At 37.4% G+C, this 168,161-nt stretch carries 142 protein-coding genes, 2 tRNA genes and 3 pseudogenes (1 of these 147 only partly in view); 76 read left to right on the top strand and 71 right to left on the bottom strand.

The genetic code is table 11. The annotated features are described in order from the left end of the window. Nucleotides 1-189: 189 nt before the first annotated feature. Nucleotides 190-480, bottom strand: coding sequence for an HNH endonuclease (locus tag H5968_RS00995; RefSeq protein ID WP_187038437.1), 291 nt, complete (start codon nt 478-480; stop codon nt 190-192). Between the two features lie 283 nt (nt 481-763). Here H5968_RS00995 and H5968_RS00990 point away from each other — a divergent pair, with 283 nt between their 5' ends. Together H5968_RS00990 and H5968_RS00985 are read left to right on the top strand one after the other, a co-directional pair. After that, nucleotides 764-1,321: a Uma2 family endonuclease gene (locus tag H5968_RS00990; protein WP_187038436.1), complete on the top strand. Its 558-nt coding sequence runs from the start codon at nt 764-766 to the stop codon at nt 1,319-1,321. A 189-nt stretch (nt 1,322-1,510) separates the two neighbouring features. Beyond that, nucleotides 1,511-2,110: a hypothetical protein gene (locus H5968_RS00985; protein ID WP_187038435.1), complete on the top strand. Its 600-nt coding sequence runs from the start codon at nt 1,511-1,513 to the stop codon at nt 2,108-2,110. Nucleotides 2,111-2,470: 360 nt separating this feature from the next. Here H5968_RS00985 and gndA read toward each other — a convergent pair whose 3' ends face one another. Further along, nucleotides 2,471-3,901: an NADP-dependent phosphogluconate dehydrogenase gene (gndA, locus tag H5968_RS00980; RefSeq protein ID WP_187038434.1), complete on the bottom strand. Its 1,431-nt coding sequence runs from the start codon at nt 3,899-3,901 to the stop codon at nt 2,471-2,473. 239 nt (nt 3,902-4,140) lie between these two features. Here gndA and H5968_RS00975 point away from each other — a divergent pair, with 239 nt between their 5' ends. Next, a complete protein-coding gene (locus tag H5968_RS00975; RefSeq protein WP_187038433.1) occupies nt 4,141-4,926 on the top strand; it encodes a Ycf66 family protein in 786 nt (261 codons plus the stop codon). Nucleotides 4,927-5,201: 275 nt separating this feature from the next. After that, nucleotides 5,202-6,566 carry an NAD(P)/FAD-dependent oxidoreductase gene (locus tag H5968_RS00970; protein ID WP_187038432.1) on the top strand — a complete coding sequence of 455 codons (1,365 nt, stop codon included), beginning with the start codon at nt 5,202-5,204 and terminating at the stop codon, nt 6,564-6,566. 554 nt (nt 6,567-7,120) lie between these two features. Here the strand turns inward: H5968_RS00970 and H5968_RS00965 are convergent. From H5968_RS00965 to H5968_RS00935, 7 genes are all read right to left on the bottom strand, one after another. Next, nucleotides 7,121-7,996: an alpha/beta fold hydrolase gene (locus H5968_RS00965; protein ID WP_187038431.1), complete on the bottom strand. Its 876-nt coding sequence runs from the start codon at nt 7,994-7,996 to the stop codon at nt 7,121-7,123. Between the two features lie 27 nt (nt 7,997-8,023). Further along, nucleotides 8,024-8,242 (bottom strand): MerR family DNA-binding transcriptional regulator, encoded by a 219-nt coding sequence (locus H5968_RS00960; protein WP_370569735.1) that lies wholly within the window; start codon nt 8,240-8,242, stop codon nt 8,024-8,026. 115 nt (nt 8,243-8,357) lie between these two features. Then, complete coding sequence (gene mtnB / locus H5968_RS00955) at nt 8,358-9,002, bottom strand: methylthioribulose 1-phosphate dehydratase (protein ID WP_187038430.1); 645 nt, start codon at nt 9,000-9,002, stop codon at nt 8,358-8,360. A gap of 167 nt (nt 9,003-9,169) precedes the next feature. Continuing rightward, nucleotides 9,170-9,724 carry an acireductone dioxygenase gene (locus H5968_RS00950; protein WP_187038429.1) on the bottom strand — a complete coding sequence of 185 codons (555 nt, stop codon included), beginning with the start codon at nt 9,722-9,724 and terminating at the stop codon, nt 9,170-9,172. 72 nt (nt 9,725-9,796) lie between these two features. After that, nucleotides 9,797-10,663 (bottom strand): alpha/beta fold hydrolase, encoded by an 867-nt coding sequence (locus H5968_RS00945; RefSeq protein WP_187038428.1) that lies wholly within the window; start codon nt 10,661-10,663, stop codon nt 9,797-9,799. A 312-nt stretch (nt 10,664-10,975) separates the two neighbouring features. Then, nucleotides 10,976-11,500, bottom strand: coding sequence for a DUF3237 domain-containing protein (locus H5968_RS00940; protein WP_187038427.1), 525 nt, complete (start codon nt 11,498-11,500; stop codon nt 10,976-10,978). Between the two features lie 366 nt (nt 11,501-11,866). Beyond that, the gene (locus tag H5968_RS00935; protein WP_255427001.1) at nt 11,867-12,667 is read right to left on the bottom strand and encodes a Coq4 family protein; all 801 of its coding nucleotides are present in this window, start codon (nt 12,665-12,667) and stop codon (nt 11,867-11,869) included. 248 nt (nt 12,668-12,915) lie between these two features. Between H5968_RS00935 and H5968_RS00930 the strand changes: the two genes are divergently transcribed. After that, nucleotides 12,916-13,329: a hypothetical protein gene (locus H5968_RS00930; RefSeq protein ID WP_187038426.1), complete on the top strand. Its 414-nt coding sequence runs from the start codon at nt 12,916-12,918 to the stop codon at nt 13,327-13,329. A gap of 17 nt (nt 13,330-13,346) precedes the next feature. Here H5968_RS00930 and H5968_RS00925 read toward each other — a convergent pair whose 3' ends face one another. The 10 genes from H5968_RS00925 to H5968_RS00880 form a co-directional block, all read right to left on the bottom strand. Next, nucleotides 13,347-14,216, bottom strand: coding sequence for a class I SAM-dependent methyltransferase (locus tag H5968_RS00925; protein WP_187038425.1), 870 nt, complete (start codon nt 14,214-14,216; stop codon nt 13,347-13,349). A gap of 103 nt (nt 14,217-14,319) precedes the next feature. Beyond that, complete coding sequence (locus H5968_RS00920) at nt 14,320-15,699, bottom strand: cytochrome P450 (RefSeq protein ID WP_255427000.1); 1,380 nt, start codon at nt 15,697-15,699, stop codon at nt 14,320-14,322. Nucleotides 15,700-15,797: 98 nt separating this feature from the next. Next, the gene (locus tag H5968_RS00915) at nt 15,798-16,493 is read right to left on the bottom strand and encodes an isoprenylcysteine carboxylmethyltransferase family protein (protein ID WP_187038424.1); all 696 of its coding nucleotides are present in this window, start codon (nt 16,491-16,493) and stop codon (nt 15,798-15,800) included. 40 nt (nt 16,494-16,533) lie between these two features. Continuing rightward, nucleotides 16,534-17,994: an NAD(P)-binding domain-containing protein gene (locus tag H5968_RS00910; RefSeq protein WP_187038423.1), complete on the bottom strand. Its 1,461-nt coding sequence runs from the start codon at nt 17,992-17,994 to the stop codon at nt 16,534-16,536. Nucleotides 17,995-18,299: 305 nt separating this feature from the next. Continuing rightward, complete coding sequence (locus tag H5968_RS00905) at nt 18,300-20,918, bottom strand: aminotransferase class III-fold pyridoxal phosphate-dependent enzyme (RefSeq protein ID WP_187038422.1); 2,619 nt, start codon at nt 20,916-20,918, stop codon at nt 18,300-18,302. A 45-nt stretch (nt 20,919-20,963) separates the two neighbouring features. Beyond that, on the bottom strand, nt 20,964-22,007 hold the full coding sequence (locus H5968_RS00900) for a 3-oxoacyl-[acyl-carrier-protein] synthase III C-terminal domain-containing protein (RefSeq protein ID WP_187038421.1): 1,044 nt from the start codon (nt 22,005-22,007) through the stop codon (nt 20,964-20,966). A 131-nt stretch (nt 22,008-22,138) separates the two neighbouring features. Then, the gene (locus tag H5968_RS00895; protein ID WP_370569737.1) at nt 22,139-24,160 is read right to left on the bottom strand and encodes an AMP-binding protein; all 2,022 of its coding nucleotides are present in this window, start codon (nt 24,158-24,160) and stop codon (nt 22,139-22,141) included. A 238-nt stretch (nt 24,161-24,398) separates the two neighbouring features. Next, nucleotides 24,399-25,517, bottom strand: a complete 1,119-nt coding sequence (locus H5968_RS00890; protein WP_187038419.1) for an acyl-CoA dehydrogenase family protein — start codon at nt 25,515-25,517, stop codon at nt 24,399-24,401. A gap of 13 nt (nt 25,518-25,530) precedes the next feature. Then, the gene (locus H5968_RS00885) at nt 25,531-26,547 is read right to left on the bottom strand and encodes a Rieske 2Fe-2S domain-containing protein (RefSeq protein ID WP_187038418.1); all 1,017 of its coding nucleotides are present in this window, start codon (nt 26,545-26,547) and stop codon (nt 25,531-25,533) included. A gap of 84 nt (nt 26,548-26,631) precedes the next feature. Then, on the bottom strand, nt 26,632-27,825 hold the full coding sequence (locus tag H5968_RS00880) for a DUF3419 family protein (protein ID WP_187038417.1): 1,194 nt from the start codon (nt 27,823-27,825) through the stop codon (nt 26,632-26,634). A 488-nt stretch (nt 27,826-28,313) separates the two neighbouring features. On the opposite strand from H5968_RS00880, the gene H5968_RS00875 reads away from it, so the two are divergent. The 10 genes and pseudogenes from H5968_RS00875 to H5968_RS00815 form a co-directional block, all read left to right on the top strand. Next, nucleotides 28,314-30,194 carry a fatty acyl-AMP ligase gene (locus tag H5968_RS00875; RefSeq protein WP_187038416.1) on the top strand — a complete coding sequence of 627 codons (1,881 nt, stop codon included), beginning with the start codon at nt 28,314-28,316 and terminating at the stop codon, nt 30,192-30,194. Between the two features lie 152 nt (nt 30,195-30,346). Beyond that, nucleotides 30,347-30,625 carry an acyl carrier protein gene (locus H5968_RS00870; protein ID WP_187038415.1) on the top strand — a complete coding sequence of 93 codons (279 nt, stop codon included), beginning with the start codon at nt 30,347-30,349 and terminating at the stop codon, nt 30,623-30,625. A 93-nt stretch (nt 30,626-30,718) separates the two neighbouring features. Further along, entirely contained in the window at nt 30,719-32,134 is a 1,416-nt protein-coding gene (locus H5968_RS00865; RefSeq protein WP_187038414.1) for a hypothetical protein, read from the top strand. Between the two features lie 299 nt (nt 32,135-32,433). Beyond that, a complete protein-coding gene (locus H5968_RS00860) occupies nt 32,434-33,792 on the top strand; it encodes a hypothetical protein (RefSeq protein ID WP_187038413.1) in 1,359 nt (452 codons plus the stop codon). Nucleotides 33,793-33,998: 206 nt separating this feature from the next. Then, nucleotides 33,999-37,859, top strand: a complete 3,861-nt coding sequence (locus H5968_RS25340; protein WP_255426998.1) for a beta-ketoacyl synthase N-terminal-like domain-containing protein — start codon at nt 33,999-34,001, stop codon at nt 37,857-37,859. After that, nucleotides 37,856-44,833, top strand: a complete 6,978-nt coding sequence (locus H5968_RS00845) for an SDR family NAD(P)-dependent oxidoreductase (protein ID WP_187038412.1) — start codon at nt 37,856-37,858, stop codon at nt 44,831-44,833. Before H5968_RS25340 ends, H5968_RS00845 begins: the two co-directional genes overlap by 4 nt. A 55-nt stretch (nt 44,834-44,888) precedes the next feature. Beyond that, nucleotides 44,889-46,169 (top strand): hypothetical protein, encoded by a 1,281-nt coding sequence (locus H5968_RS00840; protein WP_187038411.1) that lies wholly within the window; start codon nt 44,889-44,891, stop codon nt 46,167-46,169. 267 nt (nt 46,170-46,436) lie between these two features. Next, a complete protein-coding gene (locus H5968_RS25010) occupies nt 46,437-52,742 on the top strand; it encodes a LamG-like jellyroll fold domain-containing protein (RefSeq protein WP_222620510.1) in 6,306 nt (2,101 codons plus the stop codon). A gap of 200 nt (nt 52,743-52,942) precedes the next feature. Further along, the gene (locus tag H5968_RS00820; RefSeq protein WP_187038410.1) at nt 52,943-54,736 is read left to right on the top strand and encodes an AarF/ABC1/UbiB kinase family protein; all 1,794 of its coding nucleotides are present in this window, start codon (nt 52,943-52,945) and stop codon (nt 54,734-54,736) included. A gap of 250 nt (nt 54,737-54,986) precedes the next feature. Beyond that, nucleotides 54,987-55,307 (top strand): annotated as a pseudogene (locus tag H5968_RS00815) (NAD(P)/FAD-dependent oxidoreductase); the annotation flags it as partial. A 238-nt stretch (nt 55,308-55,545) separates the two neighbouring features. Here H5968_RS00815 and H5968_RS00810 read toward each other — a convergent pair. Continuing rightward, on the bottom strand, nt 55,546-55,899 hold the full coding sequence (locus H5968_RS00810) for a hypothetical protein (RefSeq protein ID WP_187038409.1): 354 nt from the start codon (nt 55,897-55,899) through the stop codon (nt 55,546-55,548). Nucleotides 55,900-56,029: 130 nt separating this feature from the next. Between H5968_RS00810 and H5968_RS00805 the strand changes: the two genes are divergently transcribed. Then, on the top strand, nt 56,030-56,584 hold the full coding sequence (locus H5968_RS00805) for a PIN domain-containing protein (protein ID WP_187038408.1): 555 nt from the start codon (nt 56,030-56,032) through the stop codon (nt 56,582-56,584). Between the two features lie 250 nt (nt 56,585-56,834). On the opposite strand, the gene H5968_RS00800 is transcribed toward H5968_RS00805, so the two are convergent. The 3 genes and pseudogenes from H5968_RS00800 to H5968_RS00790 form a co-directional block, all read right to left on the bottom strand. Next, the gene (locus H5968_RS00800) at nt 56,835-57,446 is read right to left on the bottom strand and encodes a hypothetical protein (RefSeq protein ID WP_096568101.1); all 612 of its coding nucleotides are present in this window, start codon (nt 57,444-57,446) and stop codon (nt 56,835-56,837) included. A gap of 64 nt (nt 57,447-57,510) precedes the next feature. After that, a pseudogene (locus tag H5968_RS00795) lies at nt 57,511-57,759 on the bottom strand (DUF4926 domain-containing protein). 107 nt (nt 57,760-57,866) lie between these two features. Next, entirely contained in the window at nt 57,867-58,283 is a 417-nt protein-coding gene (locus tag H5968_RS00790) for a hypothetical protein (RefSeq protein ID WP_187038407.1), read from the bottom strand. A 177-nt stretch (nt 58,284-58,460) separates the two neighbouring features. Here H5968_RS00790 and H5968_RS00785 point away from each other — a divergent pair, with 177 nt between their 5' ends. The 5 genes from H5968_RS00785 to H5968_RS00765 all read left to right on the top strand — a co-directional run bounded on the left by H5968_RS00785 (nt 58,461) and on the right by H5968_RS00765 (nt 64,449). Then, nucleotides 58,461-59,207 (top strand): hypothetical protein, encoded by a 747-nt coding sequence (locus H5968_RS00785; RefSeq protein ID WP_187038406.1) that lies wholly within the window; start codon nt 58,461-58,463, stop codon nt 59,205-59,207. Between the two features lie 280 nt (nt 59,208-59,487). Then, the gene (ileS, locus tag H5968_RS00780; protein WP_187038405.1) at nt 59,488-62,370 is read left to right on the top strand and encodes an isoleucine--tRNA ligase; all 2,883 of its coding nucleotides are present in this window, start codon (nt 59,488-59,490) and stop codon (nt 62,368-62,370) included. Nucleotides 62,371-62,523: 153 nt separating this feature from the next. Next, a complete protein-coding gene (locus H5968_RS00775; RefSeq protein ID WP_096568095.1) occupies nt 62,524-63,111 on the top strand; it encodes a Uma2 family endonuclease in 588 nt (195 codons plus the stop codon). A 63-nt stretch (nt 63,112-63,174) separates the two neighbouring features. Continuing rightward, nucleotides 63,175-63,780, top strand: a complete 606-nt coding sequence (locus H5968_RS00770; protein WP_187038404.1) for a Uma2 family endonuclease — start codon at nt 63,175-63,177, stop codon at nt 63,778-63,780. A 63-nt stretch (nt 63,781-63,843) separates the two neighbouring features. Continuing rightward, entirely contained in the window at nt 63,844-64,449 is a 606-nt protein-coding gene (locus H5968_RS00765) for a Uma2 family endonuclease (protein ID WP_096568093.1), read from the top strand. A 25-nt stretch (nt 64,450-64,474) separates the two neighbouring features. On the opposite strand, the gene H5968_RS00760 is transcribed toward H5968_RS00765, so the two are convergent. The 6 genes from H5968_RS00760 to H5968_RS00735 all read right to left on the bottom strand — a co-directional run bounded on the left by H5968_RS00760 (nt 64,475) and on the right by H5968_RS00735 (nt 72,038). Further along, the gene (locus tag H5968_RS00760; RefSeq protein ID WP_187038403.1) at nt 64,475-64,885 is read right to left on the bottom strand and encodes a type II toxin-antitoxin system HigA family antitoxin; all 411 of its coding nucleotides are present in this window, start codon (nt 64,883-64,885) and stop codon (nt 64,475-64,477) included. Next, nucleotides 64,873-65,160: a type II toxin-antitoxin system HigB family toxin gene (locus H5968_RS00755; protein WP_187038402.1), complete on the bottom strand. Its 288-nt coding sequence runs from the start codon at nt 65,158-65,160 to the stop codon at nt 64,873-64,875. The genes H5968_RS00760 and H5968_RS00755 overlap by 13 nt, the downstream gene beginning before the upstream one ends. Before the next feature lie 95 nt (nt 65,161-65,255). Beyond that, the gene (locus tag H5968_RS00750; RefSeq protein ID WP_187038401.1) at nt 65,256-66,140 is read right to left on the bottom strand and encodes a ParA family protein; all 885 of its coding nucleotides are present in this window, start codon (nt 66,138-66,140) and stop codon (nt 65,256-65,258) included. Nucleotides 66,141-66,300: 160 nt separating this feature from the next. After that, complete coding sequence (locus H5968_RS00745) at nt 66,301-68,958, bottom strand: DNA translocase FtsK (protein WP_187038400.1); 2,658 nt, start codon at nt 68,956-68,958, stop codon at nt 66,301-66,303. Nucleotides 68,959-68,973: 15 nt separating this feature from the next. Further along, nucleotides 68,974-71,079 carry an AAA family ATPase gene (locus H5968_RS00740; protein WP_187038399.1) on the bottom strand — a complete coding sequence of 702 codons (2,106 nt, stop codon included), beginning with the start codon at nt 71,077-71,079 and terminating at the stop codon, nt 68,974-68,976. A 101-nt stretch (nt 71,080-71,180) separates the two neighbouring features. Next, nucleotides 71,181-72,038: a transcription factor RcaD gene (locus tag H5968_RS00735; protein ID WP_187038398.1), complete on the bottom strand. Its 858-nt coding sequence runs from the start codon at nt 72,036-72,038 to the stop codon at nt 71,181-71,183. A 165-nt stretch (nt 72,039-72,203) separates the two neighbouring features. On the opposite strand from H5968_RS00735, the gene H5968_RS00730 reads away from it, so the two are divergent. Beyond that, nucleotides 72,204-72,443, top strand: a complete 240-nt coding sequence (locus H5968_RS00730) for a hypothetical protein (RefSeq protein WP_187038397.1) — start codon at nt 72,204-72,206, stop codon at nt 72,441-72,443. A gap of 346 nt (nt 72,444-72,789) precedes the next feature. After that, nucleotides 72,790-73,959 carry a helix-turn-helix domain-containing protein gene (locus H5968_RS00725; protein ID WP_187038396.1) on the top strand — a complete coding sequence of 390 codons (1,170 nt, stop codon included), beginning with the start codon at nt 72,790-72,792 and terminating at the stop codon, nt 73,957-73,959. An 824-nt stretch (nt 73,960-74,783) separates the two neighbouring features. Here the strand turns inward: H5968_RS00725 and H5968_RS00720 are convergent. After that, nucleotides 74,784-75,164 carry a hypothetical protein gene (locus H5968_RS00720; protein WP_187038395.1) on the bottom strand — a complete coding sequence of 127 codons (381 nt, stop codon included), beginning with the start codon at nt 75,162-75,164 and terminating at the stop codon, nt 74,784-74,786. Between the two features lie 700 nt (nt 75,165-75,864). Here H5968_RS00720 and cysE point away from each other — a divergent pair. Together cysE and H5968_RS00710 are read left to right on the top strand one after the other, a co-directional pair. Beyond that, nucleotides 75,865-76,617: a serine O-acetyltransferase gene (gene cysE / locus H5968_RS00715; RefSeq protein WP_187038394.1), complete on the top strand. Its 753-nt coding sequence runs from the start codon at nt 75,865-75,867 to the stop codon at nt 76,615-76,617. Between the two features lie 84 nt (nt 76,618-76,701). After that, the gene (locus H5968_RS00710) at nt 76,702-77,400 is read left to right on the top strand and encodes a murein L,D-transpeptidase family protein (protein WP_187038393.1); all 699 of its coding nucleotides are present in this window, start codon (nt 76,702-76,704) and stop codon (nt 77,398-77,400) included. A gap of 90 nt (nt 77,401-77,490) precedes the next feature. Here the strand turns inward: H5968_RS00710 and H5968_RS00705 are convergent, their stop codons facing one another. Both H5968_RS00705 and H5968_RS00700 read right to left on the bottom strand, forming a co-directional pair. After that, nucleotides 77,491-78,072 (bottom strand): Npun_F5749 family FMN-dependent PPOX-type flavoprotein, encoded by a 582-nt coding sequence (locus H5968_RS00705; protein WP_187038392.1) that lies wholly within the window; start codon nt 78,070-78,072, stop codon nt 77,491-77,493. Between the two features lie 141 nt (nt 78,073-78,213). Continuing rightward, nucleotides 78,214-79,074 (bottom strand): annotated as a pseudogene (locus tag H5968_RS00700) (Rpn family recombination-promoting nuclease/putative transposase). A gap of 184 nt (nt 79,075-79,258) precedes the next feature. Here H5968_RS00700 and nrdJ point away from each other — a divergent pair. Further along, nucleotides 79,259-83,701 (top strand): ribonucleoside-triphosphate reductase, adenosylcobalamin-dependent, encoded by a 4,443-nt coding sequence (nrdJ, locus tag H5968_RS00695; RefSeq protein WP_255426997.1) that lies wholly within the window; start codon nt 79,259-79,261, stop codon nt 83,699-83,701. Nucleotides 83,702-83,860: 159 nt separating this feature from the next. On the opposite strand, the gene H5968_RS00685 is transcribed toward nrdJ, so the two are convergent. After that, entirely contained in the window at nt 83,861-84,697 is an 837-nt protein-coding gene (locus tag H5968_RS00685; RefSeq protein ID WP_187038391.1) for a DUF3598 family protein, read from the bottom strand. 163 nt (nt 84,698-84,860) lie between these two features. Here H5968_RS00685 and H5968_RS00680 point away from each other — a divergent pair, with 163 nt between their 5' ends. The 4 genes from H5968_RS00680 to H5968_RS00665 all read left to right on the top strand — a co-directional run bounded on the left by H5968_RS00680 (nt 84,861) and on the right by H5968_RS00665 (nt 88,585). Beyond that, nucleotides 84,861-85,079 (top strand): hypothetical protein, encoded by a 219-nt coding sequence (locus H5968_RS00680; RefSeq protein WP_187038390.1) that lies wholly within the window; start codon nt 84,861-84,863, stop codon nt 85,077-85,079. A gap of 364 nt (nt 85,080-85,443) precedes the next feature. Continuing rightward, nucleotides 85,444-85,725, top strand: a complete 282-nt coding sequence (locus tag H5968_RS00675; RefSeq protein ID WP_096568063.1) for an RNA-binding protein — start codon at nt 85,444-85,446, stop codon at nt 85,723-85,725. Between the two features lie 618 nt (nt 85,726-86,343). Next, a complete protein-coding gene (locus tag H5968_RS00670; RefSeq protein ID WP_096568061.1) occupies nt 86,344-86,913 on the top strand; it encodes a pentapeptide repeat-containing protein in 570 nt (189 codons plus the stop codon). 151 nt (nt 86,914-87,064) lie between these two features. Further along, entirely contained in the window at nt 87,065-88,585 is a 1,521-nt protein-coding gene (locus tag H5968_RS00665) for an FAD-dependent oxidoreductase (protein ID WP_370569734.1), read from the top strand. A gap of 112 nt (nt 88,586-88,697) precedes the next feature. Here the strand turns inward: H5968_RS00665 and H5968_RS00660 are convergent, their stop codons facing one another. Genes H5968_RS00660 through H5968_RS00650 form a run of 3 tightly spaced genes read right to left on the bottom strand, consistent with a single transcriptional unit; the run spans nt 88,698 to nt 89,991 of the window. Beyond that, on the bottom strand, nt 88,698-88,943 hold the full coding sequence (locus H5968_RS00660; RefSeq protein WP_370569733.1) for a hypothetical protein: 246 nt from the start codon (nt 88,941-88,943) through the stop codon (nt 88,698-88,700). A 35-nt stretch (nt 88,944-88,978) separates the two neighbouring features. Continuing rightward, entirely contained in the window at nt 88,979-89,119 is a 141-nt protein-coding gene (locus tag H5968_RS00655; protein WP_187038389.1) for a hypothetical protein, read from the bottom strand. 20 nt (nt 89,120-89,139) lie between these two features. Next, nucleotides 89,140-89,991, bottom strand: a complete 852-nt coding sequence (locus H5968_RS00650) for a DUF72 domain-containing protein (protein WP_187038388.1) — start codon at nt 89,989-89,991, stop codon at nt 89,140-89,142. A 155-nt stretch (nt 89,992-90,146) separates the two neighbouring features. On the opposite strand from H5968_RS00650, the gene H5968_RS00645 reads away from it, so the two are divergent. Beyond that, nucleotides 90,147-90,590, top strand: a complete 444-nt coding sequence (locus tag H5968_RS00645; protein ID WP_187038387.1) for a molybdopterin-binding protein — start codon at nt 90,147-90,149, stop codon at nt 90,588-90,590. Nucleotides 90,591-90,789: 199 nt separating this feature from the next. Here H5968_RS00645 and H5968_RS00640 read toward each other — a convergent pair whose 3' ends face one another. From H5968_RS00640 to H5968_RS00630, 3 genes are all read right to left on the bottom strand, one after another. Next, a complete protein-coding gene (locus tag H5968_RS00640) occupies nt 90,790-91,071 on the bottom strand; it encodes a DUF427 domain-containing protein (protein ID WP_187038386.1) in 282 nt (93 codons plus the stop codon). A gap of 184 nt (nt 91,072-91,255) precedes the next feature. Continuing rightward, entirely contained in the window at nt 91,256-91,879 is a 624-nt protein-coding gene (locus tag H5968_RS00635; RefSeq protein ID WP_187038385.1) for an HNH endonuclease, read from the bottom strand. Further along, complete coding sequence (locus tag H5968_RS00630) at nt 91,876-93,801, bottom strand: AAA family ATPase (protein WP_187038384.1); 1,926 nt, start codon at nt 93,799-93,801, stop codon at nt 91,876-91,878. Before H5968_RS00630 ends, H5968_RS00635 begins: the two co-directional genes overlap by 4 nt. Nucleotides 93,802-94,260: 459 nt before the next feature. On the opposite strand from H5968_RS00630, the gene recQ reads away from it, so the two are divergent. Continuing rightward, nucleotides 94,261-96,408 carry a DNA helicase RecQ gene (gene recQ, locus H5968_RS00625; protein ID WP_187038383.1) on the top strand — a complete coding sequence of 716 codons (2,148 nt, stop codon included), beginning with the start codon at nt 94,261-94,263 and terminating at the stop codon, nt 96,406-96,408. A gap of 209 nt (nt 96,409-96,617) precedes the next feature. Here recQ and H5968_RS00620 read toward each other — a convergent pair whose 3' ends face one another. The 3 genes from H5968_RS00620 to H5968_RS00610 all read right to left on the bottom strand — a co-directional run bounded on the left by H5968_RS00620 (nt 96,618) and on the right by H5968_RS00610 (nt 99,312). Next, on the bottom strand, nt 96,618-97,463 hold the full coding sequence (locus H5968_RS00620) for a uridylate kinase (protein ID WP_187038382.1): 846 nt from the start codon (nt 97,461-97,463) through the stop codon (nt 96,618-96,620). A gap of 56 nt (nt 97,464-97,519) precedes the next feature. After that, a complete protein-coding gene (locus H5968_RS00615; protein WP_187038381.1) occupies nt 97,520-98,362 on the bottom strand; it encodes a uridine kinase in 843 nt (280 codons plus the stop codon). 134 nt (nt 98,363-98,496) lie between these two features. Next, nucleotides 98,497-99,312 carry a class I SAM-dependent methyltransferase gene (locus tag H5968_RS00610; protein WP_187038380.1) on the bottom strand — a complete coding sequence of 272 codons (816 nt, stop codon included), beginning with the start codon at nt 99,310-99,312 and terminating at the stop codon, nt 98,497-98,499. Between the two features lie 484 nt (nt 99,313-99,796). Here H5968_RS00610 and H5968_RS00605 point away from each other — a divergent pair, with 484 nt between their 5' ends. After that, the gene (locus tag H5968_RS00605; RefSeq protein WP_187038379.1) at nt 99,797-100,150 is read left to right on the top strand and encodes a hypothetical protein; all 354 of its coding nucleotides are present in this window, start codon (nt 99,797-99,799) and stop codon (nt 100,148-100,150) included. A 426-nt stretch (nt 100,151-100,576) separates the two neighbouring features. Further along, nucleotides 100,577-102,481 (top strand): multicopper oxidase family protein, encoded by a 1,905-nt coding sequence (locus H5968_RS00600; protein ID WP_187038378.1) that lies wholly within the window; start codon nt 100,577-100,579, stop codon nt 102,479-102,481. 93 nt (nt 102,482-102,574) lie between these two features. Here H5968_RS00600 and H5968_RS00595 read toward each other — a convergent pair whose 3' ends face one another. Then, on the bottom strand, nt 102,575-102,763 hold the full coding sequence (locus H5968_RS00595) for a hypothetical protein (protein WP_187038377.1): 189 nt from the start codon (nt 102,761-102,763) through the stop codon (nt 102,575-102,577). A gap of 1,048 nt (nt 102,764-103,811) precedes the next feature. On the opposite strand from H5968_RS00595, the gene H5968_RS00590 reads away from it, so the two are divergent. Further along, nucleotides 103,812-105,812, top strand: a complete 2,001-nt coding sequence (locus H5968_RS00590) for a long-chain fatty acid--CoA ligase (protein ID WP_187038376.1) — start codon at nt 103,812-103,814, stop codon at nt 105,810-105,812. A gap of 38 nt (nt 105,813-105,850) precedes the next feature. Beyond that, nucleotides 105,851-106,300: a YlqD family protein gene (locus H5968_RS00585; protein WP_187038375.1), complete on the top strand. Its 450-nt coding sequence runs from the start codon at nt 105,851-105,853 to the stop codon at nt 106,298-106,300. Here H5968_RS00585 and H5968_RS00580 read toward each other — a convergent pair. Both H5968_RS00580 and H5968_RS00575 read right to left on the bottom strand, forming a co-directional pair. Next, nucleotides 106,297-106,524, bottom strand: coding sequence for a hypothetical protein (locus H5968_RS00580; protein ID WP_187038374.1), 228 nt, complete (start codon nt 106,522-106,524; stop codon nt 106,297-106,299). The genes H5968_RS00585 and H5968_RS00580 overlap by 4 nt on opposite strands. Nucleotides 106,525-106,763: 239 nt before the next feature. After that, nucleotides 106,764-107,297, bottom strand: a complete 534-nt coding sequence (locus H5968_RS00575; RefSeq protein WP_096568036.1) for a hypothetical protein — start codon at nt 107,295-107,297, stop codon at nt 106,764-106,766. A gap of 515 nt (nt 107,298-107,812) precedes the next feature. Between H5968_RS00575 and H5968_RS00570 the strand changes: the two genes are divergently transcribed. From H5968_RS00570 to H5968_RS00510, 13 genes are all read left to right on the top strand, one after another. After that, complete coding sequence (locus H5968_RS00570) at nt 107,813-109,117, top strand: dihydrolipoamide acetyltransferase family protein (protein ID WP_187038373.1); 1,305 nt, start codon at nt 107,813-107,815, stop codon at nt 109,115-109,117. 389 nt (nt 109,118-109,506) lie between these two features. Further along, nucleotides 109,507-111,231, top strand: coding sequence for a cation:proton antiporter (locus tag H5968_RS00565; protein ID WP_187038372.1), 1,725 nt, complete (start codon nt 109,507-109,509; stop codon nt 111,229-111,231). 185 nt (nt 111,232-111,416) lie between these two features. Then, nucleotides 111,417-112,145, top strand: a complete 729-nt coding sequence (locus H5968_RS00560; protein ID WP_187038371.1) for an HAD family phosphatase — start codon at nt 111,417-111,419, stop codon at nt 112,143-112,145. A gap of 16 nt (nt 112,146-112,161) precedes the next feature. Continuing rightward, a tRNA-Ala gene (locus H5968_RS00555) sits at nt 112,162-112,234 on the top strand. Between the two features lie 88 nt (nt 112,235-112,322). Beyond that, a complete protein-coding gene (locus tag H5968_RS00550) occupies nt 112,323-112,961 on the top strand; it encodes a Uma2 family endonuclease (protein ID WP_187038448.1) in 639 nt (212 codons plus the stop codon). Between the two features lie 175 nt (nt 112,962-113,136). Further along, on the top strand, nt 113,137-115,548 hold the full coding sequence (locus H5968_RS00545; protein ID WP_187038370.1) for a type I restriction-modification system subunit M: 2,412 nt from the start codon (nt 113,137-113,139) through the stop codon (nt 115,546-115,548). A gap of 185 nt (nt 115,549-115,733) precedes the next feature. Beyond that, nucleotides 115,734-117,041 (top strand): restriction endonuclease subunit S, encoded by a 1,308-nt coding sequence (locus H5968_RS00540; RefSeq protein WP_187038369.1) that lies wholly within the window; start codon nt 115,734-115,736, stop codon nt 117,039-117,041. A gap of 2 nt (nt 117,042-117,043) precedes the next feature. Then, nucleotides 117,044-117,529, top strand: a complete 486-nt coding sequence (locus H5968_RS00535) for a PIN domain-containing protein (protein WP_187038368.1) — start codon at nt 117,044-117,046, stop codon at nt 117,527-117,529. Next, a complete protein-coding gene (locus tag H5968_RS00530; protein ID WP_187038447.1) occupies nt 117,513-117,731 on the top strand; it encodes a hypothetical protein in 219 nt (72 codons plus the stop codon). The genes H5968_RS00535 and H5968_RS00530 overlap by 17 nt, the downstream gene beginning before the upstream one ends. Beyond that, nucleotides 117,724-117,897: a hypothetical protein gene (locus H5968_RS00525; RefSeq protein ID WP_187038367.1), complete on the top strand. Its 174-nt coding sequence runs from the start codon at nt 117,724-117,726 to the stop codon at nt 117,895-117,897. The genes H5968_RS00530 and H5968_RS00525 overlap by 8 nt, the downstream gene beginning before the upstream one ends. 219 nt (nt 117,898-118,116) lie before the next feature. Then, on the top strand, nt 118,117-118,371 hold the full coding sequence (locus H5968_RS00520) for a ribbon-helix-helix protein, CopG family (RefSeq protein WP_187038366.1): 255 nt from the start codon (nt 118,117-118,119) through the stop codon (nt 118,369-118,371). Beyond that, complete coding sequence (locus tag H5968_RS00515) at nt 118,365-118,718, top strand: type II toxin-antitoxin system PemK/MazF family toxin (protein ID WP_187038365.1); 354 nt, start codon at nt 118,365-118,367, stop codon at nt 118,716-118,718. Before H5968_RS00520 ends, H5968_RS00515 begins: the two co-directional genes overlap by 7 nt. Nucleotides 118,719-118,786: 68 nt before the next feature. Continuing rightward, on the top strand, nt 118,787-121,849 hold the full coding sequence (locus H5968_RS00510) for a type I restriction endonuclease subunit R (protein WP_187038364.1): 3,063 nt from the start codon (nt 118,787-118,789) through the stop codon (nt 121,847-121,849). 19 nt (nt 121,850-121,868) lie between these two features. Here H5968_RS00510 and H5968_RS00505 read toward each other — a convergent pair whose 3' ends face one another. Together H5968_RS00505 and H5968_RS25335 are read right to left on the bottom strand one after the other, a co-directional pair. Then, nucleotides 121,869-122,141, bottom strand: a complete 273-nt coding sequence (locus tag H5968_RS00505; protein ID WP_187038363.1) for a hypothetical protein — start codon at nt 122,139-122,141, stop codon at nt 121,869-121,871. Between the two features lie 127 nt (nt 122,142-122,268). Continuing rightward, nucleotides 122,269-122,397: a hypothetical protein gene (locus H5968_RS25335; protein WP_255426995.1), complete on the bottom strand. Its 129-nt coding sequence runs from the start codon at nt 122,395-122,397 to the stop codon at nt 122,269-122,271. Between the two features lie 82 nt (nt 122,398-122,479). Between H5968_RS25335 and H5968_RS00500 the strand changes: the two genes are divergently transcribed. Both H5968_RS00500 and H5968_RS00495 read left to right on the top strand, forming a co-directional pair. Next, nucleotides 122,480-123,235, top strand: a complete 756-nt coding sequence (locus tag H5968_RS00500; protein ID WP_187038362.1) for a M48 family metallopeptidase — start codon at nt 122,480-122,482, stop codon at nt 123,233-123,235. A gap of 163 nt (nt 123,236-123,398) precedes the next feature. Next, complete coding sequence (locus H5968_RS00495; protein ID WP_187038361.1) at nt 123,399-124,145, top strand: SIMPL domain-containing protein; 747 nt, start codon at nt 123,399-123,401, stop codon at nt 124,143-124,145. Nucleotides 124,146-124,273: 128 nt separating this feature from the next. Here H5968_RS00495 and H5968_RS00490 read toward each other — a convergent pair whose 3' ends face one another. Further along, nucleotides 124,274-124,636: a single-stranded DNA-binding protein gene (locus tag H5968_RS00490; RefSeq protein WP_187038360.1), complete on the bottom strand. Its 363-nt coding sequence runs from the start codon at nt 124,634-124,636 to the stop codon at nt 124,274-124,276. A 408-nt stretch (nt 124,637-125,044) separates the two neighbouring features. Here H5968_RS00490 and H5968_RS00485 point away from each other — a divergent pair, with 408 nt between their 5' ends. The 5 genes from H5968_RS00485 (at nt 125,045) to ribD (ending at nt 129,321) form a co-directional block, all read left to right on the top strand. Beyond that, nucleotides 125,045-126,049, top strand: a complete 1,005-nt coding sequence (locus H5968_RS00485; protein WP_187038359.1) for a rod shape-determining protein — start codon at nt 125,045-125,047, stop codon at nt 126,047-126,049. 247 nt (nt 126,050-126,296) lie between these two features. Further along, nucleotides 126,297-126,464 carry a hypothetical protein gene (locus H5968_RS00480; RefSeq protein WP_187038358.1) on the top strand — a complete coding sequence of 56 codons (168 nt, stop codon included), beginning with the start codon at nt 126,297-126,299 and terminating at the stop codon, nt 126,462-126,464. Nucleotides 126,465-126,507: 43 nt separating this feature from the next. Continuing rightward, complete coding sequence (mreC, locus tag H5968_RS00475; RefSeq protein ID WP_187038357.1) at nt 126,508-127,287, top strand: rod shape-determining protein MreC; 780 nt, start codon at nt 126,508-126,510, stop codon at nt 127,285-127,287. Between the two features lie 78 nt (nt 127,288-127,365). Further along, the gene (gene mreD / locus H5968_RS00470; RefSeq protein ID WP_187038356.1) at nt 127,366-128,004 is read left to right on the top strand and encodes a rod shape-determining protein MreD; all 639 of its coding nucleotides are present in this window, start codon (nt 127,366-127,368) and stop codon (nt 128,002-128,004) included. Nucleotides 128,005-128,211: 207 nt separating this feature from the next. Continuing rightward, nucleotides 128,212-129,321, top strand: coding sequence for a bifunctional diaminohydroxyphosphoribosylaminopyrimidine deaminase/5-amino-6-(5-phosphoribosylamino)uracil reductase RibD (gene ribD / locus H5968_RS00465; protein WP_187038355.1), 1,110 nt, complete (start codon nt 128,212-128,214; stop codon nt 129,319-129,321). Nucleotides 129,322-129,394: 73 nt separating this feature from the next. Here the strand turns inward: ribD and H5968_RS00460 are convergent, their stop codons facing one another. Continuing rightward, complete coding sequence (locus H5968_RS00460; protein ID WP_096568007.1) at nt 129,395-129,613, bottom strand: hypothetical protein; 219 nt, start codon at nt 129,611-129,613, stop codon at nt 129,395-129,397. 916 nt (nt 129,614-130,529) lie between these two features. Here H5968_RS00460 and H5968_RS00455 point away from each other — a divergent pair. The 4 genes from H5968_RS00455 to H5968_RS00440 all read left to right on the top strand — a co-directional run bounded on the left by H5968_RS00455 (nt 130,530) and on the right by H5968_RS00440 (nt 132,494). Beyond that, nucleotides 130,530-131,012 (top strand): hypothetical protein, encoded by a 483-nt coding sequence (locus tag H5968_RS00455; protein WP_187038354.1) that lies wholly within the window; start codon nt 130,530-130,532, stop codon nt 131,010-131,012. Between the two features lie 38 nt (nt 131,013-131,050). Further along, nucleotides 131,051-131,224, top strand: coding sequence for a hypothetical protein (locus H5968_RS00450; protein WP_187038353.1), 174 nt, complete (start codon nt 131,051-131,053; stop codon nt 131,222-131,224). Nucleotides 131,225-131,242: 18 nt separating this feature from the next. After that, nucleotides 131,243-131,854 (top strand): cupin, encoded by a 612-nt coding sequence (locus H5968_RS00445; protein ID WP_187038352.1) that lies wholly within the window; start codon nt 131,243-131,245, stop codon nt 131,852-131,854. 163 nt (nt 131,855-132,017) lie between these two features. Further along, nucleotides 132,018-132,494: an ArsC/Spx/MgsR family protein gene (locus tag H5968_RS00440; RefSeq protein WP_187038351.1), complete on the top strand. Its 477-nt coding sequence runs from the start codon at nt 132,018-132,020 to the stop codon at nt 132,492-132,494. Between the two features lie 162 nt (nt 132,495-132,656). Here the strand turns inward: H5968_RS00440 and H5968_RS00435 are convergent, their stop codons facing one another. The 5 genes from H5968_RS00435 to bchB form a co-directional block, all read right to left on the bottom strand. Beyond that, on the bottom strand, nt 132,657-132,908 hold the full coding sequence (locus H5968_RS00435) for a DUF4926 domain-containing protein (RefSeq protein WP_187038350.1): 252 nt from the start codon (nt 132,906-132,908) through the stop codon (nt 132,657-132,659). 4 nt (nt 132,909-132,912) lie between these two features. Beyond that, entirely contained in the window at nt 132,913-133,056 is a 144-nt protein-coding gene (locus H5968_RS00430; protein ID WP_187038349.1) for a hypothetical protein, read from the bottom strand. A gap of 87 nt (nt 133,057-133,143) precedes the next feature. Continuing rightward, nucleotides 133,144-133,500, bottom strand: a complete 357-nt coding sequence (locus tag H5968_RS00425; RefSeq protein WP_187038348.1) for a hypothetical protein — start codon at nt 133,498-133,500, stop codon at nt 133,144-133,146. Nucleotides 133,501-133,515: 15 nt separating this feature from the next. Continuing rightward, nucleotides 133,516-133,917, bottom strand: coding sequence for a hypothetical protein (locus H5968_RS00420; RefSeq protein WP_187038347.1), 402 nt, complete (start codon nt 133,915-133,917; stop codon nt 133,516-133,518). 144 nt (nt 133,918-134,061) lie between these two features. Continuing rightward, on the bottom strand, nt 134,062-135,612 hold the full coding sequence (gene bchB / locus H5968_RS00415; protein ID WP_187038346.1) for a ferredoxin:protochlorophyllide reductase (ATP-dependent) subunit B: 1,551 nt from the start codon (nt 135,610-135,612) through the stop codon (nt 134,062-134,064). Nucleotides 135,613-136,063: 451 nt separating this feature from the next. On the opposite strand from bchB, the gene H5968_RS00410 reads away from it, so the two are divergent. Continuing rightward, on the top strand, nt 136,064-136,753 hold the full coding sequence (locus tag H5968_RS00410; protein ID WP_187038345.1) for a Uma2 family endonuclease: 690 nt from the start codon (nt 136,064-136,066) through the stop codon (nt 136,751-136,753). A 70-nt stretch (nt 136,754-136,823) separates the two neighbouring features. On the opposite strand, the gene H5968_RS00405 is transcribed toward H5968_RS00410, so the two are convergent. The 7 genes from H5968_RS00405 to rpmI all read right to left on the bottom strand — a co-directional run bounded on the left by H5968_RS00405 (nt 136,824) and on the right by rpmI (nt 144,859). Next, on the bottom strand, nt 136,824-139,289 hold the full coding sequence (locus H5968_RS00405; RefSeq protein ID WP_187038344.1) for a BsuBI/PstI family type II restriction endonuclease: 2,466 nt from the start codon (nt 139,287-139,289) through the stop codon (nt 136,824-136,826). A 116-nt stretch (nt 139,290-139,405) separates the two neighbouring features. Next, on the bottom strand, nt 139,406-139,975 hold the full coding sequence (locus tag H5968_RS00400) for a peptidylprolyl isomerase (RefSeq protein WP_096567990.1): 570 nt from the start codon (nt 139,973-139,975) through the stop codon (nt 139,406-139,408). Between the two features lie 277 nt (nt 139,976-140,252). Next, entirely contained in the window at nt 140,253-142,286 is a 2,034-nt protein-coding gene (locus tag H5968_RS00395) for a primary-amine oxidase (RefSeq protein WP_187038343.1), read from the bottom strand. 402 nt (nt 142,287-142,688) lie between these two features. Beyond that, a complete protein-coding gene (locus H5968_RS00390) occupies nt 142,689-143,213 on the bottom strand; it encodes a tetratricopeptide repeat protein (RefSeq protein ID WP_187038342.1) in 525 nt (174 codons plus the stop codon). Between the two features lie 132 nt (nt 143,214-143,345). Continuing rightward, on the bottom strand, nt 143,346-144,131 hold the full coding sequence (locus H5968_RS00385) for a transporter substrate-binding domain-containing protein (protein ID WP_187038341.1): 786 nt from the start codon (nt 144,129-144,131) through the stop codon (nt 143,346-143,348). Nucleotides 144,132-144,283: 152 nt separating this feature from the next. Next, nucleotides 144,284-144,640 (bottom strand): 50S ribosomal protein L20, encoded by a 357-nt coding sequence (gene rplT / locus H5968_RS00380; protein WP_096567984.1) that lies wholly within the window; start codon nt 144,638-144,640, stop codon nt 144,284-144,286. Nucleotides 144,641-144,661: 21 nt separating this feature from the next. Beyond that, entirely contained in the window at nt 144,662-144,859 is a 198-nt protein-coding gene (gene rpmI, locus H5968_RS00375) for a 50S ribosomal protein L35 (RefSeq protein WP_096567982.1), read from the bottom strand. A gap of 109 nt (nt 144,860-144,968) precedes the next feature. Here rpmI and H5968_RS00370 point away from each other — a divergent pair, with 109 nt between their 5' ends. Beyond that, nucleotides 144,969-145,109, top strand: a complete 141-nt coding sequence (locus H5968_RS00370) for a hypothetical protein (RefSeq protein WP_187038340.1) — start codon at nt 144,969-144,971, stop codon at nt 145,107-145,109. Here H5968_RS00370 and H5968_RS00365 read toward each other — a convergent pair. From H5968_RS00365 to H5968_RS00355, 3 genes are all read right to left on the bottom strand, one after another. Then, nucleotides 145,059-146,048 (bottom strand): hypothetical protein, encoded by a 990-nt coding sequence (locus H5968_RS00365; RefSeq protein ID WP_187038339.1) that lies wholly within the window; start codon nt 146,046-146,048, stop codon nt 145,059-145,061. The two genes, H5968_RS00370 and H5968_RS00365, sit on opposite strands and share 51 nt — an antisense overlap. A 148-nt stretch (nt 146,049-146,196) precedes the next feature. Continuing rightward, the gene (locus H5968_RS00360; RefSeq protein WP_187038338.1) at nt 146,197-148,560 is read right to left on the bottom strand and encodes an ATP-dependent helicase; all 2,364 of its coding nucleotides are present in this window, start codon (nt 148,558-148,560) and stop codon (nt 146,197-146,199) included. Nucleotides 148,561-148,690: 130 nt separating this feature from the next. Further along, entirely contained in the window at nt 148,691-149,776 is a 1,086-nt protein-coding gene (locus tag H5968_RS00355) for a RuBisCO accumulation factor 1 (RefSeq protein ID WP_187038337.1), read from the bottom strand. 213 nt (nt 149,777-149,989) lie between these two features. On the opposite strand from H5968_RS00355, the gene H5968_RS00350 reads away from it, so the two are divergent. The 3 genes from H5968_RS00350 (at nt 149,990) to H5968_RS00340 (ending at nt 153,128) form a co-directional block, all read left to right on the top strand. Further along, entirely contained in the window at nt 149,990-150,934 is a 945-nt protein-coding gene (locus H5968_RS00350; protein WP_187038336.1) for a response regulator, read from the top strand. Between the two features lie 111 nt (nt 150,935-151,045). After that, nucleotides 151,046-151,735, top strand: a complete 690-nt coding sequence (gene ubiE / locus H5968_RS00345) for a bifunctional demethylmenaquinone methyltransferase/2-methoxy-6-polyprenyl-1,4-benzoquinol methylase UbiE (protein WP_187038446.1) — start codon at nt 151,046-151,048, stop codon at nt 151,733-151,735. A 157-nt stretch (nt 151,736-151,892) separates the two neighbouring features. Continuing rightward, entirely contained in the window at nt 151,893-153,128 is a 1,236-nt protein-coding gene (locus H5968_RS00340; protein ID WP_187038335.1) for a DUF445 domain-containing protein, read from the top strand. 716 nt (nt 153,129-153,844) lie between these two features. Here H5968_RS00340 and H5968_RS00335 read toward each other — a convergent pair. Then, on the bottom strand, nt 153,845-154,057 hold the full coding sequence (locus H5968_RS00335) for a hypothetical protein (protein ID WP_096567966.1): 213 nt from the start codon (nt 154,055-154,057) through the stop codon (nt 153,845-153,847). A 233-nt stretch (nt 154,058-154,290) separates the two neighbouring features. Here H5968_RS00335 and H5968_RS00330 point away from each other — a divergent pair, with 233 nt between their 5' ends. Continuing rightward, nucleotides 154,291-155,430 carry an SGNH/GDSL hydrolase family protein gene (locus tag H5968_RS00330; protein ID WP_187038334.1) on the top strand — a complete coding sequence of 380 codons (1,140 nt, stop codon included), beginning with the start codon at nt 154,291-154,293 and terminating at the stop codon, nt 155,428-155,430. Nucleotides 155,431-155,792: 362 nt separating this feature from the next. On the opposite strand, the gene larE is transcribed toward H5968_RS00330, so the two are convergent. Further along, on the bottom strand, nt 155,793-156,614 hold the full coding sequence (gene larE, locus H5968_RS00325) for an ATP-dependent sacrificial sulfur transferase LarE (RefSeq protein ID WP_187038333.1): 822 nt from the start codon (nt 156,612-156,614) through the stop codon (nt 155,793-155,795). Between the two features lie 212 nt (nt 156,615-156,826). Here larE and H5968_RS00320 point away from each other — a divergent pair, with 212 nt between their 5' ends. The 3 genes from H5968_RS00320 (at nt 156,827) to H5968_RS00310 (ending at nt 160,862) form a co-directional block, all read left to right on the top strand. Further along, entirely contained in the window at nt 156,827-157,945 is a 1,119-nt protein-coding gene (locus H5968_RS00320; RefSeq protein WP_187038332.1) for a serine/threonine-protein kinase, read from the top strand. A 28-nt stretch (nt 157,946-157,973) separates the two neighbouring features. Then, nucleotides 157,974-158,399, top strand: a complete 426-nt coding sequence (locus tag H5968_RS00315; RefSeq protein WP_187038331.1) for a hypothetical protein — start codon at nt 157,974-157,976, stop codon at nt 158,397-158,399. A gap of 390 nt (nt 158,400-158,789) precedes the next feature. Next, nucleotides 158,790-160,862: a DHH family phosphoesterase gene (locus H5968_RS00310; protein WP_187038330.1), complete on the top strand. Its 2,073-nt coding sequence runs from the start codon at nt 158,790-158,792 to the stop codon at nt 160,860-160,862. A 113-nt stretch (nt 160,863-160,975) separates the two neighbouring features. On the opposite strand, the gene psb30 is transcribed toward H5968_RS00310, so the two are convergent. After that, nucleotides 160,976-161,095: a photosystem II reaction center protein Ycf12/Psb30 gene (gene psb30, locus H5968_RS00305; protein ID WP_009342523.1), complete on the bottom strand. Its 120-nt coding sequence runs from the start codon at nt 161,093-161,095 to the stop codon at nt 160,976-160,978. A 255-nt stretch (nt 161,096-161,350) separates the two neighbouring features. Here psb30 and H5968_RS00300 point away from each other — a divergent pair, with 255 nt between their 5' ends. From H5968_RS00300 to H5968_RS00290, 3 genes are all read left to right on the top strand, one after another. Beyond that, nucleotides 161,351-161,701, top strand: a complete 351-nt coding sequence (locus H5968_RS00300; protein ID WP_137668846.1) for a YkgJ family cysteine cluster protein — start codon at nt 161,351-161,353, stop codon at nt 161,699-161,701. Nucleotides 161,702-161,822: 121 nt separating this feature from the next. Further along, nucleotides 161,823-162,170 (top strand): TMEM165/GDT1 family protein, encoded by a 348-nt coding sequence (locus H5968_RS00295; protein WP_236104026.1) that lies wholly within the window; start codon nt 161,823-161,825, stop codon nt 162,168-162,170. A gap of 31 nt (nt 162,171-162,201) precedes the next feature. Next, on the top strand, nt 162,202-162,489 hold the full coding sequence (locus H5968_RS00290) for a TMEM165/GDT1 family protein (protein ID WP_096572675.1): 288 nt from the start codon (nt 162,202-162,204) through the stop codon (nt 162,487-162,489). 46 nt (nt 162,490-162,535) lie between these two features. On the opposite strand, the gene H5968_RS00285 is transcribed toward H5968_RS00290, so the two are convergent. Further along, nucleotides 162,536-163,795: a DUF4336 domain-containing protein gene (locus H5968_RS00285; protein WP_187038329.1), complete on the bottom strand. Its 1,260-nt coding sequence runs from the start codon at nt 163,793-163,795 to the stop codon at nt 162,536-162,538. Between the two features lie 109 nt (nt 163,796-163,904). On the opposite strand from H5968_RS00285, the gene H5968_RS00280 reads away from it, so the two are divergent. Next, nucleotides 163,905-164,459, top strand: coding sequence for a Uma2 family endonuclease (locus tag H5968_RS00280; RefSeq protein WP_187038328.1), 555 nt, complete (start codon nt 163,905-163,907; stop codon nt 164,457-164,459). 31 nt (nt 164,460-164,490) lie between these two features. Here the strand turns inward: H5968_RS00280 and H5968_RS00275 are convergent, their stop codons facing one another. Continuing rightward, nucleotides 164,491-165,375: a hypothetical protein gene (locus H5968_RS00275; protein WP_187038327.1), complete on the bottom strand. Its 885-nt coding sequence runs from the start codon at nt 165,373-165,375 to the stop codon at nt 164,491-164,493. 81 nt (nt 165,376-165,456) lie between these two features. On the opposite strand from H5968_RS00275, the gene H5968_RS00270 reads away from it, so the two are divergent. Together H5968_RS00270 and H5968_RS00265 are read left to right on the top strand one after the other, a co-directional pair. Next, nucleotides 165,457-165,699, top strand: a complete 243-nt coding sequence (locus H5968_RS00270) for a glycosyl hydrolase family 31 (RefSeq protein ID WP_096567950.1) — start codon at nt 165,457-165,459, stop codon at nt 165,697-165,699. Further along, nucleotides 165,686-166,045: a type II toxin-antitoxin system PemK/MazF family toxin gene (locus H5968_RS00265; protein WP_096567948.1), complete on the top strand. Its 360-nt coding sequence runs from the start codon at nt 165,686-165,688 to the stop codon at nt 166,043-166,045. The genes H5968_RS00270 and H5968_RS00265 overlap by 14 nt, the downstream gene beginning before the upstream one ends. Before the next feature lies 1 nt (nt 166,046). Here H5968_RS00265 and H5968_RS00260 read toward each other — a convergent pair whose 3' ends face one another. Together H5968_RS00260 and H5968_RS00255 are read right to left on the bottom strand one after the other, a co-directional pair. Then, on the bottom strand, nt 166,047-167,027 hold the full coding sequence (locus H5968_RS00260; RefSeq protein WP_187038326.1) for an aldo/keto reductase: 981 nt from the start codon (nt 167,025-167,027) through the stop codon (nt 166,047-166,049). 124 nt (nt 167,028-167,151) lie between these two features. Then, nucleotides 167,152-167,223: transfer RNA gene (locus tag H5968_RS00255), tRNA-Thr, on the bottom strand. 281 nt (nt 167,224-167,504) lie between these two features. On the opposite strand from H5968_RS00255, the gene argF reads away from it, so the two are divergent. Beyond that, nucleotides 167,505-168,161: the 5' portion of an ornithine carbamoyltransferase gene (argF, locus tag H5968_RS00250; RefSeq protein ID WP_096567943.1), read on the top strand. The gene runs 264 nt beyond the window's last position; 657 of the gene's 921 nt are visible here — the first part of the coding sequence; it begins with the start codon at nt 167,505-167,507; the stop codon falls past the right edge of the window.

Below are 168,161 nucleotides of genomic sequence, written 5' to 3'. Positions count from 1 at the left end.
ATCAGTAGAACAGTTAGAAGAATTATTAAATAAATTGCTAAACGAAGGAGGTCTTATTATTAAATGGGAGCGCAAAGTTAAAAATAAAGGTAATGCTGTTTATTCGATTTAGCTGCACAACAGCTTAATTGTGTATTTTCTTTTTCCATTTCTCCTCAAGAAAATATCTACATTTCCAATGAATAAAATCTAAAATTTTGACAGATCAAATAGAGATAATTGACCAACAGAAACATTACCCTTTCCACCGCGATGATAATTAATGTGGCATCCACTGCAAAGACAAATTAGGTTCTCTAATCTGTTATCAGATGGGTCTCTATTCCAGTGATGAACCTGGAGATTATAGGCACGGAGGTTAATAATATCATTAGGTTTTTCACCAGGACGTAAGCAAACGCGACCGCATTTTTGACAACGCCAATTAGCTTTTTCTTTAATGTTTTTAGCCAATTCTTTCCAGTGCTTTGGGTACTCCATGATAACTGTTAACACCAAACTTTAGGATTGTGATAATATTATAAAATAAACGTGATACTATTATATAACAAACAACAATATTTTTGGTGATTATAATAATGTAACTGTAAACATTCAGCAATCAAGGTTCAGTCAAAAGGTGAAAAACTGAAAATTAGACGTAAATTCCTCATCAAAGAAAGAGAATTCAAGATTCAGGAGTCAGAATATCTCATCTTTGTATTGAGTATTGAATTTTGAGCTTAAAATGAAAATCACAGCCTAGATGCAAGGAAAACTCACCATGACAGTTACTACTGCTAAATGGAGTTTAGACGACTATCATCGCATGATTGAAATTGGCCTTTTAGCTGGTCGTCAGGTTGAACTACTAAATGGAGAAATTATCAACATGGCACCGGAAGGACCAGAACACGCACAAATTAATACTGACTCTGCTGAATATCTGCGGGAATTACTTGGTTCAAAAGCATTGGTAAGAGATGCAAAACCTATTACTATTCCTGAAAGTAATTCAGAACCAGAACCAGATTTAGCAATAGTTGAACCACAGCGTGCTATTTATCGCAGTCACCATCCTTATCCTGAAAATATATTTTGGTTAATCGAATATTCTAAAACGACCCTGAATAAAGATTTAGATGTAAAACGCAAAACATACTCTGCTGCATCAATTCCTGAATATTGGGTAGTAGATTTAAATAATCAACAAGTAAAAGTGTTTAGAGAACCAATAAATGGTGATTATTCCCAAGAATTAACTTTGACTTTAGGTGAAATATCTCCGTTAGCATTTCCAGAAATTAAAATTTCTATTCAACGTTTGCTACAAGGGTTTTAAGGAGGCAGGAGGCAGTCTCAATGAAACAAGTTTCACAACCAAGTATGAAAATGTCTTTCTCCCCCTGCTTCCCCTGCTCTTTCAAGGCAGGAGGCAGAAGGGAAGAGGTAAGGAATACAGGCATTTTTGTTTTCAATCAATATGTTAAATTAATTTTGCTTTGGTACTTATTTAGTTAAGGTAATAAAAATGTCTTACAGTGAGTTTAAATTAAGTGAAGTTATCCAAAACTTTGGATTGACAATAAATGAATCTTCAGGGTTATTTGCAGAGACACCAGAGGAAGAATGTAGTGATTTACTAGCAACAATTCTCAAGGAAAATGTTGACTTAGCTGTTTCAATTAACACTGAAAAAGCTCGGTCTGAAATGATAATTAGTCCAATTTTACTGGAAGTTAGACGGAAATTGAATTACGAAATTAGTTTATTTTCTGGAGTAGATTTTAATGTTGATAACCAACAAGGATTAAATGGTTTTTGTGATTTTCTGATTAGTCTTTCTAAAGAACAGCTTTTTGTCCGCGCACCTGTAATTACATTGGTAGAAACTAAAAATGAAAACTTGAAATCAGGTTTGGCGCAATGTATAGCGGAAATGGTTGCTGCTCAGTTATTTAACGAACAAAAACAAAATCAGATTAAAATTGTTTATGGTGCTGTGACTATTGGTACTATTTGGCAGTTTTTGAAGTTAGAAGATAAAATAGTTTCCATTGATTTAAGTGAATATTATATCAAGGATGTGAAAAAGATTCTGGGAATTTTAATCAGTGCCATCAGGCAATAATAAGTAGGTCGGCGTTAAAAGTTGTCGTTATGGCAAGGCAGGGAGCAGGGGGTAGTCGTTTTGATTCCAAAAAAATATTGAATAATTTATTTTTTGGAGTTCCCTTAGCGTTTTATGAGCCAGGGAGATGGATTATTGATTATAGTTACCAAAATGCCTAATACTTGGTTGTAGGTTCTATAAAGTTCTCTACCTGTATCAACTTCTAAATATTAGATTAGAAAATAGTTATTTAAAGGCGATCGCTTGCAGTAGCAATAACCCAGTAATTAACTTATTATACATCATACTCAATACAAATCTAACAACTAAGGGCGGTTTTACCGCCCCTAACATCAATCGTAACTAACTAAAAACAACTTACTTCTTAGCTTCAGCAATGGGAACCCACTCAGTATGGAAAGTTCCTTCCTTATCAATACGTTTGTAAGTATGAGCGCCGAAGTAGTCCCGTTGTGCTTGAGTCAAGTTTTGAGGTAAACGAGCGCGACGGTAGCTATCGAAATAATCGAGAGAAGCACTAAAAGCAGGAACAGGAATTCCCATTTTAGCAGCAGTAACAATTATTTCCCGCCAAGCAGCTTGTCTATCCAGAATTGTTTGCTTAAATTCAGGTGCTAACAATAAGTTAGGTAATGCTGGATTTTCGTCAAATGCTTTCTTAATCTTATTCAAGAAACCAGCGCGAATAATACAACCACCTTTCCAAATTCGAGCCATTTCACCCAAATTCAGACCCCAATTATAGGCTTGAGAAGCGGTAGAAATTAACGCCATACCTTGAGCATAAGAGCAGATTTTGGAACAATAAAGTGCATCCCGCACCATGTTCACAAAAGTTCTTGTATCTTTAAAGATTGTGGGAGCAGGACCAGTTAATTGTTGAGATGCGGCAATCCGTTCTTCTCTAATAGAAGAGAGAATCCGGGAATTAACAGCAGCAGTAATTGTAGGAATAGCAACGCCTAATTCCAAAGCAGTTTGTACAGTCCAACGACCGGTTCCTTTTTGCCCCGCAGCGTCAACAATTAAATCAACTAAGGGTATGTGAGTTTCTGGATCAACGTAGGGGAAAATATTCGCGGTAATCTCAATCAAAAATGAATTGAGTTCGTCGGTTTTATTCCACTCTGCAAATACTTGATGTAGCTGTGCAGCATTCAAACCACCGACATTTTTCAGCAAATCGTAGGCTTCTGCAATTAACTGCATATCGCCGTACTCAATGCCGTTGTGAACCATTTTTACATAGTGACCAGATCCACCAGGTCCAATATAGGTTACACAGGGACCATCATCAACTTGTGCAGCGATTCTGTTGAAAATGGGGGATAGATACTCATAGGAACTTTTTGTACCACCGGGCATGAGAGAAGGACCATTTAACGCGCCTTCTTCACCACCACTCACACCCATACCGATATAGCGTAAACCAGTGGGTTCTAATTCTTGAGTGCGTCTTTCGGTATCTTCAAACCAAGAGTTACCACCATCAATAATGATGTCACCTTCTTGCAGTAAGGGTTTAAGCTGTTGAATTACCGCATCAACAGGTTTACCAGCTTGCACCATGACTAAGATTTTGCGGGGACGTTCTAATGAAGCGACAAATTCTTCCAGGGTATAAGCTGCTTTAACATTCCGTCCTCCAGCGCGGTTGGCCATGAAGGCATCGGTTTTTTCACGGGAACGGTTGTAAACTGCAATTGGGAAGCCATTACGCTCAACGTTTAGAGCGATATTTTCGCCCATAACGGCTAATCCAATCACACCAAAGCTTTGTAGTGTCATAGTTCAAATGTTTTTTGGGTTTGGCTAACTCTTGCAGATGCTTTCATCTTTAAGGGTAATCCGAGATTTTGGCTTCACTCCTAAAGAAGACATTAAGAGTTGAGGTAAATGGCAAAAATCACATCTAACACCAAGAATTGGTTTTGATTTGTATCTGAGTCAACAATTCAATGACAAATCAATAACAAAATTCGCAAAATGGAAATATGGCACATGATAACCTTGAAGGAGTTAAAAAAATGCTCGCCTATATCCTAGCGTTAGTAGTGGGAATTGGCAGTGTAGCTATTTACATAGCTGCTTTCTTTTTCCCGGAAATTCACCGCAAGAATGATTTTATCTGGAGTGGTGTGGGTTTATTTTACGCTTTGGTGTTATGGATTTTTGCATCACGCATTACTGGGGGTTTATTACTGGGTCATATAGCTAGTGTGGCGCTTTTGGTGTGGTTTGGTTGGCAAACTCTTTCTCTGCGTCGTCAACTTACACCAGAGGTACAACAAACGCCTATTCCCAGTCCTGAGTTAGTTAAAGTGAGTATTCAAGAACAGGTATCTAAGTTTTCTTTACAGGAAAAGCTGGGACAGTTATCATCGTTAATTGCTAATGTTTTTAGTGGTGTTAAAGGTAAGGTACAACAAGTAGGGAATAAACAACCAGTAGCACCTCCAGAAAAACCTGTTGTGACAATTGTTGATCAGACTACTCTTGTTGCAGAACAACCAAGCCAAACAACATCTCCAATGGAAGTGGTAACTGTTCCTGCATCTGAAACGGCTACACCAACGGCAGAAGTCAGTGAGGAAGTTAGTCAAACTGAAACCAAAACTGAAGCCAAAATTGAAACTGTTTCAGAAGTGACACATCCAACTCCTCCGACTCCTGAGTTAGTCGCACAAGCGCAAGAGGAAACCGAGGAAAAACCACCTATTTCTGTTGAGGAAGTCGCCCCAGATGCTGTACTTGCTCCCCCAGCAGAAGCACCACCGGAAAAATTACCACCCAGTGAAGGAATTGGTAGTTAGGTATTGGCAGGGAGTGGGGACTGGGGAAGAAAATTTTAGATTTTAGATTTTAGATTTTAGATTGGACTGAACAAAAACAATCCAAAATCCAAAATCCAAAATCCAAAATAAAAAACTCCTGAATACTGAATACTGAATTATTACAAATTTAGTTACTTTAACTACTTTTATTATTTTGTCAAGTGTTTTCTAAGAAACGGCAAACTATCTTATAACTTTGTTACATATTTGTTAAGAAAAGTTACACGCTTCTTAACAAAAGGGAATATTTTCTTATGGTTGTTTCACTTGAAAAGAATAAACAACATGAGGTTGTCATCATTGGTGGTGGTTTTGGTGGACTGTATGCGGCAAAATCTCTTGCTAATAGAAATGTAAAGGTTACTCTCATTGATAAACGGAACTTTCACTTATTTCAGCCTCTTTTATATCAAGTTGCCACTGGTACGTTATCACCAGCTGATATTTCTTCTCCTTTGCGTGCTGTTCTCAGAAAAAGTAAAAATACAAAAGTTTTGCTGGGAGAAGTAAATAATATTGATCCGAAGACACAAAAGGTATTTGTGGGTGATAAAATCGTACCTTATGATACTTTAATTGTGGCTACAGGTGCTAACCATTCTTATTTTGGGAAAGATAATTGGAAAGACTTAGCTCCTGGTTTGAAAACTGTAGAAGATGCGATAGAAATGCGTCGGCGGATTTTTTCTGCATTTGAAGCAGCAGAAAATGAAACTGATCCTGAAAAACGCCGTGCTTTGTTGACTTTTGTGATTGTGGGTGGTGGTCCTACTGGGGTAGAATTAGCGGGTGCGATCGCTGAGTTGGCATATAAAACCCTGCAAGAAGATTTCCGCAATATCGACACTTCAGAAGCGAAAATTTTATTATTGCAAGGTGGCGATCGCATTCTTCCTCATATTTCACCAGAATTATCGCAATCAGCAACAGAATCTTTACAAAAATTGGGTGTGATGGTTCAAACCCAAACCAGGGTAACAAATATTGAAAATGACGTTGTTACTTTCAAACAAGATGATAAAGTACAACAAGTTACTGCCAAAACTGTATTATGGGCAGCAGGTGTTGAAGCTTCTGGAATGGCAAAAGTTTTAGCAGATCGTACTGGTGTAGAATGCGATCGCTCCGGTAGAGTAGTTGTAGAACCAGACTTAACTGTTAAAGGTTACAAAAACATTTTTGTGATTGGAGATTTAGCTAATTTCTCCCATCAAACTGGTAAACCTTTACCCGGTGTTGCACCTGTAGCTAAACAACAAGGAGAATATGTTGCTGGGTTGATTTTACTACGGCTTCATGGTCATACTTTGCCACCATTCCATTACACCGATGTTGGTAGTTTAGCAATGATTGGGCAAAATTTAGCGGTAGTAGATTTAGGTTTTCTGAAACTTACAGGTTTTATTGCTTGGGTATTTTGGCTAGTAATTCACATCTATTTCTTAATTGAGTTTGATACTAAGATGGTAGTGGTAATTCAGTGGGCATGGAATTATATTACTCGTAATCGTCGTTCTCGATTGATTACAGGTAAGGAAGCTTTCTTAGGACCACAACCTATTAACAATTCTCATCCTTATCAGGCTGTAGAAACTACCAAACAGCCAGTTAAGGTTTAGGATTTTTGTTGTGTAGCTAGTACCACTGCCTTGAATTCTCTGGAAAAACCCGCCATCCCTCTTAACACTGAATCCAAGTGTGAGGTGGTGGGTTTAGCTCGTAGTGCTTCAAGATAGATCCTAGTACTTAGGGGTTGCTGAGAAAGTCTTTCCGTGAGAGCATAGGATTCAGGAGTCAGGAGTCAGGAGAAGATTTGAAAATTTCTTTGCCATCTCTTGAAATCCCAAAAAATGCACACTTTTTCCGGTATACCCTTCAAAACCCTTGCACTAATTTCTGTGTTTATCAGCCTCTAACCTTTGATATATCAAGGTTTTAGGTTTATTCAGCAAACCCTACTTACGCACTGTACAAATTTACCATGATGTGCATGAACGAAAATCCGTCGTTTCAGGCTTTTGGCGATTAACTTCCGATCAATAGCGAACTGCTTGCAGCAGCGCTTCGCTATCGCCCAAAAATAATTAAAAAATCACGTTAAAATGCCCGAAACCCATACCTCATATTTGGTTGATCCTGGCGTAAGTCCTAGATCCGGAAAATTTTAGGATTTTCAGATTCTGACTGCTGGGGATTCTGCTTTCATGGCTGTAATCAACTGCGCTAGAACTTCAGGTTGATCTTCAGGTACGAAAGCACGGGATTTTGCCACACGCTCTAGTCGAGCATTAGGAAAGGATTTGGTGAGGCGTTCAGCAAAGTGATAAGGAAAGAATGGATCGTTTTCGCCCCAAACAATTAAAACCGGTTTGTGAAAATTAGGAAAGGAACGTGCTGCTTCCAGAGTGTAACGATTGGAAATACCACGTACAACTTTAGTGACATCGTGACGTACACCAGCAAAACGAATTAGCGGTGTAAAGTAGGCTGCTTCTGCTTCTGGTTCTAATGGTCTGTGTGCCAGTAGGGCAAATAAGATATGTCGAGCTAAACGCCAGCGCATTACCTGGGCAAATGCAGAGATAAAGCCTGGTATATGGGCTGCGTACTGAAGGGGACGGAGCAACAGAGGTAAAAAGTTTTCAAAAGCATCACAGTTAGTAAGTATAAGTCCAGATATTTTTTCGGGGTACTGGTCAATCACTAACTGGCATATAGCACCACCTGTATCATTCCCAACCAAGGTGACATGATCTAATTCTAAGGCTGTGATAAAATCAGCTACTAAGCGAGCCAGACCAGGTGGAGTTAAGTCGGTATCCGGGTTCATGGGTTGGATATGAGAGCCAAGAGGCAAGTCTAGTACAATACAGCGAAACTTACCTTTGAGTAGAGATACAACATCACGCCAGAGTTGTCCGTTAACCAGAAGCCCATGTACAAAAACTAATATTGGTCCTTGTCCGTGATCGCTATAGTGAATTGTTCCTTGCGGTAGATCAACAGTTTTACGTTCTGGGGTGTTATTTCCTGAAGCCTCAAAACTCATTTTCTTCTCCTGTAAATTAAAAAATATCTAGCTTGTTTGATCTAGCTTGTTTGTTGGTATGCAGGACGGAACTGCCTGTTTTCCTTTCTCTTTTGAGAGTCCTGTGTACGATGCGATATCATATCTTCGCTGTCCTGATGGTGTCCTAATTGCTTGTATCTGTCCACTCTTTTCCCATCGTCTTAAAGTATGGAGACTGACACCAAAATGTTCTGCCGTTTCTTTTGGTGATGTGTATTTAGGCATCAGTTTTACTGAATTGATCCCCAAGTATTATATTACTCATTATTCAGATATGCTCAATGTTGCTCAGGTATTTTTCTTTCAGGACGTAACTCTCTCAATGTCCCTAAAGCTTCAGCTATTGTTCGCTGTGTCTGTTGATATCTAACTTACTAGCAGCCACTATATAGCGAAAGATATACTCTAATAACTCAATAGAATTACGACAGGATTCTGCTGAAGCACCCCAAACTGTGACACCATGATCACGAATTAGTAGTGCTGGTATTTGTGGTGGATGCATAGCGAAGCGTTTCTCAATATCAGCAGCAATCTGGGGAACTGCCAAATGATTTGTAAAAATTGGCATCACACAACGGGGGTTTTCCTGCCAAACTCCCAAACCTTTGAGCATTTCTAATGGTGGTAAAGGTAAAGTATCTCCTGTAACTAGGCGAGAAACCAAATTGCCCTCAATTGAGTGTATGTGATAACAAGCTTGTGATTCCGGGAACAGGCGATAAATTAACTGATGAATAGACGTTTCAGCCGAAGGTTGTGAGTTAGAAGTTGATGCTTCTATTGTGCCATCTGGCGCTATGCGGACAAAATCGCTAAGTAATAACTCACCCTTTGATTTACCACTGGCTGTAATCCAGAAGCTACCATCAGGTAAACGGGCTGAAAGATTGCCGGCAGTTCCCACCATCCAACCTTGTTGGTAAAAATAACGGGCATTTGCAATTAGTTGCAAACGAGAATCTGCTATTGTGATACTAGTCAAGTTATTGCCCTCCCAATTCAAAATTCAGAAATTTTGGGGCATGGGGCATTGGACAATTCAATTTTGGATTTTGGATTTTCAAGTTTGGATTGGATTTCAATCTAAAATCCAAAATCTAAAATCTAAAATTCTTTCCCCTGCTCCCTGCTCCCCGCCCCGTTACCTTGTCAAACCAGTACAGGTTGGCCAATACGAATTTTTCTCCCTGTATATTCGGGTGTCCAACCTTCTGTAGTTGTGAAATAGCGTACAGCTTTCACCCGTTTTATTGGGGTGAGATAGAACCAATGTTCAGTTCCAGCAGGAACTTTAATGTATTCTTCTGGTTCGACTGTCAGTTCTACTTGACTATCATCAGGAAGCACAAAGCCAAAAATCCCTTCTCCATCAATGATATAGCGGACTTCATCATCTGCATGGGTATGAATTTGCTGAAACTTGGCGATTAATTCATCAAGGTGAGGAATCCCTGGATGAAGCACCACCAAATCACGAGATTGATAACCTGCTGTCTGTTTTAGTTGCTCAAAGTAACTATCTAAACCTTGGAGGACTTGTTCTTTTTGCTCTTCGTTGAGGCTATCCTGTGCTAATAATCCTTTGAGTTGAGGATTATCTGTAACAGTCCAGCGATTAATTTCAATATTCAGAGGAGCTAGTTCCTGAGCAATTGTGATTAAATCTGTGTGGATAGTGCCATTTTCTAGTTTAAGAACTGCCATTGTTATCTCCTATTATGATGTGTGGTCTTATTGTGTAAATTTTTAGTTTATAAATGGTTTCTAACTTCTTACTCATGCAGTCACATTAAAAGCAAAACTTTTAATCAACCGCGCTAATACTTCAGGTTGATCTTCAGGTACGAAAGTACGCGATTTTGCAACACGCTCTAGTCGAGCATCAGGGAAAGAATTTTTGAGGCGTTCAGCAAAATTAAAAGTAAAGTATGGATCGTCTTCACCCCAAACAATTAACACTGGCTTGTTAAAATTGGCAAAAGAACGGGCTGCTTCAAGAGTGTAACGATTGGAAATACCACACATAGCTTTTGTGAGGTCATCACGCACACCAGGATAACGAATTAGGGGTGCAAAGTATCCTTCCTCTTGTTCTGCTTCCAAGGGTTGGTTTGCGAGTAGTGCAAACAGGAACTTCTGAACTAAACTTGAGTTGGTTAACTTTGCATACGTAAGAGCAAAGCCTGGTATGAAAAAAGCGTATTGGAGGGGAAGAAAAACTGGCGGTGGAAAGTTTTCAAAAGCATCACAGTTAGTCAGCACCAGTCGTGAGATTTTTTCAGGATACTGGCTAATGACTGACTGGCATATAGCACCACCTGTATCATTGCCAACTAAGGTGACATGATCTAAATCAAGGGCTGTAATAAGATCTGCCACTAAGCGAGCAAGACCAGGTAGAGTCAAGTCAGTATCAGGCTTCATTGGTTGGATATGAGAGCCAAGGGGTAGGTCTGGGACAATGCAGCGAAACTCGCCTTCCAACAGAGGTACAACATTACGCCAGAGTCTTCCGTTAACTAAAAGCCCGTGAACAAAAATTAATATTGGTCCTTGTCCACGATCACTATAGTGAAGTGTTCCTTGTGGTAGCTCGACAGTTTTATATTCTGGGATGTTACTTTCTTGAGCGTCAATACTCATTTGGCTATCCTAAATAAGTGAAAAAATATCCAGCTTACTTTTTGATCTTAAAATTAGATTTTGTAACTAATTCTTTAGAAAATCTAAAGATAACTAAATCTGAAATAGGCGATCTTTGATTCTCAGGCAGTGAACACAACCAAAAAAAGAAACCAGAGCGTTGGTGAGACAGTGCAGTGGTAAGGTAGTGCACTCAAGTGGGACAACCCCATAGGCTGATTGCCCGACTTGAGTAGAATGGTTTGCCTACGTCTACGATTTAGTTTGTTGCGTTACTCCCTGAGTAGGGGCTGAAAAATCCCCTGGTCATAACTAATGCACTGCAAATACTTCGTGAATTACACCACCGTCGCCAGTACGTCCCTTGCCGATTGCAACGATATGATTCAGCCATGCGTACCGCTGATCCCCTGTCTCAAATAAAGGATTAGTTCGGAGATAGTATCGCTCCTCTGCTCCCTTGGGATCGTCTGGCTTTAAATAATCCATCACATAAGCAAAGTTTTCTGGGGTTGTGATCATCCTTCCACCATAAGTCATGAGAATGATTGCCCCGTCATGGGTTTTGAGGCATACACGAACGTCAATTGCACCAGACCCGTCAGCCCTTACTCTTGCCCAATCACCACCAGACATCGAAATAATTTCACCTCTGAGTTTCGGTCCCTCGAAATAACCGGACTGGTGCATAAAGATCATGCGATGGCCATCAGGACCTGGTCCGACATCCATTGCTGCTTGCACCTGTATTCTGGCCGTGAATAAGAATTCAGTTTTAACTTCAGGCAGATATATTTCCTTGGTTTCCATTGTTGTCAATATTTCTGTGGTTTGCATTGCTATATTTCCTTGATATGGATTGTTCTTGCTTACGGACTAAACCCAGATGTTTACATTGGGGATTAAGCCACCGTTAACCGCGCCATTATATTATTAGGTTTTGGTTATAAAACTCGTACTAGAAACCAGTGTTAACCCAAGTTGCTAATTATAATTATCAGCCTTTTGAATAGCCCTATATCCCTCTGAAAAAAGGGGAATTTGATGATTTACTCGCCTTGTATAAGGTGGTTCAGGGAAATCAAATCCAGAATTAAACTTGAATATTGATAAGTAGCAACTTAGGTCATTATTATGCTTTGCTGGAAACAGCAAAGATACTAGTTTCTCGGAAGAGTAATCTGTTTGACACTACAAAAGTGTTTAAGAGTCTTTGATATTTAACTCTGCTCTCCACTGTGATAGCGGCTTTTCCCAACCCTCTTCCCACTTCTGCGCCAGGAAGGGTTTTGCCTGAATACCTACTTCGTAGCCCTCCTGAAGAAAACCTACAATTGCGGTTATATCTTGGTTCGTCTTGATCGCATTTAACATCCCTGCGGTAATCACGACGGTTAAAAGGGAAGAGCGAGTTTGTGCAACCTGAAATGCTGCCAGTTTAATTCCCCCAATACCATCCAACCATCCGTTCACAGTATGCCAAATATCATGAGTTTGTTGTATACGCATATAATAGTAGCTTGCGTCATCTACAACCTCGATAGGTGGATAAAAATCTTGCACATAGTTATTTGAGCGTAGGTAAGAGGCATAGGCAAAGCCTAACGAATCTTGAGGCAGTTTGGCTAATTCGTCTATGTCAGGATTCGGTGCAAAATATCGTTCTTCAAAAAGTTGAGCAATGTCAGGATTAGATTTGAGATATTTAACTTCAGCAGCATACAGTCCCTGCTGGGCTAACGCCGGACTCATTGCATAGCCGTCTTTAAGATTTATTCCGTTGTTCACAATGGAGAGGAAACCTTGCAGACCTCTGATTTCTGGGGTAAATAATTGATTCATATCAGTACCAAGAATAGAGTCAGGTTGTGAAATAGAGTGAAGTTTTGACATGAGAAAACCTAAATAATCGAAATTTACAGGACGAATGATAGCAGAGTTCGTAATCAGGGCTAAAGCCCTCAAGCTAAGGACTAACATCCTTACTACTAACTGATTTACCAAGCAAAGTTGCTTTAGCAGTTTCCTAGTCTTGAGAGGCTCAAGAAAAATCTAGGCCACATCTATCAACTTTTTTGTTTATGATTGTGGGTTTCATCCCTATACCTCCGAATACATATTTGCTTTGAAGTGCGATCAACATTCTTGAATGTATACTTAATCTTCCTAAATCCAAAAAATTGTCCATATCTTTGTAGCTGTATGTTTTTCGTGTGCTAAAATATCTGCAACGATGAGAACCATAAATACCCATGTCAATCACATCTCTGTTACCAAAAATTGCATTGTTTCTTTTCGTGCTATTTATGTTGTACGTCGCCGTTAGAGACAATAATGAAAATAATGCCCATATAAAAAATCTATGGCTTTTTCCTGCGTTATTGTCGGTGTTGTTCTTAACATTCTCGGCTTACACAGTAGCTGTTGGTGGTCTGTATGGATTTTGGACTGAGCATATCAGAAATTTTTGGGGTAATCAGATTTGGTTCGATTTGCTTCTAGGTGTGGGTATTGGATGGAGCTTTGTTGTACCTCAGGCCAAGGCTCTAGGAATGCGTCCACTGCCTTGGCTATTTCTAGTTTTCGCTACGGGTTGTGTCGGTTTGCTGGCAATGATTGCGAGGTTGCTTTACCTACAAGAAAAAATTGAAAAGGCAGAAAACTGACAACAGACGAATCTCTATCAAGACACGGCTTGAAATGAGAAAATTATGTAACGATATAAACCTTGACGGCTGAACCATTCCATAGTTTGGGTCAGAAAAATGTCAACTTCAGTATCCCATCCTGGGGGTGAGGCTTTACGGAGTATTTCACAAGAAATAGGGTAAGTAGGCAAGGTATTTACCGTAATGTCGTGTTCATAAAAAACTCGAAATCCCGTCCGTTTAGCTAGTGCCTCATAATCGTGTAAAGTGACGCTATTATTTAGGTTCAGGTTATTTTGTGCATAAACATCAGGAAATAAGCCTTTAAACACAAAATCTAACATCCCCATCCAAGGCATTACTATATCTGCTGGAGTGAAGTCACAAATCGCTAGATAACCACCTGGTTTCAGTACCCGTTTTGCTTCTTGAAAGAAAATCTCTCGACTGGGAAAGTGAAAGATACACTCAACAGCTAAAACCACATCGAAGGAATTATTCTCAAAGGGCAGCTTACAGGCATCTGCTTCTACAAATTCAATTTTGTTAGTTTCAGCAGGCAGAACAATTTTTCTGGCTCTGGCTAGCTGGCGCTCATCAATATTCACGCCGACTAAATCCATGTTTTTATATCTCTGATTGATAGTGGCTATAGTGCCTCCAAATCCACATCCTACGTCTAAAACTTTTTGATTATCTGTAATTCTGCCTGCTTCACACATTTTCACAGATAAATTTTCTGCTGCCTGTCGAAAGTCTTGAACAGAACCATCTGCTAAATTGTTGGAGTCCCAATAACCCCAATGGACATGATGCCCAACAGCTTCTGTCACTTCCTGATCTTGTCGCTCAATTGAATCCAGAAAAACATTGAAATAGCGGAGTCTATTTGTTTGGTCTGACATTGTTTTAATCCTTGAGATAGAATGTTGAGCTTGTGGTTGATGTGTAATATTGAATGTGTTGTGAAGAGATATGGCTATGGTGACAGAATTAACCAGCATCCTATTAGCGAAAACCAGTCAGAACTAAAGGTACACCATTGGAGGGTGCGATGCTACTGAAATGACGTTCTGGTTTAACAGGTTGATCATCAGCTATTTTTAAATTGTATTTAGATACAATTGAAGCGATTACTAGTTTCATTTCTAACATAGCTAAAGCATAACCCACACAAATCCTCGGACCACCACCAAAAGGGATAAACTCGTAAGGGGTATATTGACGTTCTAAAAATCTTTCTGGTCTAAATTGCTTTGAATTTGGATACAAATCTTCTTGATGATGGACTGAATAAATAGAGGGATAAAATGTTGTCCCAGCTTTAAACAAACGACCCATTATTTCCATATCTTGTTTAGCAGTACGTCCAAAAGCAAATGGTAATGTGGGATAAATTCGCAATGTCTCTTGACAAACAGCCGTTAAATATGGCAGTTGAGATATCTCAATTGGGTCGGGATTTTTCCCTAAACTATCGATTTCTTGTAATAGTTTCCTTTTTACTCGCGGATATTGTTCGAGCCAGTAAAAAGCCCAGGCTAAAGCAGTCGCGGTAGTTTCGTATCCAGCATATAACAAACTCATCAATTCATGTTTTACCTGGTCATCGCTCATTGTCTGACCATCTTCATAAGTTGCTTCTAGCAGTAAACTGAAGATATCATCTCCAAGTTTTTCTTTGTTAGTTCGCCTATATTCTATTTCAGCTTGAAGAAGCTGGTCAACTGATTGTTTGCTTCTGACGAAATTACCCCAGGGACTCCAGGCTCCTAAGTCTACTTGCAGAAATCTCAAAAACAACAAACTCGATTGCACTGGAGAATCAATTTGATCTATCCAATCAGTTATGACTGATATAAATTGTTTACTTTTTTCCCCTGTACTGAACCCAAACACTATGTGCATAAGTATCTTGAGGGTAATCTCCTCAATGACATCTCTAGCAATAAAAGGTTTATTTATTTTACATTTAGAAGTGACATTATCAGTAATTTCACATATTTTATTAGCATATAGCTTTAATCTATCTCCATGAAAAGGAGGCATAAGTAATTTACGCTCTCTTTTATGCTCAAAGCCGTCCAGGACTGCTACGGAGCGATCACCAGATATAGCATGGAGCATAGCGTTCATATCTGTAGTTCCGGTATCAAAAGATTTAGCATAGGTACTAAAAATGTCTTTAATTCCTTGAGGATGGCCTATAAATACCAATGGAGGGAAACCGAGTGGCCTCATAGTAAACATATCACCATATTTCTCTACACATTCTTCTAGATACTCCAAAGGTCGAACGAGCCAATTGATTAACTGAAATAATTCAGGATCTTCTGGTCCGTCTGGTAATTTATTGTCACTCATGAAAGGCTGCATGAGTTTGTTCATAAATGCGTTCACCAAGGTGTCCATACTTTATCATTTCCTTGTCTTAATTTTGGTAAATAAAATAGGCTTAATAATAAGCCTTTTTTTGATAATTACAACTAATAAATCAGAGGAATTATCCGCTTTGTTTGCTGACAATAATTTTTCCATTGTTGACCAAACTCCTTCTGGAGTAAGTTTTCTTCATCATATATTCGCCATGCCAACAACAACATATATACTCCACTCATTACCAGTCCCATAACTGAAAGATAGATGAGTGAAACTCCCAAAACCCAAACAAACAAACCAAAATAACGAGGGTGGCGTACATAGCTAAATGGGCCATCTGTGACTAACTTATTTCCTGATTGAATTGTCACATTGAAAACAAATTGTTTACCAAGGTGCAGTGGACCCCAAGTAGAGAAAATCAGACCAATAGTAAACATTACTACCCCAACATATCTTAAATAATTTTCAGCTTTAATTTGCCAGAGGTTGTGGTGATCGCAGTATGGCAAAAGGCTAAAAATGATCACGTAAATAGCCATACTCAACCATAAAGTGATGTTTTGGCGAGTTATGAGTTTATCTTTAACAGCGTCACTCACAAGATTTTGAGGTATAAACCAGGCATAGATAATAGCCATCAAAGTTGAACCAACTAAGAAAATAACTCTGGCTGGATTTGCTAAAAATTCTGGCAAGTCATCCATACCCCACCCTAAAAGTGGTATACCAATTGACAAAAAACCATAGATTATCAAGCTCAAGATAGCTTTAAATATGCTTAAAGATCCGTTCTTAATCATCTCCAACTCCTGATTTTTTCATGCTTTAGATGGCGTTTATTTACTTCCTTACTAACTTGGGTACTTGTTTAATCCAAGAAATTGCACCTTGCCATTTATTTGGTCCATCAATTCTATATTGTGTAGAGAGCATTGGGCCTGTAAAAATTTCCTTCAAAATTTTCCAGTTTTCCCACAGTTTAGGGAGAGCGTTAATTTCCTTAGCGATATCATCCATATAGTCAAAAGCGGAAACGCGCAAGCTACGGTATGCACTTTCAATCCAGCCTTCTTCTTGATGTTTTCTATGTTCTGCAATTTGCTCTTCCATTGCTACTTTTGATGGTAATTCTAGTTCACCGGAAATGACCTTAGAAAACCACCTTGCTTGTAGTTCAGAAGTGGGAAATATGACGTTGCCGTAAACAAAGCCAATAAAGCCACAGTTTGGTAGTTCTGGGTGAAATACCATCTTATAAAGATTTAAGTTTTTTTGATGGTCTTCACCTAAGTATTCATCCATAAAAGGAATTTTTACTTGATAACCTGTGGCATAAACAACAATATCTATTGCTTCGCTACTGCCATCTTCAAAGACAACTTTGTCTTCTTGAAAATGTGAAATATTGGGTTTGTTTTTGATCGCTCCCAAACGAATGCGGTTTAAGGCATCTTCGTTAAAAACAGGGCCTGATTTCTCTGGACCAACATCTGGTTTTACACCACAAGCAATGTGATCCAACATAATCGGGTAAAACTTTTGAAAGTGAACCAAAGATAATATTTGGTGACGGAAAGGAATATGTTTATTCAGGCGAGTAACGATAAAATCGAAAGGTAGTCTTTCACAGTATCTTGGCAGTAACCAGCGATTTTTACGGTAACTCCAAATGGTTTTATTAGAGTTATATGATGCAGTTACAGCAATATCAACTCCGCTAGGTCCGTTGCCAAGAATAAGAACATTTTTGTCTGTAAAAATTGACGGATCTTTATAATCTTTGGAGTGGATTATCTTGCCTTTAAATTTCTCTTCGCCTGGAAATCCTGGCCATCTAGCATCATTATAAATACCGCTACAAACAGCGATCGCATCAAAATTAAAAGTAGCTTGACCACCAGGATAGCTAATAGTAACGTCCCAACCATCATCTGTTTTTACAACTTTATCTACTGGTGTATTGAATTTGATATTTTTTCTAATATCAAAGTGATCAACATAATCATTTAGATATTGTAAAACTTCTGTATAGTGTGGAAACTCATTTGTTTCCATTGACATTGGATAATCTGAGAAAACACTAACATACTTTGAATGTTGAAAGTGAACCGTACTAAAAGCTCGTCCGTTAGTTTTGTTAAAAACCCAAACACCACCAACTTGATCACCTCTTTCAAAAACCGTTGGTTCGTGACCATCTTCCATCAGACATTTTGCTGTAGCAATACCACTAGCACCAGCACCAATTACAGCAACTTTACATTTACGAGTAGAGTTTTGGGCAGATTTTACTGTTTTCATAAAATAATCTCAGTATTGTTTTATTGTTTTCAAAAATTCAGCAAGGAGTATTTTTTAACAAACAGCCAATAAATTAGGACTTACGCCAGGATCAACTAAATATAAGGTATGGGTTTCGGGCATTTTAACGTGATTTTTTAATTATTTTTGGGCTATCGCTATTGATCGGAAGTTAATCGCCAAAAGCCTGAAACGACGGATTTTCGTTCATACACATCATGGTGAATTTGTACAGTGCGTAAGTCCTATAAAGAAGAGCTAGTAACTACTAATGCCTTCATTATACCAGATTACTGGCTAGCTAACTAAAGTGTAAAGAAACCATCACCGATCATTTCTTGCAAACTTAAGTCAAATGCAGTAGAAATTAATTCTAAGTCTTCTTGGGTATGGGCTGCGCTCAACATTAAAGTATGTAATTCTGGCATATAAATCCCATGTTTCCGCATATAATATGCTAGAGCTAGATTGACTTTAAAATTACTACCAGCTTGCTTTTCTCGGAAGTATTTAGCAGGTTTATGACTAAAGGTCAAAGAAAAAATGGAACGATTGGCCTTGACTTGAATAGGTACACCGTGAGAGTGACCAATTTCTAGCAGTTTTTCCGCTAACCAATTCGTATTATTTTCCAGTTGGACATATATTTCTGGGTGTTCTTGGAGATAAGTTAATGCAGCTGTTCCAGCGACACAAGTTAATGAGTTACCACTCATAGTCCCGCCGACAAAAGCTTTCTTTTCATAATCAGAAAAGGGATCTTGAGAACTCTTACCAATGTCAATGAGTTTCTGTTTACCTACAACTGCACCACAAGGTAGACCTCCACCAATTACTTTTCCTAAGCAAGTCAAATCAGGGAAAATTCCTGCCAAGTTTTGTACACCACCATAGGCTACCCGAAATCCTGAAACAACTTCATCGAATATGAGAGGAATGTCTAATTCAGTACAGATTTCTCTTAGTTTTGTGAGAAATTCAATGTCATAATTAGCCAGTAATGAAGGCATGGGTTCGCAAATCAAACAAGCTAAATCTGATGCTTCTGCACGCAATCTTTCTAAACCTTCAATGTGACCATATTGCAAAACCAAAGTATTTTTGACCGTCGCACTGTCAGAACCTTGAGTTCCTGCAATGGGTTGAGGATCAAACTTTTCACCTGTAAAGCGAAACCAGGAACTGACCATTCCTTGATCAGAAAATCCGTGATAGTGACCTTCACATTTTGCTATCCGATCTTTCTTTCTATAAGCTCGACACAAACGAATTGCTTGTAAAATTGCTTCTGTGCCTGAGTTAGAGAGGATAGCTTTTTCAGCACCTGGTAAAGCATCAACCACCATTTCAGCTAATTTTAATTCTGCCTCACTACCAATTGCGTTGACAAATCCATTAGCCAGGGCTTCAGAAATTGCTTGGTTAATGGCAGGATGGGCATAGCCTAAGAGGTGAGGACCATAACCGCATGATATATCTACGAAAACATTACCATCAAAGTCTTCAATTTTGCTGTTATGAGCCTTTTTAACAAACACTGGATAAGTGCTGGGGAAAAAGTATCGGTTGATGTGAGTAGGTGCAACTAAGAAACCATTGGCGCGATCGCGCATTGCCAAGGAAGAAGGAGAAGTTTGTTGAAAATAAACATCAAAAGTTGCTTTGACTTGTGGACTCATGTAGGGAGAATAACGGTCTGTAAACTTACTCGCATTCTCCCAAATATCAATATTGGGGTCGATTTGGGTTGCAAAGCCTTCACAAGATAAAAATACTAACTCAACTTTGGTAAAATTAGTAGTGTACCGTGCGCGATATTTCCGCAATACCTTACTCACATCTTGGAAATAACTAACTGTTGACCATTGTGTTTTATTAGCATCAAAATGATATTGTAAAACAGTTTTTATTTCCTCTGTGTAACCATTCCAGTTTTGATTTATGTAGGCTTTGTCTGTAACAAAGTGATTGGTAAAACGCTCGACAGCTATATCCCATTCCTTGCGAGTACAAGCGTAGTAAAAAGATGATAAACCCCATTTTTCATCTTCAGTCAGTTGCACTGTAATCCCATAGTCTAGGAGAATAATTGATCCATCTTTTGTAAAAAAGATATTTCCTGGATGGGGGTCTCCATGACATAATCCATGCATATACAGCATAGTATAGATAGTATCTTGGAAACGTTGAGCCACAAGATTGCGTTTTAATTCAACTTTGTGAACCTCTTTGCCTGGTATTCCTTCTACAAATTCCATGAACAATAGGTTAGATGTAGAAAGGTCTTTAATCACAGCCGGAACTCTGACGTAGGGATGATTCTTAAAGTTAAGATAAACTGCTTCCTGTTTTTCAGCTTCCTGCTTCATGTCTGCTTGAATAATCAGCAAAGACCTTAATTCTTTTAGCCGCTTTGGTAAACCTAGTTCTCTAACAGATGGAACTATGAGATCCAAGATATTAACTAAAAACTGGAAAATATCCAGATTCTGTTTGAGTTGATTACGAACATTTTTCTTAACAACTTTAACAGCTACTTTTTGTCCAGTAAACAAGGTAGCACTATGGACTTGAGCTATAGAACCACTCGCTAATGGCTGAAAGGAAAATTCACTGAAAATTTCTTCAAATGGCAGATGTAAATCCTGGTTGAGAATTTTCCGCGTATCCTCCTCAGACATATAAGGCACGTTATCTTGCAATTCTTTTAAGATTGTCACCCAATTTTGGGGAATCAAATCAGAACGGGTTGCTAAAATTTGTCCAATTTTGATATATATTGGACCCATTTGCAGGAAATACCTGTAAATCCACCGTGCTTGTTTTAAAGTTAGTTCTTCTTTTTTTGTCCCTAAAGTAGTGATAAAATAGCTACACAGGTAAGTAGAACTTACTACAGTCAATTTTAAAAGTTGAAAAAACATGAAATAAAAACTCCTTATTAAATAAAAGAAGAATAGGCAAATTGATTAATAGATGAAAGAACAAGAGCTAAAAGACATACCTGCACTACCAACCCAAATTGCTATTCGATCTCCTCGCTGAATCTGCTTTGCGGAAATAGCAGAAGCAATACCTGTAGGTACAGAAGCAGAAACTACATTTCCGCAAGTTGGATAAATATGCCACATTAAGTGTTTGATGTTTAATGCTTCAGCAACTTTATCCCACTCTCTCTTGGAAGAAGCATGGGGGAAAACTGCACGAATTTCCTTTACAGGAGCTTTTAAGCGGTTAAAGATATTAATGAACTCTGGATAGGCGTTGGCGTGCAACTCTACCCCAAAAGATGTAAATTTGTTAATGCCATTTAAACCAATACGTTCAGACGGTGTGCAATAACCTTCGTATCCAATTAAGGGTACATTGCACAGTTCAGCCAGGTCGGGACGAGATTTAAAGTGAAATTCCCATTCTTGATCAGGATCGTAGGAAACAATGGTTGCAGTTGCCGCTTCTCCTAAAGTATAAGCCGGAAAAGACCATTCAATCGCTTCCACATTGGGCAATTGGAAAACAGTAGGAAAAACAGGTCCACCATAGTGCATATTGCACTCGGCGTTAACTATTAATGCTCGTTTATATCGACCGGCTTTAAACAAAGAGTAGACGATATTTAACACCCTAGTCCAACTCATGCAAGCATCAAGGATATCAAAACACTCTGCGTGTTGTAAACCAAGGTACGCTGCAACATGATATGCGGCCGCTGGTTCGATAAATCCTCGACCAATACCTGTATAAACTAGTAAATCTATATCATCCTTGTCACAATTTGCTTCCGCAAGTGCTTCTTGAAAAGCACGATTCACTAGATCAATTGGCTTTTCATTTTTGTCTAACCAGTAACGAACATCTGAACCTGAATAACGCAGGAAAAAATTGATCTTGCTTAAAGCCGTTTTTAAATCTCCAGAAAAGACTGGTTTGCTATATTCCTCAATTAACGCCAGAACATCATCATTTGTCAGTTTCTTTGTTGGCAAAGCTGCCTTGATTGCTTCAATTTTCATGGTATTTTATAGAAATAAGACCAAATTTTTTGCTGTTTTTAGTATCAAGGAAGTTATTATCCTGGTACATAACTTCCTTAAATTACAGAAGCGTTAATAATTGTTCAAAACTCCCCTGAAAAAGTTGGTTATTAGGCAACTTTATTATGAAAATGAGGATTTTGAGAGTGAGAAATTTGAGTGGCTAAAGCATCAATTGATGGAGCATCCCACAACCAATCAGGAACAATTGAATAGCCCAGCCAAGTTTCTAAATCTCCATGTAAATTCATACTATCTAAAGAACTAAGACTGTAGTAAGTGAGAGATTGATTGGGGTCGATTTCCCTGATATGTAATTTTTTCTCTTTGGCAATCCACGCCATAAGCCAATCTTGAATACCTAATTTGATGATGCTGGATAAATTATATTGCATAGGAGAAGTCTCTTTATTTATTACTTGTTCGTCTGACTTATCTTTCCATTCTCCGACTACATCTAATTCGTTATTTAAAAATTGAATTAGACAAGCCCGACGTTGAATTTTGCCACTAGAGGTTTTAGGAATACTACCTGTTCTGAGCAGCACGACAGCATATACCTCTAACTCATGTTCTTTAGATACTGCTTGGCGTATGGTTCTAATAACTTCATCAGTATCAAACTTACGCAGGTAAGTACGCTCGATTTCACAAACAATCACTAATCTTTCTTGCTCGTTCTCATCAATAGCAAAGGCGGCGCTATATCCTGAACGGAGGCTAGGATGACTTTGTTCTACTGTTAGCTCGATGTCTTGAGGATAATGATTACTACCTCGGATGACGATCAAATCCTTAATTCGACCTGTGATAAATAATTCGTCATCTTTGAGAAAACCCAAATCACCTGTGCGTAAGAATGGTCCCTCTCCATTATCAGCTAGATAAGCTCCAAATGTCCGCTGAGTTTCTTCCTGTCTTCCCCAATATCCCTGAGCAACACTAGGACCTGATACCCAAATTTCTCCCACTTGACCGGTTGGAGATGGAGTTAAAGATTCAGGATCAACAATGACAACTTTTGCGTTTAAGACAGTCTTACCACATCCAACTACTGTTCTGGCAAATGGCTCATCTTGTGATGTTTCTACAATTAAATTTTTGGACAGTGAATCTGTTTGAACAGTTAAAAGTGTGGGTGAGTTTTTCTGTCTTGCGGATGAAACTTTTAGTGTTGCTTCTGCTAGTCCGTAACCTGGGTAGAAAGTACCCCAACGGAAACCATAAGGTGCAAAAGTTGTATAGAATTTTTCTAAAGTTTGCTGTCTTACTGGTTCTGCACCATTTACAGTCACTTGCCAATTACTCAGGTCTAAACCTGCCCTTTGTTCTGGTTTGATTTTGTCAACGCATAAATCATAAGCAAAATTGGGTGCGCCACTGTGAGTAGCTTTGTAGTCGGAGATTGCTTTTAGCCAGCGAATTGGTTTTTGAGTAAATGAGGCAGGTGACATAAAGATACATGGGAATCCACTGTAAATAGGTTGAATTACCCCGTATATCTGTCCAAAATCGTGAAAGTGAGGCAACCATGATACGAGAATGCTATCAGATCCTGTCCTCCAGGAAATGGCTATTTCTGCTGAGTTACATAAAGCATTCTCATGACTAATCATCACACCTTTAGGTGTGGAAGTAGAACCAGATGTGTATTGAAGATAGGCAATAGCATCACTGCTAATTGATCTTAGCTCCCATTGATCAGCTAAACTTTGATCAATTGTGTCAGTTGCTAACCACTGTAGTTGTTTTAGATCAGGAGCATTATTCAATAATGTTTGTACATTGACAAGAGTTTGATGATTTGTTAACGCAATTTGTGCTTGGGAATCCTCCATAATTGACTGAATCCGAGACATATTTCGGTTATTTTTTGGCTGATACAGAGGAATCGCAATTAAATCTGCGTAAAGACATCCAAAAAAAGCTGCTATGTAATCAATTCCTGGAGGGTAGAGTAATAAAACTCTGTCTTCCGGAGTTGATATATTTTGCAAATAGACAGCTATCGCTCTAGACATAGCATCTAGTTGTTCATAAGTTACAGTTGATTCTAGTCCTTCTTTATCATGTAAAAATGTAAACGCTGTGTGATTTGGTTGATTTAAAGCTCTAGATCGCAATAGCTCCACTAAATTAGAGAAAATATCGCTCCTTATAAAATTACTATTTGTAGTTGTTCTAATTGTTCTAATAACCTGATTCATGGCAGTTGTTTAAAGTGATGGTTGTTATGTTCCACTGGATATAGAGTTTTCGCGTTGCATAAATGCGGGATGAATTGGCGTTTGAAACCGTTGAAAATTCGTTCTAAATTGGGCGAAATCATCTCATAATTCAGCAACGCCAGAGTTTTTTGGTTGTGTGCAATTAAGGCATCACTAAAGATCCACCTGCTAAATATTCATCTAAAAAAGGTGCCATACTCAGCCGTGAAGGTGGATGGAATGCAAGCGCTCTAGAGGCTGCTAGTAAGTAGGCAATTTCTTCAGAACGAATAAATGCTATGCCACCTAGTAACTCTGTGGATGTTTCAGTTACTCGTTCTATTGCCCGTTGTACGGAATAACGAACAAACAATGATTGTGCAACTTGATGGTCACTATTACCAAAATACATAATTGAATGAGCTACAGCCTCGAGGGCGGCCATTGCTCCTTCAACTTCGATGGCTAAAGATGCACGTTCCCCAGGGCTACCTTTGCGTTCTGCTATTACCCGCTCAACCAGGGCGCTGGCTGTACCTAAGTAGGAAGCTGATAAGAACAATTCAACCCAAATAAAAGCCTTAGCAAGAATGTTTTCTAAGTCCTCTGGTTGTCCTAAGTAGTAAACAAATTCCTCTGGGACAAATACATCGTTTAAAATTATTTCTTCGCTCTCTGCTGCTTTAAGCACCCAAGTTTTCCAAAAGGATTTACGCTCGATTCCTGGTGAATCAGCAGGGATGATCACTAATGCTAACAGATCTCCATCTTCTTTGCTGGGAACAATTGCACTTGCTGTCAGAAAGTGCATTGATAGGGATAAACTACAAGGTTTTTTGCTACCACTAACCAGTAAACCACCATCCACTCGCTGGCACTTCATAGTTGGTAACAATATACTAGTTCCTGTTTTTCCTTCAGCAAAGCCAGAAGCTAAATAGAGATTGTTATCTGCAATAGCCCGGATAAACTCGGCTACGGATTCATCAGCAATGCTTTCTAGTAAAGCTGCTACCGTGCAATGGTGCATATTTGCAGCAACTGCCAAGGAAGGTGAACGAGTAGCGATCGCTCGTTGAATCTGGGTTAGTTCTAAAGCTGTGACACCAGATCCACCGTATTCCTTGGGAATCAATAAGCCAGGACCACCAAGCTCACGAAAAATCTGCAATGCAGGACTTTCTTGACGTTCCAAGTCTAGCAGAGATTTTGCTTGCAGTTGGCTATCAAGGGTAGGGATAAATCTTTCAAGCGTCGCCCGTTCTTTCTGTAAAAAGTGCATTATTAGTTAGTTTTTAGTTTTTGTTGGCAGTAGCAGAGGCTCTGGAGATTGTTGCCTGTTGTTCTGGTTCTTCTGATTCTGTGTAAAAATGTCTTACCCATTCGCGGAATTGGTTGATACTATGTTCTTCTTTATAAAGAGGGGGATTCTCTAGAAAAATTTTGTGATCCCAAACCATTGCATCTTTATCAACTTCTTCGCAAGCTTTTTTCGTCAGTAGTTCTACGATCAAACGAGTAATGGGAACATTTATGAATTTTTTCAGTTTGGTTACACATAGCGCCTCAGCATTTTCTTTATCAATTGGCGTATGCATACAAACCAATCGCCATTCTAGGACTGTTTTACCATTGGCTTTGAGAGCAACAAGATTACGATTGCAACCTAATCCATACTGTTGATATGTGGTATGAAATTCATTGATCCCCAATAATTTAGAGATCATAGGTACCTGAACTTCATAAGCAGCAATATGAGTACGTAGCAAACCATCTAGTTCTAAGGATTCGCTGAGGACTTTACCAAATCTTGCCCCGTGTAAATGGCTAAAATGTGCCGTATCTGAGTTATTTTCAGCAATTTCTTGTATAGAACATTTAACGTTGCGTTTATACATTTGCACTGCAGATACCCACTCTCCACCATAAAATTCAGGGAATTGAGGCATTTCCCAAGTAGGAGCTTTTCCTTCACTGTGGTAGTAGGTGAAAATTGTCCCATTCAACTCTGCTACCGGCCATTTGCCAATTTTTACATTGGGATTACAACCAGTGTGAGGGTAAGGAACATAATTGCAAGATCCATTTTTTTCCCAAATCCAGCCGTGATAGGGACATTGGATACCTTCACCCTTGACTTCTCCTCCGTGACCTAAATGAGCTCCCAAATGGCGACAGTGAGCATCAAAAATACAGGCTTCACCGCTTTCTGTACGGAAGAGAACTAAATCTTTATCAAAGTAACGCAGAGCTTTAACTTCCCCTGGACGCAGGTCTTTACTAAAGCCAACGCGATACCAACTATTAGGCATTGGGTGAATTCTGGTGTTTCGATTCAAGCACATAATCCTGACTCTCTAAATATTACCTCAGTTATTTCTACTAACCAATTTCTACTAACCAATCTGAGCTACAGCACTCAATTCTGGAACTACTTGTTCTGTTTTGTTAATCTGCGCTATTTCAAAACTATAGGCAAATGCTAAATCATCGTGATAGAGCGCATCGCTCAACTCTTGATCCCGTTGGAAAATATTTTCTAAATCAGATGGAATTAATTGCTTATTCAAGAAGTTACGATAGCATAACTTTCCTTGATTTTCGCTAGTCCTGATTACTTCGTTTATTAAATTTTTAAAAGTCGGTGTGTCAATACAACTTGTAACATCAGATAATGAATACTTGTCTATTGACTGCTCTGGCATTGTCTTCATATATTCTATCAAATTGCCTGTGACAATTTGAATTTTTGTCGTTGCTTTACGTATGGCATCATAGTTTTCCTCCAGTAAGAAGTGAGGAAGACAACGTCTTCCCAGATACTTACCATAGAACATGAAACTAGTCCAGTGGTTATCCCGTACTAAATGATGGTTGAATGTGTGATGCAATCTTTCTATTAAGTAATCGCCAACATTCACATTCATTTCCACAACATATTTGGGATCATTAAGAATCAAACTGATTGACAAGGGGGAAAACCCAGCACGAATCATCAATTTCCACAGAAGCCCAAGTATGTGTTGATTGTAAATTTTACGTTGATCTTCTATGGTAGAAGCGCGAGCAATCTGCTCCATTTGTCTACCATAAACTAGTCGCATTAATGGTGCAACAAATCTAACATAAAATAATTCATGTCGCCCTGCAAATAGTACTCCGCTATCAATTGCCCACCGATTAGCTTGAAAATAAGCAAATGCTTGGGGGGATATTTGATTTTCTAAAGAACAGAATATTTCCCAGCGATTCTGGCAGTCTTCTACACCAAAAAATTGCAACAATTTTTCATAAGATAAAGCCCGAATGGCTGCTAGTTTCAATTCTAGCAAATAATTTTGACCAGGTGAATAATCTACAGATGTTAACGATTTAGGATTGCACGCCAGCAGACTCAGAGTCCGACATCCGCTACCTGTCACAGCAAGCACCCTGTCATTTGAGGTAAGATCTAAAGCTCTTAACTCCGAGTACGAATCTTCATCACAGGTACTGTAGAGTATCCACTTTTCTTGATTGGGTTTTTGTAGAGAACCTTCTTCCTTGGAAAACTTAATTACGTCCACATTCCCAGCATTTGTATATTTCATGCTTTTGATTTCCTCAACTTAGTTAAAGCAGAACGTATATTTTGTAACTTTTGCTGGACAGCATATCACAACTTTCTATTAGTTATCAAATTTTAGATAGGAACTTGGCTTTGTTAATCTTTTTTTTATATTTCGTATATAAAAGTTAATGCAATAGAGTTATTTAGGACTTACGAATTGACAGGATCAACCAAATATGAGGTATGGGTTTCGGGTATTTTAACGTGATTTTTTAACTATTTTTGGGTGATAGCGAAGCGCTGCTGCAAGCAGTTCGTTATTGAACGGAAGTTAATGCGTAAGTCTTATATAGATACTGATACTGATTAAAAAAATATAAAAAACTTAACTTGATTTCCGATAGATGCTTATGATAGTATTGCGTAACTAGCATGTGATAATTCTGGAAAGCATCTACAGCTTTTTATTTGCGATTGATTTTAATCGCATTATTTTCTTACCAGTAACTTAAGATTACAAATTAGCTTATGAATATTTGCGTCAAGGATTTACAAAACTGTTTGGGATTTTCGGCAATAACAGATTTGTTAAGCTATCGAGGGCAAAATCAGCCGCAGCAAAAGGCTTATACTTTTTTGCGAGATGGAGAAACTGATGAGTTTAGCTTGACGTATCAAGAATTAGAGGAAAAAGCAAAAGCGATCGCATCTCGTCTTCAATCTTTAGGAGGAACTGGCGAACGTGCGCTGCTGCTATATCCACCAGGTCTAGAGTTCATTACAGCTTTTCTAGGATGTTTATATGCAGGTGTAATTGCAGTTCCAGCATATCCACCCCGAAAGAACATGAACTTCTTAAGGTTGCAATCGATCATCAAAGATGCCCAAGCAACCTTAATCTTGACTACTTCATCCCTTTTAACAGACTTGGTCAGCCAATGGGCAGAAAATCCAGAATTGCCAAATATGCGTTGGTTAAGCACTGATGACATCGACAACCATCTCAGTTCCCATTGGCAACAACCAAAACTAGATGAGAATAGTCTGGCATTTCTCCAATACACTTCCGGTTCTACCGGCACACCCAAGGGAGTGATGGTAACACATGGGAATTTGCTATCCAACCAAAGATCCATCCAGATCGGCTTTGGACATACAGAAAAAACCATCTTCGTCGGTTGGTTGCCCTTATTTCACGACATGGGACTAATTGGCAACGTCTTGCAGCCCTTGTATTTAGGGATACCTTCTATTCTCATGTCACCAGTGGCTTTTCTACAAAAGCCTTTGCGTTGGTTACAAGCAATTTCTCGTTACAAAGCAACTACTAGTGGCGGTCCAAATTTTGCCTATGACCTTTGCGCTCGCAAAATCACCCCCGAAGAACTTGCTCATCTTGACTTGAGCAGTTGGGAAATAGCTTTCAACGGAGCCGAACCAGTAAGAGCAGATACCATAGAAAAATTTACCAACCATTTCGCTCCCTGTGGTTTCCGTAAAGAAGCATTTTATCCTTGTTACGGCATGGCAGAAACAACCTTATTCGTTTCTGGAGGTTTGAAAACATCTGATCCTGTTCTGTACCCAGTCGAAGCAACCGCCTTAGAAGAAAATCGGGTGATAGCAGCCAAATCTGATCAGACAACAAAAACAATAGTTGGCTGTGGTCGCACTTGGTTAGAAGAGAAAATCGCCATTGTCGATCCCGACTCCTTAACCTTGTGTCCAGATGATCGAATAGGAGAAATTTGGGTATCCGGTCCTTCTGTAGCTGCTGGCTATTGGAGAAAACCAGAGCAAACCGCAGAAACCTTTCAAGCTTACCTGTCAGACACAGGAGAAGGTCCATTTCTTCGCACAGGAGACTTAGGATTCTTACAAAATGGTGAATTATTTGTCACAGGAAGACTCAAGGATGTTATTATCATTCGAGGACAAAATCATTACCCCCAAGATATTGAACTAACAGTTCAAAATAGTCATCCAGCACTACGATTAAATAGTGGAGCAGCCTTTACAATAGAGCAAAAAGGGCAACAGCGGTTAGTTGTTGTGCAAGAGGTTGAACGAACCTATTTGAGAAAGTTGGATATTAAAGAAGTCGTGGGAAATATCACCGAAGCAGTCATAGATAACCACGGCATACAACTATATGCCACAGTTTTGATCAAACCCGGAAGTATTCCCAAGACATCCAGTGGTAAGATTCAGCGCCATGCTTGTCACCGTGGGTTTCTAGAAGGAACTTTGAGTGTAGTAGAAGACTGTGACAGAAGCCTTGAGCATCAAGTGAAACTACAAAAATTGGTAACTGATGTTAACTCCCTGTTAATAAAAGTGCAAGAAGTTAATCCTGATGTGAAAAGAGAAAAAATCAATGAGAGTGTAAAAGCTAATGCACTGCAATAGTCACTTAAAATCAGACTTGAGAAAATAATGCAGTTTTAACATCTAAGGCAGTCCCCAAAAATAGCCATCAAAATCAGCCCATAATGGCTACAATAAAAAGCTGAAAATCTGTGCGAATTTATTTCACTTATAGCTAAAATCAAGGTTTACAAATGACTCAACTTTTTGAACATAACACAACTACTCAACAGACCCAGGAATTGACAGCAGTAAAAATTAGAGAATGGCTAGTTTCCTATGTTGCGGATCTGCTAGAAATTGAAGCTGAAGAAGTAGATGTAGAGACTAATTTTTCCCGTTATGGTTTAGATTCATCAGCCGCAGTGATTTTAACGGGAGATTTAGGAGATTGGTTAGGAAAAGAGCTAGAGCCAACAGCTCTCTATGATTACCCCACAATTGCAGACCTAGCAGCGCATTTAGCTCAATAAAACCAAGCAAAAGCGTTAGAAAATGCCTAAGATGTTACCTATCTTTGGTGTCAATAGAAATTAAAATCATTAGTATTTTGCCTGGGGAAACTCATGTTAGCTAGTAACGAAACTCTAGATCCCACAATCCAAACTTCGAGCCTGCCACAAGCACAACAGAAAAAACATCTGCAACTCATATCCAAAACTTATCAAAACAACAGTGAATCAGACTACACTGAGAAAATTAGAGATTTGGGAAATGAGTTTGATTACGAAATCAACAGCAATTATTACTGGGGTGATCCGGAACTTTCTGTGATGTATGGAACTCCCCTTTATAATGCTGCTTCTGCCTCACAAAAACTATCGCTCAACCATCTTTTTTGGGTAGGACACTACAACCATATTGCTGCCAGTGAAGCAAATACAAGTATTTATAACACAGTAACGAATGGAGTTTTTCGTAGCACTGGTAGTTATGAAACACTTTGTCAGGAATTGGATTTTGAAACCGAACAGGAAAGCTACCATATTCGCACCTTTCAAAAGATTGGTTTCAAAACAAAAATGGCTATAGTTGGAAAAACAACGTTGGGGAATTCTGCCTATGGAAACTCAGAGAAAGATAATAATAGTTGGTTGAGACTTATAATACCTAACTCTGTACGGGAGTTCTTTGTCTCTGGTCAGGGAAATTCCCCATTTTCCGTACATCGAGATCGTACCTTAAGCGCGATCGCCAAAACAATGCTGAGAGATAAAAAACAGTATTATTCTCAGTATTTACGAGACTTAGAAGCAAAAGGCCAGCCGATTCCTGCACCAGCAGATGGTCTAGGAGGAAGAATCGCACCACGTTACTGGTTAAAGTTTTTTACTATTCACTGGGGTATGTCCCCATTTATGGCCTGTCAGTACTATTCCTTACGCTACATGGCTAATGCGGTTCTGAAAAATCATGAGTATAGCTATGTGAAGTATTTCCGAGAATTAGAGCGAAAAGGCGAATATATCCCAGCCCCAACAGCCGTTTCCTATTACCACTTAATGGATGAGGCTTTCCACACCACAATTTCTCAAACCATCGCCAAAGATATGTATAAGGATTTCCCGAAGCCAACTGCTTACGAGAAATTTGTATCTGGGATGATAATTTACATGATGCAGCGGAACCTCTTAAATGGTTTTTCTGGAGTCTTCCCCAATCGTTGTGGTGCCGACGATCCCCTGCTAATGGTTTTTATCTACAAGCTCTTAAAGTCCCCTCTATTTGAGATGGAAACAAAAGAAGCACTCGATTGGATGGAAAAGTGTTTCTGTCAAGAACACGAAGGTTTTCATGTAGGACTAAAATATCATCAAAGCCTCTTGGAATCGTTGCAGAAATTCTTTGGTTGTCTTGATTATCAATGGAAGATAAACCGTGAAATGGGGATTATGGCTTCGGAAGCTTCAATTAGTAAAGCTCTCCATAATAACCTCAAAACCTTTAAGCAGTTTTCCGAATCCGTAATTGCTTCCGCCTGAGAATTATAGTTCCGGCTGTTTTTAAACTCCTAGTTTTGACAGTTTTGATGTTCAACAATATATAGGAATTCGGTTTGGTTGATGATAGCTTACTTGGCGTAGCTATATTGATTTGTCTTTGTCTAGTCAGGCAAACAACAAAAAGGTTGTAGAGGATTTAGGTGTACGGAGTTTTGTAATCACAAAGTGAGTGCAAGCGATCGCCAACAAAAATCAAATAGAAAAATCAAATAGGATTCCTATACTTGACGAACATCCAATCAGCATGATCAATTACAACATAAGGTAGCAACATCCTCATGATTACTAGCACTGAAACTTTACCAACATCTCAAATTAATAAAGTTATCCCTCTCTTGGAAAAGAACTATGGAAATAACCTAGACTCCGACTACACGGAAAAAATCCAAGAACTCGATAGAAACTTTAAATATACTAGTAACAGTAATGCTTATTGGAGTGAACCCGAACATTCACTGCTTTATGGTACTCCACTATATGAACAAGCATCTCTTTCTCAAAAATTAGCTCTTAATCACCTACATTGGGTCTTATTTTATAAGAGAGTTGCTGATAGTGAAACTGAGCTAATTCATTACAATACCATCACAGCAGATTGCCTCATGGCTGCCAATAGTGAATATAAAATGCTTGTGGAACTGTTAGCTCATGAAACTTCCCAAGAACGCCACCACATTCATGCTTTTTCCCTGGTGAATTACAAAACTACTAAAGCTTTACTAGGCAAGAAAGCCCTGATTAATCCCGTTTCCGACGAGGTTTCTGTACGCGAGCAGAAAAGGGTGCAATCTTCAAATTATTTATCCTCTGCTGCCAACTTGATCGCTATGTTCATGCTCAAAAGCAAGAAGCCATCTGAAACTGAAAATAGCAGAGATGGAAAAGAAGCTAAGAGCCAAGTGTCATTTCCTACCAATGGATTTTTCAATGGTTTTTCGGGAAAATCAACTCAACCGAGAAGACAGTTTTTCTCTGATAACTGGGGAAGTTATCCCTTCTTAGCTGCGAATTTTTATGCTGTGCGCTACATGGCTAATCTAGGACTGAAAAATCATGAATTTGGTTTACATACTTACTACAAAAAATTGCAAAAAAATAATGAATTTATCGCCAGCCCAACAGCTATATCTCACTATCATTTTTTAGATGAGGCTTTTCATACAACCACATCCCTATTTCTAGGTCGAGACTTTCATAAATATTTACCAAAGCCATCAAGATATGAAAAATGGATTGCCAACTTAGCTATATTACAGGCACAGCATGAAAACCTGAATGCTATTTCTGGAATATCCACCAACCGCTTTTTGAGTGATGGTGATGCAATCATTTTCCTCATGAAACTTTTGCAAAGTCCGGTATTTGATATGTCTGCTCAGGAAGCAATGCAGTGGATTGAAAAATGCCTGTGTCAAGAGCATCAAGGATTCCATGTTAATCTCAAAGTACACAATCACTTATTATCAGACTTGCGTAAATTTGCAAAGCAGCTAGATTACTTGTGGCCTGTAAACCGCAATATGAGTGTGATGGCTTCAGGAGGTTCTATTAAAAAATCAATCCAAAATAATATCAAAGCCTTTAATGAGTTTGCTCACAATTACGCATTAAAGGAAAATACCGACAGCGGGAATTAAAACACATCTATTCTCAGGGTTGTAACTTGCTTACAAATCCAAGGAACAGCCCTGAAATTACACCTGAAATTACACTTGAAATTACAGCTTGATTGAAAATCAAATCAATCATTGCCAAAAACCACAAACAAAGTATTATTAGTAAACTCAGATTCATGAGTAATTTGTAAAGTTCATAAATTCTGTTTTCTATAACAATTTAAAAAATGGAAAAAATAGCAATTATAGGAGTTGGTTGCCGATTTCCAGGTGCTGACAATCCCACCTCATTTTGGGAACTTCTATCTAATAAAGTTGATGCGATTAGCGAACTATCATCATCACGACCTGATAATAGGTACTTATTGTCCCAACATTCCGTAGTTCCTACCACTGGCAAATCTGACAACATCAGAGGTGGCTTTTTAGAACAAGTAGACCAATTTGATCCCCATTTTTTTCAAATTTCTCCCAGAGAGACAGAACGTATAGATCCCCAGCAAAGATTGGTTTTAGAAGTCGCTTGGGAAAGTTTGGAAAATGCAGGGATAGTACCATCAACAGAAATTAGTGGCACTCCTACAGGAGTTTTCTTAGGTGCTGCAAATTATGATTATGGTATAATTTTAACCAGAGAAAATGCTCAAATTAACCCTTACAATGGAGTAGGGACAAGTTTAGGCATTATTGCTAATCGCTTGTCTTATTTATTAAATCTCAAAGGTCCTAGTTTAGTTATAGATACGGCTTGTGCTTCATCACTAGTAGCCATCCACTATGCTTGTCAAAGTTTGTTGAGTGGAGAGACTAATCTCTGTTTAGCTGGGGGAGTTAACTTAGTTTTGTCATCCGAAGCAACAATCTCCCTATCTCATGGGAAAATGATAGCAGCAGATGGTCGTTGTAAAACCTTTGACGCTGCTGCCGATGGTTATGTCCGGGGAGAAGGATGTGGAATAGTAGTCCTCAAACGTCTCTCTGATGCACTAAAAGATGGAGACAATATTCAGGGAATTATCAGAGGTTCTGCTGTGAACCAAGATGGTTTCAGCAATGGACTGACAGCCCCCAATGGACCTGCTCAACAAGCAGTGATCCGCCAAGCCTTAACCAATGCAGGGGTGAAACCATCACAAATCAGCTATGTTGAGACTCAAGGAACAGGAACTCCTTTGGGAGATTCCATAGAGGTGAACTCTCTCAAAGCAGTGTTAATGGAAGGTAGGGAAGCAAATCAACCTTGTTGGATTGGTTCAGTCAAAACGAATATTGGTCATTTAGAAGCAGCGGCGGGGATCGCAGGGTTGATCAAAGTAGTTTTGTCTCTGCAAAATAGCCAGATTCCGGCACATCTGCATTTAAAAGAACTACATCCTTACATTAAAATTCAAAACACTCCTATTCAAATTCCCACAGAACTCCAGGAATGGCCAGCCCAAGAACAACCTAGACTGGCAGGAGTGAGTGCCTTTGGTTTTGGTGGTACTAATGCTCATCTGATTTTAGAAGCAGCGTCCCCAGAAGCTAAAAATCAAGCTAAAAATCAAGCTAAAAATCAGAATTTGCGGGAGCGTTCTTGTCATTTGTTAACTTTATCGGCAAAAACAGAACCAGCTTTGCAAGCATTGGTGAGTAAATATCAAAATCACCTAGCAGCTCATCCCAACCAAGAATTAGCAGATATTTGTTATACAGCGAATACAGGAAGAGAGCATTTCAAAGACCATCGCCTAGCTGTTGTGGTTGAGGATAAACAGCAATTAATTGCACAACTAGCTGCTTTTACCAAAGCTCAGGAAACCGCTACATTAGTCAGCAGTCAAGTTCCTAAAAAGTTGCCCAAAATAGCCTTCCTATTTACTGGACAAGGTTCTGAATACATCAACATGGGCAGACAACTCTACGATACTGAGCCAGTCTTCCGCCAAACTATTGACCAGTGTCAGGAGATTTTACGCCCCTATCTGCAACATTCACTGTTAGAGATACTATATCCTGAACCAGCAGCAGAACAAATTGCATCTTCATTATTAAAGCAAACTGCCTATACCCAACCAGCTTTATTTGCCTTTGAATATGCCCTGTATCAACTGTGGAAATCTTGGGGTATTCAACCAAAAGCAGTTATGGGACATAATGTAGGCGAGTATGTGGCCGCAACTGTAGCAGGGATTTTCAGCTTAGAACATGGACTCAAACTCATTGTCCATCAGGGAAGATTGATGCAGCAGTTAGCATCTGGTGGTGAAGCGGAATTTTTAGCCATTGCCAATCAAATCACCTATAATCAACCGCAAATTCCATTAATATCTAATGTCACTGGCAAAGTTGCTGATCAAGACATGACAACAGCCCAATATTGGGTAAATCATGTATCTAGAACAGTGCAGTTTGCTAACGGTATGCAGACATTACATCAACTTGGGTCGCAAGTATTCCTAGAGATTGGACCCCAACCGATATTATTGGAAATGGGTCGTCAATGTTTACCAGATAGTCAAGGTTGGTGGTTGCCTTCCTTGCGTCCTGGTGAAAATGACTCGCAGGCGATACTTTCTAGTTTAGGACAGTTGTATGTAGCTGGATTCAAAGTAGATTGGGTAGGATTTGACCGTGCTGATCACCGGACAAAAGTTGCATTACCTACCTACCCATTTCAAAGACAGCGATACTGGATTGAAAGAACTACAGTCCCAAACCAAAAACAATATTTGCCAAATTTGCCAACCATTGAAAATCTTCACCCCTTGCTTGGTTATAAAATGCGCCTAGCGGGGACAAAAGAACAGCGTTTTCAATGCGAAATCGGTATAAATCAACTTGCTTATCTCAGCGACCATCGAGTTTTTGATCAGCCAGTATTACCAGCTACAGCCTATTTAGAAATGGCTTTAGCCGCAGGAGCAAATCTTTTAAAATCAGATCATTTAATTCTCGAAGATGTCAATCTTTACCAAGCCTTAATTTTATCAGAAGCGGAATATACAACAGTCCAAATCGTTGTCAATAATTTAGAAAATAATACTTATCAATTTGAAATTTTCAGTTTCAATAAAGAACAAAACTTAGAAAATCAATCTTGCACACTCCACGTTGCGGGTAAAATCTCCCAGGACAAAGAAACATCAGAAATTGGTGTGATTAACTTGCCTCTATTGCAAAAGGAATACACGGAAAAAGTTCCCACGGAAATTTTATACCGGGAACTAGAAGAGCAAGGCATAATTTATGGTTCGAGTTTTCAAGCAGTAAAAAGTCTGTGGAAGACTGAGGATAAAACCTTGGGCTTTATACAATTATCACCAGAGCTTTCCCCAGCGGCAGAACAATACAAAATACATCCAGCCCTACTGGATGCCTGCTTGCATTCAGTATATGGACTGAAACTGAATATTGATCAAGTTGGTGTGATTGATATATATCTACCAATCAGGATCGAGCGTTTAAAACTATATCGTAGTTCCAGTTCTCAATTATGGAGTCAAGTGGGAATATCCCACAAAGAAACCAGTAATCCAGAGACTTTAATGATTGATGTATTACTGGTTGACGAACATGGAAATGTAGTTGCGGAAATTGAAGGAGTAACTGGAAAACGCATCAGTCGCCAGAGCATTTTGAATATTGTACAAAGGGAAATTGTAGGAGGAATTCAAAATAGGTTTGAGCAAGTAAGACAACAAGAACAACAACAGTCAACTTCCCTGCAAAATGTAACTGTTATCCAAGAAATAGAGGCAGTTAAAGACAGCGATCGCCAAATTTTATTAACAGCTTATCTACAAAGGCTAGTCGGAAAAATTTTAGGCTTTAAAGGCTCTCAACTGCCCAGTACAGAGCAGAACTTCTTGGAAATGGGCATGGATTCCCTCATGGTTGTGGAGTTGCGAAATCAAATTCAAACCGACTTAAAATTAGATATTCCTATCGCCATCTTCATGGAAGGAGCAAGTATTGTTCACTTATCAACTAAGCTCAACCACCAACTAGATTTGCTCAATGTTATTCAAACTGTTGAGCCAGAAGGTAATGACCAATTTCTAGCAACAAATGTCAAAGATAATAATTGGATTGAGATAGAACTATGAAATTAGTAGAATTTTTACAAGACCTGTCCTTTCAAGGAGTGAAATTGTGGACAGAAGGGGAAAAATTACGCGTTGGGGGTATTAAAAGTACATTAACTCCTGATGTCATAGCCCAACTACAACAGCACAAAATTGAAATTTTACAGTTACTTCATGATACCCCAGAAATTTTGAATATCTATCCCCTCTCCTACAGTCAACAAGCCATGTGGTTTCTGTGGCAATTAGCACCAGAGAGTGGAATTTATAACGTGCCATTTACCTGTCGAATCTGTTCCCATGTAAATGTGACAACTTTGCAAAAAACCTTTCAGACCCTATTAGAACGCCATCCACAGTTGCGGAGCAAGTTTCCCAAACAAGGTAATAAAACATTTCAACAGATTGATCAAAATCAAATAATAGACTTTCAACAGATCAATGCTTCTACTGAGAATAAGCAGGAACTTTATCAAAAAGTCTATCAAGAATCCCAGCACCCCTTTGACATCGAAAATGGATCCATCTTGCGGGTGCGTTTATTTACTTGTTCTGAGCAAGAACATATTTTGTTGCTGACAGTACACCATATTGCAGTTGATGGTTGGTCCGTTTTCTTACTGATGAAAGAACTAGTCGAGATTTATCCCGCACTGGAATCAGGAGTGCAACCATCCTTACCTGCGCTAAATTATTCCTATGTAGATTATGTACGTTGGCAAAGAGAATTATTAAGTAGTGTTCAAGGAGAAAAACTCTGGAACTACTGGCGGCAAAAATTGTCAGGAGAGTTACCTATACTTAATTTACCCACCGACAGACCCCGCCCACTCATCCAAACCTATAACAGTGCTTCCTATCATTTACAACTATCACCTCAACTGACAGAAAAACTCAAACATCTGGCGCAAAAAGAAAGCGTAACCCAATTTATGCTTCTGCTGGCAGCATTTCACGTTCTCCTATATCGTTACACAGGACAGGCAGATATTATTGTGGGTGTTCCCACCGCAGGTAGAACTCAAGCAGAATTTGCTTTCACTGTTGGGAACTTTGTAGAATCAGTAGTCATGCGGGCAAATGTTTCAGAAAATCCCTGTTTTCAGGAATTTCTCACTCAAATTCGCCTCACAGTCTCAGAAGCATTAGCCCATCAAGATTTTCCCTTTGCTTTATTAGTAGAACGACTGCAACCACGGCGTGATCCTAGCCGCTCTCCTATTTTTCAGGCCTCATTCAACTTTCAGTTGCAAGGTTTACAAAGTTTGTCACAATTTCAGGAGGTACAAAAACTAATTTCAGGAGGTGAAATAGAGAAAGAAGGATTTAAACTCAAACCTTTTGAAATGTCCTTAATGGACGGTCAGTTTGATTTAGATTTGGTGATAGCAGAAAGCGGTTCATCTCTAGTGGGTATTTTTAAATACAACACTGATTTATTTGATGAACAGACAATTGCCCAGATGGCAGGACATTTCCAAACTTTATTAACAGCAATTGTCTCCAATCCCCAACAAAAAATTAGTCAATTGCCACTGCTCAATGAAACTGAGAAACAGCAGATATTAAAGGTATGCCAAGACCCTGCTATCAAAGCTCAAAATAATAGATTTATTTATCCTGAATGGGTAGAAAATTCACCCATTTATGTATTAGATCATCATCAAGAATTAGTTCCTTTTGGTGTGGAAGGAGAAATTTATCTTGGTGATCTTGGTGATGCCGATTTACATAATCAAGAAAAAACTGTCACAGGGGTGATAGAACACCCCTTATTGGGAACTTTATTCAGAACTAAAACCTGGGGTCGTCTGCGCCGAGATGGATCTTTAGAAGTATTAGGATTAATACAGCGGCAAGCCTGGATTGGTGGACACCGGATCAATTTCCAGACCGTAGAACAGGAGTTACTATCAATCTCTGGTGTAGAAGACTGCTATGTTCTGGCGCGGGAGGGTAAACTCATTGCTTACGTGGTTAGCTCCACATCCCTATCAACTGAGTCTCTCAATGCTCACTTACAGGCTAAATTGCCCGTTTATATGTTGCCAGTGGCATATCTGCAAGTATCTAATTTACCTTTAACTGCAACAGGGCAAATTGATGAGCAGATTTTGACTTCTTTAGAAGTGATTGATAGCAAACTTTTAGACAAATGGCAGCAACAATTAAACAGCCATCCCGAAATTGATCAAGCAGTGGTAATTACAAGTCCACGTCACACACCTGCATCCTCACCACTGCACTTAGGAAAACTACTACCACCAGGAACAAAGAAAACAGCAATTTCCCTACCCGTTGCCGAAACTGCTTCCGTAGTTGGTCTTGTTCCTACAGAAAAACCACAATTTACCACACCTGCAATTAGTGATGGTGGTACGCTCAACATTCCAGAGGATGCCCCCCAAACTTTAACAGAAGCATTAATTCAAACAGCCACTAGATGTAAAAACCAAGGTATTACTTATATCTCTGCAAAAGGTGAAAGGGAATTTCAAACATACTCTAGTCTATTAGATGAGGCTAAATGCATTCTCAACGGCTTGCGAAATCAAGGTTTGCAAGCAGGACAGCGAGTTATTTTGCAAATTGCTTCTCTGCGAGATTATTTTCCCACCTTGTGGGCGTGCGTTCTGGGAGGAATTCAACCTGTAACCGTAGCCGTAGCTCCCACTTACACAGAGAAAAATGCAGTTGTGAATAAGTTGTACAATACATGGGAATTATTAGGACATCCATGTATTTTAACCAGTGATTCCCTGGTTGAATCTTTGGGCAATTTGCGTTCATTATTATCCCTACCAGAGTTAAAAATTTGTTCTGTAGGCGAGTTAAGAAACTATTCACCAACCGCAGAATTTTATCCTAGTCGCCCTGATGAAGTTGCTTTCTTACAGCTAACATCTGGTAGCACAGGGGTTCCTAAATGTATTCAGGAAACTCATCAAGGTATCATTGCTCATATCCATGCAGCTAAACAATTTAATGGATATGAAACTCAAGATATTTGTCTGAATTGGTTGCCAGTTGATCACGTTGTACCTATATTAACCTGCCACTTTAAAGACACATATTTGGGTTGTCAACAAATCGAAGTAGCAACGGCAGTGATCTTAGCTAACCCCTTAAAATGGTTAGATTTGATGGAGGAATATCGCGTTTCTCACAGTTGGACACCAAACTTTGGATTTAAGTTAATTAGTGAGGCACTGGCAAAAAATCCTGGTCATACTTGGGATCTTTCCTCAGTTAAATTCTTAATGAATGCAGGAGAACAGGTAACGGCTAAAGTTGTCAGAGAATTTTTAGCTAATGTGGCATCTTTTGGGATTTCTGATCAAGTTATGCAACCAGCTTTTGGTATGGCTGAAGTTTGTACTTGCATGACTTATCAAAATCAGTTTAACAAGCAAACTGATATTTATCGGATTAAGAAATCTTCTGTTGGTGGTCAATTAGAATTAACCACGGATGCCAACATTGATGTGATTGAGTTTACTGATCTTGGGCTGCCAGTTCCAGGGGTGCAAATTCGCATTACCGATGCTCAAAATTCCCTATTACCAGAAGGTGTAATTGGGCGTTTACAGATTAAAGGAAAAGTAGTCACACCTGGTTATTTAAATAATCCCAAAGCCAATGCAGAAGCTTTTGTGGGGGATGGTTGGTTTAATACCGGAGACTTAGGATTTATTCTCAATGGTCGTCTAGTTTTAACAGGAAGAGAGAAGGAAATTATCATCATTAACGGAGCTAATTATTACTGCTATGAAATTGAAGATATTGTCAATAGCATTGATGGTGTAGCTCCCACCTATGCAGGTGCTTGTGCATTCTCCAACCCAGAAACAGGAACAGAAGGATTAGCAATTTTCTTTTCACCAGATAAAACCAATTCTCAATTCGACGGCGAACTTATTCAAGCTATCAGAAGAGAAGTTACCACTCAGTTAGGAATTACTCCTTATTATGTCCTGCCTGTAGAACGTCAGGAATTTCCTAAAACTACTAGTGGTAAAATTCAGCGTTCTCAACTGAAACAGAAACTAGAAGCTGGTGATTTTAGAACGCTGATTCAAGAAATTGATATTCAACTAGGAAAAAATACAATTCCTGATTGGTTTTATCAGAAAGTCTGGTGTCAGAAACAGGCGCGAATTAATCCTAGTTCTACTGTCAAACAAGCTGTAGTTATCTTTGTAGATGATTTAGGATTAGGGCAATCAGTTGCCCAAAGACTGGAAGCGCAAAATTATCCTTGTATTACAGTTGCGGCAGGAAATAATTTTGCTGCAATTAGCAAAGAAGATTATGTAATTAATCCTGCTCAGGCAGCAGATTATCTGCGTTTAATTACATCATTAAAAGCTGATAATTATACCATTGGTCATATTTTCCACCTCTGGAATTATGAAACCAATAATGTTGGTATCTCCGACTTGGAAACTTTGGAGATTAGTCAACAAAAAGGACTGTATAGCTTACTGTTTTTAGTCCAAGCACTAGAGCAGGTGCTAGAAACAAAAGAGCGGATACAGTTGTTGTTTGTAGCTAGTTGCAGTCAATTTATTTTACCAACTGATGGGATTGCATATCAAAAAGCAACTGTTTTAGGCTTCCTGAAAACCATACCGCAGGAAATCCCTTGGTTGGAATGTCGCCACATTGATTTACCTATTACTGAGGTGGAAATTAATAGGAGTAATTTGTTGTCAGAATTTTCTGTCTCGACTCCTGAAGCAGAAGTGGCCTATAGAAACGGACAACGCTTAGTTCCTCGTTTACAAAAGGCAGATTGGGAAAACGAACCCCAACAAGAACTTCCTTTCAAAGAAGGTGGAGTTTACTTAATTACTGGTGGATTAGGAGGAATTGGTGTTAAGATTGCCAAGTATCTGTTAGAGAATTACCAAGCTCGGTTGTTGTTAATTGGTCGGACTCCTTTACCAGATGAAAGCAGTGGGAAAAATATCAACGCAGGTGAAGATCAATTAACCGCTAAAATTCGAGCTTATCAAGAGTTAAGGCAACTTCCAGGTTCAGTTATTTATCAAGATGTTGATATTTGTAACCTGGATGACATGAAAAAGACTCTTGATTTGCTATCATCTGAGTGGCAAACTCAATTTGATGGGGTAATTCATTTAGCAGGAGTTCTGCAAGAACAATTAATAACATCTGCCAGCCCAGAAAGCTTAATCGCAGGGTTGCAACAAAAGGTCATGGGAACTTGGGTACTCCATCACCTATTGCAAGATCAGAATCATGGTTTCTTCATCCACTTCTCCTCAGTCAATAGTTTCTTTGGGGGTACAGGTGTGAGTGCTTATGCCGCAGCTAACAGTTTCCAAGAAGCTTTTAGTGCTTATCAAAGACAACACAGTTATGGGAACAGCTATTGCTTGAGTTGGAGTATGTGGGACGAAACGGGTATGAGTCGTGGATATCCCATGAAAGAGCTTAGTCAAGCTAGGGGCTATTGTGCTATTTCACCATCTCAAGGCATGGATTCCTTGTTAGTAGCTTTAGCACATGGTTCTAGCAATGTTTTCATAGGATTGGATGGTGAGAAGTACCATATTCAGAGATTTACGCTAGATTGCCAGAATTTACAGCAATTAACAGCTTTATTTACCAGCAACACTGATCAATTGTCCATTGAACAATTGCATCAGCTTGGCGTAGCTGATCGATTTGGGACTTTGACTCACTGCCATTTTGTTCAGCTGGATGAAATGCCTTTAACAGATGCAGGGGAAGTTGACATCAAACAGTTAACTCAGACTTACACAGGATTGAAAGTTACTGAACAAACAGAACCTCGCAATCAGGTGGAAAGTCAGCTAACTGAAATCTTTCAAAGAGTTCTGAGTCTAGAGAAAATAGGTATCCATGATAACTTCTTTGAACTGGGTGGTCATTCGGTACTAGCAGCGCAAATTGTATCTCAGATACAAGAGACTTTTGGGTCTGATTTGCCGTTATGGGTGCTGTTCCAGTCTTCCACCATTGCAGAATTAGCTCAAATTATTGAACAGCCCGATTCATCATCAGAAAAAGCGGGAAATCGTAACGGAGATATTGAAGAAGCTCTCAAATCTTATCCCTGTATAGTTCCCATCAAACCAAATGGCAACAAGAGACCTTTCTTCTGGATTCACCCGTTGGCTAGTGTTATTTTTCCTTATTACCCTGTAGCCTATCAACTTGGACCAGAGCAACCTGTCTATGGGATACAATCACCAGGACTAACCGAAGACAAATGGTCTTTGAAACGAGTTGAAGAAATGGCTGACTATTACATTGAAGCTATTCGTTCAATTCAGCCTGAGGGTCCTTACTTACTGGCAGGTTGGTCACTAGGAGCTTACATTGTTTATGAAATGGCTATTCGTCTCAAACAAGCAAATCAAGAAGTTGAAATGTTAACTCTCTTGGATGCTCCTGCTGACTTGAGGAAGGGTTTTAAAACTAGGGATATGGTAAGAGTAGCTGGTTTATTTGTCAGCATACCAGATATGTGGCCTTGGGTCTATGATTACCTTGCCCTCATCAGAGTTACGGAACCAAAATTGTTGTCACAATCGAATGGCTATGAGCAGAATGACGGTCTAATCAAGAAGATTCTGTCATTTCTGGGTCATGATTCTGCTATCCAAAATCCCCAAAAAATAACCAAATGTGAGCAAGTTCGTCTCACACTTCGTCTAGCAAAGATGTGGATAGATAATATTCGGGCTTTATCTCGGTATAAGGCATCATCTTATGACGGCAAAGTTATTCTTTTGATCACAAAACATGTCCAACTTGATGAAGATAAAACTTGGGGGTGGGGTGAGTTGGCAAAAGGAGGTGTCGATGTACATACTGTACCCGGTAATCATATGAACTTACTACGACATCCCCATGCCAGTGCGATCGCAGAAATTCTCAGAGGATATCTGGATCGTCTTCCCAATACAAAGTCTCAGTTAGATATGACCAGAATAGACTAATACAGTTCTGGTTGATAGCTGATTTTCATGTTCACAAAATTATGGAGATTTGACCATGACTACATCCATGAAGTTGCGTAGAGGCTTTAGTTTTGATGAAGCCATTTTAATGACAAATTTTTCTAAGTATGCCTACGATGTTTTCCAGTATGATGATGGTAGTGTTGATGATGTAGAAATCAAGACGGTGTACAAGGCTCTTTATAGAAATCAAGGATGGGAGCTAGTTCACTGTGTGCGTAATGATGACACTAATATTCGCGCACTAGTGCTCAAAAATACTCAATCCTCAAATAATCAGCAGTATGCCATTGCCTGGCGGGGTTCTGCAGGTATGAGTGACGGTTCCATTAACTTGGATAACGTAGTTTCTGATATAGATTGGAAACTCGTTGATTATGGTAATTTGGCTACCCGACAAGCGAAAGTAGTACGGGGATTTCATTTGGCGTTTGAGTCGGTTGCTGATGAGGTTCAATTCTTCTTCAAGACTTTAAGAGGCGAGTTAAAACCCTCCGATTTCCGCCGTCTCTATAATTTACCTCCCCTGCGAAAATTTGCTTGTCTCACTGCTTTGGCAGATGCTGGGTCAATTCGACTGGGTACGGAGTTTGAGGAACAAGCTCAAGATTTGGTTCAGCAAATTTTTGCCGATGGTGAAATTGATGATGACGAAGAACTGCAAAAAGTTTTGTCTTTTCTAGAAGAAGAGCTTTTGTCTAAACTAACACCATTGAATGAACCTATAGAAATTTGGTCAACAGGCCATAGTTTAGGTGGATCTGTGTGCCAACTCGCTGGTCTTGCTTTAAGACGCTGGTTTGGTTCTGTTTCTTCTGGAGGACTACAAATCAAAGTTTATGCCATTGCTGCTTGTAAAATTGGTAATCAAGATTTTGTCGATTTCTACAACAAACAAATCGGATCAGAACTAAGCTATCGCATCGAAAATACCTTGGATGCTATTCCGACTATCCCTCTAGATCCACCTTTCCCAATTTCTGCGATCGCTCCTGAAGGATTCCAGGTCGGTAATGTGTTCCTGGGTAAGTTTGCTAACGGTGGTGAAGCAATTACAGTCACTGGATTTGGTGGTCAAAGCGGATCCATATCCTTTGGTGGACTTTTTAGTATCCCCTTTAGTGTTCCTTTTCCCCATAGCCCAGAAACTTATATTCAATTATTGACAGATCAGAAGCAATTTTGGAATCAGTTAGTTCGTCCCGTTAAGGATATTGCACGTCCTTTTATGATTGAATTGCTGGATGATGACAAGAAACAAGATGGAAATTCCAACAAAGTTGATCATCAGGAAGATATAACTATCGTCAAGTAAAAGAGATTAGAAATGAGGAATTGGATAAAAAATTTGCTCTAATTCCTCTTCCTCTCTCAATTATCAATTGCCAAAAGATATAGTCATTATACCAGAAGTGTTGAATGTTAAGATTTTGAGGATTTTGTCCAAGTTGTGCATTGGTATTGGTGATACCAAATTTGAGCAATTAATGACTCTATTCTCAATAGACAATGGATTTTACCTGGGTAAAACGAAAAGATTCTAAAGGTTTATTGCAGGATTCAACACTTGTGATTAAGCGTCATGGCAGACGGTACAATAGTCGGTATAGGCATGAGCAACCAACTATATACCAAAAAGACCTTAACCAGTAATTGGGAACATATTGCTAATAGTGGTTCTGTATTGGGTATTACCGTCATGGCAGACGGTACAATAGTTGGTATAGGCATGAACAATCAACTATATACCAAAAAGACCTTAACCAGTAATTGGGAACATATTGCTAATAGTGGTTCTGTATTGGGGATTGTATGTTATTCAGGTGTAGCATTAGCACAAGTAATACAACCGATAAGGGGGATTACCGTCATGGCATCATTTGATGGGATAGACGATTATGTATCCTTACCCGCAGCAAACAATGATTATTCTCAGGGATTCACAGTGGAAGCTTGGGTGCAGTACAGCAGCTTTCAACAATCCTGGTCAAGAATTATTGATTTTGGCAATGGACAAGGACAAAACAACATTGTTTTGGGTCATGTAGGAACATCTAACAATCTAGGATTTCATCTGTATTCCAGCGCGGGAATAGATTTTATTGAAATTCCCAATGCTTTAGAAATTGGTAAGTGGATACACATAGCTGTTACTATTAGCAAATCTGGGGAAGCTAAACTTTATCAGAATGGTCAATTAGTGCAAACTAAACCATTTCATCTTCCAGATAACATTGACCGCAAGCTGAACTATATAGCAAAGAGTAACTGGTCAAATGATGGTTACTTTGAAGGTCAAATAACAGAAGTCAGGCTGTGGAATATTGCCCGCACTCCAGAAGAAATTCAGCAAAATATGAACTCTCGTTTGAGGGGAAATGAGTCAGGATTAGTAGGTTATTATCCCTTGAATGGAGATGCTAACGACAAAACCAGCAACGCTAATCATGGCACAATAAATGGTGCTATTTGGGAGCAAGAAGAAATACCTGTCGCTGATTTAACTGGTGGAAATGAACTGAAAAGCCGTGGAGTTTGTGATACAAGAACGAACTTTTATTTAGTAGATACTAACAATCCCATTAATATTAATGGCGATATTAATGGCTGGGAAATTTGGGCAGATACAACAGCTCCTCTACAACTGATTATTTACCGAAAAGACGGTAGTTCTTGGTCAGTAGTAGGTAAGAGTGATATGAAAACTCCCGTGGTGGGACTTAACCAGTTTTCCCTATCTACACCCATGACAGTTAAACAAGGTGACTTTGTTGGGATTTATTATCCTGGAGGAGGTTCAGTAAGTTTCAACTTCACAACAGATAAAGAAGCTTCGGACTTGGGAAATTTAACTAGTAAAGTTCTTTTCACTAACACTGGTGCTGATGCTACAGCCTTTTCTGGCTCAAGTAATCGCGTTTATTCCATCAGGGTAAAAGGTGTTGCACAAGTAATACAACCTACAAGTGAGAAAACCATACCTGGTGTGATAGGTATAGGCATGAACAACCAACTATATACCAGAAAGACCTTAACCAGTAATTGGGAACATATTGCTAACAGTGGTTCTGTAATAGGTATTACCGTAATCTCAGACGGTACAATAGTTGGTATTGGCACGAATAATCAACTATATACCAGAAAGACCTTAACCAGTAATTGGGAATATATTCCTAACAGTGGTTCTGTAATAGGTATTACCGTAATGTCAGACGGTACAATAGTTGGTATTGGCATGAACAACCAACTATATACCAGAAAGACCTTAACCAGTAATTGGGAATATATTCCTAACAGTGGTTCTGTCTTAGGTATTACCGTAATGCCAGACGGTACAATAGTCGGTATAGGCATGAACAACCAACTATATACCAGAAAGACCTTAACCAGTAATTGGGAACATATTCCTAACAGTGGTTCTGTCTTAGGTATTACCGTAATGCCAGACGGTACAATAGTCGGTATAGGCATGAACAACCAACTATATACCAGAAAGACCTTAACCAGTAATTGGGAACATATTCCTAACAGTGGTTCTGTATTGGGGATTGTATGTTATTCAGGTGTAGCATTAGCACCCAAGAGTCAACCAGAAGTTAAACCAGAAGTTAAACCAGAAACTACAGCAGTTTTGAAATCTTTAGGTCGAATTGTCGTTAATGCAGACGAATGGACTATAAGTGATGCAGGAATCAAAACTACACCTGATGCAGCTACATTTGCTCTGAATATTGCCAAATATTTTGTAGGCGATAATAAAGGCAAATTTCATGTACTTTCTAATAATTTTGGGTTAACAGGAGCATCTCTGGAACAAACAATGACCAAAGCGGGTCATACTTGGACTAAGGGAATGAATATTCCTATTAACCTAGAAACCCTGGAAAAATATGACGGGATTTTTATTGGTGGCGATATTGTAAATAACCAAGTTTTAATTGAATATGTGAAAAATGGAGGTAAGGTTTACCTTTGTGCTGGGACAGGTCAAGGAGGAGCGCAAGTAGAAGCAAATAATTGGAATACTTTTTTAGCTGCTTTTGGTTTGAAATTCCAGGGAGTGTACAACGGAATTGGCGGTAATATAGCAGTTAATAATCCCAATCATCCTCTCTTTGCAGGAGTCAAAACTCTTTATCAAAACAATGGTAATTTCATTACTGATTTACAAACTGATTCACAACTAAATCAAATCATTCTTGCTCATAGTAGTGGACAAGGATTAATAGGTACTGCTGAATTTATTAAACCTCCTGCACATCCGAATATCGCTACAGGAACAAAAATTCAACTCAAATCTTGGAAAGGAGATTACTTACATCGTCCTGACTCAGCACAAGGCGTTACATCTTGGAATACTGATATCGGTAATGAATGGGTAGTTGAGTTCATAGGTGAGAACAAAATTCAACTCAAATCTTGGAAAGGAGATTACTTACATCGTCCTGACTCAGCACAAGGCGTTACATCTTGGAATACTGGTATCGGTAATGAATGGGTAATTGAGTTCATAGGTGAGAACAAAATTCAACTCAAATCTTGGAAAGGAGATTACTTACATCGTCCTGACTCAGCACAAGGCGTTACATCTTGGAATACTGGTATCGGTAATGAATGGGTAGTAGAAATTATTTCTACAAGTGATAAAACCATACCTGGTGTGATAGGTATTGGCATGAACAATCAACTATATACCAGAAAAACTTTAACCAGTAATTGGGAACATATTCCTAATAGTGGTTCTGTCTTAGGTATTACCGTAATGTCAGACGGTACGATAGTTGGTATAGGCATGAACAATCAACTATATACCAGAAAGACCTTAACCAGTAATTGGGAACATATTGCTAACAGTGGTTCTGTCTTAGGTATTACCGTAATGTCAGACGGTACGATAGTTGGTATAGGCATGAACAATCAACTATATACCAGAAAGACCTTAACCAGTAATTGGGAACATATTGCTAACAGTGGTTCTGTAATAGGTATTACCGTAATGTCAGACGGTACAATAGTTGGTATTGGCACGAATAATCAACTATATACCAGAAAGACCTTAACCAGTAATTGGGAACATATTGCTAACAGTGGTTCTGTAATAGGTATTACCGTAATGCCAGACGGTACAATAGTCGGTATAGGCATGAACAACCAACTATATACCAGAAAGACCTTAACCAGTAATTGGGAACATATTCCTAACAGTGGTTCTGTATTGGGGATTGTATGTTATTCAGGTGTAGCATTAGCACAAGTAATACAACCGATAAGGGGGATTACCGTCATGGCATTATTTGATGGGATAGACGATTATGTATCCTTACCCGCAGCAAACAATGATTATTCTCAGGGATTCACAGTGGAAGCTTGGGTGCAGTACAGCAGCTTTCAACAATCCTGGTCAAGAATTATTGATTTTGGCAATGGACAAGGACAAAACAACATTGTTTTGGGTCATGTAGGAACATCTAACAATCTAGGATTTCATCTGTATTCCAGCGCGGGAATAGATTTTATTGAAATTCCCAATGCTTTAGAAATTGGTAAGTGGATACACATAGCTGTTACTATTAGCAAATCTGGGGAAGCTAAACTTTATCAGAATGGTCAATTAGTGCAAACTAAACCATTTCATCTTCCAGATAACATTGACCGCAAGCTGAACTATATAGCCAAAAGTAACTGGTCACTTGATGGTTACTTTAAAGGCAAAATCGCAGAAGTTAGGTTGTGGAATATTGCCCGCACTCCAGAAGAAATTCAGCAAAATATGAACTCTCGTTTGAGGGGAAATGAGTCAGGATTAGTAGGTTATTATCCCTTGAATGGAGATAGTAATGATAAAACTAGCAACGCTAATCATGGTACTATTAATGGTGCTGTTTGGGAGCAAGAAGAAGTTCCTATCACTGATAATAGTTTGGTCAAAGTCGGTGCAGTAGGTGGTTCAATATCAGGAATAGATTTTGAATTTTTACCTCAAAATACAGCCCCAAAATCACGCTTAAAAAGCGTTATTATAAATGAGGCTTGGGCAATTGGTACACTTCAAGTAGAATATGAAAATATGGCTTCTACTCCTGTAGAAACTTATCGTTCAGCAAGAATTGGACTTGGTGGTGGTAAAAGACAAGAAGTCTCTATAGAAGCAGGAGATCATTTAACCAAATTAACTGGAACTTGGGGACGGTCAGCACCAGGATATCACAAACACGACATTATCACCATCCAATTTGAAACCAAAAAAGGCATTAAATCTCCAATTTTTGGTGGAGGTAGTGGAAAAGCAGAGGTCGAACCTTTTGTTTTAGAAGCTCCTGAAGGACAAGAAATTATTGGTTTCTTTGGTTCTCATGGTGGTCCCCAGGGTTTGTTACTGCGCTTGGGAATTTATTGCCAACCGATCTCTAGTCCTGAAAATAAACAAGAATCATCATCAGCACCATCTACTGAATCATCTGTGATTTCAGAAAATCAACAAGAATCATCAGCACCATCTACTGAATCATCTGTGATTTCAGAAAATCAACAAGAATCATCAGCACCATCTACTGAATCATCTGTGATTTCAGAAAATCAACAAGAATCATCAGCACCATCTACTGAATCATCTGTGATTTCAGAAAATCAACAAGAATCCAAACCAGTATTGAAGCTTCGTAAGGGATTTAGTTTTGATGAAGCTATCCTGATGACCAATCTTTCTCAATATGCATATGATTTTTTCGAGTATGATGATCATAGTGTTAATGATGAAGAGCTAAAAAAATTTTACACGGCTATCTATAAAAATCAGGGATGGGAGTTAGTTCACACTATCCGTAATGACAAAACAAATATTCGGGGACTAATTCTCAAAAATACTCAAATTGGTAATCAGTATGCCATTTCCTTGCGAGGCACATCTCTTGGTACTAAAGGTAGCGTTGTCAGCTTGGATAATATAATTTCTGATTTCGATTGGAAACTGATTAATTATGGGGCTGTGGCTGTCCAAAGGGCAAAAATTGTCCAAGGGGTTCATCTAGCTTGTGAATCGGTGGCTGATGAAATTCAATACTTTTTCAAGACTATAAGGAGTGAGCTAAAACCCTCAGATTTCCGGCATATCCGTCAGTTGCCTCCTTTAAGAAAATTTGCTTGCATTACTGCTGTAGCTGATGCGGGAGGAATTATACTGGGAGCAGATTTTAACCAAAAAGCTCAAGATTTGATTGAGAAAGTCCTTGAAGACGATGAAATTGATGACGATGAAGAACTAGAAAAGATTTTTCAATTTTTGGAAGAGAAGATTTTATCTAGGGTATCATCCCCAACTAAACCCATAGAGGTATGGGTAACTGGTTTCAGCTTGGGTGCCGCCTTGAGCCAATGTGTGGCTTTATCGCTACGCCGTTGGTTTGGCTCTGTGGCATCTGGGGGACTTGCGATCAAAGTTTATGCAATCGCATCACCGAAAATTGGTAATCAAGAATTTATAGATTTCTACAACCAACAAATAGGAAAAGAATTAGCTTATCGCATTGAAAATGTTTTCGATATAGTTCCCACATATCCTTACGATCCTCCATTTCCTGTCTCTGCGATCGCTCCTGAAGGACTACAAGTAGGGAATCTTTTCCTTGGCAAGTATGGTAACGGTGGCGAAGCTATTACAATTATGGGTATGGGTGAAGGTCAAAGTGCCTCTGTCTCTATGTCTGGACTTTTCTCTTTGCCTTTTAGCCTTCCTTTTCCCCATAGCCCCGAAGTCTATCTCAAATTGTTACAGGATCAGAAACAATTTTGGGAGCAGATGGTTCGTCCCATTAAGGATCTTGCACGTCCTTTTATGCAGGAGATACTGGAAGAGAGAAAAGATGACAAAAAGTCCAATTATAGTGGGTGATAGGTGATGGGTGACAACACTAAAACCTGCATTCGCTACCCTCATCTGTCACACAACAAAAATTGGTGATTTGGAGATTTAGAAAAATAAATGTAGGGACAATTCATGAATTGTCCCTCAACATAGATAATCACCAACATGGATAGCATTATTTGTTGCCTTGCATGATTTCAAAAATATGAATTCTATACTTAAAAAAAATGAAAGATAATACAGTAGAATTAGTAAAATTACCAGATAATATTGCTGATCTGTCCCAACAGAAGCAATCGCCAAAGAAACTTTGGGCGCGTCGGTTAGCTATTTTCAATTTTGCTTTCTCATTCCTATTACTCCTGCTATGGGACTGGTTAACTATACGCTTGGTCAAGAACCAGCAGCTACGAGCCAAGATTTTAGTGGAAAAGCTGATTAATATGGGTCCCACATTCATCAAGTTGGGACAGTTGCTTTCCTGTCGTCCTGATCTGATTCCACCTATTTATGTAGATGAACTTGCTAATCTACAAGACCAATTGCCTCCCTTTGCAAATGAGGAAGCGTATAATATTATAGAAGAAGAATTTGGAATTCCATATAACCAAGTCTATGCTGAACTGAATCCCGATCCAGTAGCTTCCGCTTCTTTAGGACAGGTTTACAAGGGAAAACTTCATACAGGTGAAATCGTCGCTGTCAAGGTGCAACGTCCTGGAATCATCGAAATTCTGGTTTTAGATATCTACTTGTTGCAGCAATTAGCAAGTTGGGTACAAAAAAATGTTCCATTCATCCACACAAATATTAGAGCCTTGACTGATGAACTGGCTAATTCTATTTTTAAGGAAATGGACTATGTAAAAGAAGGAGCAAACGGAAAGAAATTTGCTGAAATTTACAATAACATACCACATATTTATATACCGTATATCTACTCAAAGTATACCACCAGTCGAGTTCTGACAATGGAGTGGGTCAATGGTGTAAAAATCACTTCAATTGAAGAGCTTTGCAATCAAGGATTAAACCCTGCTGATTTGATGTCTTTGGAATTTAAGTTTTTTTTACAACAACTCCTTGAAGGTAGATTTTTTCATGCTGATCCTCATCCGGGAAATGTGCTAGTAACCGCAGATGGAAAACTAGCTTTTCTGGACTTTGGCATGATGAGCGCAGTTGAACCAGAAACAAGTGACTTGCTGATTATATTCTTCTTACATTTTATATCTGGTGATTTTCAATCCATGGCTGAAGACCTGGTTGCATTGGAATTTTTACCTCCAGAAACTGATTTACCTCCTTTAATTCCTAGACTGAGTCAGCTATTTGGCAATAATGTTCGGGAAAGTACTATTGTGGAATTTGGCTTCAGGCAAATTTTTGACAAACTATTGAGCTTAGTTTACGAGTATTCCTGGCAAATTCCTAAATTCTACGTTTTGGTTTTTCGAGCCTTTGCCACCATAGAAGGAGTAGCTATCAAATTGAATCCCGATTTTCAAGCTTACAAAGTCGGCTTTCCTTATATTGTTAAATGGACTTTAACCAAGCGATCGCCTGTGTTATGGGATGCTCTCAAAAATTTATGTGTGAAAAATGAAACTATCCAATGGGAGCTAGTGTCAGATTTATTAACCACTTTTTCTCAAATTGAGGATTTTAACCTCTACATCGCATCAGAACGAATGATAGAGTTTTTATATTCTGATCAAGGAAATTCATTCCGTTATGTTCTGGTTAAAGAAATGGTTACTAAATTAGAAGGAATGTTTGATAACATGATGAGTCTGACAATGGCAATGATAACTCCTTTTGAACCATATAAAATATTGAGTAGAAACTGGGATAATATACAGCCATTCATAAGACAATTTTTAGCTTCTAATCTTGTGAATTTTAGTTCCGCCCATGAATTATCTGAAATGTTCTTGCGGAAAACAGAAGCCATGCGTTTGGAACAAGAAATATTAACTGAATTAGGAAAGCGGATATTAATGCGTTTTATTTCCGTATGAATTTAATTAAAAGTTTAACATAGGTTTATACTTAAGATGCTGCGATCGCGCTTTGCGCCTTTGCGTGAAACTTAAAACTCTAGTATACCTACCGCATCCCATAATCATAACATCTCTTATAATTTAGGACTTACGCCAGGATCAACCAAATATGAGGTATGGGTTTCGGGCATTTTAACGTGATTTTTTAATTATTTTTGGGCGATAGCGAAGCGCTGCTGCAAGCAGTTCGCTATTGATCGGAAGTTAAGGTCATACTTTGCCACCATTTCATTACACCGATGTTGGTAGTTTAGCAATGATTGGGCAAAATTGAGCGGTAGTAGATTTAGGTTTTTTGAAACTTACAGGTTTTATTGCTTGGGTATTTTGGCTAGTAATTCACATCTATTTCTTAATTGAGTTTGATACTAAGATGGTAGTGGTAATTCAGTGGGCATGGAATTATATTACTCGTAATCGTCGTTCTCGATTGATTACAGGTAAGGAAGCTTTCTTAGGACCACAACCTATTAACAATTCTCATCCTTATCAGGCGACAGAAACCGTCAAACAGCCAGTTAAGGTTTAGGTTTTTTTGTAGTTATTACCAGTACCTTGAAGCCGATAGAGAAACCCGTCATTAATCTCAACACTTGATCTATTAGTGTGAGACTTATGGCGGGTTTAAGTATTTTGATCGCAATAAATTACCATGAAAATCTAAATACCTGTAAACCTGGAAAATCAAAAAATGTAGGTTGGGTTGAATGAAGTGAAACCCAACATTGATAATAATATTCAAGATGTGGTGTTGAGTTACGCTGCGCTTAACCCAATCTACAACTCGTAATTTTCACAGCAGCAGCTAAAATATCATCATCAGATTCCATGTCATCCAAATTATCCACTTTTATATGTTCTATAATTTGACGATGAGTAATTTCATATTGTGCATCTACTAAAGTACGTGCTATTAGATAACTGAGTTTTTGCCAATCTTCAGATGAAGCTATTTCTTCTATATTTTGCAATGCTGTATAAGCTTCTGTTGGGAGATAGGCTAAAAATTTTAAGGCTAGATGAATATTCTGTATTTGTGTTTTTTCTGCGATTTTAGACAAATCAATGATCATACTTTTGCTTTCTTGCTCACTGTGAGTCAATCTCGGTTGTTCTGACATATAAATTACTTGTTTATTTTATGGTATAATAAAGATTGTATTTCCTCTAAAATTAAAGAGGATAGACATTAGATAAACTTAACTATTATTCATTAATAACTCACTTTATCAAGTTAAATCTTATTTGAAAATGCAGCAACAAGAAAATTTAATACGGTTATGTCTTGATCTTAACATCTGGTGTGCCTCTTTACTGTCAGATAGGAAAGGAAAGAAAAATTCATCGAGTCAAAGTTTAGTTACAATAATAACTCAAGGACGTTGTGAAATAGGGTTAGTACAGTTAATTATATCTTGGGGTATGATTAACCGATTGCGTTCGGTCCTGGAGTCACAGTTAAATATTACCACAACATTAGTTAATTCTTATCTATCGGCAATTGTTAGTTATACCCAACTCGGACCAGTTTATTTTTCTCCACAATTAACTTTAGGGGGTACGGGTGTAATTGCTATCAGTGATCAAGAAGATGCCCATGTTTTAGAAACTGCTATAGCTGGTAAGGCTAATATTTTAGTAACAGTTAATTTTAAAGATTTCATTTCTAATGATACGCGCATTATTCAACCAGATAGACACCTGATTTATACGACACCTAATCATGCTTTTCATATTATACATCCTGATTTGATGATGGAATGGTTACGTCAGGGTATAATTCCAGATGTTGAAGGTTTTATATAAAAAATATTGTATATATTAGACTTCTCCGAAAAAGATGTAGGGACAATTCATGAATTGTCCCTACCAAGGGTTTCAGGTTATGCATATTTAATTTTCGGAGATGTCTATTGTAAACCTGAGAAATCAAAAAATGTAGGTTGGGTTGAATGAAATGAAACCCAACATTATATAAATGTGAGGTGTTGGGTTTCGTTCCTCAACCAAACCTACGACTACTGGCGTAACCAGTAATGGAGGCTGTCGGAATTATTTATGCTGCTTTATCTTTTAGTTCTTCACCTATAACAACAATCTTCTTTTCTAGTTCCTCGTATGTGTTGACCCCAATAACATACAAAACTTTTGCGGCAAGAATTATATTCATTGGTGGAGTAATGCCAGCATCTAATAGAACAACAATTGATCGTTGTGCCTGATTAGTTGGAGAAGACCACTCATTATAATGACGAAAATTATTTGCTGTTGCCCATATAAGTTTTGATAGTTTTGCATTTCTAATATTTTCGCCAACATTTAGGCGTTCGTCTTGGTTATTAATTCCTAGTTGAACTCCGAGAGATTGTATCCAGTTATTAAGTACAAGAAATAATGATGCTGCATAAATATCCCTTGAATAAATTTTTACTTGATTTAATCGCGTCCATTTTTGCCAGTGGTACATAATTTTCATATCATCCCAATCTGTATCCCATAATGGTGGACCTGGATAACTATCATTAAAAGGGTCAGTTCCGCTTGCCATTTCCGAGAAAAAATACGCAGAATTTTCGGAAGCTGTTGAATTAGTAAATAGTGTACTTAAAGCCTCTCTTTGCAGAAACAATTCATCTAAAAAAGTTTTTAGTATGTTGTCTTTACTCATATCACTTAATCAAAATATAAATGTGAAGTGTTGGGTTTAGTACCTCAACCCAACCTACAATTACTTATGCTGTAACCATTTCCGGTACTAAATTAGGTGGTGCTGGATCAAGATGTAAAACCATGATTTGCTCTGGACGCAACCCAACAGATTGATATGTTTGTCCATTACTATCACTAAATTATACTTCAAAAGCAGCACTATCGGCTAATAGTTCAACTATTGTACCAACTTGACCACGCAACAATTTATATTCAGGTAAATCAACTGTAAGTGCTACTATGTCTAGTAATTGGGGTGTATTTTTAGTCATTTTCTATAACTTCCAATATTTGTAGGTTGGGTTGAATGAAATGAAACCCAACATTATAATACCAATTGGTGGTGTTGGGTTATCTCATCAATTAATTTCTCTATCAATTAATTATCCCTACAAGCTCCAAAAACTAATCTGCGCCCAATTTCTGTTTGCTGTTGATAACGAATATTTAGGACATCAATCATTTCCCATTTATTGCCTAATTCCATGATTAAAACTGGTGCATCTTTTTGTCTAATAATCTGATTACAAACACTATAACGTCCAACGCTAGAGCCGTAATGACTAACATCATTAAAGATGCTGAAACGACCAACCTCAGAACCATAAATTCCAACAGGATTAAAAATACAATCCCTTTCATTTTCATTACATAAGCTACCATTATACCCTACATCGCCAAGAAATTGATTATCACCAGGAGAATATATAAATAACCTTTCAGCTTTAGCAGAAGTTGTAGTCAACAAAACAAATGTAGTAATTACGGAAGTAGATAATAAAAGTTTATTCATCATAAATCTGCTGAACCATGAATAGTAAGTATTATTTCGATAATATCATTTTGTAACTATTTCAGGCACTAATTAGAAAAATTATGTTAGTAATAAATTAAAAATTCAAATAAGTGATTTTACTGTTGACGCAAGGGTTTAAATTAATTGATACTTAAATTAATGAGTGTATTAAAAAATATGGGATTCTTAAAAACTTTTGGTAATATTGCTGGTAAAATTATTGGTAGCACTGTTGGTGGTGGAATAGAAGTGGTGGGAAATTACTTGGACAGCAACTTTATCAAAGAAGTCGGACAAGGTGTATATCAATCAACTGTTGCATCCACAGAAACATTAGCTACTTTAGCTGATGGTGTAGTTACAGCAGTTCACGGAGTTGCTACTGACGATGAACGAAAAATTGCAAGTGGATTTTCTGATGTTGAAAATGCAGTTAAGTCTACAGCTATTGGCGTGGGAAGAACTTTGGGATACACTGCTACCAGCGTAGGTGAAGTTTTCAATGGACTTGCTAATAATGACTTAGAAATGGCAGGAAGAGGTGCTAAAAAAGTCGCCAAGGTTATTGCTGTTGGCACTTTAGCTGTTGGTATAGGTGATATATTGATTTTAGGTGATACAATCATTCCTGATGTTGAAATTATTAATGAATCTCTGGTTATGGAAGCAGAAATATTTGATAATCCATCTGATATGAGTGAGATGGATGTTGTTCTTTATGAAGATGTTTCAGAAGTAAATGCTTTAGAAGAAGTTTCCAATTTTACTAATGATGTTGATTATGTACAGCCGCATTGGGTAAGTGGATATGAACGAAATGGGACTTATATTGAAGGTTACTGGCGGGATGGAGATGGTAATACTTCTGAAAACCTAACTTCTGAACAAGGAGGTGGTTATTTTCGTAGCAATTCATCAACATAAATTAAGCCAAATATAATAGTCTTGTATGCTGTTGGGCTTTCTCAACCCAATAGATTTATAAGTTTGTCCATATATCTTTTAACTGTTCTAAATCTTTATTCAAGATTAGTTCCGTAGGTTGGGTTGAACGAAGTGAAACCCAACATGATTCCAAAATACCCATAACTGCTGTTGGGTTTCGTACCTCAACCCAACCTACGACTAAAGGGGAAATCTTGGTTTTCATGCCTATCTCTTATAATTGATCAAATAACTGCAAACATATCTTAGGCATGAAACTGTGACTGAACCCGGACAATACAAAGATACCGTTAACCTCCCCAAGACTAACTTTGATATGCGGGCAAACGCAATCAAGCGCGAACCCGAAATCCAAAAATTCTGGGAAGAAAACAACATTTATTCTCGCCTCTCCCAAGAAAACCCAGGCGAAGTATTTATACTGCACGACGGACCGCCCTATGCTAACGGTCAGTTGCATATTGGTCATGCTTTAAATAAGATTCTCAAAGATATTATTAACCGTTACCACCTCCTGCAAGGTCGTAAAATTCGTTACGTCGCTGGCTGGGATTGTCACGGATTGCCGATTGAGTTAAAAGTTCTGCAAAACATGAAATCAGCAGAACGACAAAATCTTACACCTTTACAATTGCGCCAAAAAGCGAAAGGGTTCGCCCTTAAAACCGTAGATGAACAAAGAGAAAGCTTTAAACGCTATGGGGTGTGGGGTGATTGGGATAATCCTTATCTGACCTTAAAACCAGAATACGAAGCCGCGCAAATTGGCGTTTTTGGGGCAATGTACTTAAAAGGATATATCTATCGTGGTTTAAAGCCTGTACACTGGAGTCCTAGCTCTAAAACCGCTTTAGCAGAAGCTGAGTTAGAATATCCTGAAGGTCACGTTTCTCGGAGTATTTACGCCGCTTTCCCGGTGGTGAAGGTGTCCGAAAAGCTAAAATCTGTTTTAGAGCCGTTCTTGCCTGATTTGGGCGTAGCTGTGTGGACAACTACTCCCTGGACGATACCGGGTAATTTGGCGGTGGCTGTGAATGGGGCGTTGAATTATGCGGTTGTTGAGGTGGCACGCAGAGACGCAGAGGCGCAGAGAGGATGCAAGTATCTGATCGTGGCGGCGGAGTTGGTAGAAAGGTTGACTGCAACTTTGGATGTTGAGTTGACTGTGAAGGCGACTTTTGCGGGTCAGGATTTGGAACACTGCACTTATCGTCATCCGCTTTTTGACCGTGAAAGTCCGGTGGTGGTTGGTGGTGATTATATCACTACTGATTCTGGTACTGGTTTGGTGCATACTGCCCCTGGTCATGGTCAAGAAGATTACATTGTGGGTCAGCGTTATGGTCTGCCGATTCTTGCACCGGTGGATGATAATGGTAATTTCACGGATGAGGCTGGTAAGTTTGCTGGCTTGAATGTGTTGGGTGATGGTAATCAAGCAATTATTGACGCGCTGACAGAAGCGGGTTCTTTGTTGAAAGAGGAAGCATACTCTCATAAATATCCTTATGATTGGAGAACCAAGAAACCGACGATTTTCCGCGCTACTGAACAATGGTTTGCTTCTGTGGCAGGATTTAGGGAAGATGCTTTAAAGGCGATCGCATCTGTGCGTTGGATTCCCGCACAAGGTGAGAATAGAATTACACCGATGGTTGCAGAACGTTCTGACTGGTGTATCTCTCGTCAGCGTTCCTGGGGTGTTCCCATTCCTGTGTTCTATGATGAGGAAACTGGGGAAGCGTTGCTGAATGCAGATACCATTAACCACATCCAAGCTATCATTGCAGAGAAGGGTTCTGATGCTTGGTGGGAGTTGTCTGTTGAGGAGTTGTTACCCGAACCTTACCGCAGTAATGGGCGCAAGTACCGCCGGGGTACAGATACGATGGATGTGTGGTTTGATTCTGGTTCGTCTTGGGCGGCTGTGGCGAAGCAAAGACCAGAATTAGGTTATCCGGTGGATATGTATTTGGAAGGTTCTGATCAACATCGGGGATGGTTTCAATCTTCGCTGTTAACCAGTGTTGCGGTAAATGGAATTGCACCTTATAAAACAGTTTTAACTCATGGTTTTGTGTTAGATGAACAAGGCCGGAAAATGAGTAAATCTGTGGGTAATGTGGTTGATCCACAAATCATTATTAATGGGGGAAAGGATCAGAAAAAAGAACCCGCTTATGGTGCAGATGTTTTGCGGTTGTGGGTGTCTTCAGTTGATTATTCTGGTGATGTGCGTTTGGGTGGTAACATCATTAAACAATTAGCTGATGTGAGAAATAAAATCCGCAATACTGCACGGTTTTTGTTGGGTAGTTTGCATGATTTTGATCCTCAAAAAGATGCGGTTGATTTTGAAGAATTACCTGATTTGGATCGGTATATGTTGCACCGTATCCGTGAGGTATTTAATGAGGTGACAACTGCTTTTGATAACTTCCAATTTTTCCGCTTTTTCCAAACTGTACAGAATTTCTGTGTTGTGGATTTGTCTAATTTTTATTTAGACATTGCGAAGGATAGATTATATATCAGTGCTGCTGATAGTTTCCGTCGTCGCAGTTGTCAAACAGTTTTGCAAATTGCATTGGAAAATTTAGCCAGAGCGATCGCACCTGTTTTGTGTCATACTGCGGAAGATATCTGGCAATTTATCCCCTATCAAACTCCTTATAAATCAGTGTTTGAAGCTGGTTGGATTCAGGTTAAGGATGAATGGGACAATGGAGAATTAGCAGAATTTTGGGATACGCTGCGTACACTCCGCACCGATGTTAATAAGGTGATGGAACAAGCACGGATAGAAAAAATGATTGGTTCATCTTTGGAAGCAAAGGTGTTATTACATATCCCTCACAAACAGTTATGTGAAGCTATCGAAGGGTTCAATACTGAAAAGGGTAATGGTGTGGATGAGTTGCGATATTTATTATTAGCATCTCAGGTGGAAATAGTAGATGATCCTGCCAAAATTGCTGATGTTAAATATACAGCAACCACAGAAGATTGGACTATTGGGGTAGTAAATGCAGATGGTGAGAAATGCGATCGCTGTTGGAATTATTCTACTCATGTAGGAGAATCCGAAGCACATCCTTTACTTTGTGAACGCTGTGTTCCTGCATTAGCTGGTGAATTTTAGTATCATATAATGTAGGTGGTTAAGATCCCCGACTTCTTTTTTAATCTTGTAAACAAATGATAAATTCACATCAGAAGTCGGGGATCTGCATCCTCATTTTTCACAAGATTATCAACTGGATCAATCAAAACCTAACATATTGAGGTAAACATCATGAACACTACTATAACAACTTTACCTCCTAGACTAACATTAAACCTCAATTTAACAGATGATCAATTTTTAGAACTTTGTCGCAATAACCGAGATTTAAGATTTGAGCGCACAGCATCAGGGGAATTAATAATTATGCCACCAACAGGTAGCGATACAGGAAATTGTAATTTTGATATTGTTGTAGAATTAGGAATTTGGAATAAAAAAACCAAATTAGGTAAAGGTTTTGATTCTTCCACGGGTTTTAAATTACCTAATGGAAAAGATGTTTCTCCTGATGTTGCTTGGGTAAAAAAAGAACGATGGGAAAGTTTAACACCTGAACAACAAGAAAAATTTGCTCCCATTGCACCTGACTTTGTAATTGAACTACGTTCACCAAATGATAGTTTAAAAAAATTACAAGAAAAGATGGTAGAATATCTAGAAAATGGTGTAAGATTAGCTTGGTTAATTGATAGAAAACAACAGAAAGTATATATTTATCGTCCTAGTCAACCTGTGGAAGAATTAGATCATCCCCAAACATTAAATGGAGAGGATATTTTACCAGGATTTATTTTAGATTTAACAGAGATTTGGTAATCAATTAATGATTAATCAATCAACGGATCTACATCTTCATTTTCCACATCCAAAAACAAAACTATGAACACACAAACACCCACAGGTACAGACATCTTACCAATGGTGATAAAAATGCAGCCAGATATCATCATGACTGATGATCAATTTTTCGATTTCTGTCAATTAAACCGTGATTTTAGAATTGAACGTAACCAATTTGGAGATTTATTAATTATGTCACCTACCGGTTCAGAAACAGATGAACGCAATTTTAATTTAACTGGTCAATTATGGACATGGACAAAACAAGATGGTACAGGTGTAGGTTTTGGTTCTAGTGGTGGTTTTACCTTACCTAATGGTGCTGTGCGTTCTCCTGATGCAGCATGGATAAAAAAGGAAAGATGGGAAGCAATACCCACAGAACAAAGAAAGAAATTTGCGCCAATTTGTCCTGATTTTGTAGTAGAGTTGCGTTCTGAAACAGATAGCTTGAAAACACTACAAGAAAAAATGGAAGAATATATAGAAAATGGTGTGAAATTAGCTTGGTTGATTGATAGAAAACAACAGAAAGTATATATTTATCGTCCTAGTCAACCTGTGGAAGAATTAGATCATCCTCAAACATTAAATGGTGAAGATATTTTACCAGGATTTGTTTTAGATTTAAGAGAAATTTGGTAATCAATTAATGATTAATCAATCAACGGATCTACATCTTCATTTTCTACATCCAAAAACAAAACTATGAATACACAAACACCCACAGTTACAGAAATCTTACCAATGGTGATAAAAATGCAGCCAGATATCATCATGACTGATGATCAATTTTTCGATTTCTGTCAATTAAACCGTGATTTTAGAATTGAACGTAACCAATTTGGAGATTTATTGATTATGTCACCTACCGGATCAGAAACAGATGAACGTAATTTTAATTTAATTGTGCAATTAGGTATTTGGACAAAAAAAGATGGTACAGGAGTAGGTTTTGGTTCTAGTGGTGGTTTTACCTTACCTAATGGTGCTGTGCGTTCTCCTGATGCAGCATGGATAAAAAAGGAAAGATGGGAAGCAATACCCACAGAACAAAGAAAGAAATTTGCGCCAATTTGTCCTGATTTTGTAGTAGAGTTGCGTTCTGAAACAGATAGCTTGAAAACACTACAAGAAAAAATGGAAGAATATATAGAAAATGGTGTGAAATTAGCTTGGTTAATTGACAGGAAACAACAGAAAGTATATATTTATCGTCCTAGTCAACCTGTGGAAGAATTAGATCATCCTCAAACATTAAATGGTGAAGATATTTTACCAGGATTTGTTTTAGATTTAAGAGAAATTTGGTAAAAAATAAGTACCAATAAATTAGAGTTTAACTGATAAATACTTGAATGGGAACATGAAAACGTTGTGCTAACTGTTGAATTTGATTAAAAGTTAATGCTTGTTCTTTATTCAAAATAGCCTTTATTGTTTCTGCTGTACCAATTTCAGGTAAATCTGATAAACTCAATTTGTGTTCTTCAATTAAATAAGCTAATATATCATTTCCATGACAATTAGGAATAGCATAATGTTCTTTTTCATAAGCCTCAATTACTGTTCCTAACGTATCCAGTAAATTATAAAGAGGATGCTGTTCGTTAGTACCGATTTCATCAAGTAAATTATTTAATCTTTCGATAGCTTGATCATATTCTTCTTCATTACGAATTGTAAGCAAAGGAGCAATAGCAGTCCAATGGATATTAATATCAGGGGGCAATGTAGTTAATTTTTCCATAGATTTTTGTCGTATTCTGAATGAGTTAATATCTTGCGAATATACACTTTTTGGCGATTAAAATGAATTGAAGTAATTAAACGATATTTATTACCACCAATATTAAATACAATTAAATCACCTACCATATCAGCACTAGGAAAAACAGAGCGCAATTCATCAAAAGTTTCAAAATTAGCCCCATTCATAAGTTTAAACCAGCGAGTCAATGCACTTTCACTATCAGGATACTGTTCACAAAATTGACGAAAAGCTTTACGAGAAATAATGTGCATGAAATTTCAGAATATATTATAGCAAATTTAATCATAATGTGAGCATACCAAGATCCCCGACTTTTTTAATCAATCGAGGATCTATTATATAGCCTTTACAACTTCCGCAATAATTCCTCAGTCAACTGCATAAATGACTTCGCACCAGCAGAACCCGGACTCATTAACGTTACCGGCATAAAACTATCAACAGCTTTCGCTACATTGACATCAACGGGAATTTGTGCCTGACAAATAGTTTCTACACCAAAATCTTCCACAACTCGGTGCATTACTTGTTTATAATATCTGCCAGTCAATAAATTAGTATTGCACATACTAAAGACAATTCCCAACATTTTGATATTGATTTTTGCTTCATGTTCATGACTGTCTTTCAACTTAGCAATGCGTCTTTCTAATAATTGAATACCCACCACAGATAAAGGTTCTGGTTTAGCAGGTAAAAGATAAAAATCACTAGTTGCTAAAGCACTACGAGTCATGAGATTATAACCAGGAGCGCAGTCTAAAAGAATAAAATCATATTCATCCCGAACTGGTTTTAAAATGTCTCTAATTAAGACTCTTTCAAAACGATTCCAAATAGTTTCAAAATCTTGTTCACCCAAGGCTAATGCTTGATTATGCAGCATTTCTGAAACGACAAATTCATCATATAAGTCGATATCTCCTGGCAATAAATCCAATCCCGGCAGCTTACATAATTCACCTTGAATGATATCCTGAATCTTGTATTCAGCATTGGGATATGGGTTAATAACTTCATCTATCAAATATCTAAAAGTCTTTCTTTGTTTGCGACGTTTAGCAAACTCCATCGGTGACATTAAACTGAGGGTAGCACTAATTTGACTATCTAAATCGAGAACCAATACCTTTTTTCCGTGATTTTTTGCTAAACAAGTGGCTAAATTAACAGTAACCGTAGTTTTACCCACTCCACCTTTCATGTTTGCAGTTGCAATTACATATCCCATTTTTATTTCCTCTGCTGACGCATTCCCATTAATGTAGCGTACATATTATCTAATAGATTTTAACTTTGGTTAATTTAGTCTTTTGGTAGATGCGAAAATTTGCTTTGGGCTATCTTTTCTCCTTTATGCGGTTATACCCCGAAAAAAGTTAAGGACTTTTTTAAGGTAGTTTCATATTTTTTACTAATAAACTTTGTAAACGATGTAACTGAGAACCAACTTGATAAAGTAAATCACCTTTACCTAACAGATATGCTGCTGCTGTTTGTGTTCCACCAAGAACAATTTTAGAATCCGCTTCGCTAGAGGTTCTTAAAGCAATTCTTCCCGGTAAATTTGAGCGAATAATAGGGGTGACTATCCCCGCTTCTGGACGTTGGGTAGCAATAATTAAATGTATTCCTGCTGCTCTTGCCATTGCACCTAAACGTTTGATACTTTGTTCTAATGCAGTACGAATTTCTTTTTCTGCCATAAAATCGGCATATTCATCAAAAATACATACTATCCGGGGTAAAGGTGGGGAAGATTTGTGATTATAATCTGTTAAATCTTTACACTTAGCTTTTTCAAATTTTTGATAGCGAGATTCCATTTCTATCAATAATTCTTCCATTAATTCTATAGCGCGATCGCTATCTTTAACAACTGGTGAATATAACCAGGGAATTTGTTCAAATTCGGGAAATGTCACTCTTTTCGGATCAACTAAGGCAATTTTCAGATGTTGGGGAGAATGACGATACAATAAACTGAGAAGTAGGGATCTTAAAAATTCACTTTTACCGCTTCCTGTTGTTCCTCCTACTAAAAAATGGCAAGTATTCGGATCAGATAAATCAGCTTCTAATAAGCTACCATCAATACCTATTCCCACAGCAATTTTTACAGGTGTATTTGCTGGTAAAAACTGTTTTTGAATATAATCTTCAAATTTAGCAATTTGTCTATCTTTGCGTGGTAAATCAACACTGACATAACCAGCTTGGGGCGCAATTAAAGGAGGATATTCTAACCCTAATTGTACTTGTAAATCAGCAGATAATTTTAAAATTGACGGCACTTTTACCCCTAAATGGGGTTTAATTTTCACCCGAATAAATGCCGGACTCACATCAGCACCATAATAATCTACATTAACTTTAAAAGATGCCAAAGTTGTAACTAAACATTCCCCAATTTCATCAGCATTAATAGTTGTTGAATTCTCCTCCTTTTCTAAGGGGAGTTGGGGGGGATCTGATTCTACATTTGTAACTAAACATTCCCCAATTTCATCAGCATTAATAGTTGACCTAGTTGTTAACCGATCACATAACTCTATCATCATCTCTATACATTGTATTAAATTAGACATTGGATTTTTAGTATTAAAAAATGTCTGACACTTTTGTTGTTGAGGACAAATTTCACACAAATGAGGTTGAGTTGTCGCAGGTGGTGGGTTGGGGTTGGGAGATTCCCATTTTAACCATTCCTGCATTTGTAATAGTTTGTAGGGAATTAATTGATGAATTGTATTTTCTAATTGTTCCCAGGAATATTGGTAATCTTTAAATTCAGGTAAAACACAATAAACCGCAGAATCTACCGCCGCTTTTTTCTTGTGAAATAACATATAACTATACAGAGAAACCTGTGCTAACTGTGCTGCTGGATCTACAGGGTGATAGGTTTTAAACTCTATCATACACAGGCGTTTAACTTCAAAATTAAAAACTAAACAATCAAATTCACCTCTAACTAATTGTTGTGTACCATCAGGTAAATTAAAATAATATTCTAAAGTTCTTTCTTCCTGAATAAAAGTATTTTTAATTACTGTCTCAGCACTACAATAACGCCGATTGATAATTAATAACTCTGTGAGTTTTTTAATCAGTCCTTGTATTCCTTGCCAAATTTGTAATAAAGCGGGTGCTTTACTGTCATCTTGACTGATAATATTTTGTAAATAAGGGAAGAATTGATTTGTATAAAATATTTGTTGAATTTCCGATGATATTTGTTCTAAATTTAATCTACTTACATCGGCAATTAATAAAGATTTAATTTGGGGATTAATCAAAAGTAATTGTATCAAATCATCGGCTAATTTATGAAAAACATTACCAATACCGGAAATGGAATTTTTAGGAAAAAATATTGCTTTATGATCAAAATGATGATTGAGATAAAATAAACGCGGACATTCAAACGCTACTCTAACTTTAGTCGGTGTTAAAGATGAATTTTCAGATTTATTATTGACCATATTAAAAATCTCATTAATAGCTTCAGGTTGATATATTTGTAGTAAGCGACGATGGACAGCAGCTAAATAGACTGTATCCATTGCTGCATAGTTTAGCTGTTTTTGAGTGAGAGGACGTTTTCCCCAGTCACTTGTTCCTTCTTCTACATCTACATCAGAAAAGTGACAAAGTTCTACAGCTAAGGTTTTGAGTTTTAAATTACTTACTTGTAGTTTTTCGCGGGTAATTTTTCTAGATAATTGGTATGTACAAATAATATTTTGGGCTAGTTTTCCCCCTAAATATTTAACATCAAATCCAGAGTTATGAAAAACCTTAGCAATTTCTGATTTTACCATGATTTGATTGATAAAATAATGGATTAAATCAGGTTTATCTAAAACATCTAAAATTAAAGCAGACTCACCAGTTAAGTCTGTGGTATCAGCCAATACTTGAATTAATGATAATCTGGGGTAGGGAGTATTCCAATCAGCAATTTCTGTATCTATCCATAGAGTTTTATGTCGGGATATTTGGGAAATTTGCTGATATATTTCCGCATCTTTGGTTAGGTAGTGCATTGGCTGATATATAGATTATAGTTGAGGATTCCAAGAAATTAATTGGTCTTGTAATTTAGATTTTGGGTTCATAATTTTAGCTTTCTTTTCCTGACATGATAGGTCAATTAACATTTTAATTTCACTTTCTTGAACATCAGAAAATTGACTAGCTGTTTGGGAAATTAACGTATTTACTCCCATAAATCCTTGAGTTTTGATGAGATTTAAGATAAAATCTTTTACAGGTCTGTAATCTCTTCTAACTTTACCATTTGTATCTTTTTCTGTTCCAGCAACAAGACCTAAATCATGTAACAAAGTACATTTGTTATGCAAGATTTGAGATTCACGCATTAAAGATTCTAGTCCTTGTAAATTAATCGTTTTCCCACCAATGACTAATTCTTGAGATTTGGCAGAATTGACAAAACTTTGGTATGTTGCTAAATAATGAACTGCTGTTAGACTTGGTTTGATGTGTTGGTGATGAGTGTGAGTAAAAAGTTCTCTATAAAGTTGATTTCCTGCAAGATTTGGTTTTCCTACATTTCCAGCACGGACTAAATAAAGAGTTTTACAGCTATTGTTATGAATTACATTTTTGCAAGCATTCATAACATGAAAAAAAGTAGTCATGTTTGAATCTTCTGTCCAGACTATTCCTACTCTTTCTTGTTTTTGAGACTGCTGATAACTCAATGAATAAGTAGCATATTTTCCAGTTAAAAGTTTGGGTTTAATTCCCTGTAGTTGTAAAGCTGATAAAGCTTGTTGTAACATCTGAACCAAATCAGATGATGATAACAGAGATAATTTTGTAATTTTACCCTGAATTTTATTATATTCTTTTTGCCATAGTAATTCAAATTCTGCTTGAGTTGTTTCTGGATCACTTACAGATAAAGAAATAGTAATTATAGGATCAGAAGTGATTTTTTGTTGGGGTATGGTAACTTTTGTTTGTGCTACAGGTTCAGGTTTGATATGACCACTGATGATATCAATTTTATATTTTTGATATTCGTCACGTCCCAGAGTTAATGTATTTCTTGGCTTGGTTCTACCACCGGGGTAATTTGTTTCTAAAATTTGCCGAGTGAGAGGAAAAAGAGAGGATTCTGGTTGAGGATATGCTAATTGATGTAATGGTTTGAGATGATAAGCCCAAAGTGCTTCCGCTTGTTCTATAGTAATGTCTTTTAGCTGAATTGTTTTATATATTCCGGCTTTGTCCGCTGGGAGTACACGATCCCAATGGCGTTTTAAAGTATTTGTAATCACACTAATAATGACTAAGAAATTTTTTAAATTTTCTCCATGAATAGTTGTGTTAACATTAAAAAAAGGTTGGATATCCAGAAAACCTTCTGGCGATTGAGGCATAGTATCTAAATTATCAAAACATAAGACTATTGGTTGGGTTTGTGTGGAAATTCTGCCAAAATTAGCTAAAATATTTTTGGCTGCATCTTCTGTATCAATACAGTGTTTAACCTTTATTTCTTTCATGGATTCTTCACTTAAATCATCTCCTCGCAACCATTCACAAGCTATATCATATAATTCGGGATTTGCTAAATCGTGCAGCACACCAAAAAAGATATCTGGGTTATAGATACCTGCTGTTTGATAGGTCTTCTTGAGATGTTTAATAAATTTTTGGCGATCACTTTGTAATGCTTCCCAAAAATTATCATTAAATATTCTTTTTTTGATATCACTTTTTGTAAAGGCTGATAAACTTTTCAGCCATAACATTAATTGTGATTCTTTCTCACCTTCAGGAACTTGAATTAAACTATCTACTGTATGGCGTAAAATATGCCGCCAAATATTACTACTATCAGCCCAGTTACAAAGAATATAAGCGAAAAAAGCTTTAGGGTTAAGAGTGCGTTTGAGACGACCTAATAAATAACTTTTACCTGCACCAGACTCACCAACTAATAAAACTGTACGACTACGATGATCTTTACCTACTATATTTAGTAAATATTCTATCTCTGTGATTGCTTCTTTATGAATTGAATCAACCATTAATGTTACATCCTGTTGATCCGCCCAAAAATTAGTAGGCTTTAAATTGATAACATCAAAAGGGTTGACTTCACGTTTGATAATATCGTTAATGTTTGTCATTGCTAAATCTAAAAATCGGTGTGAGGAGGAATTAAGGAAAAAAGCAAATAATCAGAAAATAATCAGAAAATAATCAAACTATGTGGATGAATTGATAACTGTTAGTTGACGATGATAAAAAACAATTGACCACCAATATTTTGAGGGATACCCGCATCAATTTGTTCTGGGGTATAAGCACTAACTTCTTGTAAAGAACTCAAATCAATTAGATCATTTCTTTGCAACCTATACAAAGCTTGATCTAATTCATCCCTTGATAAAGGTGGTTGTAACTTTTCTCGCAGATGAAAAATAGGTAAATAATTCTCTGTTCCCAGTTCATAATCTAATTTTTTAATAGTCTCTAAAACCTGTTCATCACTAGGTTTACTGATAGTTTCTATTTCTGATTTTTCACTGCTAGATACTACAGAAGCAACTGGTTCTGACTGGCGTAAATTTTTCCGCAAAAACCGGATATAATTACCCAATAAGTCTAAACTAATAACAGGATTATTACCTTCATTGGGGATAAATTCATCCTGCAAAAATTCCATACCCCTTGGAGTTAGCCACACTTCAGCTTTGAGTCTTTTCATCTTGATTTCTATTTCAATCAAACCCCTTCCAGTTAATACGTTTAATATCGTCTCTCGTTCATCTGATTTCAAACCAGAAACTTTAATTTCACTGGGGGCGATTTTTTTAGAACTTTTACCGATCTTTTCCAATACTTTCAGTTCTTTATCACTGATGGGTAATTGACTGGAATCTAATTTTAACAAAGCCTGTCCAGCATCCTTGATTTTTACTGTGGCAATCTCTTGGGAATAGTCTACTAGTTCTAGTGCTTTCAAATCTCTGCAAATTTTGTTTTTATCTTTTTTAAAAGCATCAAAAACACTGGAACTTAACCCAGCGCGGTAGTTGGGACATCCTAAAAGTTTTAATACAAATTTTAACTGGTTAGTATCCATGTGCTTAATATTGCTGGCTGCGAAATATGACTAATCTAGGTTAAACAGAGAAAAATTGACACACTTTTATTATGTTAATCCTAATGTGTACCATTTTTCACTAAACTGAGTAATACAAATAACTTAATAAAGCTGTTGTTTTCATTCAAAAAAGAGTTAACACCAATGAGTAATTATATTCACTGTCCTCATAATAGCGTCAAACCTGTATCCAACGGAGAACAAATAGCAGATTCCAACTTATGTGATTTTTGTTGGTATGAATACTGCTTTTGTTGGTCAGAATATTGCATGAGTGAATGGTATGAGATACAAACCCAGCATGATCAGCAAAATGGTAACAAAGCTCACAAAAAATCAGGCGATCGCCAATCTCAGTATCCCACAAATTCGCCCAATCTATAGACAAATATAGTTATCAGTGGACGACTTACGCAACTGGCACATTGGTAGGGTACGTCAGATATCAACAATCTGGTTATTCGCATCAATTAAGCATTATAATGCAAACTACAAGTAAACATAGAAAAGCTAAAAAATAAACAGTTTTAATATATTTAACTCATTATTATATATATATATATATATATGAATAATAAAACGTTAAAAACAATTACCAAATGATTAATTAAAACTTAAAATATAATAAGTTTTCATTTTTTAACATATTAAAAAGGCTATAAAAAAACTTTCCCAAATTTACAGTAATGGGACTTTTCACTCAATATCCATATAAAGGCGGGAATTAAAAGTGAACATACAACTATTTATGCAACGAGCAGAAGCATTACACCAGCATTTAGCAGATTTATACCAAACTGCTACCGTATTACCCTGGATTCCCTCTGATCTACTACCCCAAGCATTTAAAGAACTACATAGCACCTCAAAAATGTTGCAATTAGCAGTTGAGGAACTTTACCAGCAAAATGAAGAACTCACGCAAAATTCCACCTTGCTGGAAATACAACGCCAACATTACCAAGAATTATTTGAATTTGCACCAGCAGCTTATTTAGTAACTGATGAGCAAGGTATCATCAAAGAAGCCAACCGAGTAGCAGCACAATTACTAAACATTGACGAAAATTTTCTAGTTGGAAAACCAATAATAAATTTCATTTCACAAGAACAACACTCCTACTTTTTCAGTACAATTAATCAGATATCTCAATCTGAGCAAATCCGAGAAATCTTATTACGATTAAAGCCACGTCATGATGATTCATTTGATGCCTCTTGGAAAGTCAAATCTGTTGCCAATCAGCATGAGCAACATACGAAATTACACTGGTTAATAAATAAAAGTGTTGCCTCTGATCCAGTAGAATCAACAGATGTTAAAAATTTCACCGACCTAATTGAAAATCGTCCTATACATAAACATTCCAAAGGAGAAATTATTACCCTCATTCCTTTATTAATTTGGTTTGTTCGTCATGGTTTAGTTAAACTCAGTGCATTTAGTGAAACAGGTGCAGAAATAATCACAGGGTTAGCAAAACCAGGCATGATTTTTGGCTCTAGTATGACATCTTTACCCATTTACGAAGCCACAGCCATTGCAGATGTCGAAGTAGTACCAATTTACCTTTCAGAAATTGCAGCTACACCCAACCTCAATAAAATCCTATTACCTAAAATTCAACAGCGATTACAACAAACACAATCTTTTTTATTTATTGCTGGTCAGCGAAAAGTACCAGAAAGATTACAGCATTTATTACAACTTTTAAAACAGCAAATTGGAGAACCAGTACCTGAAGGAACACGCCTCTGTTTTCGCCTCACTCATGAAGATATTGCCAATATCTGTGGTACTACCAGAGTCACAATTACGCGCTTACTGAGTCAGTTCCAACAACAAGGTAAAATTCAATTTGATCATAAAAAACATATCATCATAATTCATAATTCATAATTCATAATTCGCAATTACAATTTATGTAGGCTTGAACCTATTAAATACTGATTACGAATTACGAATTAGTAAAAATTTCCTCAATTTGAACTTGCTGCACAGCTAGTAAAGAATTGTGCCAACATTATGATCATGAGCGAGGCAAGAGGCAGGAGGTAAATAGGGTTTGCTGAATAAACCTAAAACCTTGATATATCAAAGGTTAGAGGCTGATAAACACAGAAATTAGTGCAAGGGTTTTGAAGGGTATACCGGAAAAAGTGTGCATTTTTTGGGATTTCAAGAGATGGCAAAGAAATTTTCAAATCTCCTCCTGACTCCTGACTCCTGACTCCTGACTCCTATGCCCTCACGGAAAGACTTTCTCAGCAACCCCTAAATATTTCTCCCCAACTCCCCCTACCATGAGGAAAATAGGAAAAGGGGCGTTCCTCAACGCCCCATCTATGCAATCAAAATCCTCATTTCCACCGTCAGCCAAACAATTCAAGGTTTTGGCAATTTGGCAGACAAAATTTTTTAGTTACCGTTTTAATAGAAATATCAACAAAAAGAACAGGATAGTTAAAAATAGTTCCAAGGGAAGGATGGCAGCCAACCCTTAGAACTTACAGCCACTCGCCAGTTGTTGATGAAGCACTGCACAACACCGCTATATGTTGTAGCAGTCCCTGAACCTTGTAGTCGCTTCACTACAACTGGCTAAATATCTCACAGGAAACATATAACTCTTTTATCAGTTTTATCAGTTCATCCATTGTTTGGTTGAGCATTTTTTGATTTGGCATGAGCCGTCTAAAAAAACATTGGTTAGTCATTAGCTCTTAGTCGCGCAGCATTTGGGAAATGATTTTGTCAGCTTGCAATCTCTGATAAGTCAAGCGGAGCAAACTAGCAGTATCGAACAAACCACAAACATAGCAGGCAAAACCCAAAGCATCCAACAGCATCAAGCTACTAACGCCTTCTTTGGCCAGGGATAATACAAACCCAGTCACCCCTGGCGCACTTGTATCTAGTGGCATTGTCGACAACAGGAAACGTATACAATCGGCTGAGACAATCGTGCCTTCTAATTCTTTGCTATCCGTCGCTAGACGAATAATACCAACCAAAATTTGATTTGGTGTCATTCCTTCTTCCATGAGAAGGACAAATAAAGATGCCAGACTATCTGGAGTGTGTTTATCGAGTTTGATATTCATCGTGCTTACATATTTACGTGTAACAATAAACTCAAAATTTTTTGTAGATCCGGAAAATTTAAGCCAATTTTTTTACTTTCTAGATGTGAAATAATCGTTACCGAGCCAACCGTAATTACTGAGTGAAGGCAAGTCAGTAATATATACCAGCAGTCAGTAGAAACATTCCACCGGAATATTTTTACAGCATTAAAACCTCTTGCTGCATAGCAGAATGAGTTACATTTTTTACTTAATTTACCAACAATATTTAGTATTCAGTAAATCATAAAGTTATTTGTGTAGGCTGGCTGTGGAGAACTGTTAGTTTTGGTAAGAATAATTCCAGAGTTAATGAGACAGAGCAAATCAAATCTTTCATCTAACAAACCCTACCATTTACCTAAATATCCAAAGAGAATTTCCGAAACCTCAGAAATTTCCTCTCTGCACCCTGCACTTTTTTACTTGACTAACACAGCAGATTACAAGTTCCTGAAACTACAAAATCTACTGACAAATTGATGCACCATGACCATTAGACCACTAATTAGAGTAGCAGTTTCCGAATCCTAAACCACAAGGCAACATCTTGTCCGTGATCTGAATCATATAGGCAGGAGAGTGTCAATGAGCCGATACTTCCCAATCACCAATCACCAATTACCAAGTAACGATAAAATGGGAAAGTAGCTTGTTTTGCTTATTGGGTACTATCTAGATGCTATCTACACTGCGTGCCGACTTTCGCATCATTTTTGAACGTGACCCAGCAGCCCGGAATTGGTTAGAAGTCTTGTTTTGCTACCCTGGTTTACAGGCTTTAATCCTTCACAGACTGGCTCACTGGTTGCGTGCTATTGGCATTCCCTTTATTCCCCGGCTCATTTCTCATATTGCTCGGTTTTTAACGGGTATTGAAATTCACCCAGGGGCAGTAATTGGCAGAGGCGTATTTATTGACCACGGTATGGGCGTTGTCATTGGCGAAACCGCCATTATTGGAGACTACGCCCTCATTTATCAAGGCGTTACCCTGGGTGGTACAGGTAAAGAAAGCGGTAAACGTCACCCCACATTAGGTGAAAACGTCGTTGTTGGTGCAGGGGCAAAAGTTTTAGGAAATCTGCAAATAGGTAATAACGTCCGTATCGGTGCAGGTTCAGTAGTTTTAAGAGATGTTCCCTCTGATTGTACCGTTGTCGGGATTCCTGGACGTATTGTTTACCGTTCTGGAGTGAAAGTTTCACCATTGGAACACAACAACCTACCAGACTCAGAAGCTCAAGTAATTCGTACTTTATTAGATCGTATTGAAGCACTAGAAGAAAAAATAGAAACTCTGCAAAATCCCGTCAAAGTTCCGGTTTTAGTAGGTAAATACATTCAAGTAGATGAATTACCAAAAGAGCATAATTTCTGTAATCTTCGAGATAAAACAATACAGGAATTTTTAGACGGTGCTGGGATTTAACCAATGTAATAATTCAGGAATCAGTAGTTAGGAGTCAAAAGTCAGAATATTTATTTGTAGCAGGTTTAAACAAACATACAAATCATGAATACAGAATCAATAACCAAATACCTTAAACAACAGAGAATCCTATTAAACATTATTTTGTTTTTTGTTACTGGTTCTGTATTTTATGGGTTACTCTTGCGTGCAGGTTTGATATTTCCAGTGACAGAAATTGCCGAGGTTTTATGTATGACAAATTGTCAAACAAATCACAAAATACATAAACCTATAATTGGCAATGAATTATTAAATTATGACCAACCAATAGAAAAAATAATTACCGAACCTATTAATAAAGATAAAATATCTATCTTAATTGAAAAATCTCAGCACAGACTAACATTATATTACAATCTCACACCTATTAAATCTTATCCTGTGGTTTTTGGTGCTAACCCCACAGGTGATAAAAAAAGAGAAGGTGACAAAAAAACACCCGAAGGTATTTTACAAATTAAAGACCTTTATCCTCATCCCCAATGGTCAAAATTTATGTGGTTAAATTATCCTAATTCACAATCTTGGAGAAAGCATTTTCAAGCTAAAATCAATGGTGAATTAGCTTGGTATCTTCCTATTGGTGGTGAAGTAGGTATTCATGGTGTACCTGCGGGTGCTGATGAAATGATTGATGCAAAAAATAACTGGACTTTAGGTTGTCCATCTTTAAAAAATAAAGATGTTGATGAATTATATAAAGTTGTTCAGAAAGGTACGATTGTGGAAATTTTACCTTAATGTCAAGAGCAATAGGTGACAGGTGACAGGTGACAGGTGACAGGTGACAGTAATAAAAGAATAGAAGTTATGAGTCTACTACCTGAAGACTTACGGATTGATTTCTTCAAAATCCCATTCTTGATTTTCATCAAGTTTATAAATAGTTCTATTTTGTGGTTCACCCCGCAATTCTAAATAGTCTACTTCGGTAGGTTCAAGTAATAATAAACAAAAGGTTTCTAATGGTTCTAAAGGGTTGGGTGCTGATGGTGTAAATGCTTCTGGTGTTCTTACTCTTTCTTTACCAGGAGTAGGCCAAGCAAATTGTAAACGTGCAGCATCACTTAATTCTTGCCACATTTTTATTCTCGCTGGTTGTAAATGGGGATGAGAATTAAAAGTAACTAAAATTAAATTTCCACTAATACGAAATTGTTCTCTAGAGTTGGGAAAATACCAACAAATTTCTGCTGCTGGTTGTTGTGGTATTTGTTCAGCTTTTGCACTACGAATATCGGTAATAAATTTTAGCTGGTTGGTATCTTCCAGAAAACCACGAAATACTACAGTGCGGTTTGCAGGTAAACCATTTTCTCGCACGGTTGCAAGTTGCACATAACGGGAATAAACTAAACTGCGGTTTTTGTGTAAAGCGCGAGTTATTAAACTTCTCCAAGGTGCTAGGGACATTATTATTACTGTAATATTTTGGTAATTTGATTTTGATTTGTTTGTTCCATAATTATAATTTAAAATCTACTATTTTTGAGATCCCCGACTTATATAAATATTGAATTATCTTGAAAAGTCGGGGTTCTGATCAGTAATAAATTAATCTTGCACTTGACTTAACCAACTTTGTAAATCTTGTAAACTGGTAAAGTCTAACAACGCTTCCCCAAGATTTTCTAAATTGCTCAAAGATAACTGAGCAATATTATTTTTTGCTTCCTCTGGCAACTCTCCCAAACGTCTGGTTAACTGTCGCATGACTAAATTTAAAGCACTCTCTTTGAGTCCTTCTTGTCTTCCTTCCTGTCTTCCTTCTTGTTTAATTTCTTGATAAGCGCGACTTCTTTCTAGTGAAATTCCTAACATGACTTGAACCTCCCGCAAAGTCAAATTTTCAAACCTGTACATCATGATTGTTGTAATCATTTCTAAAATCATCTCTTTTGATGATGATTCTTGATTACTTCTGGTTAATAAATTCCTAGCTGCTGCTGGTGCTTCACTTTCTTTTAATGTCGTCAGTACCATTAATCCTACCCATAGGGGTAATTCTTGAATGTCTCCTAACTCATCTAAATATATTCTATGCACTTGATCGCCATTAAGCAAAGAACGATGGGGAGAAATATCACTTTGTTCTATGTTCCGAGATGGATATATTATAACTGCTTGCTAGTCACTAAATCTATCACGGTTACGGTAGAAATATAAGTGAGATTCGGCAAATAATCGCTCATACAGTTGTTCATCCTTTTGAAACTGCACTTCACTAAAATAAACTGTACCCTTGGTTTCACTTTCTGGAGGTAAAAACACGCCGTCAATTTCAAATTTTGGTTCTTTCACCGCTACAGAATCAAATTTATATAATTCTGCATTTTGAGGTGGGTTTTTCAATAGCTGAAATAAAACATATGGATATTGTTGGAATAGTTTATAAAAAATTGAGTCTCTACGCATTAATTAAATTCCCGATGTATTGGGTTAAGGAAGGTAGGAAGCCTGTTTTGTCGCCATCAAATACAAATATGTTACATATTATACAAAATATTTGAGATCACAAAGTGGTAAATTTAGCAACCTTTCATAATATAACGAGTTGGCGTTATAGTCTTAATCTGTTAGTCAGCAATCAGACTTTATTATGGTTCAAGAATTGCAACGTCAACGCCAGAGTGCATCTTTCCCCGAAACTGCCCCAGCAGCCAACCCTGTATTTTTTAGAACCTACAGCCGTCGTACAGCAGCAGGTTTAAGAGAATCCTGGGACGAAGTGTGCGATCGCACTTTACAAGGTTTAGTAGAGTTAGGCAAACTTACCCAAGAAGAAGCCGCCCTCTTAGATAAAATGCAGCGCAACATGAAATCCCTACCCAGTGGCCGCTGGTTGTGGGTTGGTGGCACCGACTGGTTAAAAAAATCTAAAAACTTTTCTGGTGCTTATAATTGTACTTCTACAAATTTAACAGATTGGAAAGCCTTCGGTTTAATGATGGATCTGGCCATGATGGGTTGTGGTACAGGTGCTATTATCGAACCGCAGTATATTAATCAATTGCCCCCTATCCGTAATCGCTTAAATGTTACCATTACAGGTGAAGTTGGCCGTACACCTGTAGAACAGCGTCGAGAATTTACAGAAACCGATATACAAGGTAACACTGTTACTATTCACGTCGGAGATAGTCGGGAAGGTTGGGTAAAATCCTATCAAACCCTGTTAGAACTTTCTACCGATGAACGCTTCAGTTCGACTTCGCTCACTGACCATACCGATGACGTTCAGGTAATTGTAGATATTAGTGATGTACGTCAGTCTGGGGAAACCCTCAAAGGTTTTGGTGGTGTCGCTAACCCTGTAAAATTGCCTGGTTTGTATGAACGCTGCGCCTCTATCCTGAATAAAGCTTTAGGTAGACAGTTAACCTCTGTGGAATGCTGTTTATTAATTGATGAAGCTGCTGTATCAATTGTTGCCGGGAATATCCGGCGCTGTTTACCTGAAAATGCCCTAGTGCATACAGAAACCGGTTTAGTTCCCATTGCTAAAGTGAGAATAGGCGATCGCGTCCTCACCAGCAAAGGGTTCTATCCTGTTACTAACTTCTTCACTCAAGGAGAACAGTCACTTTGTCGCATTCAAACCCAAGATGGTAGTTTTGAATGTACGGCAGATCATAAAGTTGCTGTATTGACCGATGTGTACGGCAATTACAAAATGGTCAAAGCCAAAGATTTGCAACCAGGCGATCGCCTAATATTCATACCACAAGCCATTCCCGGAACAGCCACCGAACTACCAGAATTTCGCGGTAAAATCACAGGCAAAACCAAACCCATCACCATACCCGCATTAACCCCCGATGTTGCTTACTTCATCGGTTATTTACACGGCGACGGTTCAGTTAGTAGTGATGGTAGTAGAGTCAGATTCAGGGTACATGAAAACAGTCCCCAAATTTTAGAACATTTAATTGCTGTTGGGCGAGAATTTGGTTTAGACACACACACCCTGAGAACTCCTGAACAATGTCAAACCAAAGCCTACGAACTGCAATTTAATTCAGCAGCTTTAAATCAATATTTGGGATTATTCAAAAAACCATCTCAACCATTAAACGTTCCCGACTGTATTCTCTTAGGTAAAGCAGACATTCGCCAAGCTTACCTAGCCGGTCTTGCTGATGCTGATGGATGTCATTCTCAAGGCGTTTTAGTTGCTTCCGTGCAACAGCGATTTTTACAGCAAGTTCAAGCCTTGTACGCATCCTTGGGCATTACCACCCGTTTATGTAGTTCAATTCGCAAACGTACAGGCAAATGGGAAGGGGAATTAGTTACAGTTGGTGAAACAGCATATCAATCTGTAAACAACTGCTTTGACAAATATTCTCTGCAACATTCCCACCAAAAACGCCAAACCCCCAAATCATTTAAAGATCATGGTTTCCCGCAAACTATGGTACGTCCCATTATTAACTCCTACCAATATCACTGGAGTAATAACCAGGAACAAATGGTACTCCCTACATTAAGAAAATACCTTCCCGAAGCAACCGACTTAGTACCAGTCAAAGTTGTGGGGGTTGATTTTGATGTAAGGACTGCACCTACTTATGATATTGAAGTTGCCACAGTCCATGAATTTGTCTGTGAAGGTATTTTAGTTTCTAACAGTGCCGGCATGAGACAATTCGTCGCAGAAGACCAACAAGGAGCAACTGCAAAAGATAACCTCTGGCAACAAGACACAGAAGGTAACTGGCGCATAGATCCAGAGCGCGACGCTTTACGTATGGCCAACCACACAAGAGTATTTCACCGCAAACCCACCCTAGAAGAATCTATTGCCGCAGTGCAAAAGCAGTATTACAGTGGTGAAGGTGCAATTCAATGGGCTGGTGAAGCGGTGGCAAGAGCTAATATTGATTTACTCAACACCCCAGAACTGAAAAAAGACTTCCTGCAAGCTTACGAACAAGGAAAAGCTAAAGCATGGATACAAGAACGTCACCCAAATATTGATGATCAAGAATTAGAACACCGATTAGGCCGCTACGGGCTTAATCCGTGTGGTGAAATCATAGGTACTAATTTCCACTGTAACTTGGCTGAGGTACACTTAAACCAACTAGATCCCGACAACTACAAAGAACAAGAGGAAGCATTTACAGCCGGTGCTTTATCTGTTGCTGCATTGTTAAACCATCAGTTCCAAGAACCCCGCTATCAATATAGTCGGGAACTAGATCCCATTGTTGGCGTTTCCTTCACTGGTTTATTTGACTTCTTCGTTCACGCTTTTGGTGTGGACTGGTTGCGCTGGTGGGAACAAGGAAGGCCAGAAACCGAAGAAGGTTTAATATTTAGACGTGGTGAGCAAAAATACCTGAGCAAATGGCGAGAAATAGTACATCAAGCTGTTTGGGAATATTGCGATAAACACGGGATTAAACGCCCTAACCGTTGTACTACAGTGCAGCCTAGCGGGACAAAATCTTTATTAACAGGTGCTAGTTCTGGTTGGCATCCCCCAAAAGCGCAAAGATTTATTCGCCGGATCACTTTCCGTAAAAATGACCCCGTAGCCTTAGCTTGTATAGATTACGGCTATAATGTCATACCTTCTCAGTCTGATAAAGATGAAAACGGTAACTTATTAAATGACCCGTTTGACCCCCGTTGTACAGAGTGGTTGGTAGAAATTCCCGTTGCTGTTTCTTGGGCAGATTTACCAGGTGCAGATGCAATTGATGTATCTAAGTTTTCTGCATTGGCACAGTTAGACTTTGTTATGCAAGTGCAAAAATTCTACACAAGGCACAATTGTTTCCATCGGGATACTCGCTTTATCACACGTCATGGAATTTTTTCCTTTAATGACTTTGAACCAGGCGACAAGGTGGAAGTGATTAATGCTAATGGTAACTGGTCTATTGCTACTGTGGTATGCACATCAAGCCCTCGCACTATGTATCGTATAACTTTGCAAAGAGCATCAGACATCCACGAAGAGAGACTTGTACAAATTGTATCAACGGAAGATCATCGTTGGAAGACTTTTCGTCGTACAGGCGGCAGACTGGTAGAAGAAGTAACTTTGACACAAGACCTGACGTTAGAACATAAAATACCAGATATTTTGCTTTCCTATCTGCCGAACCTAGATGTTTCTGGTATCCAACATGGCATTGTTTTAGGCGATGGAACAAGGCGTAAAGATACGGGTGCTTGTCAAGTATATCTGTGTGGAGAAAAACGAGAACTGGGACGATACTTTCCAAGAAGGATGGAGCGTGATGATATTAATCAAACTCGTGTGACCCTTCTGCCCAGTTATTACAAGGAACTCCCCAGTATTGATGCAGATGAGTCTTATCTTTATGGATTCATTGCTGGACTTTTGGCTACTGATGGAAATGTTTGTGGTACTTGTATTTCATTAAGTACAGGCCGGGCTGAACTAGTTGATTGGCTAAAGCAGGTTTGTCCAAAACTTGGTTTGGTTATTTCTAGTATTTATATACAGAAACCTAGTGGGTATGAAAATTCAAAAGGTGCATATTCAGTTCGTTTCATCCGCTCTTCAGTTCACGATTCATTGATCTTGCGTGATTTTCACCGTCAGAAACTCAAACCATCTTGTTTCTCTAAGAAGTGGAAAGTCTTGTCTGTGGAAAAATTAGATTTTCAGGAATATGGCTGGTGTGTTATGGAACCAGAAACTAACCAGTTTGCGTTAGAACATAATATTCTTACTTACAATACTTCTGCGACTTTAGAATTACGTTCTGAAGAGGTTGAAGCTTTGGGAACACGCATTTATGAAGCCATTCAAAAGGATGAGGGTTACATTTCCGCAGCGTTGTTAGCGCGGTTTGATGACATTCAAACTTTCCCCCGTTTACCCTTTGAACCCATAGATAAAGAGACTTATGAGCGTTTATCTCAGGAAGTAAAAGCGAGACGGAAAACGGATGATTTTTGTGGTGCTTTGAGTCGTTATGATCTAGGGGAAATGTCAGAAGCAGGACCTAGCGGTTGTGACTCTGATAAGTGTATGTTCCCAGAACAGTCACCCACATAAGGAGTTCAGGAGTTCAGGAGTTATTCTCGTTCCCATACTCTGTATGGGAATGAATTTCTGAAGGCTCTGCCTTTACCTCAATTTCGAGTCAGAGACTCTGTACTGCATTCCCAGTCTGGAGACTGGGAACGAGAATTTTTAATTTTTAATTTTTAATTTTTAATTTTTAATTTTTAATTCAACTACATGAGTTGAACTTATCCATTCTCCCTTTTCGCTATAACTGCGAATTAATCTTTGTCTTTCATTATCTCTCACTAACCAACCAGCTTCTACAAAAAAGGGTTTTCTTAGTTCTAGTTTTACGGGAACATTACTAGAAATTCCATCAGGTAATAATAGGATTTCTCTGATATTTCTCTCTTTTTCAAATATCAGTTTATTACCTGCTATTTGGGCTTGTGAGGTAATAGTATAACCCGCAAAAGTTAGTGTTTGTTCTAAATATCCGTTGTCTAGTTCTTTGATTTCTAAATAACTGGTATTTGTTTCTGACGGTCTGAGGTCTGAATATACTGTGTGCGCTTGACCTTCCCATTTACCAATTAGTTGTTCTACTGTCAATGGTGGTCTTTCTTTGGCTTCTGTACCAGTTCTAAATTCTCTAATTAAGGTTAAATTACTAAATTTTCCTTGTTTGTCAAATAATTGCACTAAGCGCGATCGTCTATTTTCATCTATAAAGCCATATTCTGCACCAAATTCTGTAAACGGTGCTAGTTGTAATGTTCCTTTGGCAAACGCACCTGTGTTAAAAAATATGTTTTCTTTGGCTAAAGAACGATATTCTTGTTGATAATCTTGAATGGGAGAACTATAATAATTATTACTATCAAAACGACGTAATCTAAACAGTACAGCTTGGTTATTATCAATGGCTTCTAAGTTTAAAATGCTAGGCGTAGATTTTAATATTTCTCCCTGGGGGGATATTTGAGTAAATGAACCCCTCCACTCACCTATATTTTTGATAAAGTTTTCCCAGTTGCTTGTCATAGCTTAATAAATTTCAATTCAATTAATTTGTTGTGGATTGAAAAAATCATAACTATTATACATCTTAATATTATTAAATTTGTTTATTGTCACTTATTAGCCAGTATCTGTTAAAATTGATGAAGAATTAATAATTTTTTTACGGCAATACTTGGAGAGTGTAATGTTTAATAGTGAATTGTCTCCTCTATTTAAAGAACTTGCCCAGCATCCAGTGTCATTTATGGGTGGGTTTGTTTCTGGTGTCCTCCGACTTAACCTAGCTGATGATCCTGTTAGAAGTTGGCTAGATCAACATATTACTTCAGCCAACTTCCCCAAAACAGCCACTGAAGTCCAGAATGGCAAAGCCTCTGGCCCTCAGCAAATTTCAATTGATTAATCAATTATAAACCGTTAACATTTCAACGTTAACGGTTTATAATTGCTAAAATGTAGTTAGATTACCGCAGCTTGTTAGCAATAAATTCTGTTAAATTATCCAATAGATCAAAGCATATAATTTTATATTATAATTCTTTGTAAATTCTCATACTTTGGAAAATGTCATAATCAGTTATCATAATGAGCAGATGGGTATGTTCAGTCTGGTGGCAGGTTGAGTAGTGAACTAGTATAATTGATGACTAATCTCCTACAATTTTTGTCATACATGAATCCAAGGCAACGGGAGCAATGCTTAAAATTTGCTGAGTTCCAGTTTCCATCTGAACTATCGCTTTTTGTTGAAAATTACGTGACTCATAATGACTATCTACGTTGGAAATCTCTCTTACCGCGCAACCGAAGCAGACTTAAAAGCCGTGTTTGCTGATTATGGCGAGGTCAAAAGAGTTGTTTTACCTACTGACCGCGAAACCGGAAGGATGCGCGGATTTGCTTTTGTTGACATGATCGAAGATGCACAAGAAGATGCTGCTATCACAGAATTGGATGGTGCAGAATGGATGGGTCGTCAACTAAGAGTGAATAAAGCAAAACCACGAGAGGATGATCGACGAGGTAGTTGGTCTAAAAAAGAATATTAATAATATAGAAGTCTTATCCTAGCAGATTGTTTCTATTTATGCAAGTAAGCGATCGCTAAAATCCAGCTAGAAACAATTGCCAATCACACAACGCTATATAATTATGCCCGACTAGAGATTCATTGCAGACAAATGTTAAGACTAGTCGGTTTTTTTATAGCAAATTCAGTCTTGATTATTCCAGCCAAAATTTCTGTATAAAGTCCCTCAACTTGTTTGATATTGGTGACAAATCCTAACAGATTTTTAGCATTTGTGGAAAAGTGATTTTTTTATAGGTACTATATATATAGATATATAGTCATCCTCAATGATTTCTCAACACTTTCTATTACCTATTTCCTGTTTATTGCCCTCATGAGTCAGTATGGCTACTTCATACAAGGTATAAACACTCAAACTTTTGATGTAGCTACATTTATATTGGCAAAATTCGGATGCTCCCAATATCAATGTTATCAGTAGCATTCATTATATTGATCAATTTGAGGTCACTAAAATAGTTAATATATTTGAGATTTTAGTTTTAATAATTGTATTTATTTTGGTATTTTTCTTAAATAAATTTTCGCCAAATACAAGTTAAATCTTGCAACTAAGTACAAATAACTCAAAACTATGGATATTCAAGAACTATTAACTAGGTATGCCAGAGGAGAAAGAAGCTTTAACGGTATTGCATTACCTTCCGCAAACCTACAAGGAGCTAACTTGGGTGGTATAGACTTTGGTAGAGCAGACCTCAGAGGTGCAAACCTCACCGCAGCATCTTTGAGTGGAGCAAATTTAAGTAAAGCAAATCTCAGAGGTGCAACACTAGAAAATGCTAATTTATCAGAAGTGATTCTTTGTGGTGCTGATTTAACTCAAGCTATACTAACTAATTCCCATTTAAATGAATCAGACCTTAGTGGAGCTTTATTAACTGGTGCAGATTTATGTGATGCTAATTTACATCAAGCATCAATCACAGCCGCCAACTTACAAGGTGCAAATTTAAGTGGTGCAAAAATGGGAGGTGTGCGGATGTGGAAGGCAAATTTACAAGGCGCAAATTTAACCGGCGCTGATTTAAGTGAAGCTAATCTGTGTGAGGTAAATTTGACCAGAGCTAATTTAAACGCCACAGATATGAGTGAAGCTTTTTTAACAGGTGCTATTATGCCCGATGGCAGTATTCATAGTTAATAAAGAGACAGGAGGCAGAATTTTGGATTTTGGATTTTGGATTGTTTTTGCCAATTCCAATCTAAAATCTAAAATCTAAAATCTAAAATCTAAAATTTTCTTTCCCTGTTCCCTGCTCAAACCGATATGATAACTATCTGTACAGAAAAACATGGGTGCAAAAATGTCAGAATTACAACAAAAACGGGTAGTAGTTATCGGTGCTGGTTGGGCGGGTTTAGGGGCAACCTATCATTTAGCAAAACAAGGTTATGATGTCACACTTTTAGAAGCAGGACCATATCCTGGTGGTTTGGTAGCAGGTTGGCAAACCTCAGCAGGAAAATCTGTAGAAGCCGGTATTCATGGATTTTGGTATCCTTACAGAAATATATTTTCTCTCATCAATGAATTAGAAATAAACCCCTTTACAACTTGGACTCGTTCTGCTCAATATTCTCCCGCAGGTTTAGAAGTTGAATCACCAATTTTTCAAGATTTACCCAGACTCCCAACCCCATTAGGAACTTTTATTTACCCGCAATTTCAAAGATTACCATTAATTGACAGACTCAGCGCCTTACCTTTACTTTATAGCTTAATTGATTTTGATAATTCTCATGATGCTTGGCAAAGATATGATTATATAACTGCCCGTGAATTATTCAAAACTTTTGGTGTTTCCGCCAGACTTTATAAAGAAGCATTTGAACCTATGTTATTAGTGGGTTTATTTGCCCCTGGTGAACAATGTTCAGCAGCAGCAACTTTAGGAATGTTATATTATTTTATCCTCGCTCACCAACCAGATTTTGATGTAGTTTGGTGTCGGGGAACAGTAGGCGAAAAAATCTTTCGTCCTTGGGTGCAGAAGATAGAAAAGTTAGGGGCGAAAGTTTTAGCTAAACATCGAGTTACAGATGTAATTGTCGGTGGTAATAATCAGATTAAAGGTGTAGTTTGTGGTGATCAAGTTTTTGATGCTGATGCCGTGATTTTTTCTGTAGGAATTACAGGAATGAAAAAAATTGTTGCTAATAGTCCTAGTTTACAACATTATGCAGAATTTAGAAATATCAGCAATTTAGGAGCAATAGATGTATTAGCGACTCGGTTATGGTTTGACAGAAAAATCAATATTCCTCGTCCTTCTAATGCTTGTTTTGGATTTGATAATACAACCGGATGGACTTTTTTTGATTTGAATGCTTTGCATGATGAATATAAAAATCAAACCGAAACAGTTGTAGAAGTTGACTTTTATCATGCCAATCAATTTTTACATTTAAGTGATGAGGAAATTGTCAAAATAGTTCAAGGTTATTTAGCAACTTGTGTACCAGAATTTAAAGAAGCAAAAGTAATTGATAGTAGCGTCATTCGTTTAGCAAATGCAGTTACACATTTTTCACCTGGTAGTTATCAGAATATGTTACCAGCTAAAACCAGTTTGAATAATGTATTTATGAGTGGTGATTGGATTATTAACCGTCACGGTTCATGGTCACAGGAAAAAGCCTTTGTTACAGGTTTGGAAGCTGCAAATTTAGCAATTGATTATTTAGGAACAGGGAAAAAAGCAAATATTTTACCTATAGAACAAGATGAACATCATATACAAATAGCGAGAAATGTGAATCAAGCTATCCGTGATGTGGGTAAATCAATTTTACCTAATTTTTGGTTGCCTTAATTTGCTTAATTTGCTTAATTTGCTAAATTAGATCCCCTAGATCCCCGACTTTTTTTATTATCATGTCCATAAATTTTGACTGAATTGCAGAAGTCGGGGATTTTGGTATCAATTATGATCCTTGAATTGATTTTTGTATTTCCTCAACTTGCTCAATAGATAACTCTGTAACTTGAGCAATTTGTGGTAAACTCATACCAATTCTTAGTAAATTGATTGCTACATTCCTAGCTTTTTCAGCTTTACCTTCAGCTTTACCTTCTTCGAGAATTTCTTGGTAAATTACAGACTCGCGCATAATTTCACTCCTGAAAATCTTCCTGATCACTTGTTTATCTAAAACTAACCCTGCTAACACGCTACTAGCAGCAGCTATATTTCTTTGTTGCTAATTTATCTTGTTCCCAGTCTCCAGACTGGGAATGCTTTGATAGAGTCTCTGACTCGACTAAAATAGAAGTCAGATTCTTCTGTAAATTCATTCCCATACTCTGTATGGGAAAGAGAAATAACAGATTTAATATTAGCTTTCATTCCTATGATCTGTCACCTACTTACCATAAACTCAGTTGATTACTATTACTAATAGTATTCCAAGGTAAAGGCGGAACTTCTACACCATTTTCCTCTAATAATTGTTGAAAATAACGCGCATTATTAGGAGACATATCCTCTGTAGGACAATGTACAAACAAATAAATTTTAATTCCCTCTGATAACCACTTTTTAATATATGTCACCCATTCATTCATAAATTGCTCATTCATAGATAAACGGGGATGGGAAATAAACCGAATTAATGTAAAATTGGCAGTGACAGAAAATTGTACTGGTAATTGTGGTTTACGTCTTTCTGATGCTAATTGTGGATCATCTTCCCCAGAATACACAGGACGAGTATCTAATAAAACTCTACCAACTCCTAAATTTTCTAACAAAGTTGTTAAATTACTCAAATGAGGTTCTTTAAACCAGTCACCATGTCTCACCTCTAATGCTAAAGGTACATCTTGACGTGGCCATGCTTCCAGGAATGTCTGCAAGTCATCCAGTAACGCAGGTGAGTAACTCGGTGGTAGTTGGGCAAACATTGGACCCAAACGCTTACCTAATGGTTGCATTCTCTTTAAAAATGCTAACGCTTCAGGAGTATGGGGTTGCAGTAATTGTTGATGGGTAATATCTCGCGGTAACTTTAGGCAAAACTCAAACCCCGGAGGTGTTTCTGTCATCCAACGAGTAACAGTTTCCGGGTTAGGAACAGCGTAAAAAGTGGTATTACCTTCTACCGTGGTAAAACGACGACTGTAAAGATGCAAAAAGTCCGTGGTGCGAGTTCCAGAGGGGTAAAGTTCGCCCACCCAACCTTTATAAGCCCAAACTGCACAACCGATGAAAAATTTCACAAAACCAGTTCACAAAACCAAATACTATCTGATCTGATTTAATTCTATAACTAGGTATTGGGTTTGATGATTAATTTTTGCCACTACCTGCTAGGATTGTATCAAGATTCTATAATAATGAGTACCAAATAAATTGGTATATTTTTGGTAAACTTATGCCCAGAAAAGAACAAGGTTGGGTAACATTCCAAACCTCAGAGGAAGAACGGAAGATTTTAGAAGAGTTCTGTCAACACTCTCAGCGCACTAAAACTGAGATTTTGCGGGAACTGGTGCGGGGGTTAAATCAAAAACCTGCTGCATCTGCACCCACAATATCACAACCAACCCCCCAACAGAAAGTAGAAACCCAGAATGTTGAGATAGAAAATATTATTCCCAAGAAACCATTAAAAGTTAGTTCTCGTAATGTTTTAAAAGGAGTAGTTAAACGAGTCACTACGGGAACGGTTAACAGTGAAATAACTTTAGAAATTGTACATAAAGTTGAATTAACTTCAATCATTACTAAAGTATCCGCAGAGGAATTAGGATTAGTTGAAGGTGCAGAAGCTTATGCTGTGATTAAATCAAATGATATTGTCATTGCTAAAGATTAAATGTCAGCATTCAGCTATCAGTAATCAGTAATCAGCTTAAACCTATAATGTGGTTAGGTTAAGCATTAAATCAAAAAGTTGCCCAATTTTACGATAGACATTTACTTCCTAAAAATTAGTCGGTTTTAACCGACTTTAGCTATTAGACAGGGAATTTATTCCCTGGCTAAATAAATGGCTATGGTAATTTAATGTTATTCTATGCTTCCACCTTCACACCCTTCCAGAAAGCAATATAACCTTCTATATTTTTCGCTTTCTCTTTGGTGCTGGGATAGTACCAAGCTGCATCTTTGTTAACTTGTCCATCTACTTCAATGGTGTAGTAACTCGCAACTCCTTTCCAAGAACAAGTGGTGTGAGTATCACTGTCTTTGAAATATTGTTTGTTAATAGCGTCAGCAGGAAAGTAATGGTTTCCTTCTACGACTACGGTTTTATCGCTTTCGGCTAAAATAGCGCCATTCCAAGTTGCTTTCATAGTGAGGATTGAAAAAAAAGTTAACAATTCTTATTGTGACACCTAAATTGAGAATTTGAACTCATAAATTCTTCCCCATTTTTCCTATGATCTTTTTTTGTTGTCGCTAATGATACATTAATCAACCATCCGTAAAAAGCTAGAAAATATATAAAAAGCTGACAATAATTTTATATATATAAAATTATCTCACGCCCATAATATATGCTATTTTTTCTACTTCTACTAAACCTTGACGTTCTAATTCATAAGCAATAAAGGGATATCTTCTTTTCAAAAAGTCTAAAGAATACTCGTTTTTACAATAATCTACCAGCTTATCTGAACGCCCCAATCGCCACGTTTCTTCATTAAGTTTTAGTTCTTTAATTGTATAAATTACTCTTTTTTTTAGTGGTTCTAAAAGATTAGGATTAGGTTTAATAACCATAGAAGGAAAATCAAGAATAAAACTATCTATCGGTAAGAAAAAAGGATCTATAATCTCTTCTTTTGTTCCTTTGTTAGAGTTAATTTTTGAGCAAATAAGGCGGAAATTATCCCATTCATAAGCTAGTTCAGGTTTAACACTTTTAGGAATAAAATGATCAACTGCTGGACTACCTGTTTGATAAGGAATCCACTCTGCAGAATATACACAAATATGATTACAAGCTTTGTATAAATCCGGTAATGCCCTCCGCCAATAATCACGATTTGTCCAATCTTTTTTTTCAGGATTAGGAACTTTACTTAAAAATTCTTCACCTTTTTTTCTAACTTTTTCATCAAAATCATCAGGTTCAGGCTGGGGTTTAATCGGAATCACAAATCTACTCCATGCTGTTCTGCAAAATAAACCCACCTTGGCCAAAATCTATCATCTTCTGATAAATACCTTGCCAAATCATTTGATACTCTTGCCACATCTTCCGAATTTGGATTATCTGATAATTGTAAAACTTTTGCTGCTTCTATAGCCTTCTCTGCTTCCAAAGAACGCGCATGACGCAATTTGAAAACATCAGACATTAACCAAGAGTCTACCACACCTTGACGGATAAAAGGAAGTTCTTCAATTTGGACTTCATTCCCTAATAAATCGCTTTTCACCAGTTCTAGACTAAATAGCTTATCAACTCTTTCATCAAATCTAGGTTCTACAGATGCCATAACTAGAGGAGAATGAGTAGCAACCATAATTTGCACTTGTAAATCAGATGCTAAATCATCTCTCACATCTAACAAAGCAGGTAAAATAGCCCTTTGCCATTGGGGGTGAAGATGTGCTTCTAATTCATCTACTAAAATAACCATTCTCTTCTGTGGTTCTCTGCGGATCAGTTTTGATTGAATTTTATGTTCTTCCCAAGCCCAAACTATTAAATATGCCATTGTAATTATCCTCTGTACTCCTGCGGAAGCATGAATAATGGAAACAGTTCCATAAGGATGTTCTATGGTGGGAATTTCTCTAGCATCATAAGGAAGTCTGACAGGTTCACCTGGTTTTAAAATTCCTAAATCTCCTTCAGAGGGAGGTGATAAACGTGCTAATACTTCTTCTAAGGTATTAAATGGATATTTATCTGGTCTACTTTGCCATTGAGTCCAATCTTGTAATAATCCATTAATAAAAGTATTGCCATTTTCATCTTTCTGACCATTCCATAACTCCTCTTTTGTAAACACAAAAGGAAGTGGTTTTTTATCAATATTTCTAATACGTGATGAAGATGATAAATATTGTTTTGCTGTGTCCCATACGGCAAAAGAACCATCTACTCTGGCATAAATTAAAAGACCTGGAATAGTTGAGCGATTTTTAATTTCATTCCATCTTTGAAGTTGCCAATCATAAGAAATACTCTCTGTATCAGATTCAGAATCTCCAGAAATTGTGAATGTAATTACAGGTTCATCTTCAGTTACAGTTGGCATTGGATATGCTGGTAAATTTGCCCACTGTCCAGTTAAAGCCCACCACACACATTCTAGTAAAAAAGTTTTACCTAATCCATTATCACCTGTAATTAAGCTCAGTCGTTCTGCTGGTTCAAAACAAAGTTTTTTGGCAGCACCTACACCTTGTATTTCTAAATAAGTTAAAGTACCTTCTTCTGGTAGAATATCTGGAGGTTTACCAATAACAGTTTTTAATTCTTGCCAAGAAACTACTGTATCTTGAAAAAGCTGATTTCGGTTAATTCCTTCAGGAATTGAAATATCAAATAATTGATGGATTTCTTCCTCATTCAACCAAAAATCATTTTTAAAATGTTCAATAATATCTTCTGGTGTTGTTTCAGATGACCATTCTTTTTCACGATATAGCCAAACCGCTAAATGAAAAGCAGGAATTAGTTTTTTATTATATAACAAATATTTTAAAAATCCAATATATTTATCTTTCCATCCCCATTCTTCTTCTAGGATTTTATCAGAGATCAATGCTTCTATAAATAGCGTTATATGAATATCCTTTATGATAGACTTGACATATTTGTCAAGGTTCAACCATCTATCTTGATTTTTTGATAAACGGAAACATCTATAAGAAAATTTAGATCCTTTACAGGGTTGATAGTATCTTTCTAAGAAATCTTTAATTTCCGAATATAAAGATAATTTAATAGTAGTACCTACTGGCAATTGTAATTGCTTAAATTTTAAAAAAGTAATTCCCGAAAAAGAATCTACCTTTTCCAAATATTTAAGAGACTCTCTAATCTGTTCAATACTAATAAACATGAGTTTATCCAGTTCACTTTTTTAAATTAATCTGAAGAAATTACAGGTTAAATTCTTTCACAAGATAGTAAAATTCAAAAACCAGGGTAATTACTGATAAAATCCTCATCTTCATCTTGTAGATCCTAAAATACTGTACTTCGACTTACTTCGACTTACTTCGACTGCGCCCTTCGACACCGCCCTTCGACACCGCCCTTCGACACCGCCCTTCGACACCGCCCTTCGACACCGCTCAGGACAGGCTCAGGACAGGCTCAGGACAGGCTCAGGACAGGCTCAGGACAGGCTCAGTACAAGTCGCTCAGTAACCAGAAATCCTGATATGGCTAACGCCACGCTTCACTATCAGACAATCCTAGTTTATAATTATAGCCACTATTCCCCGTTGTGTAACCAGCGTGAGTTAAAATTTTCATATCCTTATCCCTGCGTGAACAAACTGCACACACATTTACCATGCTTCAGTATCCCCAACTAGAAAAATCTTTAAAACATTACTTTGGTTATGACCAATTTCGCCCTGGACAACGGCAAATTATCGAAGATGCTCTACAAAATCGGGATTTAATGGTAGTCATGCCTACTGGTGGGGGTAAATCTTTATGTTTCCAATTACCTGCACTTTTAAAACCAGGTTTAACAGTCGTAGTATCACCATTAATAGCATTAATGCAAGACCAAGTGGAAGCACTGAGAAATAATAATATTGCTGCCACATTTCTTAATAGTAGTCTCAACACCTATCAAGTTCGCTCCCGTGAAGAAGCAATTATGACTGGTAAAGTTAGATTATTATATGTTGCTCCTGAACGGTTAGTTAGTGAAAGATTTTTACCGCTTTTAGATGTAGTTAAAGAAAAAATTGGTCTGGCTAATTTTGCTATTGATGAAGCTCATTGCGTGTCTGAATGGGGTCATGATTTTCGCCCAGAATATCGGCAATTAATATTATTAAAAAAACGTTTTGCTCATGTCCCAACTATCGCTTTAACTGCTACTGCTACAGATAGAGTGCGAGCAGATATTATTCAACAATTAGGATTAAAACAACCAAGTATTCACATTGCCAGTTTTAATCGCCAAAATCTTTATTATGAAGTGCGTCCTAAAAGCAGTCGTTCATACAGTGAAATCTTAGAAATAGTCAGAGAAAATGAAGGTTCAGGAATTATCTATTGTTTAACCCGAAAAAAAGTTGATGAACTAACTGTTAAATTACAAAATGATAAAGTTGCTGCTTTACCCTATCATGCAGGTTTAACTGATGATGAAAGAAGCAAAAATCAAACTAAATTTATTCGGGATGATGTGCGGGTAATGGTAGCGACTATTGCTTTTGGTATGGGTATTAATAAGCCAGATGTGCGGTTTGTAATTCATTCAGATTTACCTCGTAATTTAGAAAGTTATTATCAAGAATCAGGACGTGCAGGAAGAGATGGTGAACCATCACGGTGTACTTTATTTTTTAGTTTTGGTGATGTGAAAACTATTGAATGGAGTATTAACCAAAAAACCGATCCCCAAGAACAATTAATAGCTAAACAACAACTTAGACAAGTCATAGATTATGCTGAAGGAACAGACTGTAGAAGAACAATTCAATTAGGTTATTTTGGGGAAAGATTTCCCGGAAATTGTGGTAATTGTGATAATTGTCGTTATCCCAAACCTGTGCAAGATTGGACTATTGAAGCAATGAAATTTCTATCTTGTGTAGCGCGGTGTAAAGAAAGATATGGCATGAGTTATATTATTGATGTGTTACGAGGTGCCAAAACTCAAAAAATCACTTTGAATAAACATGATCAATTATCAACTTATGGTATCGGTAAAGATAAAACTGCTGATCAATGGCGAATGTTAGGGAGATCGCTTTTACATCAAGGTTTATTAGAACAAACTAATGATGGTTATTCGGTGTTAAAACTGAATGCTTTAAGTTGGGAAGTAATGCGAAAACAACGCCAGGTTTCTATTGCTGTTCCTGTTTCTCAAAGATTAAATTTAGTAGATGTGAATAGTAAAGCTTTGGATGTGGAACTTTTAATGAACAGGTTGCGAAGTTTGCGGAAACAAATCGCCGATGAACAGGGTTTTCCACCTTATATGATTTTTCAAGATTCGACTTTAAAATTAATGGCACAAGTCAAACCTAAAACTTTAGAAGAATTTGCTAACTTGGATGGTGTAGTTAGTTATAAAGTCAGTCAATATGGGGAAAAGTTTTTATCAGTAATTCAATCCCATTGTCAAGAACAAAGTTTTCCACCACCCAAAAATACAGATCATTACCCAACTGATACAGAATCAACCACATTTGAATTACATCAACAGGGTTTTAGTATTCAAGAAATTGCTGCAAAACGCAATGTAAGAACTACTACAATTATCCGTCATCTTTCTGATTTAATCGAAAAAAATCAACCTGTAGATTTAAATTTATTAGTACCTTTTGAGCGACAAAAGAAAATTTGGCAGGTTATTGATGTTTTGGGTGATATTTCTTTAACTCCTATTAGGGAATATTTAGGAGAAAGTTATACCTTTGATGAAATTCGTTTAGTTAGAGCTAGATGGCGACGGGAAAAAGGTAAAAAATAATGTATCTTAACTTAATTTGCTAGTTGTCTAGTTAAAGCTGGTAATTGGTAATTGGTAATTGGTAATTGGTGATAAAACGGCTGTTTTCAACCTGTTCATCCTTCAATTATGTATTGTAATTATGTATTAATTAGACCATGATTGTGGTGCGGGCATCTTGCCCGCTAATGGTATAATTCACTTAGATGAAATATGCTATGATTTCAGTTTTAATCAGCATAAATCATTGTTCCTACGTGTTCACCTTCTACAGCCGCAATGATTGTTTCTGGATGTAAACCATTAACAATTTGCACCCGTTTAATTAATCGAGAATGTGCCATCAAATCTACTAAAATTCTTTCAAAAGGTAGGGTTTGGAAATTTCCGTGTTTGATTTCTGATGTAGATATTTCCTGAATAAAATTAGCGCGAGAGTTTTGTTTAGGATCTTCATCAAATAAACCATCAACATCTTTAACTAAGGTGACAGTTTCACAACCAAAACACTCGGCTAATAAAAATGCTCCTGCATCACTACCATGAGGAGGTACACGCCCAATTTCTGGGGGATGTTCCCATAAAGAATAAGGAGGAACACCACTAAAAATTACACCTGGAACAGTTCTAATAAATAGGGGTAAAAGGTGTCCAAAAATTTCCGGGGGAATGGCTACAACTCCATAGGGAGCAAGTAACGCACCTAAAATATGTGCATTACCCAAAGCATCAGCTTGAGCTAATGTAGCTAATACACCGGTGGGCATTCCTAAGTCAATACCAATGGAAAAAACATGACGAGTTCTAACACCACCACCAGCGCCAATAATTAATTTTTTCGATTGTAAAACTTGGCCTAAAGCTTCAATGACTGGATAAGTAACCGCCCTCCCAGCATCAATAATTGATCTACCTCCAATTTTTACTACATGAGTATCTGGAAGCATTCTAATAATTGGTGCTTCTGTTAATTTTTCTTCTGTGGTTAATTCTACATCCCTATCCATTAAACTTTCGCGCATTAATAGGGATGTTAAATGTTGTCTGTAATCACCATTAATATTTGTTTGTACCATTGGATAAATACCACCTTATTTCACATTTTACAATTCAATTTCCATCAAATATCTAGCTAATTTTCATCAGCGTAGATGAGTGTACCGATATCTTCGCCATTCAAAGCTCTAGTTAAATTGCCTTTTGTCAGTCCATTAATTACTCTAATAGAACGGCTATTAGTAGCATTAGCCATTAAATCTAATACTGAACGTTCGATAATTACATCCTGCAAATCTAAACTTTTGAGTTCAGACACAGAAACTTTTTTGATTAATTTGGCGTTTCTTTCTTTTTTAGGATCTGCTGTATAAAGTCCTTCTTCATCTTTGATAAAAATCATGGACTTAGCGCCAAATACTTCGCTGACTAAATAAGCGCCTGTATCTGTGCGATGGGGTGGTATTCTGCCATTAGTCGGGTTTTCATGCCAAAAAGTGTAAGGAGGCATTCCAAAGAAAACCACTGCTCCCCTTTCTGCTAAATATAAAGGTAACTGGGGAAACTGCACTGGTTCAATAAAAGGTATGCCATGTTCTGCTAATAAATAATGAATCATTCTGGCGTTTTGCATACTCACAAAAGTTCCCAGAACACTTAAAACTCCTGTGGGTAAACCTAAATCTAAGCCCACACTATAAGCATGACGCGCCCTCGTACCGCCTCCAGTACCAATAATCATTTTGTGCTGGCCTAAGTTTTCCACTATTTCCTCTATTAAAGGAAAAACTGCCGCCCTTCCCCTGTCAATGAAACTTTGACCACCTATTTTGAGAACGCAAGCATGGGGCAAAATCTTGATTGATGGTTCTAAAGATGTCTGTGCGAGTAATTTTTGATCACTGAGAGAACCTTGAACTATAGATTGTCCCAATTGTGATAATAGTTGATTGTCTAAGGCCGGAATTGTATTTGTCATAATTTTGATGAGAATTTTTACCTGAGTTTTATAGTAGGAGTCAGGAGTCAGGAGTCAGGAGTCAGGAGTCAGGAGTCAGGATAAAGACTTAGTTTTTCTCACCCAGTCCCCAATCACCAGTCCCCAATCACCAATCACCAGTCACCCACTAAATACACGCCTTGTAAAATGTAGGCTTCTTGGGATTCCATCTGCTCATCTAGTCGGCCATAGGTGGCTTTAGCCCAGAGTTGCAGTTCTTCTAGGATGTTTTGTTTGATTTCTTGTCCCAGGTTGATACCCCCCAAACCTGGTTTTTTTTGCCAATTATCTATAGATTCCTGTGGTGTACTGGTAACTTTCCACTCACTCACTACTACTGGTTCTATTTCTTTTGCCCCACGTTGTACACATAGTTCCATCAGTTGACGCTGTTTTTTTTCTCCCCCTTTTCCTGACAACCCGTGACTTTGTAATAGTTTTTGCATCTGTTGTCTGATTTGTTCTTTGATGCTGTATTTGTGTCTTTGGATACGTCCAATAAAAAAAAGGGTGCGATCGCTCGCTACTCTAAATAATTCATTGACGGTATGTTTTGTATCCAAGAGGTGAATAGCTCTGGAACTGAAAATCACGCGGGCTGTAGCATCTGCCACAGGCCACTTTTCGTTACCATCGGCTGTTAACAATGTCCAGTTATCTTTATTACTTTTATTGCTATACAGCCTCGATTTATAAACCTCCAGCATTTTTGGGGAGATATCAAAACCTATGTAATGGCATGATGATTGTACAAACCACTGACCAATTATGCCTGTACCCGCACCAACTTCGACAACTAAATCATTAGGTTGTACTTCACCATAAGCAAGCGCAACTTTCACAATTTGCCGACAAAGTTCTTCAGATAAACCCGCACGTTGATCATAATTATTGGCTTGAGCATCAAAAGATGGGGTCAGAAATTCCACAGTAATATTTTCAGAGATAATAGCATTTTCCTAGCTTTATTATTATTTGCCATATTCTCTTATTTCTGACAAGTAAATAATTTGTAATTTGATTTAAATATAGAATCTGATACAAATCTTTTCATATTTTTGTATACCAACCAATTGCTAATAAATACCAACTTTTTACCAACTGTTATTATTTATTATTGTTTAGATAATTTTGCCGTTAATCAAATCGTAACTACTTGGTTTTTGCATAAGTATCTGATTTGATTAAACGCCAAAACCCTTGTTAAATAAACTTTGTAGTCAGAATTAGATAAAGTATATGTTTGTTTAACTTGAATTTAAAATATAATTTATGTTTTATTAAATTTTGTATACTAAAGCTTCTCTTCATTGATGATTTTTTTATAGATTGCAATAAATTTACACATAGATAATGGAATAATCCGTGTAAGATATAAAAGAAAAAATCATCCAAAATAATTTGGAGGGTAAAATGGATAAAGGACAATTAAGCGCAGCACTTGCATCATTAGTAGATAGCGGCGATCGCACCAGTGAAGAAAAGGTTTTCCTTCGACTCCTTCAACAAGTTTGGCAAATTGATTGGACTATTGCTCCCTACGATGTCTGGACACACATGGTTGAATGGGATGTACCATATTTCCGTCGCTTCATGCTTTTAGATGAGGGAGACGAAGCAGAAGAAGAACAAATTATCCGTGATTGGACAGAAGCTAGACTAGCTTTAGGAGGAAAAGATAAAAGTTCTGCAAAGGAAGCGAAAAAGCGGATTGTTGACTTAATTCAAGAAGTGAATGTACTGCGCTCTAGCATTCGTCGCGGGTAAAAAAATAACTCAGACACACGTAAAAGACTTGTGAAACTAATATGTGTTTGCAGTGGGAGTAATCATTTTATAACTACAGTCATCAACTGTAATTGATTAATCTAGGTAATGTGTAATTTAAGCAAATTTACTTACAAGAAAATATTTAAAACTAGGAAAAATTTAGTTACACATTACCTCAGACTTACTTACAGGAATTATGCACAACAGAACGAAAGTAGAGGTAACTCATAAATTACCCCTACGCAAGAATCAGGTTTTGAGTCAAGTTTTGCATAAGTCATAAGTCATATCTTATACTGCAATCCACGTCTATAATCTGAATCCAACCTATACGCAATTGCAGAAACACTAATTTAAAGAGGATTTCCGCAATATTAACGCATCGATTTTTAACAGTATTTCCACATATATCAGGAGTTTGCCATGACACAGCAAGAACAGTTCCCATCAGAACCAGAAAAATCTGTTTTTACTCGTCGTCAGTTTATCGGTGCAGGTGTGATCACTGCTGCTGCCCTAGCCTTACCGAAAATAGCCCAAGCGGAAGGTAGTCATACAGCACAGGGAACAACAATAATTGAAAATTGTGATACCAAAATCCCAGTTCCCATTCATCAGGAATTTCAAGAACTCAGCAAAATCAAAAGTGCTGGGGGAAAACTGAACCACACAATCAATACAAGAATAGCCTCATTGCAAATACCAGGTCAGCAAATAGATCCAGAGAAAGATGAATTGACCTATCAATCCATAGAGGTACGTACTTATAACTGTCATGTTCCCGGAGAAGCGTTATATATCCAACCAGGAGACGAACTGAACATCAATTTTAACAACCAATTTCCGGTGATAGATCAAGGTGAATGTCACATTAGCATGACTCAAGACAATTATGCACCAGGTTGTTTCAACACCACGAACTTGCATTTTCACGGTTTGCACGTATCACCAGAGATGAAAAATGGCATCGCCTCTGACAGCGTACTCATATCAGTGAATCCTGGTAAAAGCCAGCAATACACCGTAAAATTACCAGACTTTCATGCACCTGGTACGCACTGGTATCACTCCCACCTGCATGGGTCATCTGGGTTACAGGTATCCAACGGACTAGTAGGGGCAATAATTATTCCTGAACCCAAAGAAAATGAAATAGTACCTTCAGAACTGGATAAAGTTTGGTTAGTACAAGAAGTAATTGGTGGACTGGCAAAACAAACCGACATTTACCCACAAGAATCACAAACAAGTGTTCGCGCCACCTTTTTAGTCAATGGACTTTATCAACCAACTATTAAAGTCAATAAAAAACAGTGGCAGCGTTGGCGGTTTATCAATGGGGGAGCAACACCACGTAGTTTCACCAATCTCAAGCTGGTGAAAAACTTCAAGCCCGAAAATTTTGACAAAAAAGAAGCCTATTATGATCAGATCGTGCCGATGTATCTGATCGCCGTGGATGGTATTTCCTTCTATGGTAAAAACCCCCAATCCACAGGCACTAAAGGCTGGGATCTTGCTCCTGGGAATCGAGCCGATTTTATCTTGTGGTTGCCAGATAGCATTGAAGATGGGAGTACATTATCTTTGATCAAAGATGTGTGGACAGATATAAGAATCACCAAACCAGAGCTTTTAGCTACCATCAAAGTCAGCACATCCGCCGAAAATGGCAATGATCCAGATCCTACAACCAATGATTATTTAATACCCGGAAAGTTACCTGATTATTTACAACCTATCGAATATCAGGAACTGTTTACAGCAGCAGGATTATTAAAACGCCCAGTCCAAGATGTACGCTTTAGTATTCCCTTAAGAGCAGGAAAAGATGTTGTTAATAAGTACGGAAAGTATGCAGTGAATGAACATCAATATGGTGTAGATGGATATGGTGTAGATGAAGATAAGAAAATTATCGTAGGTGTGAACACAGCAGAAATTTGGACTATCAAAAATGTTTCTGGTGGAGACAAAGGAACAGGTGGTTCACCCCATCCATTCCATATTCATGTTAATCCCTTCCAAGTAGTAGGGGACAAAATAGATCCCAACGGACCAGATGATTCCAGTAATTGGCGTTGGTATGATACTATCGCTGTCGCCAGAGCATCGAGCAAAATAATTGTGCAGCGATTCCCAGACTACTATGGTGAATATGTGCTGCATTGTCACATTCTCATTCATGAAGATTTGGGAATGATGCAGGGTGTAGAAATCAAAAATGACGGTACTGGAATAGAACCTTTTACACCACTTTCTAAGTGTAAATTTACTCCCAGTGCCGAACCTCAGTATGTGACGATGGAACAAATTGTTAAGAGGTAACACTAATTACTAACAAGATTCTCGATTTCTTCAAGAAGTCGAGAATCTCAGCATTTCATTATTTCATTATTAATTCTGATAGGCGAGTAGTTTCTATCTTAAAGAAAAACTGGGAATTTCTGGAATATGTTCTGATGTAGGGACAGTCATCTCAGTAATCTTTTGTTCTTCCTGATTTATTTGCGTCTTTTTCACAGGAAGTATGACAGATAAAAATTTAGGTAAAACCAAACAGACAACCGTATTTAACAAAGTTATAAGTATACCATCTATTAAACTCATAGATCATTCTCCCTTTGTGAAACTTGGTTGCTGGTCTGATCTAGTATGAACTATAACTTTGATCTTAGGGCAATTATTCGATTTTGAATTTCTTTTGCTGTATATAAATAAATCAAATACTTTACATAACTAATTATAACTTTAAAAAACTTAAAATTCAGAGGAAGAGGTAAAGGAAAAAGCAAAAACTTTTAACCTTTCCCCAAACCAAATAAGCTAAATAGGGTTTGCTGAATAAACCTAAAACCTTGATATATCAAAGGTTAGAGGCTGATAAACACAGAAATTAGTGCAAGGGTTTTGAAGGGTATACCGGAAAAAGTGTGCATTTTTTGGGATTTCAAGAGATGGCAAAGAAATTTTCAAATCTCCTCCTGACTCCTGACTCCTGACTCCTATGCCCTCACGGAAAGACTTTCTCAGCAACCCCTAAATAAGCTATTTATTCTCCCCAGCCAGGAGAACACCGAGAACAAAATTGAGGGCTAAATTTACAAAATTGGCTACCAGTCAAATGGTAAACTGTACAATAGGGAAAACTCGTAACTTCTACTTTAGCTGTATTCAACCTAGAATCTATCAGTGAAGGTTTAGGTAGTTTGGTTTTGCCAGAAGACAGCATATATAGAAACTTGGGCAAAGCTAGACAAGCAAAAGCATTGATGATAGTAATTAATAATGCCTCAATTAAACCTATAGCTAATCACCTCCTTCAGAAATTAGGCAGTAATAATTCATAATTCATCATCTCTAGACTGTAGAGCAACCTGGTTTTTTGACTTATGCAAATAGGTTTGAGAGAATTAAGAATTATGAATTAGTAACTATGAATTGGTCATTGGGTAGCTGACGCAGTAAAATACATGGAACTATACCAAGAAAGAACTATTGCATTTAATCTATATAAATTTAGTTTAGCATAAGGTTTGGTCAATAGAACTGTGGAAATTGTGCTACTGTCATACACAGTCAGGAAAGCTGATATCTAATACTGTTATTAGAAAAATCACAAATTTACTAAACACTAAACACTAAACAACTAAGTGCTATGTCAAAAATACAACCTGATTCCTCTTTTTTATCCAACGTCACTGAGCGAGAATACCGAGCATTGCAAAGTTTGGCAGATTACACAAATGTTGAGTCGTTGCCAGAAATATGGACTTTGGCTGCCAGGAAATTTGGTAATATTGTTGCCTTGCATAACCCCCACGCAAAACCCGAAGTAAAGATTACCTATTCTCAGCTATCCTTACAAATTCAACGATTTGCAGCGGGTTTGCAGGTTTTAGGGGTGAATATGGGTGAGGATGAAACATCTAGCACTGGACAACGCATTTCCCTGATAGCAGATAACAGTCCGCGCTGGTTTATTGCTGATCAAGGGATCATGACTGCGGGAGCAGTAAACGCAGTGCGTAGCGCCCAAGCTGAAAGGGAAGAATTACTATATATTATCGCCAATAGTGGTAGTACGGGGCTGGTAGTTGAAGATATCAAGACAGTCAAAAAACTAGAAGCTGGTTTGCAAGACTTACCGATTAAATTCGTAGTCTTACTTTCTGATGAAACACCACCAACAGCAGAAAATTATCAACTGCTCAATTTTACCCAATTACTAGACATTGGTAGCAACCAAACTTTAGTAGCAAATAAACCCAGCGGTGATGCCTTGGCAACCTTAATTTATACCTCTGGGACTACAGGCAAACCTAAAGGTGTGATGCTTTCTCATCAAAATTTGCTGCACCAAGTCAAGACCTTGGGAACTATAGTTCAACCACAACCAGGAGATATAGTCCTTAGCATTCTGCCGACATGGCATAGTTATGAACGCAGTGGAGAGTATTTTTTACTTTCTCAAGGTTGTACACAAATTTACACTAATTTACGCTCAGTAAAAGATGATTTCAAAGAATTCAAACCCCATTTCATGTTTGCTGTACCCCGGTTGTGGGAATCAATTTATGAAGGAGTACAAAAGCAGTTCCGCAGCCAACCAGCCAATAAACAGAAGTTGATTAAATTTTTCTTGGACATGAGCCAGAAATATATCACAGCGCGACGCATTGCCCAGGGATTGAGTTTAGATCATGTTAATGCCTCAGATATGGAGCGAATAGGGGCGAAAATAGTAAAATTAGCCTTATCACCGTTTCAAGCACTGGGAGAAAAATTAGTTTATGCTAAAGTGCGAGAAGCCACAGGGGGCAGAATAAAGCAAGTAATTAGTGGTGGTGGGGCGCTACCCCGACATATAGACAACTTTTTTGAAATTATTGGTGTAGAGATTTTACAAGGCTATGGTTTAACAGAAACCTCACCAGTGACAAACGCCCGTCGTCCGTGGCGAAATTTGCGGGGTTCATCAGGGCAACCAATACCGGGAACAGAAGTTAGAATAGTTGATCCAGAAACGAGACAACCCTTACCAGCAGGAAAACGAGGTTTGGTGTTGCTCAAAGGACCACAAGTGATGCAAGGATATTACAAAAATCCAGAAGCGACAAAAAAAGTCATAGATGCGGAAGGTTGGTTTGATAGCGGTGATCTGGGCTGGGTGACACCCCAAAATGATTTGGTGCTGACTGGTAGGGCTAAAGATACAATTGTTTTGAGCAATGGGGAAAATATTGAACCGCAACCCATAGAAAATGCTTGTTTGCGATCGCCCTATATTGATCAAATTATGCTCGTAGGACAAGACGAGCGCAGTCTAGGAGCTTTAATTGTTCCCAACCTGGAAGCCTTAGAAAAATGGGCAGAAAGTCAGAATTTGAAATTAAGCACTCAAGATGATCATACTGGCTCAACCAGTCAAAAAATTGACTTAGAGAGTAAAATAATTCAGGATTTATATCGGCAGGAATTGAATCGGGAAGTCAAAAACCGTCCAGGTTACAGAGCCGATGACAGAATTGGACCATTCACACTAATTCTCGAACCCTTTTCCATTGAAAATGGCATGATGACACAAACTTTAAAAATTCGTCGTCACGTTGTCATGGAACGATATCGAGATATTATTGACGGAATGTTTGCCAAATAACTCCACTTGCAAACTATCAGAGTGAACGTGAAATTTTTATGGATGTATCCAACCCTCAATTACTTTTAAAGCGCGTCGTTAACGTCAAAGCTATTGTTACTCCTCTCTGGAAAGAGGAAGTACAACAGCAATTGCAAGGGCAGATCAATCAACTAGATCAGCAACTGCAACAGCTAGATATTGAAGGACAAAGAGCAATAACCGCCATACAAAAACAGAGTTTACAACCACCAGGACCCCAAACCATACAACAAATTGACAATATCCAACTTCAGGTTAATCAAAAGAAAAGTGAACTGCTAGAGCAAAAAAACCAATCACTACAAAACCTTCAGCAAGTGCAGTATCTGGAGTTAGATCAAGAAGTTAACCAATTTCAAATGGAAGGCTTTTTCAAGATAGAAACTGGAGACAACCTCATTAGTAAAATGCAAGTTGAAATTGTCCTCCGTGATGGTGTAGTCGAAGAAATTCGCGGAGATGTTTAGTTATTAGGGACTGGGGACACTTCGACAAGCTCAGTGCATCGCTGGAGACTGGGGACTGGGGACACTTCGACAAGCTCAGTGCATCGCTGGGGACTGGGGACTGGGGACACTTCGACAAGCTCAGTGCATCGCTGGGGACTGGTGACTGGTGACTGGTGACTGGGGACAGTGAATAGATAATTATTTAGGGTTTGCTGAATAAACCTAAAACCTTGATATATCAAAGGTTAGAGGCTGATAAACACAGAAATTAGTGCAAGGGTTTTGAAGGGTATACCGGAAAAAGTGTGCATTTTTTGGGATTTCAAGAGATGGCAAAGAAATTTTCAAATCTCCTCCTGACTCCTGACTCCTGACTCCTGACTCCTGACTCCTGACTCCTGACTCCTGACTCCTGACTCCTATGCCCTCACGGAAAGACTTTCTCAGCAACCCCTATTTATTCCCAATTCCCAATTCCCAACTAATCACAGTTTTGGGTCAAATTATTTTGGGCTGGAGTTTTTGAGAAACATTGGACTTGAGAACCGGCCCAGATAATTTCCCAGACTGGGGGTGAACTAACCAAGAGCGATCGCCCAAAGCGGCTCATCTCTACTCGATATTTAATTGCACTTACTGAATTAACTGAATTATTTTTTACTGGATTGAGTTTTGTAATTGTCACTAAAGCTTGGTTTGGTTGGGGATAAGCTACCTCTACTTGCGGCTTGACCTCTATAGATTTCACATCATCTAGAATATTTAAAGCCAGAGTAGCAGGGTCACTGCCTTGGAGAATAGAATTGATACTTTCTAAAGGAATAGTTTTATAATGAGAACGTTCAGGATAAGTCAGCAATGCTGATGAATCTTGTTCTACATATAACTGCTGCTGTTGTCCATTAGCAGTTCCAGTCATCAAAGCAGAAGGCTGTCGCTGCATCACATAAACCCCAGCAGCAGTGGCAAAGATGCTGAGTATCAAAATTAAAAGAAATTTGAGCTTTGCCGACATAATAATAGTATTGAAAGGGAAAGTTCCAAGAGTTTTAGATTTAACTTTCACCCCTAGTAACTGCTGATGAGCAGGTTTTGTGTGTGAAGGAGTGGTAAGGAGGATATATATAGCAGGTGACAGGTGATTTCCTAGATACCTTGACTCTGGCTACATACAGCAATCTTAGTTGCTATTGACGAACTATTAATGATTGCTTTATTTATAGACATCTACCTTTGTTTTGAGTTCCATAGGACTTACGCAAGATGTGACTGAAAACCTTATTCTTGCGTAGGGGTAATTCATGAATTACCCCTACTTTCGTTCCCTTTTGCGTAAGTCCTGTTGATAATTGGTAATGGGTAATTGGTAATTGGGAAAAATAAAATTGATTACCCAGTCACCAGTCACCAGTCCCCAGTCCCCAGTCCCCAGTCCCCAATCATTTGCTCTAAAATCCTCATAGCAAGATACAATTCGATCTGGCGACATTTGTTAAAGTCCATAAAATTATTGATTCTGAAACCACCATTATGAGCATTCATGAAGTATTTATGCCGGCGCTGAGTTCCACCATGACTGAGGGAAAGATAGTCTCTTGGGTGAAGTCGCCGGGGGATAAAGTGGAAAAAGGCGAAACAGTGGTGGTTGTCGAGTCAGATAAGGCTGATATGGATGTGGAAACTTTCTATGAAGGATTTCTAGCCCATATCATTGTCCAAGCTGGTGAAAGCGCCCCTGTTGGTGCGGCGATCGCTTACGTTGCCGAAACAGAAGCAGAAATAGAAGCCGCTAAGGCTATGGCTGGTGGTGGTAGTGCTGTAGCTGAAGCCGCACCTGCATCCGCACCCGCGCCCGTACCTGTGGCCGCTGCGGCAACTGTAGCCGCACCTGCAACAGCTTCTCAAAATGGCTCAAACCATCGGGAAGGACGGTTAGTAGCTTCACCCCGCGCTCGCAAGTTGGCGAAAGAATTAAGAGTTGATTTAAATAACCTTAAAGGTAGTGGTCCTTACGGTCGCATTGTCGCCGAAGATATAGAAGCTGCTGTTGGTAAAGTTCAGCCACCTACTACCCCGGTTATTACTCCTATTGCACCCGCCCCCGCCGCCGCTGCTCCGGCAAAACCAACACCTGCACCCGCCCCAGTTGTTGCTGCCGTTCCTGGTCAAGTCGTACCATTAACTACTCTGCAAAATGCGGTGGTACGCAATATGATGGCCAGCCTAGCAGTACCTATATTCCATGTTGGTTACACCATTACCACGGATGGATTAGATAAACTTTACAAACAAATTAAATCTAAAGGTGTCACCATGACGGCGCTATTAGCGAAAGCTGTAGCGGTGACATTACAAAAACATCCTTTACTTAACGCCAGTTATTCAGATCAAGGTATTGTTTATCATTCCAATATCAATGTTTCTGTCGCTGTGGCAATGGATGATGGTGGTTTGATTACACCAGTGTTACAAAACGCCGATCAGGTAGATATCTATTCTCTGTCACGCAACTGGAAATCTTTGGTAGACAGAGCCAGAGCGAAACAACTACAACCAGAGGAATACAGCACTGGTACATTTACTCTGTCTAATTTGGGAATGTTTGGTGTCGATACCTTTGATGCGATTTTACCACCAGGACAAGGTTCAATTTTAGCGATCGCTGCTGCTCGTCCCCAAGTTGTCGCTACCGCAGATGGTTTATTTGGTGTGCGTCAACAAATGAAGGTTAACATCACCTGTGACCATCGTATTATTTACGGCGCTCATGCGGCTGCATTCTTGCAAGATTTAGCAAAATTGATTGAAACCAACCCCCAATCTTTGACGCTGTAAGGAAAAAATCTCAAAACCAAAAACCAATAAATCTTAATTTCAGACTTGGAGTTTTTTATATTCCAAGTTTTTTTATATTCCAAGTTTTTTTATATTCCAAGTTTTTTTATATTCCAAGTTTTTTTAAGTTCCAAGGTTTTTTATATCCCTGGATATAGATCCCTGACTTCTTGAAGAAGTTGGGGATCTGTTTACCTGTTTACTGTTATCAATTCAAGCTACTCTGAAAGTAAGTGACATCAGTTGATAACAATAGGACTTACGCAAGATATGACTAAAAACCTTATTCTTGCGTAGGGGTAATTCATGTAGCTTGCTTCCCGAAGGGTATTACCCCTACTTTCGTTCCCTTTTGCGTAAGTCCTGAACAAAATAAATTCAAAAAAAAGATGCCAACAGAACATAGTTTAATTTTGGATATCACAACAGTGTTAGTCGCTACTGCTTTAGGAGGATTTTTTGCCCATCGGTTGCGTCAACCTGTGATACTGGGTTATTTAGTTAGTGGTTTTGCTATTGGACCTTTTGGGTTTAAGTTATTAAGTAATGTGAATGAAATTAAATCTTTAGCGGAAATTGGAGTTGCCTTTCTGCTGTTTGCGCTGGGTGTAGAATTTTCTTTAGCAGAACTCAAACGAGTGAAAGAAATTGCTATTAAAGGTAGTTTCTTACAAATCGGTTTAACAATTGCCTTAGTAACAATAGTCACCCTCTTAACAGGTTGGGCTTCTAGCATTACAAAAGGCATCTTTTTAGGTGCGGTTTTATCTCTTTCTTCCACAGCAATAGTATTAAAAACCCTCACAGAAAAGGGTGAAGTTAATACAGTACATGGGCAAATTATGCTGGCAATTTTAATCGCTCAAGATTTAGCTTTGGGTGTGATGTTGGCAATAATTCCAGCTTTACAACAACCAGAAAATATTGCAGTAGCTCTCAGTTTGGCTTTAGTTAAAATTACAATATTTGTTGTAGTTGCAATTATATTTAGTCGGTGGGTAGTGCCTCGTGTGTTAAGCAATATTGCCGCTACAGAAAGCAATGAGTTATTTTTATTAGTTGTAATTGCTTTATGTTTAGGAGTTGCTTTAATAACTGCACACTTGGGACTTTCCATTGCAATGGGGGCATTTGTCGCTGGATTAATGATATCAGAAATTGATTATGCTGATCAGGCATTAGCCAAAATTTTACCTTTGCGAGATACCTTTGCTAGTTTGTTTTTTGCTTCTATTGGAATGTTGATTGATCCGGCTATTCTCATCAGCAATTTTGCTATAATTTTAGAACTTGTGGCTTTAGTCATGTTGGGTAAAGCTGTAATTATTTTCGGAATTGTTTTAAAATTTGGTTATTCTCTGAAAAATGCAATTATAGTCAGTTTGGGAATTAACCAAATAGGTGAATTTTCTTTTGTATTAGCTTTGGTAGGGTTGCAATTAGAATTGATATCTCAACAAACCTATTCTTTATTATTAGGAACAACAGCAATTACACTCATTCTCACACCATTCTCACTTAAAGTTACTCCTTTTATTGCTGATAATTTAAATCAAAATCCCGTACTAGGGAATTTCTTACAAAGATTTTCTGCACCCAAAACCATATCTATGCCAGAAATAATGACTGATCATGTAGTTGTAGCAGGTTATGGTAGAGTAGGGCAAGTAGTTGTTAATATCTTACAAACTGAAGGATATCCAGTTTTAGTGATTGAAAATAGCGAAGCATCTGTACAAAGATTAAGAATGCGTCAAATACCTTATATTTTTGGTGATGCAGATTCAGAATTAGTATTAGAAAAAGCACATTTAGCCACTGCTAAAGCTTTAGCGATCGCCCTTCCTGACGCTGCTAGTACCCGTTTACTTTTAAAAAATGCTTTGACTATTGCACCCCATTTAGATGTCATTGCGCGTTCACATAATAACAAGGAAATTGATATTTTAACCCAAATGGGTGCGAAGGAAGTTGTACAACCTGAATTTGAAGCAGCTTTAGAGTTAGGAAATCATTTATTAAAAACTTTGGGAGCAGCAGAAAGTTACATTCAAACTGTGATCAATACTATTCGCAAAGATAGATATTTAAGTGTTAGGCCAGATCAAGAATAAAGGTAAGGAGTCGTAGGGGTTTAGCATTGCTAAACCCTACAAAAGTCGGGAGAATAGATTATCCTTTCACGCACAAAGTCCATCAAATTTGGGAATTTTACCCGGTATCTTGGCTGGTCATGCACGCCAAAATACATCATAATTATTGTTGAGGATCTTAATTATTATAGCACTAGCGTGTTTGCATGAGTTTAAAGGTAGTTTTATTCGATTTTAATGGTGTCATTGTCAAAGATGAGCCAATTCATTTAAAATTAATAGATGAAATTCTAGTGCAGGAAAATTTGCAACCGCAAAAGCTGCATGAGCGTCAAGGTTGTTTAGGAAGAAGCGATCGCGCTTGTTTTCAAGATTTGCTCAAAAATCGTGGTAGAGTGGCTACAGAAGAGTATTTAATGGAATTGCTGCAACGTAAAGCCCAAGCTTATGTACAAGAACTGGAAAAACTGGAAAAATTGCCTTTGTATTCGGGAATAGAAGATTTAATTTTTCAGGTGCGATCGCAAAACCTTAAACTCGGTTTAGTTAGCGGTGCTTTGCGTCAAGAAATCCAACTGGTGCTGGAACGTGCTAAACTGATTGAATATTTTACGGTTATCGTCGCAGGTGATGACATCACCACCAGTAAACCCCAACCAGAAGGTTATTTGCTGGCTGTAGAAAAATTAAATCAAGTATATCCAGATTTAAATTTGCAAAGTCAGGAATGTTTAGCTATTGAAGACACTCCGGCGGGTATTCAAGCAGCCAAACGCGCTCAGATGCAAGTTGTAGGAGTTGCCAATACTTACCCATTTCATATGTTACAGCGTCAAGCTAACTGGACAGTTGACTATTTGACAGAGTTGGAATTAGAACGGGTACAGGAAATTTTTTTGCAGCAAGATGTGAACAATATAAAGACCGAGTGTTAAAATAGGATGTGATCAAGGGGAATTAGCTCAGTTGGTAGAGTGCTGCGATCGCACCGCAGAGGTCAGGGGTTCGAGTCTCCTATTCTCCATTTATTCTGTTGTCGTTTGCCAAATAATTTGTCTGCGTTGACAAATTAATGCCCCTACAGAAGTTAAATGTATGTTGGAGTAGTAATTATGTTGGGTTTACTGGATAAATTAAGTTGCTGGAAAGAATTAACAAGTCAATCAGCTTTACAAGATGTTGATTCTGACCAAATTTTACTGATGAATGGCATTAACTGGAATATATATGAGATACTATTACAGCGATTTGAAAATACTTCCCATTATCGGTTTAAATATTTAGAAGGTGTTTTAGAAATAATGTCTCCTAGTCGTCGTCATGAGTTTGATAAAAAGCTAATTGCTTTATTATTAGAAACTTATTTTATAGAAAAAGATATTGATTTTTATCCTTTAGGATCAACTACTTTCAGAAGGGAAGCGTCCGCTAGGGGTATTGAACCAGATGAATGTTACTGTTTTGATTCTGAAAAATCTGTTCCTGATCTGGCGATTGAAGTAGTTGTGACGAGTGGGGGAATTGATGATTTATTGATTTATCAAGGTTTGGGTGTACGGGAAGTTTTATTTTGGCAAAATAATCAATTTTTATTATATTCTTTGCAGGGTGATAAGTATGAGAAAGTTTCAAAAAGTGTATTTTTGCCAGATTTAGATTTAAGTTTTTTGGCAAGTTTGATTTTGTCTGGTAAAAAACCCAAAGATTTAATATTAAGGTTACGTGAAAACATCAGTAGGGGTAATTCATGAATTGCCCCTACGCAAGAATAAGGTTTTCAGTCACATCTTCCGTAAGTCCTATGGTTTAAACATTGGGTTAATAATCAGACTTTACAAATCAATTAATAATACTATATAATGAATACAATTATTAAAACATAATTCCTAACAATTCTTTCATTCGGGCATCTCTAGGATACACAAAATGGCAATTAAGAAAAGCGAACTTTACAGTTCTTTATGGAAAAGTTGCGATGAACTGCGGGGGGGTATGGATGCTTCCCAATATAAAAACTATGTTTTAGTTTTATTATTTGTTAAATACGTATCTGACAAATATGCAGACGTTGAAGATGCACTTATAGAAATACCTCAAGGCGGCAGTTTTCAGGATATTGTGAACTTAAAAGGTAAAAAAGATATTGGCGAAAAAATCAATTTAATTATTCAAAATCTCGCCCAAGCTAACGACTTAGGTAATATATTTAATGATGCTGATTTTAACGATCCTGATAAACTGGGAAAAGGCCAAGAAATGAAAGAACGACTAACTAACTTAGTCGCCATTTTTGAAAATTCTGCCTTAAATTTTAGCAAAAACCGCGCCGATGGAGATGATATTTTAGGCGATGCTTATGAATATTTAATGCGGAACTTTGCCACCCAGTCAGGAAAAAGTAAAGGACAATTTTACACCCCTGCGGAAGTTTCCCGCGTCATTGCAAAAGTCATTGGTATTAACAGCGTTACCAGTCCCCAACAAAGTATATATGATCCTACCTGTGGGAGTGGTTCATTATTATTAAAAGCTGCGGATGAAACAGAAATCAAAATCAGCATTTTTGGGCAAGAAATGGATAACGCTACCTACTCCCTAGCGCGGATGAATATGATATTACATGGACATCCTACCGCAGAAATTAAACAAGATAATACCTTATCAACTCCCCACTTTAAAGATAGCGATGGTAGTTTAAAAACCTTTGATTTTGCAGTCGCTAACCCTCCCTTTTCGGCAAAAGCTTGGAGTACAGGAATTAACCTAGAAAAAGATGAATTTAAACGATTTTCAGATTATGGAATACCTCCCGCAAAAAACGGCGATTATGCTTTTTTATTACATTTAATTGCCTCCTTAAAACCCCAGGGAAAAGGAGCGATAATTTTACCTCATGGGGTGTTATTTCGGGGTAATGCAGAGGCAGATATTAGAAAAAAAATCATCAATCAAGGTATAATCAAAGGTATAATCGGCTTACCTCCTAACCTTTTTTATGGTACAGGAATACCAGCTTGTATTATTGTCATAGATAAAGAAAAAGCGGGTAATTCTGCCGGCATTTTTATGATAGATGCTAGTAAAGGATTTGTCAAAGATGGTAATAAAAACCGTTTGCGGGAACAGGATATACATAAAATTGTGGATGTGTTTAATAAGCAATTAGAAATTGCTAAATATTCCCGCATGGTGTCGTTAACAGAAATTGCCGATAATGATTTTAACTTGAACATTCCCCGTTATATAGACTCCCAAGAAGCGGAAGACATTCAAGATATTGCAGCGCATTTATTGGGAGGAATACCAGAGAAAGATATTCAAGCATTAGGGGAATTTTGGCAAGTTTACCCCAACTTACAACAAGAATTATTTGCACCAACCGAAAACCCCGGATATCAACAGTTAAAAGTTGCTGCAAATGAAGTTAAAAATTGTATTTTTCATCATCCTGAATTTATCAAATATAGTCAGAAAATAGAGCAGGTTTTTACAACTTGGGAAAAACAACATACACCCTTATTAAAAGCTATCCAACCAGGAGATAAACCCAGGGAAATTATCTATAAATTAGGTGAGAATTTACTTGCGGCATTTACAGGACAAAATTTAATAGATAAGTATGACGTTTATCAATATCTGTTAACTTATTGGTTGGAAGTCATGGGGGATGATGTGTATATGATAGTTGAAGATGGTTGGAAAGCAGAACTTACACCCATCACCAATAAAAAAGGTACAATTATCGATTATGTTTGTGAATTGATACCGGAAGATTTAATCATTAATAATTATTTTCTTCAGGAACAAAGTAAAATAGCTCAGTTGGAAAATCAGAAAGATGATATAATCAGACAACAGGAAGAAATGCAAGAAGAATATGGAGGAGAGGAAGGTTTATTAGAAGAAGTGACTAATGACAGTGGGAAAATTACTAAGACTAATATTAATGTGAGAATTAAGGAAATCCAAAAAAATCCTTTATTTGCAGATGCGGAAGAGTTGCAGGTGTTAAAATCCTATTTACAATTGCTAGAGTCGGAAGCAATTTTGAATAAGAAAATTAAGGACTCTACCCAAGAGTTACATCATAAGGTGTTAAAGAAATATAGGGAGTTGACGGAGGAGGAAGTTAAGAGTTTGGTGGTGGATGATAAATGGATGGGGATTTTAAAACAAGGGATAAATGCGGAAATGGATCGTATTTCCCAACGGTTGACGCAGAGAATTAAGGAGTTAGGTGAACGTTATGATACTCCTTTGTTTGAGTTGACTAATGAGGTGGATAAATTGACGAGTTTGGTTGATCAACATTTACAACAAATGGGGTTTGTTTGGTGATAGATAACGAAGGCAGGAGGCAGGAGGCCGTTTTTGTAACGGGGATTTATATATACCCCGATCAAAAAACTTTTCGCCTTTAAAGGCAAGGTTTTAGACCCGACTATTTCAATAAATGGAACGCAGATAAACGCAGATAAACGCAGATTGATTTGATTTTTTGTTTGTTTTTTTTGGGGGGTTTTATGAGTATTCCTGATGGTTTTAAGGTTTCTGAGGTGGGGGTTATTCCTGTAGATTGGGAAATTGATTCTATAACTAGATATTGTCAAGATATTTTTTTAGGATTAACTGCAAAGGTTGACTATGTTAATCATGGAGGAGTACCATTAATTAGAGCTACTGATATATCTAATGGAAAACTTTCTTTCAAAAATGTTTTATTTATTTCAAATAAACAACATAAACAACTTACAAAATATAGAAAAGCAAAATTAGGTGATGTTTTAGTTAGTAAATCTGGAAGTCTTGGAGTATGTGCTTTAGTTGATACAGAAACAGAGTTTAGTATCTATGAAAGTATTATTGTTTTGCAACCTTTAATAAATAAACTATATCCAAGTTTTCTTTTGTACCTTCTAACTTTTCAAGATACCCAAAAAAGATTACTTGGTGATACTGTAGGTTCAACTGTTGGACATCTAAATCTTAATAGTTTCAAAAAGTTACAAATACCCCTTCCCCCACTTGCTGAACAAAAGGCGATCGCTCAATCTCTTAGTGATGTAGATAACCTAATTACAGCAATAGATAAACTCATCACCAAAAAGCGTAACATCAAACAGGGAACAATGCAAGAATTACTCACAGGTAAAAAACGCTTACCTGGTTTTACTGGTGAGTGGGAGGTGAAAACTTTTAAAGAATGTTTTGATTTTCTTTCTACAGGAAGTAATTCAAGAAGTGATTTATCAGAATATGGAAATGTGGGTTATATACATTATGGAGATATTCATACAAAATGGAATTTATTTTTAGATTGTGATAAGTATAATATACCTTTAATAGACAGAGAAAAAGTTAAAAAACTTCCTATTTTAAAAAATGGAGATTTAATTATAGCAGATGCTTCTGAAGATTATGAAGGTTTAGGAATTAGTATTGAGATCAAAAATATCCGAAATAAAGAAATTGTATCAGGATTACATACATTACTGTTACGAGGAAATAAACAACTTTTAGCTGATGAGTTTAAAGCATATATTACTTCAAACAAATATGTTAAGCAATCTCTACAAAAAATTGCTACTGGTATATCAGTATATGGTATTTCTAAAAGTAATTTAAAAAATATAGAAATACTCCTTCCCCCACTTCCCGAACAAAAAGCGATCGCCAAAATATTAACAGAAATGGATGAAGAAATAGAAGCATTAGAAAAGAAAAGAGAAAAATACAAAAACATCAAACAGGGAATGATGCAAGAACTACTAACAGGAAAAACGAGATTAAAAATAAATTTAGAGGATAAAATAAATTTAGAGGATAGATAAATATGAAAAAAAAATATAAAATATATTTAGATGTTTGTTGTTTAAATCGTCCTTTTGACGATCAAAGCCAACCGCGTATTTACTTAGAATCACAATCAGTAATAACAATTATAAATCAATGTCAGTCAGGAAACTGGAAATTAATTAACAGCACTGCTTTAATTGCCGAATTAAACCAAACCCCAGACCTAGAAAGACTAAAAAATGTCAAAAAAATGCTTTCTATTGCTAAAATAAAAGTAATTAATAGTCATTTTATTGAAACCAGATCAACCGAACTACAACAATTAGGATTTTCCAGCTATGATGCTACTCATATCGCTAGTGCAGAAAGGAGTAACGCCGATGTATTTCTCACTACAGATGATAGACTAATTAAAAAAGCAAAGACAAATTCTCAATTAGTGAATGTTAGAGTTGATAACCCTGTGCAATGGTTAGCAGAAGTAATACAACTAGAGGAAAATAATGATGAAAACTCACAATGAAATTATCAAACAAGGTTATGATGCTTTAATCAAATCTTTAGGAGTAGCAGACGCAATTAGATTTATTCAATATCTAAGTCCAGGAAAAGGAGACTATACCAAAGAACGTCATCAATGGTTAGATAACAAAACCTTAGCAGATGTTTTTGCAGAAATGAACCAAGTAGAAGACACCAACGAATATGAAGAAATTATTGAATAGTCGTATTTTATCAGATGTCTTAGAGTATATCAAAAACAAAAATATCGTTACAGAAATGGATAAAAAAATTGAAACATTAGAAAAGAAAAGAGAGAAATACAAAAACATCAAACAGGGAATGATGCAAGAACTGCTAACCGGAAAAACGAGAATAATTGATAATTGATAATTGATAATTGACAATTGACAATTGATAATTATATGATCTTCCTTAGCGACTTTGCACCTTTGCGCGAAACCCATATAGTAGAAAACCCACATTTTCCGTAGGGGTTTAGCATTGCTAAACCCTGACAATATCTGTTAATTAGTTTCTTGGTTGCCAAAATTATAGAAACACAGTAAAATACAGTTATACCCATAATCATACAAAAGGTATAACCAAATGACCAGCATTAAAACAGCAATTTCCATAGAACAATCATTATATGATCAAGTCAACGCATTAGCAACAGCAATGAAAATACCCCGCAGTAAATTGTTTGCTATTGCAATAGAGGAATATTTGCACCGTAAAAAACAACATCAAATATTAGAAAGTATCAATGAAGCTTATGCAGATGGTTTAGATGAACCAGAACAAATCATGTTAGAAAAAATGAGACATCATCAAGGGAAAATACAACAAAAAGAATGGTAATCAAACAAGGTGATATATACTGGATCGACTTAGGAGAACCTATAGGTTCAGAACCCGCTTATCTGCGTCCTTATGTAGTTATTCAAAATGATTTAATCAATAATTCTCAAATTAGGACAGTGATAGTTTGTGCATTAACTTCTAACTTGAGGCGAGGAAAAGCTATAGGGAATGTTTTACTAGAATTAGGAGAAGCTAATTTAGATAAACAAAGCGTAGTCAATGTATCACAAATTTTTACAGTTGATAAAGCCTTATTAACTGAAAAAATCGGTACACTATCCAAAGAAAGAATTAGACAAATTTTAGCAGGTTTAGCAATTATCACAGAACCACAAGAAACCTAACCTTTAACCTTTGCGTCTTTGCGGCTTTGCGTGAGAAATAATATACTAAAAAATAAACAGTAAAAACCATGAGCAAAGTCGGACAACCAGAACGCGCAACCCAGAACCGAGTCATCGCACTACTCACCCAAAAACTAGGTTATCAATACATAGGAAACTGGTACAACCGCGCAAACAACAGCAACATAGAAACCGACTTACTCACCACATTTTTACGAGACATTCAAAAATACCCCCCAGACCTCATCAACAAAGCACTTCACGAACTAACCAAACACACCAACGACAAAACCCAAAAACTCTACAACATCAACAAAGAAATATACACCCTCCTACGTTACGGTATCAAAATCAAACCAGAAGCAGGGGAAAACACACAAACCCTTTACCTGATCAACTGGGAAGAACCCTTAAAAAATAGCTTTTACATCGCCGAAGAAGTCAGCATCAAAGGCGAAAACACCAAACGACCAGATATAGTTTTATACATTAACGGCATCGCTTTAGCAGTGCTGGAACTAAAACGCAGCACTGTACCTGTTTCCGAAGCAATTCGCCAAAATCTAGACAATCAAAAATCAATATTTATCAAATCTTTCTTTAACACCATGCAGCTAGTCATGGCAGGTAACGACACCCAAGGACTACGTTATGGAACAATTGAAACCCCAGAAAAATATTACCTTACCTGGAAAGAAGACACCCACAGCGAAATTATCAACACCCTAAATATTACCAACATCTTAGATCAACACCTGCTGCAACTATGCGAAAAACACCGCTTTCTAGAAATTATCCACGACTTCACCTTATTTGATAGCGGTATTAAAAAAATTTGTCGCTCTCATCAATACTTAGGTATAAAAGCCGCCCAAGAGTATATTAAACGTCGAGAGGGTGGTATCATCTGGCACACCCAAGGCAGCGGAAAAAGCTTAACAATGGTCTGGTTAACCAAATGGATACGAGAATATAACCCCAACGCTAGAGTATTAATAATTACTGACCGCGAAGAACTAGATGGACAAATTGAAAGTATTTTTTTAGGTGTCAATGAAAACATTTACCGCACCCAAAGCAGTCAGGATCTCATTACCCAATTACAAAATACCACACCCTCGTTAATTTGTTCCTTAATACATAAATTCGGGAAAAATAACAGTAACAACGAATCAAAAGACTACGAAGAATTTATCAAACAAATAAAACGCAACCTCCCCCAAAACTTCCAACCCCAGGGAGAATTTTATGTATTTGTCGATGAATGTCACCGCACCCAGTCCGGTAAATTACATAAAGCTATGAAAAAAATACTACCAAATGCTTTATTTATCGGTTTTACAGGAACACCATTATTAAAACAAGACAAACAAAAAAGCATCGAAGTTTTTGGTAACTATATTCACACCTATAAATTTAACGAAGCAGTAGAGGATCAAGTAGTTTTAGACTTACGTTATGAAGCTCGTCATGTAGAGCAGTATATCACCTCCCAAAGCAAAATTGATCAATGGTTTGAAAGTAAAACCAAACAATTAACAGAAACCGCAAAAGCAGAACTTAAAAAACGCTGGGGAACAATGCAAAAAATCCTCAGTTCCAAATCTCGACTAGAGATCATAGTCAAAGATATCATGTTAGACTTTAGCACAAAAGACAGATTACAAAATAGTAAAGGTAACGCCATTTTAGTAGCTGGAAGTATATATGAAGCTTGTAAATATTATGAAATCTTCCAAAATGCCGGCTTTACAAAATGCGCCATTATTACATCTTATGATGGTTCACTGCAAAGCATCAAAGGAGAAAGCACCGGTGAAGGAAAAACCGACAAAATACATCAATATGAAATCTATCAAAAAATGCTCAACGGACAAAAACCAGACAAATTTGAAACAGAGGTAAAAAACGACTTTGTTCACCATCCTGAAAAGATGAAATTATTAATAGTCGTCAATAAACTATTAACTGGTTTTGATGCACCACCAGCAACATATTTATATATAGATAAATCCATGAGAGATCATGATTTATTTCAAGCAGTTTGTCGAGTCAACCGATTACATACACCAGACAAAGAATATGGTTATATTATAGATTATAAAGACCTATTTCAAAGTTTAGAAAAATCAGTTTATGATTACACATCAGCAGCATTTAGTGAATATGACAGCGATGATATAAACGGCTTATTAACTGATAGATTAGAAAAAGGCAAAAATGACCTAGAAACCGCCAGAGAAGCCCTAAAAGCCCTTTGTGAACCTGTAAAATACCCTTATGATACCCCAGATTATATTAAATATTTTTGTGGCAATACCCAAAACCCAGAAGATTTACAAACCACCGAACCCAGAAGATTAGTATTATATAAAAGTGTTGCTGCCTTAGTCAGAAAATATGCTAATATTGCCAACGAACTAGAAACCGCAGGATATACAACGAGAGAAATTTTTGATATTCAACAAGAAGTCAAACATTATCAAATTGTCTCAGAAGAAATTAAACTAGCAAGTGGTGATAAAATAGATTTTAAAGTTTATCAAAATGATATGCGTCACCTGATAGATAGTTATATTGGTGCAAAAGAAAGTCAAATTTTAGCCAACTTTGAAAATCTGACTTTAGTAGAATTAATAGTTAACAATGGAGTGAGTGCAGTCAATAGCTTACCTCCAGGAATTAGAAATAATCAAACTGCTGTTGCAGAAACCATAGAAAATAATCTGCGAAAGTTAATCATAGAACAAGAACCCACCAACCCCAAATACTTTGAGAAAATATCAATTTTATTAAATGAATTAATAGCGATCCGTCAAGATGAAACTCTAGCATATCAAGAATACTTACAAAAAATAGTCGCCCTAGCTAAACAAATTCACCAACCAAGTACATCATCCCAATATCCTGAGAGTTTAGATACACCTGCTAAAAGATCATTATATGATAATTTAGATCAAAATGAAGAATTAGCTTTAAATATAGATGCAGCAGTGAGAAATAGTCAACAAGATAGTTGGAGGGGAAACAAAATGAAAGAAAGGTTAATTAAAAACGCCATTAAGAAATTTATCAAACCAGAAGATTTAGAAAGTATATTTGAGATAATTAAACAGCAAAGTGAATATTAAGGTGATGGGTGATTAATTATTAATTTGACGACAAGATTATTTCCTGTAGGGGCGAAGCATTCGGGCGATCAATTCTCAATTTGACGACAAGATTATTTTCCGAATGCTTCGCCCTATGACTATTGATTCCTGTACAGGTGTTCAGCATTCGGGGGATTGATGATAAATTTGACGACAAGATTATTTCCTGTAGGGGCGAAGCATTCGGGCGATAAATTATTAATTTGATGACAAGATTATTTTCCGAATGCTTCGCCCTATGACTATTGATTCCTGTAGAGGTGTTCAGCATTCGGGGGATTGATGATAAATTTGACGACAAGATTATTTCCTGTAGGGGCGAAGCATTCGGGCGATAAATTATTAATTTGATGACAAGATTATTTCCTGTAGGGGCGAAGCATTCGGGCGATAAATTATTAATTTGATGACAAGATTATTTCCTGTAAGGGCGAAGCATTCGGGCGATCAATTCTCAATTTGACGACAAGATTATTTTCCGAATGCTTCGCCCTATGACTATTGATTCCTGTACAGGTGTTCAGCATTCGGGGGATTGATGATAAATTTGACGACAAGATTATTTTCCGAATGCTTCGCCCCTACGACTCCTGACTCCTTTAAATAACTATGCAAACCTATCAAATAACCATCGGAGAATTAACTATAGATGTCGTCAGAAAAGACATTAAAAATCTACATCTAGCAGTTTATCCTCCAGATGGAAGAGTAAGAATTGCCACACCTTTACATATTAATGATGAATCCTTGCGATTATTTGTAATTGAAAAATTAGCATGGATTAAAAAACATCAAATTAAGTTTCAATCTAATAATCAATCTAATAAATCTAATAATCAACCTAATAATCAACCTAATAATCAATTTTCCAACCTACCGGAAAAAATAGCATATTTATCAGGAGAAAATCACTACTTTCAAGGTAAAAGCTATATATTAAACGTGATTGAAAAACCTGGTAATGCACAAATAGAAATTAGAAATAACACATATATTGATTTATATATTAAACCAGGAAGTAATACAGAACAACGGCAAAAAGTCTTAAATAATTGGTATCGTCAACAATTAAAAATACAAATTCCCCCATTAATAGCTAAATGGGAAAAAATCATAGGTGTAAATATTAACGAATGGGGAATAAAAACCATGAGAACAAAATGGGGAACTTGCAATATACAAGCTAAACGCATTTGGTTAAATTTAGAACTCGCAAAAAAACCTATTCATTGTTTAGAATATGTAGTAGTGCATGAAATTACCCACCTGTTAGAACGCACCCATAACGCTAAATTTCAAGCTTTAATGGATCAATTTATACCACAGTGGCGGGAATATAAAAAAGAATTGAATAAAAATAATTAACAAACTAACTAATTTGTTACAAAAAACGTAACCAAAGCCAACTTGTATCTAGACAATGCCAAACTATCAATAGGAGTTAAATCTCCCAGATGTTTTAGTAACTGTTAACTGTTAAAAGTTGACAGTAGATAATTGATTGATTTTTTTGAGGAGTGTGCATTTTATGTCTAGAAATACCTTATCAATTTCTTCCCTTCATATCAAGAACCTGGGAAAAATTCTTTATTCCACCTTATTAATATGTATGATATTCGCCCTACCAGCATCAGCCGAAGAAAAAGCCAAATTATGGCGCACCTTAACCGTTAGCGGAAGTGGAGTAGAAAGAATTGCTACCACCTTATCACAAGTTAGTTTAGGTGTAGAAGTGCAAGGAAAAACAGCCGAAGAAGTACAAAAAGAAGCCGCCCGCAAGTCATCTGCCGTAGTCGCCTTACTTAAAAGCCGCAATGTCGAGAAATTAGAAACCACAGGAGTGCGGCTAAACCCAGTTTATAGTTATACCAACAACGTCCAAAGAATTACAGGTTATGCAGCCAGCAACACCGTTAGTTTTCGCTTTCCCACCGATAAAGTCGGTACATTATTAGATGAAGCAGTCAAAACCGGAGCAACACAAATTAATGGTATTAGTTTTGTCGCCACAGATGAAGCTATTAGCAACGCCCAAAAACAAGCATTAAAAAAAGCTACCCAGGATGCCCAACAACAAGCCGATGCAGTTCTTGACACCTTGGGTTTTCAACCAAAAGAAATAGTGAGTATTCAAATTAATGGGGCAAGTGCGCCCCCACCACCAATGTTACAACGGGCTGAAATTGCTAAAGCAAACTTCGCAGATGCTTCCACCCCCATAGTCGGCGGTGAACAAGAAGTACAAGCATCTGTTACTTTGCAAATTAGTTATTAGGAACAGGGAACAGGGAATAGGGAACAGGGAACAGGAAACAGGGAACAGGGAACAGGGAACAGGGAACAGGAAATATTTATCTTTATTCTGACTCCTGACTCCTGACTCCTGACTCCTGACTCCTGCACCTAAAAATTCTCTGGAGACATATCCCCCATAGCTGCCTCAGTATCACGCTTAGAACCGAGTAATTCTAGTTGGTCTACGTAAATGACTGGTTTTGAACGGTTAACACCTGTTTGGCGATCGCTCCAACTATCAAATTTCAAAGAACCTTTAACCCCAATTAAACTTCCTTTACGCACATAATTACCTGCTACTTCCGCAGTTTTTCCCCACAGTTCCAAATTAAACCAGTCTGGTTGATCACTATTTTTTGTTTTTCTATTAACCGCTAAAGTTAACTCACATTTAACCTTTCCCGACTCAAAATACCTGATATTCGGATCGCCACCTACACGTCCAACAAGAGTGACAACATTAATGCTCATGGGTCTTACCTTAGTCTTAAATTACTGTTAAACTTGAGTACGATTGTACTGATTAATTTTTGATCTCATAATAACCAATTGTAAAAACCTGGAAAATATGTTAAGTAATTAACAATCATATATGTTAATTGTCCCAGATGATTTAAAAATTACTGGTAATTATTGCCCAAATTATACGGTTAAGTTCAGTAAATATGAGAAGAGAGAAAATAAGATGACTGCTACAGCCATCAACATTGACAAAAATTATAGAAAAAAATAGTCTGATTTACTGGAGTCAGGCAACTAAAGATCATAAAATCCAGGAAAATTAAATGTCACACTTATCAATTAACACTCACAAATTAGCGCATATAGGGGGCATAGATACGCGTGGGTCTTTTTCGTAACTTTCGCTCATCATGGGATATGGGTATCGACCTCGGTACAGCCAACACCCTAGTTTATGTATCTGGTAAAGGAATTGTACTACAAGAACCGTCAGTAGTTGCCATTGATCAAAATGAAAAAATAGCACTAGCAGTAGGAGAAGATGCCAAAAAAATGCTCGGACGGACACCGGGTAATGTAATAGCAGTCCGCCCCCTGCGTGATGGTGTCATTGCTGATTTTGAGACGGCCGAACTGATGCTAAAAAGTTTTATCCAGCGAGTAAATGAAGGTAAGTCCCTGATTTTACCACGGATAGTCATTGGTATTCCCAGCGGTGTTACAGGGGTAGAAAGACAAGCTGTAATGACTGCCGCGTCTCATGGAGCTAGAGAAGTATACTTAATTGATGAACCAGTAGCAGCAGCCATTGGTGCTGGCTTACCAGTAGCCGAACCCACCGGTAACATGATCATTGATATTGGTGGTGGGACAACAGAAGTAGCTGTACTCAGTTTACAAGGAACAGTCATCAGCGAATCAGTACGTATTGCCGGAGATGAATTAACAGACTCAATTATTCAGTATATGAAAAAAGTTCATAACCTGGTAATTGGTGAAAGAACAGCAGAAGACATCAAAATTCGTATTGGTTCTGCCTATCCTACCGACGATGATCACGATGCGATCATGGAAGTCCGGGGTTTACACCTGCTTTCTGGATTACCAAGAACAGTCACAATCAAAGGTCCAGAAATTCGAGAAAGTATGTTGGAACCATTGTCAATAATTATAGAAGCTGTCAAACGCACACTAGAACGGACACCACCAGAACTAGCAGCAGATATTATTGACAGAGGAATTATGTTAGCAGGTGGGGGCGCATTACTTAAAGGGATAGATACCTTAATTAGTCATGAAACAGGTATAGTCACTCATATTGCAGCAGATCCTTTAAGTTGTGTTGTCCTGGGTACAGGTCGTGTGCTAGAAAACTTCAAGCAGCTAGAAAGGGTATTCAGCGGACACTCTCGCAATATGTAGGCAAAAGCGAAAACAAGATAATGGATTCTGTAGCTATAGCTATAAAATAATATAGCCACCATTATTTTAATATAGCAGTTAGCAGTTAGCAGTTAGCAGTCAGCTTTTAAAACTCCTATCTGTTATACAGCAGATTACAGAACAATGAGGTACAAAATCTAAATTGAAACCTATACACTTTCACCAGTCTTACTCCTGACTCCTGACTCCTGCAAGGGCGAAGCATTCGGGCAATCAATTATCAATTTTGCTCACAGCTTATTTTCCTGTAAGGGCGAAGCATTCGGGCAATCAATTATCAATTTTGCTCACAGCTTATTTTCCTGTAAGGGCGAAGCATTCGGGCAATCAATTATCAATTTTGCTCACAGCTTATTTTCCGAATGCTTCGCCCCTACGACTTCTGACTTCTTAATTCTGCTCTATCTTAATAATTTATCAAATATAAACAGGCATAAATGTTTACGGCACGCCGTTGGTGGGAAAATAAGGGATTACAAATCGTTTTGTTAGCACTAGTCTTTGGTAGTGCTTGGACACTACGACAGACTCAAGGAGCGCTAGTGATGGAGATATATCTAGGTATTGCCACTCCATTAAAGACGTTGCAGCCAGGAAACACTCCTGAAAATCGCATCCGTGAAGCCAAGTTATTAGAATTGCAAACCCGGATAGTAGAGCTAGAAAGCCAAAATCAAAAACTACAAAGTTTATTGGGATACGTAGAGAAAGAACCACTTGCAAAACGCCCAATAGTAGCCAGGGTAATAGGACGCAGTGCTGGCCATTGGTGGCAGCAAGTAACCTTAAATAGTGGCACAAAAGCAGGTATTCAGAAAGGTTTTGTGGTCAAAGCAGAAGGCGGTTTAGTGGGTTTAGTAGAAAGCGTCACTCCCAATACTAGCCGTGTATTATTAGTTAGCGATCTGAAAAGTCAAGTAGGTGTCACTATTAGCCGTACATCTGCTAAAGGAGTTTTACGAGGTGATTCTTCCAGCGAAGGAGTGCTAGAGTTTTATGAAAAAGTCCCCAATGTCAAAGTTGGAGATTTAGTTTCTACCTCTACTTACAGTAAGAAATTTCCCGCTGGTGTACCAGTAGGCAGAATCAAATCTTTAGATTTAAAGAAACTCCCCACCTCAGTAGCCAAAGTTGAATTATTCCCACCAATACGCTATTTAGATTGGGTAACAGTATATCCAGGTCCAGAAAATACAGATCCGGAACAACCAAACTAAGAGGTGACTGGGGACTGGAAAAGAAAATTGTATCACCAATCACCGATCACCAATTACCTGAAAAATTGAGCAAAACCAATGAAAATTCCTGGATTTCCTGGCAGCACAAGCAAGAAAGCAAGAAAGCCAGTCCGCAAATCCAAATCCTTAATTCCCCAACTAACAGATTGGCATCCCTGGCTACGTCAAGTCATGGATTGGACAGTGACATCTGGCTCAGTGCTGTTATGTTTATTGATGTTGCCAACTCGATTCCCAGGCATGGAATTATTGGGTATTGGACCTAACTGGTTACTGATTTGGGTAGTAGCGTGGAGTGTGAAACGCTCTATATTTGCAGGTGCATTGGCAGGTATCATTTTAGGTTTACTGCAAGATGCTTTGACAGCGCCTCATCCGTCCCATGCCATCAGTTTAGGAATTGTAGGAATGCTGACCAGCCTAATTCAAAAGCAACGTTTTATTCAAGAAGACTTTATTTCTATTGCTTTAATCGTCTTTGGCATGGCGGTGGTGTCAAATACTATTTTGGCATTGCAATTTTCTTTCATGGGTGGTAGCTGTGGTACAGAATGTTTCCGCAAAGCGGAAGACATCTGGATATATTACCAACGTGTGGCCTTAGCTTCTGCTATTCTTAGTAGTCTATGGGCTCCTGTGCTTTATTACCCTCTCAATCGTTGGTGGCAAAAAATGAAATTAATTCATAATTCATAAAACAGGGAACAGGAGGCAGGAGGCAGGAGGCAGGAGGCAGGAGCAAAATAAATATTTCTTGCTCCCTGTTCCCTGTTCCCTATTTTTTGACTTTTGACTTTTAATTTTCTTCCCCACTCACCAGTCACCAGTCACCAGTCCCCAGTCCCCAGTCACCAGTCCCCAGTCCCCAATCACCAATCCCCAATCACCTCTTCCCCAGTCACAATGTCCTCAAATATGGTAAGTAGTGAATTTGATTCCCTGATGATGCAACGGTGTTTGCAATTAGCCCGGCGTGCTTTGGGACGCACTTCACCAAATCCATTGGTGGGGGCGGTGGTTGTCAAAGATGGGGAAATTGTCGGGGAAGGTTTTCATCCCCGTGCAGGTGAACCTCATGCCGAAGTTTTTGCCCTCCGAGCCGCAGGAGAAAAAGCTCGTGGCGCTACCATTTATGTCAGCCTCGAACCCTGTAACCATTACGGACGCACTCCTCCCTGTTCCGAAGGCTTAATCAAAGCAGGTGTATCTAAGGTAGTTGTGGGGATGGTCGATCCTAACCCTTTGGTAGCAGGAGGTGGTATTGCTCGTTTACGTGATGCGGGAATAGAAGTAGTCGTAGGGGTGGAAGAAGAAGCTTGTCAAAAACTAAATGAAGGTTTTATTCATCGCATTCTCTACAAACGTCCTTTAGGCATTTTGAAATATGCTATGACCCTGGATGGCAAAATTGCTACTAATTCTGGTCATAGTGCTTGGATCACAAATCCCGATGCCCGCAGCGAAGTACATCAACTCAGGGCAGCTTGTGATGCTGTCATTGTCGGTGGTAATACCGTTAGACAGGATAATCCTTATTTAACAACTCGTCAGCAAGAAGGACATAATCCTTTGCGGGTGGTGATGAGTCGCAGTTTGAATTTGCCAGAAAATGCCCGTCTGTGGGAAGTGGCGGAAGCTCATACTTTGGTGTTAACAGCAGTGGGCAGTTCCCCAGATTTTCAACAGATGTTGCTTAACAGGGGTGTGGAAGTGGTGGAATTTCCCTTGCTCACACCAGATCATGTTATGGCTTATCTATATGAGCGTGGTTTTTGCAGCGTATTATGGGAATGCGGAGGAACTTTAGCCGCAAGTGCGATCGCTCAAAATGCAGTCCAAAAAATTCTGGCTTTTATCGCTCCTAAAATCATTGGTGGTCGTCATGCTCCTACACCCGTAGGTGATTTAGGTTTTACTTCTATGACAGATGCTATACCCCTAGAAAGAGTTAATTGGCGTGTCGTCGGTTCTGACTGTTTAGTTGAAGGTTATTTACCACAAAAAAGTCAGTAGTTATTAGTTATTAGTTATTAGTCATTAGTTATTAGTCATTGGTTATTTTTCCCAATCACCAATTACCAATACCCTATGACTGTTGACGTTCATAAGCAAGATCACGGATAAGACTGAGCCGAGCGCGGATGTAGTCACAAAGAAAATCTATTTCATGGGGATCTAATAGGGCTTGTTTTGTGGTCTGTTTGACTAACCACTGTACCAAGCTGGCATCGTCCAGCTGCAAAAGAGTTACAGTTTGAGCAGCTTCAACTATAGACCAAAGCTGACGCATAATTGTAGGAGTCATTAGACCTCTATTTAATTATTTAGCTTAGTTTTTTCCAGATTACACAATTTCGATATTAGCTGACTGAATAAATGTACAAGTTGAGATAACTATTATTAAAGGCTTAACAAACTGATTTATATCTTGATAAATTTTAAAAAATATTAATTATCAAAAATTAACTTTACAATAGTTTACCTAACTTAGATAAGCTTTATAGCAGAAGTGTTGAATGTTAAGATTTTGAGGATATTGTCCAATTTGTGCATTAGTATCAGTGATACCAAATTTGAGCAATTAATGACTCTATTCTCAATAGACAATAGGTTTTACCTGGGTAAAACGCCAAGATTGTAAAGTTTTATTCCAGGATTCAACACTTGTGGCTTTATAGCTATTACTCATCAAATATTACAGTATCTAAATTATAGTTGTTTATTGTCCAATTGAAACAAAAGTTATAGGAAGAGTCAGTAGGGGCGCTGCAACCAAGCTGTATAGCACTCAGAAGTAAAAAAATCTGTTGGATAATGCTTTGTCTCCCTTGCTCACTTTGATCGTTTTTTCTTTTTCCCCTACTTATTGAGCCAATGTATGATTTTGTTTAATTATTTATTATTTTTCAATATATAGCATTTACCAAGCTAGTGAGGTACAGAGTTTTTTATCTTAGGGAATTGGGAATTGGGAATTGGGAATTGGTAACAGTAAATAAATTAGGGTGTACCTCATGAGACTGGGAAACGCTATATATAGATATTTAGATAATATAAAATTTTACATAATTACTTCTAGTCCATGCTATAAAATAAATTAGAGTGGGAATTGGTAATTGGTAATTGGTAATTGGTAATTGGTAATTGGTAAATTTAATCCTGAAAATCCTCACATCCTGAAAATCCTGATTCTGACAATCAATTTATATTTTTGAGTTCTTATGCAAACCAAAAACAAATTCTCCTGGTTTGATGTATCTGATGAAGTCAAAGAACTATTAATATTAGCCGCCAAAACATGGGAAAATACAGAAGAATCAGCCAAATATATGCAGCAAGCTTTAGCTAAAACCGGAGAAAATACAGATATTTTAGTTGCAGCTTACAGATATTTTTATTACAAAAATAATTATAGTTTAGCACTGACAACAGCCGAAAAAATAATTGCTAAAATCAAAGAAATAGAGAATTTACCTCATAATTGGGAAGAACTGCAACCAATCCTACAGCAAAGAAAAGAAGAACCCAATATCAGATTATTCTTAAATGCTTATGCTGCTTCTGGTTTAGTTGTAGCTAAACTAGGAAAGTTAGAACAAGCTAAAGAAATCAGTACCAAAATTCAAGGTATTGATAATAAAAATGATTTTGGTGCTAGTATTCTTTTCGATATTTTAACCCGTCCCCCAGAAGAAGACGAATAATTCTTAATTCGTAATTACAGATCACAAAATTACTAATCATGAACAATTGGTTTTCTCTCAACCCAATATCCTATCACTCTTTGTCATTATCTACAACTAATACCATTATTTTACCAGGACAACCGGAAAAGCCTCCAATTCCTGAAATTAGAAATCCTCAAGCTAATCCTCCTATGGTTTTTTTACCTAAATATTCACAGTTTACACTCTAGATTGATACGATATAAATTATGCAAGGTCAGGATTGGTTTATCTCTGGAGATGGAAAACATCAAATTTGTAAATCCGCGAGAGACTGGGATTTATTACGTGATAATTATCGCCTTTATCGCTTTCTTACGGAAGTAGAAGATGTTCTCAATCAAGTTGAGGATAAATCAACTTTTATTCCTCAACTGAGAATGTTAGTGAGGCGATTAATTATTAATTCCTATTGGTTACAAAGTCAAGTTTTAGAACCAGATCCGAAAACCGGAACATCAGTGTTATTATTATACGATGAATTGGGTTTTCCCTTAACAGTGCAAACAGTCACATTTGCACCAGGAACAACTTCTAATATTCATAATCATGGAACTTGGGGAATAGTCGCAATATTAAAAGGTCAGGAAAAAAACACATTTTGGCGACGTAATCCCACAGATGAATTTCCTGATAAAATTGAAAAAGTGGGAGAACTAAATTTACAACCTGGTGATTTAATTAGTTTTACACCTGAGACAATACATCAAGTTCAAGCTGTGGGTAATGAACCTACGGTTACATTTAATATTTATGGTGAAACCGATCCAAAAGCAAGATTTGAATTTTATGTAACTAATCACATTGCTAAAAAATTCTAATTTTTTTAAATTGTAGTGGCAAAAAGAGAAATAACACATTATTTTGATAAATATAGAATCCTAAATGAATGATTTATTTTTTCATCTGCGTTTATCTGTGTTCATCTGCGTTTAATGATTTCCCATCCAAAAATCAAACTTGAAACCTATAGGAGAAACAACAATGGCCAGAGTAATTTTCTATGAAAAACCAGGTTGTAAAAACAACACCAGACAGAAAGTATTACTCACAGCAGCAGGTCATCAAGTGATAGCATATAGCTTATTAACAGAACCTTGGACAAAAGAAAGATTAAAATCATTTTTTGGCGATCGCCCCGTAATTGAATGGTTCAACAAAGCTGCACCTAGCATCAAATCAGGAGAGGTAAACCCAGAAAACATTGACGCAGAAACCGCTTTAATGATGATGTTGAGAGATCCCCTATTGATCCGTCGTCCTTTATTAGAAGTAGGGGAGCAAAGAGAAGTAGGTTTTGATGTCGAAAAAATTGACGCATGGATAGGTTTAAAACCCGTGGATGAGTCTTTTAAAGCAATGAGTGAAAATTTAATGCAGCAAGACTTACAAGGTTGCGCTCATGGAAATAATCACGAACACCACCATCATGGGGAAGGTAGTTGTAAAAATCACGGTTAATGATGGAAATTTTTGTAGAAACCCATCAACGGATTAAAGATTGTAAATCTAAAATGATTATAGTCGTCTAAAGACGACTTTTGTTATTAGCCTCAGAATATGGCTTACGCCACGCTACGCTATCATTCTGAGGCGGTTTTTGATGGAAAATGTCAGTAGAATTTAAGCTGTTTGTCTTGCATCATATTCAACATTTCCCCAAGTTTCAGGAAGAGGGTTAACCCAAGAAATAGGAACAGAAACTACATCTAGAGTTTCACCGTCTGCAAAAACTTCTAAAATATATCCTGGTTCTAGTTGAGTTTTAGTAGGATTGAGATGATCCAAAACAACCCCCCTATTACCAGCTTTGACTAGGCTGTTAGGAACATCTTGTTTTAGTTCTACCCACTGAAATAGGGTGGCTGTTTTCATGGTTTTAAGTCTGGAGAGCCATTGATGTATGATAAACTTCTCCTTTATAGGGTTGCCAAATATAACCAGAACTAAATTCTTGGAAACCTGATAATGTTTCTAATCCCTGTGTCAGTTCTTTAGATAAAACTAATCCAGGATTTCCCATAAAGGATCTTTGCCAATTCCGCCAAATTTGGCTGGTTTGCGAGTTGCTGGTAAACTTTCAATTGATAGAGAAACAGACATTCCTTGTTTAAACATACGTAGGAAGAGAAGATGCTAATTCTTTGATATCTGTAAAAACTTTAGATAAAGTTTCACTGAAATAAACCACTTTATAATTAGGTGCAAGTTCTTTTTGTAGTTGTTTCCATAAACTAATACCTTCGTTTTCAAAAGCTGCTTTAGCTTCTAAACTAGAAAAACCCGATGAATTAGGATCTCCCCAGTTTAATTTTTCATCATAAATATCAGCCCATTGTTCTAAACGGCTAATGGTTTTTTGGCTGATTGGCAGTGTTTCTGGGTTAATATCTCCAGCTTTATCAGAACTAACCCACCATAGTGGGTAGCATCCATAATCAGCCATGAGTTTGATTTTTTCTGCCATAGTCACTTTACCAAGTTATGAGGAAGGTCTGGGATTAGCTCCAACTATATATCCATTATCACCTACAGTCACAGCTATATAATAGGTTTTGCCATTAAAATTAACTTCATAAATAGGGCGAGGAGTTTTTTTTCTGCCTTGATAACTAGTGATCTTTCCTTCTATAACTGCTTTAATAATTACATCTGGTATTTGATCTGCTTCTATTCCCTGATCTGCAAATTCTGAAGAATGTCTCTCCAATATGTGCTGAAGTCCTGCGTCAGCATTGCCTTCTTCTAAAAAGACAATCTTACCATCTGATTGCTTGGCAATCCGCACGATTTTCTCAGGGGTATGCTTAATACCTAGTTGGTCAAGTTCAGCTAATAGAGTTAGTCTATCTTGGTTTTGGTTTCTATTAAATTTTTGGTTCATTATAGTTAGTTAATATATTTTTTTATAATAACCTGATTATACTTTCAACTTGCAGTATTTGTCAATCCTTTTTAACCACAAAATTAAGGGATAAAGATCATCAATTAATCTTTACCCCTTAATATTATTAATTCAACCCCAAACCTAAGCCCCTACAGCCTCCTTAGCTGCATATAAAACTTCAGCCGAAATATCCTTAACCCCCCGTTCACGGGCAAACTTTTCCGTATTTCGCTTTACTTTCCCCCGCACAAAACCAGGAATTTTATTCAATTCTGCTAAACCATCTTTTGTCCAATGCAAATCAGATTCCGCAGAAATTCCTTTAGTAATTACCTCTTTTGTATCGTGTCCACCAAAGATTTCTAACAGGTGATCTTCCATTCCCAAAGTGAAAGAATTGTAGATTAAATCAGTGATTTGATTTGTACCTTCATAACCCATAAATGGTTTGTAACCTATGGGGAAATTTTGCACATGAATAGGTGCTGCAATGACTCCGCAGGGAATATCTAAACGTTTACCTACATGGCGTTCCATTTGTGTTCCGAAAATGGCAGATGGTTCAACACGAGCGATCGCATCCCCAATTTCTCCATGATCTTCGGTAATTAAAACCTCATCGCAATATTCGCTTACCTGTTCTCTAAACCAGTCAGCATCATATTTACAATAAGTACCCGCCCAAACTACATGAATTCCCATTTCTCTGGATAAGATTTTAGTAATAGCCGCAGCATGGGTACTATCACCAAAAACCACTGCTTTTTTACCTGTTAAATTTTGACAGTCAATAGAACGGGAAAACCAAGCAGCTTGAGATACATACAAAGTCTGTTCATTGATAAATTCCTCATAATCAACATTCGCACCTTTTATATTGAGCGAAGTCGAAATATGTTGATTAATTACTTGTTGAATTTTGCGGATACATCTAGCAGTTTCCACCACTCCCATCGGGGTAATATCTACAAAAGGTGTACCAAATTCTGCTTGTAAATAATTAGCAGTTAATAACCCCAATTCCCGATAAGGAACTAAGTTAAACCACGCTTTTGGTAAATTCTTTAATTCATGAACAGAAGCACCTTCAGGAATCACAGCATTAACTTCAATTCCTAAATCAGCCATTAATTTTTTCAGTTCTGTGCAATCATGATTATTATGAAAACCCAAGGTGGAAATACCAATAATATTTACTGAAGGATTTTCAGTTTTTGAAGTTGGTAATTCGTCTTTTTTCCGCGCTTTTTCAATGTAATATTTGACAATTTGATGTAAAGTTCTATCTGCTGCTTGCAGTTCATTCACGCGATAATGATTGACATCTGCTAACAACACATCACCTTTTGCATCCATTTGCGCCCGATCTACAAAGTTTTGTAAATCTTCTTGTAAAATACTTGATGTGCAAGTAGGAGTTAAAACAATTAAATCTGGGTGTTCTTCTGCATCCTTGCGGGTGATATTTTCTACTACTTTTTCTTGAGAACCACGCGCTAAAACATGACGATCTACAATACTAGCTGTAACTGGTGTAAAATCACGTTCTCTGGATAACATCGAACGCATAACGTTAAAATAATCATCTCCTAAAGGAGCGTGCATAATAGCGTGAACATTTTTAAAGGAACTAGCAACCCGTAAAGTACCAATGTGAGCAGGTCCAGCATACATCCAGTAAGCTAATTTCATTCGGTCTTCTCCCTTTATCACTCAAGTAACTATGAGTTTTTGATTATTATTTGATGATTAACTTGGATTGTCGCAAAACTTTTAGCTATCAACAAATAAGCTTTTTTAAGTACGTGAAGTTAACTTCTCAGTGTTAGCAAATCTTAGCATTGCTCAAAGGTAGTCATAGATAGGATTTCGGGGATTAAGTGCTAAAATTTTTCCATGGTTTAAGTAAAGAAGTCTTAATATTTTGATAAATATTTTGATAAATATAGGACTTACGCAAGATGTGACTGAAAACCTTATTCTTGCGTAGGGGTAATTCATGTAGCTTGCTTCCCGAAGGGTATTACCCCTACTTTCGTTCCCTTTTGCGTAAGTCCTGAAATATTTTTATCAGTTTTTAGAGATATGTAAAGTGTTTTTTTGTTATCATGTATTTATGGTGTAATTATCCAGTAAAAAAATAATGGTTAAACTACCCTTTCCTTCTACTTTTATTTTTCCTTTAACTAACGGTGATAAACTTAATCGTTATGAATTTGAGCGTCGTTATGATAGTACAAGTGATATAAAAAAAGCTGAATTAATTGAAGGAATTGTTTATATTATGCCTGCTGCTTTACGTTTTAAAAGTCATGGTCAACCTCATGCTAGAATAACAGGTTGGCTATTTAATTATGAAGCTATGACTTCTGGTGTAGAATTAGCGGTTGAACCTACAGTGCGTTTAGACTTCGATAACGAACCTCAACCAGATGCAGTTTTGATTATTACACCAGAAGCAGGTGGACAAACTAGAATTAGTGAAGATGATTATATTGAAGGTGCGCCGGAATTAGTAGTAGAAATTGCTGCTAGTAGTGCAGCTATTGATTTACATGGTAAAAAACAAGCTTATCGTCGTAATGGTGTGAAAGAGTATATTGTTTGGCAAGTTTTAGAGCAAAAATTAACTTGGTTTTGTTTAGAAAAAGGTGAATATTTAGAATTAGTTGCTGATGAAAATGGTATTTTAAAAAGTCGTCTATTTCCAGGTTTATGGTTAGCAGTAAATGAGTTGTTAACAGGTAATATGTCTGATGTTTTGCAGGTTTTACAAGCTGGGTTACAGTCTGTTGAACACGCGGATTTTGTTAGTAAATTAGGTAATGGTTAAAGTTTTTAAAAACTTTTATTTTGATTTTTTTGCCTTTATATAAAACTTTAATATGGTTAAAATCGCAGATTTATGAATATGGTCCAAGAAATCTTTCCCCATTAAAATGAATTAAATGATCTGGTTGATCTGCTACCCACACTTCTGTTTCCCAAGCAATTTCTCCTAAATATTTACTCATTGTCTTACGACTAGGAAAAGCAGTCATAAAAACTAACCCTTTATTACTATACTGGAAAAGTTGTTTTAACTCATTGTGTCTTTTGAGGTTAACAGGTCCATGACTGGTTACAGCTTCTATTAATATTAGCCAGTCTTGTTGTTGATAATAAACTACAATATCAGGCATTTTACCATGAGGATCTAAATCAAGTCCCATTTCTCTAAACTTTGCAGTTTCATTAATGATAAACTTATCCCCAGCATCACCTACATAAAGAACCAAACCTCCTGGTGTAAATCTAGGACAAAACTTTTCTAAAATGTCTTTGATTAAATTATTTTGTCCCCCTGATGATAGATAAATTGCTTGTCCATCTGGTAGAGTAACGGGAATTTGTGGTATATTTCTATTTATATTCTGCAATAAGTTTTTAACAGCAATAGCATAATTACGACGGGATTCCTCCCACAGTTCAGAATTATAGGATTTGATTAATGATAGTGCTGTTGGTTGTAATTGATAACACCATTTAGGACTATTAATTGGTCGGTTTGGTTGATCTGGATTTTCCACCACCAAACCCATTTGTACAAACTGGTGCATTGTTTGTCGTCTTACTGTTTCTCGTGTATTTGGTGCGTATTGTTTCCCATAAAAATCACGAAACCAATCCATCATTTCTGTAATTCTGCGTTTAGGTGCTGTTGCTTGATTCCAAGAAGTTTCTGGTCGAATATCTGCTAATGCGAGTAAACATAATGCGGATCTTTCGTTTTGTTGTTCTTTGGGTGCAGCAATTTCTTTCAGAATATTCATTGCTTCTTGAATACGTTTACTAGCTGCAATTGCGTTGATTGTTTCACTCATAATTGATAGATTTTTATTGACAATATCATCTAATTTATCTTGATCAAATCCAGATTCATTAATTTGTTTTCCCAGTTGAATTAAATCATCTTTACAGGGATATTTAACTTTGCGTAAGTCTGTAGCATTAACTTGTGTGTTACCGCTAAAAAGTCGAAAGTATTGATCAAATAAAGTTGAATTGAGAAATGCTGTTAAACCCTTTGCTAAGTTGATATTTATTCCCTTTCCTTGTGCATGATAGTAGTTAATATGATTCTCTATACCCAATACTGGGTAATCTATAGGGTAGGATACAGCAGCAACAACACGACGTTTTTCTTCTTTAGCAGAAAACCTTTTAGTTAAAACATAACAACCTTGGGGAATCAACCATTTTTGTGTTTCTTGAGTGTGAACAATAGCAATTGATTTTTTTGGATTTTGGGGAGGAAATAGAACTTTTCCTGGTTTAATAGATTCTGGATAAATTAGGGGAACTGTTTGATCATTTAAAAAATTTCTCAAAGCTGATTTGAGACGAAAATCTACAACTGGACCCGTGGATATTTCTAGACCTAATTCTTCTAAGGTAGATGGAAATTTATCCATTTGCACTTTTAAAGTATCTTCTAAATAGTTAGTAATAATATGGATAAAATTCTCAGGATTATCTTTTTCTATAATTTGATGATATGGAACAAGTCTAATTTCGGAAACTTGATCTAGTTCTATTTCTGAATTAATGCTGATTTGAATATAATTATCTTGATATTCTGTTTTAATAGCATGAAGAATAATATTTTCTTGAATAACATCATCCTCGGAAAATACTAAATCACGACTATCAAAAACATGAATTTTTTGCAGTGACATTTTCTGTAAAAACGCTTGACGAAATGGGCGGAAATAAGCACCATTACAGAAACTTCTGGGGGTGATTGCTACCATTTCACCATGTTCTGCAAGCTGTAACATTGTCAGCCAAACAAATGCACTATATAAATTTACTGTTTCAATTCCTAGTTTTGATAATTGTTTCCTTTCAATTGATTGACTGTTGATTTTTTTGTATGGTGGATTGATAATTGCATGGGTAAAATTTTGAGAAGCATTATTAAAAAGCGGTAAATTATTTGCTGTTAGACTATTAATAAAGCTTTCCTGTTTTACACTATAATCAGCTTTAATTCCTTTGTTTTCTAAAGCTCGACAACATTCTATCAGACATTTTTCTAAGGATGATATAAATGTTGACTCTATTTCATAAGCTGTGAGAAAACAACTTTCAACCTGATGGGAATTTAGCAACAGTTGTTCTACAAACGCAGCAGTTAAAGTCCCCACACCAGCACCAGGATCAAGTAAACTAATATGACCCGATAAATTATTAAATTGTCCTGCCATAAATTTGGCAACTGTAGCAGGAGTGAGAAATTGACCTAATTCACTTCTTTGAATTAAGTTCAATTTTGCAGATAAATTTACCCCGATGATATCTGTTATAATTGTAATATGACTGATCATTTTTCATACATAGATAAATGATTAGATAAATGATTAGATAAATGATTAGATAAATGATTTAAGTTATCAGACCCCAACTTGATTAAACAAGTCAAGGATCTGAAAAAATTACTTAATTACTTGCGGAAAATTTCCACTTTTTCTAACACCACATCTTGATTAGGGCGATCGCGTTTTGTAGGTACATTAGCGATTCTATTGACGATATCCATACCTTCAACTACTTGACCAAAAACACTGTGTCTTTTGTCAAGATGAGGTGTTGGTCCTTCTGTAATAAACCATTGAGAACCATTAGTTCCAGGTCCTGCATTAGCCATTGACAAAATACCTGGTTCATCATGCTTCAATTCAGGATGAAACTCATCCTCAAATCTATATCCTGGTCCACCAGTACCCCAACGATGAGACATATCAGGATAACGACTTAAAGGATCACCGCATTGAATCATAAAATCGGGAATGACACGGTGAAAGCGAACGCCATCATAAGCGGGAGTACCAAGCATAGATGCACCGGTTTTAGGATCTTTCCAGTCAATGTTTCCGGTAGCTAAACCGACAAAATTTTTAACAGTATTGGGGGTTCTATCTTCCTCCAATTTAACCACAATTTCACCCAAGGAAGTGGTTAAGCGGGCGTGAAGTTGTCCATCACCGGGAATATTAATATCTGGAAAGTTCATTAGTTTTTAGCTATCCTGTTTTCAAAACTGCGCGTGTTTGATATATCGTAGGCTAATTAACACTCACATTGCAAGTTTACAGATCAAATAATTTCTCTAGCGATTTGTCTATTAGACATCGACCGAATTTAAATATGTGTAGCCTGAAACCCTTGTAGGGACAATTCATGAATTGTCCTTACATTCATTTTCATCAAATGTCTATTGAGGCAGAACCTCATATATTTCATTACTTGTCAGAGACAGGTAACGAGAAAATAGATCGAGATGAAATGATTTATTCACCTAAATTAATCGCTGGATTTCTTTTAAAAAATCCCCTTGGCATCAGTTTAAAACTTACTTGATGTCGTGGCATTACAGGCCAATCTTCTGGACGAGGAACATGAGTCATACCCATTGTGTACCACACAACAATATCTTCATTTTCCAAAGATTCATTATCAGCAATATATTTCGGTAAACCTTCTCCGAGTGATGTTTGATTTGGATAATCACCACCTGCATACATTTCATCGGTTTTATATTTTGTTACCCAAAAATGATGAGTTGCAAAACCAGCTTTTTTTCGTATTTTTGCACCTTCTACTGCATACAAAATTGTATTTGCTCCTGGTATTAATATATATGCAGGTGCAACCCCTAAATGATTCTTTTTATCTGCACTGGTAATCATCCATTCTCGACTATGTTTAATATCTGCATCACGCACTGCTTCTGTTTCGGTTTTTAATAATGTATCTTCAACTGTAATGGCATTTCCTAAAGGATTTTGTTCACTGATAGGTAAAGCATTAACATTCATTTCCATAACATTATTATTTTGCCCATCAACATCTAAATCTAAGCGATAATTGAAAAAGTGCTGATGATTGACACCAAAGATATTTTTAGCTAATAATCTTCCCAAATAATTGCTAGATTGTTTTTCGTCAGATGTGCCTTGAGCTAACACAATTCCCGATAATTCATTTTCTATTTCTAAAGTTCCATCTTGGTGAAATATCCAATTTAAAGTATAATCATAATTGTCAACTGTTGTAATCATTTTCATGACTAATTCACGATTACGACGGACATAATTTTTTTGACTGTTAAAATCAAAATGTTTCCAAAGTACGCCGTTATCTCTTTCATAAATACCTATGACTCCCGGCATAGTATAAGGTTCACCTTCACCATTAGCAAAAGTGGCATTTAATAAAACTCCATTTTCAGGAATTTCTTGACCTAATTTTAGTTGATTTGCTAATAAACCAATATTGTATTCTCCCACATCAAAGGCGTTACGAAATGACCAATTTGGATTTGGATCACCGTAAGGAACTGCCATTTCTGAAAGACTTCCACGATATAAAACAGGTCTGATTTTTTCGCCATCGTTATATTTAACAAGATACAAAACCAAGCCTTCACGGGGGTGCATTAAATAACGAAATTGCCAACCTTGCCAAGTAATTTCATTACCTTGAATTTTGAATGTTGTACCTTCTGGTTGAATGATTTTTAAAGGTTTAGGTGGTGGTGTTAATTTATTGAAAGCTTTAATATCATAGTCCCAGTTTTCTTGGGAAATAGGAACTACACCATGATCTACAAAACTAGAAACTTCTTCTTTATTTAAATCAACAGTGACTAAAACACCTTCGATGGGGCGTGAGAAATAATTCCAATGTTTACCTTGATAATAGGATAAGGCACGGCAAATTCTATGACCATTTTTTGCTTCTGATGGAGTTAATATCCCTGCTCCCCAACAACTTATTTGTATTTGGTTAAAATCTTTAATTCCTCGTTTTTCCATTGCTTGTTGCCAGCGCGGATCAGATTTCACAACTTCTCTGGCTATTTGATCATCTGCGGGTAAAATTGCAGGTTGAACATGAGGTATTTCTTCCCAGTTAGTTAAGGTTTTGGTTATTAAATCAACTGTTGCTGTAAAAGTTTTATTGTGTTCCCTGTCATAAACTTGCAAAAAAACACGGCGGGTAAATTTTTGCCCAGGTTGAAAATTCAAGACTTGTTTTTTATCTGGTTCTTGTAATGTAATCATGGAAAAAAATGCTTTTTCGCTTAATCGTTTTTCCCGTTTTAATACTTCCACTGCTGTGGTAATTTCTGTTTCTGTTAAGGGGTTGAGGGGATGGGTAATAAATGATTTTTGATTTAATTCTTGAGCAAATGTAATATTAGGAAATAACAAATTGGTCAAAATTAAGATGCTTAGGGCGATCGCCAATTTTAAAATCTTTTGGTAGTAGGTATAAGTTGTTTCTGTAAATAGCCGAAAATGATGGAGATTGAAAAACATACTGTTTGATAACTAAGTAGGGGTTGCTGAGAAAGTCTTTCCGTGAGGGCATAGGAGTCAGGAGTCAGGAGTCAGGAGTCAGGAGGAGATTTGAAAATTTCTTTGCCATCTCTTGAAATCCCAAAAAATGCACACTTTTTCCGGTATACCCTTCAAAACCCTTGCACTAATTTCTGTGTTTATCAGCCTCTAACCTTTGATATATCAAGGTTTTAGGTTTATTCAGCAAACCCTAAGTAGAGTTAGTGAATATCTATTGATTTCAAAACTCTTACTGAAAAACAGTGTAATTAATATTAAAAAGCAATAAAAAAATCATACATAGTAAGGGTTTAGCAATGCTAAACCCCTACAGAAATATATCACCTGTCACCTGTCACCCGTCACCTGTCACCTGTCATATTATGCAGAAACTAATCTCCGCAAAGATTCGGCACGACGTTTAGCTATGGCGTTATTGGGTGAAAATTTTAGTGCTGCTTCATACATTTCCAATGCTTGAGCCATTAATTTTTTCTTCTCGTAAGCGTGGCCAAGATTATTTAAGGCTGTTACATAATCAGGTTTCAATTTCAGAGCTTCTTTGTACTGCCGAATTGCTAAGTCATATTGTTCTTGGGAAAAATAAACATATCCCAAACCATTGTAAACTGGGGCTATATCTTCTTCTCCCTCTTCTTCGGCGGCTTTGATAGCTTTTTGAAATAGGGGTATTGCCTGGGTAAAAACTTTTTTTTCAGAATAAATACTAGCTAATTCGTAATATTCTTGTGCAGTACCTTTTTCTTTTGTCAATTTGGTTTTCAACTGAGAAAGAGAATTTTCAAGTTTACGAGTTTTGAAAATCTGACGAAAAACACTCACTCCCGCAAATAGGAGCAACCCGACGAAAACTGAAAGATAAATGATTACTAGATTGTTATCCATTGGTTGCAAATACAAATATTAAACTTGCTTTCTCTATCTATTATCAACTTTCTGGGAAAATGAGAAAATAAATAAATTAAGAATTAACAATAAAAATTTCTCCCTTATCAATTATCAATTATCAATTATCAATTATTCTAGTCTCCAATAGTTTGTTCGTTCTTTGAGCCAACCTGTGGTTGTGTAACGAGCGATCGCTTCATTTATTCCTCGCCTTAATTCATCGTACTGCAATCCTTTGGGCATGACTACAGATAATGGTTCTGTTGATAGTTTGGTTGGCAATATTTGATATTGGGGATATTCTTGTACCCAACCACTTAAAACGCTGACATCAGCCGCCAAAGCATCCACTTTACCGCTTTCTATCTGCTCTCTTCCCTGGGCGTAGGAATTAACACCGACTAATTCAGCATTAGGTATAAAGTATTTTATGTATGAGATAGTGCTGGAGTGATTGAGTACAGCAATTTTACGTTTTGCTAAATCCTGAAGTTTTTTGATAGCGGTATTTTTTGTAACTATTGCTGTACCATCATAATAGTAAGGAACACTGAAGCTAACTATGCGGGAGCGTGATTCAGTGGCGGTAACTCTGGCGATCGCCATATCAACTTGATGATCAAAAACAGCAGGTAAGCGATCGCTATTAGCTACAGGTTGCAATTTCACCGCATCCGGTTTACCTAACAAATCACTAGCCAAACGCTTGGCTAAATCAATCTCTAACCCTTGTAAATTGCCCTTTTTATCTCTAAATCCCAAAGGACGGATGTTATCCTTAACCGCCACAGTTAAATAGCCTCGTTGCTGAATTTCTGCCATAGTCGCCGCAGAAGCAACCAAATCTATCTCCCCATAGAACAGGCAACAAATGATCATAAAGGTAGCGGATAATACCAGATGTAACTGATTCATAATTGACCTTGGCTTTTTTACGAAACACTGCTATTAACTTTTCAAAACGTTTAACAACTTTTCACAAAACGTTTAATTTTGTTTAATTCTGTTTAATTTTGAATTTTCAGCAGAATTTATCTGTTACATCCGTTATTCATCCGTTGCCACCTTTATCCTTTGGCAGAGTTTGCCAGTTCAGCCACTTTAGCGAAGCTTGCAGGATCAAGAACTGCCAACTGTGCCAACATTTTACGGTTTAGGTCAACATTAGCTTTTTTCAGATTACCAATTAACTGGCTATAGCTCAAACCATGTTGTCTAGAAGCCGCATTAATACGGGTGATCCACAGACGACGAAAATCGCGCTTTTTCTTTTTGCGATCGCGGTACGCACTGCGAAGCGCCTTCATCACCTGTTGGTTAGCGGTTCTAAACAGAGTAGAGTGAGAACCACGAAAACCCTTAGCTAATTTGAGAATTTTATTGCGGCGTTTACGAGCGACATTACCGCGTTTTACACGAGTCATTTTTTACAGTACCTGAAGGATTTACAAATAAGGAAGCATTAAACGCACGTTTTCTTCGTCGCGTTCATGAACAACTGCCATTTTAGACAAATTGTTCTTTTTGCTAGAGGACTTATGCTCTAACAAGTGATTTTTGAAAGGTTTACGGCGCACGATTTTACCGCTACCAGTGGCGCGGAATCTTTTCGCTGCTGCCTTGCGAGTCTTGAGTTTAGGCATGGGATGGCTTGGAATCAACACAATCTACAATTATATACCAATAAAACTCAAATTAACCAACATTTGTCAATAATTACAGCAGTTATCAGAGGGAACAGGGAATTGGGAATTGGGAAAACTCCTACCCAGTCACCAGTCACCAGTCACCAGTCACCAGTCACCTGTCACCTGTCACCAGTCCCCTGTCACCAGTCCCCTGTCACCTATCACCTGTCACCAGTCCCCTGTCACCTATCACCTTGGGATCTAAAACAATGCGTGAACCTGTACGATCTACATGATAAGTCCAAAATTGATTGTTCACTTTGAGAACCACTGCCCAACCCTCAACAGGATCATATTGTTGAGTACAGATTTCACCAAAATTAAACACACAGGAATTACTAAAAGTTTTTTGCACAGTACGAGTAATCCTGATACCTATAGTTTGTAACCGAGAACGTTGATAAGCATCATTCAAAACTTTTTCCGCAATTTTTTCTGGTAGTGGAGAACCCTCATTAGCTTTAATTTTCTGATCAATGACAATTTGCGAACCAGACTTATTGACATGATAAGTCCAAGACTCTTCTTTTACCTTCACAACTACAACCCAACCTTCTACAGGTTGATAAATTTCAGCACAGACTTCACCAAAATTAAACACACAAGAATTACTAAAAATTTTAGATGTGGAACTATAAATGCTCAGAGAATTTCTGTTTACACCAGAACGATTAGCCACATCATTTAAAACCTTACTAGCAATATTCCTTGGCAATTGAGAAGCATTAAAAAAATTAATATTTGGCTCAATCACAATTTGCGAAGATTGACTAACATGATAAGTCCAAGATTGCTCTTTTACCTGCACAACTACAACCCAACCCTGAATTGGTTTATATTCTTTAGTGCAACCCTTTTTAAACTCAAAAATACAACGGTTACTAAAAGTAGTCTGAGTCACCTGAGAAATTTTCAAATCAGATACTTGTACCCTAGAACGCACAGAAGCATCTCTTAACACCGCCTCAGAAATATTTCTAGGTAACGTATTTTGGGCTATTTGTATTTGTTCTCCGCTAGGAATAGCTCCAGATGTATGATTATTACTAATATCAACTCCACAGGCCAGCAGACTGCTTAAAGCCAAAGTTAAAACAATTGCTTTCGATAACTTACCGTTATTCTTTAGATGAGAAAGTAACATAATGTGTTTGCTACCTAATTATTGACAAGATATACCAAGTTATTTACTATTTTTAGTTTAATTTTGTTCCCCATATTCCCACCCAGTGCAGTTAACATTTTTTCTTTTCTCTGTGTACTCTGTGCCTGGAGTGGTTGGTTACAAATGTTTAGTTTCCCGCAGTTAATACAGCTAAATTCATCACATTTTCAGAAAACTGACGTTTTAAAGCTGCAAATACAGGACAAGGTGCAGAAGCTTGTAAATTATTCGGTTTACTCCATGTAAAGGGTGCTTGTTGAGCCGCAGACATCCATAACAACTTTTTAGCCCTAGTCATAGCCACATAAAGTAAACGATATTCTTCCGCCATTTTCAGATATTTTGCATCTTCCCAAGCTTGACTAACATGAGGTATTTGAGATGGTATTTGGGATATATTTTCTCCTTTGTGATGGAGTGCTGCACGAATTTGGGCGCGTGCTACTTCTGATAATGTAAAATCACCTAAAAATTGACTTTGGGGAAGAACCCAAAAACTTCCAGGAATTAAATTTTCATGTAAAAAAGGCAAAAATACATAATCCCAGTCTAGCCCTTTGGCTTTGTGCATAGTGATAATTGTTAGTTGTCCTTTTTTGGTATATTGTTCTTCTAAATTGTCTGTATCTACTGGCTCAAATCGTTCAGAATTGACAATTTCACTTAAAGCAGAAAGCATTGCACCCATTGAATTATTACCAAACATTTGCAGGTTTACTCGTTCTGCAAGTTTGTCTGCTGTGGCTAATTCTGCTTGATCATATTTTAATGTTAAAGCTAAAAAAGAAATGATTTGATAAAGTGGTAATTCTAAACGAGCGCGAAGTAAACTTCGACATAAATGAGCAGCTTTTTGTACTGTTTCTGTTTGGGGAGTTGCTAATGGTCCAGGATATAAAAATTCTTCTGGTAAAATAGCAAGGGTGTTAATATCTTGGGTGGGAATTAATTGACGTTGTACTAAAACATCTAAGGTAGCTTTTAAATAATCAGGAGAATGGGGGCGATCGCAAAATTGCAATAATGATAAAATCTCTTGAGGTACATGAGAACGCCTTTCTTGTTCTCCCACATCATAAAGTTTAATTTTATGTTCTTTACATATCGGTTCTAAAGCTGCTGCTAACCATCTACCTTGGCGATTTTCTCGCACTAATACCGCCGCACGAGCTTGGGAATTTTCATTAAATAACTCTACAACTCTCTGAGAAATTAACTCAACTGTATGATAAATGTCACGAGGACTATATAATTCTAACCCTTTTCCCACTGGTGCGGGATTCGCATCTGGTTGAGGATCATCAAAATTAACAGCCTCAATTTTTTGATCTAAAAATGGTGTTTGTCTGTTTTTATTTGTGGCTAACCAATGACTATTTACCCATTCTAAAGCAAAATTAGCAGCATCAATAATAATTCTGCTACTACGCCCTGCTTGATTCATTGTTGCTAGTCGTTTATCAATATTACAAGTCTGACAAAATTCACGAAAATAAATCGGATCAGCAGGGGTAAAAGTTGAATTAATCGCTTGGTTAGGATCACCAACTCTAACTAAATTCAATGTTGATTTATTTACATTATTTTTATCTCCAGTTTCATCTTCCTCACTTGCCAATATTTCTAAAAGTTGCGTTTGTAGTTGACTAGAATCTTGGGATTCATCTTCAAAAACTGCGAAAATTTTATTTTTTTCAACCTGTAAGGCGCTCTTATTTTGTAATACCTGTAATGCTCCTAAAATCATATCATCATAGTCAATGAAATCCTGTAATTTCATGATTTTTTGATATTGTTCATACAGTCCCGCAGCAATACGTAAAATTTGATAAGAATCTTGACTTTTTTCACTCCATAAATAAAGTTTTTCCGGTAATATTCCCGAGCTTTTAGCTTCATGAATCACGGTATAAGCTAAATCTGGTAATACTTCCGTTCTCAGCACTGACTGACGACGCAATTTTTCTGTTTCTTCTCCGTCAAATTGCTGACCTTCTAACAAGCGGCGATATAGGGCAGGATGGTTATTTATCCATTGTTCCACTGCTAGTCTAATAAAGCGATGACTTTGATTAGGAGTAATTAATTTGACTTCATCTAACTGTAAACCTGATAACTCAGGATGACGACTGGCAATATTTAAGGCTAAACCGTGTAGGGTATAAACAACAAAGCCAGTTTGTGGTAAGGATAATTCTTTTAACTTGTCGCGGATTTTTAATTTTAGGTTAGCAGCAGCAGAACGGGTAAAAGTAACAACTACCAACTGACGGCGATAATTTTGATCATTATTCACACAATGCTTATATTGACGTGCTATAGCAATTGCAGCAGCAGCGGCCATCCCCGTAGACTTACCAGCACCCGGAACAGCAGATACAGCTAAAGGTCCTGTTTCCCAGTCTGCCATTTGTGTTTGTCCAGATCGCAAACTTTCATGAATTTTGTTAATCTTTTCTCTTAATTGGTTGATAGATGATATGTAATTCATAATTCATAATTTATAGTTCATAATTGGTGATAGTTGATAGTTGATAGTTGATAGGGAATCATAAAATTGATTACCCAATCACCAATCACCAATCACCATTCCCCAGTCCCCAATTATCAATTATCAATTTTTACTCATCAATTTGCCAAGCATCTTTGGTAAATTCTTCATCGAGAACTTTCTTAGGACGTAAAATGATAATAACTTTACCTAACAAAGTATTTTCTGGTGCAGTTTCAAACCATTGAAAATCAACTTCTCCAGAATTATCAAAGGCAAAATAACTAGAAGCATCCCAATCTCTTTGATTGCGATCTATCACAACTAAAACAGGTTCTATTTTCGTTTGATTTGGGTTAGGGAAAATATCGCTACTAGCAATAATGACTACTGGATCTTCCGCAGATCGTAAAACTTGCCAACCAGGTAATGCTACCCAAGCTTGTTCCCCTGCGAATTTGACAATTTTAAATGGTTCAATTTCTGTAACTATTGGTACAGCTTTTACAGCTTGTGGTGTCAATGGTAATTCACCCACTACAGGTACAAGCCGGGGTAGTTCTTCATCTGACTCTAACCGGAAAAAGGGTAGAATGGGGGCGGGACGTTGGGGAACTACGGTAAAATCAGTTAATAGTTGTTCGATTTGTTTCCTAGCTGTGGGCGAGTGAACAAAACGCAAACCCTTAGCAATTAAGCGCGATCGCTCTTGTAAATCCGAGTTCTGTCTGGCTAATTTCCAAGCTTGATAAGCGACTGCATCCCCTGGATCGTTCGTAAAACCTTGTGGTGGGGTAGAAAAGCGAGAAAAATCTTTGATTGCTTTAGCAACTTCCCGCGCTTCGTCTACATCAAGTTTATGTAAAAAAATCAAATCAGCCGCTGCGGCTCGGTCTTCTTGAGTCAGTAAGCGCAGTTCATAAAGAATATCACTAGCTCTTGTACCGTAGTATGCCCGTGTTGCTTCCGATGCACCAAACTTTTCTAAAGAACTGTAAACTTGAGCGCCAACAATCACCTGATTTTGTTGGATTGGCTCAAATCCAGTGGACTCAAAGATTTCTTGGGGATTGTAACCGTTTTTTTGGAGGTAGGCGATCGCTACTCCCCATTCCACCCAGTTACCTTGTTTTTGTCTCAATTTTACTAATAATTCTTGTGCTGTATCATTAGCAGCATTCCCTGTATCTGGTGTGTTGGATGGTAGTTCAGTCATAATCGGAAGAGCAAACTTCAATTTAATATGGTGATTAGTAATTAAGCTCTTAATTATCCCTTAAATGTGCGAATTTTAGATTATGGATTTTGGATTTTAAATTGAGGTTGTTTGTTTCACAGCTTGGTTGATGTTGAATTGCTAAAAATCAGGATTTTCAACTCTGCTGTGTATGGAATATAACAAAATTGTGAAGAACATATAAAGAAATTTATGGATAACACAAATCTCGAAATTGAGCAAGTGCGCTCTCAATTCAGTAGTCGTGAACGTGCAAAAAAACTCAAAATCCTGGTAGTGGATGATGAACCAGATAATCTGGATCTACTTTATCGTACCTTTCGTCGTGATTTTAACGTCCTCAAAGCTGACAGTGGTGTAAATGCTTTGCAATTGCTCGAACAAGAAGGAGAAGTAGCAGTCATTATCTCCGATCAGCGAATGCCAGAAATGAAAGGAACTGAATTTCTGAGCCGGACTTTACCACAATTTCCCGATACCGTGAGAATTATCCTCACTGGGTTTACAGATATTGAAGACCTTGTAGAAGCAATTAATAGTGGTCAAGTTTTCAAATACATTACCAAACCTTGGGACTCTGGAGAACTCAAGGAAGTAGTCCAAAGAGCAGCAGCAACTTATGATTTACTGAAACATCGAACAGAAGAACTGCGTCGCGCTAATGCACAAATGCAGTTGTTGACTGTGCTGGTGGAAGTCACCCAAGCTGCTTCTAGCATAGAGGAAATTTTAACTTCCATTGCTAAAGCCTTTAGTGAAACTTTTGCTGCTGATGGTTGTATTGTACAACTTATAGAAGAAAATACTCTGGTAGCAACCCAGGGAGCTTACAGTGTGACAGGAGGAGTTGAAAATTGGCTCTGTGAAGATCCACTCGCCAAAGCAGCGATCGCCACTGCTCAAATCCAATCTTGTTTAAATATCCCTAAAGACCCTAATCTCAATACTCTTACTCATTACCAAGCTGCTGGAGTCCAAGCACATTTAATTATCCCAATTATTTATCCTCAGCAGATGTTAGGAGTATTATCGCTCCAGTGGCAAAAACCTTGTAATTTAAGGGAAGATGAACTTAACCTCATTCATCTGTCAGTGCAATTAGTGGCGATCGCTCTTTCTAGTAGTTGCAGCAGGTGACTGGTGACTGGGGACTGGTGATTGGGGACTGGTGACAGCAACAAAAGTCTTTTATGAATCCAAAATCTAAAATCTAAAATCTAAAATCGGATGACCAACTACCAAGCACCCATAAACAACGAAATTCGTAACATTTTTGACCGTATTGCCCCAGTTTATGATCAATTAAACGATTGGTTAAGTTTGGGACAACACCGGATATGGAAAGAAATGACCGTTAAATGGAGTGGAGCTAAACCCGGAGATACCTGTTTAGATTTATGCTGTGGTAGTGGTGATTTAACCTTTAGATTGGCACGACGCGCAGGAATGACGGGAAAAGTTTATGGTGTAGACTTTTCCTGTAACTTACTCACAACTGCCAAAGAACGTTGCCAAAGCCATTACCCCCAACCTCCTATCACTTGGATAGAAGCTGATGTTCTTAATTTACCCTTTGACGACCATCAATTTGATGCCATCACCATGGGCTATGGTTTAAGAAACGTGAAAGATATTCCCCGCAGTCTCCAAGAAATATATCGCGTTCTCAAACCTGGTGGAAAAGCAGCAATTTTAGATTTTCATCGCCCTAACAACGAAACATTCCGCGCTTTTCAGCAGTGGTATTTAGATAACCTGGTCGTTCCCCTGGCAACTAATTTAGGTGTTAAAGAAGAATACGCTTATATTAGTCCCAGTTTAGACCGTTTCCCCATTGGTAAAGAGCAAGTAGCCCTATCACAAAAAGTAGGTTTTGTCAACGCCACACATTACCCCATTTCTAACGGTATGATGGGAGTGTTGGTAATTGATAATTGATAATTGATAATTGATAATTTGTAATTACTAACTAATGTTAAGTTGCTAGTTGGGAGTCAGGAAACAGTGAACAGTGAACAGTCAACCTCGATAACTGTCACCTGTCACCTGTCACCTGTCACCTGTCACCTGTCCTCTTTCCCTAATCCAAAATCCTGTGGATTGGTCACATCTTTGGCTTTATGTATCACCCCCAATTCTGGGTGGAATTATCGGCTATTTCACCAATGATATAGCCATCAAAATGCTATTTCGCCCCTATCGAGCTATTTATATTCTGGGGCGCAGAGTGCCTTTTACTCCTGGGTTGATTCCCCGCAATCAGGAGCGGTTGGCAAAAAATATTTCTAATACCATTATGGGATCGCTGTTAACGCCAGAAGAATTGCAAAAGCTGGCGAAGCGTCTCTTACAAACAGAACGGGTACAAGGTGCGATTCTCTGGTTATTGAAGTTGGCGCTGGAGCAAATTCAAGGTGATAAAAACCAGAAAAGTGCCAAAATTGTGGCGGGAATTTTACGGGATTTGCTGGGAGAGTCTTTACCCCGTCTCCTGAAGGTTTTGGCCAGACAGGAAAATTTTTTAGAAGCGCAAATCAACCAAATTTTTGACCAGGTATTACTGGAATTTCAACTCAGTGAAGAACAATCTACACGGTTAGCTGATTGGTTGTTGCAAGTTGTTTTACCATCGGATGTTTTAAGACAGGCAATAGTTGATTTTTTAACAGATAGGACTATTCAAACTATTGATGATAGCTTTCGTGAAAAAACCAGCGGTACTTATTGGGTAGTCGCTAATTTATTTGGTTTACGTAATACTCTGACCCGGTTAAGGACTTTTTGTTTAGATGAAAAAGAGGCTACAAATAAACGATTAGAAGAATTAATCCAAGATTTGCAAATGCGCGATCGCCTCAAAAAATTATTCCAAGATTTATCTTTACAAAATTTACCCGTTGGTACAGTTCGTCAACTCAGAAAAACCACTAGGGAAAGTGTACGCCATTACTTACAAAAGAGTGGTAGCAATTTGTTACAAGAATTAACTGAATCAGCGGACTGGGAAAATATTGCTGTCTTGCTGTTAAATCGTTTGCGAAATTCACCAGTGGTTAATACTTCCTTAGAAGTAGTGTCTCAAGAGTTAGCTTTAATTTTAGAAAAGTATTTAGAAAAAGATTTAGAAGCAATTGTCGCCCAGGTAATTCCCATTTTATCTATAGATCAAGTGATTGTTGACCGAGTAAAATCAACTTCACCTGCTGATTTAGAAGCAGCAATTGAAGGAATTGTCAAGAATGAATTACAGGCAATTGTGACTTTAGGCGGTATTTTAGGTTTTGTTGTCGGGTTATTTCAGGTAGGATTTTTGGTTTTCAGTCGATATTAGGGACTGGGGACTGGTGACTGGTGATTGATGATTGGTGATTGGGTAATCAATTTTATGATTCCCTATCAACTCTCAACCACCAACTGTCAACCACCAACTGTTAACTGTCAACTATCAACTATCAACTATCACCACGAAAAACTATATCTATATCTATTGTAAAAAAATTTTGATTCGGGGATCTAGAAACCCCCGTACTCAACATAAGATGTTGGTGTATTTTATCGCTTTATAGCGAGAGTACATGAAATTGACTCAAAAAGTGCTATAAAACCGATATTCGTCCCGATGGACACAAGATATCAGGGAAATAATCAAAGGATAACCAAACCAAAGGGCAATCTAGCCGAATTTGCTATAAATTGTCAATTTGGATTTGGTAGTGCTGATTTACTTTTTGTTTGTAAACCAGCGGTAATTAAAATCAATCCAGTTGGTTATCCTCAGAGTTTCGCTGAGTTCTTTATTAAGTTGTTAACCGATGAAGGGGATCTATTTTTAGACCCCTTCGCTTTTTCCAAAAGAACGGGTTTTGTTGATATGACTCAACAACACCACTGGGTATCTTTGGAATTGAATGAGGTTGATGGACGGGAGAATTTGCTTTTGACTTGGCTAAGAATCAATTTTTGATCAGTCGTGGTTGTTCTATTGTCCTCAAAACAGTCAATTATGCTGCACTAAAGACTTTAGAGTTTAGACTTCTCAATATAGATTCATATTTCGCCGTCTACTTGCATTTTATGCACTTTATCAGCTAACTCTTGACGACCTTGATCGTCTAGCTTATCAATTGCCATCATCCCCATGAGAATAACCTCTTTTAAGGTCAAACGTGTGGAATGTGCCTGTGTTTGCACTCTTTCTTTGATGATTGGACTTACGCCAATTGCGGTACTAGCTCTAGCCACGGAAATAAAAGGAAACATTAATGACTTCGCATAAATCTTAGCACTTTAAACGACGTTATTGTATATAGAATAAAATTTAACAATATTTTTTTAACATTTTGTAATCTGTGATTTTTTATACTTATATGTTGTAAACTACATTCTCATGGGGGATCTTGATACCGCGTAAGGAAAGTAGAATTTTCCTGAATTCAGCCAAATATGGCTGTCATAAGCAAAAGCAGTGAGTCCTTACAAGGAAAGAAACAACGATGAAGGAACCTTATCTGTTGGCAGCAGGCTTGTTAACAGGATTGGCAGTACCAACATCGGCTCTCCCAAAGATGTCGAGTCTCCCACCTGAAAATACTGGATTTTTGGAGGATTTAAATCCAAGTTCACGATTACCAGGAGTAGATGAAAAAGTCACTTATCAAGTTGACATTTCTTTACCGGAATTCAGTAATCAAGCTATATCCAAACCAGGGAGTTCACAGTTAGCAGTACGCCAGAAAAGTAACTCCTTGCCAGAATTTAGTAGCCAAGCTGTATCAGCATCAGAGACTTCCCCGGTACGAGTTGAGAAAATTAGCCCCAGGGTGGAAATTTTGTCAGGGGAGTTAGCAAACAACTTTTCAGCAGCACCGATAAAAACATCTTTAAACTTGAGTTCTCAAAAAACTAAGCGGACTCCTGTATCTGGGAGTCAAATGTACTATTTAAGATTAGCTTCCCTGAAAACTGGGCAAATTTACACTCGTGTAGATGATGAAGATTTACAGTCATATTGGAAGTCAGAGAAAAAAGAGAAAGTCAGTTATCAAGATTGGAAAAGCTTATTAGCGATGGAAGCGAGAGCAATTTCCCAAGGTCAAGGTACAAATCGCTTGAGTATCTTGGTGGGTGATTCTTTGAGTATGTGGTTTCCTAAAGAAAAATTACCTGCTGGTAAGTTGTGGTTGAATCAAGGCATATCTGGAGATAGTTCCGCTGGAGTTTTGAGGAGATTATCAGCCTTTTCCCAGACACGGCCAGAAGTTATTTATATGATGGTTGGGATTAATGATTTGCTCAAGGGTGCTAGTGAGCAGACGATTTTACTCAATCATCGGCGAATTATTCGCAGTTTGCGGCAAACTCACCCCAAAAGTCAAATTATGGTGCAGTCGATTTTGCCTATTCGCCGCCCTCAAATAGCCAATAGTCGTATTCGTCATATCAATGCCCAAATTGCCTTAATTGCTCGTCAAGAGGGGGCTAATTATTTAAATATTCACAATTGGTTTACAGATTTTGATGGTAGTTTACGTCCTGAATTGACCACAGATGGTTTACATTTGTCACCCGCAGGATATAGTGTATGGCAGTCTGCCCTGCAAAAGATAGAGTATATAGTCGCTCAACGATTGTGAGGCAGGTGATTGGTGACTGGTGATTGGTGACAGTAGGAAGAGAATAGTAAGAGCAAGTCCTAAGTTGACAATTTCATAGACAAAACTATACTTGTATTGACAAAAATCAATATATTTTTAGGAAAAAATCAACTACTTGATATATAATACGGTGATATCAAGTATTGAATTGAGACTATTGCCGACGCGAAAACCAAGCAATGATGGTGGTAGTCTTTTTCAGAAACTTAATTGGAACACAATTGCGTCTGGCTAAGGCGTGAAAGTCTACTGAGGGATAACTGCTCCCATGCTCCCGTTGAAGTAGAAAGTAAAGTCTAGTTTTGTCTAGGTTTTATATAGCAGTCAATCAATTGTTGATTTTATGTAGCTGGAATTTGTTGTAAAACTTGGTTTAATTTACCACTGCGATAACCTTCTAAATCTAAAGTGACGTAAATAAATCCTAGATTTTGAAATGTGCTAACAAGGGTAGGTAAATCTGTTTTTAAGACAAAATCTGCTATTTTTTCTGGTGGTAGTTCAATTCTGGCTGTGTCTCCTTCGGAACGTACCCGTAGGTTATCCCATCCTAAATTTCTGAGATAAATTTCTGCTCTACCAACTCGCTGTAATTTGGCTATGGTAATTTCTTCACCGTAGGGAAAGCGAGAGCTTAAACATGGTTGGGCAGGTTTATCCCACCAAGGTAGGCCGAGTTGTTGGGAAAGTTGACGAACTTCGGCTTTTGTGACACTTATTTCTGCTAAAGGCGATCGCGCACCTCGTTCTTTTGCGGCTTGGATTCCAGGACGATAATCATGTAAATCATCGGCGTTGACTCCATCTACCACATAAGGATATCCTAACTCTAAAGCTAGGGGCTTGAGTGTGTCGTGCAATTCACTTTTGCAAAAATAGCAGCGGTTAACTGGGTTTGATGTGTAGTTGGGATTTTCCATTTCGTGGGTATGAACGATTTTATGGGCTATCCCAATAGTTGCTGCTTGTGCTGTTGCGTCTGCTAATTCTTCTGGTAGTAGGGAAGGAGAAACTGCTGTTACAGCTAAAGCGCGATCGCCTAACACATCGAATGCAATCTTAGCAACTAATGTACTATCAACTCCCCCGGAATAGGCTATTAATGCCTGATCCATTTCCGCAAATAAGGCTTTTAACTGTTCTAGTTTTTCTGCTATTGTCATGCTGCTAAAACCCCATAACACCTGATCAATCCTATTATAGAAATGATGTCTGATAGCGTGGCGTAGCCAGATCAGGATTTACAAGAGTGAAGGAGTTGCGGGATAGGATTTTCTAGATTTTAGGGTTTTTAACAGTATTTCCAGTCAGAGACTGGAAGGAATAAATTGGTATATGCTTGTATAGAACTCAACGTATCTACCAAAACTCACCCATGTCTCAGATATGTTGTCTAAATCCAGATTGCCATAATCCTCCAGTTACCAACACAACCAAATTTTGTCCTAACTGTGGTGTTCCTTTAACCATCCTGAGAAACCATTATCGTCCCATTAAACCCTTGGGTGGTGGGGGTTTTGGGAAAACTTATCTAGCGGAAGATATTGACAAATTAAACGAAAAGTGCGTAATTAAGCAATTTGCACCCCAAACTCAAAATACCTACGCATTAAATAAAGCCAAGGAACTATTTGCAGAAGAAGCAAGGCGACTCAAAGACCTCAAACATCCCCAAATTCCTCAACTACAAGCATATTTTGATGAAAATGACTGTCTGTATTTAATTCAAGAATTTATTGATGGAGAGAATTTATTAATTGAGTTAGCAAACAAAGGAAATTTTAACGATAAAAAAATTCGCGAATTATTACTTGATCTATTACCAGTTCTCAAAATAGTTCATAGTCAAAATATCATTCATCGAGATATTAAACCAGAAAATATTATGCGTCGTCAGAATGACGGGAAATTATTCTTGATTGATTTTGGTGCATCTAAACAACTTCAGGGAACAATGCGTCCAGGTACGGTAATTGGAAGTTTTGGTTATGCGTCTTTGGAACAAATGGAAGATAGACAAGTTTATCCTGCTAGTGATTTATTTAGTTTAGGTGTAAGTTGTTTTCATTTAATGAGTGGGGTTCATCCTTGGAATTTATGGAAAACCCAAGGTTATAGTTGGGTGAAAGAATGGCCTAAGCATTTACAGCAATCTGTTAGTTTGGAGTTAGGGCAAATTCTAGATAAGTTATTACAATTAGAATATCAAGATCGTTATCAATCAGCTAACGCAGTTTTACTAGCTTTACAAAAACCACAAGTACCTTCTAGAGTACCTCCACAAAATTCACAACCTCCACAAAACTCACAAACTTCACAAACTTCACAAACTCCCAAACCTAAACTTATACTACAATTACTAATTATTTTAGGTGTGCTTTTAGGAGCTGGTTTGCTGGGATATTGGTTGAAAATCCAACGAGAACCACAATCGACCATTAGTCCATCAACTCCATCTGCAACCCCACAACCAACAATAAAATATAAAAATTAAATTTACATAATTATTTCAGGAGTGTATTATGTTCAAGTTAATATCATCTACTTTGATTGCTACTGCTTTATTATTAACACCAAGCAATAATTCTCATGTTACATTAGCTGGAACTTGTGCTTCTAATTGCGGTCCAAAACCACTGCAATTTAAACCTGGTCAATATCTTCGTGTACAAGTGGTTAACCGCACGCCTAGAGTATTAACATTAGATCAATTACCAGAAATGCGACGTATTTCTTTAGCACCTGGAAAGGAATATACTGTAGATGTGGAAAGTGCTACAGAACCTAATTTTTCTCTGTTGTTTTGCGATGATACGGGTAGGTCTTTAGATGCTAATGTTTCTAAACCAAATTTTGGGACTTTGCGTTTAGAATTGCGTCCTAGTAATAAGTTTCCTGGTTATCGCTCTCTTTATATTCTCAATGATGGCAAGGTACAAGTATTTTAAACTTCAATTTTGCTATCAGAAATTCATAAAAATTAATATCCCTGATTTTTTGCAGTCAGGGATATAACATCAATTATAAAATTTAGCTTAAAAAACTTAGATATAATTTTAGATATAATTACAGTTGTGATAAATCTATTCTGTAATTTTTAAGCATTCAGCTATCAGTAATCAGTAATCAGCTTAAACCCATAATTTAGATAGGTTTTGCATCAAATTAAAAGTTTGCCCAATTCCACGCTAGATATTTACAGACTGGCATTGATCTTTTTTTAACATCTGTAATATCTATTATGTAATATCTATTGATATTATCTTAGGTGTTGTCTGCATCTTTTATTATAAAATATTCCTAATCACCAATCAACAATCACCAATTACCTATTACCGATGACTAATGACCAAAATATTAAACGTTTACCTAACCAACGTTGGCAAATTGCGCCCGCAAATATAGAATTAGCTGCAAAATTAGCTAGTTTAACGAATATTTCCCCTATTATCAGTCAGTTATTGATTAATCGGGGAATGGAAACACCAGAAGCAGCAGAAAAATTTATCAATCCTGAAAGTTTAAATTTACCTTCTCCTTTGGAAGATTTCCCCGATTTAGCGGTAAGTGTAGAATTGTTAGAAAGTGCTATTAAAAATCAAGAAAAAATTGCTATCTGTGGTGACTATGATGCAGATGGGATGACTAGCACTGCTTTATTATTGCGAAGTCTCCGCGCTTTGGGTGCAAATGTTGATTATGCTATCCCTAGTCGAATGCACGAAGGTTATGGAATTAATAAACGTATTGTTGAAGAATTTAACAGTGAAGGTGTTGGTTTAATTCTCACGGTAGATAATGGTATTGCAGCTTTTGAACCTATTGCTAGAGGAAGAGAATTAGGTTTAAAAGTGATTATTACAGATCATCATGATCTTCCCAAAGAATTACCACCAGCTAATGCTATTCTCAACCCAAAGTTAATAGATGAATCTTCTCCTTATCGGGGTGTTGCTGGTGTGGGTGTAGCTTATATTTTAGCTGTGTCCTTAGCTCAACAAATGGGAGAATTAAAAGGTTTAGTTCACCCCATGTTAGCTTTATTTACATTAGGAACTATTGCTGATTTAGCTCCTTTAACTGGTGTAAATCGTCGTTGGGTAAAACGTGGTTTAAAGTTATTATCTAAGTCTACTTTACCAGGTGTTCAAGCTTTAATTCAAGTTTCTGGAGTTCAAGCTAGTGAAGGAGAAACAGAAAGTAATTCAAAATCTGATCTGAAATCCAAAATCCAAAATTCAAAATCTTTAAAACCTGATGATATTGGGTTTCGTTTGGGTCCAAGAATTAACGCCATTGGCAGAATTGGCAACCCACAAACTGTGATAGAATTGCTGACTACTGATGATATGGGAATTGCTCTAGAAAGGGCGATGCAGTGTGAACAAGTCAATTCTGAACGTCAAAAAATGTGTGAGGAAATTGAACAGGAAGCAATATCATTAGTGGAAGATTTATATGTAGAATATTTACATAAAGATCGGGTTTTAGTAGTTATTAAGGAAAATTGGCATCATGGTGTAATTGGTATTGTTGCTTCTCGTTTGGTTGAACGTTACGGAGTTCCGGTTTTTATTGGTACTTTTGAAGGTGAAGGTGTAATTCGTGGTTCTGCAAGGGGAATACCTGAATTTAACGTTTTTGAAGCTTTAGAAGATAGTCGTGATTTACTCGGTAAATACGGGGGACATAAAGCCGCAGGTGGTTTTTCTTTACCAGCAGATAATTTAGCAGATTTTAGATTACGTTTAACTGAGTTTGCAAATAAATATTTAGAAATTCAACATCTCAACCCTTTGCTAAAAATTGATGCTCAAGCAAATCTCTATCAAATCAATCAAGATTTATTCCAACAGTTAAATATTCTTCATCCTTGCGGTATTGAAAACCCTGATCCGGTGTTTTGGACTGCTAACGCACAAGTGATTGAACAGCAAATAGTTGGTAAAGGTCACATTAAATTAACCTTAGCGCAAACTATTGATAATAAAAGGTATGAAATTAAAGCGATCGCTTGGCGTTGGTGTGATTATTTTCCCCTACCATCACGAGTTGATATTGCTTATAAACTCCGGGAAAATAGCTTTAATGGTAATACTAATATAGAACTGGAATTAGTTGGGGTGAGACTCCCGCAACAGGTGGAAAAATTATTTACTACATCAAAAATTTCTAAACCGACAAAGTTTGAATACAAACAGCGTCAATACACCTGTGGTATTTATCAAAATGGTGCAGGTGCAGAATTAAGAATTAAAAATAGTGAAGGTAAGGTATTAGTCATGCAGCCTGAGAATAAAATAGGTCTGTTAGGGTTAAGTCGTGAAGATGCTAAACAGGTTGATTTATCTTTACCCCAATATGATGGTATTATTCAAGCTGCGATGCAGGCTTTGGTAGGGAATAGGTGACTGGTGACTGGTGACTGGTGACTGGTGATAGGAAAGAGCTTTTCCCAATTACCCATTACCAATTACCCATTATCCATTACCAATTACCCATTACCCATTACCCATGACCTAAATTATAGGTCGCCGTTGCGAAACGCGAGTACAAAAATTACTGCTGGTCCTGCAAGTACAATTAATGCTACACAGGTTAATTGAAACACAACTTCCCAATTAATATTGGCTAAAGCTTCCATTTTTCCTCCAAACGGTTTTAAAAAATTCAATAACTTAAATGCAAAGCCCGCATTAGATCATATCTGGATAGGGGCAGCAAGTTTTAAGTTACTTAACAAAATTATAGGAAAGTACATAAAAATGTAAACAGGGAATTGGTGACTGGGGACTGGTGACTGGGGACTGGGGTATTAATCTTCCCCCACCTCCCCATTTCCCTGTTCCCTACTGTCACCTGTCACCTATCACCTGTCACCTACTCCTAGAGGTATATTATGGCTACCTGGCAATGTATAAAACAATGTGGTGCGTGCTGTCATCTTGATCCTACAGAACGCCCAGACTTAGAAGAGTATCTTTCACCAGAGGAACTGGGACTTTATCTCAGTATGGTAGGTGAGGATGGTTGGTGTGTGAATTTTGACCACGAAACGCGAGAATGTACTATTTATGCTGATCGTCCGCGTTTTTGTCGGGTCCAAGTTGATACTTTTCAGGATATGTTTGGTATTGAAGCAGAAGAACTAAATGATTTTGCGATTGATTGTTGTCATCAGCAGATTGAAAGTATTTATGGCGATCGCAGTTTGGAAATGATCCGGTTTGATCAAGCTGTCGGTTTCTGATTTTAACTTTTTTCTCAGAATAGTTGCCATTTATGACAACATTATGAGAAAATGAAAAGAATATGAAAACCACTTAGTGAAAAGACTAACACCCGTGAAAGTTGACACTCGACCTGTAGCCATTACCGAACCTGAAACCCAGTCACCAGTACCAGAAAATACTGCTCAACCTGCAAACAAAAAACAGCAATCAGTATGGATGGTGTTGGGAACTACCTTCATTACCATATTTTTAGCGGAAATTGGTGATAAAACCCAATTATCAACGTTGTTAATGAGTGCGGAATCTCATGCACCTTGGTTAGTGTTTCTGGGTTCGGGAACTGCTTTAGTTACTACCAGTTTATTAGGTGTGCTGCTTGGTGGTTTTATTGCGAGTAAACTGAGTCCGAAAACTGTGGAAAAATCAGCAGGGGTAATGTTGCTGTTGATTTCTGTAATGTTGTTTTGGGATGTGTTTGTTGGTTAATTTTCAGTTGTTGGTTGTTATAGAGAAAATTATGGATTGGAATCTTTTAGGACTAAGCTTTATTACAGTGTTTCTCTCTGAGTTGGGAGATAAAAGTCAGTTAGCGGCGATCGCTCTTTCTGGTCAAGGTCAATCACGCAAAGCTATATTTTTTGGTACAGCAGGTGCTTTAGTATTAACCAGTTTACTAGGAGCATTAGCTGGGGGTGCAGTTGCAGAGTTATTTCCTACAAGAATTTTAAAGGCGATCGCTGCTGTGGGGTTTGCGATCCTCGCTATTCGTCTGCTTTTACCTAGTAGTGAAACCGAATCTGATTAAATTAGACCTCTCCAAAATAGAATGTATTAATTTGTCAGGGGACATCCTACACCTTCTCCCTCGCAGGTGGCACAATTTTAAACCTATTCAAACCCTGATCAATATCTCGCAAAACCTGAAAATCATCCTCCGGTAAAGGATAACTATTACTATTCACTAAACCCCCACTGGGATATTTTTCTAAAAATGAAAATGCTTTTCTAAATTGTTGTGGTTCCGCTTTAATAGGTGCATCAAAATGACAGGGAATTATCCATTGAAAATCCCATTGTGCCACTTTATCAGCCCAATTTATTGTTTCCTGGGGTTCGCGATTTAATATTAAACTCTGTAAAACCGGTGCCACAAATATCCGCCCATCTCCTCTTAATGCTTCATAAGACCTTTCCCAGTCTTTTCGCCATTGGAAGGGGAAAAAGCCAAAATATGTTTTTAGGCTGCGTTCTGGTGCTTTCCAGGCATCTCTAAATACATCTTTCCACTTGGGTACATCCACTACGCTGGGACGGAAGTAAAAGGCAAATAATGTAATACGTTGCCACCCTTTGCGGCGGTTTTCTGCTGTATCGGCTATGATATTGTATGCTTGATCTTTGGCGTGGTACAGCAACGGATAGGGATCAAGTTGAACTATTGCTGGTGGTTCTGCGGGTACGGAAACTATGGTATCTGTGAGCAAGAGATTGTGCGATCGCCTGTGGAAAAATGCCACCTCTGCAAACTTCCCAGGACCCAAATCAATGGGTCCCAATATCTCATAATCAAACTCATCAGCAAACGGTACTTGACTACTATCTGCGGGTAATATCTGCGTCCGGTTTGATGGTAAACCCAACCAACTTAAAGGTAAATTTACGGGAAAACTCCATTGTTCTGGTGCTACAAATATCTGTGCTGTGGGAAAGCATCGCGCAAAGGGTCCGACAAATACTTTATGTTCTATTCCTGAGATGGTGGGCAAAATTATATACTTTACTTCCCCGTGTTCTGCTACCAACTCATTTACTAACCGGATACATTCTTTTGTGGGTGCGACAGGTGCATAAACCAATAAACCGCCTTTTTCTAACTTTACCACCGTCATGCGGATGGGTACAACTACATAGAAAACCCCTTGCATCTGATCAAAGATCCAGATAGTATCCTTAACTACTTCTTTGCGAATAGTGCGACGTTTTCCGTAGGGATAAAGGGGGACAACTGGCCAGAACTTCCATGTATAATCCTGGGGGTTGACATTTTCTACATTGATTGTACCTTCACCTTGAATCACTGTGCGATCGCTCCCAATAACCAATATTTTCATCTTTCCCGATTTTGGAGTTTAGCAAATTTTGGAGCTAATAATTTAATCTGGGAATTTAATTTTGTCATCAATGAAGTTACAATGGGAATAAAGCAGATGGAGAACTGCTATGAATGTAACTACTGTAAAATGGAATATTAAAGATTATCATCAAATAATTGCCACTGGTATTTTAGCAGATCGTAATGTTGAGTTAATTAATGGGGAAATAGTAGAAATGGCTCCCGAAGGAGAATATCATGCTTATTCTAGTGATGAAGCAGGAGAATATTTAATTTATTTACTTGGACAAAAAGCAAAAGTTCGTCAAGCTAAACCAATTACTATCCCAGAAACTAATTCCGAACCAGAACCAGATATTGCTATTGTTAAACGTTTAGGAAAAGATTACCGCGAACATCATCCTTATCCAGAAAATATATTTTGGGTAATTGAATATTCAGATTCTAGTTTAAGTAAAGATTTGGAAGTTAAAACTAAAGTTTATGCTTCCGCAGGTATTCCCGAATATTGGATAATTAATTTGCGGAATATGGAATTGATTGTTTTTAGAGTTCCTACTGATGCAGGTTATCAAAGTCGAGAAATTTTTAAAAATGGTGAAATTCGATCTTTAGCTTTTCCTGATGTGAGTATTTTGGTTGAGAGATTATTGGGAATGTAACAGCGATTTTAACTTATACTAAATGATAACTTCATATTCGAGCTTGATTTAATACTTCACTAAACTCATCAACCAAATCTAAAAATTCTGCCCATTCTACTAAATAACCATAATCCAAATTATCTGCTTGTAACTTGATTATCCCCAAAACATCACGCCATTGTTTTTCTGATTTACTTCCCTTACCCCAGCGCAACTTTTGTGTTGTGTGTAAAATATTATCTTCTGCTGAAGCTATCCAAAAACTAGGTATTCCCTCTACATCTACTAACACTCTCCGATTCATTTGTGATATAGCAAAATGTGAATTATCTGTGATATAAATATCAGCATTGGCGATAGTTTCTGGATGAGTAATATTCAATATATTACCATATCCACGTTGCAAATCTTCTACCGCACCTGCTGGACAATAATATCCAGATGCTTCTAAAGTTTCTACTAATAAATCTATTTGATTTTGATTAATTTCTATAACCAAATCTAAATCACGAGTAGAACGTGGTTCTCGGTGGTTAGAACTCGCAACACCACCACTTACATAGTAAGAAATATTAATTGATGCAAATATTTGATGTAGTTCCCCTGCTAAAGAAATGGAATCTTGAATCCACATATTTTCATTAATACCTTTTGGTTGAAATTCAGGAGTATATTTTTCTCCTAATACAGCGCAAGTAAATTTATCACGAATTTCTTGGATAGTAAAATTTCGATGTCGTGATTTAATTCCTACAAGACATAGTTTTTTTACGCCTTTTTCATGGGAAATAAACATTTCTAGGCGTTGTTTTAATGTCAGGTTTCTTAATCTATTAAATAAGTAAACATCAGCTTCTATGTTTGTATCTTGACTTTGGGGTTGATAATTAGATTTGGGAACTTTTGGTAAATATAATCTTGATTTTTCTAGCATGGTTGAGAAATTGGTGATATAATAATATTACAAGAAAACTTGTAAATTGCAAACTAGGATATAAAATAAGGATATAAAATAATGACATCTGGACATTTAGCAGTTGTTAAAGACGGGAAAATAGAATTACTCTCTCCTGTATCTATACCCGAAGGAACAAAAGTATTTATTATTCCTATTCTACCAGAAGATAAGAATACAGAAGAAACAGAAAACTGGGAAAAATTTTCTTTAAATAACTTGAATCAATGTTATGCAGAAAATGAACCAGAATATACCTTAGAATCAATCAAAGAATATAACCCAGATTATGAAAGAAGGTAATATTATATTAACTCCTATTCCTCAAGCAAATGGAGAAATAAAAAACCGTCCGGCTTTAATTTTGCGAGAAATGCCAAAGTATCAAGATTTTTTGGTATGTGGAATTAGCACCCAATTAAAACAATATATTCCTGATTTTGATGAAATAGTTTCATCTGATGATGATGATTTTCAATCTAGTGGTTTAGTTAGTTCATCTGTAATTAGATTGAGTTTCTTAACAGTTATTACTCGTAACAATATAATTGGATCAATTGGCTTAATTTCCACAGAACGACACCAACGATTATTACATAATCTGAGTCAATATTTAATTAAATCCAAAGATGAATCTAGAAAAAATTAGATCACTTTGTCTGAAAAATATTCTGCACCATCTTCTTTTCAGACTTAGCAGCAGCACTATCCAACTCTGCAACTTCCCCATCACTCAACAACCAACCCAAAGTACCTATATTTTGCTGTGCTTGTTCCAAATTCTTCGCACCAGGAATAGGAATTGCACCTTTACAAATACACCAGTTAATTGCAACTTGAGACATGGTTCTATTTCTCTGATTTGCTATTTCTCTTAAAGTTCCTAAAACTCCTTGAATCCCTGGTAAGATTTGTTTAAATAAAAATCCTCTTGCACCTTTAGGAAACTTGCCATTTTCCGAAAACTTCCCTGTTAATAAACCCAAAGCTAAAGGACTATAAGCAATTAATTTAATTCCCAAATCATCACATACATCTTTTAAACCTAATTCTGTCACTGGATAGGTAGATAATAATGAATATTGTACCTGTAAAGTTTTAATCGGTATTCCCCTTTCCTGGAATCTTTTATGTACCCATAATAATCTTTTTGTACCGTAATTAGATAATCCTACACCTTTAACTAAACCTTGTGCATATAAATCAGCTAAACCATCTAATAAACCTACTTCTTGCCAAGGTGCGTAATTTGCTGTAGACCAGTGCATCTGGACCAAATCAACGTTTTTTCCTAATCTTTTAGCAGAAGCATGACAAGCAGAAATAATTGATTTTCTTGTCCATCTCCAAGGATAAGCTGCTAATTTTGTCGCAATACAAATATGATCTTGATTTAATCCTTGATATTCTTTGCTAAACTTACCTAAAAGTGACTCACTACGTCCATTTAATCTTCCTGTACCATAGGAGTCTCCTGTATCAAACAGGGTGACACCATTACTCACACAAAGATTAAATACCTGTTGTAATTGGTCATCCATGCTTTCATTATATCCCCACAGGAGTTGATTACCCCAAGCCCATGTTCCACATCCCATACTGGGAAAAGATAGTGATTGATTTGTTTGCATATTGCTTTCCTATAAAAAGTATGATGTTAGCATTTTATGATACATAAATTGGATTTAGGCAGGTTAAACAATAAAACACTAAATTCGTTTCTATAGTTTTTGTATGTGTTTAGTTAAATAAAAAAGCCAGCAGTCAGGATTGAACTGACGACCTTCCGATTACAAGTCGGATGCACTACCGCTGTGCTATGCTGGCGTGTTGGAGCTTTTGAATTGCCCACCGACTTATAATAATAGCATAAATAAATTATTTGTCTAGTAGTTTTCCGAAAAAATTTTTTTCCCTGGTTTTTTACCTGGGTTAACTGTCAAGTCTATCCAAAATCCAAAATCCCATAACTGCTGATGTATCACCAAGCTAACTACAATCCAGTAGATTCAGGTAACAATAATTTGGTAGAGTTTTAAGACTGTATTCCTGTTGACGCGGCTGAGTGAAGACACAGAAAACATCACCATAATATACAAATCATCAGCATGGCAGCATTGATTGGACGAGATTTATTAGGTTTGGCGGATCTGAGTTCCCCAGAACTGCAAGAACTTTTAGAAATGGCAGCTTTACTCAAGTCACAAAAGCTAACGTTACATTGTAACAAGGTTTTGGGTTTGTTATTCTCGAAGGCTTCCACCCGCACCAGGGTTAGTTTTACTGTGGCAATGTATCAACTGGGTGGACAGGTTATTGACCTGAACCCTAATGTTACCCAAGTGAGTCGGGGTGAACCTGTACAGGATACCGCTAGGGTATTGGATCGTTATTTGGATATCCTCGCTATTAGAACTTTTGCCCAGCAGGAGTTGGAAATTTTTGCTAATTATGCCAAAATTCCGGTAATTAATGCTCTGACAGATTTAGAGCATCCTTGTCAGATTTTAGCTGATTTATTAACTATTCAAGAATGTTTTGGCTCTCTGGCAGGTTTAACTCTGACCTATGTGGGGGATGGTAATAATGTGGCTAATTCTCTCATGTTGGGTTGTGCTTTGATGGGAATGAATGTGAGAGTAGCTTTTCCTTCAGGATATGCCCCAGATGCGGAAATTGTAGAAAAAGCTAGGGCGATCGCTGATCATAAAACTGAAGTTATTCTCACCCATGATGCAGCCGCAGCAGCTAAAGGCGCACAGGTT

Origin of the sequence: Sphaerospermopsis sp. LEGE 00249 (genome assembly GCF_014299995.1) — a bacterium.
GTDB classification, from domain to species: Bacteria; Cyanobacteriota; Cyanobacteriia; order Cyanobacteriales; family Nostocaceae; genus Sphaerospermopsis; species Sphaerospermopsis kisseleviana.
Note: the sequence above shows the minus strand (reverse complement) of the source record. Positions and strands in the feature narration are given on the sequence as shown.

Coding starts and splice junctions, on each gene's coding strand:
- H5968_RS25335 (WP_255426995.1), bottom strand. CDS start 122,397: ATGCTGAACACCTGTACAGGAATCAATAGTCATAGGGCGAAGCATTCG.
- H5968_RS00745 (WP_187038400.1), bottom strand. CDS start 68,958: ATGCACTACCTAACCAAAGATGCGGAAATATATCAGCAAATTTCCCAA.
- H5968_RS00385 (WP_187038341.1), bottom strand. CDS start 144,131: ATGAATCAGTTACATCTGGTATTATCCGCTACCTTTATGATCATTTGT.
- H5968_RS00445 (WP_187038352.1), top strand. CDS start 131,243: ATGCAAGGTCAGGATTGGTTTATCTCTGGAGATGGAAAACATCAAATT.
- H5968_RS00970 (WP_187038432.1), top strand. CDS start 5,202: ATGGTTGTTTCACTTGAAAAGAATAAACAACATGAGGTTGTCATCATT.
- H5968_RS00705 (WP_187038392.1), bottom strand. CDS start 78,072: ATGTCCCTAGCACCTTGGAGAAGTTTAATAACTCGCGCTTTACACAAA.
- H5968_RS00365 (WP_187038339.1), bottom strand. CDS start 146,048: ATGTTACTTTCTCATCTAAAGAATAACGGTAAGTTATCGAAAGCAATT.
- H5968_RS00960 (WP_370569735.1), bottom strand. CDS start 8,242: ATGCCTAAATACACATCACCAAAAGAAACGGCAGAACATTTTGGTGTC.
- cysE (WP_187038394.1), top strand. CDS start 75,865: ATGCTATCTACACTGCGTGCCGACTTTCGCATCATTTTTGAACGTGAC.
- H5968_RS00730 (WP_187038397.1), top strand. CDS start 72,204: ATGAGTAATTATATTCACTGTCCTCATAATAGCGTCAAACCTGTATCC.
- H5968_RS00990 (WP_187038436.1), top strand. CDS start 764: ATGACAGTTACTACTGCTAAATGGAGTTTAGACGACTATCATCGCATG.
- H5968_RS00320 (WP_187038332.1), top strand. CDS start 156,827: ATGTCTCAGATATGTTGTCTAAATCCAGATTGCCATAATCCTCCAGTT.
- H5968_RS00950 (WP_187038429.1), bottom strand. CDS start 9,724: ATGGCAGTTCTTAAACTAGAAAATGGCACTATCCACACAGATTTAATC.
- H5968_RS00330 (WP_187038334.1), top strand. CDS start 154,291: ATGAAGGAACCTTATCTGTTGGCAGCAGGCTTGTTAACAGGATTGGCA.
- psb30 (WP_009342523.1), bottom strand. CDS start 161,095: ATGGAAGCTTTAGCCAATATTAATTGGGAAGTTGTGTTTCAATTAACC.
- H5968_RS00260 (WP_187038326.1), bottom strand. CDS start 167,027: ATGCAAACAAATCAATCACTATCTTTTCCCAGTATGGGATGTGGAACA.
- H5968_RS00685 (WP_187038391.1), bottom strand. CDS start 84,697: ATGACAAGCAACTGGGAAAACTTTATCAAAAATATAGGTGAGTGGAGG.
- H5968_RS00410 (WP_187038345.1), top strand. CDS start 136,064: ATGGTTAAACTACCCTTTCCTTCTACTTTTATTTTTCCTTTAACTAAC.
- H5968_RS00965 (WP_187038431.1), bottom strand. CDS start 7,996: ATGAGTTTTGAGGCTTCAGGAAATAACACCCCAGAACGTAAAACTGTT.
- H5968_RS00530 (WP_187038447.1), top strand. CDS start 117,513: ATGAAAACTCACAATGAAATTATCAAACAAGGTTATGATGCTTTAATC.
- H5968_RS00940 (WP_187038427.1), bottom strand. CDS start 11,500: ATGCAAACCACAGAAATATTGACAACAATGGAAACCAAGGAAATATAT.
- H5968_RS00900 (WP_187038421.1), bottom strand. CDS start 22,007: ATGAAAATTGAAGCAATCAAGGCAGCTTTGCCAACAAAGAAACTGACA.
- H5968_RS00595 (WP_187038377.1), bottom strand. CDS start 102,763: ATGAGTTTAATAGATGGTATACTTATAACTTTGTTAAATACGGTTGTC.
- H5968_RS00310 (WP_187038330.1), top strand. CDS start 158,790: ATGACTAATGACCAAAATATTAAACGTTTACCTAACCAACGTTGGCAA.
- H5968_RS00720 (WP_187038395.1), bottom strand. CDS start 75,164: ATGAATATCAAACTCGATAAACACACTCCAGATAGTCTGGCATCTTTA.
- H5968_RS00810 (WP_187038409.1), bottom strand. CDS start 55,899: ATGTCAGAACAACCGAGATTGACTCACAGTGAGCAAGAAAGCAAAAGT.
- H5968_RS00275 (WP_187038327.1), bottom strand. CDS start 165,375: ATGCTAGAAAAATCAAGATTATATTTACCAAAAGTTCCCAAATCTAAT.
- H5968_RS00620 (WP_187038382.1), bottom strand. CDS start 97,463: ATGGTACAAACAAATATTAATGGTGATTACAGACAACATTTAACATCC.
- nrdJ (WP_255426997.1), top strand. CDS start 79,259: ATGGTTCAAGAATTGCAACGTCAACGCCAGAGTGCATCTTTCCCCGAA.
- H5968_RS00840 (WP_187038411.1), top strand. CDS start 44,889: ATGACTACATCCATGAAGTTGCGTAGAGGCTTTAGTTTTGATGAAGCC.
- H5968_RS00405 (WP_187038344.1), bottom strand. CDS start 139,289: ATGATCAGTCATATTACAATTATAACAGATATCATCGGGGTAAATTTA.
- H5968_RS00505 (WP_187038363.1), bottom strand. CDS start 122,141: ATGCTGAACACCTCTACAGGAATCAATAGTCATAGGGCGAAGCATTCG.
- H5968_RS00270 (WP_096567950.1), top strand. CDS start 165,457: ATGACATCTGGACATTTAGCAGTTGTTAAAGACGGGAAAATAGAATTA.
- H5968_RS00540 (WP_187038369.1), top strand. CDS start 115,734: ATGAGTATTCCTGATGGTTTTAAGGTTTCTGAGGTGGGGGTTATTCCT.
- mreD (WP_187038356.1), top strand. CDS start 127,366: ATGAAAATTCCTGGATTTCCTGGCAGCACAAGCAAGAAAGCAAGAAAG.
- H5968_RS00590 (WP_187038376.1), top strand. CDS start 103,812: ATGTCAAAAATACAACCTGATTCCTCTTTTTTATCCAACGTCACTGAG.
- H5968_RS00930 (WP_187038426.1), top strand. CDS start 12,916: ATGTCAATCACATCTCTGTTACCAAAAATTGCATTGTTTCTTTTCGTG.
- H5968_RS00490 (WP_187038360.1), bottom strand. CDS start 124,636: ATGAGCATTAATGTTGTCACTCTTGTTGGACGTGTAGGTGGCGATCCG.
- H5968_RS00495 (WP_187038361.1), top strand. CDS start 123,399: ATGTCTAGAAATACCTTATCAATTTCTTCCCTTCATATCAAGAACCTG.
- H5968_RS00455 (WP_187038354.1), top strand. CDS start 130,530: ATGCAAACCAAAAACAAATTCTCCTGGTTTGATGTATCTGATGAAGTC.
- H5968_RS00560 (WP_187038371.1), top strand. CDS start 111,417: ATGAGTTTAAAGGTAGTTTTATTCGATTTTAATGGTGTCATTGTCAAA.
- H5968_RS00485 (WP_187038359.1), top strand. CDS start 125,045: ATGGGTATCGACCTCGGTACAGCCAACACCCTAGTTTATGTATCTGGT.
- H5968_RS00420 (WP_187038347.1), bottom strand. CDS start 133,917: ATGAACCAAAAATTTAATAGAAACCAAAACCAAGATAGACTAACTCTA.
- H5968_RS00630 (WP_187038384.1), bottom strand. CDS start 93,801: ATGTTTATTAGTATTGAACAGATTAGAGAGTCTCTTAAATATTTGGAA.
- H5968_RS00570 (WP_187038373.1), top strand. CDS start 107,813: ATGAGCATTCATGAAGTATTTATGCCGGCGCTGAGTTCCACCATGACT.
- H5968_RS00545 (WP_187038370.1), top strand. CDS start 113,137: ATGGCAATTAAGAAAAGCGAACTTTACAGTTCTTTATGGAAAAGTTGC.
- H5968_RS00710 (WP_187038393.1), top strand. CDS start 76,702: ATGAATACAGAATCAATAACCAAATACCTTAAACAACAGAGAATCCTA.
- H5968_RS00870 (WP_187038415.1), top strand. CDS start 30,347: ATGACTCAACTTTTTGAACATAACACAACTACTCAACAGACCCAGGAA.
- H5968_RS00510 (WP_187038364.1), top strand. CDS start 118,787: ATGAGCAAAGTCGGACAACCAGAACGCGCAACCCAGAACCGAGTCATC.
- H5968_RS00500 (WP_187038362.1), top strand. CDS start 122,480: ATGCAAACCTATCAAATAACCATCGGAGAATTAACTATAGATGTCGTC.
- H5968_RS00645 (WP_187038387.1), top strand. CDS start 90,147: ATGCCCAGAAAAGAACAAGGTTGGGTAACATTCCAAACCTCAGAGGAA.
- H5968_RS00910 (WP_187038423.1), bottom strand. CDS start 17,994: ATGAAAACAGTAAAATCTGCCCAAAACTCTACTCGTAAATGTAAAGTT.
- H5968_RS00575 (WP_096568036.1), bottom strand. CDS start 107,297: ATGTCGGCAAAGCTCAAATTTCTTTTAATTTTGATACTCAGCATCTTT.
- mreC (WP_187038357.1), top strand. CDS start 126,508: ATGTTTACGGCACGCCGTTGGTGGGAAAATAAGGGATTACAAATCGTT.
- H5968_RS00290 (WP_096572675.1), top strand. CDS start 162,202: ATGGATTGGAATCTTTTAGGACTAAGCTTTATTACAGTGTTTCTCTCT.
- rplT (WP_096567984.1), bottom strand. CDS start 144,640: ATGACTCGTGTAAAACGCGGTAATGTCGCTCGTAAACGCCGCAATAAA.
- H5968_RS00280 (WP_187038328.1), top strand. CDS start 163,905: ATGAATGTAACTACTGTAAAATGGAATATTAAAGATTATCATCAAATA.
- H5968_RS00995 (WP_187038437.1), bottom strand. CDS start 480: ATGGAGTACCCAAAGCACTGGAAAGAATTGGCTAAAAACATTAAAGAA.
- H5968_RS00390 (WP_187038342.1), bottom strand. CDS start 143,213: ATGGATAACAATCTAGTAATCATTTATCTTTCAGTTTTCGTCGGGTTG.
- H5968_RS00285 (WP_187038329.1), bottom strand. CDS start 163,795: ATGAAAATATTGGTTATTGGGAGCGATCGCACAGTGATTCAAGGTGAA.
- H5968_RS00265 (WP_096567948.1), top strand. CDS start 165,686: ATGAAAGAAGGTAATATTATATTAACTCCTATTCCTCAAGCAAATGGA.
- H5968_RS00460 (WP_096568007.1), bottom strand. CDS start 129,613: ATGACTCCTACAATTATGCGTCAGCTTTGGTCTATAGTTGAAGCTGCT.
- H5968_RS00680 (WP_187038390.1), top strand. CDS start 84,861: ATGTTTAATAGTGAATTGTCTCCTCTATTTAAAGAACTTGCCCAGCAT.
- H5968_RS00435 (WP_187038350.1), bottom strand. CDS start 132,908: ATGAAAACAGCCACCCTATTTCAGTGGGTAGAACTAAAACAAGATGTT.
- H5968_RS00425 (WP_187038348.1), bottom strand. CDS start 133,500: ATGGCAGAAAAAATCAAACTCATGGCTGATTATGGATGCTACCCACTA.
- H5968_RS25010 (WP_222620510.1), top strand. CDS start 46,437: ATGGCAGACGGTACAATAGTCGGTATAGGCATGAGCAACCAACTATAT.
- H5968_RS00350 (WP_187038336.1), top strand. CDS start 149,990: ATGGATAACACAAATCTCGAAATTGAGCAAGTGCGCTCTCAATTCAGT.
- H5968_RS00655 (WP_187038389.1), bottom strand. CDS start 89,119: ATGAAAGCTAATATTAAATCTGTTATTTCTCTTTCCCATACAGAGTAT.
- larE (WP_187038333.1), bottom strand. CDS start 156,614: ATGACAATAGCAGAAAAACTAGAACAGTTAAAAGCCTTATTTGCGGAA.
- H5968_RS00915 (WP_187038424.1), bottom strand. CDS start 16,493: ATGATTAAGAACGGATCTTTAAGCATATTTAAAGCTATCTTGAGCTTG.
- H5968_RS00890 (WP_187038419.1), bottom strand. CDS start 25,517: ATGCACTTTTTACAGAAAGAACGGGCGACGCTTGAAAGATTTATCCCT.
- H5968_RS00905 (WP_187038422.1), bottom strand. CDS start 20,918: ATGTTTTTTCAACTTTTAAAATTGACTGTAGTAAGTTCTACTTACCTG.
- H5968_RS00520 (WP_187038366.1), top strand. CDS start 118,117: ATGACCAGCATTAAAACAGCAATTTCCATAGAACAATCATTATATGAT.
- H5968_RS00985 (WP_187038435.1), top strand. CDS start 1,511: ATGTCTTACAGTGAGTTTAAATTAAGTGAAGTTATCCAAAACTTTGGA.
- H5968_RS00355 (WP_187038337.1), bottom strand. CDS start 149,776: ATGACTGAACTACCATCCAACACACCAGATACAGGGAATGCTGCTAAT.
- H5968_RS00945 (WP_187038428.1), bottom strand. CDS start 10,663: ATGAGTATTGACGCTCAAGAAAGTAACATCCCAGAATATAAAACTGTC.
- H5968_RS00865 (WP_187038414.1), top strand. CDS start 30,719: ATGTTAGCTAGTAACGAAACTCTAGATCCCACAATCCAAACTTCGAGC.
- H5968_RS00440 (WP_187038351.1), top strand. CDS start 132,018: ATGGCCAGAGTAATTTTCTATGAAAAACCAGGTTGTAAAAACAACACC.
- H5968_RS00450 (WP_187038353.1), top strand. CDS start 131,051: ATGAACAATTGGTTTTCTCTCAACCCAATATCCTATCACTCTTTGTCA.
- H5968_RS00765 (WP_096568093.1), top strand. CDS start 63,844: ATGAATACACAAACACCCACAGTTACAGAAATCTTACCAATGGTGATA.
- H5968_RS00430 (WP_187038349.1), bottom strand. CDS start 133,056: ATGGGAAATCCTGGATTAGTTTTATCTAAAGAACTGACACAGGGATTA.
- rpmI (WP_096567982.1), bottom strand. CDS start 144,859: ATGCCTAAACTCAAGACTCGCAAGGCAGCAGCGAAAAGATTCCGCGCC.
- H5968_RS00615 (WP_187038381.1), bottom strand. CDS start 98,362: ATGACAAATACAATTCCGGCCTTAGACAATCAACTATTATCACAATTG.
- H5968_RS00760 (WP_187038403.1), bottom strand. CDS start 64,885: ATGGAAAAATTAACTACATTGCCCCCTGATATTAATATCCATTGGACT.
- gndA (WP_187038434.1), bottom strand. CDS start 3,901: ATGACACTACAAAGCTTTGGTGTGATTGGATTAGCCGTTATGGGCGAA.
- H5968_RS00885 (WP_187038418.1), bottom strand. CDS start 26,547: ATGCCTAATAGTTGGTATCGCGTTGGCTTTAGTAAAGACCTGCGTCCA.
- H5968_RS00800 (WP_096568101.1), bottom strand. CDS start 57,446: ATGAGTAAAGACAACATACTAAAAACTTTTTTAGATGAATTGTTTCTG.
- H5968_RS00300 (WP_137668846.1), top strand. CDS start 161,351: ATGGCTACCTGGCAATGTATAAAACAATGTGGTGCGTGCTGTCATCTT.
- H5968_RS00600 (WP_187038378.1), top strand. CDS start 100,577: ATGACACAGCAAGAACAGTTCCCATCAGAACCAGAAAAATCTGTTTTT.
- H5968_RS00790 (WP_187038407.1), bottom strand. CDS start 58,283: ATGATGAATAAACTTTTATTATCTACTTCCGTAATTACTACATTTGTT.
- H5968_RS00755 (WP_187038402.1), bottom strand. CDS start 65,160: ATGCACATTATTTCTCGTAAAGCTTTTCGTCAATTTTGTGAACAGTAT.
- H5968_RS00605 (WP_187038379.1), top strand. CDS start 99,797: ATGGATAAAGGACAATTAAGCGCAGCACTTGCATCATTAGTAGATAGC.
- H5968_RS00670 (WP_096568061.1), top strand. CDS start 86,344: ATGGATATTCAAGAACTATTAACTAGGTATGCCAGAGGAGAAAGAAGC.
- H5968_RS00770 (WP_187038404.1), top strand. CDS start 63,175: ATGAACACACAAACACCCACAGGTACAGACATCTTACCAATGGTGATA.
- H5968_RS00400 (WP_096567990.1), bottom strand. CDS start 139,975: ATGAACTTTCCAGATATTAATATTCCCGGTGATGGACAACTTCACGCC.
- H5968_RS00975 (WP_187038433.1), top strand. CDS start 4,141: ATGCTCGCCTATATCCTAGCGTTAGTAGTGGGAATTGGCAGTGTAGCT.
- H5968_RS00665 (WP_370569734.1), top strand. CDS start 87,065: ATGGGTGCAAAAATGTCAGAATTACAACAAAAACGGGTAGTAGTTATC.
- H5968_RS00735 (WP_187038398.1), bottom strand. CDS start 72,038: ATGGATACTAACCAGTTAAAATTTGTATTAAAACTTTTAGGATGTCCC.
- H5968_RS00875 (WP_187038416.1), top strand. CDS start 28,314: ATGAATATTTGCGTCAAGGATTTACAAAACTGTTTGGGATTTTCGGCA.
- H5968_RS00395 (WP_187038343.1), bottom strand. CDS start 142,286: ATGTTTTTCAATCTCCATCATTTTCGGCTATTTACAGAAACAACTTAT.
- H5968_RS00925 (WP_187038425.1), bottom strand. CDS start 14,216: ATGTCAGACCAAACAAATAGACTCCGCTATTTCAATGTTTTTCTGGAT.
- H5968_RS00675 (WP_096568063.1), top strand. CDS start 85,444: ATGACTATCTACGTTGGAAATCTCTCTTACCGCGCAACCGAAGCAGAC.
- H5968_RS00880 (WP_187038417.1), bottom strand. CDS start 27,825: ATGAAATATACAAATGCTGGGAATGTGGACGTAATTAAGTTTTCCAAG.
- H5968_RS00740 (WP_187038399.1), bottom strand. CDS start 71,079: ATGACAAACATTAACGATATTATCAAACGTGAAGTCAACCCTTTTGAT.
- bchB (WP_187038346.1), bottom strand. CDS start 135,612: ATGAAATTAGCTTACTGGATGTATGCTGGACCTGCTCACATTGGTACT.
- H5968_RS00360 (WP_187038338.1), bottom strand. CDS start 148,560: ATGAATTACATATCATCTATCAACCAATTAAGAGAAAAGATTAACAAA.
- H5968_RS00515 (WP_187038365.1), top strand. CDS start 118,365: ATGGTAATCAAACAAGGTGATATATACTGGATCGACTTAGGAGAACCT.
- H5968_RS00920 (WP_255427000.1), bottom strand. CDS start 15,699: ATGAACAAACTCATGCAGCCTTTCATGAGTGACAATAAATTACCAGAC.
- H5968_RS00335 (WP_096567966.1), bottom strand. CDS start 154,057: ATGTTTCCTTTTATTTCCGTGGCTAGAGCTAGTACCGCAATTGGCGTA.
- H5968_RS00820 (WP_187038410.1), top strand. CDS start 52,943: ATGAAAGATAATACAGTAGAATTAGTAAAATTACCAGATAATATTGCT.
- ribD (WP_187038355.1), top strand. CDS start 128,212: ATGTCCTCAAATATGGTAAGTAGTGAATTTGATTCCCTGATGATGCAA.
- H5968_RS00805 (WP_187038408.1), top strand. CDS start 56,030: ATGCAGCAACAAGAAAATTTAATACGGTTATGTCTTGATCTTAACATC.
- H5968_RS25340 (WP_255426998.1), top strand. CDS start 33,999: ATGGAAAAAATAGCAATTATAGGAGTTGGTTGCCGATTTCCAGGTGCT.
- H5968_RS00750 (WP_187038401.1), bottom strand. CDS start 66,140: ATGGGATATGTAATTGCAACTGCAAACATGAAAGGTGGAGTGGGTAAA.
- H5968_RS00845 (WP_187038412.1), top strand. CDS start 37,856: ATGAAATTAGTAGAATTTTTACAAGACCTGTCCTTTCAAGGAGTGAAA.
- H5968_RS00640 (WP_187038386.1), bottom strand. CDS start 91,071: ATGAAAGCAACTTGGAATGGCGCTATTTTAGCCGAAAGCGATAAAACC.
- H5968_RS00550 (WP_187038448.1), top strand. CDS start 112,323: ATGTTGGGTTTACTGGATAAATTAAGTTGCTGGAAAGAATTAACAAGT.
- recQ (WP_187038383.1), top strand. CDS start 94,261: ATGCTTCAGTATCCCCAACTAGAAAAATCTTTAAAACATTACTTTGGT.
- H5968_RS00585 (WP_187038375.1), top strand. CDS start 105,851: ATGGATGTATCCAACCCTCAATTACTTTTAAAGCGCGTCGTTAACGTC.
- H5968_RS00565 (WP_187038372.1), top strand. CDS start 109,507: ATGCCAACAGAACATAGTTTAATTTTGGATATCACAACAGTGTTAGTC.
- H5968_RS00785 (WP_187038406.1), top strand. CDS start 58,461: ATGGGATTCTTAAAAACTTTTGGTAATATTGCTGGTAAAATTATTGGT.
- H5968_RS00535 (WP_187038368.1), top strand. CDS start 117,044: ATGAAAAAAAAATATAAAATATATTTAGATGTTTGTTGTTTAAATCGT.
- H5968_RS00775 (WP_096568095.1), top strand. CDS start 62,524: ATGAACACTACTATAACAACTTTACCTCCTAGACTAACATTAAACCTC.
- H5968_RS00860 (WP_187038413.1), top strand. CDS start 32,434: ATGATTACTAGCACTGAAACTTTACCAACATCTCAAATTAATAAAGTT.
- H5968_RS00315 (WP_187038331.1), top strand. CDS start 157,974: ATGTTCAAGTTAATATCATCTACTTTGATTGCTACTGCTTTATTATTA.